This window comes from Ewingella allii (genome assembly GCF_044430645.1).
Lineage (GTDB): Bacteria > Pseudomonadota > Gammaproteobacteria > Enterobacterales > Enterobacteriaceae > Ewingella > Ewingella allii.
The window spans coordinates 1-230,686 of the sequence record NZ_JAWUDN010000001.1 but is presented as its reverse complement, the minus strand read 5'-3'; the positions used below and the strand labels follow the sequence as shown (position 1 = coordinate 230,686).

Annotated in this window: 213 protein-coding genes, 2 tRNA genes, 2 pseudogenes and 2 riboswitches (1 of these 219 cut by a window edge); of the genes and pseudogenes, 80 read left to right on the top strand and 137 right to left on the bottom strand. The window is 55.4% G+C overall.

The genetic code is table 11. The features are described 5' to 3' along the window. The 5 genes from rlpA to lipA form a co-directional block, all read left to right on the top strand. A protein-coding gene (gene rlpA, locus SBO83_RS01085) for an endolytic peptidoglycan transglycosylase RlpA (RefSeq protein ID WP_396130188.1) crosses the window boundary here: on the top strand, positions 1-5 show its 3' portion. The gene continues 1,132 nt to the left of window position 1, outside the view; the window shows 5 of its 1,137 coding nt (coding positions 1,133-1,137); the start codon falls outside the window, past its left edge; it ends in the stop codon at positions 3-5. A gap of 191 nt (positions 6-196) precedes the next feature. Continuing rightward, positions 197-1,405 (top strand): D-alanyl-D-alanine carboxypeptidase DacA, encoded by a 1,209-nt coding sequence (gene dacA / locus SBO83_RS01080; RefSeq protein ID WP_034788356.1) that lies wholly within the window; start codon positions 197-199, stop codon positions 1,403-1,405. 134 nt (positions 1,406-1,539) lie between these two features. Beyond that, positions 1,540-1,803 carry a DUF493 family protein YbeD gene (gene ybeD, locus SBO83_RS01075; RefSeq protein ID WP_034788355.1) on the top strand — a complete coding sequence of 88 codons (264 nt, stop codon included), beginning with the start codon at positions 1,540-1,542 and terminating at the stop codon, positions 1,801-1,803. Positions 1,804-1,876: 73 nt separating this feature from the next. Further along, positions 1,877-2,560 carry a lipoyl(octanoyl) transferase LipB gene (lipB, locus tag SBO83_RS01070; RefSeq protein ID WP_396130187.1) on the top strand — a complete coding sequence of 228 codons (684 nt, stop codon included), beginning with the start codon at positions 1,877-1,879 and terminating at the stop codon, positions 2,558-2,560. Positions 2,561-2,733: 173 nt separating this feature from the next. Beyond that, positions 2,734-3,699, top strand: a complete 966-nt coding sequence (lipA, locus tag SBO83_RS01065) for a lipoyl synthase (protein WP_100937779.1) — start codon at positions 2,734-2,736, stop codon at positions 3,697-3,699. 208 nt (positions 3,700-3,907) lie between these two features. Here the strand turns inward: lipA and tatA are convergent, their stop codons facing one another. The 6 genes from tatA to SBO83_RS01035 all read right to left on the bottom strand — a co-directional run bounded on the left by tatA (position 3,908) and on the right by SBO83_RS01035 (position 8,988). Continuing rightward, on the bottom strand, positions 3,908-4,105 hold the full coding sequence (gene tatA, locus SBO83_RS01060) for a Sec-independent protein translocase subunit TatA (protein WP_034788352.1): 198 nt from the start codon (positions 4,103-4,105) through the stop codon (positions 3,908-3,910). 187 nt (positions 4,106-4,292) lie between these two features. Then, positions 4,293-5,078: an ATP-binding cassette domain-containing protein gene (locus tag SBO83_RS01055; RefSeq protein WP_396130186.1), complete on the bottom strand. Its 786-nt coding sequence runs from the start codon at positions 5,076-5,078 to the stop codon at positions 4,293-4,295. Beyond that, positions 5,075-6,055 carry an ABC transporter permease subunit gene (locus SBO83_RS01050; RefSeq protein ID WP_396130185.1) on the bottom strand — a complete coding sequence of 327 codons (981 nt, stop codon included), beginning with the start codon at positions 6,053-6,055 and terminating at the stop codon, positions 5,075-5,077. The genes SBO83_RS01055 and SBO83_RS01050 overlap by 4 nt, the downstream gene beginning before the upstream one ends. Further along, complete coding sequence (locus tag SBO83_RS01045; RefSeq protein WP_396130184.1) at positions 6,055-6,960, bottom strand: ABC transporter substrate-binding protein; 906 nt, start codon at positions 6,958-6,960, stop codon at positions 6,055-6,057. Before SBO83_RS01045 ends, SBO83_RS01050 begins: the two co-directional genes overlap by 1 nt. Positions 6,961-7,211: 251 nt before the next feature. Further along, positions 7,212-8,012, bottom strand: a complete 801-nt coding sequence (locus SBO83_RS01040) for a deaminated glutathione amidase (RefSeq protein WP_396130912.1) — start codon at positions 8,010-8,012, stop codon at positions 7,212-7,214. Between the two features lie 19 nt (positions 8,013-8,031). Beyond that, a complete protein-coding gene (locus SBO83_RS01035) occupies positions 8,032-8,988 on the bottom strand; it encodes a nitrate ABC transporter substrate-binding protein (RefSeq protein ID WP_396130183.1) in 957 nt (318 codons plus the stop codon). 169 nt (positions 8,989-9,157) lie between these two features. Here SBO83_RS01035 and SBO83_RS01030 point away from each other — a divergent pair, with 169 nt between their 5' ends. Continuing rightward, positions 9,158-10,501 (top strand): aminotransferase class I/II-fold pyridoxal phosphate-dependent enzyme, encoded by a 1,344-nt coding sequence (locus SBO83_RS01030; RefSeq protein ID WP_396130182.1) that lies wholly within the window; start codon positions 9,158-9,160, stop codon positions 10,499-10,501. On the opposite strand, the gene SBO83_RS01025 is transcribed toward SBO83_RS01030, so the two are convergent. Further along, positions 10,498-10,932 (bottom strand): GNAT family N-acetyltransferase, encoded by a 435-nt coding sequence (locus tag SBO83_RS01025; protein WP_396130181.1) that lies wholly within the window; start codon positions 10,930-10,932, stop codon positions 10,498-10,500. The genes SBO83_RS01030 and SBO83_RS01025 overlap by 4 nt on opposite strands. Positions 10,933-11,007: 75 nt before the next feature. Further along, positions 11,008-11,070, top strand: a riboswitch (Fluoride riboswitch). Positions 11,071-11,135: 65 nt separating this feature from the next. Here SBO83_RS01025 and crcB point away from each other — a divergent pair. From crcB to SBO83_RS01010, 3 genes are all read left to right on the top strand, one after another. Next, positions 11,136-11,519, top strand: a complete 384-nt coding sequence (gene crcB / locus SBO83_RS01020; RefSeq protein WP_353501318.1) for a fluoride efflux transporter CrcB — start codon at positions 11,136-11,138, stop codon at positions 11,517-11,519. Between the two features lie 424 nt (positions 11,520-11,943). Next, positions 11,944-12,594: a TetR/AcrR family transcriptional regulator gene (locus SBO83_RS01015; protein ID WP_396130180.1), complete on the top strand. Its 651-nt coding sequence runs from the start codon at positions 11,944-11,946 to the stop codon at positions 12,592-12,594. A gap of 52 nt (positions 12,595-12,646) precedes the next feature. Next, complete coding sequence (locus SBO83_RS01010; RefSeq protein ID WP_396130179.1) at positions 12,647-13,840, top strand: Bcr/CflA family efflux MFS transporter; 1,194 nt, start codon at positions 12,647-12,649, stop codon at positions 13,838-13,840. Between the two features lie 68 nt (positions 13,841-13,908). Here SBO83_RS01010 and cspE (SBO83_RS01005) read toward each other — a convergent pair whose 3' ends face one another. From cspE (SBO83_RS01005) to SBO83_RS00980, 6 genes are all read right to left on the bottom strand, one after another. Further along, positions 13,909-14,118, bottom strand: coding sequence for a transcription antiterminator/RNA stability regulator CspE (cspE, locus tag SBO83_RS01005; RefSeq protein WP_353501315.1), 210 nt, complete (start codon positions 14,116-14,118; stop codon positions 13,909-13,911). Between the two features lie 168 nt (positions 14,119-14,286). Further along, positions 14,287-15,060, bottom strand: a complete 774-nt coding sequence (locus tag SBO83_RS01000) for a DUF2076 domain-containing protein (RefSeq protein ID WP_396130178.1) — start codon at positions 15,058-15,060, stop codon at positions 14,287-14,289. Between the two features lie 218 nt (positions 15,061-15,278). Continuing rightward, positions 15,279-16,409, bottom strand: a complete 1,131-nt coding sequence (locus tag SBO83_RS00995; protein WP_396130177.1) for an ABC transporter substrate-binding protein — start codon at positions 16,407-16,409, stop codon at positions 15,279-15,281. A 244-nt stretch (positions 16,410-16,653) separates the two neighbouring features. Then, positions 16,654-18,726 (bottom strand): prolyl oligopeptidase family serine peptidase, encoded by a 2,073-nt coding sequence (locus SBO83_RS00990; protein ID WP_396130176.1) that lies wholly within the window; start codon positions 18,724-18,726, stop codon positions 16,654-16,656. Between the two features lie 61 nt (positions 18,727-18,787). Next, on the bottom strand, positions 18,788-19,816 hold the full coding sequence (locus SBO83_RS00985; RefSeq protein ID WP_396130175.1) for a Ppx/GppA phosphatase family protein: 1,029 nt from the start codon (positions 19,814-19,816) through the stop codon (positions 18,788-18,790). 259 nt (positions 19,817-20,075) lie between these two features. Continuing rightward, positions 20,076-20,255 carry a hypothetical protein gene (locus SBO83_RS00980; protein ID WP_185688334.1) on the bottom strand — a complete coding sequence of 60 codons (180 nt, stop codon included), beginning with the start codon at positions 20,253-20,255 and terminating at the stop codon, positions 20,076-20,078. A 430-nt stretch (positions 20,256-20,685) separates the two neighbouring features. Here SBO83_RS00980 and SBO83_RS00975 point away from each other — a divergent pair, with 430 nt between their 5' ends. Continuing rightward, complete coding sequence (locus SBO83_RS00975; RefSeq protein ID WP_353501310.1) at positions 20,686-21,372, top strand: GntR family transcriptional regulator; 687 nt, start codon at positions 20,686-20,688, stop codon at positions 21,370-21,372. A gap of 8 nt (positions 21,373-21,380) precedes the next feature. Here the strand turns inward: SBO83_RS00975 and SBO83_RS00970 are convergent, their stop codons facing one another. Together SBO83_RS00970 and SBO83_RS00965 are read right to left on the bottom strand one after the other, a co-directional pair. Continuing rightward, positions 21,381-22,313 (bottom strand): NlpC/P60 family protein, encoded by a 933-nt coding sequence (locus tag SBO83_RS00970; protein WP_396130174.1) that lies wholly within the window; start codon positions 22,311-22,313, stop codon positions 21,381-21,383. A gap of 5 nt (positions 22,314-22,318) precedes the next feature. Further along, positions 22,319-23,242, bottom strand: a complete 924-nt coding sequence (locus SBO83_RS00965) for an OmpA family protein (protein WP_396130173.1) — start codon at positions 23,240-23,242, stop codon at positions 22,319-22,321. Here SBO83_RS00965 and SBO83_RS00960 point away from each other — a divergent pair. Both SBO83_RS00960 and SBO83_RS00955 read left to right on the top strand, forming a co-directional pair. Continuing rightward, positions 23,175-24,884: pseudogene (locus SBO83_RS00960) on the top strand (flagellar biosynthesis protein FlhA); the annotation flags it as partial. The gene SBO83_RS00965 and the pseudogene SBO83_RS00960 sit on opposite strands and share 68 nt — an antisense overlap. Before the next feature lie 133 nt (positions 24,885-25,017). Then, complete coding sequence (locus SBO83_RS00955; RefSeq protein ID WP_396130172.1) at positions 25,018-25,881, top strand: hypothetical protein; 864 nt, start codon at positions 25,018-25,020, stop codon at positions 25,879-25,881. 26 nt (positions 25,882-25,907) lie between these two features. Here the strand turns inward: SBO83_RS00955 and thiD are convergent, their stop codons facing one another. Both thiD and thiM read right to left on the bottom strand, forming a co-directional pair. After that, complete coding sequence (gene thiD, locus SBO83_RS00950) at positions 25,908-26,708, bottom strand: bifunctional hydroxymethylpyrimidine kinase/phosphomethylpyrimidine kinase (RefSeq protein WP_396130171.1); 801 nt, start codon at positions 26,706-26,708, stop codon at positions 25,908-25,910. Further along, positions 26,705-27,514, bottom strand: coding sequence for a hydroxyethylthiazole kinase (gene thiM / locus SBO83_RS00945; RefSeq protein ID WP_396130170.1), 810 nt, complete (start codon positions 27,512-27,514; stop codon positions 26,705-26,707). The genes thiD and thiM overlap by 4 nt, the downstream gene beginning before the upstream one ends. A 34-nt stretch (positions 27,515-27,548) precedes the next feature. Beyond that, a riboswitch (TPP riboswitch) is annotated at positions 27,549-27,651 on the bottom strand. Positions 27,652-27,723: 72 nt separating this feature from the next. Here thiM and SBO83_RS00940 point away from each other — a divergent pair. After that, positions 27,724-28,149, top strand: a complete 426-nt coding sequence (locus SBO83_RS00940; RefSeq protein WP_396130911.1) for a GNAT family N-acetyltransferase — start codon at positions 27,724-27,726, stop codon at positions 28,147-28,149. 751 nt (positions 28,150-28,900) lie between these two features. Here SBO83_RS00940 and SBO83_RS00935 read toward each other — a convergent pair. From SBO83_RS00935 to SBO83_RS00925, 3 genes are read right to left on the bottom strand one after another with little or no spacing between them, the layout of a single operon-like run. After that, positions 28,901-30,163 carry a c-type cytochrome gene (locus tag SBO83_RS00935; RefSeq protein ID WP_396130910.1) on the bottom strand — a complete coding sequence of 421 codons (1,263 nt, stop codon included), beginning with the start codon at positions 30,161-30,163 and terminating at the stop codon, positions 28,901-28,903. 2 nt (positions 30,164-30,165) lie between these two features. Next, on the bottom strand, positions 30,166-31,773 hold the full coding sequence (locus SBO83_RS00930) for a GMC family oxidoreductase (RefSeq protein WP_353501261.1): 1,608 nt from the start codon (positions 31,771-31,773) through the stop codon (positions 30,166-30,168). A 15-nt stretch (positions 31,774-31,788) separates the two neighbouring features. Further along, positions 31,789-32,298: a sugar dehydrogenase complex small subunit gene (locus SBO83_RS00925; protein WP_396130169.1), complete on the bottom strand. Its 510-nt coding sequence runs from the start codon at positions 32,296-32,298 to the stop codon at positions 31,789-31,791. 565 nt (positions 32,299-32,863) lie between these two features. On the opposite strand from SBO83_RS00925, the gene SBO83_RS00920 reads away from it, so the two are divergent. Continuing rightward, positions 32,864-33,535, top strand: coding sequence for a DUF3313 domain-containing protein (locus SBO83_RS00920; protein ID WP_396130168.1), 672 nt, complete (start codon positions 32,864-32,866; stop codon positions 33,533-33,535). A 49-nt stretch (positions 33,536-33,584) separates the two neighbouring features. Here SBO83_RS00920 and SBO83_RS00915 read toward each other — a convergent pair whose 3' ends face one another. Beyond that, complete coding sequence (locus SBO83_RS00915) at positions 33,585-33,872, bottom strand: addiction module antidote protein (RefSeq protein WP_195723751.1); 288 nt, start codon at positions 33,870-33,872, stop codon at positions 33,585-33,587. 341 nt (positions 33,873-34,213) lie between these two features. On the opposite strand from SBO83_RS00915, the gene SBO83_RS00910 reads away from it, so the two are divergent. Together SBO83_RS00910 and SBO83_RS00905 are read left to right on the top strand one after the other, a co-directional pair. Then, positions 34,214-34,417: a hypothetical protein gene (locus SBO83_RS00910; RefSeq protein WP_396130167.1), complete on the top strand. Its 204-nt coding sequence runs from the start codon at positions 34,214-34,216 to the stop codon at positions 34,415-34,417. A 72-nt stretch (positions 34,418-34,489) separates the two neighbouring features. Then, positions 34,490-34,921, top strand: coding sequence for an OsmC family protein (locus SBO83_RS00905; protein ID WP_034788271.1), 432 nt, complete (start codon positions 34,490-34,492; stop codon positions 34,919-34,921). 85 nt (positions 34,922-35,006) lie between these two features. Here the strand turns inward: SBO83_RS00905 and SBO83_RS00900 are convergent, their stop codons facing one another. From SBO83_RS00900 to SBO83_RS00890, 3 genes are all read right to left on the bottom strand, one after another. Then, positions 35,007-36,002 carry a substrate-binding domain-containing protein gene (locus SBO83_RS00900; RefSeq protein WP_396130166.1) on the bottom strand — a complete coding sequence of 332 codons (996 nt, stop codon included), beginning with the start codon at positions 36,000-36,002 and terminating at the stop codon, positions 35,007-35,009. Between the two features lie 88 nt (positions 36,003-36,090). Next, entirely contained in the window at positions 36,091-37,308 is a 1,218-nt protein-coding gene (locus tag SBO83_RS00895; RefSeq protein WP_396130165.1) for an MFS transporter, read from the bottom strand. 238 nt (positions 37,309-37,546) lie between these two features. After that, positions 37,547-38,467: a LysR substrate-binding domain-containing protein gene (locus SBO83_RS00890; protein ID WP_396130164.1), complete on the bottom strand. Its 921-nt coding sequence runs from the start codon at positions 38,465-38,467 to the stop codon at positions 37,547-37,549. Positions 38,468-38,671: 204 nt separating this feature from the next. On the opposite strand from SBO83_RS00890, the gene SBO83_RS00885 reads away from it, so the two are divergent. Next, on the top strand, positions 38,672-39,289 hold the full coding sequence (locus tag SBO83_RS00885; protein WP_185688346.1) for a LysE family translocator: 618 nt from the start codon (positions 38,672-38,674) through the stop codon (positions 39,287-39,289). A 62-nt stretch (positions 39,290-39,351) separates the two neighbouring features. Here the strand turns inward: SBO83_RS00885 and SBO83_RS00880 are convergent, their stop codons facing one another. The 4 genes from SBO83_RS00880 to SBO83_RS00865 all read right to left on the bottom strand — a co-directional run bounded on the left by SBO83_RS00880 (position 39,352) and on the right by SBO83_RS00865 (position 43,224). Next, a complete protein-coding gene (locus SBO83_RS00880; RefSeq protein ID WP_396130163.1) occupies positions 39,352-41,025 on the bottom strand; it encodes a carbohydrate porin in 1,674 nt (557 codons plus the stop codon). Positions 41,026-41,088: 63 nt separating this feature from the next. Further along, the gene (locus SBO83_RS00875; protein ID WP_396130162.1) at positions 41,089-41,400 is read right to left on the bottom strand and encodes a PTS lactose/cellobiose transporter subunit IIA; all 312 of its coding nucleotides are present in this window, start codon (positions 41,398-41,400) and stop codon (positions 41,089-41,091) included. Between the two features lie 19 nt (positions 41,401-41,419). Continuing rightward, the gene (locus SBO83_RS00870) at positions 41,420-42,742 is read right to left on the bottom strand and encodes a PTS sugar transporter subunit IIC (protein ID WP_353501251.1); all 1,323 of its coding nucleotides are present in this window, start codon (positions 42,740-42,742) and stop codon (positions 41,420-41,422) included. Between the two features lie 167 nt (positions 42,743-42,909). Then, positions 42,910-43,224: a PTS sugar transporter subunit IIB gene (locus SBO83_RS00865; RefSeq protein ID WP_396130161.1), complete on the bottom strand. Its 315-nt coding sequence runs from the start codon at positions 43,222-43,224 to the stop codon at positions 42,910-42,912. A 197-nt stretch (positions 43,225-43,421) separates the two neighbouring features. On the opposite strand from SBO83_RS00865, the gene SBO83_RS00860 reads away from it, so the two are divergent. The 3 genes from SBO83_RS00860 (at position 43,422) to SBO83_RS00850 (ending at position 46,814) form a co-directional block, all read left to right on the top strand. Then, a complete protein-coding gene (locus SBO83_RS00860; protein WP_396130160.1) occupies positions 43,422-44,141 on the top strand; it encodes a UTRA domain-containing protein in 720 nt (239 codons plus the stop codon). A gap of 337 nt (positions 44,142-44,478) precedes the next feature. Next, entirely contained in the window at positions 44,479-45,369 is an 891-nt protein-coding gene (bglK, locus tag SBO83_RS00855) for a beta-glucoside kinase BglK (RefSeq protein WP_396130159.1), read from the top strand. Positions 45,370-45,383: 14 nt separating this feature from the next. Beyond that, a complete protein-coding gene (locus tag SBO83_RS00850) occupies positions 45,384-46,814 on the top strand; it encodes a 6-phospho-beta-glucosidase (protein WP_396130158.1) in 1,431 nt (476 codons plus the stop codon). Positions 46,815-46,888: 74 nt separating this feature from the next. Here the strand turns inward: SBO83_RS00850 and guaA are convergent, their stop codons facing one another. Together guaA and guaB are read right to left on the bottom strand one after the other, a co-directional pair. Then, complete coding sequence (gene guaA / locus SBO83_RS00845) at positions 46,889-48,466, bottom strand: glutamine-hydrolyzing GMP synthase (RefSeq protein WP_353501247.1); 1,578 nt, start codon at positions 48,464-48,466, stop codon at positions 46,889-46,891. 119 nt (positions 48,467-48,585) lie between these two features. Beyond that, entirely contained in the window at positions 48,586-50,052 is a 1,467-nt protein-coding gene (gene guaB, locus SBO83_RS00840; protein ID WP_396130157.1) for an IMP dehydrogenase, read from the bottom strand. A 168-nt stretch (positions 50,053-50,220) separates the two neighbouring features. Here guaB and xseA point away from each other — a divergent pair, with 168 nt between their 5' ends. Next, positions 50,221-51,597 (top strand): exodeoxyribonuclease VII large subunit, encoded by a 1,377-nt coding sequence (xseA, locus tag SBO83_RS00835; protein WP_396130156.1) that lies wholly within the window; start codon positions 50,221-50,223, stop codon positions 51,595-51,597. Between the two features lie 56 nt (positions 51,598-51,653). On the opposite strand, the gene SBO83_RS00830 is transcribed toward xseA, so the two are convergent. Beyond that, positions 51,654-54,017, bottom strand: a complete 2,364-nt coding sequence (locus SBO83_RS00830; RefSeq protein WP_396130155.1) for a glycoside hydrolase family 31 protein — start codon at positions 54,015-54,017, stop codon at positions 51,654-51,656. Then, entirely contained in the window at positions 54,014-55,327 is a 1,314-nt protein-coding gene (locus SBO83_RS00825; protein ID WP_396130154.1) for an MFS transporter, read from the bottom strand. The genes SBO83_RS00830 and SBO83_RS00825 overlap by 4 nt, the downstream gene beginning before the upstream one ends. Positions 55,328-55,550: 223 nt before the next feature. Between SBO83_RS00825 and SBO83_RS00820 the strand changes: the two genes are divergently transcribed. From SBO83_RS00820 to SBO83_RS00810, 3 genes are all read left to right on the top strand, one after another. After that, positions 55,551-56,657 carry a substrate-binding domain-containing protein gene (locus SBO83_RS00820; RefSeq protein ID WP_396130153.1) on the top strand — a complete coding sequence of 369 codons (1,107 nt, stop codon included), beginning with the start codon at positions 55,551-55,553 and terminating at the stop codon, positions 56,655-56,657. Between the two features lie 98 nt (positions 56,658-56,755). Then, a complete protein-coding gene (locus SBO83_RS00815; protein ID WP_396130152.1) occupies positions 56,756-57,793 on the top strand; it encodes a M4 family metallopeptidase in 1,038 nt (345 codons plus the stop codon). Continuing rightward, on the top strand, positions 57,793-58,125 hold the full coding sequence (locus SBO83_RS00810) for a protealysin inhibitor emfourin (protein WP_396130151.1): 333 nt from the start codon (positions 57,793-57,795) through the stop codon (positions 58,123-58,125). The genes SBO83_RS00815 and SBO83_RS00810 overlap by 1 nt, the downstream gene beginning before the upstream one ends. Here the strand turns inward: SBO83_RS00810 and SBO83_RS00805 are convergent. The 16 genes from SBO83_RS00805 to trmJ form a co-directional block, all read right to left on the bottom strand. After that, positions 58,122-58,349 carry a zinc ribbon domain-containing protein gene (locus SBO83_RS00805; protein WP_353501239.1) on the bottom strand — a complete coding sequence of 76 codons (228 nt, stop codon included), beginning with the start codon at positions 58,347-58,349 and terminating at the stop codon, positions 58,122-58,124. The two genes, SBO83_RS00810 and SBO83_RS00805, sit on opposite strands and share 4 nt — an antisense overlap. 15 nt (positions 58,350-58,364) lie before the next feature. Further along, positions 58,365-59,321, bottom strand: a complete 957-nt coding sequence (locus SBO83_RS00800) for an AEC family transporter (protein ID WP_353501238.1) — start codon at positions 59,319-59,321, stop codon at positions 58,365-58,367. Between the two features lie 62 nt (positions 59,322-59,383). Next, positions 59,384-60,874: a ribosome biogenesis GTPase Der gene (gene der / locus SBO83_RS00795; protein WP_353501237.1), complete on the bottom strand. Its 1,491-nt coding sequence runs from the start codon at positions 60,872-60,874 to the stop codon at positions 59,384-59,386. Positions 60,875-61,083: 209 nt separating this feature from the next. Further along, positions 61,084-62,265 (bottom strand): outer membrane protein assembly factor BamB, encoded by a 1,182-nt coding sequence (gene bamB, locus SBO83_RS00790; RefSeq protein WP_396130149.1) that lies wholly within the window; start codon positions 62,263-62,265, stop codon positions 61,084-61,086. 11 nt (positions 62,266-62,276) lie between these two features. Then, positions 62,277-62,897 carry a tetratricopeptide repeat protein gene (locus tag SBO83_RS00785; protein ID WP_396130148.1) on the bottom strand — a complete coding sequence of 207 codons (621 nt, stop codon included), beginning with the start codon at positions 62,895-62,897 and terminating at the stop codon, positions 62,277-62,279. Positions 62,898-62,910: 13 nt separating this feature from the next. Continuing rightward, positions 62,911-64,185, bottom strand: a complete 1,275-nt coding sequence (gene hisS / locus SBO83_RS00780) for a histidine--tRNA ligase (protein WP_353501234.1) — start codon at positions 64,183-64,185, stop codon at positions 62,911-62,913. An 86-nt stretch (positions 64,186-64,271) separates the two neighbouring features. Then, the gene (gene ispG, locus SBO83_RS00775) at positions 64,272-65,393 is read right to left on the bottom strand and encodes a flavodoxin-dependent (E)-4-hydroxy-3-methylbut-2-enyl-diphosphate synthase (RefSeq protein WP_353501233.1); all 1,122 of its coding nucleotides are present in this window, start codon (positions 65,391-65,393) and stop codon (positions 64,272-64,274) included. Between the two features lie 42 nt (positions 65,394-65,435). Then, positions 65,436-66,428 (bottom strand): cytoskeleton protein RodZ, encoded by a 993-nt coding sequence (gene rodZ, locus SBO83_RS00770; RefSeq protein WP_396130147.1) that lies wholly within the window; start codon positions 66,426-66,428, stop codon positions 65,436-65,438. After that, on the bottom strand, positions 66,418-67,185 hold the full coding sequence (pilW, locus tag SBO83_RS00765; RefSeq protein ID WP_353501231.1) for a type IV pilus biogenesis/stability protein PilW: 768 nt from the start codon (positions 67,183-67,185) through the stop codon (positions 66,418-66,420). The genes rodZ and pilW overlap by 11 nt, the downstream gene beginning before the upstream one ends. 153 nt (positions 67,186-67,338) lie before the next feature. Continuing rightward, positions 67,339-68,547, bottom strand: coding sequence for a bifunctional tRNA (adenosine(37)-C2)-methyltransferase TrmG/ribosomal RNA large subunit methyltransferase RlmN (locus SBO83_RS00760; RefSeq protein WP_034788173.1), 1,209 nt, complete (start codon positions 68,545-68,547; stop codon positions 67,339-67,341). 246 nt (positions 68,548-68,793) lie between these two features. Beyond that, positions 68,794-69,219: a nucleoside-diphosphate kinase gene (ndk, locus tag SBO83_RS00755; protein ID WP_013574367.1), complete on the bottom strand. Its 426-nt coding sequence runs from the start codon at positions 69,217-69,219 to the stop codon at positions 68,794-68,796. A 176-nt stretch (positions 69,220-69,395) separates the two neighbouring features. Further along, a complete protein-coding gene (gene sseB / locus SBO83_RS00750; RefSeq protein WP_396130146.1) occupies positions 69,396-70,256 on the bottom strand; it encodes an enhanced serine sensitivity protein SseB in 861 nt (286 codons plus the stop codon). Positions 70,257-70,326: 70 nt separating this feature from the next. Further along, complete coding sequence (gene pepB, locus SBO83_RS00745; RefSeq protein ID WP_396130145.1) at positions 70,327-71,637, bottom strand: aminopeptidase PepB; 1,311 nt, start codon at positions 71,635-71,637, stop codon at positions 70,327-70,329. A 102-nt stretch (positions 71,638-71,739) separates the two neighbouring features. Next, complete coding sequence (locus SBO83_RS00740; RefSeq protein ID WP_396130144.1) at positions 71,740-72,909, bottom strand: IscS subfamily cysteine desulfurase; 1,170 nt, start codon at positions 72,907-72,909, stop codon at positions 71,740-71,742. 187 nt (positions 72,910-73,096) lie between these two features. Then, positions 73,097-73,591, bottom strand: coding sequence for a Fe-S cluster assembly transcriptional regulator IscR (iscR, locus tag SBO83_RS00735; RefSeq protein ID WP_353501227.1), 495 nt, complete (start codon positions 73,589-73,591; stop codon positions 73,097-73,099). A gap of 206 nt (positions 73,592-73,797) precedes the next feature. Continuing rightward, a complete protein-coding gene (gene trmJ, locus SBO83_RS00730; RefSeq protein ID WP_353501226.1) occupies positions 73,798-74,535 on the bottom strand; it encodes a tRNA (cytosine(32)/uridine(32)-2'-O)-methyltransferase TrmJ in 738 nt (245 codons plus the stop codon). 127 nt (positions 74,536-74,662) lie between these two features. Between trmJ and suhB the strand changes: the two genes are divergently transcribed. Next, the gene (gene suhB, locus SBO83_RS00725; protein ID WP_034788147.1) at positions 74,663-75,466 is read left to right on the top strand and encodes an inositol-1-monophosphatase; all 804 of its coding nucleotides are present in this window, start codon (positions 74,663-74,665) and stop codon (positions 75,464-75,466) included. Between the two features lie 67 nt (positions 75,467-75,533). Here the strand turns inward: suhB and SBO83_RS00720 are convergent, their stop codons facing one another. Further along, positions 75,534-76,553: a HoxN/HupN/NixA family nickel/cobalt transporter gene (locus SBO83_RS00720; RefSeq protein ID WP_396130143.1), complete on the bottom strand. Its 1,020-nt coding sequence runs from the start codon at positions 76,551-76,553 to the stop codon at positions 75,534-75,536. Beyond that, positions 76,544-77,164 (bottom strand): DUF1007 family protein, encoded by a 621-nt coding sequence (locus SBO83_RS00715; protein WP_396130909.1) that lies wholly within the window; start codon positions 77,162-77,164, stop codon positions 76,544-76,546. Before SBO83_RS00715 ends, SBO83_RS00720 begins: the two co-directional genes overlap by 10 nt. Before the next feature lie 253 nt (positions 77,165-77,417). Between SBO83_RS00715 and csiE the strand changes: the two genes are divergently transcribed. Beyond that, positions 77,418-78,713: a stationary phase inducible protein CsiE gene (gene csiE, locus SBO83_RS00710; RefSeq protein WP_396130142.1), complete on the top strand. Its 1,296-nt coding sequence runs from the start codon at positions 77,418-77,420 to the stop codon at positions 78,711-78,713. Here csiE and SBO83_RS00705 read toward each other — a convergent pair. Together SBO83_RS00705 and glyA are read right to left on the bottom strand one after the other, a co-directional pair. Next, on the bottom strand, positions 78,710-79,858 hold the full coding sequence (locus tag SBO83_RS00705; protein ID WP_353501223.1) for a 3-phenylpropionate MFS transporter: 1,149 nt from the start codon (positions 79,856-79,858) through the stop codon (positions 78,710-78,712). The genes csiE and SBO83_RS00705 overlap by 4 nt on opposite strands. Positions 79,859-80,056: 198 nt before the next feature. Continuing rightward, positions 80,057-81,310: a serine hydroxymethyltransferase gene (glyA, locus tag SBO83_RS00700; RefSeq protein ID WP_353501222.1), complete on the bottom strand. Its 1,254-nt coding sequence runs from the start codon at positions 81,308-81,310 to the stop codon at positions 80,057-80,059. Positions 81,311-81,661: 351 nt separating this feature from the next. Here glyA and hmpA point away from each other — a divergent pair, with 351 nt between their 5' ends. Further along, entirely contained in the window at positions 81,662-82,852 is a 1,191-nt protein-coding gene (hmpA, locus tag SBO83_RS00695) for an NO-inducible flavohemoprotein (RefSeq protein ID WP_396130141.1), read from the top strand. 83 nt (positions 82,853-82,935) lie between these two features. On the opposite strand, the gene glnB is transcribed toward hmpA, so the two are convergent. From glnB to SBO83_RS00655, 8 genes are all read right to left on the bottom strand, one after another. Then, entirely contained in the window at positions 82,936-83,274 is a 339-nt protein-coding gene (gene glnB, locus SBO83_RS00690; protein ID WP_013574351.1) for a nitrogen regulatory protein P-II, read from the bottom strand. A 124-nt stretch (positions 83,275-83,398) separates the two neighbouring features. Beyond that, entirely contained in the window at positions 83,399-84,736 is a 1,338-nt protein-coding gene (glrR, locus tag SBO83_RS00685) for a two-component system response regulator GlrR (RefSeq protein WP_396130140.1), read from the bottom strand. Continuing rightward, entirely contained in the window at positions 84,733-85,524 is a 792-nt protein-coding gene (gene qseG, locus SBO83_RS00680) for a two-component system QseEF-associated lipoprotein QseG (RefSeq protein ID WP_396130139.1), read from the bottom strand. Before qseG ends, glrR begins: the two co-directional genes overlap by 4 nt. Continuing rightward, on the bottom strand, positions 85,517-86,956 hold the full coding sequence (locus SBO83_RS00675) for an ATP-binding protein (protein ID WP_396130908.1): 1,440 nt from the start codon (positions 86,954-86,956) through the stop codon (positions 85,517-85,519). Before SBO83_RS00675 ends, qseG begins: the two co-directional genes overlap by 8 nt. 562 nt (positions 86,957-87,518) lie before the next feature. Then, positions 87,519-89,468 carry a peptidoglycan DD-transpeptidase MrdA gene (gene mrdA, locus SBO83_RS00670; RefSeq protein ID WP_353501218.1) on the bottom strand — a complete coding sequence of 650 codons (1,950 nt, stop codon included), beginning with the start codon at positions 89,466-89,468 and terminating at the stop codon, positions 87,519-87,521. Between the two features lie 237 nt (positions 89,469-89,705). Then, on the bottom strand, positions 89,706-89,990 hold the full coding sequence (locus SBO83_RS00665; protein WP_353501217.1) for a hypothetical protein: 285 nt from the start codon (positions 89,988-89,990) through the stop codon (positions 89,706-89,708). 260 nt (positions 89,991-90,250) lie between these two features. Continuing rightward, positions 90,251-92,215, bottom strand: a complete 1,965-nt coding sequence (locus SBO83_RS00660) for an FKBP-type peptidyl-prolyl cis-trans isomerase N-terminal domain-containing protein (protein WP_396130138.1) — start codon at positions 92,213-92,215, stop codon at positions 90,251-90,253. Continuing rightward, positions 92,212-92,559, bottom strand: coding sequence for a hypothetical protein (locus SBO83_RS00655; RefSeq protein ID WP_396130137.1), 348 nt, complete (start codon positions 92,557-92,559; stop codon positions 92,212-92,214). Before SBO83_RS00655 ends, SBO83_RS00660 begins: the two co-directional genes overlap by 4 nt. A gap of 521 nt (positions 92,560-93,080) precedes the next feature. Between SBO83_RS00655 and SBO83_RS00650 the strand changes: the two genes are divergently transcribed. Continuing rightward, positions 93,081-94,319 carry an L-lactate MFS transporter gene (locus SBO83_RS00650; protein ID WP_353501214.1) on the top strand — a complete coding sequence of 413 codons (1,239 nt, stop codon included), beginning with the start codon at positions 93,081-93,083 and terminating at the stop codon, positions 94,317-94,319. Between the two features lie 128 nt (positions 94,320-94,447). Beyond that, the gene (locus SBO83_RS00645) at positions 94,448-94,648 is read left to right on the top strand and encodes a hypothetical protein (protein WP_353501213.1); all 201 of its coding nucleotides are present in this window, start codon (positions 94,448-94,450) and stop codon (positions 94,646-94,648) included. Positions 94,649-95,684: 1,036 nt separating this feature from the next. Here the strand turns inward: SBO83_RS00645 and cspE (SBO83_RS00640) are convergent. From cspE (SBO83_RS00640) to SBO83_RS00630, 3 genes are all read right to left on the bottom strand, one after another. Next, entirely contained in the window at positions 95,685-95,897 is a 213-nt protein-coding gene (gene cspE / locus SBO83_RS00640; RefSeq protein WP_034788110.1) for a transcription antiterminator/RNA stability regulator CspE, read from the bottom strand. Positions 95,898-96,248: 351 nt separating this feature from the next. Beyond that, entirely contained in the window at positions 96,249-96,974 is a 726-nt protein-coding gene (locus SBO83_RS00635) for a YnfC family lipoprotein (RefSeq protein ID WP_396130136.1), read from the bottom strand. 110 nt (positions 96,975-97,084) lie between these two features. Continuing rightward, positions 97,085-98,182, bottom strand: coding sequence for a DUF1615 domain-containing protein (locus SBO83_RS00630; protein WP_396130135.1), 1,098 nt, complete (start codon positions 98,180-98,182; stop codon positions 97,085-97,087). Between the two features lie 146 nt (positions 98,183-98,328). On the opposite strand from SBO83_RS00630, the gene SBO83_RS00625 reads away from it, so the two are divergent. Together SBO83_RS00625 and SBO83_RS00620 are read left to right on the top strand one after the other, a co-directional pair. Then, positions 98,329-99,069 carry a DUF3053 domain-containing protein gene (locus SBO83_RS00625; protein ID WP_396130134.1) on the top strand — a complete coding sequence of 247 codons (741 nt, stop codon included), beginning with the start codon at positions 98,329-98,331 and terminating at the stop codon, positions 99,067-99,069. A 90-nt stretch (positions 99,070-99,159) separates the two neighbouring features. Then, positions 99,160-99,435, top strand: a complete 276-nt coding sequence (locus SBO83_RS00620; RefSeq protein WP_051899391.1) for a hypothetical protein — start codon at positions 99,160-99,162, stop codon at positions 99,433-99,435. 60 nt (positions 99,436-99,495) lie between these two features. On the opposite strand, the gene SBO83_RS00615 is transcribed toward SBO83_RS00620, so the two are convergent. From SBO83_RS00615 to SBO83_RS00590, 6 genes and pseudogenes are all read right to left on the bottom strand, one after another. After that, the gene (locus SBO83_RS00615) at positions 99,496-99,663 is read right to left on the bottom strand and encodes a hypothetical protein (RefSeq protein ID WP_396130133.1); all 168 of its coding nucleotides are present in this window, start codon (positions 99,661-99,663) and stop codon (positions 99,496-99,498) included. A 10-nt stretch (positions 99,664-99,673) separates the two neighbouring features. After that, positions 99,674-100,171, bottom strand: a complete 498-nt coding sequence (locus SBO83_RS00610; protein ID WP_396130132.1) for a GNAT family N-acetyltransferase — start codon at positions 100,169-100,171, stop codon at positions 99,674-99,676. An 85-nt stretch (positions 100,172-100,256) separates the two neighbouring features. Beyond that, positions 100,257-100,736 (bottom strand): 2TM domain-containing protein, encoded by a 480-nt coding sequence (locus SBO83_RS00605; RefSeq protein ID WP_396130131.1) that lies wholly within the window; start codon positions 100,734-100,736, stop codon positions 100,257-100,259. 125 nt (positions 100,737-100,861) lie between these two features. Further along, positions 100,862-101,836: an EamA family transporter gene (locus SBO83_RS00600; protein WP_396130130.1), complete on the bottom strand. Its 975-nt coding sequence runs from the start codon at positions 101,834-101,836 to the stop codon at positions 100,862-100,864. Between the two features lie 119 nt (positions 101,837-101,955). Further along, entirely contained in the window at positions 101,956-102,786 is an 831-nt protein-coding gene (locus SBO83_RS00595; protein ID WP_396130129.1) for an AraC family transcriptional regulator, read from the bottom strand. Between the two features lie 62 nt (positions 102,787-102,848). Beyond that, positions 102,849-102,995 (bottom strand): annotated as a pseudogene (locus SBO83_RS00590) (LuxR C-terminal-related transcriptional regulator); the annotation flags it as partial. A 152-nt stretch (positions 102,996-103,147) separates the two neighbouring features. Between SBO83_RS00590 and SBO83_RS00585 the strand changes: the two are divergent. The 7 genes from SBO83_RS00585 (at position 103,148) to msrA (ending at position 116,224) form a co-directional block, all read left to right on the top strand. After that, positions 103,148-103,372, top strand: a complete 225-nt coding sequence (locus SBO83_RS00585; protein ID WP_353501205.1) for a hypothetical protein — start codon at positions 103,148-103,150, stop codon at positions 103,370-103,372. 156 nt (positions 103,373-103,528) lie between these two features. After that, complete coding sequence (locus SBO83_RS00580) at positions 103,529-112,096, top strand: GH36-type glycosyl hydrolase domain-containing protein (protein WP_396130128.1); 8,568 nt, start codon at positions 103,529-103,531, stop codon at positions 112,094-112,096. A gap of 273 nt (positions 112,097-112,369) precedes the next feature. After that, positions 112,370-112,615 carry a regulatory protein YcgZ gene (gene ycgZ / locus SBO83_RS00575; RefSeq protein WP_353501204.1) on the top strand — a complete coding sequence of 82 codons (246 nt, stop codon included), beginning with the start codon at positions 112,370-112,372 and terminating at the stop codon, positions 112,613-112,615. Positions 112,616-112,772: 157 nt separating this feature from the next. Next, complete coding sequence (locus SBO83_RS00570; protein ID WP_353501203.1) at positions 112,773-113,066, top strand: hypothetical protein; 294 nt, start codon at positions 112,773-112,775, stop codon at positions 113,064-113,066. After that, positions 113,047-113,382: a biofilm/acid-resistance regulator YmgB/AriR gene (locus SBO83_RS00565; RefSeq protein ID WP_353501202.1), complete on the top strand. Its 336-nt coding sequence runs from the start codon at positions 113,047-113,049 to the stop codon at positions 113,380-113,382. The genes SBO83_RS00570 and SBO83_RS00565 overlap by 20 nt, the downstream gene beginning before the upstream one ends. A 362-nt stretch (positions 113,383-113,744) precedes the next feature. Beyond that, positions 113,745-115,484: a redoxin family protein gene (locus SBO83_RS00560; RefSeq protein WP_396130127.1), complete on the top strand. Its 1,740-nt coding sequence runs from the start codon at positions 113,745-113,747 to the stop codon at positions 115,482-115,484. Between the two features lie 20 nt (positions 115,485-115,504). Then, positions 115,505-116,224, top strand: a complete 720-nt coding sequence (gene msrA, locus SBO83_RS00555) for a peptide-methionine (S)-S-oxide reductase MsrA (RefSeq protein ID WP_396130126.1) — start codon at positions 115,505-115,507, stop codon at positions 116,222-116,224. 84 nt (positions 116,225-116,308) lie between these two features. On the opposite strand, the gene SBO83_RS00550 is transcribed toward msrA, so the two are convergent. Together SBO83_RS00550 and SBO83_RS00545 are read right to left on the bottom strand one after the other, a co-directional pair. Further along, entirely contained in the window at positions 116,309-116,758 is a 450-nt protein-coding gene (locus tag SBO83_RS00550) for a GFA family protein (RefSeq protein ID WP_396130125.1), read from the bottom strand. Between the two features lie 135 nt (positions 116,759-116,893). Continuing rightward, the gene (locus SBO83_RS00545) at positions 116,894-117,184 is read right to left on the bottom strand and encodes a hypothetical protein (RefSeq protein ID WP_396130124.1); all 291 of its coding nucleotides are present in this window, start codon (positions 117,182-117,184) and stop codon (positions 116,894-116,896) included. Between the two features lie 187 nt (positions 117,185-117,371). Between SBO83_RS00545 and SBO83_RS00540 the strand changes: the two genes are divergently transcribed. The 3 genes from SBO83_RS00540 to SBO83_RS00530 all read left to right on the top strand — a co-directional run bounded on the left by SBO83_RS00540 (position 117,372) and on the right by SBO83_RS00530 (position 119,296). Next, the gene (locus SBO83_RS00540; protein ID WP_396130122.1) at positions 117,372-117,641 is read left to right on the top strand and encodes a hypothetical protein; all 270 of its coding nucleotides are present in this window, start codon (positions 117,372-117,374) and stop codon (positions 117,639-117,641) included. 154 nt (positions 117,642-117,795) lie between these two features. Then, positions 117,796-118,422: a YbhB/YbcL family Raf kinase inhibitor-like protein gene (locus tag SBO83_RS00535; RefSeq protein WP_396130121.1), complete on the top strand. Its 627-nt coding sequence runs from the start codon at positions 117,796-117,798 to the stop codon at positions 118,420-118,422. A gap of 19 nt (positions 118,423-118,441) precedes the next feature. Beyond that, positions 118,442-119,296 (top strand): helix-turn-helix domain-containing protein, encoded by an 855-nt coding sequence (locus SBO83_RS00530; RefSeq protein WP_396130120.1) that lies wholly within the window; start codon positions 118,442-118,444, stop codon positions 119,294-119,296. A gap of 108 nt (positions 119,297-119,404) precedes the next feature. On the opposite strand, the gene trpC is transcribed toward SBO83_RS00530, so the two are convergent. Further along, the gene (trpC, locus tag SBO83_RS00525) at positions 119,405-120,190 is read right to left on the bottom strand and encodes an indole-3-glycerol phosphate synthase TrpC (protein ID WP_396130119.1); all 786 of its coding nucleotides are present in this window, start codon (positions 120,188-120,190) and stop codon (positions 119,405-119,407) included. 388 nt (positions 120,191-120,578) lie between these two features. Between trpC and SBO83_RS00520 the strand changes: the two genes are divergently transcribed. Continuing rightward, on the top strand, positions 120,579-121,310 hold the full coding sequence (locus tag SBO83_RS00520) for a Type III secretion system effector HopBA1 (RefSeq protein WP_396130118.1): 732 nt from the start codon (positions 120,579-120,581) through the stop codon (positions 121,308-121,310). 57 nt (positions 121,311-121,367) lie between these two features. Here SBO83_RS00520 and SBO83_RS00515 read toward each other — a convergent pair whose 3' ends face one another. Together SBO83_RS00515 and SBO83_RS00510 are read right to left on the bottom strand one after the other, a co-directional pair. Further along, a complete protein-coding gene (locus SBO83_RS00515) occupies positions 121,368-122,351 on the bottom strand; it encodes a hypothetical protein (RefSeq protein ID WP_396130117.1) in 984 nt (327 codons plus the stop codon). 36 nt (positions 122,352-122,387) lie between these two features. Further along, positions 122,388-122,840, bottom strand: a complete 453-nt coding sequence (locus SBO83_RS00510) for a CesT family type III secretion system chaperone (RefSeq protein WP_396130116.1) — start codon at positions 122,838-122,840, stop codon at positions 122,388-122,390. Between the two features lie 315 nt (positions 122,841-123,155). Between SBO83_RS00510 and SBO83_RS00505 the strand changes: the two genes are divergently transcribed. Beyond that, positions 123,156-123,572 (top strand): hypothetical protein, encoded by a 417-nt coding sequence (locus tag SBO83_RS00505; RefSeq protein WP_396130115.1) that lies wholly within the window; start codon positions 123,156-123,158, stop codon positions 123,570-123,572. On the opposite strand, the gene SBO83_RS00500 is transcribed toward SBO83_RS00505, so the two are convergent. From SBO83_RS00500 to ssuD, 12 genes are all read right to left on the bottom strand, one after another. Continuing rightward, positions 123,569-124,909: an NtaA/DmoA family FMN-dependent monooxygenase gene (locus SBO83_RS00500; protein ID WP_396130114.1), complete on the bottom strand. Its 1,341-nt coding sequence runs from the start codon at positions 124,907-124,909 to the stop codon at positions 123,569-123,571. The two genes, SBO83_RS00505 and SBO83_RS00500, sit on opposite strands and share 4 nt — an antisense overlap. Before the next feature lie 10 nt (positions 124,910-124,919). Then, a complete protein-coding gene (locus SBO83_RS00495; RefSeq protein WP_396130113.1) occupies positions 124,920-125,912 on the bottom strand; it encodes an ABC transporter permease subunit in 993 nt (330 codons plus the stop codon). Next, entirely contained in the window at positions 125,905-126,933 is a 1,029-nt protein-coding gene (locus SBO83_RS00490; RefSeq protein WP_396130112.1) for an ABC transporter permease subunit, read from the bottom strand. The genes SBO83_RS00495 and SBO83_RS00490 overlap by 8 nt, the downstream gene beginning before the upstream one ends. Beyond that, a complete protein-coding gene (locus tag SBO83_RS00485; protein ID WP_396130111.1) occupies positions 126,930-128,471 on the bottom strand; it encodes an ATP-binding cassette domain-containing protein in 1,542 nt (513 codons plus the stop codon). Before SBO83_RS00485 ends, SBO83_RS00490 begins: the two co-directional genes overlap by 4 nt. Continuing rightward, complete coding sequence (locus SBO83_RS00480) at positions 128,461-129,480, bottom strand: sugar ABC transporter substrate-binding protein (protein ID WP_353501187.1); 1,020 nt, start codon at positions 129,478-129,480, stop codon at positions 128,461-128,463. Before SBO83_RS00480 ends, SBO83_RS00485 begins: the two co-directional genes overlap by 11 nt. Before the next feature lie 79 nt (positions 129,481-129,559). Then, complete coding sequence (locus tag SBO83_RS00475; protein WP_396130110.1) at positions 129,560-130,768, bottom strand: acyl-CoA dehydrogenase family protein; 1,209 nt, start codon at positions 130,766-130,768, stop codon at positions 129,560-129,562. 357 nt (positions 130,769-131,125) lie between these two features. Continuing rightward, positions 131,126-132,001, bottom strand: a complete 876-nt coding sequence (locus SBO83_RS00470) for a MetQ/NlpA family ABC transporter substrate-binding protein (RefSeq protein ID WP_396130109.1) — start codon at positions 131,999-132,001, stop codon at positions 131,126-131,128. Next, a complete protein-coding gene (locus SBO83_RS00465) occupies positions 131,998-132,705 on the bottom strand; it encodes a methionine ABC transporter permease (protein ID WP_034787998.1) in 708 nt (235 codons plus the stop codon). Before SBO83_RS00465 ends, SBO83_RS00470 begins: the two co-directional genes overlap by 4 nt. Next, positions 132,702-133,718, bottom strand: coding sequence for an ATP-binding cassette domain-containing protein (locus SBO83_RS00460; RefSeq protein ID WP_396130108.1), 1,017 nt, complete (start codon positions 133,716-133,718; stop codon positions 132,702-132,704). The genes SBO83_RS00465 and SBO83_RS00460 overlap by 4 nt, the downstream gene beginning before the upstream one ends. Further along, positions 133,715-135,124, bottom strand: coding sequence for an NtaA/DmoA family FMN-dependent monooxygenase (locus SBO83_RS00455; RefSeq protein WP_396130107.1), 1,410 nt, complete (start codon positions 135,122-135,124; stop codon positions 133,715-133,717). Before SBO83_RS00455 ends, SBO83_RS00460 begins: the two co-directional genes overlap by 4 nt. A gap of 87 nt (positions 135,125-135,211) precedes the next feature. Next, positions 135,212-136,630 carry an FAD-dependent oxidoreductase gene (locus SBO83_RS00450; protein ID WP_396130106.1) on the bottom strand — a complete coding sequence of 473 codons (1,419 nt, stop codon included), beginning with the start codon at positions 136,628-136,630 and terminating at the stop codon, positions 135,212-135,214. A 13-nt stretch (positions 136,631-136,643) separates the two neighbouring features. Then, positions 136,644-137,816, bottom strand: coding sequence for an FMNH2-dependent alkanesulfonate monooxygenase (ssuD, locus tag SBO83_RS00445; protein WP_396130105.1), 1,173 nt, complete (start codon positions 137,814-137,816; stop codon positions 136,644-136,646). Between the two features lie 274 nt (positions 137,817-138,090). On the opposite strand from ssuD, the gene SBO83_RS00440 reads away from it, so the two are divergent. Both SBO83_RS00440 and SBO83_RS00435 read left to right on the top strand, forming a co-directional pair. Further along, a complete protein-coding gene (locus SBO83_RS00440) occupies positions 138,091-139,995 on the top strand; it encodes an aliphatic sulfonate ABC transporter substrate-binding protein (protein ID WP_396130104.1) in 1,905 nt (634 codons plus the stop codon). 107 nt (positions 139,996-140,102) lie between these two features. Next, a complete protein-coding gene (locus SBO83_RS00435) occupies positions 140,103-141,050 on the top strand; it encodes a sulfonate ABC transporter substrate-binding protein (RefSeq protein WP_100937870.1) in 948 nt (315 codons plus the stop codon). 13 nt (positions 141,051-141,063) lie between these two features. Here the strand turns inward: SBO83_RS00435 and SBO83_RS00430 are convergent, their stop codons facing one another. Then, a complete protein-coding gene (locus SBO83_RS00430; protein ID WP_396130103.1) occupies positions 141,064-141,951 on the bottom strand; it encodes a helix-turn-helix domain-containing protein in 888 nt (295 codons plus the stop codon). A gap of 271 nt (positions 141,952-142,222) precedes the next feature. Between SBO83_RS00430 and SBO83_RS00425 the strand changes: the two genes are divergently transcribed. From SBO83_RS00425 to SBO83_RS00410, 4 genes are read left to right on the top strand one after another with little or no spacing between them, the layout of a single operon-like run. After that, positions 142,223-144,340: a TonB-dependent siderophore receptor gene (locus SBO83_RS00425; RefSeq protein ID WP_396130102.1), complete on the top strand. Its 2,118-nt coding sequence runs from the start codon at positions 142,223-142,225 to the stop codon at positions 144,338-144,340. An 11-nt stretch (positions 144,341-144,351) separates the two neighbouring features. Beyond that, positions 144,352-145,443, top strand: a complete 1,092-nt coding sequence (locus SBO83_RS00420) for an ABC transporter substrate-binding protein (RefSeq protein ID WP_396130101.1) — start codon at positions 144,352-144,354, stop codon at positions 145,441-145,443. Further along, positions 145,440-147,155 carry an ATP-binding cassette domain-containing protein gene (locus SBO83_RS00415; RefSeq protein ID WP_396130100.1) on the top strand — a complete coding sequence of 572 codons (1,716 nt, stop codon included), beginning with the start codon at positions 145,440-145,442 and terminating at the stop codon, positions 147,153-147,155. Before SBO83_RS00420 ends, SBO83_RS00415 begins: the two co-directional genes overlap by 4 nt. Then, positions 147,152-148,807, top strand: a complete 1,656-nt coding sequence (locus tag SBO83_RS00410; RefSeq protein WP_396130098.1) for an ATP-binding cassette domain-containing protein — start codon at positions 147,152-147,154, stop codon at positions 148,805-148,807. Before SBO83_RS00415 ends, SBO83_RS00410 begins: the two co-directional genes overlap by 4 nt. Before the next feature lie 4 nt (positions 148,808-148,811). On the opposite strand, the gene SBO83_RS00405 is transcribed toward SBO83_RS00410, so the two are convergent. The 7 genes from SBO83_RS00405 to SBO83_RS00375 all read right to left on the bottom strand — a co-directional run bounded on the left by SBO83_RS00405 (position 148,812) and on the right by SBO83_RS00375 (position 157,115). Then, complete coding sequence (locus SBO83_RS00405) at positions 148,812-149,294, bottom strand: RidA family protein (RefSeq protein WP_396130097.1); 483 nt, start codon at positions 149,292-149,294, stop codon at positions 148,812-148,814. Positions 149,295-149,607: 313 nt separating this feature from the next. Beyond that, complete coding sequence (locus tag SBO83_RS00400) at positions 149,608-151,032, bottom strand: surface lipoprotein assembly modifier (RefSeq protein WP_396130096.1); 1,425 nt, start codon at positions 151,030-151,032, stop codon at positions 149,608-149,610. A gap of 72 nt (positions 151,033-151,104) precedes the next feature. After that, positions 151,105-151,872, bottom strand: a complete 768-nt coding sequence (locus SBO83_RS00395) for a Slam-dependent surface lipoprotein (protein ID WP_396130095.1) — start codon at positions 151,870-151,872, stop codon at positions 151,105-151,107. 248 nt (positions 151,873-152,120) lie between these two features. Further along, positions 152,121-153,497, bottom strand: a complete 1,377-nt coding sequence (gene hglS / locus SBO83_RS00390; protein ID WP_396130094.1) for a 2-oxoadipate dioxygenase/decarboxylase HglS — start codon at positions 153,495-153,497, stop codon at positions 152,121-152,123. A 141-nt stretch (positions 153,498-153,638) separates the two neighbouring features. Beyond that, positions 153,639-154,328: a biuret amidohydrolase gene (gene biuH, locus SBO83_RS00385; RefSeq protein WP_396130093.1), complete on the bottom strand. Its 690-nt coding sequence runs from the start codon at positions 154,326-154,328 to the stop codon at positions 153,639-153,641. Next, the gene (locus SBO83_RS00380; protein ID WP_396130092.1) at positions 154,329-155,648 is read right to left on the bottom strand and encodes a cytosine permease; all 1,320 of its coding nucleotides are present in this window, start codon (positions 155,646-155,648) and stop codon (positions 154,329-154,331) included. Between the two features lie 30 nt (positions 155,649-155,678). Beyond that, positions 155,679-157,115 carry an amidase family protein gene (locus SBO83_RS00375; protein ID WP_396130091.1) on the bottom strand — a complete coding sequence of 479 codons (1,437 nt, stop codon included), beginning with the start codon at positions 157,113-157,115 and terminating at the stop codon, positions 155,679-155,681. 387 nt (positions 157,116-157,502) lie between these two features. Between SBO83_RS00375 and mdlD the strand changes: the two genes are divergently transcribed. After that, entirely contained in the window at positions 157,503-158,819 is a 1,317-nt protein-coding gene (mdlD, locus tag SBO83_RS00370; RefSeq protein ID WP_396130907.1) for an NAD(P)-dependent benzaldehyde dehydrogenase MdlD, read from the top strand. 30 nt (positions 158,820-158,849) lie between these two features. On the opposite strand, the gene SBO83_RS00365 is transcribed toward mdlD, so the two are convergent. The 6 genes from SBO83_RS00365 to gpt form a co-directional block, all read right to left on the bottom strand. After that, positions 158,850-158,925: transfer RNA gene (locus tag SBO83_RS00365), tRNA-Thr, on the bottom strand. 178 nt (positions 158,926-159,103) lie between these two features. After that, on the bottom strand, positions 159,104-160,357 hold the full coding sequence (gene proA, locus SBO83_RS00360; RefSeq protein WP_396130090.1) for a glutamate-5-semialdehyde dehydrogenase: 1,254 nt from the start codon (positions 160,355-160,357) through the stop codon (positions 159,104-159,106). Between the two features lie 23 nt (positions 160,358-160,380). After that, positions 160,381-161,484, bottom strand: coding sequence for a glutamate 5-kinase (gene proB, locus SBO83_RS00355; RefSeq protein ID WP_396130089.1), 1,104 nt, complete (start codon positions 161,482-161,484; stop codon positions 160,381-160,383). Between the two features lie 142 nt (positions 161,485-161,626). Beyond that, positions 161,627-162,028 (bottom strand): sigma factor-binding protein Crl, encoded by a 402-nt coding sequence (gene crl / locus SBO83_RS00350; RefSeq protein WP_034787922.1) that lies wholly within the window; start codon positions 162,026-162,028, stop codon positions 161,627-161,629. 64 nt (positions 162,029-162,092) lie between these two features. Beyond that, positions 162,093-163,340 carry an esterase FrsA gene (frsA, locus tag SBO83_RS00345; RefSeq protein WP_353501165.1) on the bottom strand — a complete coding sequence of 416 codons (1,248 nt, stop codon included), beginning with the start codon at positions 163,338-163,340 and terminating at the stop codon, positions 162,093-162,095. A gap of 278 nt (positions 163,341-163,618) precedes the next feature. After that, a complete protein-coding gene (gene gpt, locus SBO83_RS00340; RefSeq protein WP_353501164.1) occupies positions 163,619-164,077 on the bottom strand; it encodes a xanthine phosphoribosyltransferase in 459 nt (152 codons plus the stop codon). 307 nt (positions 164,078-164,384) lie between these two features. Between gpt and pepD the strand changes: the two genes are divergently transcribed. Then, complete coding sequence (gene pepD / locus SBO83_RS00335) at positions 164,385-165,845, top strand: beta-Ala-His dipeptidase (RefSeq protein ID WP_396130088.1); 1,461 nt, start codon at positions 164,385-164,387, stop codon at positions 165,843-165,845. A 75-nt stretch (positions 165,846-165,920) separates the two neighbouring features. On the opposite strand, the gene dinB is transcribed toward pepD, so the two are convergent. Next, positions 165,921-166,979 (bottom strand): DNA polymerase IV, encoded by a 1,059-nt coding sequence (gene dinB / locus SBO83_RS00330; protein ID WP_396130087.1) that lies wholly within the window; start codon positions 166,977-166,979, stop codon positions 165,921-165,923. A gap of 231 nt (positions 166,980-167,210) precedes the next feature. On the opposite strand from dinB, the gene SBO83_RS00325 reads away from it, so the two are divergent. Then, on the top strand, positions 167,211-168,110 hold the full coding sequence (locus SBO83_RS00325) for a glycerophosphodiester phosphodiesterase family protein (RefSeq protein WP_396130086.1): 900 nt from the start codon (positions 167,211-167,213) through the stop codon (positions 168,108-168,110). Between the two features lie 297 nt (positions 168,111-168,407). Continuing rightward, positions 168,408-169,133, top strand: coding sequence for a peptidoglycan meso-diaminopimelic acid protein amidase (gene dpaA / locus SBO83_RS00320; protein WP_034787907.1), 726 nt, complete (start codon positions 168,408-168,410; stop codon positions 169,131-169,133). Here dpaA and SBO83_RS00315 read toward each other — a convergent pair. Together SBO83_RS00315 and lpcA are read right to left on the bottom strand one after the other, a co-directional pair. After that, positions 169,104-169,871 carry a class II glutamine amidotransferase gene (locus SBO83_RS00315; RefSeq protein ID WP_034787904.1) on the bottom strand — a complete coding sequence of 256 codons (768 nt, stop codon included), beginning with the start codon at positions 169,869-169,871 and terminating at the stop codon, positions 169,104-169,106. The two genes, dpaA and SBO83_RS00315, sit on opposite strands and share 30 nt — an antisense overlap. 26 nt (positions 169,872-169,897) lie before the next feature. Further along, positions 169,898-170,479, bottom strand: coding sequence for a D-sedoheptulose 7-phosphate isomerase (lpcA, locus tag SBO83_RS00310; protein ID WP_396130085.1), 582 nt, complete (start codon positions 170,477-170,479; stop codon positions 169,898-169,900). 248 nt (positions 170,480-170,727) lie between these two features. On the opposite strand from lpcA, the gene fadE reads away from it, so the two are divergent. Beyond that, positions 170,728-173,184, top strand: coding sequence for an acyl-CoA dehydrogenase FadE (gene fadE, locus SBO83_RS00305; RefSeq protein WP_396130084.1), 2,457 nt, complete (start codon positions 170,728-170,730; stop codon positions 173,182-173,184). A gap of 89 nt (positions 173,185-173,273) precedes the next feature. Here fadE and SBO83_RS00300 read toward each other — a convergent pair whose 3' ends face one another. Next, positions 173,274-173,744 carry a YehS family protein gene (locus SBO83_RS00300; RefSeq protein WP_353501158.1) on the bottom strand — a complete coding sequence of 157 codons (471 nt, stop codon included), beginning with the start codon at positions 173,742-173,744 and terminating at the stop codon, positions 173,274-173,276. A gap of 504 nt (positions 173,745-174,248) precedes the next feature. Here SBO83_RS00300 and SBO83_RS00295 point away from each other — a divergent pair. The 13 genes from SBO83_RS00295 to SBO83_RS00235 all read left to right on the top strand — a co-directional run bounded on the left by SBO83_RS00295 (position 174,249) and on the right by SBO83_RS00235 (position 187,206). Beyond that, positions 174,249-174,926 (top strand): type IV pilus major pilin, encoded by a 678-nt coding sequence (locus SBO83_RS00295; protein ID WP_396130906.1) that lies wholly within the window; start codon positions 174,249-174,251, stop codon positions 174,924-174,926. 62 nt (positions 174,927-174,988) lie between these two features. Continuing rightward, complete coding sequence (locus tag SBO83_RS00290) at positions 174,989-176,560, top strand: prepilin-type N-terminal cleavage/methylation domain-containing protein (protein ID WP_396130083.1); 1,572 nt, start codon at positions 174,989-174,991, stop codon at positions 176,558-176,560. Positions 176,561-176,635: 75 nt separating this feature from the next. Further along, a complete protein-coding gene (locus SBO83_RS00285; RefSeq protein ID WP_396130082.1) occupies positions 176,636-176,995 on the top strand; it encodes a TcpQ domain-containing protein in 360 nt (119 codons plus the stop codon). An 18-nt stretch (positions 176,996-177,013) separates the two neighbouring features. Next, entirely contained in the window at positions 177,014-178,483 is a 1,470-nt protein-coding gene (locus SBO83_RS00280; protein ID WP_396130081.1) for a type II and III secretion system protein, read from the top strand. Then, positions 178,480-179,040: a hypothetical protein gene (locus SBO83_RS00275; RefSeq protein ID WP_396130079.1), complete on the top strand. Its 561-nt coding sequence runs from the start codon at positions 178,480-178,482 to the stop codon at positions 179,038-179,040. The genes SBO83_RS00280 and SBO83_RS00275 overlap by 4 nt, the downstream gene beginning before the upstream one ends. A gap of 6 nt (positions 179,041-179,046) precedes the next feature. Next, entirely contained in the window at positions 179,047-179,874 is an 828-nt protein-coding gene (locus SBO83_RS00270; protein ID WP_396130078.1) for a hypothetical protein, read from the top strand. Next, the gene (locus SBO83_RS00265) at positions 179,856-180,350 is read left to right on the top strand and encodes a hypothetical protein (RefSeq protein ID WP_396130077.1); all 495 of its coding nucleotides are present in this window, start codon (positions 179,856-179,858) and stop codon (positions 180,348-180,350) included. Before SBO83_RS00270 ends, SBO83_RS00265 begins: the two co-directional genes overlap by 19 nt. Further along, positions 180,347-181,876: an ATPase, T2SS/T4P/T4SS family gene (locus SBO83_RS00260; protein WP_396130076.1), complete on the top strand. Its 1,530-nt coding sequence runs from the start codon at positions 180,347-180,349 to the stop codon at positions 181,874-181,876. The genes SBO83_RS00265 and SBO83_RS00260 overlap by 4 nt, the downstream gene beginning before the upstream one ends. After that, positions 181,860-182,888, top strand: a complete 1,029-nt coding sequence (locus SBO83_RS00255) for a type II secretion system F family protein (protein ID WP_396130075.1) — start codon at positions 181,860-181,862, stop codon at positions 182,886-182,888. Before SBO83_RS00260 ends, SBO83_RS00255 begins: the two co-directional genes overlap by 17 nt. A 21-nt stretch (positions 182,889-182,909) precedes the next feature. Next, complete coding sequence (locus SBO83_RS00250; protein WP_396130074.1) at positions 182,910-183,722, top strand: prepilin peptidase; 813 nt, start codon at positions 182,910-182,912, stop codon at positions 183,720-183,722. 124 nt (positions 183,723-183,846) lie between these two features. Next, positions 183,847-185,007, top strand: a complete 1,161-nt coding sequence (locus SBO83_RS00245; RefSeq protein ID WP_396130073.1) for a methionine aminotransferase — start codon at positions 183,847-183,849, stop codon at positions 185,005-185,007. Then, entirely contained in the window at positions 184,995-185,768 is a 774-nt protein-coding gene (locus SBO83_RS00240; protein ID WP_396130072.1) for an amidohydrolase, read from the top strand. The genes SBO83_RS00245 and SBO83_RS00240 overlap by 13 nt, the downstream gene beginning before the upstream one ends. Positions 185,769-185,934: 166 nt before the next feature. Next, positions 185,935-187,206 carry a glutamine amidotransferase-related protein gene (locus SBO83_RS00235; RefSeq protein ID WP_396130071.1) on the top strand — a complete coding sequence of 424 codons (1,272 nt, stop codon included), beginning with the start codon at positions 185,935-185,937 and terminating at the stop codon, positions 187,204-187,206. Positions 187,207-187,281: 75 nt separating this feature from the next. On the opposite strand, the gene hpxK is transcribed toward SBO83_RS00235, so the two are convergent. The 7 genes from hpxK to SBO83_RS00200 all read right to left on the bottom strand — a co-directional run bounded on the left by hpxK (position 187,282) and on the right by SBO83_RS00200 (position 193,807). Next, positions 187,282-188,523 (bottom strand): allantoate amidohydrolase, encoded by a 1,242-nt coding sequence (gene hpxK, locus SBO83_RS00230; RefSeq protein ID WP_396130070.1) that lies wholly within the window; start codon positions 188,521-188,523, stop codon positions 187,282-187,284. Next, positions 188,523-189,761, bottom strand: coding sequence for an aminotransferase class V-fold PLP-dependent enzyme (locus tag SBO83_RS00225; protein WP_396130069.1), 1,239 nt, complete (start codon positions 189,759-189,761; stop codon positions 188,523-188,525). The genes hpxK and SBO83_RS00225 overlap by 1 nt, the downstream gene beginning before the upstream one ends. 43 nt (positions 189,762-189,804) lie before the next feature. Beyond that, positions 189,805-190,554 carry an ATP-binding cassette domain-containing protein gene (locus tag SBO83_RS00220; protein ID WP_396130068.1) on the bottom strand — a complete coding sequence of 250 codons (750 nt, stop codon included), beginning with the start codon at positions 190,552-190,554 and terminating at the stop codon, positions 189,805-189,807. Further along, positions 190,554-191,204 (bottom strand): amino acid ABC transporter permease, encoded by a 651-nt coding sequence (locus SBO83_RS00215; RefSeq protein ID WP_154146353.1) that lies wholly within the window; start codon positions 191,202-191,204, stop codon positions 190,554-190,556. Before SBO83_RS00215 ends, SBO83_RS00220 begins: the two co-directional genes overlap by 1 nt. A 2-nt stretch (positions 191,205-191,206) precedes the next feature. After that, positions 191,207-191,872: an ABC transporter permease subunit gene (locus tag SBO83_RS00210; protein WP_396130067.1), complete on the bottom strand. Its 666-nt coding sequence runs from the start codon at positions 191,870-191,872 to the stop codon at positions 191,207-191,209. Between the two features lie 21 nt (positions 191,873-191,893). After that, complete coding sequence (locus SBO83_RS00205) at positions 191,894-192,685, bottom strand: transporter substrate-binding domain-containing protein (protein ID WP_353501143.1); 792 nt, start codon at positions 192,683-192,685, stop codon at positions 191,894-191,896. A gap of 282 nt (positions 192,686-192,967) precedes the next feature. Beyond that, entirely contained in the window at positions 192,968-193,807 is an 840-nt protein-coding gene (locus SBO83_RS00200; RefSeq protein WP_353501142.1) for a MurR/RpiR family transcriptional regulator, read from the bottom strand. 152 nt (positions 193,808-193,959) lie between these two features. On the opposite strand from SBO83_RS00200, the gene SBO83_RS00195 reads away from it, so the two are divergent. Genes SBO83_RS00195 through hpxZ form a run of 4 tightly spaced genes read left to right on the top strand, consistent with a single transcriptional unit; the run spans position 193,960 to position 197,564 of the window. Further along, a complete protein-coding gene (locus tag SBO83_RS00195) occupies positions 193,960-195,546 on the top strand; it encodes a gamma-glutamyltransferase (RefSeq protein ID WP_396130066.1) in 1,587 nt (528 codons plus the stop codon). A gap of 20 nt (positions 195,547-195,566) precedes the next feature. Next, positions 195,567-195,764: an oxalurate catabolism protein HpxX gene (hpxX, locus tag SBO83_RS00190; protein ID WP_396130065.1), complete on the top strand. Its 198-nt coding sequence runs from the start codon at positions 195,567-195,569 to the stop codon at positions 195,762-195,764. Further along, positions 195,761-197,161, top strand: coding sequence for an AtzE family amidohydrolase (locus tag SBO83_RS00185; RefSeq protein WP_396130063.1), 1,401 nt, complete (start codon positions 195,761-195,763; stop codon positions 197,159-197,161). The genes hpxX and SBO83_RS00185 overlap by 4 nt, the downstream gene beginning before the upstream one ends. 19 nt (positions 197,162-197,180) lie before the next feature. Then, complete coding sequence (hpxZ, locus tag SBO83_RS00180; RefSeq protein ID WP_034787856.1) at positions 197,181-197,564, top strand: oxalurate catabolism protein HpxZ; 384 nt, start codon at positions 197,181-197,183, stop codon at positions 197,562-197,564. A gap of 661 nt (positions 197,565-198,225) precedes the next feature. On the opposite strand, the gene puuE is transcribed toward hpxZ, so the two are convergent. The 3 genes from puuE to SBO83_RS00165 are packed head-to-tail and all read right to left on the bottom strand — an operon-like array spanning position 198,226 to position 200,679. Continuing rightward, a complete protein-coding gene (gene puuE, locus SBO83_RS00175; protein ID WP_396130062.1) occupies positions 198,226-199,185 on the bottom strand; it encodes an allantoinase PuuE in 960 nt (319 codons plus the stop codon). Continuing rightward, complete coding sequence (gene hpxA / locus SBO83_RS00170) at positions 199,178-199,945, bottom strand: allantoin racemase (RefSeq protein WP_396130061.1); 768 nt, start codon at positions 199,943-199,945, stop codon at positions 199,178-199,180. The genes puuE and hpxA overlap by 8 nt, the downstream gene beginning before the upstream one ends. After that, the gene (locus tag SBO83_RS00165; protein WP_396130060.1) at positions 199,945-200,679 is read right to left on the bottom strand and encodes an FCD domain-containing protein; all 735 of its coding nucleotides are present in this window, start codon (positions 200,677-200,679) and stop codon (positions 199,945-199,947) included. Before SBO83_RS00165 ends, hpxA begins: the two co-directional genes overlap by 1 nt. A 188-nt stretch (positions 200,680-200,867) precedes the next feature. On the opposite strand from SBO83_RS00165, the gene SBO83_RS00160 reads away from it, so the two are divergent. The 4 genes from SBO83_RS00160 (at position 200,868) to SBO83_RS00145 (ending at position 206,646) form a co-directional block, all read left to right on the top strand. Beyond that, on the top strand, positions 200,868-202,376 hold the full coding sequence (locus SBO83_RS00160) for an NCS1 family nucleobase:cation symporter-1 (protein WP_396130059.1): 1,509 nt from the start codon (positions 200,868-200,870) through the stop codon (positions 202,374-202,376). A 225-nt stretch (positions 202,377-202,601) separates the two neighbouring features. Continuing rightward, on the top strand, positions 202,602-203,075 hold the full coding sequence (locus SBO83_RS00155; RefSeq protein ID WP_396130058.1) for a 2Fe-2S iron-sulfur cluster-binding protein: 474 nt from the start codon (positions 202,602-202,604) through the stop codon (positions 203,073-203,075). Next, positions 203,072-205,351, top strand: coding sequence for a xanthine dehydrogenase family protein molybdopterin-binding subunit (locus tag SBO83_RS00150; RefSeq protein WP_396130057.1), 2,280 nt, complete (start codon positions 203,072-203,074; stop codon positions 205,349-205,351). Before SBO83_RS00155 ends, SBO83_RS00150 begins: the two co-directional genes overlap by 4 nt. Next, complete coding sequence (locus tag SBO83_RS00145; protein ID WP_396130055.1) at positions 205,348-206,646, top strand: c-type cytochrome; 1,299 nt, start codon at positions 205,348-205,350, stop codon at positions 206,644-206,646. Before SBO83_RS00150 ends, SBO83_RS00145 begins: the two co-directional genes overlap by 4 nt. 134 nt (positions 206,647-206,780) lie before the next feature. On the opposite strand, the gene SBO83_RS00140 is transcribed toward SBO83_RS00145, so the two are convergent. Together SBO83_RS00140 and dnaQ are read right to left on the bottom strand one after the other, a co-directional pair. Then, a tRNA-Asp gene (locus SBO83_RS00140) sits at positions 206,781-206,857 on the bottom strand. Between the two features lie 123 nt (positions 206,858-206,980). Next, positions 206,981-207,730: a DNA polymerase III subunit epsilon gene (dnaQ, locus tag SBO83_RS00135; RefSeq protein ID WP_396130053.1), complete on the bottom strand. Its 750-nt coding sequence runs from the start codon at positions 207,728-207,730 to the stop codon at positions 206,981-206,983. Between the two features lie 69 nt (positions 207,731-207,799). Here dnaQ and rnhA point away from each other — a divergent pair, with 69 nt between their 5' ends. After that, on the top strand, positions 207,800-208,267 hold the full coding sequence (gene rnhA / locus SBO83_RS00130; protein ID WP_396130052.1) for a ribonuclease HI: 468 nt from the start codon (positions 207,800-207,802) through the stop codon (positions 208,265-208,267). Here rnhA and SBO83_RS00125 read toward each other — a convergent pair. Next, positions 208,264-208,998, bottom strand: coding sequence for a methyltransferase domain-containing protein (locus tag SBO83_RS00125; protein ID WP_396130051.1), 735 nt, complete (start codon positions 208,996-208,998; stop codon positions 208,264-208,266). The genes rnhA and SBO83_RS00125 overlap by 4 nt on opposite strands. 43 nt (positions 208,999-209,041) lie before the next feature. Between SBO83_RS00125 and gloB the strand changes: the two genes are divergently transcribed. Next, positions 209,042-209,797, top strand: coding sequence for a hydroxyacylglutathione hydrolase (gene gloB / locus SBO83_RS00120; RefSeq protein WP_396130050.1), 756 nt, complete (start codon positions 209,042-209,044; stop codon positions 209,795-209,797). 70 nt (positions 209,798-209,867) lie between these two features. Further along, on the top strand, positions 209,868-211,253 hold the full coding sequence (mltD, locus tag SBO83_RS00115) for a murein transglycosylase D (RefSeq protein WP_353501128.1): 1,386 nt from the start codon (positions 209,868-209,870) through the stop codon (positions 211,251-211,253). Positions 211,254-211,331: 78 nt separating this feature from the next. On the opposite strand, the gene SBO83_RS00110 is transcribed toward mltD, so the two are convergent. Together SBO83_RS00110 and SBO83_RS00105 are read right to left on the bottom strand one after the other, a co-directional pair. After that, positions 211,332-212,141: an endonuclease/exonuclease/phosphatase family protein gene (locus SBO83_RS00110; protein ID WP_353501127.1), complete on the bottom strand. Its 810-nt coding sequence runs from the start codon at positions 212,139-212,141 to the stop codon at positions 211,332-211,334. A gap of 241 nt (positions 212,142-212,382) precedes the next feature. Further along, the gene (locus tag SBO83_RS00105) at positions 212,383-213,558 is read right to left on the bottom strand and encodes an MFS transporter (RefSeq protein WP_396130049.1); all 1,176 of its coding nucleotides are present in this window, start codon (positions 213,556-213,558) and stop codon (positions 212,383-212,385) included. 106 nt (positions 213,559-213,664) lie between these two features. Between SBO83_RS00105 and yafC the strand changes: the two genes are divergently transcribed. Then, positions 213,665-214,555: a DNA-binding transcriptional regulator YafC gene (gene yafC, locus SBO83_RS00100; RefSeq protein WP_396130048.1), complete on the top strand. Its 891-nt coding sequence runs from the start codon at positions 213,665-213,667 to the stop codon at positions 214,553-214,555. Positions 214,556-214,613: 58 nt separating this feature from the next. On the opposite strand, the gene dkgB is transcribed toward yafC, so the two are convergent. The 18 genes from dkgB to SBO83_RS00010 all read right to left on the bottom strand — a co-directional run bounded on the left by dkgB (position 214,614) and on the right by SBO83_RS00010 (position 229,773). Then, the gene (dkgB, locus tag SBO83_RS00095; protein ID WP_396130047.1) at positions 214,614-215,417 is read right to left on the bottom strand and encodes a 2,5-didehydrogluconate reductase DkgB; all 804 of its coding nucleotides are present in this window, start codon (positions 215,415-215,417) and stop codon (positions 214,614-214,616) included. A gap of 129 nt (positions 215,418-215,546) precedes the next feature. After that, positions 215,547-216,230, bottom strand: coding sequence for a 4'-phosphopantetheinyl transferase superfamily protein (locus SBO83_RS00090; protein ID WP_396130046.1), 684 nt, complete (start codon positions 216,228-216,230; stop codon positions 215,547-215,549). A 2-nt stretch (positions 216,231-216,232) separates the two neighbouring features. Next, complete coding sequence (locus tag SBO83_RS00085) at positions 216,233-217,462, bottom strand: beta-ketoacyl-ACP synthase (RefSeq protein WP_353501122.1); 1,230 nt, start codon at positions 217,460-217,462, stop codon at positions 216,233-216,235. Next, the gene (locus tag SBO83_RS00080; RefSeq protein ID WP_396130045.1) at positions 217,459-218,190 is read right to left on the bottom strand and encodes a 3-ketoacyl-ACP reductase FabG2; all 732 of its coding nucleotides are present in this window, start codon (positions 218,188-218,190) and stop codon (positions 217,459-217,461) included. Before SBO83_RS00080 ends, SBO83_RS00085 begins: the two co-directional genes overlap by 4 nt. Beyond that, positions 218,187-218,675 carry an ApeP family dehydratase gene (locus SBO83_RS00075; protein ID WP_396130044.1) on the bottom strand — a complete coding sequence of 163 codons (489 nt, stop codon included), beginning with the start codon at positions 218,673-218,675 and terminating at the stop codon, positions 218,187-218,189. Before SBO83_RS00075 ends, SBO83_RS00080 begins: the two co-directional genes overlap by 4 nt. Beyond that, on the bottom strand, positions 218,672-219,844 hold the full coding sequence (locus SBO83_RS00070) for a beta-ketoacyl-[acyl-carrier-protein] synthase family protein (RefSeq protein WP_396130043.1): 1,173 nt from the start codon (positions 219,842-219,844) through the stop codon (positions 218,672-218,674). The genes SBO83_RS00075 and SBO83_RS00070 overlap by 4 nt, the downstream gene beginning before the upstream one ends. Position 219,845: 1 nt before the next feature. Then, positions 219,846-220,412, bottom strand: a complete 567-nt coding sequence (locus tag SBO83_RS00065; RefSeq protein WP_396130042.1) for a DUF3261 domain-containing protein — start codon at positions 220,410-220,412, stop codon at positions 219,846-219,848. After that, a complete protein-coding gene (locus SBO83_RS00060; protein WP_396130041.1) occupies positions 220,409-222,715 on the bottom strand; it encodes an MMPL family transporter in 2,307 nt (768 codons plus the stop codon). The genes SBO83_RS00065 and SBO83_RS00060 overlap by 4 nt, the downstream gene beginning before the upstream one ends. Beyond that, a complete protein-coding gene (locus tag SBO83_RS00055) occupies positions 222,705-223,310 on the bottom strand; it encodes a LolA-related protein (protein ID WP_396130040.1) in 606 nt (201 codons plus the stop codon). Before SBO83_RS00055 ends, SBO83_RS00060 begins: the two co-directional genes overlap by 11 nt. Further along, positions 223,307-223,750 carry a thioesterase family protein gene (locus SBO83_RS00050; protein ID WP_396130039.1) on the bottom strand — a complete coding sequence of 148 codons (444 nt, stop codon included), beginning with the start codon at positions 223,748-223,750 and terminating at the stop codon, positions 223,307-223,309. Before SBO83_RS00050 ends, SBO83_RS00055 begins: the two co-directional genes overlap by 4 nt. Position 223,751: 1 nt before the next feature. Continuing rightward, positions 223,752-225,479: a glycosyltransferase family 2 protein gene (locus SBO83_RS00045; RefSeq protein ID WP_396130038.1), complete on the bottom strand. Its 1,728-nt coding sequence runs from the start codon at positions 225,477-225,479 to the stop codon at positions 223,752-223,754. Next, positions 225,470-225,811: an ApeI family dehydratase gene (locus SBO83_RS00040; RefSeq protein ID WP_396130037.1), complete on the bottom strand. Its 342-nt coding sequence runs from the start codon at positions 225,809-225,811 to the stop codon at positions 225,470-225,472. Before SBO83_RS00040 ends, SBO83_RS00045 begins: the two co-directional genes overlap by 10 nt. Beyond that, positions 225,808-227,196, bottom strand: coding sequence for an AMP-binding protein (locus tag SBO83_RS00035; protein WP_396130036.1), 1,389 nt, complete (start codon positions 227,194-227,196; stop codon positions 225,808-225,810). Before SBO83_RS00035 ends, SBO83_RS00040 begins: the two co-directional genes overlap by 4 nt. Next, on the bottom strand, positions 227,163-227,729 hold the full coding sequence (locus SBO83_RS00030) for a hypothetical protein (protein WP_396130035.1): 567 nt from the start codon (positions 227,727-227,729) through the stop codon (positions 227,163-227,165). The genes SBO83_RS00035 and SBO83_RS00030 overlap by 34 nt, the downstream gene beginning before the upstream one ends. 4 nt (positions 227,730-227,733) lie before the next feature. Continuing rightward, positions 227,734-227,988 (bottom strand): acyl carrier protein, encoded by a 255-nt coding sequence (locus SBO83_RS00025; protein ID WP_396130034.1) that lies wholly within the window; start codon positions 227,986-227,988, stop codon positions 227,734-227,736. A gap of 9 nt (positions 227,989-227,997) precedes the next feature. Continuing rightward, on the bottom strand, positions 227,998-228,255 hold the full coding sequence (locus SBO83_RS00020; RefSeq protein WP_353501110.1) for a phosphopantetheine-binding protein: 258 nt from the start codon (positions 228,253-228,255) through the stop codon (positions 227,998-228,000). Positions 228,256-228,280: 25 nt separating this feature from the next. Beyond that, positions 228,281-229,060 carry a 1-acyl-sn-glycerol-3-phosphate acyltransferase gene (locus SBO83_RS00015; protein WP_396130033.1) on the bottom strand — a complete coding sequence of 260 codons (780 nt, stop codon included), beginning with the start codon at positions 229,058-229,060 and terminating at the stop codon, positions 228,281-228,283. After that, positions 229,057-229,773 (bottom strand): beta-ketoacyl synthase chain length factor, encoded by a 717-nt coding sequence (locus SBO83_RS00010; RefSeq protein WP_396130032.1) that lies wholly within the window; start codon positions 229,771-229,773, stop codon positions 229,057-229,059. The genes SBO83_RS00015 and SBO83_RS00010 overlap by 4 nt, the downstream gene beginning before the upstream one ends. Before the next feature lie 275 nt (positions 229,774-230,048). Between SBO83_RS00010 and SBO83_RS00005 the strand changes: the two genes are divergently transcribed. Continuing rightward, positions 230,049-230,429 (top strand): hypothetical protein, encoded by a 381-nt coding sequence (locus SBO83_RS00005; RefSeq protein ID WP_396130031.1) that lies wholly within the window; start codon positions 230,049-230,051, stop codon positions 230,427-230,429. Positions 230,430-230,686: the final 257 nt, after the last annotated feature.

Here is a 230,686-nt window from a genome sequence, read left to right as displayed (position 1 = left end):
TGTGATGCGCTAAATCACGGCGAGACAAAATGCATTTCCTTAACGGGGCTACGGCCCCGTTTTTTCCACCGATGCGAAATTGGTAAAAAAGGGTAAACACTTTCAAGCCGCTGTAATCGCAGATGTCTGAATATGTCGCTTCTGCTATAGTGTGGCACGTTTTTAACTTACTTCTACGGATGTTGCTGTCCCTATCATGAAACTTGTAACTACCCCACTTCTCGTCAAAAGCTTGGCTTTTGGCACAGCTCTGAGCCTTTGCGCAGCGTCCGCCTATGCCGACGATGTTAATTTAAAGACGATGATCCCCGGCGTCCCGCAGATTGATGCTGAAGCCTATATCCTGATTGACTACAACTCAGGCAAAGTGCTGGCAGAAATGAACGCTGACGCACGCCGTGACCCAGCCAGCTTGACCAAAATGATGACCAGTTATGTTATCGGTCAATCCATTAAAGCGGGCAAAATCACGCCAAACGATATGGTTACCGTGGGTCAGGACGCGTGGGCGACCGGCAACCCGGTATTCAAAGGCTCCTCCCTGATGTTCCTCAAGCCGGGCGACCGCGTTGCGGTTTCTGAGCTGAACCGTGGCATCATTTTGCAATCCGGTAACGACGCCTGTGTGGCGATGGCCGACTACGTGGCAGGCAGCCAAGACGCCTTTGTTGGCCTGATGAACAACTACGTGAACGCGCTGGGTCTGAAAAACACCCACTTCGGCACGGTTCACGGTCTGGACGCCGCAGGGCAGTTCAGCTCGGCGCGCGACATGGCGCTGATCGGTCAGGCGCTTATCCGTGACGTGCCGGAAGAGTACGCGACCTATAAAGAGAAAGAGTTCACCTTCAACAACATTCGCCAGACCAACCGCAATGGCCTGTTGTGGGACACCAGCCTGAACGTTGACGGCATCAAAACCGGTCACACCGAATCTGCTGGCTACAACTTGGTGGCGTCGGCAACCGAAGGCCAGATGCGTCTGATCTCCGCCGTAATGGGCGGTCACACCTATAAAGGCCGTGAAGTTGAAAGTAAGAAACTGCTGACCTGGGGCTTCCGCTTCTTCGAAACCGTTTCTCCACTGAAAGCCGGTAAAGAATTTGCCTCCGAGCCAGTGTGGTTTGGCGATGCTGACCGCGTCGCGCTGGGCGTTGATAAAGACGCTTTCCTGACCATTCCCCGCGGCCGTATGAAAGATTTGAAAGCCAGCTATGTGTTGACCAATCCAGAGCTGCACGCACCATTGCAGAAAAATCAGGTAGTTGGCTCTATCAACTTCCAGCTTGATGGTAAAACCATTGACGAGCGCCCTCTGGTGGTGCTGAATGAAGTCAAAGAAGGGGGCTTCTTCGGCCGCATCGTGGATTACATCAAACTGATGTTCCACCACTGGTTCGGCTAAGCGCGGGCTTGAAAAGCCGCCTTTACCCCCCACATAGTTACTATTACTATTGTGAAATTGATCACACTCCCGCTTCGGCGGGAGTGTGATTTTAATAACAATAATCCGTCTGCTGTAAACACGCTGGAGTGCACATGAAAACCAAACTTAACGAACTGCTCGAATTCCCATGTCCATTTACTTATAAAGTAATGGGTTTGGCACAGCCCGAGTTGGTTGATCAGGTTGTGGAAGTCGTGCAACGCCATGCGCCTGGCGACTACAATCCTCAGGTAAAACCGAGCAGTAAAGGGAATTACCACTCCGTATCAATTACGATCACCGCGCAGCATATCGATCAGGTCGAAACCCTGTACGACGAGCTGGGTAATCTCGAAATTGTCCGCATGGTATTGTGATCCCTTCTTGTGAATTGCCTAATGCAGCACCCTAATCGGTGCTGCATTGCTTTTTCTGACCCCCTCTTTCTAAATGGCGATAGCTGCTGTGCAACAAGATAAACTGCAACAACGCATTGTGTTACGTCAGCTGGGTCTGCAGCCTTACGAACCAGTGTCCCGCGCGATGCATCTGTTCACTGACAACCGTACTCCTGAAACCCAAGATGAAATCTGGCTGGTCGAGCACCACAAGGTTTTCACTCAGGGTCAGGCCGGTAAGGCAGAGCACGTGCTGCTGCCGGGCGATATCCCCGTTATTCAAAGCGACCGTGGCGGTCAGGTCACCTATCATGGCCCCGGCCAGCAGGTGATGTACGTGATGGTGGATTTGAAGCGCAAAAAGCTAGGCGTACGCCAGCTCGTTACCGCCATTGAGCAAACCGTGGTGGACACCCTCGCCCACTTTTCCATTGAAGCCTACCCGCGTGCCGACGCCCCCGGCGTGTATGTCGATCGCAAAAAAATCTGTTCGCTGGGTCTGCGTATCCGCAAAGGCTGTTCGCTACACGGTTTGGCGCTGAATATTGCTATGGATCTCGAGCCATTCCTGCGCATCAATCCTTGTGGCTATGCCGGGTTGGAAATGACGCAGGTCAGCCGTGAAAAACCGGGGCTGACGGTTGATGACGTCATGCCGGTGCTGGTGAAATCCTTCAATAACTTACTGAATTACCAGCAAGTGGATTACCTGCCATGGCAGGCCGAAGACTACTAATGTTAAAAAAATGTAGACTTTGTGGCGTATAAGCACTTCTGGGGCTGAATAGTGAGCGGCATAAGTGATATAATTTCTGCAATTATTCACATTTTTTTTAATGAATCATCCAGTTCATTGAATGTCCTGAAAAAACTCAAGTAACGAGTGACAAACTTGGAACCTGCAAGCTTATGAGTAAACCGATTCAGATGGAACGCGGCGTTAAATACCGCGATGCAGATAAGATGGCGTTAATCCCGGTGAAAACCGTGGCCACTGACCGGCAGGAAATGTTACGTAAGCCGGCTTGGATGAAAATCAAACTTCCGGCTGACTCAAGCCGCATTCAGGGCATCAAAGCCGCCTTGCGTAAGAACGGATTACACTCCGTTTGTGAAGAAGCCGCTTGCCCTAATCTCTCCGAATGCTTCAACCACGGCACCGCCACCTTTATGATCCTCGGCGCGATCTGTACCCGCCGTTGCCCATTCTGTGACGTTGCCCACGGCCGCCCTACGGCACCAGATACCAATGAGCCGCAGAAGCTGGCACAGACTATCGCCGATATGGGCCTGCGCTACGTGGTGATCACCTCGGTTGACCGCGATGACCTGCGCGACGGCGGTGCTCAGCACTTCGCCGACTGTATCGCCGCGATTCGCGAGAAGAATCCAACCATTAAGATTGAAACACTGGTGCCGGACTTCCGTGGCCGTATGGATCGCGCGTTGGATATCCTCAACGCCACGCCACCAGACGTGTTCAACCACAACCTGGAAAACGTGCCGCGCGTTTACCGTCAGGTGCGCCCTGGTGCTAACTACGAGTGGTCACTGACCCTGCTGCAACGCTTCAAAGAAGCTCACCCTGAGATCCCAACCAAGTCTGGTTTGATGGTAGGTCTGGGCGAAACCAATGAAGAGATCATTGAAGTGATGCGCGACCTGCGTCGCCACGGCGTGACCATGCTGACTCTTGGCCAGTACTTGCAGCCAAGCCGTCACCACTTGCCGGTTCAGCGTTATGTCAGCCCGGAAGAGTTCGATTACATGAAAGAAGAAGCACTGAAAATGGGCTTCACCCACGCGGCTTGTGGTCCTTTCGTGCGTTCTTCTTACCATGCTGATCTTCAGGCCAAAGGCATCGAAGTAAAATAAGCCCTATTGCGGTGCTGCGACCTGAGTTAACGCGCCGCAAGCTTAAATCTGGAAAGAAGTGGATGTCACACTTTGTTACTTTTCAGCCAGCAGAAACGACAAAAAACGGTTGCTCACATGAGCAGCCGTTTTTTATTTGCGGCGACCAAAACCGCCGCGAAGTGCCTGGCTACAACAGCAGAACGGCGGGCGTTAACCCGCACACAAATCAGTCTTTGTGCTCTACGCGCTCAGCAGGCTGTGCGTCAGTTTTGGCAGCAGGAGCTGGATCATCATTCATGGCTTTCTTGAAGCCACGCAGCGCAGCGCCCAGATCTCCGCCCAAAGAGCGCAGTTTGCTGGTACCGAACAGCAGAACGATCAGAACACCCACAACTAACAATTTAGTAATGCTTAAACCTTCCATACACACCTTCTTTTCACGGTTTGCGAAACTGTTTATCTGAACTGTTTAGTTGCGCTTTTAACTGTCAGAACAGCCCAAACAATTTAAGGTTATTTACGAATAATCTGGGTGTAAATACAACCTAAAAATGTAACAGAAATGCTCAGACAGAAATGGACTCTCTGTGGTCGATGAGCCAACGGGCGGACTAAATAAATCGGCTGAGAAACGCCTGAGTGCGCGGATGCTGTGGATTGACCAGCACCTCCTGCGCAGACCCCTGCTCCACCACATAGCCGCGATCCATAAACACCACCCGATCCGCCGCCTCTTTAGCAAAGCCAATTTCGTGCGTCACCACAATCATGGTTAACCCCTGCCGGGCCAGATCGCGCATGGTGGAAAGCACTTCGCCCACCAGCTCCGGGTCCAGCGCCGAGGTCGGCTCGTCGAACAGCATCAGCTTGGGTTTCACCGCCAAAGCGCGAGCAATCGCCACCCGCTGCTGCTGGCCGCCGGAGAGATGGCGCGGGTAGGCATCGGCTTTGTCACTCAGCCCCACCTTTTGCAGCAGCTCGCGGGCGTACTTCTCGGCGTCCTGTCGGCTCTCTTTATGCACGCCGATGGGCGCTTCAACGATATTCTGCAACACCGTCATGTGCGGATAGAGGTTGAACTGCTGGAACACCATGCCGATATCACGACGCTGGCGCGCAATGGCCTTTTCCGACAGCTTGTGCAGCTTCTCGCCGCGCAACTCATAGCCAATCTGCTCGCCGCCGACCATAATCGCGCCGCGATCGATATCTTCCAAATGGTTGATACAACGCAGGAAAGTGGATTTCCCCGAGCCTGACGGGCCAAGGATCACCACCACTTCGCTTGGTTTCACCTCCAGATCAATGCCTTTCAGCACTTCATTATCGCCATAGCTTTTATGCACGTTGCGCGCCACAACCAGCGGCGATTGGCTCTCTAAAGTGGGCTGACTCATCGCTCCTCCTTGTGGGTCTGGCTTGGGGCATTGACGATAGGAATGGTTTTCTCTTCGCCAGAACCCTGACGTCGCTTGGTGGCCGAGCCGGAGCGGCTGGTACCGCGGGCGTAATAGCGCTCAATGGCCGACTGACCGACGTTGAGTATCGAGGTGATCAGCAAGTACCAAATCACCGCCACCATCAGCATCGGCACCACTTCAAAGGTGCGGTTATAAATGGTTTGAACCGAGTACAGCAGATCGCCCATGGCAATCACGCTGACCAGCGAGGTGGCTTTAATCATGCTAATCAGCTGGTTGCCGGTGGGAGGGATAATCGAACGCATCGCCTGCGGGATAATAATGCGGCGCAGCGCGCGGCCACGGCTCATGCCGAAAGCCTGCGCCGTTTCCCCCTGCCCGTTGTCCACCGACAGCAGCCCAGCACGAATAATTTCCGCCATATAGGCCGCTTCGTTCAGCGCCAAACCGGCAATCGCCGCCGTCAGCGGGGTGATCAGGTCATTGGTGTTCCAACTCATGTACTCCGGGCCAAAGGGGATGCCGAGCACCACCCGTGGGAACAGCGTCGACATGTTGTACCAGAACAGCAGTTGCACCAGCAGCGGTGTACCACGGAAAAACCAGATATACAGCCCGGAGAGGCGGCGCAGCAACTGGCTTTGCGACAGGCGAGCAATCGCCAACATCAGGCCCAGAAACACGCCAAGCAGCATTGAAACCACGGTAAGCCCAAGCGTCACGCCCAGCCCCTTTACCACCGTACCTTCAGTAAACCACTGACCCACCACGTGCCATTCGAAATTAGGATTACGCGCCACGTTCCATACCACGTCAATGGCGATCAGCGTGACAATAATCCATGAGATCCAGCGGCCATAGTTGCGCGGCGCATGAGCAAACTCCACGTTACGGCGCGGGTTGCCGGCCTCATGGCTATCCGGCGGTTTAACTCGAAAGGTATTTTCCGTCATTAAGGTTGCGCCTTAGCCAGATTGATCCCCGGCGCTGCAACCATGTTGTCTTGCAGACCCCATTTTTTCATGATGATGGCGTAAGTGCCGTTGTCGAACAGTTTCTGGTAGCCCGCCAAAATCACGTCACGAATGGCCGAATCTTTTGGCACTAAGGTGCCCTGATAGATGTCGCCAAAGCCGTTAGATTTGCCTTTGCCCGCCAATTCCAACTGGCCACTGGCTTTGTCGACGAAATAGGTCAACGGCGCCTGCGAGGAGAAGAAGGCGTCAGAACGGTTAGAGCGCACGGCCAGAATCGAGGTTGGCTGGTCGCTAAACGACTGGATAGTCACCGCCGGTTTACCGGCTTTCACGCAGACGTCGGACTGCTTGCGGATCACCTGCTCCGCCGAGCCGCCCGCCATCACTGCAATGCGTTTGCCGCAGGTGTCGTCCAGCGAGTTAATGTTCTGCGGGTTGCCTTTATGCACCGCAAACACCACGTACTCTTTGACGAAATCGATGAAATCGTTTTTAGCCTGACGGTCAGGGTAATCACCAATCGGCCCCATCGCCAGCTGGTAGCGCCCGGCCGCCATGCCGCTCAGAATGCCAGACATGCCGCTGACCGAGGCGTGTTCGATTTTCACCCCTAGCACGCCAGCCAGCGCGTCGGCCAAGTCTGAACTTGCGCCGTCGAGGGTATTATTACCAGTCACAATTTCATAAGGAGGGAAGGAGCCGTTGTTGACCGACGTCATCACCCCGGATTTTTGGATGTCCGCTGGCAATTTGGCGTGCAGCGCGGCATCAACCATTTGCGCAGGGATAGCGACGCTTTCAGCAGCAAACGCGGTGGTCGAAAGTATTGAAAGTAATGCAGCCGTCAGTGCGGTAGCCGGACGTAATTTTCTTGCCATCATTGCAATGCCCTCTGTCGAAAAGTTGTGGTGAATGTTGTGCAATTAATTTCAAAATCAGTGATTTATTGTTAACACCTTCCCTGGTGTTGATAACGCCGTAAGGATATTTTTTATTTCTCACTGGGTCAGGCGCTGGCCGAGCAAGGGTAATGCGGCGCTCCCTGGTGTGGTTCGCGCTTGTTGGCCCTGCGGCGCACGTTGAGGACCGTGGCTGCCGCGAGGGGTACTGCCTGACTCTTAAATAAAGGGTTTTAGAACTTGTCAGTACGTAGCTGTGGAACATCAAAACGGCGGTTATCCAGCACTGGCAGCACTTTACGGGCGTGCGCTAAACGGGCTTTATCCAGCTCGGCAAAGACCAGGGCCGGAGCTTCGGCGGCGCGGGCAATCGCCACGCCAAGGGGGTCAACCACCATGCTGTTGCCTATGTTACGCTCGCCGCACTCGCCCACCGCCACCACGTAAGTGGTGTTTTCCAGCGCGCGGGCGGTGACCAACACTTCCCAATGCATCTCTTTCAGTGGCCCTTTCACCCACGCGGCGGGCAGAACCAGCGCGTCCGCGCCGTCGAGCACCAAACGCCGGGCCAGCTCAGGGAAACGCACGTCGTAGCAGGTCATCAGGCCGACTTTGAATCCGGCGACCTCCACCAGTGGCGGGATATCTTTGCCCGGCGTGACGTTCTTCGACTCTTGGGTGGAAAAGGCGTCATACAGGTGCAGCTTGCGGTATTCAGAAATGATCTTGCCGTCGCGAAGAGAGATGAGTACGTTCCACGCCCTGCCATCTGGCGTCGGGGTGTGCACGCTCATCATGGTGGTCATTTGGCTACCGACGCAGGCGGCCAGCAGTTGGCTGACAAATGGCCCGTCCAGCGGTTGCGCGGCTTTCAGCACTAAATCGGGATCAGTGATGTCGCGGGCGAGAATGCCCTCTGGCAGCACCAGCAGATCTACCCCGGCCTGTAATGACTTCTTCATTAACGACAGACAGGTTTCAACGTTAGCCTGCCACTCTTTGGCGACGGCGAACTGGCCTAATGCAACTTTCATCATCACTCCTTAATCTTGATTAACCGGCAAAATGCGGGAAAAGATCGGCGGCGGTCAGGCGCTGCGCGGTCAAATTCTGCCGATGCAGCTCTGCGCCAAAATCATTAATCATCTGCTCATTGGCGGCGTAACCGTTGGCGTTCCAGTCAGCGGGCAAGTCCACCACAGTGCGGCGCAGGTCATCTAGCAGCCACGGCGTGGTATCGGCATATTTAGCGCGCTTCTCCATCCACACTTGGTAAGAACGCTCAATAATGTCGCTCAGCGCCTGCGGCAGCCAAGGGTGTTCGGCGGCCAGCGCCGGTTTAATCGCCAGCAGGTGAATGCCCGGCACGTAACCCACTCGATTAAAATAATCCAACTCGGCCTGACGAAAGTCAGGCTGAAACTGGCGGAAGCCGGAATCCGGTTTGAAGAAGCCTTCAGGCATAAATGGCGTAAATACGGCGTCGAGCCAGCCCTCTTGCAGCAGCTCCATCATTGGGCGCTCTTCGGGCACGGCTTCAATACGCCCCGGCTGGCCAAAGCCTGCCAGACGGTCAACAATCGGGTTCTGCTCGGTCAGGCGGCCCACGTACCAGCGCGCATCTTCAATCTGCACCCCTTCCAGCGCCAAAACCGTGCGCGTCCAGGTATTCCCTGAATCTTGCCAGCCGGTCAGGCCGATGCGCTTACCCTTTAACTGGGAGAGTTCGGTCAGCGGGCTGTCCTGACGCGTAATAATGCAGCGCTGGCGGAATCCGCGCATCAGGAAGTGTGGAATGCCCAGCAGATCCTGCTCGCCGCGCGCACGCCCTTGGGCGTAACGGCTGAAGGAGACTTCCCCGGCCTGGTAGTCGGCGCTGGTGGCTAAGTCATCCACCAGCGTGCCCACACGGTCAATTTCCAGGTTAAAACCTTCTGGTTTGATATCGCCCAAGGCCAGCGGCGTAAAATAATCCCAGTCACGAACAGCCAGTCTGATGGTTAACGCCACGACATTCCCCTTATGCGTTTGCAAAATTCGGTTTGCTCAATTCTTTGACCAATGGCGAACAGATTGCCAACAAAGTGCTGTTTTTATCGCCTCAACTGGCTAAGTTTGATACTAATAGCATAAATAAATATGTACAATAGAATCTTTGTTACTGAACAAAAGGTATGAAATGGCTGAAAACCCGTTGGTAAAAACGCTGGATGCAGAGTGGTTCGCAGGGCATTTGCAGGATAGGTCGATGCGCGGCATCGCGCTGGAGACGGCGGCGATGATCCGGTCCGGCGTGATTGAAATCGGCACCCATTTACCGGCGGTTCGCGAATTGGCGCAGTCATTAGGGGTCAGCCCGGCGACGGTTTCTGCCGCGTGGGGTCAGCTGCGTCGGCAGAAAGTGATTGCCGGGCGCGGGCGCAATGGCGTCTGGGTCTGCGGCGATACTCTCTCCCCCCGCCCGGCGCGTTTTGAAAAAATTGGTAATTTTGGCGAGCACATCAGCGCCGACCTGACGCTGTCAGCGCCAGACCCGCAATTACTGCCCGACCTGCGCGAAGCCCTGCTGTCAGGCATGGCGGCTGAAAACCTCAATAGTTATCACCGCGAAGCCATCTCCCCGGCCTTGCTGACGGCGGTTCAATCTGACTGGCCCTATGCCGCCGAAGCTTTTATGGCGACCGACGGCGGCTTTGACGCCATGAACCTGACGCTGCAAACCCTGCTGATGCAAGGCTCGGTGGTCGCCATTGAAGACCCGACCGCCAGCCGCCTGCTGGATATGCTCGATAACCTTAATGCGCAGGTTCTGCCGGTAAAATGCGATGAGTTCGGGCCAATCCCCGAGTCGCTTCAGGCGGCGCTCGCCAAAAATCCGTCAGCCTTTATCTATCAGCCAAGCACCCATTCGCACTGCGGGCACGTGATGAACGCCGAGCGTTTCGCCGAGCTGGCAGCACTATTGGCCGAGAGCAATGCGCTGATTGTTGAAGATGATGGCATCGGCCAGCTCTCCCACACCGCGCCTCTGAGCATGGGCAGCGTGCTACCCAAACGCACGGTGCACGTGCGCTCTTACTCCAAAGCCTACGGGCCGGATCTGCGCCTGGCGGTGCTCTCCGGCTCGCGGGAGCTGATCAAACAAGTGATTTCTTTCCGCAATTTCGGCGCAGGTTGGTCGAGCCGCATTTTGCAGCAGGCTCTGGCCTATCTGATTAAGGATGAGAAGACCCAGCAGGGGATTGCCCACGCCAAAGCGGTTTATGCCCAGCGGCGCAAAGCGATGTCCGACGCGCTGCAACTGCGCGGCGTGCATATTCCACACCGCGACGGGCTGGCGATGTGGATCCCCGTCCCTTCGGAGCAGTTTGCTTTAGTAACGCTGGCAGCGCGGGGAATTGCGGTGCTGCCCGGCGAGCGTAGCCGCATCGGGCCGGGGCAGTTTATCCGCATCAGCACCTCTCAGCTAAAAGCGGAGCAGGTGGATGTCATTGCCGACGCCATTGTGCTGGCGCTGGGTTAAACGCAGGTTGGGAACTTTTTGATCAGATACTTCGGCGATTCTTCATATTCGGCGCGGGCATAAAACTGATGTGCCCGCACGCGGCGGCTGTGGCTATGCACTTCCATCCGGTCGCAGCCGCGCTCGATGGACAGGCGTTCGGCCTCGTCCACCAGCTTCTGCCCGATACCGCCACCGCGGCTTTCACCACTGACGCACAGATAGCTGATGCGGCAAAACTCCCCGGCCAGCGCAATCTGCGGGATAAAGTGCAATGAGATAAAGCCGACCACTGCCCCCTGCTCTTCCGCCAGGAGCAGGCGGCTGTCCGGGTTGTTCGCCATGTTGACGATTCTCGCCGCCACGTCCTGTGGGTCATTGGGATAATCCAGATCGGCCAAAAGCTGGGTGATAATAGGAGCATCGGCGGCAAGCGCGTCGCGTATTAACATTGTGTTTCCTTTTTATTCTCAGCGGCTTTTCACAAAGCACTACAAAATTTTGGTCTGCGGTGTAAAATTGCGCGGCAAAATGATGGAGATGACATTCCTCCGAAACCGCCTTTACGGGCTAATGATGTCTACGCAATCTCGCGAGAGGTTCGTAGCGTCGTGCCCGGACCTTTCTGAATTCCACCTGTTTATAAAGGTTTTCCATGTTTACTACTTTTCTTGCAGTCCTCATTGCGGGCGGTGTCGGCAGCGCAGCGCGCTGGTATCTCGGTTTGAAGATGAACAGCATTTCGCCGACCATTCCTCTTGGCACGCTGGCCGTTAACCTGATTGGTGCCTTTGTTATTGGCTTCGCCATCGCGATTTTTGGCCGCATGAGCAATGTCGACCCGGTACTCAAAGCGGTGATCACCACCGGCTTTTGCGGCGGCTTCACCACTTTCTCCACCTTCTCTCTGGAAGTGGTTTACATGCTGCAAGCCGGGCGTTTCGGTGATGCCGTGCTGAACATCTCCCTGAACCTGTTTGGCTCCCTCGCCCTTACCCTGCTGGGCTTTATGGTGGTCAGCTGGTACAACGCGCACTGATTCTATCCCTCAACGATGCCTTTTTTATGACAAAGGCATCGTGAATCTTCAATGATTTCCTTCTCGCTGGCGCCGAACATTTTTTCACCTTTTAAGCGCGTCTTAATGTTTCCTTCATCTTAAATCTGCACAATCGTCTCCATTGATTCATTTTAATGATGCCATCTGGAGTGATTATGTTTACTACCCCTAAAACGTTATCTGAAATTATGGTGACTTCACTGTGCGTACTGATCGTCGCCGCCTTTTTGCAGGCCTATTTCGCCGCCTAAGTCCCCTCGTTTACCTCATTTCGCCAACGGCGCAGCGCTTAACACGCTGCGCCGTTTGTTTTGATATTTACCTGCTAGCCATGTCTGCTTATAATTGAGAATGAACGTTCATACTCATTTTTATTTTGCCAGCTCTTGCCATCAGGACTTCTATGTTGCCTCCACAGGACACCAAGGAAAAACGCATCTGCGCCCGACGCGATCAGATCATTGCCGCCGCGCGGATCTGCTTTCGTAAGCACGGTTTTCACGGCGCGGGAATGGCCGAGATCGCCAAATTATCGCAGCTTAGCGTGGGGCAGATTTATCGCTATTTCGCCAATAAAGAGGCCATTATCGAAGAGATAGTGCGCCGCATGGTGGCGAAGAAGATTGAGCTGATCACCGGCAATGCCCACAACCTGCTGCAAATGGCGGAGAATCTCGCCAATCGCCGCATCGGCGAGTTCCACCTCACCGAGCCGCGCGCGGGCGAGCAAGAAACCCCGGACGAGCAGACGGAAATCGACCACGCCCTGATGCTGGAAGTGGCCGCCGAAGCGACGCGCAATCCGCTGGTGGAGAAGATCTGGCGCGACTCAGAGTGCGATTTGTTCAATCAGGCAAAAGCCACCATGTCCAAAGCCTACCCGCACTGGAGCGACGAAGAGCTGAATAATCGCGTCGAAGTGGTGGCGGTTATCTGCGAAGGCACCGCCTTCCGCCATCTCACCACCCAACATGCCAACGCTCAGGCGCTAGAAAAGCTCTACAACCAATTGTTTGGTCAACTGTTTAACCCGCCATCGCCTGGCCAATCCTAATGTCACACACATCGTCTTAACCACCACAAAATAACCGGGAAACGGAAAATTAATGAGCGCTCACCTGACAGAAAAACGCTTGGGCTATATCTTGGTCTTAGGGTCACTTGCCGCACTTGGCCCGCTATGCACTGACTTATATCTGCCGGCCTTGCCGCAAATGGCCAATGAACTCAACACCAACACCGCCACCAGCCAGCTCAGCCTGACCACCGGCCTGCTTGGGCTAGGCCTGGGCCAGCTTATCTTCGGCCCGCTGAGCGATAAATATGGCCGCCTGCGCCCGCTACTCTGGTCGCTGGCCCTGCTGTTTGCCGCGTCCGTTTGGTGCGCCGTGGCTCCTAGCATTGAACAGCTGATCGCCGCCCGTCTGCTTCAGGGCATTGCCGGAGCCGGCGGCGCGGTACTTTCACGCGCGGTGGCCCGCGATATGTATAACGGCCACGAGCTGACCAAGTTCTTTGCACTGCTGATGCTAGTTAACGGGCTGGCGCCGATTATTGCGCCGGTACTCGGCGGCGGGCTGCTGAACTTTATGAACTGGCGCGGAATTTTTGGCGCGCTGGGGGTGATTTCCGTGCTGCTGTTCGCCTCGTCGCTGCTCAAGCTGCATGAAACCCTGCCAGCCGAAAGGCGCTCGCAGGGCGGCGTGATGGCGATGGTACGCGCCATCGGCGGACTGCTCAAAGATCGCCAGTTTATGGGGCTGTGTCTGGCGCAGGGCTTTACCATGGCGGGGATGTTTGCCTATATCGGCGCGTCGCCTTTCGTCTTACAGCAGATTTATGGCCTCAGCCCGCAGATGTTTAGCCTGTGCTTTGCGATTAATGGCGTGGGTCTGGTGCTGGCGGCGCAAATTTCTACCCGCCTGAGTGGCAAGTTTGGCGAACTGGCGCTGGTCAAGGCTGGGCTGACCATTGCGGCGCTCGGCTCGATTTCACTGGTTATCGCCGCCAGCCTGCACGCGCCGCTGGTGACGCTGCTGGTGCCGCTATTCTTCTCGGTGATCACCATCGGGATTGTCGGCCCGAACGCCTCATCGCTGGCGATGCAAACTCAGGGGAAAAATGCCGGTAGCGCGTCAGCGCTGATTGGGGTGTGTATGTTCGCGCTCGGCTCCATTAGCGTGCCGATCAGTGGCCTGGGCGGCACCTCGGCGCTGTCGATGGGCTTCACTATTATGGGCTGCTTCGCCATTGCCATCCTGCTGTTTACCACGCTGGTGCGTAAACCACGCGCGGCGTAACAAGACCATCAGCTAACAAAAGACCAAAAAAAACCCGCATCAGCGGGTTTTTCAAAATTTGGCTAGAGTTAGATAGGTTTAACGTCAGCAGCCGATGGGCCTTTGGCGCCCTGTGTGATTTCGAACTCTACACGTTGGCCTTCAGCGAGGGTTTTGAAACCGTTGCTGGAAATAGCAGAGAAGTGCACGAAAACATCTTTGCTGCCATCTTCAGGGGTAATGAAACCAAAACCTTTAGATTCATTGAACCACTTAACGCTACCTTTAATCTTTGACATCAAACTTACCTTTACGTGAATGTAAGACACAAAATGTGTGTCAAGTAGAGTACAGCAGCAGATTCAGGTTTTGTCCAGAATGTGCAAAGCAATAAGCGATAAACCTCTCACTCTTAGACTTTGTACGACAATTCCTACTGGCAAACCTCACTCTGAAATGCAAAACATTCAAAAGAAGGAGTCGTCGTCATCAGTACTGTAATCGGAAGAGTCAAAGCTGTCCGAGCCAAATCCTAAGTCTGAATTATCATCACGCAGGGAGGCGTCCTGCCATGAAGGCTGCCCGCTGTTGAAATCCTGCTGCTGGAAATCATTATTGCCAAGGAAACCGTTGTCAGTGTCATTCAGATTCTGCACCGGTGGCTCTTCGATAATATTCACAATCTCCTGTGGCTGGCTCTGATGGAACATGCCGGTCAGCATCTCAGCTAACACCACCCCACCCGCCACGCCCGCGGCGGTACGCAGCGCGCTGCCCAAAAAGCCCGGCTGTTGGGGCGCGGCCTGCTGTGGAGCCGCCTGCTGGTAGGGCTGTTGCTGCTGGTAGCCCTGCTGCTGCCCACGGTTGTCCCAGCCGCTGGTGCCTGGGATCGGCTGGCTACCTGAGTTGCTCTGCGGTGCAGCCTGAGACTGAGCCTGTGACGCCGCGCCGCCGCCAAACAACCCGGCCAAGAAACCGGTGCTCTGTGGGCGGGCGTTCTTCGCCTGCTCTTGCAGTTGCGCTATCTGCTGCTGTTGCGCCTGAATCTGTTGATTCAGCTTAGTCAACGCCGCTTCTTGAATAATCATCGCCTGCGCCATGTAGTAAGGCGCAGCGGGCTGCTTGCTGACGCAGGCCTGAATCACGCGCTCTGCCTCGGCATCACGCGGTGCCGTTGCGGACTCAGCCTGTTGCAGACGACTAAAAAGCCCTTCGATTAAACGCTGTTCTTCAGATTGCATAAATTCACCTTCTCTTTAGGTATTACTCCGCCCTTGAGCTTTGCGATGGCAAAGCGTTCACCAATAGCAGGAGTCTATCAGTCACACTAATACAATTAGTTTCAGGGATGAATTAACCGAGTGTCAACAAATGTGATCCACGTAAAGATAGGCCGTATGCCTGGTCTGGCGGCATACAAAAGCCGGCAAGATTGCCGGCTTGGAAGGGATAGTGGGGATTACTTGGCTTGCGACCAACCGAAGATAAAGCCGGTGTCCGGCAGGTCGGTGTAGTTGCGCACCAGATCGTGGTAAGTCTTCGCTGGGTCGAGATCTTTAAACTGCTGCGGATAGATGAATTTCGCCAGATATTCCATGCCGACGATGTTGTACGGATGGTTGTAGAACTGGTGATAGATGCCATAAGCGCGATTGTCAGTCACGGCAGAAATCTGCGAAATACCGTTGCGCGCCAGCAGCGCCTTGGCTTCTTTATCCACGCTGGCCTGCTCTGCGCCGTAGCCTAGCGGCAGGATGTGCGACACGCTGCCGTTACTTGGGCGTGATGAGCCAGTCATGATGTAGGCATCAGGCTTCATGCTGATCACCTTCTCCAGCGACACATCGCCAGACGCGCCCGGCAGCAGTTCGGTGCCGATATTGGTCGCCCCCACGGCTTTCACCAACTTGCCCCAGCCCGCGTCGCCGTGGGTAAAGCAGCAAGAGTCGGAGCGGCCCGCAATGGCTTCAACAAAGACTTTAGGTTTTGGATTCACCGCCGCCACCACCTGTTGGAGATGCTGGTAGTGCTTGGTGTAGAAATCAGAATAGGCTTTGGCGTTTTTCTCTTGGTTCAGCACTTTACCCAGCAGGTCGATGCTTGGCGCGGTGTCCTTGGCCGGGTCCAGCTCATAATCAACAAACAGCACCGGGATATTCAGGGACTTGAGTTTATCCAGCACGCCCGCCTGTTGCAGAGACGCTTTGGCACGCAGCTGAGCAATCATCAGGTCAGGCTTCTGAGCAATCACCGTTTCGAGATCTACCTGCCCTTTGTCGCTAAAGCCCATGTCGAGGATCTTGTCCGCGCTCGGCCATTTGCTTTTCAGCATGTCCCAAGTGCCGATATCGGTTTTCTTCAGCAGGTTATTCCACGCCACCACGTGCTGGAACGGATTGGATTTATCCAACACCGCCAGAGAAAGAATATCGCGACCATCCTGCAAAATAATACGCTGCGGCGCTTTTTCAAAAGTAAGCTTTTGACCATCAAGGTCAGTCACATTCAACGGATAAGTGGTAGCGAAACTGGCAAAGGAGGTAGCGAGCAGGCCGGCAACAGAAAGCGTGCGGACAGTATTCTTGAGCATGTTTGTTCCTTTGAAATGAGCTTGAAAAAAACCTGAGATGAGAATGGAATAAAATTGATTTTGATAACCATTATCAAATAATGCCCAAATCATAAACAAACACTAATTAGCAGGGAAACTTTTTTTGTTGCTAACAGGTTGATAAAACATGTCGAAATGTAAATTGCGGGGGAGAAAAGAGGGAATGCAGAGATACCCCGCCCGGCAAGGATAGCCGGGCGGGTTGCTCGTCATAACACGCGGGTTAGTGCGCGTCGCGGCCGATATAGTGCAGTAAGAACTCACTGACCATGGCGCCCTTGAAGGCGGACTGGGCTTTGTCTGCCGCCGCGCTGTGGCCGCCTTCGGTGTTTTCAAAGAACCAGACGTCAGGAATGCCTAACTGCTGCATTTTGGCGGCCATTTTACGCGCGTGGCCGGGGCCAACGCGGTCGTCGCTGGTGGCGGTGGTTATCAGGATTGGCGGGTACTTTTTGCCGGCATCCAGATTGTGGTAAGGCGAGAATTGGCGAATAAACGCCCACTCTTCTGGGATTGCAGGGTCGCCGTACTCGGCAATCCACGATGCCCCGGCGGAGATCTGCGTGTAGCGCTGCATGTCGAGCAGGGCCACTTCACAAACAATCGCGCCAAAGAGTTCAGGGTAAAGTGTCAGCATATTGCCCACCAGCAGACCGCCGTTGCTGCCGCCCTCCGCCGCCAAATGCTTGGCCGACGTGATGTTGCTGGCGATTAGCGCCTTGGCCACTGAGGAAAAATCTTCATAGGCGCGTAGGCGATTCTCTTTGAGCGCTGCCTGATGCCAGCGCGGGCCGTATTCGCCGCCGCCGCGAATATTCGCTAAGACATACACGCCGCCGCGATTAAGCCACGACAGGCCGCTGGTACCGAGATAATAAGGCGTGAGCGAGATTTCAAAACCGCCGTAGCCATACAGCAGCGTCGGATTTTTACCGTCGTACACCACCTCTTTGCTCGACACCACGAAGTATGGCACGCGGGTGCCATCGTCAGACTGGGCGAAGTGCTGGCTCACCTGATACCCCGAGGCGTCGAAGTGCGCCGGGTCCTGCTTGAGAACCTCCGGCGGCGACTGGCTATCGTCCAGACTGCCGATGTACAACGTGGTCGGCTGCAAGAAGCCGCTGACCGTCATGAAGTAGTCGTTCGTCTCTTCGTCGATGCCATAAATCTGGATTTCGCTCAGATCAGGCGCGTCGCCAATGCTTGCGCGCAGCCACTCCCCTTCGCGCGGGGTCAACACTTCCAGCTGGTTCACCACGTCTTGGGTCACGCTAATAATAAAGTGGTCGCGGGTCGAGGAGTAGCCGCTGAGCGCAGTGGTTTCCCCCGGCACAAACAGTCTGGTCATCTGGCGCTTTCCGGCCATAAAGGCTGCGAAATCAATCGCCAACAGCGAGCCAGACGGATAGGTTTCACCCCCAATCTGCCACTCACTCGACGGCTCGACAATCATCCACTCGCGCCACAGGCTGAATTTGGCGTCGGCGGGTAAATCGACGGCCACCAGCCCCTGCTCGGCATCAATCAAAAAGGCTTCACGACGATAGAAGTCGATCACCCGAATGATAAAGTCCTGCTCAAAGCCCGTGCTATCGGCGTGATAGCCCACCGCCATCATGTCACTTTTCTGTGCACTAAACTGGGTGACGGCGGCACTGAGCGGCGTGCCGCGCTGCCATATTTTCACCGTGCGCGGGTAGCCCGAGGTGGTCATCGAGTCTTCGCCAAAATCGGTGGCGACAAACAGGTGGTCGTGATCAATCCACGAAATAAGGCTTTTCGCCACTGGCAGGTTAAAGCCGTCCTCGACAAAACTGAGGGTTTGCAGATCAAACTCGCGCACTGCCGAAGCATCGCCGCCGTCTGGGGAAAGCACTAACAGCGCCCGGCGATAGTCGGGTTTGAGGTGCAACATGCCGTGGTACACCCAGTCCTGCCCTTCGGCTGCGCCCAGCGCGTCGATGTCCAGCACGGTTTCCCACGCAGGCTCGGCCTTGCGGTACTCCTCAAGGGTGGTGCGGCGCAGCAGACCGCGCGGGTTTTTCTCATCCTGCCAGAAGTTGTACCAGTGCTCGCCATGCTTAGTGATCCCAGGGATCTGCGCCGGGGAGTTCAGGCCGGTCAGAACCTGCTGGCGAATGCGCTCGAAATCTTCGCCAGAGGCGAACTGCGCGGTGGTTTTCGGGTTTTGCTGCTCTGCCCACTCCAGCGCAGGCTGGTCGCGAATGCCTTCCAGCCAGATAAAATCATCCTGATCATGAACTGCGACTAACTCTTTTTTTCCTACTGTCATAATCTTTGCTCCTGCAAAATTGAAAGTTAAGCGTTCAGCCTGCTGCCTTAGGTTTAATGGCTCACTGCAACAAAATACCCTGAATCAGACTGGCTTTCACCACGGTAACCTGAGGGATATTCAGCGCCTGCATGTAACCTTCTACCAGCAACAGGTTGCTGACGTCGGTCGCGCGGTAGTCACCTTTTAACTCAGAATTCCCTTTCCAGACGTTATTTTTCGACGCCTGCTCGAGGTCAGCAAGGCCATAGCTGTTGTTGTGCAAATGCACCTGACTCTTGATAGAGAAGCCGTGCACCCCGCCAATGCCAATCACCCGTTTGGTCTGGGCATCCTTTTTCATCTGCGCGCTGACATGGGTGCGAGCATAGAAATTGACATAACGCAGCACGGTATTGCGCAGGGATCCAATGGGGTTTGGCGTGCTATCAGCCGCTAAATCTTTGTTCTGCAGCACATTAGTGATGAAGTCTTTCAGCGTGACCGAGGCCAGCTTGCCCTGATAAACCTCCACTGAGGGTTTGCCCGCCTGCTCGTGGTAGGAGGTCATCTGCATCGATCCCCCGCCAATATCCCACACCAGCAGATCCTCATCTTTGACATTTGGCTCATTCAGCGCGGCCTTGGCAGACTGGAATCCCAGCTCGGCTTCCCGCTGCTGAGTGATAATCTTCAAATTCACATGTGCCTGCTGGTTGAAGCGATCAATCACCTGCTGGCCGTTAGACGCCGTGCGGAATACCGCCGTCGCTACGCCAGTCACGCGGGTTGGCCTAAAGCTTTCGGCCTTCTTCACCATCTCAGACAGCGCGGCGACGCCCTGCTGCTGGATCTCCTCGCTCAGCTGGTTATTGGTCGATTTCGCCAAATCGGCGTTAAAACCCACCGGACGCTGATCTTCATACAGCACCTTACCCAGCCGATGCTGGCACACATCCACCTGCGTCACCTGAATCTTGGTGCTGCCGGACCCCATATCTATCCCGGCACGATTCTCAATACAGCTCTTGACCGCCGCCGCCACCGGCAAGGTGGTGAAAACGCCACACGCCAGCGTCAGCCCTATTACTCCGTGCAAAATTTTATTCATTCTTCCCTACCCTGAAATCAATTAATCGATGAGGAACGACCCATCTTAAATAGAAGGAATCTCAAGCCGCATTGCAGCATTCTTACTATAAAGAGATTCGCCACGGAGGATAAATAGTTTTAATTTATAATGAGATAAAGGACGGAAGAGAATATATCGCCATGGCGGGAGGAGTAGAGATAAGGCAAAGGTGGCTGTTTTACACAGCCCGCCAGCATCACAGATGCAGCAGGCCGTGGTCGCGCTCAGCTAATTAAAATCAGCTTTTACTCACTGAGACAATTTCTTTGATCTGGCTGTAATTAGTATTGCCATGATCGGTTTTGATCGTAGGGTAAATCCTTTCCCCTTTTTTGACAAAGCCTGTTACCTCGTGGGTAGAGCCGTTCTTAACAGTAATAATATCGCCTACACTGATCGAACTTTCGACTTCGCTCATATTAATCCTTAATACTTACAATCGCTTAACTTCAAAGTACCCATTTCTTACCTTTAGAGAGTAGGCTTTAATGGCGCACATAACCAGCGGCTTTGGTTTTGGCCCTGCTCACGACAGGCATACGGGCTCCGCGCCGGACGCTAGGATAAATCCTGAATCACCAAACTTAAGTGAAATTTACCAGTTTCATCTTGAAGCGCTAATACCGAACGTTATTATGAGTCTGCAAGCACTTATTCCCCTATAAGACGTTGCATCTCATTGGACTATCCCCTCGTAAAGCATTACGACATCCCGCCCACCTTGAGCGGGATTTTTTTATCTGTTGTTTTTGCCCCTTGGTTCACGCCCTTCTAATGCATTCGCAAAATCCTGTGAAAAGTCATGGTACTATTCGGCCTATTCCAGCCGCTACAACATCAATGTGCCCATGACTGAAACTTACGAATTTCTCAATAATGTGCCGGTTAACCAGCAGATCTACCGCACCCTGCGTCAGGATATTGTCACCTGCGCGATCCCCCCCGGCGCCCTGTTATCGGAGAAAGAAATTTCGTCGCGGTTCAACGTGTCGCGCCAGCCGGTGCGCGAAGCCTTCATTAAGCTGGCGGAAGCAGGCTTGGTGCAGGTGTTGCCGCAGCGCGGCACCTTTGTGATGAAGATTTCAGCCAAGCGCGTCGCCGATGGCCGTTTTATTCGCGAAGCCGTGGAAACCGCCGTGGTGCGCCGCGCGGCGAGTGTCGCCACTGACAATGACCTGTTGATACTGGAGCACAATTTGCAACGCCAGCGGCTGGCGGCGAAGAGCCAACAAACGCAGGAGTTCTTGCTGTTAGATGATGAGTTTCATCGCTCAATCGCGCAGATCATTGATTGCCGCCTGGCATGGGAAACGGTGGAGCATATCAAGGCGACCATGGACCGCGTGCGCTTCCTGACGCTGAGCAAAGTCTCGCCGCCGGAGAGCCTGATTGAACAGCACGACAACATTCTTAGCGCGCTGAAAGCCCGCAATCCTGACGCCGCCGAGCGCGCGATGCGTATTCACCTGCAAGAGATGATTTCCACCATCACGCCGATTGCCGAGCAGAACCACGATTGGTTTGATGCGGAGTAAACGGCGGTTTAGATAATGGTTTCCGGTGTCAGCACCCGTTTGGCACCGAGATAGTGATCCTGCCAGAAAGGCTCATTCAGAGTGCTAATGCGAATATCCTCGCCGGTTCTTGGCGATTCAATAAATTTGCCGTCGCCGAGATAAACGCCCACATGGTCGGCGTTTTGCTGGGTGTGGATGTGGAAGAAGATCAGATCTCCGCGCCTTAACTGGCTCTGAGTAATGGTCTTGCCTCTGGCTCGGCGATACATGCCGTTGGCGGTGCGCGGCATCCCTTCCGTTAGCAGGCCGTGGTAGGCGAAGTAAACCAATCCGCTGCAATCAAAGCCAATTCTCGGCGAGGTTCCTCCCCAGACATAGGGTTTCCCCAACTGTTGCATCAGGGTCGACATGGCTTTTTGCGTGGTCTGTTGCAGATGGTCGCGATAAGCCAGCGCAATGCTATCGCTGCCCAGCGCCTCGGGAGCCGCCGTTTCACGATGCTGATGGCTAAACCAATCAGGATGCTGGGCGATAAGTTGGCGATTGGCCTGCCGCTGCGCCAACGAACTGTGCAAGTTTGAGGCGCTGGCGGTTTTCAGCGGCTTATCGCCATAGCTGGTGGCCACCACCTTGACCGGATGGTGCATCAGCAGCTCGCGGTTTCTGGCCCGCTGCTGGGCGGCGAAGCTCAGCTTCACCGTCGGCGCAGGGGTTTTCTTATTACTGGTTATCTTGGGTTTACTGGTGACCTTGGGTTTACTGCTGACTTTGTGCACCTTCTTCTTCACCACCTGGCTACGCTGGGTCGGCGCGGCGATGGCGCGCAACGGCGTCATCGCCAGCAGCAGACAGCCGCTCATCACAAAAGCGGCCAGCAAGCGACGCGCCGTTGAGGCGCCCGGCTCATGTAGCGTCGGCAACAGCGCCGAAGGTTCACATATCAGGTTGAAGATATTCATCACAATTACTCTGCGGATGCCGAAGTCGATGTCGACAGCCCCTCCCGTTTCTCTATTTTTTGCGTCAACGGCTCGACCACTTTATCGCCGCGATCGCCAAAGAATTCGTACAGCGAATCTGACGCGGTTTTGGTTAGCACCATGATTTCTATCCGGCGATTGCGAGCGCTTTCTGGATTTTTCGGGTCCAGCAGCATCTGATCGGACATAGCGTTAACCTGTAGCACTTTGCCTTTGGCAAGGCCGGCTTGCTCTAGCACGCGACGTGCCACCAGCGCGCGGTCGCCCGACAGATTCCAGTTGTTGTACATCGCCTGGTTTTTGTACATCACCGCGTCCGTGTGGCCGCTGATAATGATTTTGTTATCAATGTTGTTGAAGGTCGGCGCCAATTCGGTCAGCAAGGTGCGGAAGAACGGCGTCAGGCTGGCGCTGCCGCGCTGGAACATATCGCGATCATGGCCGTCCTGAATCAGTACTCGCAAGCCCTGCGGGATCACTTCAATCTCCAAATTGGCTTCCATATGGTTTTTCTTGGCGATGGTGTTGATATTGGCCGCCAGTTCACTCAGCTCGCGGGCCGATTTTTTGCTGCTTAGCGCGTCCATCTTGTCGGCGGCGTTCACCTCTTGCTGGCGCACATTCACCGGCGGCTTTTCTTCCGGTTTTGGCGGCGTCGTCTTAGGTTTCTCAATTACCGGCGGCGTTTTTTGCGGCTCTTTATAGGTCACCGGCAGCGGCTTGGCGATAACCGAATTGTTCTTGCCAATCGAGCTAAGGGGGGCAAACACATTGCCTTTGAAAATCGACTGGTCATGCAGCGCGGCGACAATCTCTTCGCGCTCTTTTTGGTTAACTGAGCTGACAATCAACTTCGTGGTGGTGACCAAGGGGGCCGAGCGTATTTCCGAGGTATCGGCGCGATTCACCCTCGACGCCATGCCGGGCAAACAGATGGCGATCGACGCCGACCTGAATGCCGGGCTTATCAACCAAGAGCAGGCGCGAACCCGCCGCAAAGAGATCGCCAGCGAGGCGGATTTCTACGGCGCAATGGACGGGGCATCGAAGTTTGTCCGAGGGGACGCCATCGCCGGGATGATGATCTTAATGATCAACCTGATCGGCGGTATCTGTATCGATATCTTTAAATATGACCTGAGCGCCAGCGCCGCCTTCCAGCAGTATGTCTTGCTGACCATCGGTGATGGTCTGGTTGCGCAAATCCCGTCCCTGCTGCTCTCCACCGCAGCGGCAATTATTGTTACCCGCGTCAATGACAGCGGCGATATGGCCACGGAGATGAAGCGCCAGCTGCTGGCTTCGCCGATGACGCTCTACACGGCGGCGGGCGTAATGTTCGTGCTGGCGGTGGTGCCGGGCATGCCGCACCTGCCGTTCCTCTCTTTCACCGCGATGCTGGCCTACACCGCATGGCGCATCAGCCGTCAGCCTAAGGCGGCAGTCAATGAAGCCGAGCAACTGGCAGAAATCTCGAAAAATATCAGCGAAGATATTGAACAAACCGTTAGCTGGGAAAGCATTCCGCTGATTGAGCCAGTGGCGATTAGCCTTGGCTACAAGCTGGTAACGCTGGTTGATAAATCTAAAGGCAGCCCCCTCACTCAGCGAATACGCGGGGTGCGGCAGGTGGTGTCGGAAACCTACGGCGTGCTGCTGCCCGAGGTGCGAATTCGCGAGAACTTCCGCCTTAAGCCGACCCAGTACATCATCACGGTCAACGGCATCAAGCAGGCCAGTGGCACCCTGCCCGCCGATAAACTGATGGCGCTGCCCTCCAGCGAAACCTATGGCGAGGTGGACGGCCAGCTGGATAATGACCCGGCCTACGGCATGCCGGTGACCTGGATAACGCCGGACCAGAAGCCGCACGCGCTTAATCTGGGCTATCAGGTTGTGGACTGCGCCAGCGTAGTGGCAACTCACGTCAACAAGGTGCTGCGCCAGCATATTCCTGACCTGTTTAACTATGACGACATCACCCTGCTGCACAACCGGCTGGCGTCGATGTCACCCAAGCTGGCGGAAGATCTCAACGGCGCGCTGAACTACAGCCAGCTACTGCGCATCTATCGCATGCTGTTGCAAGAAGGGGTGTCGCTGCGCGATATCGTGGTGATCGGCACCACGCTGCTGGAAAGCTCCGCCACCACTAAAGACGCCTTCCTGCTCACCGCCGACGTGCGTTACGCCCTGCGCCGCAGCATCACGGCGGGCATGGTTCAGGGCAGCGCGCTGTCGGTTTACACCCTGCATCACGAGCTGGAAACGCTGCTGATGACCGCCTTTAATCAGACTCAAACGGCGGGTAAAACGCCGCTAGACAGCATTCCGCTCGACCCTAACCTATTGACTCAATTCCAGAATACGCTGCCAAAAGTCAAAGAGCAGATGAAAGCCATCGGCAAAGAGCCGGTGCTGCTGGTGCCACCACAGCTGCGCCCGCTGCTATCGCGCTATGCCCGTTTATTCGCACCGGGGCTGCACGTGCTCTCTTTCAATGAAATCCCCGATGAACACGAACTGCGTATTGAAGGCAGCCTGACTTAACTTTCCTCCCCCTCTTCCCGCGCCCTTTTCTGGGCGTGGGGCATTAAAATTGTGGTTTTGCTAGCACTGACATAAATATGTACAGCAACTTAGGCTACGCTATAAATAATGTCACTTTGCTGGAAGCCCAGTTATGTCGTTAGCCACCCCCTCGACCTCTTCCGTTTTAAAGAAAAGCTATTACAGCGCGGATCAAAGCCTCTCCCTCGGCCAGTTGGACGTGGAGAAAATCGAGCAGATCGCCCGTGATTTGGACATCTCGGCCAGTGATAAAGAGCATTATGTCACTGGCTGGATGGGGCAAAACAGCGTGGTGCTGGTGCGCAACTATCAAGACAAACGCGGCGCCTCTAACGGCTTGGTGATGTCTCGCGGGCAGCGCTACAAGCTCAGCGTACAGGCCATCAAGTTCCGCATTCCGAAATTCCTGCTGTGGATGACGCTGCGCCGCAGGCCGCGCACCATGTCGGTGGTCGGCTATACCCGCCTTGGCGCACAGGCTACCGGCTTGCAGCAATTCCACACGCTGGCCGACAAAAGTTTGAAACAACAGTTGGAAAACGACTGGCGCGAGCTTAATGACTACCTCGGTATGGCGTGCTGGCAGATGGAAAACAATCAGCCGATGTGGCGCAGCGTGCAAAGGGAAATCTCGCCGCAGGCCCTGTGGTATCTGGCTGACAGCGATCTGTTCAGCGGTAAGAAACTGCAAAAGGATGGCGATTTTGAAGGGATGTGGACCAAGAATCGTTTCCTCGGCCGCCGCACCGGCGAGCACGCGGCGCTGCTGATTTCATGGCGCGACGAGGAGAATGATGACATCGCCAGCTACCTCTATGAGCGAGTGACCGCCAACCAGATTCGGCTGTCGCTGCGCCCGCGCAAAGAGGAGAAGTTCTACCCGTTGAACCCGTTCGACGCCGAGCATTTGCAGCAGGCGCTGTCGATGTTCAAGCAGGTAGAACCTGAGTTATGCCATAACAAGATCCGAGCCTGACACCAGAGTTCCGCTCATTACCACCATTACCACCATTGATGAAAATGGTGAACCGGGCCGATACCTTGCCCCACTTCAAGCGAATCTGCTTGCATCAAAGCCTGTTGCAGATAAGCCTTCGCGGCGCGAACGGTGTCCGGCCAGTTATCATGGCGCGGGCGCAGAGCCGCCAACGCCGCCGACAGCGTGCAGCCCGTGCCATGGGTGTGACGAGTGTCGACGCGCGGCGCGGTAAAGCGCTCGCGGGATCCGCGCATAAACAGCCAGTCCGGGCTTTCGCTATCCGTTAAATGCCCCCCCTTCATCAGCACCGCGTCACAGCCCATCGCTAGCAGCGCCTCGCCCTGTTCACGCATCTCTTGCTCATTCTGCGCCATGTCGCACTCCAGCAGCGCCGCCGCCTCCGGCAGGTTCGGCGTGATAATCGCTACCTGCGGCAGCAGCAGGCGTCGCAGCGCCTCAACCGAATCCGCCGACAGCAGCGGATCGCCGCTTTTAGCCAGCATCACGGTGTCCAGCACCACGAACGGCGGCTGGTAGTGTCGAAGGCGCTCGGCCACGGCTTCAACAATATCGCTGTTAGCCAGCATGCCGATTTTGGCGGTATCAATGCGCACGTCGCCGAGTACCGAGTCCAGTTGCGCCGCCACAAAAGCCGGGTCGATGTTGTAAACCGACTGCACGCCACGGGTGTTTTGCGCCACCAGCGCGGTGATAACGCTGGTGCCGTAAGCCGCCAGCGCCGAGAAGGTTTTCAGGTCAGCCTGAATCCCCGCGCCGCCGCTCGGGTCAGTCCCGGCAATGGTTAAAGCATTGATACGCTTCATACTGCTTCCCCCGACGTCAGCATCTCACCATTCAGCAGCCACAGGTTGTCGAGGAAAGCCGGGGTAAAGCTGCCCGGCCCGCGCGCCTCGTGGCAAGCTCTTTCGCCCGCGCACGACATCACCCGGCAAGCCGCCGCGACGTTATCCAGCCGGTCGTCTGGCAGGGAGACAAAAGCCGCCACTACCGCCGACAGTGCGCAGCCGGTGCCGACAATGCGGGTCATCAGGGCGTCGCCGCCTGTCACAGCAAGGCTGCGCGCGCCGTCGGTGACATAGTCAATCTCCCCCGTCACCGCCACGATAGCGCCGGTTTCGCGGGCCAAGGCTTCGGCGGCGGGCAGCGCGGAGAGGGAGTCATCGCCGCTATCCACGCCGCGCCCGGTGGAGGTTAAGCCATTTAACGCACGGATCTCAGAGGCATTGCCGCGAATCGCGGCAGGGCCCAGTTTGATCAGCTGGCGGCAAAACTCGGTGCGCTGCGCCAAACCGCCGACGGCCACCGGGTCCAGCACCCAAGGCTTCCCAGCTTGATTAGCCGAGTTAACCGCCGCCAGCATGGCGTCGGCATGAGGCTGAGTTAGCGTCCCGACGTTAATCAGCACCGCATCGGCAATGGCGCTGAACTGCGCGGCTTCGGTTGGGTCCACCACCATCGCGGGGGAGGCATTCAACGCCAGCAGCACATTGGCCGTAAAGGATTGCACAACATCATTAGTCAGACAGTGAACCAGCGGCTTAGCGTGACGCAGGTTTTCGAGGGCAGCGGCAGCAGAGTTGCCGGAAAAAACGGAAGGTCGAGTGTTCATATTTCTCCCAACCGGCGCTAAAGAAGGCGGTATCGGGAGAGATACCTGACTTCCCTACGCTGGCATAATCCAGATCAGGTAATACGGGTAAGGTCTCAGCCCTTTCTTTCACAAGAAGGACACCCCGAGTCAACGAAAGCCATTATTGGTTGGCACGTCTGGAAGATCAACCTAGAATCGTTGAAGCGGGTAACAATGGAGAAGATGTCTTGCAGATACGCCCTTATGAAGAAGCCGATCGCCCTTTTTTACGCACCCTGTACCTCGCGTCACGCAAGGATACGTGGACTTGGATGGACACTGATGATTTTCAACTCGAAGATTTCGACCGCGCCATCCTTGGAGAAACGGTGATCGTCGCCGAACATCAAGGAAAGTTGCTAGGTTTTGCGTCCATCTTCATCCAAGAGAATTTCCTGCATAACCTGTTCGTAGACCCCGCCCACAAAGGCACCGGCGTCGGCAGCGCCCTGCTCCACGCCAGCGAAGCCATGTTCACCGGCACCGGCTCACTCAAATGTTTGATCAAGAGTAAAAACTCCGTCGGATTTTATCTCGCCAAGGGATGGGAGATAGTCGCCGAGGGCGAGAGTCCGAAAGGGGATTATTATCTTTTTCATTTCTTGAAGAAATAATGCCCTTGGCGGGCGGCCTAAATCTTTAAATTCAAATTCAAAACCGTGGGCTGCCGCCACACCGGCCTCAAGGGGCGCCAATCGCCGCGCCCCTTGAGAATCCCCGGCTCTTTACTGCGCGCTCCGCTCGTTAGGCGGACGTATTTCAGGTAATTCAGTTCTCCACCGCAAAATGTTGCCGCTTAGGCGGTGCCTTCGCTTCAGGCTTCGAGCCTAAGGTCTCGAACCGTTCGCTCAGCGCCATTTTTGACTGCGGTTTTGAGGCATCTAAACCGAGCCGTTTCAGTTAATTTTGTCTTGCGCCCTCCCAGCCTCCCCCTTGTCAGGGGGAGGAGCAGAACGGTACTCCACTGAAACGGCACGGTTGAAATGCCAGTAGGTCGCGTTCAGAAGTGACGCCGAATGAATGGTTCGAGACCAAAGGCTCGAAGCCTGAAATTCGGGAACCGCCTAAGCGGCGGCACTTCGCGACGATCACAATGGCTGCTGAAACACGTTCATTCCAACCCTGCGCAGCCTCGATCTAACAACAGAAAAAACGCAGGGTTCCAAGGGAGGCGCGTTTACGCCTCCCTTGGTCGGTGTGGGCCGACGCCCACGACCTTGAATTTGAATTTGAATTTGGATTTGGATTTGGATTTGAATTTGAATTTGAATTTAAAGATGCAATAGAAAAAGGGGAAAGCGGGATTAAACGCCGCAACGTTTACCCCACTCCCCCCTTCACTGGGCAGTGATGATCAGCCGGGGATCACTCCCCGCGCAAATCCTTCACATCTTTATCTTTCACATTTAACGCTGGCTGAGCACCAAACTCTTTAAACATATAAGTGCTCAGCGTGGCGATCTGCTTGTCACTCAGGGTGTCAGCAAAGCCCGGCATAAACACGTCGCCGTCGTTAGTTTTGCGCGATACGCCGTGCAGGATAACGTTGACTAAGTTGTTTGGCATCTGGGCACCTACTACGCTGTTTTTCATCAGCGATGGGTAATAGCCGTCTTGGCTACCCTGACCGCCGAAGCTGTGGCAGCTTGCGCAGTTGCCGAGGAAGAGGCGCGCGCCGTCGGTTTCCTGACTGGCTTTGAATGGCACGCCGCGCAGGTTGTCTACGCTGGTGCTCTCATGGCCCCAATCGGAACGGCTCTTGGTGACAGAAGAATCCGCCTGCGGCTTGAGCGTCTGGATGTAGGTGGCCATCGCGTTCAGATCGGCATCGGTCAGATGACGCGTACTGTTTTCGATCACTTCCGCCATCGGGCCTGCGGCCTGCGCTTTGCCACTGACGTGACCAGAGCGCAGATACTGCACGATGTCGCCTTTGCTCCAGCTACCAATCCCGGCGTTTTTGTCGGAAGAGATGTTGAACGCGGTCCAGCCGTCAACCTCGGTTCCGGCGTAAGGCTTGCTGTCTTTCATCCCCATGGTGATGTTACGCGGGGTGTGGCACTCGCCGCAGTGACCTAAGCCTTCGACCAGATATTTACCCTGATTCCACTCGGCAGACTGCGCGGTGTCTGGCTCAAAACGCTTGCTGTCGAAGTTCACCAGATTCCAGAACCACATGCCCCAGCGCTGGTTGAACGGGAACGGCATCTCGTTTTCACGATTTTGCTGATGCACCGGCGGCAGGCTGAACAAGTAGGCCTTAATGGCTTTCACGTCGTCATCTTTCAACAGCGTGTAAGAGGTGTACGGGAAGGCCGGATACAGGTGATGGCCCTCTTTGTTCTTACCTTCGTGAACTGCGCGCAGGAAGTCTTCGTCGCTCCATGTGCCGATACCCGTCTCTTTATCCGCCGTGATATTTGGCGAATATAGGGTACCCATTGGGGTTTTAAAGGCTAATCCACCGGCAAAAGGTTTACCGTCTTTGGTGGTGTGACAGGCCACGCAGTCCGCGGCCTGCGTCAGGTATTCACCGCGTTTAATCAGGTCCACGCCAGTCTCTTCGGCCTGCGCCGCCAAGCTGAACAAACCGACAGCTGCCATCAGGCTAAGGGTTAACTTTTTCATCATTACACCTCCGCCTTTAATGTTTCTGCAATCCGCAGCGAGAGCGCCGCAATGGTCAAGGTACAGTTTACTGAGCCGACGGTCGGCATGACCGCGCTGCTGGCGATAAACAGGTTCTTATGGTCGTGGGTGCGACAGTCGGTATCCACCACCGAGTCTTTCGGGTCGTGGCCCATGATAGTGGTGCCGGTAATGTGGTTGTTATTAGCAAAGTCTTTGAAGTAAGTGATGTCGGTGCCGCCCATCAGGCGCGCAGCATCGGCATAGACTTTGTAGGTGTGCTCAGCACTTTTACGCACATAGTCGTCCATCGCGTAGTAGAACTCCGGCTTCGGAATGCCCAGTTTGTCCTTCTCAGTGGCACTCGGAATGATGCGGTTTTCCGCGTGCGGCAGGATCTCGTGGAAGCTGTCGAAACGCACGTAGCGCGAAGAACGATCGCGAATACGCTTGTCGAGGTCTGGCCCAAGGATCAGCTCGCCCTTTTGGCTCAGCAGACGCCCTGCTTCCTGATCGGTACGGGAGACGTTCGACAGGTGGATTTTCTTCGCGGCGTACTCTTTGCGGAAGTCACCGTCGCGGAAGCCCACCATGGAGGTCATCTCCTGCGGCCCGCGCCCCGGCCACAGCGGCTCGTTGGCGTAAAACTCAACGCCGACGCCCGGGTGGTCCATCAGGTTGCGGCCCACTTGGTCAGAACTGTTCCCCACGCCGTTAGGGTTCTTGTCATTGGTGGACATCAGCATCAGTTTAGGGATTTCGATGCCGTTGGCCGCCAACACGAAGTATTTCGCTTCAGCACGATGCTCATTGCCCTGCGGGTCTTTGAACAGCGCGGCGGTGATCTCCTGCTTGTCATTGACTTCCAGTTTGTACACCACGGATTCAGGACGCAGAACTGCACCGTTTTTCTCGGCTTTCTCAACGTGGGTGATGCCGTTGTACATCGCGCCAATCGGGCAGATCGGCATGCAGTTGTTATTACCACAGCAGGTCGGGCGGCCATCGTAAGGGCGGCTGTTACGCGCCACCGGCTCAGTCACTACATAGTAACCATTGTTGTTGAGCACGGTTTTCAGGCGCTGTTCGTTATAAGAGAGCGGCAGAGGTTCCATTGGGTATGGCGCGCTGCGCGGCGAACCCAGCTCTTCATTGTTCGGCCCCCACACGCCCAGCTCTTGCTCGGCGCGGAAGTACCATTTCTCCAGCTCGCCGTACTCCATCGGCCAGTCGCGGCCAACGCCGTAGAGGGATTTAATCTTGAAGTCGTTCGGCAGGAAGCGCCACGCGGAAGCCGCCCAGTGCCAGGTTGTGCCACCCACCACGCGGATAAACTGCGCGTCGTACGGGTGTTCACCCTTCTGAATCAGATAGTTATTGCTTGGATTCGCTTCAGGATGCGGCGCGTAGTCGGTAGACGGATACGGCTTCATGTTGTCCGACTTGTCGGCCTGATTGCGGAAATTTTCAACGATTTCCCAGCGAGACAGGCGCGGGCCTGCTTCCAAAATTAAGACGTTTTTCCCGGCTTTCGCCAGTTCGTTTGCCACCAGACCACCGGCAACGCCCGAGCCAATGACAACGACGTCAGCTTTTAATGTGTCAGCCATGTTTTTTTTCCTTAATTAAAGCGCGACATCGGGCTTGGCAGCCCAGTAGCCAGGACGATTGGTACAGTAAGAGCGGATCACCAGCACATCGGAGACCGCCTCAAACATCAGCGCTTTTTCATAAGTCACGACTGCAATGTCTTGCCCTTCACCCACCTGTCCCAAATACCAGCCTTGCAGGATAATGCGCGCGGCGTCTTTCTGTGGCTGAGCCCAGCTCGACGGCGCCCCGGCAGGCAGTGTTTGCAGTGAGTCCAACTGCGCGGCGATCTCAGGTTTGCGCTGTAAAATCGCCGCATACAGACGTTGGCCAATCACCGGGTTGAGGTGCTTTTTGCCGGTCAGCGCGCGGGAAATACGTAAGAACTTGTCGACATCAACTGGCGAAGGTTCGCCGTCGGCGGCAAAAGCTTTTAGCGGAACGGGCATCATCAGGCTGCTGGCCAGTCCGACGCCGATATAACCCAATAAGCGACGACGTGAAACGCCGCTGACGCGAAGCGTCTTCGAAGGGGTATCAGACATTGCATTTTCTCCTAAAAAACAGCGGGATGGCGGATGAACGGACATCCGTGGGCTGCGCCCTTCATCAACGCGCTGTCACCCTAACGGGTGAGTAAAGTGCACAATTCAATGGTTGTACGCGGTGTTATCTACCGGCTTGTATGATGCGGAGAGGATTATTTTTTATGCGCATCATTGTTATAAAAGTAGCCGATATGTAAAGAAACGTCGGCATGATACAACACGATATGCAGGGATAATATGTTGATGTGGTTCATTTCGTGCTAAATATTGATTTACACAAAAAATTAAATCAATAAATACAAGTAGTTAGTTGTTTTTTATTTATTTTATAGCGTGAAATAAATCAGCAAATTTTTCTTGTTTGATGCGCATTTTTTAGCTGTCTCAGGGCAGCCGTAATTTTTTACCCCTCTACGTCAAAAAATCTTGTTGTTGTTGATAGCACAGACTTTTATTTTGCTATTCTGCTTTCACGCCGTTTTTGATGATTATCGCACGGTGAAATTTGCTTTTAGTGCTATACATAATTTGACACGCCACTTACACACTTAAGGCTCCTCCAATGAAAAAAACGAAGATTTTGCAAGCTGCGCTCATTGCCGGTGCAGTATTGCTTGCAGGGTGTACAAGTCAGATCACTAAATCGGATAAATATTCTGGCTTCCTCGGCGATTATTCTGGTTTAAAAGAGACCAAAACACCGTCCGGAAAAACGGTATTACGCTGGGTTGATCCGTCCTTCAACGCCTCTAATTACTCCCATGTTCTCTATCAGCCGATCACTTTCTACCCTCAGCCTCAGCCGAATGCACAGATCGACAAACAAACTCTGGATGGCGTGCTGGATTACACCAATAACCGTCTGAAGTCGTCTATCGCGCAGCGTCTGCCACTGACCGACCACGCTGGTCCTCGCACCTTAATCTTTAAAGGCGCGATCACCGGGGTGAGCACTGCGGCAGAGGGTTTGCAGTTCTATGAAGTGATCCCAGTGGCGTTAGTTGTTGCCGGCGCAGAAACCGCCAGTGGCCACCGCACCCGCGATACCGAACTCTATTTCGAAGGTGAGCTGATCGATGCCAGCACCGGTAAAGTCGTGATGAAAGTGGTGCGTAAAGGCCTGGGTAAACAAGTCTCTAACGACAGCCAAAAAGTGACCCTGAACGACCTGAAAGGCGTGGTAGACAGCCTGGCGACCGACGCCGTGCAGTTCAACCCAGCCCCGCAAAAGTAAGTGTTCGAGTGGAAGTGAAAAAGCAGCCTGCGGGCTGCTTTTTTTGTTTTTAGGACGGGTGTTTGAGGGAAAGAGAGAGCCCCAAAGCTTTCAATACCGCCAGCGTGGTTTTCAACGTGGGATTGCCGTTTTGACTAAAAGAACGGTAAAGCTGCTCACGGGATAAACCCGTTTCCTGAGCAATATGCGTCATCCCCTTAGCGCGAGCGATAACGCCCAGCGCTTGAGCAATATAAGCTGAATCCCCGGTTTCTAGTGCGTCAGCCAGAAAAAACTCAATCTCTTCTTCATTGACCAATGCGCAGGCTGGATCATACGTCGTCAGCTTTTCAGTCATTGCCATTACTCCATGATTTGGCTAAATTTTTTGCAAGACAGATATCTCGCTTTTGAGAGGACTTATCTCCACCACATAGCAGCAAAATAATCTCCTTATGACGGAAAGATTGTAGTTTAAAAACCACACCCTCTCAATAGTTTATTTAATAACCATCCGTTGGTGCTTGAGAGTGTAACGACCATAGAGAAAAATAATCAGAAAATGGTTGGAAGGTGTCTCGCAATTTGGCATGTAATTTCATGAAAAATAGAGGATTAGTTAACTTCGACTTCATACTGATTACAAATTGCTATTTAATCAGCGAAGGGGATTACTCTTGATTATAAAAATGGAAGATTATGATGAGTATCATCAGTTATCAGGGACATACAGCAAAAATAGAATACAGCGATGATGATCGTTGCTTCGTAGGGCACATTCAAAATCTGAAAAATAACGTGGTTGGATTCCACGCAGCAGATCAGGTAGGGATACAGATAGCTTTCCAAGAAGCTGTAGATGATTATCGAGCGGCTACTGAGCACACAGATAAATCTGTTTAATCCCCTTCAGCCCTTCAACCTCCGAGTTCATGACTATACTTATCCTCAATGTTCACAAACCGGAGGATTAACATGACCATTCACAAGAAAGGACAGGCTCACTGGGAAGGTAACATTAAGGAAGGTAAAGGGACTATCTCCACGGAGAGTGGCGCTCTGGATAAACAACCCTATGGCTTCAATACCCGTTTTGAGGGTAAACCCGGCACTAACCCGGAAGAGCTGATTGGCGCGGCGCACGCGGCTTGCTTCTCTATGGCGCTCTCTTTGATGCTCACAGAGGCCGGACATGTCGCCAAAAGCATTGATACCGAGGCTAACGTCTCGTTAGATAAGGTGGACGGCGGATTCGCGATTAGCAAAGTCGCGCTGCAAAGCAAAGTGAAGCTGCCGGGGATTGATAAGGCGAAGTTCGACGAGATCATTCAGAAAGCCAAAGCCGGATGCCCGGTGTCCAAGCTGCTGAAAGCCGAAATCACCCTCGACTATCAGCTCGAAAACTAGAAATCGGTTCCCTGAAGAGGCATTGATCTGACATCAATGCCTGAATAAACAGTCACGAATGGCGGCACAAACACCACTGGCTTTATCAGGTGGAATCCCTCGGAACCAGATTCCAAGGGAGAAGAAGCTCGCTTTCGTGGCTGGTCAACGCCTTCCCTTCAATCTGATCGATTAACAACCCCGCACTTCTACACCCCATCTCCAACATCGGCTGCTGAATAGTGGTTAGCATTGGCAATGTGATTTCAGAACAGGGCACGCCGTCAAAACCGACAACCGACAACTGGTCGGGAATGGTTTTACCTGCTTTCACCGCGGCGTTAAGTGCGCCACAGGCCAGCATATCTGAAATACCAAAAATCGCGTCGCATGGCTCTTCGCCGGACATGAGTACCTCATAGGCGGTTGCACCCTCGGCGAAGCTCATCACATTGCGGGCATGCACGATTTTATGCCATGACAGCCCAGCCTCGGCGAGACTGTCGAGATAGCCCTGCTCACGCTCTTGCGCGTACTTATAGCCTTCGCGGGCGCTGATCATCGCGATACGCTTTTTGCCGGATTGAACTAAATGGTCGACGGCGGCACGGGCAGCGGAATAACTATCGATTGAAACAAAGGGCGCGACGCCCTGCTTGTACTCACCACACTGCACCCAAGGATGGCGACCAATGTGCTCTTTCAGCGCATCAATTTGGGTGGTGGCATCCATAGTAATGACGCCGTCCACGGTGCGTTCATGCAGCAGCTTGAGGTAGGCGGCTTCGCGCTGCGGGCTGGATTCTGAATTACACAGAATGATGTGATATCCGCGCCGCTCGGCCTCGGACTCTATTCCGCAGACCACCAGCGCACAGAACGGATTGCCAATACTTGAGACCATCACCAGCAGCATGCCGCTGTGCGAGTTCCTCAATTTTTGGCCGAGACGATTAGGATAAAAGCCTTCCTGCTCAACGACGCGCATGACTTTTTCACGAGTTTCGGGCTTTACCGGCCCGGTGCCATTAATCACCCGCGATACAGTCGCGGTCGAAACACCCGCAGCCTTCGCCACTTGCCGTATGTTTATCCTGCTCATGTTGCCTTCTCTTGAGATAAAGGTCTTGAAACAGTCGCAGGATAACATGTCTTCAGGCGCAAAAACGATCACGCCTCTCGCAGTTTACTCAATGAAAACTCTGGGCTTTGGCACCCTGTGCAGGCGCTTTAGCCGGCACGCTGTACATAATCAGCAGCATGGCGAGCAGTAAGATCACCGCCGAAGAGGAGAAGATACCGTTGGCCCCGTTGAGGTCAAACATCACTCCACCAAAGGCCGCACCGAGGCTGATGGCCAACTGAATCGCCGCCACAATCAGACCACCGGCGCTTTCTGCTTCGTCGGGCACCGCGCGCGTTACCCAGGTTGACCAGGCCACGGGAACGCCACCAAAAGCCATGCCCCACAGCGCCACCAGCGCGAAGTCCAGCACCGAAGATGAGCCGAAGAGCGCTAACAGAGCCGCAAGAACGGCCATCAGCGCGGGCATGGCAATCAGCATTAAACGCAGCCGATGCTCAAGCACTCGGCCAGCCAGCGCCGTACCGATAAAGTTCGCTACCCCAAAGCCCAACAGAATCGCCGACAGCGTATTCACGCCGACACCTGCCGCCTGCTCCAAAGCAGCCCGCATATAGGTGAAGAAAATAAAGTGGCCGGTGAAGACCAGAATGGTTGCCACCATAGCAATGCCGACCGAGGGACGGCGCAGCACGTCGATAATCGTTTTCAACCCGGCGCTGCCTTTAGCGGGCAGTGAAGGCAGGGTCAGCAACTGGGCGACAAAAGTCACCGCGCCGAGCGCGCTGGCAGCGAAAAACACGCTGCGCCAGCCGAACAGATTGCCGAAGTAGCTACCCATCGGCGCCGCCGCGATAGTGGCAACGGACACGCCGCTAAAGATGATCGACAGCGCCCTTGGCACTTTATCTTCAGGCACCAGTCGCATTGTCGTGGCCGCGGCCATGGTCCAAAAACCGCCCAGCGCGACACCCAACAGCACTCGGCCAATCAACACGGCAGTAAAGCCATTCGCCAGCGCCACGAACAGGTTAGCGACCACTAGCAGTAATGAGAAAGCCAGCAGCACATATTTGCGATCAATACCCTTGGTCGCGGCTGAAATCAGCAGGCTGGTGACCAACGCCACCGCCGCCGTGGTGGTCACGGCCTGCCCTGCCAACCCTTCTGACATATGCAGTCCGATTGCCATCGGGGTTAATAAACTGGCAGGCAAAAACTCCGCCGTGACCAGACTGAAAACGCCCATCGCCATAGCGAATACCGCGCCCCACGCAGGGTGAATCGCAGTCTGTGAATCAGTTGATGTTGAAGTTGAGTTCATAGGATTCATCAAATGTTGAGGATGCTCAGCAGGCGGCACGATGGCGTTTTAGTCGCAAAACTTGACGGCGCTCACCTTTCACTGTCGTGGCATCTTAGATTAGGTGTAACGCGTTACACAATGAGAGGGGCGGCTAAAAAGACACCAAAGGCATAAAATGACTAGTCGGGAGAACACAGTTTTAGCGGGTAATAAACTTCGACCTGAGGAGAAAGGCCCTCATTGCTCGAGGGCATTATCAATAATCCAAGCCCATCATCCCGGAGCGCCAGACGCTGGTCGTGCGGATCAGGGTTTTATCTCGCAGGAAATTAATCAGGGTTGAGATAAGCCGGTCATGGCGATTTTCGGCGCGAGTGATGATGTATGAGTGGCGGCGCAAGGGCTGAGGCAACTCCAGAATACGGATATTTTCAGGCACCGGCAGCACCGACAGCCACGGCATAACCGAAAAACCAATCCCCTGATTTACCAGCCCAACAATGCCGCTATCGCTGGCAAGTTTGTGCGTGGCCTCATTACGCAGGCCCATTTCCCGACATCGTTCAATCACCGTGGTCAATGTATTAACGCTGGGCTGGATGAAAGGCAAAGTCTCCAGCTGCTGCCAGCTGAACGGATGTTTTAGCCGAAACGAACGCGGGACCATCAGCACGTAAGGGTCGCTGACATAGGGCACGCTGTGCATATCGGGCAACTGACCGTTTATCGTCACACCAATATCGGCGCGCCCCGACGCCACGGCTTCGTCAATATGGTGGTACTCGGTGGCGCTATCATCAATGTCCAGATGGATGTCCGGCCACGACTTGGCCAACGCTTCCAGACAGGGTGGCAGGATATAAGCCGTCGCGCTGCGAAAGCAGGCGACACGCAGTCGGCCAGCTATTTGCGGCATCTCTGCGGCGACTTGCTCAATGCCCGCCAGCAGTTGCATCACTTTTTGCGCATCTTGCAGGATGCGAGTACAGGCCGGAGTCGGCACACATCCGGTGCGGGAACGGTGTAACAGTCTAGTCTTGAGGTGCTGCTCCAGCTCGGCAATGGCGTGACTGATGCGCGACTGCGTGCAGCCTAATACCGCAGCTGCGGCGCTAAAACCGTTGTTTTCCACTACAGCAATCAACATTTCCAGCTGATTGAGCTTTATCTTGGACATTGTGTCAGTCAGTTCTCAGGATCAGGTTGCAATGACAAATCGAATTTCTTCATAGAAGCATCAAACATATCACGATTTTCGGTTGCCGGTCATGGGAGGGATTTTCATGATGTAGGCAGAGCGGGAAGCCGTCACTCCCCTCTCCGAGAGACCAAACTAATAAGAAATCACCTTAAGCAATAAGTTTTTAAAGGACATCTGAGCATGCCGGGCATCATCAACTACGGGACCTTCGTCCTGTCATTCATTTTTATGTTAATTATCCCGGGGCCGGGCAATCTGATACTGATCACCAGCACCAGTAAAGGCGGGCCGCGCAGCGGGTTGCTCTGTCTGTTTGGCATCATCTTCGGCGATCAGGTACTGCTGTGGCTGGCGATCGCAGGCGTAGCTGCCCTGCTCGACTCTTCTCCCCATGTGTTTCAAGCCATTAAATGGCTGGGGGCGGCCTATTTGCTGTGGCTCGGCGCACAACTGCTGATGAAGTCGCGCACCAGCGCCCCTCCCCCGCCGGTGACGCGCAAGAGAACGCCTTTCCTGCAAGGCGTGGTCATCACCCTGACCAATCCCAAACCGATTCTTTTTTACGTAATGTTCTTGCCACTGTTTATCGACCCGGTTCACAGCCAGGGCCTGCTAACTTTCGGCACGCTGGCGGGCACCGCCGCCATACTGACGCTAATCTACGGCACCATTATGATTGCCCTGACTTCATCACTGGCCGAAAAGGTCAAAGCCCGCCCCAGCATGATCTTCATACTGGAGAAAACCGCCGGGCTGTTCCTCGCTATCTTCGCGATAAAGCTGGCGTTTTTTAATTGAAGTTGGCTTGAGGGAAGGCGTAAAAAAGCCCGCGTTTGCGGGCTAAAAAGCTTACCAAACCATCACCACCACACCTCGGCTTGCACCCCTGCCATGAACTCGTTTTTGCTGTTGTCATTGAATCTGAACTGCGACAGTTCGTTGTCCAGAATGCTGAGATAGGTGCCGTAGAAACGGATTTCTGGGCGGGAGCCGAGCAGGCTTGGGCCAACTTTCAACGCGTGGTAGAGCGTGGTTTTATAGCCAGACTCTTTCAGGTCTTCACCCTGTTCGGTTTTGTTTTTCTGAGTAAACCAACTTAACTCGACGCCAGTTTGGTTCCAGGTATCCCAAATCCATGCCGGGCGAACGGCAGCGCGGAAGCTATTGAAATCACTGTGCGCCCCGCTCTCATAGCTATAAACATCACTGCCGTGCGACCAGACCAGCGCGTTAGCCATGATGATTCTGTCGGCGAGATACATTTCCCCCTGCGAGATCAGGCGCCATGCAATGCCGTTAGTTTGGTCGCCATAGTAATAACGCCCCTGCGCCATGGAGTTACTGGCCCCAGAGAAGTTGGCGAAACTGCTGGCATAGGAGTTATTGGCCACCTGTAGCGTGAACTCATTGAAAGCGTCGCGAGGCAGTTCTTGGCGGACGATGGCGGTGGTCATCCAGGTGTCTTTCAGCTTAAAGAAGTCGCCACTTTCTTCGTTGTCCCTCTGTTCGTCAGTTTTGTTGGCGAAAGCATATTTCGCCATCAGTGACAACGAGCCATCCTGCCACAGCGGAATATTGCGATAGCGTAAGTCCACCGAGTTGGTGTTCATCTGCGTGGTGCGGTTGAAATCCCGTGAATAAACATCCACGTCATTACGGCTCAGTGACGCATCTAACTGGCCCGGACCCAAGTCCCAGTTCTGAATCCCCACGGCGGCGGCGACGTCGGTAGTTAACGATTTCCAGTCGAGCATTTGGATTTCGTATTCCGGCAATTTATGTTTGCCTACCCAAAAATCAGCCTCTTGGGCGAACGGCAGGAAGCCACGAGTGGTCAGGAATATATCGCTGAATTGCAGGATATTTTCATTATTGGTATCGCCAAACCAGGCATCGTTGTACTGCTCGCCGACGTTGCCGTCATAGGTGACGATGGCGTTAGCGGTTTTGCCGTCCTGATTATAGACGCGCTGATTGAGGGTTAAATCGAACCAGCCGCTCATTTCGTTGCCGAAACGGCCCAGCGAGCCTGCGGCATAAGTTTGTGCCGATCCGCGATTAGAGGCCGCCCAGCCGGAGCGGAAATAACCCTCGTAGCTGAAGCCAATATCATCTTTAATAAATTTACTGATATCCGTCAGGGTGACGTTTTCAACGCTGGTTTTTCCGCCATCGTTATTCACCACCGCGACTTTTTGCGAGCCTTTCACCGGCGTTCGAGCCTTCGCCGTTCCGAGATGATTATTTTCGTTTTCAATATTATCCGCCACCGGCGAAAGTGCAGTTTGGGTGGTTGGCGATTGTACTGTTGGCCTATAGCCATTAGTGCCGCCCTGTAATTGCGTCACTCTGTCTTTATAGACCGCCAGCTCGGCCTGTGTTTTTTTAAGTTCTGACTTATTCTCCGATAATTGATTCTCAAGCAGTTCAAGGCGCTGCTCGACGGTTAATTTCGCAGCCATAACATCGGTAGAGGATAAAGCAAGAAGTATTGATAAATACAACAATCTAACTTTCAGTGAATGTGAAGGCATTATAGTATCCCAGAAATATAATTATTATTTGCCTTTAACCATTGCGGCTAAAGGCGGGTGAAATTAAGCAAAGACTTCTTTTCGTAAACTAATAATTTCTTTCGCCAGATCCTGACACAGCATGGCGGTCATTAAATGATCTTGAGCGTGGACCAGAATCAGGTTGACGTTTATTTTGCCGCAACCTTCATCCTGACCGATTAATGCCGTTTGGATCTTATGTGCCTCGCGGCAGGCAGTTTCGGAGGACTCCATCAACTGTTCGGCTTCATCCCATGATTTTTGGCGCGAGGCTTTTATGGCCTCCATGGCATCTGAACGCGCCTGCCCGGCGTAAATAAGCAGTTCCATAACGGTACTTTCATCAGCAAACATCTTGCTTCTCCTTGATCTATTATTGTGCGGCCTGCGCGGCGTTAACCTTATTGGCAGCGATAACGAAAGGTAGATAAATTAATGTCGAAATGGCCAGGCAGAGCATGCCGACAAATAGCGCCATCCAATTCCCTCCCGTGCCGAAGAAGGCAATTAATGGGCCGGGCGTTGTCCAAGGGACGGCATAAGCAATTGGCGGGATAATTTCTAAACTCACAAAGAAATAGCCAACAATCGAGTTAACAAATGGCGCCATAATAAAAGGAATAATAAGAATAGGGTTGAGTACTATCGGCAGGCCAAAAATAATCGGCTCATTAATATTAAAGAGCCCCGGCACAAAGGCCATTTTTGCCATATCGCGATAATCAGCACGGCGCGAGGCAATAAAAATTGCCAGCACCAGACCCAGCGTCATGCCCGAACCACCATAGTTGGCGAAGGCATCGTTAATGCCGCCCCAGGTGATGGGATATGGTGCGCCCCAAGTGGTGCCGTTGTTGGCGGCGAAAGAGAGGTTTTCAAGATTAGCTTCGGAGAAAATCGTTTCACGGACCGCCGCTACGGTGTTCGGGCCATGAATACCCAGCACCCAAAGGAAGTTAGCCACCACGCCAAGTATAAGAACCGTAACAATATTGGTTCCCATGTTTTTCAGCGGGGCTTGAATGAAGTTGTAAATTAGCTCGTTCAGGCCATTGGGTGATATTTTGGTCAGGCAGTAGTTAACCACCGAGAAAAACACCATCACGAAGAAAATAGGGATAAGGACTTTAAAGGAGCGCGCCACGGCGGGCGGCACCGTGTCCGGCATGGTGATGGTAATTTTAGGGTTGCGCGCCAGACGGCAGAAAATCTCGCTGGTCAGCATCGCCACTATAATGGCAACAAATAGCCCCTGTGGACCCAGATATTGCGTGGTTAAATAGGCTTGCTCCCCTTCCATATGATAAGGGGTATAAACCACAAAGAAAGCGCCGATGGCCGTCAGACCACATAATAGGTCATCCTGCTGATAGCTAATCGCGATATTTCTCGCTACCAGAAAGGTGATCATAATAGACATGATATTCACCGAGCCATTCATGACCGGTGCAAAGATATTTTGTGCTTCGGCTAAATTCGGGAATATCGTCCCCAAATGCAGAATAGAAGCAATAAAACCTTCCGGCGAGAGAATCGCAAAGTTAATTAACACGATAAGGGAGCTTGCCATTACGATGGGGAATGACAAAATAAACGCATCGCGAATAGCAGAGACGTGTATCTGAGAATTTAATTTAATCGCGATTGGAACAAGGATCTTCTCCATACCGCGTTCAAAGGCATTCATTAAACTCATGATGAGTCCTTTTATAGTAGAATGAATTATTAAACGTGCACTTTGATCAGTAGATAAAATCAGGCATTATTTTTTTAAAAGCCGCCTGACTATATTGTGTCCATAAGCAATCACCGAAATACGCTTCGGTGAATTTTTTATTTGGTAATTATCTACAGCATAAGGATTTAGTTATCTGACATTAGCGATAAAGCACTCTCCAATACGGCTTTACCATCCATCTGCCCATAATGCTTCATATCGATAACTGCAACGGGGATTTTCCCCTGAGCAGCAGTTTCTATTTCACTTTTTTGGAAGCGAACCTGCGGTCCTAATAGGACAACGTCAGCCTCATTTCTTTTTATTTTTTCCTTGGCCTCAGGCACAGAAAAAGCGTCGATATTTACGGCAACGTTTCCCGCTGCGGCGTGTTCTCTCATTCGCTTGACCAGCATACTGGTGGACATGCCGGCAGCGCATACCAATAAAATATTCTTCATTTGTCACCCAATTAATATATGTTGATAGTCGACCCGTCGGGTAACTTAATGAATTTCAATGAAAGAAATTGCCATTGCGATCACAGTTAGTAAGAGCGGAGTTGTTTAAAAAAATAGATAAAAATGAACGTGTGATTAATTTTTTGTCTCGGAAACTTGTAGTTTACTGTTTTATAAAGAATTAAGGAGGTTCAAAAGTGGTATACAAAGATATTGTGAACTTACTAAAAAAAAGAATTAGTAGTCCGACATACAATATTGGCGATATCTTTCCGGCGGAAATAGAGCTGGCTAAACTTTATAATGTGTCGCGAAATACCATGAGAAAGGCGCTGAAAGTTCTTGAAGATGAGGAACTTATTGAGCGCAGGCACGGCTCGGGCACCTATCTGCGCAATAAACATTTTCAAGCCTCGGTCACCCATCTGGACAGTTTTACCGAAATTGCTAAAAGCGAAGGGAAAAAACCGACCAGTCAGGTCCTGAGATTTGAATTGCAGCAGGCCACAGAGGACATTGCCAGCCGACTGCATTTAGCTATCGGCGAACCGGTTTATTACGCCAAGCGGCTGCGTTACATCGACAATGTCCCGATGCAGCTGGAGGAGACGTGGCTTTCGGTTAATCGCTTCCCGGACCTGACGATTAACCATATGAAAAAATCCAAGTTTTTCTATATCGAGCATGAGTGCGGCGTCAAAATACACGGCTGCTATGAATCACTCCACCCGGTACTTCCTCCCCTCGAAGTGGCCAAAATGCTCAATATTAGCGTCCGTGATCCAATTATCAGGATGGAAACCCAATCGGTGGATGCCAACCATGCGCCCATCGATTTTTCCATCCTCTATACCAATGTGTTTGAATTCCAAGTGAAGTATTTCCTGCCGCGCAAGATGGCCCGCCAGCCAGCTTAATGGATCAATAAAAGTTATTTAATTTAATCGACCAAATCCGACGCCTGGGTTTGGTCCCCTAGCGTCATATTGATCACAGTTCCGCTCAAAAAAGTGGTGCATAAATCAGATAATAAATGCACCTCCCATCTTTAAGCCTCTGAAAGAAGACATAACTCTTTGTATAACCTACTGTTAAAGAAGTGCAAAAGAGGTGCAATTCATGATGAGGCACAACCTTGCCTACTCTCCTTTCAATTGATTAAGCTTTTATTCGCTTTCAGAACGAATAATTAAAAATAAATAAGATTGAATTCTTTCACTGTGCAGAAATAAAAACTCAGAAGGAATTAACCACATGAAGATTGCCGCATTTGATATTGGTGGCACGGCGTTAAAAATGGGCGTCCTTAACTCTGAAGGGAAAGTGCTGGAGAAGGCCAACCAGCCCATTAGCAACAGCGACGGTGAACAGATTTTACAGGCGATGGTGCAATGGGTCGCGGCGCATCCCGACTGTGAAGGGATCGCCATCAGCGCGCCGGGTTATGTCAATCCACACACCGGCTTTATCGAAATGGGCGGAGCCATTCGCCGCTTTGATCATTTCGCCATGAAAGAGTGGCTCGAGCAGCAAACGCAGCTTCCCGTCGCCATCGAAAATGACGCCAACTGCGCGTTATTGGCCGAGCGCTGGCAAGGCAAGGCCGCCGACATGGCCAACTTTTTGGTGCTGACCATCGGTACGGGCATCGGCGGGGCTATTTTTTGCAATAACCAACTGGTTCACGGCGCCCGTTTCCGCGCCGGAGAATTCGGTTACATGCTGACCGAGCGCCCCGGCCCGCGCGATGTTCGCCAGTACACCATGAATGACAATTGCACTCTACGTACCCTGCGCCAGAACTATGCAGAGCACGTTGGTAAGTCGCTCAATGAGGTGAGCGGAGAGGAGATCTTTGACTGCTACGAGGCCGGGGATGCCGTGTGCCAGCGTTTAGTCTCCGAGTTTTTGAATGATATCGGCAGCGGCCTGTACAACCTGGTGAATCTGTTTGATCCACAAATCATTCTGGTGGGCGGCGGCATTGTTGAGCGCCCCGGATTTCTTGCATTACTTCGTCAACATCTGGCCTGGTTCGGGATTGATGATTATGTCGATATCGTCAGCCACGGCAATGACGCCGGACTCATCGGCGCGGTCTACCATTTCAATCAACAGTATCGGTCGCCGATAAGCGATCTCTAATTGAGGGAAAGAATATGTCCGGATTCAAAGAAGGATTTCTGTGGGGAGGCGCGGTGGCCGCGCACCAGCTGGAAGGAGGTTGGAAAGAAGGTGGCAAAGGGGTCAGCGTTGCTGACGTCATGACCGCTGGCGCGCACGGCGTCCCGCGCGTGATCACCGATGGCGTGTTGCCGGGCAAAAACTACCCTAATCACGAAGCCATCGATTTTTATCATCGCTATAAAGAAGATATCGCGCTGTTCGCCGAGCTGGGGTTTAAATGCTTCCGCACCTCGATTGCCTGGACGCGAATCTTCCCACAGGGGGATGAGTTAGAGCCAAACGAAGCGGGCCTGCAATTTTACGATGACCTGTTCGACGAGTGCCTGAAACACGGCATTGAGCCAGTGATCACCCTGTCGCACTTCGAGATGCCTTATCACTTGGTGGTCGAGTACGGCGGCTGGCGCAATCGCAAGCTGATCGACTTTTTCGTGCGCTTTGCCAAGGTGGTGTTTACGCGCTACCAGCACAAAGTGAAGTATTGGATGACCTTCAACGAGATCAACAATCAGGCCAACTATCACGAAGATTTCGCCCCCTTCACCAACTCCGGATTGAAGTATGTCGCGGGGGAAGATCGCGAGCCGGTGATGTATCAGGCCGCCCATTACGAGCTGGTCGCCAGTGCGCTGGCCGTCAGCGCCGCCAAGGCCATTAACCCAGATTTGCAGGTTGGCTGCATGATTGCCATGTGCCCTATTTACCCGCTGACCTGTGCGCCGCGCGATATGATGATGGCGATGACCGCCATGCACCGCCGCTACTGGTTCACCGATGTTCACGTGCGCGGCGAATATCCGCAGCATCTGCTGAAATATTTTGAGCGTCGGGGCTTCGAGCTAGATATCACCGAAAACGATCTGGCGGCACTCGAGCAGGGCTGCGTCGACTATATCGGCTTTAGCTACTACATGTCGTTTGCAACCAAAGCCACCGACGACAACCCGCAGCTGGATTACGACGAAACCAAGAGTCTGGTCTCTAACCCTTATGTGCAGAAGTCCGACTGGGGCTGGCAGATTGATCCAGTGGGCCTGCGCTATTCGCTGAACTGGTTCTGGGATCACTATCAGCTGCCGCTGTTCATTGTGGAAAACGGCTTCGGCGCGATTGACGTGCAAGAGCGCGACGGCACGGTCAATGACCAGTACCGCATCGACTATATGTCCGCTCATATTGCCGAAATGAAGAAAGCCGTGGTCGAGGACGGCGTCGAGCTGATGGGCTATACGCCGTGGGGATGTATCGATCTGGTTTCCGCCGGTACCGGCGAAATGAAAAAACGCTACGGCCTGATCTACGTCGATAAAGACAATGACGGCAACGGCACTCTGAACCGCAGCCGTAAGAAGTCCTTTAACTGGTATAAAGAGGTGATTGCCACCAACGGCGAAAAACTCTGATTGCTGATGGTTGAATCCCGCACAAAAAAAAGCCCGCAATCGCGGGCTTTCGTTTTATTTTAATGCTGAGGGGATCATTCCCACTCAATCGTCGCAGGTGGTTTACCGGAGATGTCGTAAACCACGCGGGAGATGCCGTCGACTTCGTTGATGATGCGGTTGGAGCAGCGGCCGAGGAAATCGTACGGCAGGTGCGCCCAGTGAGCAGTCATGAAGTCGATGGTTTCTACTGCGCGCAGAGAAACCACCCAGTCATATTTACGGCCATCGCCCATCACGCCGACGGAGCGAACCGGCAGGAAGACGGTGAAGGCCTGGCTGACTTTGTTATACAGGTCGGCTTTATGCAGCTCTTCGATGAAGATAGCATCGGCGCGACGCAGCAGGTCGCAGTACTCTTTCTTCACTTCGCCCAATACGCGAACGCCTAAACCTGGCCCCGGGAACGGGTGGCGGAAAAGCATGTCGTACGGCAGGCCGAGTTCCAGACCAATTTTGCGCACTTCGTCTTTGAACAGCTCTTTCAGCGGCTCAACCAGACCCAGTTTCATCTCTTTCGGCAGGCCACCCACGTTGTGGTGTGACTTGATGACGTGGGCTTTGCCGGTGGCAGAGGCCGCAGACTCAATCACGTCAGGGTAGATGGTGCCCTGTGCCAGCCATTTTACTTCTTCTTGTTTGCAGGCTTCTTCGTCGAACACTTCAACGAACACGCGGCCGATGATTTTACGCTTAGCTTCTGGCTCATCAACGCCGGCCAGAGCAGACAGGAAGCGATCTTCCGCCGCCACGTGAACGATGTTCAGACCGAAACGGTCGCCGAACATTTCCAGCACCTGATCGGCTTCGTTCAGACGCAGCAGGCCGTTGTCGACAAACACACAGGTCAGACGGTCGCCGATGGCGCGATGCAGCAGCATGGCAGTAACGGAAGAGTCCACGCCGCCGGACAGGCCGAGGATCACATGGTCGTTGCCGACTTGTTCGCGCAGGCGTTCAACGGCGTCTTCGATGATTTTAGCCGGGGTCCACAGGGCTTCGCACTGGCAGATGTCCATCACAAAACGCTCCAGAATGCGCAGGCCCTGACGGGTGTGCGTTACTTCTGGGTGGAACTGTACGCCGTAGAAGCGTTTTTCCTCGTTAGCCATAATGGCAAACGGGCAGGTATCGGTGCTGGCAACGGTCACGAAGTCAGACGGGATAGCGGTGACTTTGTCGCCGTGGCTCATCCATACGTCGAGCAGCGGCTTGGCGCTGTCGCTGAGGGCGTCCTGAATGTCGCGGATCAGCGCGCTTTCGGTCTGAACTTCAACCTGCGCATAGCCGAACTCACGCTCGTTGGAACCTTCAACATGGCCGCCAAGTTGCATTGCCATGGTCTGCATGCCGTAGCATACGCCGAGAACCGGTACGCCAGCTTCGAACACGTAGTCCGGTGCACGTGGGCTGTCGGTGGCGGTGGTACTTTCCGGGCCACCGGACAGGATAATACCGTTCGGGTTGAATTCGCGGATTTGGGCTTCGGTTACGTCCCAAGCCCAGAGTTCGCAATACACGCCCAGTTCACGCACGCGGCGTGCAACAAGTTGGGTGTACTGGGAGCCGAAATCGAGGATCAGGATACGGTGCTTGTGAATATTTTCGCTCATGAGGGGGCGTTTTCCAGAAAGCAATAAAAAGCGTTAAAACAACGAGTTAAACTTTCAACAACAATAAAAGCTTACTTCAATAAAGCAGACAGCGAGCACGTGGCTCGCTGTCTTAAGGGTTAGGAACCCATGCGGTAGTTCGGCGATTCCTTGGTGATAGTCACATCGTGAACGTGACTCTCCTGAATCCCCGCACCGCTGATGCGAACAAATTCAGCCTTGGTACGCAGGTCGTGGATAGTAGCACAACCGGTCAGGCCCATACATGAGCGCAAACCACCCATTTGCTGGTGAACGATCTCTTTCAGACGGCCTTTATACGCCACGCGACCTTCGATACCTTCCGGCACCAGCTTGTCAGCGGCGTTATCCGTCTGGAAGTAACGGTCAGAAGAGCCTTTGGACATCGCGCCCAGAGAACCCATGCCGCGGTAAGATTTGAATGCGCGGCCTTGGTACAGTTCGATTTCGCCCGGAGACTCTTCAGTACCTGCCAGCATGCCGCCAACCATCACGCAGCTTGCGCCAGCTGCGATAGCTTTAGCGATGTCACCAGAGAAACGGATACCGCCGTCAGCGATAATCGGAATACCGGTGCCTTCCAACGCAGCCACCGCATCAGACACGGCGGTGATTTGTGGAACACCTACGCCGGTCACGATACGCGTCGTACAGATTGAGCCAGGGCCGATACCCACTTTCACCGCGCTCACGCCAGCTTCCACCAGCGCCAGTGCGCCAGCGCCGGTCGCCACGTTGCCGCCAATGATTTCTAAGTCTGGATATTTAGCGCGAGTGGCGCGAATGCGGGACAGAACGCCTTCGGAGTGGCCGTGTGAGGAGTCGATCAGCAGGACGTCAACGCCCGCCGCAACCAGTGCGTCGATACGCTCTTCGTTGCCTTCGCCAGCGCCAACTGCCGCGCCAACGCGCAGACTGCCTTGCTCATCTTTACAGGCGTTAGGTTTACGTTCCGCTTTTTGGAAGTCTTTAACGGTGATCATACCCAGCAGGTGGAATTGCGCGTCAACAACCAGCGCTTTCTCAACGCGTTTTTCGTGCATTTTCTGCAACACAACTTCGCGTGCTTCGCCCTCTTTGACCGTCACCAGACGCTCTTTCGGGGTCATCACTGCGGTGACAGGCTGTTCCAGGTCGGTCACAAAGCGCACGTCACGGCCGGTAATAATACCCACCAGTTCGTTGCCTTCGGTCACGACAGGATAACCGGCAAAGCCGTTGATTTCGGTGAGTTCTTTAACTTGACGCAGGGTGGTAGAAGGGGTGACCGTTTTCGGGTCGGCGACCACGCCGCTTTCATGCTTCTTAACGCGGCGAACTTCTTCGGCCTGACGTTCAATGGACATGTTCTTGTGAATGAATCCCAGACCGCCCTCTTGCGCCAGAGCAATCGCCAGATTCGCTTCAGTCACGGTATCCATTGCTGCAGACAGCATTGGAATATTGAGACGGATTTTAGCGGTCAGTTGAGTGCTTAGGTCGGCAGTATTAGGCAGAACTGTGGAGTGAGCTGGTACAAGGAGGACGTCGTCGAACGTTAGAGCTTCTTTTGCGATACGTAGCATGGGCAATATCTCACCAAGGTGGATGCGGAAAGGATAAAATATTGCAGCGGGATTATACAGGTGAGGGCCCATTGCGACTAGTACTATTTACGAAACTTCTTGATTACCTTGTTTGGGCATGTAGTATCGACCGATTAAGTCTCTGTTTTTGAATTTGATCTGGATCACATGCCACTACCTTCTTCCCCGCCAATTTTTACAGTAAGCCGCCTGAATCAGACGGTTCGACAGCTGCTGGAGAACGAAATGGGCCAGGTCTGGCTTTCAGGCGAGATCTCCAACTTCTCCCAACCCTCGTCCGGTCACTGGTATTTCACCCTGAAAGACGACCGGGCGCAGGTTCGCTGTGCCATGTTCCGCAACACCAATCGCCGCACCACCTTCCGCCCGCAAAACGGCCAGCAGGTGTTAGTTCGCGCCACTATCACGCTGTATGAGCCGCGCGGCGACTATCAGCTGATTGCCGAAAGCATGCAAGAAGCCGGTGATGGGCTGTTGCAGCAGAAATTTGACCTGCTCAAGCAGCAGCTGGCTACCGAAGGGCTGTTCGACGCCCAATTCAAGCAGCCCCTGCCCTCGCCTGCCAAGTGTGTCGGGGTGATCACCTCGTCGAGCGGCGCGGCGCTACATGACGTGTTGAACGTGCTGAAACGCCGTGACCCGTCGCTGCCGGTCATCATCTACCCAACCGCCGTGCAGGGTGTCGACGCGCCGATGCAAATCGTCCGTGCCATTGAGCTGGCAAACTCGCGTCAGGAAGTGGATGTGTTGATTGTCGGGCGCGGCGGTGGCTCTTTGGAAGATTTGTGGAGCTTTAACGATGAGCGCGTGGCGCGGGCCATTTTCAAAAGCGCCATTCCGATTGTCAGCGCCGTCGGCCATGAAACCGACGTCACCATCGCCGACTTTGTGGCCGACCTGCGCGCGCCGACGCCGTCTGCCGCCGCCGAGTTAATCAGCCGCAATCAGCTGGAACTGCTGCGCCAGATTCAATCTCAGCAGCAGCGTTTGGAAATGGCGATGGACTATTACCTCGCCCAGCTGGCTCAGCGTTTTACCCGCCTGAACCATCGTTTGCAGCAACAGCACCCGCACCTGCGCCTGGCTCGCCAGCAAACCGCGCTGTTCAAACTGCGCCGTCGGCTTGATGAGGCCATGCAAAACCAGCTGCGCCAGATGCTGCGTCGCATCGATCGCCTGCAGCAGCGCCTCAACCAGCAGCAGCCGCAGTCGCGCATTCATCGCGCCCAGCAGCGAGTCCAGAAATTGCAGTACCGTCTGCAACAGGCGCTGGCCCTGCAACTGTCCAACAGCCGCCAGCGTTTTGGCACGGCCTGCACCCAGCTGGAAGCCGTCAGTCCTTTGGCTACGCTGGCGCGCGGTTATAGCGTGACCACCACGCCGAAGGGTGAATTGCTGAAGAAAACCACGCAGACCGCGCCGGGCGACACGCTGAAAACCCGTCTGGCGGATGGTTGGATTGAGAGCGAAGTGAAAGCCGTGACGCTTGCGAAGAAAACGCGCAAGCCCGCTGTGAAGCAATAGCGGTCGCTGTATACCCCTTCCCAGCCTCCCCCTTTTTAGGGGGAGGCGCTAAAAGCTTACAACCTATAACTCTCTGACTTCACGCCATTAATCCACAGCGGGCGCGTATCTCCGGCTGGCAGCACGATGCCCAAACTGTCCCACGCCGGTCTGAAATCGCCGCGCTGAGTAAAGTCGATACTGATTTTCTCGCCGTCCGTTTTAATCTCCCAGCTTAGCCACAGCGCATTGCCCTCTTTCCAGCCGTGGCTCTCGCCGTCATCTTCAAACAGCATACCGCAAGAGGTGGCCGCCGCCGGGCTTGGGAAAATGTGCAGCTCGCGCACCTTGTCCTGCTGCTGATCGACATAAGCCGTGCGCTGAGACATAGGCAGTGCTGCACCGGCGCGCACCAGCAGTGGCAGGCGCTCCAGCGGCGCGTCCAGCCTGACGGTCTGCCCACCGGCAAACCATTTTCCGCTATAAAAATCACACCAGCCGCTCTCGTTAGCAGGCAGATACACCTCGCGCTCGCGCTGGCCCTGCTCCACTACGCTTGCCACCAGCAGGTCTTTCCCCAGCATAAAATCGTCGGTTTCGACGAAGGTGTTGGCGTCGTGCTCGTGGTCGAGGAAAGTCGGGCGCAGCATCGGTTCGTCATCCTCATGGGCCTGCCACAGCAAGGTGTAGAAGTAAGGCAGCAGGCGATAGCGCAGGTTGATGGCGTCGCGGATCAACGCCGTGCTCTGGCTAAACATCCATGGCTCATTCACCGTGCCGTCATCATTCCACGAGTGAATAGTAAAGCGCGGGTGCATCACGCCATTCTGCACCCAGCGCACAAACAGCTCTTCATCCGGGCGCTCCCCGGCAAAGCCGCCGACGTCATGACCCACGTTGTACAAGCCGGAGAGGCTCATGCCCAGCCCCATGCGCGTGTTGTAGCGCAGCGTTTGCCAGCAAGTGCGGTTATCGCCGCTCCATGTTTGCACGTAGCGCTGCATCCCGGCGCAGCCAGAACGGGAGATGAGATAAGGCCGCAGGTTGGGCGCAAATACCTGCTGAGCCTCGAAGGAGGCGCGCATCATTAACAGCGGCATCACCGGACGAATGTGCTTGATAGCAATGGATTTTCCGAAGCCAAAGCAGCGCGCGTTGCTGTCCCACACTTCATATTCATTATTATCATTCCACGTTGAGCCAATGCCGTTTTTCAGTAGTTGCGTGGTAACGCCGTGCTGCCACCAGCGAATGGTCGCTAGATTGGTGAAGTCCAGATGGGAACCTTCGTCATCCCAAAATACCGAGCGCTCAGGGACATCCTCTTGTGAATCGCGAATAAACAGCCCCTGCTGGGCGACAAGCGCGTATTGCGGGTGGTCCTGCAATAGACAGGGTTTGATGTTGGCGGCCAGGCGGATCCCCGCGTCGAGAAAGGCCTGCGACATGGCTTTCGGCTCAGGGATTTTGTCGTAATTCCAGTTGAACACGTAACGCTTATTGCCAATCGAGGTGTAGCCGGAAGAGAGCTGGAACGAGTCGCAGGCAATATCCTGTTCGCGGCACAGGTTGATGAACTTCATCAGCTGCTGCTGGGCGTCTGACGCGTCGGTGTAGTACATGGTCGAGCCGCTGTAGCCGAGGCTCCATTTCGGGCCGAAGGTGGTTTTGCCAGTCAGCCGCACCAAGGTTTTGGTGACGTCGAGGGCCGTCGGGCCGAGGAACATATAGTAATCGAGATCCCCCGCTTCGGCGTTAAAGCGGCGATAAGGCAAATGGTAATTATCCAGCTCTTGGCCGAGATCAAGCCAGACATTGCTGAGATTATCGTAGAACAGGCCAAAACTGACGTCACCCCGGCGCGTTAACGTAAAGGGAATATGCTTGTAGAGCGGATCGGTGCTGGCGGCGTTATAGCCCATGGCGTCCAGATTGCGCATTTCAAAACGGCGACCAGCGCGATTGAGATCCCCGGCTTTTTCCCCCAGACCGTAATAGCGCTCTTCGGGATAGCGGCGCTGATAGTGGGCCGAACCGTCGCCCTTCACCGACAGCATATAGGCCCCGGTTTTACGGTCACTGGCCAGCGGTTGCCAGCTGCCATCGGTGTGGCGATATTCCCATTCGAGCCACAAAGGCTGGTGAACCGTTACCCGCAGCTTTTCGCTGCTGATCACCAGCCGATCCTCAAACTGCTCCAGCGTGTAGCCCGGCAGACTAAATCCATGATTACTTAGACGATCGCGCCCCTCCCAAGGCACATCGTCCGTTGGCGCAATGCTCCAGGTTCGGTCCAGCGCCAGCTCGCCACGGCGTTTGATCAGCACGCGGAATAGGCCCTGCTCCAGTATCCGCAGGCAAAACAGATGTTGATCGTCCACCCGCAGCTCCACGCCCGCGGCGTCCTGTGCTGCCAGCACCCAATGCTTTAACGTCTTCATGCACTTTTCCTTTTATCTGCCGGTGTGCGGCGTTCTGCTATCAGGGCAATCAGGAAAACCGCCCCAATCAGGTCAAAAAATCCCATCGCGATAAACAGCGGGTTGAAGCCGATATTGTCGGCCACCGCACCTATCAATAATGAAAACAAGAAGCTGGCGATCCACGCGGAGGAGCCGCGCATGCCGTTGACCGTCGCCACCTGACTTTTATCGAATGACTCCACCACCACCGCACTCAGCATGCAGGAGATAACCTGATGCCCAAAGCCGCCGATGGAGATCAGCGCGATGGCGGCGTACGGGCTTTCGGTGAGTGCAATCATCGCCAGCGACAGCATCAAGAAAGCGCCGGTCACCGAGCTGGCAACAATCGAGTTAATGCGGGTGCAGCCGAAGAATTTGCGATACAGCGTGGTGAGATAGCCACTGGCGACGCTGCCTAAATCCGCCGCCAAGAACGGCAACCACGCGAACATCACAATGTGCTTGAGGTCCATGCCGCGCTCGTTTGCCAGATACAGCGGCACCCAGAAGCTGAACACCGCCCACGCGGGTTCCGCCAGAAACGCCGGGATGGCAATGCCGTAGAATTTCTTATTTTTGCAGACGGTTTTCAGGGATTTGATGAAAGGCAAACGGGTCTGCTGAGGCTCATTGTCTTGGCGAATCAGCGCCAGCTCTTCTTTGCTCAGGTTCGGGTGGTTTTCCGGCGCGTGGTAGAACTTCCACCACAGCAGCACCCACAGCATCGACAAAATCCCGCAAAACAGGAAAGCGCCGCGCCAGCCGAATGAGAGATGAGCCACCAGAATAATCGGCGGTGCCAGCATGGCGCCAATGGAGAAGCCCACCCCGGCCCAGCCTGCGGCCACCGGCCGCTCTTTGCGCGGGAACCAGTCGGAGATGGCTTTGGCGTTGGCAGGAGTAGCGGCCGCCTCGGCGCTGCCCATAAAGAAGCGCAGAATAGCCAGTTGGATCCAGCCCCCGGCTCCGGCGTGCAGCATACAGACCACGGCCCAGACGGACGCACAGATCAGAAAGCCGAGTTTCAGGCCAATGACGTCAATCAGCCAGCCGCACAAAGGTTGGAAAATAGTGTAGGCCGCCTGAAATGCCGCCACGATGTAAGAGTATTGTTCGGTGGTCATACTCAGGCTGGTTTTCAGTTCAGCCGCCAGCAGACCCAGTGAGTTGCGGGTGATGTAGTTGACTGTCACCCCAAGTAGAAATAGGGCCAGCATCCACCAGCGTAATGCTCTGATTTTGCGTCTTCCTGACGTCACGGCGTCGGTATTGATCTCAATCGTCATTGTTATTTCTCCTCCCTGATCAGCAGGCTAGCTGCCAGCGATGGTTATTGTTTGAGTACCCTAGACGACTGTATGCAGGCTGATTTGTGAGCGGAACGTGATTCTTTGCAAGAATTTTCATGGACTAGACAAATTTGCGAGTCTCGCCCTGAAAATGCCTGAGATTACGGACAAAATCCTTCATGAAAATTTTTTCATTTTCGAATTTGAAGGAGATCACAATTTGAGAGGAAAGCTAAAAATCCAGCAAATTGCTGACCATACGGGGCTGTCGATCAGCACGGTTTCGCGCGTTTTAGCTGGAAAAAGCAATACCAGCGCGCGCGCCAGAGAGCAGGTGTTGAGCTACGCAACGTCGCAGGGCGTGCTCAGCGGCCTGTCCACCGGGCGGCTGATGTTGAATAACATTGTGGTCTTCGCCCCGGCCCGCGCCTTCGATGCCCGCAGCGATATTTTCTACTACAAGGTGATTCAGGGGATTGTTGCCGCCGTCAGCCAGCACGACGTGCGGGTTCGCTACTGCGCGTTGGAAGAGAGCGACGCCGACGTCGCACTGTTTATCGCCAAAATGACCGATGCCCAAACCGATGCCGCGCTGCTGGTTGGCATTGATGATGCGCATATCCACCAGCTTGCCGCCGACTTGGCTAAACCCTGCGTGTTGATCAACTGCCGCGATCGGCTGATGCGCCACGACAGCGTGTCGCCGGATCATCAAACCATGGGCGACTTCGCCACCGATTATCTGTTTAGTCAGGGGCATCACCGAATTCTGACCCTGCAATGTCTGCGCCGCCACACCATGGAGCTGCGCCTGGCGGGCATCAAAGAGGCCTTCGCGCGGCATAATCTGGTCTTTGACGACGGCCAGCATCTGGTCACGACCTCGGGGTTTGGCGCGCAGGAAGCAGAACAGGCCATGCTGAATTATCTCGATACTTTACCCGGCGGCCAGCCCATGCCGACGGCGATTCTGGCGGGAGGCGATTTTATGGCAGCCGGTGCCGTGGCGGCCTTGGTAAAACGCGGGTTTGCGGTGCCGACGGACATCAGCGTGATGAGCACCGACGGCTTTAATCTGGCAGAAATTCACGATGTGGCGCTCACCGCCGTGCACGTGCCGCGCGACGAGCTGGGTGTGGAAGCAATCGCCCTGCTCCAGCGCCGCCTGTTCCGCCCCGAAGCCCCCTGCTCTAGCGTGCTGCTACAGGGCAAGCTGGTGACACGCAACTCCGTGCGCAAGGTCAGAGGCGGCGCGCTTCATCCTGCCGTCACCTCGCACAATCATCAGCTTTATGATGATAACCAAGAGGCGGTAGAGAACAGATAAATCCCATCTTTTGCTGGCGGGGAGCGCGACCGGACTATACTCAATATCAATGAATACTTGTCACTCTTAAGCTTCACTTATCGATAAGGAGAGTTGTTATGAGTCACGGTACAAAGCAAAAATTCCCCCTCGGCGTTATTCCTCCCTATATCCTCAATCGCATTATTGAGCACGGCTCAGAGCCGCAGAAAAAGTGCGCGCGCCAGACGCTGGTTCACGTCAACACCCTGATGGCCGAGGCTTACGCCAAACCCAAAGGCGTGAAAACCGCCAAGGCGGGTCATGTCGAGCGAGATATTTATGACGCCGAAAACCGCACTCGCCTGCCCGGCAAGTCGGTGAGAAAAGAGGGGCAGCCGAGCAATGACGACGTGGCGGTTGATGAAGCCTACGACTATCTTGGCGTGACTTATGATTTCTTCTGGCAGGCGTACCAACGCAACTCTTTGGACAATAAAGGGCTGGCGCTGCTTGGCTCGGTGCATTACGACAAGGAGTATCAAAACGCCTTTTGGAATGGCCAGCAGATGGTATTTGGCGACGGGGACGGTGAGATTTTTAACCGTTTCACCATCGCCATCGACGTCATTGGCCACGAACTGTCGCACGGCGTGACCGAGAGCGAGGCCGGGCTGGTTTATAGCGGCCAGTCTGGCGCGTTGAATGAATCGCTGTCCGACGTGTTCGGCTCTCTGGTCAAGCAGTTCAGCAAAAAACAGACGGCGGATAAAGCCGACTGGATCATCGGCGAAGGCCTGTTAGCTAAGGGAATTAAAGGCAAGGGGCTGCGCTCGATGGCGCATCCGGGGACAGCTTACAACGATCCGCTGCTTGGCAAAGACCCACAGCCCGCCGACATGAAAGGCTATGTGAACACCCGCGACGACAACGGCGGCGTCCACATCAACTCCGGCATCCCTAACCGCGCCTTCTATCTGGCTGCCACCGCGCTGGGCGGCTTTGCGTGGGAGCGCGCGGGCTACGTCTGGTACGACACCGTGTGCGATAAATCGCTGCCGCAGGATGCCGATTTTGCGACTTTCGCCAAGAAAACAATCGAACATGCTAAGAAGCGCTTCGACGCCGCCGTAGCACAGGCGGTGAAAGAGGCGTGGGGGCAAGTTGGGGTTATCTAATGAAACCACTGGAATCGCTGGAAAGCAGCGCCGTCATCGAAATGTATCGCGAAGGCGGCATGGCGTTTATCCCTAAACTCAACGGTCCCCGCCGAGTCGCTATGGCGGGGATGAGTGAGGACAAACGCCAGCAGATCTGCCAATTAATCAATCAGTCGCTGCCCTACGCCGAGCCGCCGGAGCAGGCCGGGCGCGGCGACCAGCGCTATTACCGGCTGGAGATCTCTTATGCTACTGCCCAACAATCGGGCAGTCTGGTGCTGATTATTCCGGAGACCCAGACACCCGCTGAGCTAATCGAATTGTGGAAATCGGCCCAGCCCGAGGGCTAGTCGCTGTAGGGCTGATAGCTGAACAGCACCCGCTTTTTGGAGATCATGCCGTGGCCGTTTTGGCAGAAATAATCCACCGCGCCGCAGGCTTTTAGGGTTTGCAGCGGCTGCTGGCAATCCGGGCAGAGCGCCGTCTGCTGATAGTCGGCGTTACAGCTGTCACAGTGAAAGTGATTGCTCACCCAACTCATAGGTTGAGTGCAAACCGGGCAAAGTGCTTCCATCTTCTCTCGCTCCCGTTAAATCACGCCCAAGGCTCGTAACAGATAAAGCCCCAGCGCGGTGGTGAAAAATGAACCTAGCGTGGTTACAGCAATAATGTTGGCAGCCAGCGTAGCATTTCCGCCCAACGCGCGCGTCATAACATAGCTGCCCGCCGCCGTTGGCGTACAGGAGAAGAGGAAAATCACCCCGAGCGCCGCGCCGCGAAAGCCGAGCAGCCAGCCGCCTAACGTCATCAACGCCGGGACAAAAATCACCCGCGACGCCGAGGACCAGGCCGCCACGTTTGAGCTGCGGAACATGGTTCGCCAATCCAGACTGGCTCCGGCACAGAGCATCGCCAACGGCAGCGCCATGCCTGAAATAAATTCGCCGGTTTTGCCAATGGTGTCAGGCATCGGCAGGTGGCTGTACTGGAAGGCCAGCCCGAGCAGCAATCCAATAATCAGTGGGTTAGTGACAATGCCGCGCAGAATCGGGCGTAGCCCGACGCGCTTGCCGGAGCCGCCCTGCAAACTGCGGGTTAAGGTTATAACTGAAAGCACGTTGAACAGAATCACCGTGACTGCCAGATACATCGACCCCAGCGCGATACCGTCATTGCCGAAAGCCAGCGAGGCATAGGCCAGTCCGGCAATCCCCGTGTTGGCGCGAAATCCGCCTTGCACAAAGATGCCCCGCTCGCGCGGATCTTTAACCAGCTTGATGGCGACCAGTTCTAGAAGCAGAAATGAAATGATAGTACCGACTGCGCCATAGACCGCCAGCGGCAGGTTAGAACCCGAGGTGTCGTGCCCTTGCGCCACGCTGAAAAACAGCAGGCAGGGCAGCGCGATATTGAATACCAGACGACTGGCTTTCTCATTGAAGTTGTCGTCCATCAGTCCGGTACGACGCAACCACATGCCGAGAATTAATATCAATAAATTAGGAACCGTAACGCCAAACGCAAAACTCCAGGTTTCCCAAAACATCCGTTCCTTCCCTGCCGTCGAGGCCAAAAAAAACGAGGTACATTTTCATGTACCTCATCAGATTAAGATTTATTTTTCAGGTGCTGCAACAGGCGCTTACGCTTACGCTGCTGGTGCGGAGAGAGCGTGTTCTTCTTGCCTTCGTACGGGTTTTCGCCTTCTTTGAATTGAATACGAATTGGCGTACCCATCACTTTCAGTGAACGACGGAAGTAGTTCATCAGATAACGTTTGTACGAATCGGCCAGATCTTTCACCTGATTACCGTGGATAACCACGATAGGCGGGTTATAACCCCCGGCATGCGCATATTTCAGCTTCACGCGGCGACCATTCACCAACGGTGGCTGATGGTCGTCGGCCGCCATCTGCATGATGCGCGTCAGTAAGGAAGTGCTTACACGGGTGGTAGCGCAGGTATAGGCTTCAATGACGGATTCGAACAGATTGCCTACGCCGCTGCCGTGCAGAGCAGAAATGAAGTGGATACGGGCGAAATCGACAAAACCGAGGCGCAGGTCTAACTGGTCTTTCACCTGAGCACGGGCATCTTCGCTCATGCCATCCCATTTGTTCACCACGATAACCAGTGAGCGCCCACTATTGAGGATAAAGCCTAACAGCGAGAGGTCTTGGTCAGAGATGCCTTCGCGGGCGTCGATAACCAGCATCACCACGTTGGCATCTTCAATCGCTTGCAGGGTCTTGATCACTGAGAACTTCTCAACGATTTCAGTGACTTTTCCGCGCTTACGCACACCTGCGGTGTCGATCAGAACATATTCACGCTCATCACGGGTCATCGGGATGTAGATACTGTCGCGAGTGGTGCCCGGCATGTCGTACACCACCACGCGCTCTTCGCCGAGAATACGGTTAGTCAGTGTGGACTTACCTACGTTCGGACGGCCGACAATAGCCAGTTTGATTGGCAGAGATTGCGGGTCGAAGTCATCTTCAACGTCGGCTGGGATCTCATCATCGTCCTGACCGCCTTCCAACTCAGCCCAGTACGCGGCGTTGGCTTCTTCTTCAGTCAACTCAACTTCTTCAGGCTTCTCGCCGACGAACGGCACTAATACGTGTTCGATAAGCTGAGTTACGCCACGGCCATGTGAGGCAGCAATGGCGTACACATCACCAAGGCCCAGCGAGTAGAAATCGCCGGTGGCGGTGTCTGGGTCCAGACCGTCAGTTTTGTTAGCGACCAGGAAGGTGGCTTTTTCACGGCTACGCAGATGCTGGGCGATGCCCTGATCGGCAGGCATCAGGCCCGCGCGCGCATCCACCATGAACAGCACGATGTCGGCTTCTTCAATGGCTAACAGAGACTGGCCTGCCATGCGAGTTTCGACACCATCTTCAGTGCCGTCGATACCGCCGGTATCAACAATGATGAATTCATTACCCTCAATTTCAGCACGACCGTACTTGCGGTCACGCGTTAGCCCCGGGAAATCCGCAACCAGCGCGTCACGCGTCTTGGTTAAACGGTTAAATAAGGTGGATTTACCCACATTCGGGCGCCCAACAAGCGCGACGACAGGTATCATTTTAAAGCCTCTGTTTTTATAAACTAAGTGCAAAACGCAAAGAGTTACAGCACGGCATAAAGCCATAAAACGCTATAAATCAAATCATTACATCGCAGGCTGTGAAATTCACCTGCGCATATTTCAGAATACGAAACGGCCCCTGATATTTTCAGGAGCCGTTTTTAAGCCCGACTGGGCCAGACGCTGCGAGCGACTATTGGCGACGATTAGCGAGTGAAGGAGTAAACCTCACCGCCCTTCGCCTGCACGACCAGCTTGTCGCTTGCCACGATTGGCGCAGCCAAGAAGCCGGAGCTATCAACTTTCTGCTGAGCCACGAAACGGCCATCAGTGGTGTTGATCCAGTGCAGGTAGCCTTCCGAGTCGCCGACCACAATATAACCATTATACAACACTGGCGCGGTCAGGTTACGGTGCAGCAAATCACTTTGACGCCACAGGCTAACGCCGCCTTGGGTGTCGAGCGCCATCACGCGGTCATCTTGGTCAACCATGTAGATGTGACCCGCATCGACGATGAAGTCATTGATCGAGCCAACGTCACGTTTCCACATGATTTGACCAGAACGCAAGTCCATCGCCACCAGATTGCCGTTGTAAGCCAGCGCGTAAACTACGCCGTCAACGATGATTGGCGTGGTGTCCACGTCGCTCAGGCGGTCAATTTCAGTCGCGCCGCTTGGCTGAGAAATACGTTGCTGCCAGATCAACTGACCTTCTTTCATCAGCACCGCGCTCACGCGTCCGTTGTCGCCACCTACGATAGCTGCACCGAAGGCAGTTGCAGGGGCTGACTCACCGCGCAGAGACAGGGTTGGCATATCGAGGTTGGCGGTCCATTGGATAGTCCCGTCAGTCTCGCTCAGGCCTTGCAGCATGCCATTACCGGTATGGATGATCACCAGACCGTCGCTGACCACTGGGCGAGAGAGTGCTTCACCCGCCACTTTGGTCTGCCATGCCACAGTACCGTCAGCGCTGTTCAGTGCATAAACGATCGCTTTTTCGCTGCCCACGTAGATGTGTGAGCCAGCAGCAGTCACGCCGCCAGACAGCAGAGCAGGACGATTTTTGGAGAAGAAGCCGGTTTTTTCCGACAGATTCACTTTCCAATTCTCTTTGCCGCTGTCAGCATCCAGAGATTTCACAATACCGAAACGATCGGCGGCGAAGATAGTGTTGTCCTGCCAGGCCGGACGCAGATGAGAGTAGAAGTCGCCTACGCCATCACCCACCGACGTGCTCCACACTTTGGTTGGTGTGAACTGATTTTCAACTTTCGGCAACGGGGACATCTTAACGACGTCTTCTTCGCTGTTAAACAAAGAACAGCCACTCAACAGGGCAACGGAAACCCATCCTACCAAGAGTGTTTTACGCAATTGCATCGGGGTTCCCCTTAGCTGGATAAGTTGTTCAATTTCATACGCAACACGTTCTGTAGCGTCTGAGAAGGTTTAGAATCAAGGCCTTTGCTGAAGGCTTCACGCGCGCCCTTGGCATCGCCTTTCGCCAGCAAAACGTCACCGCGAACATCTTGTTGCAGTGCGATCCAGCCTTCACCCTTCACGCCGTCGAGCGTTTTGAGTGCGTCATCAAATTTCTTTTGCTGCGATTGAACGCGAGCCAAACGCAGGCTGACCAAAGAGAGTAAATTCTCTTCTTTCGCCTGAGATTGTGCAGCAACCAGCTGCTTTTCCGCGTTAGCGAAATCTTTCGCTTCCACGAAATGATCAGCAAGCTGGAGCGAAGCGAACACGCCGTAGTTGTTTTTATTGCTCTGCGCGAATTTCTCTAAATTTTCAACGCCCTGCGCTTTCTTATCAGTTACGGCCTGATTGGCCTGCTGGAAAGCAACAGAAGAGTCAGCCATGGCCGAGCTCTCATGGGACTGCCAATAACGCCAACCACCTAGAGCGGCGATCCCGAGTACAACGCCAATCGCCAGCGCTTTACCGTTTTCTGCAAAGAAACGACGTACAGCGTCAACTTGTTCGTTTTCAGTGGTATAGACTTCCACGTGGTCCTTCTCCTTAACCTATCATCGAGGCCAAACGCGCAGCGAGTTCGCTTTGCGCCAGCGTTTCTTGCTCACCGCTTTGCAGGTCTTTAACCACTACCTGACGGGCCGCGACTTCGTTTTCACCTAATACCAGAGCGACACGCGCTCCCCATTTATCAGCGCGGGCAAATTGCTTTTTGAAATTACCGCCGCCGTAGTTAGTCATCACTCTTAATGCAGGAAGCTCGTCACGCAGTGACTCTGCTAATTGCATTGCTGCGCCCTGAGTTCCAGCGCCGACAGAAATCACATAAGCATCTACTGTCGCAGGTGCTTTAAAGTCTGGGTTAACAGCCTGAATCAATAAGATCAGACGCTCAAGCCCCATCGCAAAACCGACGGCTGGCGTTGCACGCCCGCCCAGTTGTTCGACCAAACCATCATAACGGCCACCGCCGCATACTGTACCCTGTGAGCCGAGGCTGGTCGTTACCCATTCGAACACGGTGCGGTTGTAGTAATCCAAACCGCGAACCAGACGCTGGTTAACCGTATATGGGATACCTGCTTGCTCTAAAAGTTCACACAAGCCAGCAAAGTGTTCTTTAGATTCAGCATCAAGATAGTCCGCCAGCGCCGGCGCGTCATTCAACAACAGTTGAACGTCTGGATTTTTTGAGTCCAAAACGCGCATTGGGTTGGTGTACATGCGACGTTTGCAGTCTTCGTCCAGCTTCTCTTTATGCTGCTCAAGAAAAGCCACCAGTGCTTCACGGTAGTTCGCACGCGCTTCCAAAGAGCCAATAGAGTTCAGTTCCAGCGCAACGTGATCGGCGATACCCAGCGCACGCCACCAGCGGGCGGTCATCATGATCAGTTCAGCGTCAACGTCCGGGCCTTGCAGGCCAAAAACTTCAACACCCATTTGGAAGAATTGACGATAGCGGCCTTTTTGCGGACGCTCGTAGCGGAACATCGGGCCGATGTACCACAGGCGCTGTTCTTGATTGTACAGCAGACCATGTTCAATACCGGCGCGCACGCAGCCAGCAGTCCCTTCCGGGCGCAGAGTCAGGCTTTCGCCATTGCGGTCCTCGAAGGTATACATCTCTTTTTCGACCACGTCGGTAACTTCACCGATGGCGCGTTTGAATAACGGGGTCTGCTCTACAATCGGCATACGGATTTCGCTGTAACCGTAACTACCCAGCACCTGCTTAAGGATGCCTTCGACACGTTGCCACAGCGCGGTATCTTCCGGCAGGTAGTCGTTCATGCCACGGATGGCCTGGATATTCTTTGCCACGTCAATTCTCTATCGTTTTTATAAAAAATGAACCCGATAGTCGGGTTCAATATAATGCAGGCGCGGATGGGCGCCTGCAACCGATGTTACTTTTCAAGATGATTGATAACGATACGTTTACTCTCATCCATAATGGCTGCTTTGGCGCGGATCTTGGCTTCGAGCTGGTCGATCATTTGCTCGTTGTCGAAACGATCCTTCTGGCGCACGCCATCTTCATAGAAACCGCTCTTGTTGTGGCCGCCGGTCACACCAATGGTCGACACCAGCGCTTCGCCAGGGCCGTTAACCACGCAGCCAATGATCGACACGTCCATCGGCGTGATCAGATCTTCAAGGCGCTGTTCCAAGGCGTTCACGGTACCAATGACGTCAAACTCCTGACGTGAGCAAGTCGGGCAGGCAATAAAGTTAATACCGCGCGAACGAATGCGCAGTGACTTCAAGATATCGAAGCCAACTTTAACTTCTTCCACCGGATCCGCCGCCAGAGAAATACGCAGCGTGTCGCCGATCCCTTCAGAAAGCAGCATACCTAAGCCGATCGCTGACTTAACCGATCCACTGCGCATGCCACCCGCCTCGGTGATCCCAAGGTGCAGAGGTTGATCAATGCGCGCGGCGAGTAAGCGATAAGACTGCACGGCGAGGAACACGTCGGAAGCTTTCACGCTGACTTTAAACTGGTCGAAGTTCAGGCGGTCAAGGATATCAACGTGGCGCATCGCCGACTCAAGCAGGGCTTCCGGCGTAGGTTCGCCGTACTTTTCCTGAATGTCTTTCTCGAGCGAGCCGCCGTTAACACCGATACGAATCGGGATATTTTTGTCGCGCGCGCAATCGACTACCGAGCGAATGCGAGATTCATTACCGATATTACCCGGGTTGATGCGTAAGCAGTCAACGCCGTACTCGGCAACTTGCAGCGCAATACGGTAGTCAAAATGGATATCAGCGACCAGCGGGACATTAACCTGCTGCTTGATGAGTTTGAAAGCTTCGGCGGCGTCCATGGTAGGAACAGAAACACGGACGATATCAACGCCAACACGTTCAAGGGCTTTGATCTGTGCCACGGTTGCGGCGACATCGGTGGTACGGGTGTTGGTCATTGATTGCACAGCAATCGGCGCACCATCACCGATAGGCACCTTGCCGACGTAAATCCGGGTTGATTTCCGACGGGTGATGGGTGCTTGGTTATGCATTACTTACTCTCCACAGTTGCAAAGAATCTGAACAGCTGCCGATTATTCGGCAGCCAAAGTCAGACGAGCAACACGGCTGGACTTGATAAAACGACTTAAATCAACCGGCTTACCTTGATACTGAATTTCAACAGCAGCAGGTGCCCCGATTTTTAATTTGTAAGGCGCAGTACCTTTAACGCTCAAGGTTTCACCGCCCTTCTTCATGCCGCTGAACAAAGTCTTGCCAGAGGCATCGTCAATCTGCAACCAGCAGTCTGACTTAAAGGTCATCGCAACAGCATCGGCGTCGGCCGCTGGGGTAGCAGAGTCTGCATTTCCCGTCGGCAGGCCGTTTTGAGCCACTGTCTGGCTTGGCGATACGGCAGCAGGCGCTTGCTCAGTATTGCTGGCCGGTGCATTGGCTGCAGTAGACGTATCTAAAGGAACTGAATTAGCTGGCTGTGAAGAAGCCGCGCCCGCCGTGGCGTCAGCAGGTGCTGTGCCCTGCGTTGGCGTGGTTTCAACCGGGGCTGAATTTGGGTTATCACCCGTATTCAGAGCAATAGACTGCCCCTGGCCGTTGTCCTGATTCAGCTGAGCCGTTGACTGGTCAGCCATCGTGGCGATTTCTTGCTGCTGGGCTTGATGATTTTGCCACCACCACGCACCAGTCAAACCAATCACCACGAACACCACGAGCCAGGTAAAGCCCATCAACCAGCCATCGCGCTTCTTGCGAGATTTACCGAGTGCGAACCCTTGCATCGAGGCAACTTTCGGCACTTTGATTGGCGCTTGTTTGCCAATCATGCTTGAAAGCTCTTCTTCAGGAACGTGAACTAATTTAGCGTACGAGCGAATATAGCCACGCAGGAAAGTCGGCGCGAGGTCGGCCGGCGTGGTTTCTTCTTCAATTTGGCGAATAGTCGAGACTTTCAGGCATAGGCGTTCTGCAACGGCCTGATGACTAAGTCCCAGCTGTTCACGAGCTTGACGCAGGCGTTCGCCCGTCGTCATTGTGGCTTTATTTTCTTGAGAGGCTTCAGTATTCATTAGCTAAGAACTGCTGGTACTGTTGGGATTGTGGAAAACTTCGCGCCAGCTGCTTGCCGTAGCGTTGAACGCTAACCGGGTTGCTTGCTAACGCAGCGAAACGAATTTGTAACATGAGGCTTTCAGCACTGGCTGGCAGAACATGTTGGTAGACATCGAGCAACACTTGCGCCTGAGCGCGGTTCCCTTCACCAAACTGTTTGGTTGCCTCAGTGAGCAAAGGCGCACCTTTATCAGGATCAATTTTCAAAGCCCGACTCAGTAACACACGTGCTTCCTCATTCTGATTGGCCTTCAGAAAACAGTAGCCTGCGTTTTCCAGACTGTCAGCCACCTGACCATAATCAGGGACATTGGCAGCGGCGCTAAACTGCTGTTGTGCCGGTACATACTGCCCTAAACCACACAAAAACGCACCGTAATTATTAAGCACAGTTCCATTTTGCGGAGCCAGCTTCAATGCCTGCTGATAACGGCTTTCTGCTGCGCCATTATCGCCGTTTTTTTGCTCGTAAAGCGCCATGCCTAACTGGGTGCGATAATCGTTTGGTGCACTATCCACTGCTTTCTGTAGATTCTGCTTCGCACTGGCCATATTGCCCTGAGACAAATAGGCCATGCCCAACTGTAAACGGGTCTGTGAAGCACTGCCCGGCGCGGCGAGCTCAGACTCCTTGGGAGAACTGGAACAGCTCGCCAACAGGCAGACTGTAAAGCTTAGCGCAATTGCCTTGGTCCATCTGGTTTTAATCGTCATGCTAAATCCCTTTATTCTGCCACCGACCACGTTTCATCCTGGTGAAGCCTATTGGCTCCAGCAGATGCTGTTCAGATTAAGCCCGGCGAAAGTGCCGACCGGGCTCCAGAAAACACAACTAGTTACTCGCCTATTATAGATAGGTTGCTGAATTTAGACGGCTTTAATAGCGATAGCGTCACCGGCCATTTTCTTCTTCAGCGTGCGTTTAGTACGGTCGATAACATCGCCCGCCAACTGACCACAAGCGGCATCGATATCATCACCACGGGTCTTACGCACAATGACGGTAAATCCATAATCCATCAATACTTTAGAGAAACGATCGATACGGCTGTTAGAGCTGCGGCCATACGGCGCGCCTGGGAACGGGTTCCATGGGATTAGGTTGATCTTGCACGGGGTGTTCTTTAGGCGTTCAGCCAATTCGTGCGCGTGCTCGGTGCCATCGTTGATATGGTCAAGCATCACGTACTCAATGGTCACGCGGCCTTGGTTAGCATTGGATTTACCAATGTAACGCTCAACGGCGGCGAGGAAAGTATCAATGTTGTATTTGCGGTTAATCGGTACGATTTCATCGCGAATAGTGTCATTCGGCGCGTGCAGAGAGATAGCCAGCGCGACGTCAATCATGTCGCCCAGCTTGTCCAGCGCAGGCACGACGCCTGATGTTGACAGCGTAACGCGACGTTTTGACAGACCGAAACCGAAATCGTCCAACATGATCTCCATTGCCGGAACCACGTTGTTCAGGTTAAGCAGCGGCTCCCCCATCCCCATCATCACCACGTTGGTGATTGGGCGAGTCCCGGCAACCTTGGCGGCACCAATGATTTTCGCCGCACGCCAGACTTGCCCGATGATTTCAGACACGCGCAGGTTACGGTTGAAGCCCTGCTGCGCCGTGGAGCAGAAAGTACACTCAAGGGCACAACCTACTTGGGAAGAAACGCAGAGCGTGGCGCGATCGCCATCAGGAATATAAACGGTTTCGACCAACTGCCCGCCGACTTGAATAGCCCATTTGATGGTGCCATCGGTGGAGCGTTGTTCAGAAGCCACTTCCGGCGCCCGAATTTCAGCAACGCGGGCCAGCTTCTCACGCAGCGCTTTGTTGATATCGGTCATTTGCTCGAAATCATCGCTGCAATAGTGGTACATCCACTTCATGACCTGATCAGCACGGAACGGTTTTTCGCCCATGTTGATGAAGAACTCGCGCATTTGCTTACGGTTAAGGTCAAGAAGGTTAATTTTGGCAGCGTCAGGCTTGACAGTATTCACTGCATCGGCTGGCTGTGGAGTCGGTTGTGCAGTCATATCAGACAAGTTTTGCTCAGGCGTGTTTGTTTCAAACATAATTCGAATTAGCCTCGTTGTTACACGTTATGGCGTCAGGGAAGTGCAGAGTCATTGAGTGGCGACCTGCAATGTAGTGTATTTCAATATTTGGTATTTAAAATACTTGCGCCCCGAAGAGACTGACTCATTCGGGGCGCAACATTGTACAAATTTTAAGGCGAGGTTGCTATGTTTGCTGCGTCTCACTCACATATTTATTGTACATATGAGTGAACAGTGGCAAAAAAGCCCGGCCAGAAAATCTTAACGCGGGCAGATTTCGCTTTCGGTGAAGAAGTAAGCGATTTCGCGCTGTGCAGATTCAACTGCATCAGAACCGTGAACGGCGTTAGCAGTGAAGCTGTCAGCAAAATCAGCACGCAGAGTGCCAGCCAGTGCGTTGTCTGGGTTAGTTGCGCCCATGATGTCACGGTTACGCTGAACGGCGTTTTCACCTTCCAGAACCTGAACCATGATTGGACCAGAAGTCATGAACTCAACCAGACCGTCGAAGAAAGGACGACCTTTGTGTTCTGCGTAGAAGCCTTCAGCCTGCTCTTTGGTCAGTTTCAGCATTTTAGAAGCAATGATGGTGAAACCAGCACGTTCGAAACGCGCGTAGATTGCGCCGATGTCGTTGTTAGCTACTGAGTTTGGCTTGATGATGGAAAAAGTACGTTCGATAGTCATGAAAAACCTCTGGCTGACTCTTATAGGTAGGGCCGGTTAATTTAATGTTATACCTGCCGTAAAATGGCGCCGATTATAGGGGGCGAAGTTACGCTTGCCTACCCGAATCACAACATTTCGTTAAAAAAAAGTGAGCTGAGACTACATCTGTAACCTAAAGCCCACTTTCATGATCATTACGCCTTGCCGGAAGACGGAATAATGTTACGCAGCCAACTGCCCCACTTACGCTGATAGAAAGGCTGAGTGTGGCTGATCAGATAGTGGCTAATGCCGCGTTCTTTCTCAGAAACAATACAGAAATCAACCGGTTGGTCGTCTGGCGAGGTTTCGCTCGCCACGTTGCCCGCTTCGCGGATTAACGCGTCGACTTCGGCGTCAGTACCATCAGCTTCTACGCCCACCAGCAGGTTTGGCAGCTCATCCACGGCTTTGTCATGAATCAGTGCCAGAAAGGCACGGCGCACCGGTTTTTTCTGGCTGAACAAAGTGGTCAGCGCGTCAATCATCGCCGAAGGATACTCTTCCGGCTGACCAATCATTATCTGGCTCTCTTTGTCCAACACCAGTTCGGCCGGTGCGGTCAAACCGCCAGTGTTCAGCAGCAGCGTCACTTCACTTGGGGTGAATTCTTTGCCGTATTCTGACTTCGGATTGAGGAACAGCTCTTCGCCCTGGGTCATTTCAAACAAAACCCGCGCAGGAAGGGCAACAAAAGCCTGCTCGTCGGGGCTTTCACCCGCACTGGCGCGCTCGAGCACTTCCAGCGAGGAAAACAGAGGAATGATGGAGGTGCCATCCTGCTTTTCCCAATGCAGCAGGTTCAACTCGCTACCCGCGTGGATCGCGACTTCTCCCGCGCCCTCTTCTTCCTGACCCGCGTCGCCCAGCACGTAGACAGTAGCTTCTAATAGAGTCTGGTAAAACGCCGGGCGATAAGCCGCTTCTGTCACGGAAAGGCGCAGCAGACGCTCAAGTTCATTTTCGCCATTATTGGCCGCGGCTGCCGCTGGCAGGTGATCGTGCGGGACACTCATGTTGTTTCACTCCGATAAAACGGGGCACTTCTCAGTGCCCCGCTAGGGTCTTTCTATCTTACCGATTGATTTATTTTGCTTTAGCCAACAGCAGGTTAGCTACGGTACGCACCCCGATGCCGGTAGCGCCAGCGGCCCATTGGTCTACGGCGCCTTTACGGTAAGTGGCTGAACAGTCGATGTGCAACCAGCCTTTTTTGTAGTTCTTGACGAAATGGGACAGGAAGCCCGCTGCGTTGCTGGCACCGGCTGTGTGTGACGGGCTGCCCATGTTGTTCAATTCAGCGAAGTTAGATGGCAGGTATGAACGGTGGAACTCAGCCAAAGGCAGACGCCAGAAGGGTTCAAACTCTTCTTTCGCGCTGTTTTGCAGCTCAGCGGCCAGCTCATCGTCGAAGCTAAACAGTGCGTGGTAATCGTTGCCCAGCGCCATTTTGGCGGCACCGGTCAGAGTTGCCGCATCAATCAACAACTCTGGATTCTGTTCAGAAGCGTCGATCAGGCCATCAGCCAGCACCAGACGGCCTTCGGCGTCGGTGTTCATCACTTCAACAGTTTTGCCATTGCGATAGCGAATGATATCGCCCAGCTTCATCGCGTTGCCGCTGACCATGTTGTCCGCGCAGCACAGGTACAGCTTAACGCGCTTGTTCAGGCCATTAGCCGCAGCCAGTGCCAGAGCACCCGTCAGCGTCGCTGCGCCGCCCATGTCGGACTTCATCGAGTCCATGCCTGCACTTGGTTTCAGGCTGTAGCCGCCGGTATCAAAGGTGATGCCTTTGCCGACCAGACACGCATACACCGGCTCATCGGCATTGCCGCTAGGGTTGTAATCCAGCGCCAGGAATGCCGGAGCGCGGTCTGAAGCACGGCCCACGGTGTGGATACCCGCGTAGTTTTGCTGGCGCAGGTCGTCGCCTTTCGTAATGCGATAGTTAACATGGCCATTGCCGAATTCGCACATCAAATCCACCGCGCGAGTTGCCAACTGCTCTGGCCCCAACTCTTCTGCTGGCAGGTTGATGGTGTCGCGAACCCAGTCGATAATTTTCAGACGTTGATTCAGGGTTTGAGTGTCTTCAGCTGACAGTTCAGCCCACTCAACGTTGCGGCTGCCTTTTGGCCCGCGGAAGCCCTGCCAGAACGCCCAGCTGTTTTCCAGATCCCAGCCTTCACCGGCCAGCGCTACGTTTTTCACACCCTGACCGTCGATACGGCGAGCTGCGCGGGCAATGGTCACCAGCGGGTTGTCGGAGGTCAGATGAATAGTCATGCCTTCGGCATTCGTGCTTAATGTCGCTTTTTCGCCCCAGCGTGCGTCGGCAGGCTGAGAAGACAAGAAAATCGGCATGGATTCATTGGTGGTGACTTCGGAACTCATAACTGCACTCCTGCTTTTTTATTTTTCAATGAAAGTATTATCTTCAATAACAGGCGTTTAGCCCTGACGTTCTCTAATACATTGTTGCTGTGATCGGGTCACTTAAGACGAGAATACCGGCGGTAGCTCGCGTAAACGACGGACTGATTTCACAATCAGGTCGATAGCGTAATCTATCTCTTCCGCCGTGGTATAACGTCCGAGGGAGAAACGCAGAGAACTGTGAGCCAGATCCTCGCCTAACCCCAGTGCACGTAAAACATAAGATGGCTCGAGGCTTGCCGAAGTACAGGCAGAGCCAGAAGAAACGGCCAAATCTTTCAACGCCATAATCAGCGACTCGCCCTCAACGCCGCTGAAACTGACGTTAAGAATGTTTGGCGCGCTATGCTCAGGCGAGCCATTAATCTGCACGCCCTCTAATTGCTGGATACCTTGCCACAGACGGTCACGCAATGCATGCAGGCGCTGCGCCTCATTGGCCAGCTCCTCTTTAGCAATGCGGAAAGCTTCACCCATGCCAACAATCTGATGCACAGGTAGAGTCCCGGAACGCATACCGCGCTCGTGCCCGCCGCCATGGATCTGCGCTTCAATCCGCACCTTGGGTTTGCGGCGAACATACAGGCCGCCGATGCCTTTCGGGCCATAGATTTTATGGGCGGAGAAGGACATAAGATCCACCGCCAGCTCATTGAGGTCTACCGGCAGCTTGCCGACGCTTTGGGTGGCATCGACGTGGAAGATAATGTCACGACTGCGGCAGAGTTCGCCAATAGCCGCGATATCCTGAATCACACCTATCTCATTGTTTACATGCATGATTGACACCAAAATTGTGTCTTCGCGCAGTACGGATTCAATAGCCGCTGGGGTGATCACACCTTGAGCATTCGGGGCCAGATAGGTGACGTCGAAACCCTCTTTTTCCAGCTGCAAGCAGGTATCGAGCACCGCTTTGTGTTCGGTTTGGCTGGTAATAATGTGGTTACCTTTGTCGCGATAGGCATGCGCCGCGCCTTTAATGGCGAGGTTATCGGACTCGGTTGCGCCGGAAGTGAACACCACTTCGCGCGGATCGGCATTAATCAGTTCGGCAATCTGGTTGCGAGCGACATCGACAATCTCTTCCGCCTGCCAGCCAAAACGGTGGGAACGGGATGCTGGATTACCAAAAGTACCGTCAAAGGTCAGACACTTCATCATGGCCTCGGCTACCCGCGGGTCAACAGGCGTGGTGGCTGAATAATCCAGATAAATAGGTAATTTCATGGCGGGCATGCTCCGTACTGCACGTTCGAGAGCGAACGAGAGAGTTAAAAACGAGGGCTAGTTTAAAACGGCTGCGCTGAATCTTAAAAGGAAAATAGTGCCCTACTGACATTCTCTACAGGAATAAAAAAGGCTGCCCATGGCAGCCCTTTCGCGATTTTCGACCTTAAGCCATTTGGTGCAGGGCTTAAGCTCTTAAATTCACATTGATCGTTTCCAGGATGCGGCCTGAAGGATGGCGACGCGTTTCACCATTTTGGCGATCCGCCACTTCCAGAATCTCTTGGTTGTTCACCAATTCACCCAGCGTGATGTTGTTGAGGAAGCCGCTAATGCGCTCGCTCAGGTCGCGCCACAGGGTGTGGGTCAGGCAACGTTCGCCGTTCTGACAGCCTTCTTTACCCTGACAACGGGTGGCGTCGACTGACTCATCAACTGCCGTAATAACCGCTCCCACCGCGATTTCACTGGCGTCTTTACCCAGCAGATAACCACCGCCCGGACCACGCACACTGGCAACCAAACCGTTTTTACGCAAACGCGAAAACAGCTGTTCCAGATAAGAAAGAGAGATGCCCTGGCGTTCGGAAATGTCGGCTAAAGGAACCGGACCTTCCTGTGAATGCAGTGCTACATCAAGCATAGCGGTTACGGCATAACGGCCTTTGGATGTCAGTCTCATAGCATGGTTACCTGTTGAAAAAATACGTTGGGGGTAGAACATGCAAACGAGTCTGCCATTCCCGAGTATTTCAGTCAACTATTTAACCTAGTAATTTACTCAAGTATTATTCCTTACGGGTAGCGCGTCTTTTTCGCTGCCCGCTAGGAAAAATCAATCCATTGATTTATAGAGATTAAAATGAGTAATCCTTGCTAATTTCAGGCTTATTCCGCGTCTTTATGCTGCTTGTCGATCGAGGTCAAAATGCCACGAAGGATGTTTAGCTCCTGAGATTCAGGACGCGCACGGGTAAATAATCGGCGCAATTTGCTCATAACCTGACCAGGATGTGACTGGCGAATAAACCCGGTTTGTAGCAAGGTTTGCTCCAAATGTTGGTAAAAACGCTCGAGGTCATCCACTAAAGGATAAGGGGGCTCTTCATATTCGACCTGTGGTTTGCCCGCCTCTTGCAGAGCAAGGTAAGCGACGCGCACTTCATAAGCGATAATTTGAACCGCCATCGCCAAATTCAGCGAGCTGTATTCCGGATTAGCGGGAATGCAGACGTGGTAGTTACATTTTTGCAGCTCTTCGTTGGTCAACCCGACGCGCTCGCGGCCAAATACCAAGGCTACCGGCGCGGTTTCTGCGGTTTTGGCACTTTTCTCGCCGCACTCGCGCGGTTCGAGCATCGGCCAAGGCAGGGTGCGCGATCGGGCGCTGGTGCCAACCACTAGGCTACAACCGGCCAATGCTTCGTCGAGGGTGTCGACAATAGTGGCGTTACCAATGACATCACTGGCACCGGCGGCCAGAGAAATGGCTTGGGAATCTGGCTTAACTAACGGATTTACCAGATATAAATTCGATAAGCCCATGGTTTTCATGGCACGAGCAGTGGAACCCATATTGCCCGTGTGGGACGTTTCTACTAAAACGATGCGGATATTGTGCAGCATACAGACTCTAAGCGTAGCGGAAAATCACAGCAGCTTAACACAACGGTAGTCAATTTTCAGAACCCCTGCTATACTGCGCGCCGTTTCCCGTATTCCCGTTCTTTAACATCCTAGTTGGAAGATATCCATGCATCCGATGCTAACCATCGCCGTGCGCGCTGCGCGCAAGGCCGGTAACTTAATTGCCAAACACTATGAAACGCCTGATTCTGTCGAAACCACTCAGAAAGGTACTAACGATTTCGTTACCAACGTTGATCGCGATGCTGAGCATCTGATTATTGACGTTATTCGCAAGTCCTACCCAAAACACACCATCATTGGTGAAGAATGTGGCGAACTGGCTGGCGAAGACAAAGACGTACAATGGATTATCGACCCACTGGATGGCACCACCAACTTCGTTAAACGTCTCCCTCACTTTGCTGTTTCTATCGCCGTGCGCATTAAAGGCCGCACTGAAGTCGCGGTAGTTTACGACCCAATGCGTAACGAACTGTTCACCGCTACTCGCGGCCAGGGCGCACAGCTCAACGGTTATCGCCTGCGCGGCACCAATGCAAAAGATCTCGATGGCACCATTCTGGCCACCGGTTTCCCGTTCAAATCCAAGCAACACGCTAACAGCTACATCAACGTGCTGGGCAAGCTGTTCAACGAGTGCGCTGACTTCCGCCGCACCGGTTCTGCTGCGCTGGACCTGGCTTACGTGGCAGCTGGCCGCGTGGACGGTTTCTTCGAAATCGGCCTAAAACCTTGGGATTTCGCCGGTGGCGAACTGCTGGTTCGTGAAGCTGGCGGCGTGGTGACTGACTTCGTTGGCGGCCACAACCACTACCTGTCAGGCAACGTAGTTGCTGGCAACCCGCGCGTTGTTAAAGGTATTTTGAATACCATGCGTGAAGAACTGAGCGAAGCCCTGAAGCGTTAATTCCTTCCGCCTCGCTATGAAAAACGGACGCCCTGCGCGTCCGTTTTTTTATGCCTATTTTCCGCCGTTAGCCACGGCCAAATGGCCCGATACCGCCATCTGGCGCAGCACCGCCCGCGGTGTAGAGCAGGACGCCAGCCAACAGCAAGATTAAGCCTCCCGCCAACGCCAGCGCCGACCACGCCACGGCCTGCCACGCGGCAGGTGTGCGTTTGGCACTCAGCTTCACCGCCATCGCCCTGCTGTAAAACACCAGCAAGCCAATCAGCGAAACGGTAATCGACGTGCCGAGCGCCATCACCAGCGCGGACAGCACGCCCCACAGATAGACACCAATCACCTTGGAAAAAAGCAGCACCATGATAGCCCCGGAGCAAGGCCGCAGCCCCATAGCCAGCACAATTGTCGCCTGAGTGCGCCAGTCGCTCCCGGCTTGAAGCTGCTGGTCAGTCGGCAGATGCTGATGCCCGCAGCCGCAGTGCTCATCGTGGACGTGGTTATCAGCCAGCGGGCGCAGGCTGTTAATGGCTAACCCTCGGCGCGGTTTCAGGCTTTTCAACGTGAAGTAGCAACGCTTAAGCGCCCGCCAGCAAAGCAAAACGCCCAGCAGCATCACCAGAATGAAACTCCCCCGCTCCAGCCAGAAGCTGCTTTGATGCAGCTGCCTCGAGGAGAGCTGCAACACGCCGAGCATCAGCGTTACCAGTAAAACCGCCACTAAGCCCTGCACCACGGCGGAGGCGAAGGTCAGCTTTAAACTGTTTTTCAGCCGCGAGGGGTGAGTCGCCAAATAGGTGGTAATGACGATTTTGCCGTGCCCCGGCCCGATAGCGTGGACAATGCCGTAGATCAGGCTGAAACCCATCAATGTCAGCCCGGCTTTTTGCGGATTGGCTTTCACCTGTTGCAACAAACCGGCCAGCTCCTGATGCAACTCTCGCTGCCAGATAATGCTGTTGAGCAGAACGCGCGGCCAGTATTGCCACAGGGCGGCCGCGCCGACGGCCAATAGCAGCAGGAATACTGCCAGCGGCCAGAGATCCCACGCCCAGTGGCGCTTGCGGTTTTCCATCAAATTCAATGACATTGCAGGGTCACCTTCTGCGCAAACTGCTGGCCCAAATCCATGTCTTCCGGCGGCGCGTCGGCCTTATCCAGCGACAGCGCGTAGCTTTGCAGCGACGCGTCAGGTTTCGGAGTGAAAAGCGCCAGACTGCAGCTCGGTGCCAGCTCCGGCGGGATGTGCAGCGCGTTTTTATCTTTATAGGTCATATCGACAAAGTAGCTTGGGTCGAAAGTGGAGAAGATCATCGGCGCGCCGGACAGCGGCTGCGGGGTCGCCAAAGGCATGACAAACTCCAGCACCGCCTGATCGCCTTTGCGCGACAGCTGATATTCACTCGGCAAATCGAGATATTTAATCGGCTTGCCGTCGCGGTAGAAGTCGGTGAAGTAGTGCTGGCTCAGCACTCGCGCCATGACTTCGGCGGCCAGTTTCTTCCACACGGTAGAATCCGATTTGGCTTTCTGCGCGTCATAAAGCAGGTCCGCCGAGGTGATTTCATCCATCGTCCAGACCATTTTCAGGCCGGTAAGCTGCTGGTCCTTGGTCACCAGCGTGGTTTGCATATCAATAAAACTGTGCGGATGCGCCTGAACGGCCAACGGCACTGACAGACTGCACGCCAATAAGCTCATTTTCAGGCAGGAAGAACGCCGGTTCCTGGCGCGAATAAAGGTCTTTTCCATGGTTAAGGCCCGTAAAGTCAGTGAATACCTGCTGCTAATTGTTACAAAGTAACAGTTTTTACTGGTGCAATTAAGCGGATGAGAAAAATAACTGTGATCAGAGTTGTAAGCCGGTGTAAAACCGTGAGCTTCGCCGCGTCGCTCAACCCATGGTTTGCTATGCTTTGCATATAATTTCACGCGTAAGTATATAGAAGGTCTTATGAGCCTGGACACCGCCCCCGTGCCTGAGCTCTCCGGTCAACAACGGCGCTGCCATGTTTTGTTGATGCTGTATGCGCCGTTACCGGCAATGCAACTGGAGACGATCAGCCAAATAAATGGCACTGACCTCCCCACCACTCGGCAGGATCTTGCCGATGTCCACCGTGATATCAACCGCCTACATCGTTTGAATATTCTGGAGTTTGGCGAGTCTGCATGCCAGTTACACGGCGAACAGCTTGACCTGCGATTGTGTCTGTTTCACGGCCTGCGCCGCGCCCTGCGCACCTCTCCGGCCTTTATTAATCAGCACTTCTCGCCGTGGCTACATCAGGCACTGGCCCCCTATCGCTTCGCCGACAGCCATTTTTATGAGCACGAGATGAATCGGCTGATAAGCCAGTGCGCCGCCCGGCTGAGCCGGGAGTTTAGCGAGCGCGACCAGACTTTTTTGCGCGTCTATTTGCAGTATTGCCTGTGGCAGAACCTGTCTCAAGGGGATAACAGCTTCGAGCCCGCCAAACTGACTGATTTACAGTGCCAATGGTTGCGCGAAAAACCAGAGTTTGCCGCCGCCAGCCGCCTGTTCACTCAGCTACAGCACATCAGCGGTGGGCAGCTAGCCGAAGGGGAGCGCGACTTTTTCACCCTGCTGCTGAGATTGTTGAAAAACCATCAGTACAGCAGCAGCGGCTCATTGGAAGATGAACAGCTCACCCAGCAAGTGGCGAAATTAATTGCCAATTTCCAAGAAGTTGCCGGGATGAAGTTCAGCAGCGATGAGGGGCTAGCTCGCCAGCTTTTTGCTCATCTTGGCCCGGCAATTGAACGCTGCCATTTTTCGATTGGTATCGACAATCTGCTGCAAGATGAAGTTACCCGCATGTACCCAAGGTTGGTGCGTACCACTCGCGAGGCGCTGGAGGATTTCCAACTGGAGTACCAGATTCGGCTTTCGGAGGAGGAAGTGGGCTTAGTCGCCGTGACCTTCGGCGCGTGGCTGATGCAAGGTAACGCCCTGCACGAAAAGCAGATTTTACTGCTGACCGACAACAATCCGCAGCTTGAAGAGGCGGTGGAGCAGCAGATCCGCGAGGCGACCCTGCTGCCACTTAATATTCAATATCAGACGCTGGCGGATTTCCAGCAGCTCGGCGCACCGGCCGGCGTCGCCATGATTGTCACGCCTTACGCAACACGAATCACCGACGCCGACCCGCTGGTCATTCACACCCAACTGCCATTGGCAAAAGAGCAGCGAAAACGCATTCGCTCGCTGCTCGAAGCCCATTAATCGATCGCGACTGGCGTCACTTTCGGCCGCAGGAAAATGGCCGGTGCCGCCACCAGCGCCATCACGAAGAACAGCCCGGCGTGCAGATGCTCAAACAAGAAGCCGGAAATCATGGTCATCACCGCCACGCCGCCGCCCATGGCTAAGGCCGAATAAACCGATTGCAGGCGGATAACCTGATCCCGAGGGCGCGAGGCAATAAAGCGCATCCCCGCCAGATGGCAAACGGTGAAAGTGCCGCAGTGCAGGATTTGAATCAGGATAAGCCAAGGCAGCTCGATGAATGCCCCCATCAATGCCCAGCGCACCACGCCACAGCAGGCGGAGAGCAGCAGCAAATCGCGCGCGCTCCAGCGGCGGAACAGCTTATTGCTGAAGGTGAACACCAGCACTTCCGCCACCACGCCCAGCGACCATAGATACCCCACCACCGAGGCGGAATAGCCTTGGTCCTGCCAGTAAATCGCGCTGAAACCGTAATAGGCCGCGTGGGCACCTTGCAGCAAGGAGACGCAGAGTAAGAAGCGCCAGACCGGCGTTTCACTCAGCAAGGCTTTCCAGGAAATAGCCGGCTCGTTGTTTTCGCGCTTGGCTCCCACCGGCTTAACGCTCGGGCGGAACAGCATCCCCAGCAGCATGGCGGCGATGCCGACCGTCAGCGTGTAAAGAATCGCATTATGGCCATATACCGACACCAGCTTGCCGGTCAGCGCCGAACCTATCACAAAGGCTATTGATCCCCAGACGCGGACTTTGCCGTAATCCATGGTGATTTGGCGCTGTAGCGTGCCAGAAAGGGCATCGGTCAGGGGCACTAACGGGCCGAAGAAGATGCTAAACCCGGCGATGTTGATCATCAACCACGCCCAGCCGTTGCCAAACCAGTAGCCCACCGCGAAGGCCAGTGTCAGCAGTGCCAAAATGCGCAGGCCGGTAATTAAATGGGCGGGATCTTTAATGGCAGGAGAAATGATTAAGGTACCGAGGAAACGTGAAACTAAGCCGGCCCCCAGCAATAACCCGATATTTTCAGAAGAGATACCCTCGCCTTTTAACCAAACCCCAAAGAAAGGCAGAAAAATACCGTAGCTGAAAAAGTAGGTGAAATAGCTAAGCCCTAGCCAATACGTTGAACGCAATACCATAGTTCCTCCGGTTTTTATGGGCGATACTTTGACAGAGGTCACACTAGCTAGCAATCAGCAGTGAAGGTGTTAAGAGAGGAATGTAAGGCGGCTCACAGTTATGGCTGGCTATTAACAAAAAACCCGCCGAGGCGGGTTTATTTATTCAGATCAAACGCTGCAAGTCCTGAGTGATCACACTCAGACTCGGTCACGACATTACGCGTAAACCGGGAAGCGTGCGCAGATATCCAACACGTTTTTCTTAACGCGTTCGATAGTGGCTTCGTCGTTGATGTTGTCCAGAACGTCACAAATCCAGCCAGCCAGTTCGCGAACTTCGGCTTCTTTGAAACCACGACGGGTAACAGCCGGAGTACCGATACGCACGCCAGAGGTCACGAAAGGAGACTTCGGATCGTTTGGCACGGAGTTTTTGTTGACGGTGATGTTAGCACGGCCCAGCGCGGCGTCGGCTTCTTTACCGGTCAGGTTCTTATCAACCAAGTCCATCAGGAACAGGTGGTTGTGCGTACCGCCAGAAACCACGTTGTAACCACGTTCCATCACCACGGCCACCATAGCTTGTGCGTTTTTAGCCACTTGCTGTTGGTAAGTTTTGAACTCAGGCTCCATCGCTTCTTTCAGGGCTACCGCTTTACCGGCAATCACGTGCATCAGCGGGCCGCCCTGACCACCAGGGAATACGGCTGAGTTGAGTTTTTTATAGAACTCTTCGCTGCCGCCTTTCGCCAGAATCAAACCACCGCGAGGACCCGCCAGCGTTTTGTGGGTAGTGGTGGTGACGATGTGTGCGTGTGGCACTGGGTTCGGGTAAACGCCAGCTGCAATCAGACCGGCAACGTGTGCCATGTCGACGAAGAAGTAGGCGCCAACGCTGTCAGCAATTTCACGCATCTTTGCCCAGTCAACCACGCCAGAGAATGCAGAGAAGCCGCCGATGATCATTTTTGGCTTGTGGATTTCGGCCTGACGCTTAACGTCTTCATAGTCGATATCGCCGCCTTCGTTGATGCCGTAAGGCACCACGTTATAAAGCTTACCAGACAGGTTTACCGGAGAGCCGTGAGTCAGGTGACCACCGTGGCCCAGGTTCATCCCCAGAATGGTATCGCCCGGCTGCAACAGCGCGGTGTAAACCGCGAAGTTAGCCTGTGAGCCAGAGTGTGGCTGCACGTTAGCGAAGTCTGCGCCAAACAGCTCTTTCGCGCGATCGATAGCCAGTTGCTCAACGATATCCACGTATTCGCAGCCGCCGTAATAACGTTTGCCCGGATAACCTTCGGCATATTTGTTAGTCAGTTGCGAACCCTGAGCCTGCATGACGCGCGGGCTGGTGTAGTTTTCTGACGCAATCAGCTCGATATGTTCTTCCTGACGAACAACTTCCTTCTCCATTGCTGCCCACAGCTCAGCATCATAATCGGCAATGTTCATTTCACGCTTTAACATCCGCATCTCCTGACTCAACAAACTAAAAAATAAATGCCCCTTCCGGGTTCTGCGCAACAGTGTAAATGTTTAAGACGCCTGCGGATAGAGTCGGTTTAATGTTTTTAGGCAATCGATTGGCTTCAGACACGGCAAGGCTTTTATCCGTTAGGGACTTAGCGTAATCAAGGGAGTTTTCTTCACCATAACATGCATATTTTTCAGCTTTGTGACCCCGCCCGCACGCTTTATGAAACCCATGATTCCGGCATGGCTATTTACAACAATAAATCCTCGCTATAAGATGCATTAAAAATACATGTTTAAGAATTTATTGCTGAGATACGGGCCTAAGCCCAGGGAGCTAACACCATGCTAGACAGCCAAACTATCGCCACCGTGAAGTCCACCATCCCCCTGCTCGCCGCCACTGGGCCGAAGTTAACGGCTCACTTTTATGATCGCATGTTCGCGCATAACCCTGAGCTGAAAGACGTTTTTAATATGAGCAACCAGCGCAACGGCGATCAGCGTCAGGCACTGTTTGACGCCATCTGTGCCTATGCCGCTAACATCGAAAATCTCGCCGCACTGCTGCCTGCCGTTGAGCGCATCGCGCAAAAGCACACCAGTTTCACCATCCAACCTGAGCAGTACAACATTGTCGGTACCCACCTGTTGGCGACGCTGGATGAGATGTTCAGTCCGGGTCAGGAAGTGCTGGATGCCTGGGGCAAAGCTTACGGCGTGTTGGCCGGGGTGTTTATTCAGCGTGAGTCCGATATTTATAAAGAGAGCGCCGAGAAGAAAGGCGGCTGGTCCGGCACTCGCAAATTCCGCATTAAGGAGAAGCGTCCGCAGAGTGATTTAATCACCAGTTTTGTGCTCGAGCCAGTAGACGGCCAGCCGGTGGCCGATTTTAACGCCGGGCAATATCTGGCGGTCTATATTCGCAGCCAGCAGTTGGAAAATCAGGAAATTCGCCAATATTCACTGACTCAGGCACCAAACGGCAAAACCTATCGCATTGCGGTGAAGCGCGAAGAGCAAGGTCAGGTATCGAACTTCCTGCATAACCAGGCTCAGGAAGGGGACGTGGTACATCTGGCCGCGCCGCACGGTGATTTCTTCCTCGACGTGACGCCTCAGACGCCCGTCGCGCTGATCTCCGCCGGTGTCGGCCAAACGCCCATGCTCGGGATGCTCAACGTGCTGGCCGCCAATCAACATCAGGCCCCTATTCACTGGCTGCACGCCGCTGAAAATGGCCGGGTTCACGCCTTCGCGGATGAAGTGAAATCATTGGAAAATCGCTTGCCGCAGCTGCAAAGCCACGTGTGGTATAACCAGCCGCAGGCGGAAGATTTGCCGGGTGAGCAGTATCAGTCTCAGGGGCTGATGGACCTTAGCCTGCTGAAAAGCCAGCTCGCTGACCCGACGACCGAATTCTATCTCTGTGGTCCGGTGGGCTTTATGCAGTTCGCGGCCCAGCAGCTAGTGGCGCTCGGGGTTGCCGTCGACCACATTCATTACGAATGCTTCGGCCCGCATAAAGTGCTGTAATTAAAACAGATGCATAAAAAAAGGCTGACATCGCGTCAGCCTTTTTTATTGGCGTTTTCTGGTCATAAGACTGAAAACGGCAATTAGATCGCTTCTTCATCCTGCTCGCCAGTACGGATACGTACTACGCGCGCCACGTCGAACACGAAGATTTTGCCATCGCCGATTTTGCCGGTCTGGGCAGTGGTCATAATGGTTTCGACACAGGTATCAACGATATCGTCAGCCACTACGATCTCAATCTTCACTTTAGGCAGGAAGTCCACCATATACTCAGCGCCGCGGTAGAGTTCGGTATGGCCTTTCTGACGCCCAAAACCCTTCACCTCTGTCACGGTCATGCCGGTAATACCCACTTCGGCCAAGGCTTCACGGACATCATCGAGTTTAAACGGCTTAATAATCGCATCAATTTTCTTCATGGCGGACCCTTATAATCATTCATTTGCTCTCCGCCTTCCTGAGCGGCAGCGTGGTTCACATTCTGATTGCCAGCGGCAATGCACAGGCAGACGGTAAAGGTAACATAGTCGAAGAGCGTCGTGGTCACTCTTTAAAGTCGGTCGCTTCCAACTCGTGACGAGAAAGCAGCTTGTAGAATTCGGTTCGGTTGCGCCCGGCGATACGCGCCGCGTTGGTCACGTTGCCTTTGGTTATCTGCAACAGCTTGCGCAGGTAATTGAGTTCAAACTGATTACGCGCCTCGACGAAGGTCGGCAGCGCGGTGTTCTCCCCTTCCAAAGCCTGCTGTACCAAGGCTTCGCCAATCACCGGCGCGGAGGTCAGCGCCACGCACTGCTCAATCACGTTAACCAGCTGGCGAACATTGCCCGGCCAGCTGGCAGCCATCAGGCGTCGCATGGCGTCGGTTGAGAAGCTGCGTACAAAAGGTTTATGTCGCTGCGCGGCGACCCGCAGCAGGTGGTTCGCCAGCAAGGGAATATCTTCTGCACGCTCATTTAATGCCGGCAATTTTAAGCTAACGACATTCAGGCGATAGAACAAGTCTTCGCGAAACTCGCCCTTCTCCATGGCTTTCGGCAAATTGCGGTGGGTCGCGGAGATAATTCGCACATCCACATCGATGTCGTGATTACTGCCCACCGGGCGCACCTTGCGCTCTTGCAGCACGCGCAGCAGTTTGACCTGAAGCGAAAGCGGCATGTCACCGATTTCATCTAAAAACAGCGTCCCCCCCGTCGCCGCCTGAAACAGTCCTTCCCGGCTACTGACCGCGCCGGTAAAGGCCCCTTTGGCGTGACCAAAGAGTTCAGACTCCAGAAGCTGCTCTGGCAGTGCGCCACAGTTAATCGCTGTGAAAGCCTTCTTGGCTCGCGGGCTGGCGGCGTGGATCGCCTGCGCCAACACCTCTTTCCCCGTGCCACTTTGGCCGTTAATCAGCACGCTGACGTCAGACTGCGCCACCATATTGGCCTGCTCCAGCAGCCGCAGCATCACCGGATTGCGCGTGACAATCGCCTCACGCCAGCTCTCATCACCACTCGGCGAGGAGAGAGACAGCGCGGCGTCAATCGCTTTATATAGCGCGTCGCGATCAACGGGCTTGGTAAGGAAGCTAAACACCCCCTGCTGGGTGGCGGCAACCGCGTCGGGGATGGAACCATGGGCGGTGAGGATAATCACCGGCATGCCCGGCTGATGCTGTTGGATCTGCGCGAACAGCGCCATGCCGTCCATTTCATCCATGCGCAAGTCGCTGATCACTAAGTCAAAACGTTCACGATTAAGCAGACGTAGCGCCTCGGCGCCGCTTTCGGCGGTAGTGACGCGGAAACCCTCGCTGGTCAGGCGCATGCCCAACAGCTTCAGCAGGCTCGGATCGTCATCGACCAGCAACAGGCTGGCGGCTTTGCGTAACGTCATGGTTTCTTCTGCCCTTTAATCGGTGGCTGGTAAGTCTCTTCCGGCTTAACAGTTACAGAGGCCGAATCGTTGTCCGGCAAATCACTCTGCATCTGCTTGCGCGAAGAGAGCTGACGCTCAATATCCGTCAGGTTTTTTAACTTACGCTGAGTATCCGTCAAGCTCTGTTGCAATGCCACTTGCTGCTCGGTGAGCTGCTCTATTTTGCTTTCGGACACGGCGGCCTGCCGCGCGTTACGCGCTTTCTCATCCCCTAGCGTCACTTGCAGGGTTTGCCGCTCGCGCCACAGTTGCACCAAGGTTCGAATGGAGCCGGGCATCTGGACGCGGTATTCATTAACGCGGGCTAACAGCGCGCGACGCTGCTGCTGGTCCGGATCGGCCCCGGCGCGCAGGATGCTCTGCTTGAACACGCTATCCCACGAGTTAGCTTTAATTTGCTCAGCCTGATAGCGCGCCTGAGCGTCATTCATTCGGTCCGCGCAATCCATCGCCCGCAGCCAGAAAAGCGAGTTATTTATGGCGTCGCTATCATCCAGCGCCCACAAGGTTTCACAAGGCGCGAGGCGGAAATCCACCACTTTGGTGGTCGGGATCACATCCTCGACCGGGCGATAATAGCTGTCACTGGAAGAGTGCAAAGTACAGCCTGCGAGGAGAGTTGGAGCAACGATGACCGCCAAAGTGGCGCGACATACTGCGGTTTTCAACCCGTGCTGAATGCGGAATAAAAAAGATGCGGCGCTTTTTAACAGGCCGTCCTGCTTAATTTGGCGTTTTTTAATCATTTTTCTCAGCAGTTAATGGCAATTCGATACGAAAACACACGTCGGCATGGTCAATAGTAACCAACCGTAATTCTCCGCGCATTCTGCGGATGCAATCCTGTGCAATGCTCAGCCCCAAACCACTGCCTTTTACGGCACCCTTGCGCTGCTGACTTCCCTGATAAAAAGGTTCGAAAATCATCGTTTTTTCGGCCTCAGGGATGGTATTTCCCGTGTTGGCAACGTCGATGATCACTTGGTTTTGTGACTGCCGACTGCGGACCCAAATGGTACCGGATTCAGCGCCATAGTGCACCGCATTGGAATAGAGATTATCCAGCACGCGCATCAATAAAGTCGGTTCCGCCCAGCAGAATTGGGCCGCCATATTGACCTCGGTGCTAATTTGCTTGGCTCTGGCGGGAAGGCTGTTGGACGCCACGATACTGTCGACCATGGCCGCTAAATCCACGCGCTCCTTCTCCATCGGCGCATCGGCGAGTTTGCGGTTGTAGTCCAACAGCTGTTCGATCAGCGTTTGTAAGTGGCGGCTGCTATCATCGAGGATCGCCACCACCTCTTTTTGATCGGCCGTTAAAGGGCCTGCGACTTCATCCTGCAACAGCTCGGTGCCTTCGCGCATACTGGCCAAGGGGGTTTTTAACTCATGAGAAATATGGCGCAAAAACTCGTGGCGCTGTGACTCGAGCCACGCCAGACGCTCACTGAGCCAGACGATACGCTGAGCCAGGGAGCGAATTTCTCGTGGCCCTTTAAACTTGTCGGCATTGCCCAGCGTGCCTCGCTCACCCAGCCGGTTAATCATCCGCTCTACGCGCTTAACCGGGCCGATAATCATCCGTGTAAACAGCAAGACCAGCGCGCCGCTGAGCAAGAACAGCACCAACGCCTGCCAGCCAAAGAACTGGCCGCGCTCGGCGATGGCGCGCTGCAACTGCTGGCCGCGGGTAAAAATCACTTCACGCGTCGCCTGAACCATTTCGGCATTCGAACGGGCGAAGTCTTCCAGTTGCGCTGAGGTGGCGGCGTTCGGGCTGTTATTTTGGCATTTTAATTGGGCGAGTTGGGTCAGTAAGCCGCGCAGCGATTGGTAATAGCGAACGTCGGGCAGCACGGAGGCGTGGGCGTCGAGCATCTGCGCGTAGCGCTTGCGCTGGCTGTCGTATAAACGAGACAAGGTCGGGTCATCCAACACGCAATATTGCCGATAGCTGCGCTCCATTTCCAAGGCAACGCTCGACATCGCTTCACTGCGACGCGCATCGGTTAGCGTGGTGCGATTGATTTCAGCGGCTTGAGAACTGAGGTGATCCAGACTTTGATATGCCTGATAAGCCAATACCAGCAGGGGCAGAAGCACAAACAGGAAGGCCATCAACACGAGTTGGCGCAGGGAGCCGGGAAATATTCTTCCTCTTTTCAACGCATTTATCTCATTGGTAAACCGATGTCTAAATGCTAACTGAGTAACTGATTTACAGCCAGAAAAGAGTCAAATTAAAAGGAGTGTTGGAGCACTTTTAGGAGGGGGACTGAACACCCTTCAAGGCGAAGGTGTTCAGTCATCCAGAATAGGTGGTGCCTCACTCAACGTGTCGTTCGATGTTTGATAACGTGCTTGCGCAACGATTATCGGTCTGGTGAACGATAGGCACCTTGCTTTGGCGTCATTCGGGCATTATGGGCACATTTTGCGGATTAGCGCAGGCTATCATAATCAATTGAATGAGCAACTGCGCTTATTATGCATGCTTCGTGCCACAAATTAAACTTCAAAAATAAATGATTGATTAGTAGAGGGAAAATAATATCTTCTATTTTTAATCGTTGTCTGCTGCCTTAAAAGAAAGTGCATTTATTCAACAAAGTGTCGCTAAAAAACAACACTTCACAATCATAAAAATAAAAACATTCAATATCAATCAGTTAAATGTCTCTTTTTAGAGACATCACTCTTAGGGATTTGTCTCTGTTTTCCGACACTCAGTGCATTATTAATGTTCGCTAAAGCCCAGCGCATTGGGCGCAGGCACATCTTGCTCACAGTTGGCCGGATTATCGACCTTGGCCGGATCACATTTCGCCACCACTTCCGGCGGCAAGAAGATATGGTCGAGAATAGCGCGCGCCGTCGGCCCGGCCACCACGCCGTCTCCCCCGCCGTTCTCGAGGATCAGCGCCATCACGACTTTGGGATTTTTATATGGCGCGAAGGCCGTGTAGAAGATGTGGTCACGCAGCCTGATTGGCGTCATTTTGGCATTGTAGATTTGGTTTTCACGCAGGCTGAACACCTGCGATGTCCCTGATTTCGCAGCGATTTGATAAGGCGCGGTATGGAACAGTTTGTAGCCCGTCCCGTTAGGGAAGTTCGCCATGCCGAACATGCCGTTGCGCACGATCCCCCAGATAGGTGATTTAGGATCAGCGATCTGCGTGGTCGGCGGCTGCACGTATGGCGTGATCACTTTGCCACTCTGGCTTGAGTAAAGCAGATGCGGCGTTTGCAATTTACCGTTATTCACCAAGGCACTTAGAGCTCGCACCATCTGGATTGGCGTCGCGACCCAGTAACCCTGGCCGATACCTACGGAAACAGTATCGCCCTGATACCAACCCTTCTTATGGACTTTCTGCTTCCACTCGCGACTTGGCAGCACGCCGTTGTACTGCTCGTCGAGGTCAATCCCGGTCGATTGCCCATAGCCGAATTTACTCAGCCACTCGTGAATACGGTCAATGCCCATCTCATAGGCCACCTGATAGAAGAACGTATCCGCTGACTCCTCGATAGCTTTAGTCACGTTCAGCATACCGTGGCCGGTTTTCAGCCAGTCGCGGTAGCGGCGTTCCGTGCCCGGCAGTGTCCAGGTCGGCGCGCCGAAGAAGGTTGTTTGCGGCGTGATAACCCCGGCAAACAGCGCCGATGTGGCCATAAATGGCTTCACAGTGGATGCCGGCGGGTAAAGGCCCTGAGTCACGCGGTTAATCAGCGGAAGGTCAGGGTTCTTCAGCAGCGCGCTGTACTGTTTGCTGGAGATGCCGTTGACGAAGGGGTTGGGATCATAGCTCGGGCTGGAAACCATCGCCTTAATGCCGCCGTCTCGCGGGTCCATCACGACGACCGCGGCGCGCTGGCCTTTCAGCACTTTCTCAATATATTGCTGTAGACCTAAATCCAGCGTCAGATAGATATTTTGCCCAGCCTGGGGAGGCACTTCCCTCAGCAGGCGCACCACGTGACCGTGGTTATCCACTTCGACTTCCTGATAGCCGGTATGCCCATGGAGAATATTTTCATAATACTTCTCCACCCCCTGCTTACCTATGTCATGGTCAGCGGCATAGTTTTCGGCAATCCCTTCTTTTTCAAGACGTTTTTCGTCTTTGTCATTGATTTTCGACACATAACCGACGACGTGCGCCAGCTCTGCCCCGTAAGGATACTGCCGCTGCTGGTAGGTGCTGATGGACACGCCGGGGAAATTGAATTGATTGACTGAGAAGCGCGCCACCTCGACGTCGGTCAACGCCAGCTTCAGCGGGATCTCAGCGAACTTACGGCCATGGATCATGGCATCGTGGAAGTTATCCAGATCGTCCTGCGTAAGATCCACAATGGGGGTCAAGGCTTTTAGCGTGGCCTGAAGATCATCCACCTTGCCGGGAATAATTTCTATCTGATACAAGGTGATATTCTGCGCCAGAACCACACCATTGCGATCCATGATAAGCCCGCGGCTCGGGGCGATCGGCAGCATTTTGATGTCATTTTGGTTGGAACGCGTTTGGTAAAAATCATGCATCCCAATCTGTAAACGATACAGGTTATAAACCAGTACGGAAGAGAGCAGCACCACGACCACAAAGGCGATGACGGCACGGCGGACAAAAAGGACGGACTCAGCGGTATGGTCGCGAATTTCGTCATTAAGTAGAGCCATAGGCGCGCAAAACCCTTTCTAATCGGCTTATAAAGCAGTGGCGGAAACGGAATGGTGAAAAGGCCGCAAGTCTATCGGCTCAGGCATACCCCGACTATAAGAAGTGTGCTAATGAACTGGCAGTAATGTTTCTATTTATGAAAATGTAAGAGGAAAAAGTAACAGTTAAAACAAATTGAGCTGCGAATCCCGCTATCAAAAGCCAGATTCGCAGAAGAAGGGATGAGTCAGCAGGGCTTATTTCGTTGCGATTTCTACACAGTCGCCATACACATAACCGTCGGTTTCTGTCGCGACCACAAAGTTGTTTTTAACGTGAATATACATCAGGTTATCTTGCGCCCCGGCCTTCATAGGCTGGTTATTCTGACCAATGATATCCGTCAGCTCCGGGCTGGTGATCATTTTAGTACCGTCTGGGGAGAAGGTAAAAGTATTGCCAGCGTCAAACACGTGCGCGTCTTTATTAATCACATCGGCGGTTTCTGTACCATCCGCGGCTTGTACGTTATGCGTTAACACACATTTATAGGCCGTTACGGCGGACGCTGAAAAGGAAGTCAACGCCAGCAAAATTGCAACGAAAGCACCCAACCTGAACATGAGAATAGTCCTACCCTGTAAAGTTGCGGCACATCCTATCACTTGCGCTTTTTATAGGAAGAGGTCTGAGAAAAAAAGCCTAAGTCTTAGCCTTATTTGGATTAAGGCGGTAATTAAACCACCCAAGCTTAAGCAGGCCGGTAATTTAGCCTGCTTAAGCATTTTGCTGCGGATGGTTATTAATCTTCTTTAATGCCAAGAACCTTAATTGTCATAATGGACAATGAGTTAGGTGGGATTTTCCCCGCAATGCCCTTTTCTCCATACGCTAAATTAGGTGGGATATAGAGCGTCGCTTCTCCATTAATCCCCATCTTCACAATCACCTCCTGCAAGGTAAGTGGAATATCTTTAACGGCAGCAGCAATGACATTGTTGTCTTTTTCGCTGGCAATGATCGTACCGTCACCTAATTTCTCGATAATTTTGATACGGACGCTGTCAGTCGGTTTCACTTTTAGCGCAGAACCCGGCTTGGTGATGACATAAATGAAGTTACTTTTCGTTTTCACGGCGTTCTTCATTTTCGCAGCCTTGGCCATAACCTGCTCATTTATAGCTCTGTTTTTGTTCCCTTTATCAGCCGCATTCTCATTAATTTCCTTATCGACTACCGCCAGAGAAGCTTCGATCTCTTTATCAGTCAGCAACGGGGTGTGATTAAAACGATCCAACAAGCCTTTGAGGACGATGTTTTGATCCACCGGGGCAGTGTAAGCAGTGATCTTTCTCAACTCCTGCTCAGACTCCAGCCCGATGAAATACCCCAAGGAGTAGGCGCGTTTCGCCAATCTTCCAGCTTTGCTATCGGCAGTAATTGCTGCTTTGACCTGTTCACTGCTTGGTATGCCAGAGGTCGCATTAACCGCTGATTTCTCTGCCAGTTGTTTCTTCACATTGGCCAACTCAGTCGCCAGCGCGGCTTGCTCATCGGCCCATTTTTTACTGCCAGCCTGTGCATCTGCCTGTTGTTTGGCAACTTGGGCAGCAAGCTGATTTTTCTCTGTGGTGAGCGAAGCAATCTGCGCATCAACCTTGGTTTTATCCTGCGCGGCTTGTTTCTCTACCGCCTGTAAGCGCAGATTTTCATTACTGGCTTTCTTCTCTGCGGCCTGAGATTCCACCAGCTGTTTGGTTATCTGAGACTGCTGGGCGGTAAGAGCGGCGATCTGATTATCCTGCTTAACCTTGTCCTGCGCAGACTGTTTCGCCTCTGCTTGTAGACGAAGATTTTCATCTGCGGATTTTTTCGCGATAGCCTGTGCCTCTGCCAAATGTTTAGCAGCATGCGCAGCTGTTTGGGTTTGCTGCGCAGTCAGTTCGGCAATCTGCTTATCCAGCTTGGCTTTGTCTTGCTCGGCCTGTTTCACTGCTGCCTGTAGACGAGCGTTTTCATCGCTGGCCTTCTTCCCTACCGCCTGTGCATCTGCCAATTGCTTAGCCGACTGCGACGACTCCTGCTGTTGCTGCGCAGTCAGTTCGGCAATCTGCTTATCCAGCCTGGCTTTGTCCTGCTCGGCCTGGTTGACGGCTGCCTGCAGACGACTGTTTTCATCGCTGGCCTTTTTCCCTGCTGCCTGTGCATCTGCCAATTGCTTAGCCGACTGGGAAGAATCCTGCTGTTGCTGCGCAGTGAGTTTGGCAATCTGCGCATCCAGCTTGGCTTTCTCCTGCTCGGCCTGTCCGGCCGATGCTGACAGTCGGGCGTTATCTTCATTGGCCTTTAGCAATGCCTGCTGTGCATCACTCAGCTGCCGCGCGGTCTCTTTGGCTTGCACCTCGAGAGTTTCAGGTACTGGCTCACCGCTGATCGCCGCAAGTTTTTTTCTAATGGTAATAATTTCAGACTGAAGCTTCTTATTTTTATTATTGAGTTCAGAAAGCTGCTGCTTATACCATTGAGCAGTTAGCGGAGTATTCTGCGAGTTATCTTTTTTTTTCGGAATATCCTTGGATAATTCCCCAGACGAATCCTGTTCGCTAACGCCAGATGAACTAAATACTGGCTGAAGAGCCGGTTTTACTAATTTTTCCTCTCGTAATTTATTTAGAAGATTGAGGTTATTAGTATTATCTTCCGCCACTGCTCCTCTCATACTAGCAAGAGCAAGAAAAACGCAGATACAAAGAGTACGCTTCATCATAGATTGTTAATTTCCTGTGATCTTTTTTCCATATTCTTAAATGACGCATCTTTGACCCGCGCGCAGATCAATTTAATCTTGTTACTCAACTCCATACCGAGGATATCTTTAGAATCCTTGTTAATATTCAGACTGTTAGTGCGGTAAACCTCATAAGCTTGATTTACCTTGGAGAATTGTTTCTGATAGATTTCGTAGGAAGCAGGATCAATATTTTTTAGCGCTTTAAATTCGTTAATGCAGGATTGTTCACTGGCATTTGCCACTTTCCCTTTTATTCCTGCTTTCGGCGTTGTACACCCAATTAGGGTAAGAAGCGGAAAAAGTATTAACAAACGTGCCATATTTCTTCTCATTGCATTATGTTCCCTATTCGAATCGATTAATGATTTAAAAATAATTATATATTCTCTGTATTCTTTTAAACGTCACAAAATTCCCGTCATCTTAATAAGAAGACGACTAATAAGAAAAACCCAACTACTTAATCTATGTTTAATCAAAACTTCATGAGGGGGTGTAAAAGGCGTGCGCCTCATTCAATTTCCCCCCCTTGTAAGGAGAGTTGATGGCGTAGCGGGAGTCGACGAACGCTGCCCTCTGTTATGGGCATCCTTAGGCTGGCGAAAAAATAAAAGCTAAAAGCATGACTCAGATCAAACAAAACCCGCGCCCAGACTGGGCTGGAAAGGCGTTTTAAGCGCAATTTATGAGCTATTTTTCAGCAAAAAATGTGTTTCATACCCTCTCCTGTGCATTTCATTCCTGTACCAAGGCATCTCATGCCCGAAACCGATCGCTGTGCGGCGAAAGATTTATCATACAAACAGTTTAATTGACTTTATTTCGCTCGGGAGAACCCACTATGAGTGACAAATCTGGAATGCAAAACGACAACCGCACACGCTGGCTAACGCTGTTTGGCACCATCATTACCCAATTTGCTCTTGGCTCTGTGTATACGTGGAGTTTGTTTAACGGACAGCTTTCCCAAAAGCTGGATGAACCGATCAGCCGCGTGGCCTTCTCCTTCGGCTTACTGAGCCTGGGCCTGGCGATTGCTTCTTCTGTCGCGGGCAAGCTGCAAGACCGATTTGGCGTGAAGAAAGTCACGATGGCGGCAGGCGTGGTGATGGCGATAGGTTTTGCGCTCACCTCCCAATCCAACAATTTAATCATGCTGTATCTCAGCGCGGGAGTATTGGTCGGGCTGGCAGACGGTGCGGGCTATCTGATGACTCTGTCAAACTGCGTGAAGTGGTTCCCGGAGCGTAAAGGGGTAATTTCAGCCTGTGCCATCGGCGCTTACGGCCTCGGCAGCTTAGGTTTTAAATTTATTTGCGGCCACTTACTCAGCATTTATTCTCTGGAAAGCACCTTTATTATCTGGGGTCTGCTGGCGATGACCATGATTATCATCGGCGGCCTAATGATGACAGACGCGCCTAAGCAAGCTCCTCAGACCATCAACTGTAATGAAGACAACCTGACCAGCAGCCGTGACTTCACGCTGTCAGAAGCCGTGCGCATGCCACAGTACTGGATGCTGGCAATGATGTTCCTCACCTCTTGCATGAGCGGCCTGTATGTTATCGGCGTGGCGAAGGACATCGGCGAAGGTCTGGTGCATCTCAACGCGGTCACCGCCGCCAACGCCGTCACCGTGATTGCCATTGCTAACCTCAGCGGCCGACTGATCCTCGGAGTGCTGTCAGATAAAATGGCGCGCATCCGGGTGATTTCCATGGCGCAGGTCATCTCACTGGTCGGCATGAGCATTCTGCTGTTTTCCAATATGAATGAGACGCTGTTCTTCATCTCCGTAGCCTGTGTGGCCTTCAGCTTCGGCGGTACCATCACCGTCTATCCATCGCTGGTGAGTGACTTCTTCGGGCTGAATAACCTGACCAAAAACTACGGTTTGCTGTATCTCGGCTTCGGCATCGGCAGCGTCATGGGTTCACTTATCGCCTCCCTGTTCGGCGGCTTCATCGTGACCTTCACCTTCATCGCTGTACTTTTAGTGCTCTCTTTGGTGCTTTCTGCCACAATTCGCCTTCCGAACAAAGCCGAACAAGGGCATAATGCGCTCCAGCACGTGTAGCGTAGTTCTTACATGCAGTTAAAATGATGAACGGGAGCATAAATCGCTCCCGTTTCTTATTACTACAACTGTTATGACTAGAAGCTGGCTGCACCTTTAAGGATCTCGCATTAACCGGACAGCTTTACATGAACCGCATCACCCTGATTATCTTCTCCCTGTTTCTTGGCACCCTGAGCTTCAATCTCGCGGCAGCACAGCCGACCAACGCTAAAGATGTTGCCTCCGAGCTTAGCCGCAAGGCTAAAGAAGGCGGCCGCCCGCACTGCACAACGGTTGAAGCAAGCGCTTACAACAAGTTGTCAGCACATACTGATTACCTGAACTGAGCCTCCTGTGAATAAGGCGAAAACGGCCCCCTAAAGCTAAAAGCACGGGACAGGTCAAAGAAACGCCGTCTATTCATCCGCTTTTAGTATGGGTTTGCTATCATGAATTTGCGAAATGAATATAAATTCGCGAGTTCAGTAGGACTTTGGCACGAGCCGTGCGCCAAAGCTCGATAGACACCGGGGCCACTTTCCCCGTCTCATGGAGGGAGTTATGAAAGCAACAGTATTCTGGCTGACGATGGCTGGCGGTTCGATGGCAATAGGTTATGTGATGGCCATGCTCATGGAATTGCTCTAGTTCATATCACGCATCGCGTTAATCGTTCGAGTAACGCTGGATTTTACAACTCCTGCCCTAACCTTACCGAGCGATGACAAAACCATACAGAGCGTTTGATACCTTAGAGCCATCAAGATGTTGTGTGATGTCCCTGTGTAGAAAACCCCTGTAGAACCCTGTTATTTTGCCCGCTTCGTGCGGGCTTTTTTTTATCTGTTTTTTGCCAATCTCAGAGCCGGTGGTGATTTTCGGGCACAAAAAAACCGCAACTGAGTGCGGTTTTGATTTCACCCAAAATCGAGTTGCACGGAAGGCGACAAGTTCGTCCAGCCAACGCATCTGCAATCTGAAGTATTCAGGTTAAAAATGAGTGCCGGTTACTTTCCCGGCCGTCATATTGTGGCGCAAGCGTCCATCGAACACTCCAACATTGCGCAGTCTGAGCAAAACTGTTTCACAATAGAAAAATCGACTCCGCCTATTTCAGGCAATTTCCCAAAACCCTATTTTCTAAAAACGGATAATTGTTAGGATAATTCGTAAATCGTCTTTTCTGTTGGTAAACGGTAATTTTATTGAACGAACAGTGAATAATATATTCGGAAATTTTTTCATGCTCCAGAGAGCAATAAACCTCGATTTTCATCGAGGTTTATTTTAATCGTTGTAACGCTGTCTTAATTATTTTCCTGTCTGCTCCGGGTCTGGCCCATCATCGCTATTGCAGGTTAAAACCATTATGACAGACGATTGTTACAGTACGACTACGTTGCCAGCTGAAGGGCCTTTCATACCATTTTCAATGGTAAATTCAACGTTTTGGCCTTCATCCAGGGTTTTGAAATCATTGCTCTGGATTGCAGAGAAGTGAACGAACACGTCTTTGCTACCGTCTGCAGGGCTGATAAAACCAAAACCTTTACCAGCATCAAACCATTTTACTAAACCAGTCATTTTATTAGACATAAGAAATACCTTCTTGAATTTTATTTTTTAGATGCCATAGGGCAATGAGGGTCTGTTTTTATTATGAGTTACTTATGGGGGCACTAGAGAAGAAAATTCGTCGGAGAAGAGATTTGCTATATCACTTGAACTAGGAACTGCTTTACTAAAATGTCTTTCATAAATAGGTCTTAACGACAAACCGTTGACGCTATTTACACATAGATAACTTTTAGACGCAAGCTTTATTTCAGATTAACTTTATTTAGGCGGTTTTTATTCTACAGCGATATATACTGCCAGACGGCTAATCACAGAGAATAAATTAAGCAGGTTGAAAGCCTTTTTATGCCCCTCTGCTCCCTCGTCTTTTTAGTAATACTCTATCGTAGTTGTCTCGGGATCATCGAGTCTCTTCGGCAAAGGTTTGTCTTTTTCTGCTGACTTACTGGTTATCTTACAGTGAGTTGCGTTGAAGTGATCATCATAGTCACAGCGGGTGATCACTTCCCCAAGCAGGACATCTTTAACTCGGGTTTCGATGGTGTTATTGCGTTTTTTCTCTTCGGATTCTGTCGCTTTAATGATGGCGACAAAAGGCCCGGTCGGCGTCGGTTGAGATATTTTCGAAGGGAATCCCGAGGCGTCATACTCAAAATAACTGTTTTTACTCGTATCTTTTTCGTTGATAGCAGCCGTGACATAGCCTTTATCATTGCTTTCATAGCGCGTGTCGTCGGTGAGATCCCGTTCGGGTAAGCAGTTATCTTTCAAAGCATAACGCTTCTGCTTATCTCCTCGATTCACCAGAAAGTTGCCCTCTTTGAGCAGATCGACATCCAGCCCCATCAGGGGTGCTACCACTTTTAACTCATTAAAACAGCCGGTTGCCGATAGCGCGCCTTGAAACAAGGAACTGACTTTGCCCTGCTCATCATGCTGCTGTTGCAGGAAGCTTTTTACTTTGCCGCGAATCGGCTCGAAGCCAAAGATATTGGAGTAGCTGGAAAAAATCGGGTTTACCGGCTCGAGGCTGGCTTGCGTATCACATCCATAAAGGAACAGCGTGGATAGCGTCAGGGCGGCGACATTCTTCATGTAAAATTCTCGGTTAAGGATTGAGGTTCAAACCAACACGATCATTATGCAGGCGCCCATGGACCTATCGCTCTGCGCTGTCACAAAACCAGTCGAATAAAATTTACGTTTTAGCCTGCGCTGGCGACGCATTTCTGCCGACGCTCGTCGACCCGTTTGGCAAACCACGCCGTGGTGAGTTTACGGGTAATTTTCGGGCTTTCTAGCTGAATACCCGGCAGTATTTCGCGAGGTAAGCGCTTACCAGCCATTTTATCCGCCAAGGCGAAAACCTGCTTATAGAGGGAGGTCTGCTCAAACTCCGGCAAGTCACCCTTTTCCAATGCGCGGCGAATAGCAGAATTACTCATTCCCAGCCGTTTGCCAAGTACCCGCACGGCAAGCTCGGTAGAGCCAGCCTTATCCGTGCCGTAATTGATGACATCACCATCGAGCGCCAGTGGAATGCCGGAAGTGCGGCTCACCGCGCTTTGGAATGCGGCGTTGCGGCTGGCGTACCAACCGGCATTGAAGTCCGCGAAGCGATAAAGCGTCTGGCTGTAATTGGCCGGATAGCCCAATAGGTGCAGCGTGCCGAAATAGATCCCCCCACGGCGGCTAAACACTTCGTGGCGAATGCTCCCGTCGATAGGATACGGATAGCCCTTGGCGTGGGCTTCGGCAAAGGCAATGCTCACCTGCATCGGCCCGCCGGTGTGTACCGGGTTGAGATTGCCAAACAGCTTCTGCCCCATAGGCACCATGCTGATGAAATCATCGAAAATCGCGCTCAGCTCTTTTTCGCTGCGCACTTTGTCCAATCGCTCGCTGTAGGATTTACCATTTGGCGACTTTATTAATAGCGCGGTGTGGACCAGAAAATTAGGCACATGCACCGCGTCGGCGCGCCTATCGATCTCTTTCCAGGCAATTTTCCCCAGCCCCGGCACCGGCGCATCGACGCTAAAGTTTGACTCTTGCTGCGCCACCGCCAGCACCGAGCAGATGTTCTCGGTAGTCGGCGCAATGTTCTGCGCGCTAAAAGCCGCCGTGATATCCGTCGCCCAGCCCTGACGGTCAGGCACGCTAGCCGGCATCAATCGAACTATCTGTGCTTTGGTGTCCGCCGGGCGAGTTACTGCCGTCTCCGACTGCTTCTTGGTGCTACACCCTGCCAGAACGAGCAAGGCAGTGAGTGAAAGCCAGTACTTACTTTTACGTCGGATCATAGTTTCCCTGTTGATCATTACGTTATCCCGCCGAGAGCAGGTGAAGAGCCTTGCCCACTGGCAGGAATGCGCAACGCAATACGCGTTGCAGAGGTTATAGTCTATGTTTGTAGGTTGAAATGTTTCAAATAAGGAAGAAAATTTCAATGCACACGTCATCTTTGCCCTTTTCATCAAGTCGGGGCATCGCCCTGCATTATCTGCTGCTGCCTTTCATTATGCTGGCCCTGCTGCTTGGCCTCAGCGGCTGTGGCGATAAAGAGCCCGCCCAGCGCAAAGCCTTTATCGACTTCTTACAGACTCGGATTCTGGCGGTGCAAACCGTCGCCGTGCCACAATTGACCGAAGAAGAACGTAAAGATTTCGGCAAATACAGTGATGACTATGGGCTGATCACTGATTTTCATCGCCAGATGAGTGAAGAGATGAATGCGTCGCTGGGGCCGGTGTTCGCCAGCCTGAATGAAACCGTGACGGTGAACAAGCTGCTGGAAAAACGCGATGAGCTGCAAAAAATGGCGGAGAGCAGCAGCAACTGGCGGGAAAAATTGGTGGTACTGCGCAAACAGGCGGACACCCGTCACGCCGCGTTGAAGCAGCCGGATGATTTGAAAAAGGTCTATGACCAGGCTTATGAAAAAGTGGTGGTCCAGCCTAGCGCCGTGGCTGAGCAGGCCTTCACCTTATTGCCAAAAGTACTGACTCTGGTGGTCGCCAAGGCAGATTTCATCAAGGCGCAGGGCAAAAACGTCACTATTTCTGGCAATCGGCTGCAATTCGATAAACAGGCCACGCTAGACAAATACAATGCCATTCAGCAGCAACTTGTCCCGCTGAATGCCGACCTGATTCAGCTCAGCGGCGAAATGCAGAAAATGGTGCATTAATCGCGCAACCGGCGTCTGGCAGCCCATGGCGGTTTTTTTTGACCGCGCAATTTTGTTAAGGTGTGCGCCACTACTTTGAAGGAGAGCACCATGAGCGACGATATTCAGTCAAAACGTATTGACCAACTTGAGCGCGTAAACCGCGAATTGCTGGTGCAGATTTCTGCCATGCGCATTCTGTTCGGCGTCGCAGGCAGCGTCATTAACCAAGAGAGTGAAAATGCCTTCACCATCGCCGTTAATGAGACTATCGACGCGGGCAAAGCCGAGCTGGCCAACACGCCAGATCTCGACGACGCCTCGAAGAAATTCCGCGACGACGTGTTCAAATGTGCGCAATCCCTGCTGCCAGGCACCAAAGCCTAAGCTATTGCGACGCATAAAAAACGTCAGGCCGCTTTACTGCTGGCCTGACGTTTTACGCGATTAATCGCGACAATTGCCGGTAATACTGTCTTTGCCGTGCGCGCAAACATCCGACGAGTTAGGGATCAATCCCCACAAACGGCTATCGGCCACGCACCCCGTCAACATCATGGCCCCGAGCAACAGCACAAAGGCCTTTTTAACCTGAATCCTTCGCCAACTTAACATCACTCAATTCTCAAATTGAAAAATGATAAAACTTCACGTCCACGGACATGCGGGGAAAAGTCGCCGGAAGTGCTGACGCATCCACTTCAACAAAACCTTTCTTCTCATAGAAACGGTGTGCGGCGAGGAATTTTTCGGTAGTCCCGAGATAAATATCCTGCAGCTTCTGCGCTCGCGCGTGGTCCAGCAGAGTCTCAAGTAAGCGACCTGCTACCCCATACTCGCTGCCGCGCCACGGCTTGGCTACAAACATTTTTCTCAGCGCGGCCTGATGCTCGCCAATATCCTTCAGACTGATACAGCCAACCACTTCATCTTCAACTTTCGCTACCCAGAAATCTCCGTGACCTTGTTGGTAAAAGCCGGGAATGTCGCTTAAATCGGGCTGTTGTTCGGCGGTGATCGTCACGCCGAACTCTTGATTCTGAATCGGTAAAATAAGCGCGGTGACCGCCGGAGAATCCTCCGGTTCGAACCGCGCTATCGTCACTTTGCTCTCTGCTGCCATCTCTCCCCCGTTATTTAACTCACTGCCCTGTCAGCAGTTTATGCAGAATGAGAAAAAAAGCAGGGAGGAAATGTGGAAAAAGTGGCTATTTTCGCAAAATTTTCTGTAATCGCGCCTGCTCCCAGCGGCTGAACCAGCCGCGCAGGACAAATACCCGCAAACCGCGAATCACCATCAACCCGCCCCAGATCCCCACCGGCCACCAGAACCAGTTGTACTCGGGCGAGGTCACGCGGCAAATCACAATCAGCAGCACGCTGGCCAGCAGATAGATAATAATACCTCGGTAAAAGCGACTTTCACTGCGGACTTGATGACGCGCGGCTTCGATATTCAGGTCTAGGGCGTTATCGGGCGAACTCCCTGCCGCCCCCTGCTCTCCCACTAGCTCGGCCACTTTAATATCAAAGGCGGCGGCCAGCGCGCCCAACGTCTCTAGGCTGGCCTGCTCGCCATTCTCGATACGCTGAATGGTGCGCACGCTGAGGCTGGTCAGCTCGGCCAACTGCTCCTGCGACCAGGCGCGGGAGAGCCTTAATTGCTTAATACGGTTCTGATTCATCATTTCACCTTTAGAAAATACAGGACACCGCAACAGCATGCAGCCAGACACTAAAAAGCAACACGACATAAGCCCGACAGCGACCTGACAGCAAGGTGACATCAGGGCGCAAGCGGGCTGACGCTTAATTATGGCGTATGCAGATTCTTTTGCGCCAGTGGCTGCACCGGCTCAGGTTTGATGCGCATTGCAACAATCACCCCAATCACCAGACAGGCGATACCGGCTAAGGTCATCAGCGGCGGCCACTGCTGGCGCAGCAGGAAGGCGTAGCCCAGACCGGCCAGAATTTCGAACACAATTAGCGGCCCCAGCAGCACGGTGGGCAAGCGCTGGCTGGCTTCGTTCCAGCAGAGTGCGCCTACCCATGAGCAGAACACGCCAATGGCGATCATCAGGCCGATAAACACCCACGGGCGCGGGCCGAACGGCAGCGCGATGCCGGAATGGCTGATCGACAGCTGGGCGCAAACCAGCAGGAAAGCGACCGTCGCCAGAGGCAGGGTCACGAGGCCCTGCGCCGCCGACCAGGTGATTGGCGACTTGTCCGGGTTTTCGCGCAGCCAGCGGGCATTGCGCAGCGGGAACCAGGTCCAGCAGGCCAGCGCGGCTAAGGCCATGGCGATACCCGTGCCGTAGCGCCATGGGTCAAACGGCTCGGTATTGCCCTTCAGCTCGGCCACGTTGACCAACCCCAGACCCAACGCAATCACCAGCAGAGCCGGCGTGAGCTTACGCCACGACAGCTTGCCCTCCTTCTGGCCATAAAACAGGTTGGCCGAAACCGAGATAACCACCGGCAGCGTGCCGATAATCATGGTGGAAATCGGCGAGCCGGTGCGCTGAATGGCGCTGGCGAGGAAGAAGTAATAGATCAGGTTGCCGATCACCGTCTGCTTTAGCGCTTCAATCCAGTCGGCGCGCGACAGCTCGCGCAACGCGTCGCGTTTGATCCACGCCACCACCAGCGCAATCGCGCCAAAAGCCACGTAACGGCCGGTGGACTGCATCGACGCCGGATAGTCCGGCACAATCATCGGCCCAACAAAAATCAGTCCCCACATTAAACCCGAAGCCAGGGCGAACAGGACGCCTTTTAACATTTTTAACCTCTAGAAAACATCTACATGCCGTCAGGGTAAAGAGAGGCGTCGGGGCTGTATTGTAGGAAATTGCGCACTTGGCGAAGAAGGGTAAAGCGAGGAGTTAACGCATTGGAGGGTTATTTACCGGCCGCGACCTGCTTTTGATAACGCACCGGGGTCGAGCCATAGCGGTTGGAGAAGGCGCGGGTCAGGTGCGCCTGATCGGTCAGGCCAACGCTGAAGGCCACCTGCGCGGCAGGGATGCCAAAACTCAGCATGCGCTTGGCTTCGTTGAGGCGAATTGCCATCAGCATCTGGTGCGGCGTGACGTGCATCTGCTGTTTGAATTTCCGCAGGAAGTGGTACGGGCTGAGGCTCACCAGCGACGCCAGCTCATCCAGGGTGATGCTGTTGGCGAAGTTTTCCCGCAGATACTCGGTCACTCGGTCAAAACGGTGGGCAGGCTCGGAGCGCAGCCGATGCCCGACGTGAGAGTGCGGGCGCAGCAGGTCAGTCACCGCCAGCATCAGGCCATCGCGGGTCAGGGCATCGTCGGTTTCCCACAACCCGGAAAGCAGTTGCGACAGCTGCCGCGCAGCGCGCGGGTCGTGACGCACGGCGTCGGTGAACCAGCGAGCGCGTTCGCCGGACAGCGCTTCAAACACCTGCGGCTCGATGTAAATCATGCGATAGAGCCAGCCGCCTTCGGTTTCCGACTGGCCGGTGTGAATCTCATCCGGGTTCATCATCACCAGCGAACCCGCCGACGCCAGATGGTCAGCGCCGCGATAGCGAAAACGCTCGGCGCCCTGTTCAATGGCGCCAATGCCAAAAGCCTCATGGGAGTGAGGCTCAAAAGCATAGCGATCAATGTGCGCGTGATACAGCTCCACGCCGGGCAGCTGTGGCAAGGCCTTAAACTGCGCGCAGTCTTTGTCGTAGGGGAAAAGCTCCGGTACGCCCTGCATCGTTTGCCCTCCTCTATCAGACTGGCGGTTAAGTGAGTCCGATAAGGATAGCATTTTTAACGTCAGAGCGGATTCACCCGCTGATTAATAGCGCTGACGGAAATCAGTTCGGCAATGCTGCCTACGTTGAGTTTTTGCAGCACGCTTTTCTTCTGCGCACTGGTTGTTTTCGGGCTGCGATTGAGGATTTGGCTGATCTCATTGTTCGACTTACCCTGAGCTCACAGGCACTGATGCGGTGGGCTAAGCCCGAGGGACGCGTCCGATCGTCTGACGCCGCGCGCGGGACAAGGCTTGAAACCTACGGCTCAGGGGTTCAAAATATAACCTGTGTCCTGTAGGAACTCCGCCCGGCCAATTTATGAAAACACCCAAACCACGTCGCCCTCACGGACGATGGACTTACTACATTATGTATGAAGATATTCTGTGGCCTTGCCCGGTCCGTTGGGAATGGGAAAGCGGCTACGGCGGCTGGCTGCCCTTTTACTATTCACCGACCTTTGAATTTGTGGCGGGCGACCCGGATAAAGCGCTGAAAATCGTCAAAGGCAAAGCCAAGCCCATTCGCAACTCTGTAATATAAACTCAGCACCACGCAGAACACTGCTAAGCTTAAACCAACCGGTTATTTTCTACACCGTTCATCCGTGAAGCTTCCTCGCTATTTCTTCACTCAATTTGCGTACCCACATCGTCGTGTCTAAGCCTGTCCTTTTGCGTACGCATAAGGAATGTTTGCGTGAAAATCCCGTTCAGTGATTGGTTTAAAAGTCATAAAGATCAGCCGGCTTCAGCCGGTAGTACGAAAGAAAATCAGGAAACTTCCGCCATTCAAGCGGAGTTATTCTCAGTAGATCAGATGGAGCGCTATGGCCGAAAGCTGGCGCAATCCCATAAGCTGTCGAGCAAAAAAGCGCCTTATTACCTGCTCAAACGGCTGGATGCCAATGAAACCATGCTGACGCGTAACTGTCAGATCCTCAGCACGGGCGACAAAAAAAGCATCGCCCCCGCTGGCGAGTGGCTGCTCGATAACTTTTATCTGATTGAAGAACAGATTCGCCTGGTGCGTCAGCTGTTGCCGAAAAACTTCGGTAAAGGCCTGCCCGCGCTGGCTGCGCCGCACAACTGCCCGCGCATCTATGACATCGCTACCGAGGTTATCGCCCACAGCGACGGCCACTGGGATGCCACCACCCTGACGCGTTTTATGACCGCCTACCAGAAAGTCACGCCGCTGAAACTGGGCGAGCTGTGGGCGCTGCCCGGCATGCTGCGTCTGGCGCTGATTGAGAATCTGCGGCGAGTGAGTATCGACGTGGCGAAGGCCCAGCAAGAGCGCAATCTGGCCGACCGCTGGGTGAACAAAATGCAGGACACCGCCGAAAACGACCCGGCGCGTTTGATCATCGTGATCGCCGACATGGCGCGCACCAACCCGCCGCGCACCAGTGCCTTTGTCGCCGAGTTAGTGCGCCGACTGCAAGGCCACGGCTCGATGCTGGCCCTGCCGTTGACCTGGATTGAGCAGCGTCTGACCGAGGTCGGCCTGACCACCTCTGAGCTGATTGCCCGTTTCAACCAGCAGTTAGCCGTCAGCCAGCTCTCCGTCAGTAACAGCATTATTGGCCTGCGCCAGTTGAATGAGATGGACTGGGCGGACTTCGCCGAAAGCATGAGTCTGGTGGAGAGCATCTTGCATCAAGACCCGGCGGGCATTTATCCGACCATGCACTTCGACACCCGCGATAATTATCGCCACGTGATTGAGATGCTGGCGCGCCACTGTATTTATGATGAAGCCGGCGTTGCCCGGCAGGTGATTGCCCTGACCCAAGCCGCGCCGCCGGACAGCCGCATGCGCCACGTCGGCTATTTTCTGGTGGATAAAGGCCGCGATGCGCTCGAGAAGCATCTGGTTATCCGCTATTCGGCCCTCAGCCGTTTTCGCCAGCAGCTTAACAAAACCCCCTTGCTGTCATGGCTGGGCAGCCTGAGCCTGCTGATCACCGCCCTCACCGCCGATCTGCTGCTGCACACCCACGATCGAGGCATGACCTGGCCGCTATGGCTGCTGGCTATTCCGATTGTGATTGTCTGTAGCCAGTTTGTGATGAGTTTACTGAGCGAAGCCACCACCCGCAGCCGCACGCCGCACCCTTTGCCACGGCTGGATTTCTCCAAAGAGATCCCCGAACGCTTCAGCACGCTGGTGGTCATTCCCTGCCTGCTCGGCAGCCGCGCGGGGATTGACGCCTTGGTCAACAGCCTTGAAGTCTGTTATCTCGGCAACACCCGTGCTCACCTCTATTTCGCCCTGATCGCCGATTTTCACGACAGTAACACCCGTTATCGCGACGCCGACGATCGCCTGCTGGAATACGCCACGGCGCAAATCGAGCTGCTCAATCGCCGCTATCCGCAGGCACCCGACGGACTGTTCAGCCTGCTGCATCGCGAAAGTGAGTTCAACCCGTCGCAAGGCGTATGGATGGGCTATGAGCGCAAACGCGGCAAGCTGAGCGCCCTTAACCACTGGCTGCGTGGCCAGAGCAACGCCTTCTCCACCGTGATTGGTGCCACTCAGCAACAGCTCTCCAAGGTGAAGTACGTTATTACCCTCGACAGCGATACCGTGCTGCCCCGCGCCACGGCCCATCAGCTGGTTGCCGCCATGGCCCACCCGCTCAACCATCCGATTTTTGACGCTGAACTTGGTCGAGTGGTCGAGGGCTACGCCATCCTGCAACCGCGACTGGCCGAGGAGATCCCGCGCTACGGTCAGGGGCGCTACGCCGCCCTGAGCAGCAGTAAGCCGGGCAATGATCCTTACTCCTCCATGTCGTCAGACATCTATCAGGACCTGTTTGGCGAAGGATCTTTTGTCGGCAAGGGCATCTACGATGTCGATATGTTCACTCAGGCTACCCATAACACCTGCCCGGAAAACCTGGTACTCAGCCATGACCTGCTGGAAGGCTGCTACGCCCGTTCCGGCATGCTGAGCGACGTGGTGCTGTATGAACAATATCCGGCCAACTATCTGGTGGACGCGGCGCGCCGTTCGCGCTGGATCCGCGGCGACTGGCAGTTGCTCAACTGGCTGCGCCTGCGGGTGCGGCGGGCCGATGGCACGCGCCACGCCAACCCGCTAAGTACCCTGTCGCGCTGGAAACTGCTCGACAACCTGCGCCGCAGTCTGGTGGCGCCAAGCCTGCTGGTGATGCTGTTTTGCACCATCACGATAGTGCCCAATCCGGCCTACTGGCTGGGCTTTATCGCCACGCTGCTGCTATTCCCGACGGCGGTGGCGCTGCTGTTAGACCTGCTGAATAAAGGTCCGCGACGCCCGCTGTTGCAGCATGTCAAAACCGTGTTGGCCTCGACCCTGACTCGCGTGTCGCACCTGTTACTGACCCTCAGTACCCTGCCGCACGAGAGCTATTACAATCTGAAGGCTATCCTCGTCACCCTGTGGCGGCTGGCCATCAGCCATAAGCATCTCAATGAGTGGGCCAGCTTCGACGCCAGTAAAACCCGCTATTCGCTGTCGCCGGAGAACTTCTACCGCGCCATGTGGGTTAACCCGCTGGCCGGGGTGCTGTTTGTGCTGCTGACCCTGCACTTCAACCCGCTGTATATGACGCTCGCCGTGCCGCTGGGCGTCCTGTGGTTCTTCGCGCCGCGCCTGCTGAGCTGGATGAGCAAAACGCCGGGCAAACCTCAGGCGGATATCAACCTGAAACAGCGCCGCTTCCTGCGCCAGACCGCCCGCGAAACCTGGGCCTTCTTCGCCACCTTCGTGAATAAAGACGAGAACTGGCTGCCGCCGGATAACTATCAGGAGGTGCCGGAGCCGGTGATTGCTCACCGCACCTCGCCGACCAATATCGGCCTGTCGCTGCTGGCCAACATGACGGCGATGGACTTCGGCTATATCACGCAGGGCGATCTGCTGCTGCGCACCACCAATACGCTGGATACGCTGGACAAGCTCGAGCACTATCGCGGCCACCTCTATAACTGGTATGACACCCGCACCCTCGCGCCGCTCAATCCGCGCTATATCTCCAGCGTCGATAGCGGCAATCTGGCCGGGCACTTGCTCACTCTGAGCACCGGGCTGGCGGCCTTGCGCCATCTGCCCGCGATTGACATCAAACAGGTACTGGCGGGGATCGAAGACACCCTCTATCTGGTGGAAAGCGGCGCGGGGACCGGCAAACGGGAAACCCTCAAGCCACTGCGCCAGCACTGGCTTAACGCCAGCGGACTGCCGCAGCATCAGGTGTTCGATGAGCTAAATGCCATGCTGACTCTGACCTCGACGCTGCTGCTAGAACCCAATGGCGACGTGCGCTGGCTGAGTGCGCTCAAGGTGCAACTGAGCGAATTTTGCCAAGAGTGGGCGCTGCTTTATGGCTGGATGCAGCAAGAGCCGAGGGGCAAAGTGCTGCCTTCGCTAGTCTGGCTGTCTCAGCTGGAAGGCAAGGTGCCGGGGCTGAACCGGGCCAAAATCGCGCTGACCGTCACCCTGGCGCGTAAGCGGCTGGTGCTGATTAGCGAACTGGAAAAACGCCTCGCCGACCATGCGCGGATGGACTTCAAATTCCTCTACAACACCACCACCAGCCTGCTGAGTGTCGGCTATAACTGCGACATTAATAAGCTGGATAGCGGTCATTACGACCTGCTTCCTTCGGAGATTCGCCTCACCAACTACTTCACCATTGCCACCAACCAACTGCCGCAGAAAAGCTGGTTTGCCCTCGGCAGGCTGTTTACCCAGATAGACAAAAAGCCGTCGCTGATGTCGTGGAGCGGCTCGATGTTTGAATATCTAATGCCGCAGCTGGTGATGCCGGGCTATCCCGACACCCTGCTGGTGCAGATGTGCCGCGCCGCCGTGAAACGCCAGATTGACTGGGGTAACGAGCACGGCGTGCCGTGGGGGATTTCTGAATCGGCCTACGCCTCCTTCGACCCCAACCATAACTACCAGTATCACGCGTTCGGCGTGCCGGGCCTGGGCCTGAAGCGCGGCTTGGGCGAAGACATGGTGATCGCCCCGTATGCCACGCTGATGGCGCTGGTGGTCGAGCCGCAAAAAGCCTGTAGCAACCTGCTCGAGCTGGAGGCGCTGGGCGCGCGCGGCCAGTATGGCTTCTACGAGGCGCTGGACCACACCCCGTCGCGCCTCAACCGTGGGCAAAGCTACGTGATTGTGCGCTCTTATATGGCGCACCATCAGGGTATGGGCTTCCTCGCGCTGTCGCATTTGCTGCTCGACGCGCCGATGGTCGATCGCTTCGCCGCCAATACCTCATTCCAGTCGGCGCGCCTGCTGCTGCAAGAGCGCGTGCCTGACGCCGTGGATCTCTACAGCCCGCGCCGCCAGTTTGAATCCGTAGAGGGTTCGCTACAGGCGGTGAATGTGGATATTCGCGAATTCAACAATGTGGACAGCCCTATTCCCGAAGTGCAGTTGCTGTCGAACACCCATTACCACCTGATGCTGACGCAGGCGGGCGGCGGCTACAGCACGTGGCACAATCTGGCGCTGACCCGCTGGCGCGAAGATGCCACTCGCGACCAGCGTGGCACCTTCTGCTATATCAGCGACCCGCAAACCGGCGAGGTGTGGAGCAACGCGTGGCAGCCGCTGGGGCTGAAGGCCAGCCAATATCAGGCAGTATTTACCGACGCCAGCGTGGAGTTTAAGCGCACCGAAGGCCAGCTGATCATGCACACCAAGATCGTGGTATCGCCGGAAGATGACGTCGAACTGCGCCGAATGACCTTGACTCATCGAGGCCGCCAGCCGAGGGTCATCGAGATAACCACTTATGCCGAAGTGGTGCTGGCCCCCGCCGCCAATGACCTGACCCACCCGGCGTTCAGCAATCTGTTTATCCAGACTGAATTAGTGCCCGACCGCGAAGGTATTCTGTGCCACCGCAGGCCGCGTGAGGAGAACGAGGCCTGCCCGTGGCTGTTCCACATGCTGGCTATTCATGGCCCGACCGACCGCGAAACCTCGTTTGAAACTGACCGCGCCGCCTTTATTGGTCGTGGGTATACTTCCGCTGACCCACAGGCGCTGGCCAACCCCGGCACGCTCGGCAACAGCGCGGGGCCGGTGCTGGATCCTATCGTCGCCATCCGCCAGCGGGTGGTGCTCAAGCCCGGCGTGCCGCTGGTGATCGACATGGTTTACGGCATCACCCCTGAGCGCCACCTTAGTCTGGCGATGATGGAGAAATACCGTGACCACAACATCGCCGACCGCGTGTTCGAGCTGGCCTGGTCGCACAGTCAGGTGACTTTGCGCCAGATAAACGCCAATGAGGATGACGCTAACTTCTACAATCGGCTGGCCAGCGCGGTGCTGTTCCCAAGCGCCGAACTGCGCGCCGATGCCCAAACCTTGGGTCGGAACCGTCGCGGGCAGTCCGGCCTGTGGGGCCACGCGCTCTCCGGCGACTTGCAGATCGTGCTGCTGTCGATCACCAGTGCGGAGAACATCCTGATGGTCACGCATTTGATTCGTGCCCATAACTACTGGCGTCTGAAAGGGCTGAGCGTGGATTTGGTGATCCTGAGTAACGATCAGGGCGGCTATCAGCAAGAGTTGCACAATGAGATCATGAGCCGCGTGGCGGCCGGTGCCGAGTCGAGCCTGATGGACAAGCCGGGCGGCATCTTCGTGCGCAAAGGCGAGCACATGACCTCGGAAGACCGCACCCTGCTGATGAGCGTCGCCAGCATTTGGTTCGACGACCGCCACGGCGGGTTGCTTGACCAGTTCAACCAAAAAATGCAGCAGCCGCAGAACATTCAGCCGCTGCTGGTGCCGATGTCGATTCTGCCGAAGAACCTGCATGCGCCGCGCGAGTTTGACACTCACTCGCTGAGCTTCTTCAACGGCCTAGGCGGTTTCTCGCCGGATGGCCGCGAGTACCAAATCCTGCTGCCAGAGGGCAAAAACACCCCTGCCCCTTGGTCCAACGTGATAGCCAACGCCAACTTCGGCACGGTGATCTCCGAAAGCGGGCAGGCTTACACCTGGTTTGAAAACGCCCACGAATATCGCCTGACGCCATGGGAAAACGACCCGGTGACCGACGGCTCCGGCGAGGCTTTCTACCTGCGTGACGAAGAGAGTGGCGAAGTTTGGTCGCCCATGCCGCTGCCAGTTCGTGGCGACGGCGACTATTTAACCCGCCACGGCTTTGGTTACAGCCGCTTTGAGCATCGCCAGAGTGGCATCGACAGCGAGTTAACCGTGCTGGTGGCGGAACACGCGCCGGTGAAGCTGTTTATTCTTACTCTGAGCAACAGCTCGGGCCGCCCGCGTAAGCTGTCGGCTACGGGCTATGTCGAATGGATCATGGCCGATCTGCGGGCGAAATCCGCCATGCACGTGATGACGCGCAGCGCCTCGGTGGACAAAGGCTGCGGCGTGTTGGCGACCAACTACTACGGCAGCAATGGATCGGAGCGCACCGCCTTCTTCGCCGTCACAGGCGTTCACTGCTCGGTGAGTGGCGACCGGCGCGAATTCTTGGGGCGCAACGGTTCTCCGCGCGCCCCGGCGGCGATGCAGCTTCAGCGTCTGTCCGGCAAAACCGGCGCGGGGCTTGACCCTTGTGGCGCAGTGCAGTCGGCCACCACGCTGATTGACGGCGACCAGCGCACCTTCGTCTTCACCCTCGGCCTTGGGCAAAACGCGCAGGACGCTGAACAGCTGATCCGCCAATTCCTTGATGAAAACGCGGCCCGCCGCGAGCTGGACAACATTCACCACCACTGGCATCAGGTGCTGGATAAAATTCAGATCCACACGCCGGAGCCGTCCGTCAACCTGCTGACCAACGGCTGGCTGATTTACCAGACGCTGGCCTGCCGCATTATGGCGCGCAGCGGCTACTACCAGTCCGGCGGCGCTTTTGGTTTCCGCGACCAGTTGCAGGACACCCTCTCTCTGACCCACGCCGCGCCGGAGCGGATGCGCGAACAGATCCTGCTCTGCGCGTCCCGCCAGTTCGCCGAGGGTGATGTCCAGCACTGGTGGCATCCGCCGTCAGGCAACGGCGTGCGCACGCGCTGCTCAGACGACTATCTGTGGCTGCCGCTGGCGATGTGCCACTACATTGACGTGACGGGGGACGTGGCGATTGCCGACCAGCCGGTGGGTTATATCGAAGCGCGGCTGCTGGCACCGGAAGAGGAGTCTTTCTACGAGCAGCCGACCCTCAGCAACCTCAACGAGACACTGTTCGAGCACGGGGTACGCGCCATTAAACATGGTCTGAACTTCGGCAAAAATGGCCTGCCGCTGATGGGCGCGGGGGACTGGAATGACGGCATGAACAACGTCGGCATTAAGGGTCAGGGAGAGAGCGTCTGGCTGGGCTTCTTCCTCTACAACGTGTTGCAGCGCTTTGCGGCGCTGGCCGAAAGATTGGGCAAATCCGACATCGTCACCCTGTGCCAGCAGCAGGCGGCGACGTTGAAACAGAACCTGCACGATAACGCGTGGGACGGCGAATGGTACCTGCGCGGCTACTTCGACAGCGGCGAAACCTTGGGTTCTCATCTCAACAATGAGTGCCAGATTGACGCCATCGCCCAGAGTTGGTCGGTACTTTCCGGCGCGGGCGACCCCGAACGCAGCCAGCAGGCGATGAAACAGTTGGATAACCGTTTGGTGGATGATCAGGCCGGGCTGATTCGCCTGCTCACCCCGCCGTTTAACGGCGACGGGCCAAACCCCGGCTACATTCGCGGCTACTTGCCGGGCGTGCGGGAGAACGGCGGGCAGTATACCCACGGCGCGATCTGGGCCGTAATGGCCTTCGCCGAAATGGGCGATATTGAACGGGCGTGGCAGCTGATGTCGCTCATCAACCCGATCAACCACAGCCTGAATGCCGAAGGGGTAGACCGTTACAAGGTCGAGCCTTACGTCATCACTGCCGACATCTGCACCGTCGACCCGCACAACGGGCGCGGCGGCTGGAGCTGGTACACCGGCTCAGCGGGCTGGACCTATCGCCTAATCACAGAGTCGCTGCTGGGCATTAAGCGCCACGGCGAGTTTATCTCCATCCATACCCGCCTGCCTACCCACTGGCCGCAGGTCAGCCTGACCTATCAACAGGGCAGCAGCCAGTACCACATCACGGTGAAACGCGGCGAAAATGGCTATCAGGTGGTGATGGACGGGCAACCTCTATTCGACGGTATGATCCCGGTGCGGGATGATGGCGTAAACCATCAGGTGGAGGTTTGGTTGGCAGAGTAATTCACTTTCCCTATTTCAGCGTATCTCAGCCTTCTCCCTAAAAAGGAGAAGGCCCCTCACGTCGGTTCCCCGCTTTAAGACTATTCTGTACCATTCAAAAATAAATGAATAATTTCATAAAGATACAATAGTTACTTTGCTTACAAATCTTCCCACCCTCGCGCGATTCTTGATCATTTAGTGCGACCAAGCCTGTACAGGTTTTAGATTCTTGTATAGCTTTGTCGTCACGCAGGTGACTATTAGCCATATATTTGAAGGGTGAGGGAACATATGCAGCAATCAAATTCGAAGCAAAATCTGTCTGTAATGGATGCGGCACACTTCTCCACCGAGGTGCTGTTTTCAGAAGAAGAAACCATGGGGCAGATCGTCGTTGAGATTTTAACGGCTGGCAGAAATCTTAACCGTAAAGCACTGTGCGATAAGCTGTTAAACCGAATTGAAACCGCCAAGTCTGGCGCGCAGGAAAAACACTATTTAGCCTGCCTGCAGCTGGTACTTGAGCGCGACGCCTAGAAACAAACCACTTTGAGATGTTGGCACGACCGTATTTCCTCTTGATGCACCGTCATTCCCCATTAACGCACCTGCGTTTAGGGAGAGGGGCTAGAGAGCAACTCTGAGCCTGACACCGATATGCGTTTGTCCAGGTAAGGCATTAGAGGTCATTACTATGTTTAGAAGTGAAGATGAAAAATTGACGGACCTGCTTCTGGGCGAAGCCGTCGTCGCCCTGCTCAAGTCTAAGAGCGCCATTTCCATTGAGCGTCTTCTCACCCAGCTGCAATTTATGGCTGGCCGCGAGAATGACCCTCAACGGAAACGGATGTGCGAACAGGTCATAAACGAGATCCGCCACGGTGCGAAAGACCAGCAGGGGCGGTTCACTTACGAAATCTACAGCACGGACAACGTGCGACACTTTTTTAATGCTGAAGGGCCATCCGATGAACGTAAAAAGCACTAACACCACCGATTTGGATATGCTTGAGCACCAAGACACCAACGCCACGCGGGGCATGGGGTCAATTTCCGATGAAGTCACCCAGCACCATGTTTACCAACATTTTGCCAAGTCAGGAGATATGTACTCCTCCGAAACTGAAGCGTTGGGCGGCGCCATCCGCGCCATCTTGGCCCAACGCGGCAAAGTGACGAATAAAGACATTATTCTGCATCTGATCATGCAGCTTGAAACCACCAACGATGTTGTTCAGCTCGACATCCTGCGCAACGCGCTGGAGCTGGTGGTGGGCATTACGCCTGACGACGCGGTGTTTTAATCGCGGGCGCAACCTAGCGTTATTGTAAACGCATCCCAACATTAGCCATTTTTGGACAATGTTGGGATGCGTTTTTTGTTTAATCCTCCCTCTCCTTAGTTGACTCCCTGACCAACTTTCCCCGCCACAAACAACTCCAAAAACAACCGTTTATACATCAGTGACAACCTTAAACTTTTCGTGACACCCCCCTTTAGCACCTCAATTGCAGGCAGAATAAAATCAGAGCGGTGTTTATGACATTTTTGTCATTCAGCCGTCATTCATTGGCCCTTGTTGGTTTGGCAGGATAACAGCGTGCGAAGTTGTCACCGTCCAAAACAATAAAAATTTGTGCCCTTATCCTGCTGTGAGGAAACACCATGCTGATCCTTATCCTTGCCTACCTCGGTGGCGTGCTGACCATCGCCAGCCCCTGTATTTTACCCGTGCTGCCCTTCGTGTTTGCGCGTTCAGACCAATCTTTCGCCCGCACCGGCCTGCCTTTATTGGCGGGGATGGCGCTGACATTCACGCTGGTGGCGACGCTGGCGGCAGTGGGCGGCGGCTGGGTGGTGCAGGCTAACCAATATGGTCGCTGGCTGGCGCTGATATTGATGGCGGTGTTTGGCGTCACGCTGCTGTTCCCAAGCATTGGCGAACGCATGATGCACCCGCTGGTGTCGGCAGGAAATCGCATGACCAATGCTCTGACCGTCGGCAAGAAGCCGCAGGTCGGTACATCATTTTTACTCGGCATCGCCACCGGCCTGCTGTGGGCACCCTGCGCGGGACCGATTTTAGGCTTGGTGTTGACCGGCGCGGCGCTGCAAGGGGCTAACGTTGGCTCAACCTTGCTGCTGCTGGCCTACGCGGCGGGGGCCGTGACGTCATTGACGCTGGCCCTGCTGATTGGCGGCAAAGTGTTTAGCGCCATGAAACGCTCATTGGGCGCGGGCGAGTGGATCCGTCGGGGCTTGGGTGCCGCAATGCTGCTCGGCGTGGTGGCAATCTCCCTCGGGCTGGATACCGGCGTGCTGGCGCGTATTTCCACAGCGTCTACCGGGGGCTTCGAGCAGAGCTTAATCAACAAATTCGGCGCCAATGGCCCTGTTAAAACCGCCTCGGTCAGCACTGAAAACGGCGCGCCGCTGCTGGATAACCAAGGCCCGATGCCTTCCCTTGACGGCGCGGTGCAGTGGTTGAACTCGCCACCGCTGACGGCAGAGTCTCTGCGCGGCAAGGTGGTGTTGGTCGATTTCTGGACCTACTCCTGCATCAACTGCCTGCGCGCCCTGCCCTACGTTAAAGCTTGGGCAGACAAATATCGCGATCAGGGTCTGGTGGTGATTGGCGTCCACGCGCCGGAGTTCGCCTTCGAGCGCGACATCAATAATGTCACCAAAGAGGCGCAGAAGCTGGGCATCGACTACCCGATTGCTATCGACAACAACTACAGCATCTGGCGCGCCTTCAACAACCAATATTGGCCTGCGCACTACTTTATCGACGCCAAGGGGCAGATTCGCCACAGCCACTTCGGTGAAGGGGATTACGCCCAGTCCGAGCAGGTGATCCAACAGCTGTTGCGCGAAGCGGGAGCCAAAAACGTCACCACCACCCTCAGTCAGGTGCAGGGTCAAGGCGTCGAGCAGGCGGCTGACCAGAACAGCGCCCCACTCTCTCCAGAGACCTATTTGGGTTATATGCGCGCCGAGAACTTTGTCTCAGAGAGCGCGGTGAGCGATGCCCCGGCGGATTACACCCTGCCAACGCATCTGGATTTGAACTCGTGGGGGCTGGCAGGTCGCTGGACCATCGGCGGCGAGAACATTCAGCTTAATGGCCCGGCCGGGCGCATCTCCTACCAGTTCCATGCGCGTGATTTGCACTTGGTGCTGGGTCCGGGGAAAAACGGCAAGCCGGTGCATTTCAAAGTGCTGCTCGACGGCAAAGCGCCGGGCGCGATGCACGGCACGGATATCTCTCCAGAAGGTGACGGCGTGGTGACTGACCAGCGTTTATATCAGCTGATCCGCCAGTCGGATAATCAGGGCGACCACACCTTCACCATTGAATTCTTAGACAGCGGCGTGACGGCTTACGCCTTCACCTTTGGTTAAAAACCTGCGAGGCAACCCGAATGCAAACGACTCATAAACGATTTTCCTCCCTGCGCCGCTCCGGTGTCTGGGGCGTCTTTATCGCCATCACCGCGTTGATGTGGTGCAGCATTGCCTGGTCCTTTGGCGGCGCGGAACAAGCCGTCGCCATTGCCCCGCCGGTGCAAAACGAAGCGCCTGCTACCACCTCGCACAGTGAAACCGCGCTGTTCGCCGGTGGCTGTTTCTGGGGTGTCGAAGGAGTATTCCAGCATGTGAAAGGCGTGACCAACGTGGTGGCGGGTTACACCGGCGGCACGGCGTTAACGGCAGATTATGAAACTGTCAGCAGTGGCAAAACCGAGCATGCCGAGTCGGTGCAGGTGACCTTCGACCCGACGCAGGTTTCCTACGGCGACCTGCTACAGGTATTTTTCTCCGTGGCGCACAACCCTACCGAGTTGAACCGCCAGGGGCCGGACAGCGGGCCGCAGTATCGCTCGGCGCTGTTCCCACTGAGCGCGTCGCAGGAGAAAGTTGCCAAGGCGTACATCGCGCAGTTAGACGCCAGCCATGCGTTTTCTAAGCCGCTGGTGACGAAAATCGAAAGCCAAAATCACTTTTATCCGGCAGAGGATTACCACCAGAACTACATGACGCTCAACCCGGACAACCCTTATATCGCCATCAACGATATGCCGAAGCTGGCCCAGTTGAAGAAACTGTTCGCCTCGCGCTATCAGGATGATCCAGTCCTGTAATGTAAGGGTTTAGCAACAATAACAAGGGCGCAGTCGGCAATTCCGGCTGCGCCCTTTTCTGTTTGGCACGTTCAGCGCAGCCTATTAACGGCTGGCAAACTGCTGGATAAGCTTCGGCAAGTCAGCCGGGGGCGGGAATTGCTCATAGCTGTGCGCAGCAGGCGTGCTGGCCCACGGCAGCTTCTCGCTGGTCCAGGTTTCCATAAAGGGTGGTAAATCGCGCAGGTCGTCGAACATCACCGTTTTGACAATCACAATGGTTTCAAAGCCGGTTGGTCGGCTGAACAGCCAACTTTTGCAATGGCCGCAGTGATAGTGATTGGACTCTCCGTGTAGGCCGCCAATCTCAGGCTCGCCGCGCGTGACCGCAAAGGCGTCGGCGGGGACTAAAGCTCCCATGGAAAACGCGCTAGAGGTCATACGCTGGCAGCCGGTGCAGTGGCAGGCGGCGGTCATGATTGGCGGGCGGGTGATGGTCAGCTCAACTTTGCCACAGCGGCAGTGCCCTTTGTGGCTAACGTTTTGTTCGGACATGGTTTTTCCTTTTCACTGCAATGCATATTCAACCTCAAGATGCTCTTAGTATTACAAACTTTTAAACATAAGCATGGACCTAAGATTAATCGTATGAGGACGATCACGCACTGCATAAAAAGAGGCTGCCGAGGCCTACTGATAACTGACCTTATTAGTACACAAGAACGCCAGATGCACGTCGTGGCCGTCATTGCTTTCGCCGGTGATGTCGTACTTACCGCCGCAGAAGTCGTGGATTTTCTTAAAGGTGTCCTGTCGGCGGCTACGCTCTAGCGGCGGCAGGATTGACGTGGTGTAACTGGCTTCGCCGGTGATGCCGCTGGCGTTCAGTGGCCGGTAAACCGACGCGCCCACTGGCTTATCAATGCTGGAACAGCCCGCCAGCAGGCAGGCGGCAATCACCAAAAGGCTGTGAGGTTTCATAATCATTCCAAATAAAGTGAGCACTCTCTAAAGAGTAGATAACGGCAGCAATCAGATTAACTTGAATTCGTCCCTTCTATCACGCTGATAGCAAAGAAAGATGTTGCGCCCCATTCCCGTCTTTTTCATTCAGTGGCAATATAGTTACAAACGGGATTATTCAAATTAACAATGAGTCCAACTATCGATGCGCACCTTGCTGTTTTTGCTCAGTGGCTACCTGCTGCTGGCACTGTTTTATCTGGTGGTTAAATTATTTTCGCGCCGCACTCCCGCCCTGAATGGCTGGGGGCTGTGGACATTTATTGTGGTGTGGCTGGGCGTGGCGCTGGCGAACATGCTGGGCGGCGTATTGCAGGCGGGCTACGGCGTGGGCGAAGAGTTACCCATTATGCTGCTGATCTTCCTGCCTCCGGCGGCGCTGGCGTTCTATCTTTGGCGTAAATCGCTGGAATAAGCCGGGCAAAATCACCTTTCCCGTCATATTGAGTGAAACGGTGAGTAATCTGACGGGTTAAGTGACTCACGTCGGCGCCATTCTCTTTATACTCATGGCTCACAGTCACGCTCTGTCGGGGAAGTCTCACCCCCGGCTTATAAAGGATTTACCCATGAAATTGACCAGCCAAAGTTTTGAGAATGGTGCCGCTATTCCCGGCCAATTTGCTTTTGCCGTACCGGATGCCGCTACTCATCTGACGCTTTCCAGCAATAAGAACCCGCATCTGGCCTGGAGCGACGTACCGGCCAACACCCAGTCATTCGCGCTGGTGTGCGTTGATCCGCACGTGCCGACCAGCCTCGACAATGTGAATCAGGAAGGCAAAGTGGTGCCCGCCTCCCTGCCGCGCGCCGACCTGTTCCACTGGGTGTTAGTCGATATTCCTGCCGACCTGCGAGACATTGCCGCAGGCAGCCACAGCGACGCCGTCACGCCAAAAGGTAAACCGGCGCTGCCCGCTGAGTCGGCAATGCGCCACGGCATTAATGGCTACACCGCGTGGTTCGGCGATGACGAAAACATGGGTGGTGACTACCACGGCTACGACGGCCCTTGCCCGCCGTGGAATGATGAAATCGTTCATGATTACGTTTTCACCCTGTACGCACTGGACATTCCACATTTGGAACTGCCAACCAAGTTCTACGGCCCGGACGCACTCGCCGCGCTGGAAGGCCACGTTCTGGCCTCCGCCAGCCTGACCGGCACTTACAGCCTGAACCCGAACGTGCGCTAAGCCTTAGGCAGGAGAGAGAATGCAGCCTTCACATCAAGAAAATAGCAGCGCTCCCCTGCCCGTTCAGTGGCCGGCTGACCACAGCCGGCTATTTTCCATGGCTCAGCCCTACTTGCAGCACCCACACCAAATCGCCGATTTTCGCTTTTTCGAGCCGTCGATCCTGCTGGTGCGTTCAGGGCAATTGACCCTGCGCCATCAGCAAAACGCTTTCCTCCAGCTGGATAACGCTGAGCATCTTGTAGTGGTTGCCCAGCACACGCTGACCCACGTCAGTAAGCGCCCCAGTGCCGAAAAAGGCTTTTTCTCTTCCCTCTATCTGGGATTTTCTCCCACCGTGATCGCCGCGTTTTACCGCGATCACTCGGCGCTGGTCGCAAGCCTTGCGCCACTAGCGGGCTTCAAAACTGTGCCACTGGATGATGAACTGCGCGACACCTTAGAGCACTGCCTGCGCGGCATCGGCAATGACGCGCAGCCGCTGCCCAGCCCCGCCGTGCAGCAGCATCGCCTGACCGGGATTCTGATTGCGCTGGCCGAGCGCGGCGTTCTGTTTATGCCGCGATCCTCAGAACCGCTGAGCAGTAAACTGACCGCGCTGATGTCCGCCGCTCCCGAATTTGCCTGGACGGCGGCCAGTGCCAGTCAGCAGTTGGCGATGAGCGAAGCCACGCTGCGACGGCGCTTGGTGGAAGAGCAAACCAGCTTCCGCACCCTGTTGCAGGACATCCGCATGCACCACGCCATGACCCTGCTGCAAACCACCCGCTGGAGCCTGTCGCAAATCGCCGATGCCTGCGGCTATCGCGCCAGTTCACGCTTTTCCCTGCGCTTTAAACAGCGTTTTGGCTGTTCACCGGCTGACATACGCTAAGACCCAAACCGATTATTTACTGCGGCCTAAAAACCGTATAAAAAAAATGGCCCCGCGCGATGCAGAGCCATAACCTTGTAAAATCAATTTCCCCAATGATTTATTTCATCAGAAGAACATTCTTGCCAGTTCTGCACCCGGATCTTCAGTGCGCATAAAGGCTTCGCCCACTAAGAAGCTGTTGACCTTGGCTTCGCGCAGGCGGATCACGTGTTCGCGGGTCGCAATGCCCGACTCGGTGACCACCATGCGGTCTGACGGCAGCTGAGTCAGCAGGCTAATGGTCGTTTCAATGGTGGTTTCGAAAGTGCGCAGATTGCGGTTATTCACACCAATCAGCGGCGTGGTCAGCTTCAGCGAACGCTCCAGCTCTTCGGCGTCGTGTACTTCCACCAGCACCGACATCCCCAGCTCGTGAGCCTGCGCTTCCAACTCCTGCATCTGAGCATCTTCCAGCGCGGAGACAATCAGCAGGATACAGTCAGCGCCCATCGCACGGGCTTCCAGCACCTGATAAGGGTCAATCATAAAGTCCTTGCGCAGCACCGGCAGGCCACAGGCGGCACGGGCTTCGGCCAGATAAGCCGCGCTGCCTTGGAAGAACTGCTCATCGGTCAGCACGGACAGGCAGGCTGCGCCGCCCTTCTCGTAAGAAGCCGCGATCTCTTTGGGAATGAAATTCGGGCGAATCAAGCCTTTCGACGGGCTGGCCTTTTTAACCTCGGCAATCACCCCCGCCACGCCCGCGTCGCGCTTATTACGCAAAGCCGCCACAAAGTCACGGTGATTTTGCTGGGCGGCCTGCTCGGTAAGCTGCGCCACGGAAACCGCTTTTTTGGCAGCGGCGACTTCTTCACGCTTCACGGCGATGATTTTGGCAAGGATGTCTGACACGGTACTCTCCAGATTCAGGTGATAGGTCTTAGAAATTCTGATTATGCGTAGGGTCGGCATCACGAATGCCTGCGCCGCAGTATATCAATCGACTGCTTGAGCGCCACTCCCCAGCTTACTGCCGATTTGTGACAAAAGTGTTCAAACTAAGCTGCTGATAAAACATTATTATTTGAATATTCTGCCCAAAAAACTCCCACACCCTTTGTTGCAGATAATTACACTGCGGTCATAAGCCGTGCGTCAGGAATGCGATAAATGAAAATCGGCAGGTTTACTCAGAAAATGAAACAATTTCGCCCCAGGTTACACTTTCTTCGCGCCGAAAAAAGGAACTAAATTTCTCACCCGCCACTAACAAAGACACTCCCCTACAGGTGCAAGAACTATGTTTTCCTCCATCGGTCAATCGAACCGAATTCAGTACACTCAGCAGATCCTTCGCGGCGGCATTCACCCCTTTATCAAAATCAGGCCGCCAGTGAATGACCCAGTTAAAATGCTGGCGATGCTGTGTAAAGACAACAAAGTCACCTACTTGGGCGATGTCCACGGCCAGTGTTTTATTCCCGAGTTAGTGGGTAGATCCGCCAAAGAGCTGAAACAGGCTGGGGTCGATTTACTGGCGATAGAGTTTGTTAAATTCAGCGACAATGCGGCGTTCCGCGAAGCACTGGCGGGCGGCAAAAACGCCATCAAAAACTTCATCTACAATGCTTGGGCACCGACGCACGGTGAGGCTTGGGTTGAGAGCATCGCCAGCGCGCTCGCTGAAGTGCATAACGCCGGGATTGCCATCGCCGGGATTGACCGCCATATGGCGGGCGGCGCGCCGAAAAACCCAATGGAAGCCATCAATTACATGAACAGGCGCTTAGCCTTGAATATTGCGTGGAACGCCGCGGCGGAGAGGGAGGAGCGTGCGATTGGCGCGTCGAAAACCTTGGTTTGGGCGGGCACTGGGCATTTCGTCAATAGCTTCGAAAACGGCCCCAAAGATATGCGCCCCGGCCCTGTGGTGGCCTTTGCCAACACGCAAGGAGGCACGGGTTGCTCACTCAATAACAAAGATGACAACAGCCACGTGCTGATCCACTATCAGCGCCAGCCACGCGCCTAAGCAGTTTGCACAATGCCGCCACGGGCGTGGCGGCACATTTGCTGCGATCAACTGCGTTTAGACGTCTTTAAAACGGCCATACAGCCCCGGATTGCTGCTGACCTTTTGATTGTACTCGCGCACTACCGACATTTTCCCCGCCAGCTGGCTGCTGCTCATGGCATCGAAAGAGGTCGGCTGATGATAACCATCGGTATACTTCAGGCTCGGATCAGCGGACAGGCTGCGCACGTCATACAGCTGTAAGCCTTGCTCCTGCAAACCTTCCGCCAGATCCTTCACCAGCGCGGGACCAATCGCCGGGAAGCCCTGCGCCATCATGCGTTGGTTGACCTCAGTGTTCGACATCGGCTGTATGTTACTCAGCGCCCACTGGGCATTCGGGTCGCCAACCTGACTGTTGAACTGCTTTTTGACCACCAGATCATTAGGGTTGATGTGCGAGTTGCGCAGCGTGGTGGCGACCGGAACGTGCGGCCAGGCATCGACCAGCGCGATGTCTTTGCTGCTTTCGCGCGGGTCACCCAGCATAACCAAAATATGGTCATTCTTATAAGAGACGTTAGACACCGGAGACTTGGCCCCGCGCGCCGCCAACAGAGTATAAGCCACGTCGGCAAACTCCTGACAGTTCCCCCCTTGCAGAGTCGCTGCCGTGCGCGCGCTGTTGTAGGTTCTGTCCAACTGCGGTGCCTGTTTGCGGAACTCCTTTTTATACTCACGGGCCAAGTGCCCACGGGCATAACTCTCCCCCTGCGAATGAACCACCGACAGCCATTGGTTGCCCGCGCCGTGTGGCAAATAACGCTGAGTCTCTTTCTGGATCTGATCAGCCAGTTGCAAGTTCTGCAAGGTTTGCGGTTTGACCTGCGTCACCGCATTACTGTACTGGCCGCGCAGCCTCAGCGACGTTTCCGGCATGGTGCCATGCACGGTAGAAGGCTGTGGCGCGACCGGTGCGCTGGACGAGGCACTCTGATTGCCATAGTTGCCATAATGGGAATAACTTCCGCCATAAGAGGGAATATTGCCGGGATTCATAATGTTAGCGCCTTAGAAATTGAATAAAAGAAGGGGTTACTGAGCGTCGGCGGTCTGGCGTGACGCATCCGTCTGCGGCTCAGGGATCTGCGCAGGGGTGGTCAGGCGCTTGTTCACCGTCTCGGCATAGTGGGCAAAACGCTCATACAGATTGATAAGCTGGTCCGCCGTCATCCCTTCCCACGGCTGGCGCGCCCACAGCACAATTTCATCACCCGCGCCGGTGGCGGCAATGATGATAGGTGGCGAAAGCAAGTTCATGATATTGACCTGCAACAGCTCCAGCAGCATGGCCTGAGCGCGTTCCTCCTCAACCGCAAAGGGCAGATTACAGCTCATGGTCAAATTTCCGGCGGGATAATCTTGCAGCGCAATGGTCAGTCCGGAGCGCATCATCAGCTCAAAAGCCTCTTCATGGCCGGTCACCGAGGGCTGACTTCCCAAATACTTAAACAGCGGAGTTAACACATCACTAAAGGTCGGTTGCATCACCCATCTCCTCTTCACAGGGTAAAAAGCCTTATCGCTGTGTGAGTAGCAATGCGTGGGGAGTTGGTTCCGTAATTTTCCAGTCAAAGGGCGGCAATGCGGTAAGCAAATATGTTGGAAGGCGGAGCCTGCGGCGCGCACTCGGAATAAGACGAATCTCTCAGATTATTTTCGACGGAAATTCCATAGTTCTAAACATCTTGGTGTTTCAATACCGAGATTTACATACTTTGATGATTCCATGACATCGCGAATTGTAAAGAAAGAGGTAGCATCTGAATCAGTGTGTTGAGGCTCATTGAGCAGAGGGAAGCTATGCGTTTCAAAGCAATATTTCTAACTACATTATTTACCATGGGCGTGGCCAACGCCGCCTTCGCCGACAGCTGCCAGAAGAACATTTTCGACGGCTACGACTGCACCTATGACAACGGCACTACCTCCACCAGCCAGAAAAATATCTTTGGCGGATTAGACACCCGTTACAGCGACGGGCGCAGTTCTAGCAGCCAAGCCAACATATTCGGTGGCCAAGATACGCGCTTTAGCGATGGCACCACGTCCAGCAGCCAGTCGAATATTTTTGGCGGGCAAGACACCCAAAACAGCGACGGCAGCAGCTCCACCAGCCAAGCCAATATCTTCGGCGGCCAAGATATCCACTACAGCGACGGCCGCTCCTCTAGCAGCCAGGAAAACATCTTTGGCGGACAGGATACGCGGAATGATTAAACCAATCCCCCAAACAACCTCCCCCGCAATGTCTCCGGCGTTGCAGGACGGGGTTTCACCCGACCTCGGGTGGTTAATTCTGGCATGACGAAGTGGACGAAATCTTCGAAACTGCCGGGGCTGATGGCGTAACCGAGGTTGAAACCGTCGACGCCGGACTGGCTTGCGAAGCTCTCTAGCTGGTCGGCAATGGAGCTTGGGCCGCCGACCAAAGTGGGATGTAATCCGCCAATACCGATGTAGCGCGCGGCTTGGCGTAGGGTCCATTGGCGACCGGCATCAATGCGCGTCAAGCTAGCGAGCGCCGAGCGGCAGGCGTCGGTTTCAATATATTCCAGCGGGCGGTCGAGGTCGTACAGTGACCAGTCGACGCCGGTCCAGGCGGAAAACAGCGCCAGCGCCGCCTCTTCGCTGATGTACTGCTGGAAATCCTCATACCGCGCCTCGGCCTGCTCATCCGTCGCGCCCGTCACCACGGTGACGGCGGCGATAAACCGCAGCGAGTTAGGGTCGCGGCCCATCTCTGTCGCCAGCGTGCGAATGGTGGCGATATCTTTGCGAATGGCCTCGGGCGTCAGCCCGGCCATAAATACCACTTCGGCATTGGCGGCGGCAAATTTGCTGCCGCGCGAAGAGGTCCCAGCCTGAAACAGTACCGGCGTGCGCTGCGGGCTAGGCTCGCTCAGATGGGCGTCCGGTACCTGATAATAGCGCCCGTGATGTTGAATCGGGTGCACCTTGGCGGGGTCGGTATAGACTCCGGCGGTTTTATCGCGCAGCACCGCGCCCTCCTCCCACGACGACTCCCACAGCTTGCGCGCCACGTCGAGAAACTCCTGAGCGCGGTCATACCTTTCATCATGAGGGAGTTGCTGATTCAGCCCCAGATTGCGCGCGGCGGAATCCAGCATGGACGTCACCACATTCCACGCCACCCGCCCCTTGGTCAGATGGTCGAGGGTGGTGAATTTCCGCGCCAGTAGGTAAGGCTGCTCATAGGTGGTGGAGACCGTGATGCCGAAACCCAAGTGGCGAGTAGCCGCACCCATCGCTGACACCAGTAGCATCGGATCATTGACCGGCATCTGCGCGGCATGGTGCAGAGCAGCGTTCGGCTGCTGCTGGTAAACGTCCAGCTGCCCGAGCGCGTCGGCGATAAACAGCGCGTCAAAGCCCGCGTCGTCCAGCAGTTTGGCGATTTCCACCCAGTAATGAATGTCAGTATAACGATGCGCCTGATCTTCAGGGTGCCGCCACAGCCCGGCGGAAATATGCCCCACCACATTCATCATAAAACCAAACAAAATAAAGGGCCGCTGACCGCTTTGATTGCTCATGGCTTGTTCCTCAATGCTTCTGGCGAGCACTGAGCGCGCCCGCCGCCAGCACCACGAAAATCAGCACGCCGGAAGCCACCTGCTGCCAGTAGAAATTCCAGCCGATCAGCAGCAGCCCGTTGGCGACAAAGCTCAGCAGGATCACCCCGAGCAGCGTGCCCGGCACGTTGGCGCGGCGCGAACTGGAGAAAGTGGTGCCGATAAACGCCGCGCCGATGGCATTCAGCAGGTAGGCATTCCCCGACAGCGGCACCCAAGCTTTAACGTTAGAAGCCAGCATCAGCCCGACCACCCCGGCAATCACCGCGCCAAGCACAAAGGCCATGGCGGTCAGGCGGCCGACGCCAATCCCCGAGTAGCGCGCGACGCTGGCCTGCGTGCCGATAAAGGTCAACGCCCGCCCGTGTCGGGTGCGATGCAGCAATAAATGCAGTACTAGCGCCAGCACCAGCACGTACCACAGCGGCAGTGGGACGCCGAGCAGCGCGCCGTGGCTGATAGCCGAGAAGCCGTCCGGCAACACCTGACTCAACAAATAGATAGGCTGGCCGCCGTTGGAAGATAACTGCTGTACGCTCTGGCCGATAAACAGCGTGCCGAGGGTGGCGATGAAAGGCTCGACGCCGAGAATAGCCACCAAAAAGGCGTTAAACAGCCCGACGCCGAGGGCCACCAGCAGCGCGGCGAACAGCGCAATTGGCAGCGCCACCTGATGCAGCACCAGCGTCACCAGCACCAGACAGGCGAAGTCGATAGAAGTGCCAATCGACAAATCCACCGCCCCCATCGAGGTGACCAGCGTCATCGCCAGCGCGGCAATCGCCAGCGGCGCGACATTATTGAGCAGCACGCTCTCAATATTGCTCAGAGTGAAAAAGCCCGGCGCGAAAAGGCTGAAAAAAAGTAGCAGCGCGGTAAACGTCAGAATCAATAAGGTGCGCAGCAGGTTGCCGCGCCCTTTGCCGGTGGCGGAATTGGCGACAGGTGCAGATAGCTCAGACACGGACTTTTCTCCTCTGCTGGCGCTGGCGCAGTACAGCGGTCAGCGACACTACCAGCAGGATCAGCAAACCCTCGACCCCGTTTATCCAGTAGCTTGAAATGTTGATTAACTGAAAACCGTTGGCAATCAGGCTAAGAAACAGCGCGCTCACCAGCGTCCCGCCGACGGTCGGCACCAAGCGCCGTGAGAACACCACGCCGAGCAGCGCCGAGGCGATCACCATCAATAAGCTGTCATTGGCCCCCGGCGAACTGCCGCTGAGTAAAGTCACCGACGCCAGAGAAGCAATCCCCGCCGCCAGCCCGCAAAGCACGTAACTCGCCGCCACATAACGCGATACCGACAGCCCCTGCGCCCGCGCGGCAATCGGGTGGCTGCCCACAGCCTGTAGCCGCAGGCCAAATGAGGTGAAGTGCGCCAGCACAATGAAGACCAGCGCTACCCCGGCGAAAATCCACGCCAGCCACGGCAGCGCCAGCGGCCCCGCGCCAATTAAGGTGTCAAACAGCGGGCCGCTGACCGGCACCGTGGCGTTCTCGGTCAGCACCATTTCCAGTCCGATGGCGATATTCATGGTGGTCAGCGTGGCCAGCAGCGGCAGGATGCGCAGCCAGACCACCGCCAGCGCGTTAAGTAGCCCCAGCGCACCGCCGCTGAGCAAGGCCAATAGGATGGCGGAAGCGATGGGCGCGCCGTGACTCAGCTGGGTGGCGAACACCGCGCCGCTCAGCCCCATGTTGGCCGCCACCGACAGGTCAATGCCGCCGGTCAGCGAGTGGCTACCGCCGCCGCTCAGTACCAGCGTCAGCCCGAAGGCCAGCGTGCCGGTGACCACTGTCTGTTGCAGCACGTTGCCCAGATTGCCCGCCGTGAGGAAGATCGGCGACAGAAACACAAACACCGCCAGCACGGCGATGATAATCAGCAGCGCGCCTCCCTGTAGCCAGTGGGCGCTGCGCTCGGATTTCGGCGCGGGCGGCGCGGCATCGGCCACTGTCTCGCGCGACGTTAATTCACTCATGTCACCTCTCCTTCAGAGGCCAAAACTGCGTCTTTCTGCACCGCGCCAGAGGCCCAGGCGAGAATTTCATGGTGGTCGGTGTCGGCCCCTTGCAAGGATTTCACCAGCCTGCCGCGCGCCATCACCAGCACCCGGTCGCACAGCGATTGCAGCTCCAGCAGGTCGGTGGAGAAAATCACCACCAGCGCCCCTTTGGCCGCCAGCCGTTGCAGCGCCTGATAGATTTCCGCTTTCGCGCCGATATCCACCCCCACCGTCGGCTCATCCAGCAAGTAGACCTGCGCGTCGGTATTCAGCCACTTGGCCAGCACCACCTTTTGCTGATTGCCGCCCGACAGAGAACGCAGCGGCGCTTCTGGCCCCGGCGTGCGAATGCCTAAATCGGCAATATTGGTCGCCACCAGTTTTTGCTCGCGGGCGCGGTCGACAAACAGCCCTTTGACCAGCGAGCCAAGGCTGGTCAGGGCGATGTTCTCCCGCACGCTGAGTTCCGGGGCGATGCCGTTGGCGCGGCGATCCTCCGGCACAAAGGCAATGCCGCGTTTAACCGCGTCGCGTGGCGAACGGGGTAAAAAGGCCTCTCCCGCCAGCTCAAGCCTGCCGCTAATTCCGCTCTCCAGCCCAAACAGCGAGCGCACCAGCGCCTTGCCGCCGGAGCCTAGCAGGCCGGTGACGCCGAGAATTTCTCCACGATGCGCCGCAAAGCTCACCGCCGAAAAACGCCCTGCCGCCGCCAGATTGCTCACCTTGAGCAGCACCTCGTCGCGGCGATGCGCCTGCCGCTCGACCAGCGATTTTTGCTCGTCGCCCAGCATGTCGGTGATCAGCCGCTGGGTGGTCACTTGGCTGACATCGTGACGCGCCACATCCTGCCCGTCGCGCAGCACGGTCACGCGCTGGCACAGCTCGCTGATTTCATCGAGATAGTGCGAGACGTAGAGAATGGCCAACCCGCGCTGGCGCAGGGCTTTGATAGCGCGAAACAGCGACGCCACCTCATGGCGGGCCAGCGCGGCGGTTGGCTCATCGAACACCAGAATGCGCGGCGAGTGGCGCAGCGCACGGGTGATCTGCACCACCTGCTGCTCCGCCACGCTGAGGTCGCTAATCAGGCTGTCGGGGTTAATGTGCAGGCCGAAGTGCTGCTCGATAGCGTCGCGGGCGATGCGCCGCAGGCGACGGCGGTTGACCAGCGGCAAGCCGCGAAACGCCGTTTCCTCCCCCAATAGCAGGGCTTCGGCGACGGTTAAGGTTGGCGCGAGCAGGCGCTCCTGATGAACAATTTCAATGCCGTGAGCCTGCGCCACGCGGGGGGAATCTATCCCCACCACCTGCCCGGAGAGTGAAATCTGCCCTTGGTCGGCGCGATGCAGGCCACCCAAGATCTTAATCAGCGTCGACTTGCCCGCACCGTTGTGACCAATCAGGCCGTGGATCTCCCCCGAGCGCAGCTCGAGGGAGACGTCACGCAGTGCCGGTACGCCGTCAAACGCCTTGCTGATGTGATTCAGCGCCAGCAGTGGCGACTCATTTTGCATCGGTCTGGCCCAAGGTTTTCTGCGCCTCGGCGGCGTTTTCTTTGGTCACCACCAACGCAGGCACGTAGGTGGCTGGCGGCAATGAGGTGTCACCCGCCAGATAGCGCGCGGCGTTCTGCACCGCCGTTTTACCAATCAGGTAAGGCTGCTGCGCGACCACGGCGGCGGCGCTGGATTTCGGATCTTTCACCAGCGAAACTACGTCCGGGCTGCCGTCCACGGCGTAAGTTTTGATTTCAGAGCGCCCTGCGGCGTCTACCGCCTGCGTCGCGCCAATCTGCGGCACGTCCCACGCCGCCCAAATCGCCTGCACCGAGCCTTTCGGGTATTTGTTCAGCAGCTGGCTGATTTGCGCGTAGGCGTCCTGCACGGTATTGGGGATCACGTCGCGCAGTTCCGGCTCGATGATTTTGATTTTCGGATACCATTTCAGCACGGCTTTCAGCTGGTCATAGCGCATCGCCACCACCGGCACGCCGTAGAAGCCGTTGAACACCAGAATGTTGCCTTCGCCGCGCAGGTCGTTCACCAGCTTCAGCGCCAGCTGTTCGCCGATGTAGAAGTTGTCCGAGGTGGTGACGTTGATGCTCGACGGACTGGCGGTGTCCACGGTAAACAGCGGGATCCCGGCGGCGCGGATCTTCTTCAGCCACGGCTCAAGCACGGAAGCCGTGCCCAACGTTTCGATAATGGCGTCCGGCTTTTGGGCGATCAGCGTTTGAATTTGTGAGATTTGCTGGGCTTCTTTGCGGCCGCCGTCCAGCGCAATAGGAATACCGCCGAGGCGTTTGACTTCATCCACCTGCCCTTGATAAGCCTTTAAATCCCAGTAGTGGTCGGTGCCCGCCACGGTAATGCCGATACGCTTGCCTTTCAGCGACGGCACGTCTTGATCATCGGCATGGGCCGGGAGCGTCAGCAGCAGCATGGCGCTGGCGACCAGCGCCGCAGAGGTTTTCAACCCGTGTTGCAGCCACGATTTTTTATTGGTTTTTTGTTTTGCCATCATCTTGATTAACCCTGATTGGTGTTGTTGTTTTAAAAGTCGGCAGGTATTGGCCCGCCGACATTGCTAGAAAAAGTGCTGATCACTCGCCGTTGCCGATCTGCCAGATAAACGTCGGTTCGGCGCGGTTAACTTCCCAATCGCCGACGTTGCGCGTTTTGTAGATCACCGGGTTGTGCGACGAAATGGTGCGCGCGTTGCGCCAGTGGCGGTCCAGCGACTTGCTGATACGGGTGTCGGAGGCTCCCAGCGCGTTAAACAGCTCGGTCGCCGCGCGCGGCACTAATTCGGTGGCGATCACCTGCGCCTTGGCGGACTCCACCTCGGCAATGATATTGGCCTGCTTGATCAAGGCTTGGTCGCCGCTGGTGTGCAGTTCAAAGGCTTTTTGCAGCGAATAGCTGGCCTGCTGCACCGCTGCGTCGACCGCCCACGCCCAGCTGGAAAGCTGCCCCACAACCTGCAACACCTGCGCGTCGTGGCGCACCTGCTTGGCGTTGCCATGGCTATAAATACGTTTACGGCTGGCGACGGCCTGCGCCGCGTCGCGGGTAATGGCTCGGGCAATACCCGCCAGCGTCACCAGCAAGATTTGCTGGTAGTAGGCCGTCTGGTAGGTGAAGCGCTCGCTGAAGTCGTAGACGTGCGGCGCTTCCACCCTGGCCTGCTTGAAGCGAGTGCTGCCGCTGCCGGTCAGGCGTTGGCCGAAACCGTCCCAGTCGTCGTCACGCTCCACGCCGTCCTGATGGGTGTTGACCAGCACAATCACGTCGCGGGCGTTGTCCGAGCGCTGGGCGTAGACGTCAATCCAGTCGGCGTACAGCGTGCCGGTGCTGTAGAACTTCTCGCCGTTGAGCGTCCAGCCGTTCACCTCGGGGGTGACTTTGGTCAGTACTTCACCCAGCTTCAGGTTGCCGATTTCCGTCCAGCCGCTGCCCACCAGCTCGCCATCGACAAAGCGACGGAACCAGCCGCGACGCTCCTCGCTGTCGGGCTGGTTCAGCCGGTCTTCGATAAACGCGAAGTGCGCCCGCAGGGCCTGCGGCAGGTTGGAATCCGCCTCGGCCAGCTCAGTAAGCAGCAGGAACAGCTGGGGCAAGGTGGCACCTAAACCGCCGTCTGTCACCGGAATGCGCACGGTGCCGAAACCGACCTCTTTCAGCCAGCGCAGCGGCTCCTGCGGCAGCGTGCGGCTGTTTTCACGTTCAACAACCCCTTCGGCGATGCGGGCGAAAACCGGGCGGAAACGCTCCGCCAGTGCGAGGTATTCAGGGGTGGTGGATTCAGACATGGTGTTCTCCAATTTCTGGTTGTGAATCAATATCCTGACGGGTTGGCTCAAAGCGAATAACCAACAGGAAGACTATTGGCGGGTGATACGAAGATTTATAGAGGGAATAAAGTCGGAAAACAAACAACAAAAACAGCTTTTAAAATGAATAAATTCAATAAGTTATACAGAATTGACAGCAAGCGCAAAAGCCGAATTAGCCTAGGCTAATTCGTTGAAATAAGAGGGGGAAATCCCATAAATAATTCGCGTTGCAGGAAGACGGCAACCGAAGCCATCCCGATGAGCTTACATAAGTAAGTGATTCGGGTGGCTGAGAGCAGCCAACGCACCTGCAACGTGAAGTATGACGGGGATTTATTCGGCTGAAACGGGCACTAACACATCCTTCACCAGTGGGTCAGTGGTCTCTTTCAACCACTGTTGCAACCTTGGGTCGGCAAAGGCTTTTTTCAGCTTCACGATATTTTCGTCATTCAAATAAGGCGTGCCGATAACCAGCTGTGAGGCGAAGGTTTTTGGCGCGGGCGGGAACAGAATGCCTTTGTCACGCGGCACCTTACCGGCGTCGAATTCAGAGACATAGCCAATGGCGGCGTCCACCGAGTTCAACACGCGCGGCATGGTTAACAGGTCCAGCTCTTTAAAGGTGAAGTTGTGCGGGTTCTGCTTGATGTCTTTTAGCTTGGCGGTGCGCGGCTCGACCGCCGGATCCAGCCCAATCAGGCCAATGCGCTGCAACAGCCATAGCGCCTGCCCCTGATTGGCGCCGTCGTCCGGCACCACGATCAGCGCGCCGTTTGGCAGGTCAGACACCGAGCGGTAGCGATCGGAGTAGATCCCAAAGGCCCACTGGAAAATCGGCAGAGCCGAGGTCAGCTGGAACTTGTTAGCATCCACCACCTGCTTGAGCCACCACTGGTGCTGATACACCGTCGCGGCGTACTGCCCTTCCGCCACCGCGCGGTCAGACTGCACTGGGTCCTGCAAACCGACGGCCTCCAGCTTGATGCCGTAATCCGGCGCAATGTGCTCACCCACGTACTGAATAATGTGCTCTTCCCCGGCCATCGCCGGTTCAAAATGCACTTTCAGCGTGGTACCGAAGGTTACGGCGTCGCTCTTCTGCGACGCGAAGTGCCAACCCAATCCGGCAATCACCACCACGGCGATGGCGGCCACTGGCCACGGCCAGCTTTTCTTCTTTTTAATTTCAAAATCGTGCTGTGTCATGATGCGTATGATCCCTTGGAGTGTTGCAACGCGGTGACCAAACGATCACCAATAAATTGAACCAGTTGAATGGTGGCGATCAGCACCACGATGGTGGCGATCATGATGTGGTTGTCGAAACGCTGATAGCCGTACACCACCGCCAGATAGCCAATACCGCCCGCGCCGATGGTGCCGGCGATGGCCGAGTACTCGATCATTGAAATCACGTTGAGCACGATGGCCGCGACGATAGCGGGCAAGGCTTCGCTTAGCTGGGCGTGAACGATGATCTGCCAGGTTGAGCCGCCGGACACCAGTCCGACCGCCGTGACTTCCGACGGCAGTTCGCGCAGGGCGTTTTCCAGCAGGCGGGCGAAGAACGGCGTCCCCGCCACGACCATGGGGATCACCGCCGCCGGGATGCCGATGGTGGTGCCGGTCAGCCAGAAGGTGAACGGAATGATCGCCGCCATCAGCACCAGAAACGGCAGCGATCGCCCCATATTGACTATCCAGCTCAGGGTGCGGTTGATCCCCGGACGCGGAAACAGCCCACGACGCGAAGTGTTAAACAGCACAATGCCCAGCAGCCCGCCGAGGGTGACCACAAACAGCATCACGATGCCGACCATCAGCCAGGTTTCCAAATAGGCCGGAAGCATCAGCGTATGCAGCTGGCTCCACGGCGTGTCCTGACTCATTACATCCACCGCGGGCTTCATACCGCCTCCTTGAATTCGCTTTGGCTTTCAATCAGTTCGGCATTAATTCCCAGCTGGTAAAGCTGCTGAATCAGCACCTGCAAGCCGACCGGGCGCTGATTGAAGCGCACGCCAACCCGCATTCTTCCCGCCAGTCTATCCCCCACTTGCTCAACGTGCGCCGCCAGCACGTCCACCTGAATCTGGTGCTGCTGGCTGACCTGACTGATCCAGTCGGTGGCAATCGCCCGGTCGCCGTAGGTCAGCTGCAATTGCAGGTCACCGTTGGCCGCCAGCGGCTGCAACGGGAACAGCTGCTGGCCGATGCGTGAACCCGGCGTCGCCAGCAGTTCGCGCAGTGAACCCTGCTGAAGCAGCTGGCCGTCGCGAATTTCTGCCACGGCGTCAGCGGCGCGGCGCACCACGTCCATCTCGTGAGTGATCAAAATGATCGACAAACCAAACTGATCGCGCAGTTGCTTGAGCAGGGTCAGAATCGAGGTAGTGGCGTCAGGATCCAGCCCCGAAGTGGCCTCATCCGCCAGCAGCACCGAGGGTTTCAGCGCCAAGGCGCGGGCAATACCCACGCGCTGGCGCTGGCCGCCGGAGAGCTGCGACGGGTAGTAGTGCGCCTTTTCGCTCAGGCCGACGCTGTCCAGCAGTTGGCCGACGTGGCGCTTGATGTCGCCCGGCACCACGCCCAGCCACTCCAGCGGCAGCGCGATGTTTTCCCACGCGGTTTTGCGTTGCAGCAGCGCCGAGGACTGAAACACCGTGCCGATGGCGCGACGCTCGCGGCGCAGGGTTTCCCCTGACAGCCGCGACAGATCTTCGCCATTGACGCGAATGCTGCCGGAGGTCGGCTTTTCCAGCAGGCTGATGCACTTCGCCAGCGTGGACTTTCCCGCGCCGCTCGGGCCAACCACGGCGGTGATTGAGGCGTCGGGCACGGTGAGCGAAATGCCTTTCAGCACCTCAACCACCTTGCCGCCCGGCGCGCCGTACTGTTTATGCAGATTGTCGATTTCAATCATGACGCCACCTCGCCCCCGACCGGGATTTCGCGATTAGAAGTGCGACGGTAGCTGGCGCCCGGATGCGGCGCCGCCAGGCGCGGGCCTGCGCCGAACAGTTTTTCGCGCAGGGTGCCCGGCTGGTAATCCTTCTTATAAACGCCGCGCTTTTGCAGCTCGGGGATCAGCAGTTCAACCACGTCAGTGAAGCTTTCGTGAGTCACGGCGTAGGCCAGATTGAAGCCATCGACGTCGGTCTCTTCCACCCAGCTTTGTAGCTCGTCGGCCACGGTTTGCGGGCTGCCGACCAGCAGCGGGCCAAAGCCGCCAATGCCAACCCAGTCGGCCAGTGCCTGCACCGTCCACTGGCGATCGGGATCGGCGGTGGAAAAGGTTTCTACCGCCGATTGAATGGCGTTGGTGTGGATGTGCTTGAGCACCTGATCTGGCTGGTACTGGCTGAAGTCGATGCCGGTCCAGCCGGAGATCAGCGTCAGCGCGCCCTCATAGCTCACCCAACTTTTATACTCATTCCATTTGGCCTGCGCGGCTTTGTCGGTTTCGCCGACGATCACCGTTTGCAGGTTAAAGATCTTGATGCTGTAAGGGTCGCGGCCCAGCGCGGCGGCGCGCTGACGGATGTCTGCCACCAGCTTTTTCAGCAGCACTTTGGACGGCGCGGCGACAAAGACGCACTCGGCGTGTCCGGCGGCAAAGTCTTTACCCCGGCTAGACGCCCCGGCCTGATACAGCACCGGCGTGCGCTGCGGCGAAGGTTCGCACAGGTGAATGCCCGGCACCTGGAAGAAGGTGCCCTCGTGGTTAATTGGGTGGATTTTGCTCGGGTCGCTGAAAATACGGCGCTCGCGGTCGCGCAGAATCGCGCCCTCTTCCCAGCTGCCTTCCAGCAGTTTGTACACCACTTGCAGGTATTCGTCGGCGTAGTCATAACGCGCGTCGTGATCGGTTTGCGCCTTATAGCCAATGTTGCGCGCGCCGCTCTCCAGATAAGAAGTGACGATATTCCAGCCCACGCGGCCTTTGGTCAGGTGATCCAGCGTCGAAAGGCGGCGAGCAAAAGGATACGGATGCTCAAACGATAGCGAGGCGGTCAGGCCAAAACCAAGATGCTCAGTCACCAGCGCCATCGGCGTCACCAAGGCCAGCGGGTCATTGACCGGCACCTGTGTCGCATGGCGAATCGCCGCGTCATTGCTGCCGTTGTAGACGTCATACACCCCGAGCACGTCGGCGATAAACAGGCCGTCGAACTTGCCGCGCTCCAGCAAACGCGCCAGATCTGTCCAATATTCCAGATCCTTGTATTGCCATGAACGGTCGCGCGGATGGGCCCAAAGCCCCGGCGACTGGTGGCCGACACAGTTCATATCAAATGCGTTAAGGCGAATTTCACGTTGCGATGACATAGCGTTACTCCATTGGAGACGTGGTTCGGCCGAGCCGCCCGCGTCCTCATTTATATGTTTAAAGGGATAGTTCGAAAATTCGATAAATCAGCAGGTTTTAAGCGAAGCCGGACATCGCCCGTCGGCGGAAAGTGATTGCGGTTCAAGCAGTTGGTGCGCCAGCGACTCGGCGTGTTCGGCCACCTGCGGCAGCCCCATCAGTTCGCCAAAGCGACCGCGCGCCGCCGGGCCGACCACGTGCAGATGCGGATTGGCCTCGCCATGCAGATTCACCGTTTGCGAGTGCCGGTTGACCAGAATGCCCAGCGCCAGCGGGTCAGGCTGAATCAGGCCGTCGGCCGCCAGCTGTTGCAGCAGCGCGTCGCTTTCCAGCAGCGCGCCGTGGGCCGGGCCGGTGGTGACGATGATTTTATCGACCAGCAGGCTTTGCGCAGCCGCGCCGCGTGGTTGCAGGGTCAGCTGCACCTGCTCCCCTTCGGCGCTGACCTGTTGCAGCCTTGCCGCCAAGACCTGTAAGCGCCCGTCGGCCTGCGACTGGGCCAGCACCGCGCTGACCTGCGGCGCGATGCGATAGCGATGCACGTCCCACCACGGGCGCAGGTGGCGCAGAAAACGTTTTTGCTCTTTCAGCGACAGCCGCTGCCAGATGTGCTGGCCGTTGCCGCGAATATCGTCCAACACCAGTTGCCACGGCAGGTTGGAGGCTGCCGCCTGCGCCACTTCCTGACGAACGCGGTGCAGCCAGCCACGGGCGGTGTCGGCCTGCGGGCGCTGATAGTCCAGCGTCCACAGTGGGAAATCGCCACTCAGATTAGGTCGCGGCAGCTGACCACGGCGGGAGAACGCCAGCACCCTGCCGCGATGCCCCTGCCGGTAAAGCGAGGCCACCACGTCTGACATAGTCAAACCGGTGCCGATGATCGCCACGCTGTCCTGCGGCTTCACCGCCGCCAGCGCGTCGGCGCGCCACGGGTTGGCAATCAATGCCGGATGCTGGCCCAGTGCGCGAGCAATCGGCTTGGGCACTGCCGGTGGCGGATGGCTGATAGCCAGCACCACCTCATCAGCCAGATAAACCGCGCCCGACGCTGTCACCATGCCGCCGTGGCGCAGGGCCACCGCGTGGTCGCGCACGTGGCTGAGCTTCACAGCCGAATGCTCGGCGGCTTTGTCGAACTGCTCGGCGATATAAGCCCCGAACTGCCCGCGCTGCGGATAGACTTTGCCATCCTGCCACTGGGCGTCTGGGTCAGCCGGAAAGGCCTGTGAGGCGCGATACCAGCGGTCAAAATCGCCCTCTTCGGCGGCAGAAAGCTGCATTCGCGAGGCGGGAACGTTGATGCGATGCGCCGGGTCTTGGGTGCCATAAGCCACGCCGCGAGCCAGCGCGGGGCGCGGCTCAATCACCGTCACCTGCAAACCGGCCGCGCCCTTGCGGGCCAGATGAATGGCTAACGCGGTGCCGGTAAACCCGCCGCCCACAATCACAATGTGTCGTTCAGCCATGAGCTTGCTCCTCTTAACTGGCGCTGGAGTGCTTAACCGGGCGACGGTCACCGCCGATGGTTTCGCCAAACGGGCCAGTGTTTACCGTGCGCTGGCGCTTCTCCGCGTTGGAGGCCAGCGGCAGCAAAGGCATGACTAAATCGGCGAACTGGTGAGCTTCTTCCAGATGCGGATAGCCGGAAAGGATGAAGTTTTCGATGCCCAGCGCCTGATATTCGCGGATGCGCTCGGCCACCTGTTGCGGGTTGCCGACCAGCGCGGTGCCTGCACCGCCGCGCACCAAGCCAACGCCGGCCCACAGGTTCGGGCCAATCACTAAGCCATCGCGCGAACCGCCGTGCAGCGCGCTCATGCGAGCCTGCCCGGTGGAGTCCATGCGGGCGAAAATCTTCTGCGCGGCGGCAATGGTGTCGTCATCAAGATGGGAGATCAGGCGGTCAGCCGCGGCCCACGCCTCTTCTTCGGTTTCACGCACAATCACGTGCAGGCGAATGCCGAAGGTCAGTTTGCGGCCCTGCGCTTCAGCGCGCTGGCGCACCACGGCCAGTTTTTCCGCCACCTGCTCTACCGGCTCGCCCCACGTCAGGTAGGTATCAATCTGGTTGGCCGCCACGTCGATGGCTTCTTCGGAAGAGCCACCAAAGTAGAGCGGCGGGCCATTTTCCTGCACCGGCGGGAACAGCACTTCGGCCCCTTCGACGCGAATATGCTCGCCGTTGAAATCAACCTTTTCGCCTTTCAGCAGGCGGGAATAGACGTCAAGAAATTCGCGAGTGACCTGATAACGCTCGGCGTGGCTGAGGAAAATGCCGTCGCCTTTGTTTTCTACCGGGTCGCCGCCGGTGACGACGTTAATCAGCAGACGGCCTTCGGAGAGGCGATCCAGCGTGGCGGCCATCCGCGCGGCAAGGCTTGGCGGCTGGAGGCCGGGGCGAACCGCCACCAGATAGCGTAAACGTTTGGTGATAGGGGCCAGCGCCGAGGCCACCAGCCATGAGTCTTCGCAGCTTTTTCCGGTTGGGATCAACACGCCGTAGTAGCCCAGATTGTCGGCAGCAATGGCAACCTGCTGTAAATACGGCAAGTCTACTGCGCGCCCACCTTCGGTGGTGCCAAGGTAGCGGCCATCACCGTGAGTGGGCAAAAACCAGAATACGTTGATGTTGTCCTGTGTTGCGTCGCTCATTATCTCTTTCCTATATAACGATATCTAAATTTATTTGATAGAAAGTTACTGTTTGGTTATAACCCCATGAGCAGGAAGTGTGCCAATAGTGACAATTTAATTTCCTATTTATTATCAGTAAGTTAAATATTTTCACTATTTGAAGTTTTGCTGCAAATGCAGCAGGCGTTGAACGTAAACTGGTGCATTTGCAACAACTGGCGGTTTTATCCCCTCGCCGACGCCCTTGGACAGCGGTATGGTTTTCTTCCCCTACCCCGCAGGAGTGATTCAGATGCAAAGCCACGGCCCAACCCTTGTCGATCCCGCATCGATAGCTTTTCAAAGCGTGCTTGACCGCCTTGCGCCCACTGACGCCACGGTGCTGATCGTCGGGGAAACCGGCACCGGGAAAGAGGTAGTGGCGCGCTATCTGCATCATCACAGCCTGCGGCGTAATGAGCCTTTTTTGGCGGTTAACTGCGGGGCATTAACCGAAAGCCTGGCGGAGTCAGAGTTGTTCGGGCATGAGAAAGGGGCGTTTACCGGCGCGACGGAGCGCCATCAGGGCTGGTTCGAGGCGGCCGAGGGCGGCACGCTGCTGCTGGATGAAATAGGCGAGCTGAGCCTGCCGCTGCAGGTCAAACTGCTGCGCGTGTTGCAGGAGCGCGAAGTGACGCGGGTCGGCTCACGCAGCCCGGTCAAAGTGAATGTGCGGGTGATTGCCGCCACCCACGTCGACTTAACCCACGCCATCCGCGAGCGGCGCTTTCGCGAAGATCTCTATTACCGCCTCAACGTCGCCGCCGTCACCCTGCCGCCGCTGCGCCAGCGCCGGGAAGATATTCCGCTGTTGGCCGAGCACTTTCTCACCCTCTACGCGCGGCGACTGGGGCGACCACAGCTGCGGCTGGCCGACGACACTCTTGACCAACTCATGGAGTACCCGTGGCCCGGCAATGTCCGCGAGCTGGAAAACACCCTGCACAACGCGGTCCTGCTGAGTAGAGATCCGCTGATCACCCCGCGCCAGTTAAGGCTCGGCCCGGTGGGTATCGACCACCTGCCGATGGGGCAAGACGGGCTGGATGAGTTTATGCGCCAGCAACTTACCCGCCAGCAGGAGCAGAACAGCGATAACCCGCTGTACCAACGGGTAATAGACGCGCTGGTGCGCAACGCCTTTGAGCTAAGTAACAGCAATCAGCTGCAAACCGCCGCCCTGCTTGGCGTCAGCCGCAATACCCTGCGCACCCACCTCGGGCATCTCGGGCTGATTAAGGCCCGGCGCAGCGTCACCGGCCTTGGCCCGCGTGGCGTGAGCGAGCGCCCGCAGCACGAGCGCGAAGTGCGCATTGGTTATCAGAAGTTTGGCAATCTCGGCATTCTAAAAGCCCGCCAGTCGCTGGAGGCGCAGTTCGCCGACCGCGATATCAGCGTGCTGTGGAGTGAGTTCCCCGCTGGCCCGCAGCTGCTGCACGCCCTGAACAACCGCGAGATAGATTTCGGCACCACTGGCGAAGTACCTCCAGTGTTCGCCCAAGCCAACGGCAGCATGCTGACCTACGTGGCGTGGGAGCCGGCCGCGCCGCAGAGCGTGGCGCTGCTCGTCGCGCAGGACAGCCCGATTGTTTCTATTGAAGATTTACGCGGTAAGCGCATCGCGGTGAATAAAGGCTCCAATGTGCATTATCTGTTAGTGCAGATTTTGGATGAGGCCGGGCTGACGCTTGACGACGTGCGAGTGGTCTACGCGCCGCCGAAATATCCGCTGACGCCGAGCGACCATCACGCCGTGGACGCCTGGATGATGTGGGACCCGCTGCTGAGCGACGCCGAGCACGGCGGCAAGCTGCGGGTGATCGCCAACGGCAGTGGGCGGGTCAACAATCACCAGTTTTATCTGGCGCACCGCGAGTTTGCGGCTCGCTCGGCGGACCTGCTGCACACCCTGATGCGCGCGCTGGAGCAGACCGGGCGCTATATCGACGCCAATCGCGAAGAGGCCGCCGCCCTGCTCTCCGATGAACTGGGGCTAGAACCCAGTTCGTTGCTGCACGCGCTGGCGCGACGCAGCCACCAGACTCAGCGCATGGATTTGGGGATCATTCGCGACCAGCAGGCCATCGCCGACCGTTTCTACGCGCTGGGCCTGCTGCCTCGTGCGATTAAAGTGCGTGACGCGGTGTGGAACGAGTAGCGCGGCGGTAAGCAAAAAATTGGCAAAGCTTAGGTTTTATTCTCATTAAGCACTTTTTTCAGCCTTTGCTATGTTCGCTGACATAATCCGGTTACCAGAGAAACCTCATGAAAAAATTACTGCTCAGCGGCCTGAGTGCCGCCATTCTGCTCGGCTCTTTCAACGCGGCATGGGCCGAAGACGCCCCGAAAACCGTCAATATTGGCTATCAGAAAGCCAATATTTTCGCCCTGCTCAAGTACCGTGGCACCCTCGACAGCGACTTCAGCAAACAGGGGATCACCGTGCGCTGGGTGGAATTCCCGGCTGGCCCGCAGATGCTCGAAGGGCTGAACGTCGGCAGCATCGACTTAGCCGCCACCGGCGACGCGCCGCCGACGTTCGCTCAGGCCGCCAAAGCGGATTTAGTCTATCTGGCGCACTCACCGGCCAACCCGCAAACCGAAGCCATCGTGGTGCCGGAGAACTCGCCAATCAAAACCGTGGCGGATTTGAAAGGCAAGCGCGTGGCGCTGAACAAGGGTTCTGACGTCAACTATCTGCTGGTCAGCGCGCTGGAAAATGCCGGTTTGAAATATAAAGACGTGACCCCGGTTTACCTACCGCCAAGCGATGCCCGGGCGGCATTTCAACGCGGCGCGGTGGATGCATGGGTGATTTGGGACCCGTATCTGGCCGAAGTGGAAACTCATGAAAAAGCGCGCTTGGTGAAGAATGCCGAAGGTTTGGTGCCGCACTACACCTTCTATCTCGCCAGCCGTAAGTTTGCCGACACCTATCCGCAAACCGCCGAAAAAGTGGTGGACGAGCTGAAACAGCTGAGCGACTGGGCGAACAAAAACCCGGACGGCGCGGCGGATATTTTGTCGACATCCACCGGTCTTGATAAAGCCATCTGGGCCAAAGCCGTCGCCCGCATGCCGTTTGGCGCCGAGCGCATGACCCCGGAAGTGTTCAAAGAGCAGCAGGCTCTGGCCGACAAATTCAGCGAAATCGGCCTGCTGCCGGTCAAGGTGAATGTCTCTAGCGCCACCTGGTCGCTGGATAAGAAGTAAGTTAAAGGCTAACTCAGCCCCTCAGCGATTTTGGCGTCACGCCAAACTTCTTGCGAAACGCGACGGAGAAATGCGCGGGGCTGTAACCCACTTGATAAGCGGCCGTGGAGACGCTCACGTCCCCCGCCGTTAACATTTGCCACGCCGTTTCAAGGCGCAGCGATTGCAGATATTCAAACACGCTTTCCCCAAACAGGCGGCGAAAACCGACCGTCAGCTTGCGGGTGTTCATGCCGACGCTAAGCGCCAACTCGGCGAGCGTCGGCGGGTTAAGCATCCGCTTACTCAACAGCTGTTTGGCGTGATTTAGCTTGTCGATATCCGCCGACGAGAGACGCAGCAGGTCGTTTTCCGTCAGCGCGGGAGGGGCAGCAAAGGCGTCCAGCGTATAGGCGATGATCTCCAGCGCTTTGCCAGACAGATAGAGCGCCCGTGAAATCCCCTGCAGCGGGCAGCTGGCGACCTGAGCGCGCAGCGCCTTAATGGCCGGCGAGGACTCCATCACCATTAGCCTGGGGCCAGTGAATGTCTCCAGCTGGAAAGCGTGCTGAAGTTGCTGCTGCACCTCAACCGCCAGCCGGCTGTCGATAGCCGACGGCGAGAGCGAAATCGCGGTATGCTCCAGCACCCGCCCCGGCTCAAAGCGCTGCATCCCTTCACTCTCACCTTGGTTCCACACCGCACAAAGACAGGGGCCGCTAATGCGCTGGCTGCCTGATGCGCCCGGCAACTTACAGAGCAATTCGCCGCGATCGACAATAATGATTTTCAGCCCCTGCTGGAGACGTTCGGTTTCCCATTCCGCGTTCTGCGGGCAAATTGAACCACTGCTAAAGGCAATCGCCCCCTCAAAAATGGCCTCATTGGCCGACTGACCCACTTCGCCGCTGCTGTTTTTCATCTGACGACCTGTTGAAAAGGGCGGGAGACGCCGCCGCAAGTTGTTGCTAATAATTCTTATTCTCACATTATCAGCCTTTGCCTTGCACTTCCAGATATCGCGCGCCAAGGCGCTACACGCAAGGTTCCCAAGGCTATTTATCGAAAGAAAGAGTTCCGCCAGCGAAAGCCTTCGCCATTGCCAGAAAAATCCTCAGGGTGAGAATAGCCAGCGCTGAAATAATTCTCATTCGCCTTGGAGATAACCGGTGTTAAAGCATAAAAAACATAAAATGACTCTTTTGGCCGCGTGCGTTGGCGCAAGCTCGCTGGCCGTTTCTATACCAGGATGGGCACAAAATAGCGGGGAAGAAGAGACGCTGACCGTCACCGCCGACGGCAGTTCGGCGCACGGCGAAGGCTATGTGGCGAAACAGAGTAAAACCGGCAGCCGAACCAACGCGTCGGTGCTGGCAACCCCGCAGTCGCTGAGCGTGATTGGCCGCGATGAGCTGACCGATCGCAACGTTCAAACCACCACCGAGGCGCTGCGCTATACGCCGGGCGTGTTCGCCTCGACCTCCGCCGTCAGCTCAAGGTTTGACTACTTCAGCCTGCGCGGATTCGACGCCACGCTGAACGGCGCGCTGCTCGACGGCCTGCGCTCCACCACCGCGCAATCCTATGTGCGCTATCAGCCCTATGGACTAGAAAGTATCGACGTGCTGCGCGGCCCGACCGGTTTTCTCTACGGCGTCGGCTCGCCGGGCGGCGTGGTGAATGGCATCAGCAAGCACCCTACCGCACAGCCGCTGCACGAAGTGGGCGTACAGGTGGGTAATCACGACAGATATCAGGGGCAGTTTGATTTCTCCGGACCGGTCAATGATGACAAAACCCTGCTCTACCGGCTGGTCGGCGTGGGTCGCGATAGCAACACCCAGTTTAAAAACGTGCCGGATGATACCGGATATATCGCCCCTTCCCTGACCTGGCAGCCCGACCGCGATACCACGCTGACCCTGCTGACTTCCTTTAGCCGCGACAAGTTTGGCCCGCCGCGCAACTTCACGCCGATTTACGGCACCCTGCTGAGCAACCCGAACGGCAAGCTGCCGCGCGATGTCTATCTCGATAACAGCGGGCTGGACAACCGCATGAACCAAACCAACATCGGCTATGAGTTTGATCACCGCTTCGACGACGTTTGGTCATTCCACTCCGCCAGCCGCTACACCTCTAACGACCTGCTGACCCAAACCTGGTCGGGTACCCGACTGGCGGCGGACATGCGCACGCTGAACCGCGCAGCCTATGAGTTTGGTATTAAAGGCAAAGTGTGGGCCACGGACAATAATGTGAAAGCGCACTGGGACGCGGGTTCGGTGACCGGAACCACGGTACTCGGCGTGGGTTATCGCCGCACCGGGGAGGATTACTATCTGAATTACGGCGCAGCGCCGTCGGTGGACATTTACCACCCGACCTACGGGGGCAATTTCTCCGCCGCGACGCCTTTCACCTCGACCTATCAAAAAGCCGATGAAACCGGCGTCTATTTGGGCAACACGCTGGCGCTGGCCGAGCGCCTGATGCTCGACCTGTCGGCACGCGAGGATTGGGCCTCGGTCAGCACCGATAATCGGCTGAAAAGTACCTCAACCAGTCAGGATGACCACCACTTCACGTGGCGAGCCGGGCTGACGTGGCTCACCGACAGTGGCGTCGCGCCTTATGTCAGTTACACCACCTCTTTTGCGCCGGTTCTTGGCACCAATTTCTATGGTGAAACCTTCAAACCTACCACCGGCAAGCAGATTGAAACCGGCGTGAAATACCAGCCAGACAGCTTTGACGGGCTGTTTACGCTGGCGTGGTTCAACCTCGAGCAAAATAACGTTTCCACCACTGACCCTAACAACAACCTGAATACGGTGCAGACCGGGCAAGTGACGTCGAAGGGGATTGAAGCCTCGGCCGCCGCCAATCTCACTCCGGCCATGAAGGTTATCGCCAGCTATACCTGGAATGATTTGGAAACCACCAAAAGCACGGTGGCGGGCGCACAGGGCAAGACGCCGACCGGCATGCCGGAGCAGATGGCTTCTCTTTGGGCTGATTACAGCATTCAGCAGGGGCCGCTCACCAGCCTCGGCTTCGGCGCGGGCGTGCGCTACGTCGGCAAAACCTGGGCCGATACCAATAACAGCATTCGCGTGCCGGACTACACCCTGTTTGATGCCGCCTTGCACTATGACCTTGGCGAACTAGACCGCTCACTGCACGGGGTAAAACTGGCGGTTAACGCTAACAATCTGTTTAAAAAAGATTATTACTCAGGTTGCGGCACCACCAGCTGTAGTCAAGGCTTTGACCGCACGCTCACCGCAACCGTCAGCTATCGCTGGTAAGGAACAGAAGAATGACCCGATTGAAATCACTCATGGCGCTGGCGGCCTCGCTGCTGTTTATCGCCAGCTTTACCGCCGCCGCCGCGCCCATCACCGTGACGGATATGCTGAATCGCAGCGTGACGCTGCCTGCTCCCGCCAAGCGCATTGTGCTGGCGGAGAGCCGCCATATCATCACCTTGGCCTTGCTGGAAAAGGACCCGCTGGAGAATATCGTCGCGTGGGGCACCGACCTGCAACGCTACTCGCCTTCCACCTTCGACGCCCTGAAGCAGCGTTTTCCACAGGCCGCGACGGTGCCGCAAATCGGTGACTTGAATAGCGGCACCTTTTCGATGGAGGCGGCCATCGCCGCCAAACCGGATCTGGTGATTTTCACCCTGTATGGCCGCATCCCCGAGGGGCTGAATAAGCTCGACGCGGCGCATATTCCCTATGTTTTCGTCGACTTCTTCCGCCGTCCGCTGGTCAACACCGTCCCGAGCATGTTGATGCTTGGCAAGCTTCTTGACCACCAGCCGGAGGCCGAAGCCTTTGCCCAGCTCTACCAGCAGCATATGGATAACCTCGCCCAACGGCTGGCCAACCTGCCGCGCCCGCTGGTGTTTTTCCACCTAAATCCTGGCGGCGATGACTGCTGCTTTACCTCCGGCACTGGCAACATGAGCGATTTTATCGCGGCGGCGGGCGGGCGTAATTTAGGTGCAGAAGCGCTGACCAGCGGCATTGGTAAGTTGAATCTGGAATACGTGCTGGCGAAAAAGCCGGACTTTTATCTGGCCGGCGGTGGCTCCACCGTCACCCGCAAAGGGCTGCTGGTCGGCCCTGACGTCACGCCGGAGCAGAGTGCGCGCTCGCTGCAAGCCATCATTGAGCAGCCGACCCTCGCCAGCCTGTCGGCAATTCGCAACCAACGCGCAGCGGGGATCTGGCTGTTCTTCTTCGACAACCCGCTGTTCTTTGTGGGCGTTGAAGAGATGGCAAAAATGTTCCACCCAAGCGCCTTTGCCGAGCTGAATCCTGCTCAGACGCTGGATGAAATAAATCAGCGCTTTCTGGCCTTCCCGCTGCGAGGCACTTTCTGGAGCGGCCCGGCCCAATGAGAGCACCGGTTAAGGGATTAACAGCTTCACTCCTGCCGCCACTGGCGCAGGCGATCACCATCAATGTGGCGGTGATCGCCTGTTATCTCGCTCAGGCCGGGCTGACGGCTCTGCTGCTACACAGGTTAATGATGGCAGGAAGTTCGGCCAGGATAGCCACTCCACTCATGCTGTTGGTGGGCGTGATAGCCCTTCGCGCCGGGCTGTTGTGGCTAAGTGAAATCGCGGCCCAGCGGGTGGCGGCAACCTGCAAAACGGTATTGCGCCGACGCTTACTGCAACAATTAACGCGCTTCGGGCCGGGGATTGGCTTAGTGCATAAGGTCGGTGACTTACAGGCCACGGTGATTGGCGGCGTTGAAGCCATAGAAAGCTACTACAGCCGCTACCTCCCTGCCGCCTGGACCGCCCTGCTCGGCTGCGCGCTGGCGCTTGGCGTGATGGTCTGGATTGATTGGCCCTCGGGCTTACTGCTGGCGCTGTTTGTGCTGGCTTTCCCGCTGCTCGACTGGGGATGGATGCGCTGGCAGAGGCCGCAGGCAACCAGCGTTTTTGCCGCAATGGGCGTCTTTAGCAACCGGCTCCTGGATGCACTGCAAGGGCTAGCCACGCTGAAAGCCTTTGGCGCATCGCCGCGCTGGCGGTCCAAGCTGGCGCAGGATGCCGCCGAGCTGCGACGCGCGTCGATGGCGACGCTAAACGTCACGCTAATGCGCGGCGGCATCACGCGCTTAATCACCCTCAGCGGTATTGCGCTGGTGCTGGCATTCAATGCCTGGCGCGTCGCCGGGCAGCAGCTCTCGCCGATGGTGTTACTGCTCACCCTGTTTCTCGCCCGCGAGGCGTTTCGCCCGCTGGGTAAGCTGGAAAACGCCTTTCATACCGCATGGGCTGCCAGCGGCGCGCAGGGGCCTATTGCCGAGCTATTGTCCCTCCGCCCGCCGGTTGCTGATCCTCTCCAGCCTAAGGCGCGCGCCGACAGTTATTCACTTAGCGTCGATAAGCTGTCATTTACTTATCCGCAGGGCCAGCCCGCGCTGACTGATGTCTCTTTTCGCATTGAGGAACAGCAGTTCGTGGCGATAGTCGGGCCGTCGGGTGCAGGTAAATCCACCCTGATGGCTCTGCTGCTGCGCAGCTTCGACCCGCAGCTAGGGGCTATTAGCCTCGGCGGCGTGGATATACGCCAACTCGAGCTTCAGGCCCTGCGGCAAAGCATCAGTTTAGTATCGCAAGAGGTGTTTCTGTTTCATGGCTCGATTGCCGACAACCTGCGCATTGCCAAACCCGATGCCAGCGACGAGGAGTTAGCCACCGCGGCGCGAGCGGCGCAAATTGCCGATTTCATCGAACAATTGCCGCAGGGTTATCAGACGCAGGTCGGCGAGCGCGGGGCGCAGCTCTCCGGCGGCCAGCGCCAGCGGTTAGCCATTGCCCGCGCATTGCTTAAAGATGCGCCGATTTTACTGCTCGATGAAGCCACCGCCAGCATTGACAGCGACAGCGAACGGGCGCTGCGCCAGGCCTTGTCGCAGTTTCGCGGGCGGCGCACGGTGATTGCTATTGCCCATCGGCTCGAAAGCATTCAACACGCGGATCTGATTCTGGTGTTCGAAGAGGGGCGGCTGGTCGAACAGGGTCAGCATCCACAACTCAGCGCCAACGGCGGCTGCTATGCCCGTCTGCTCGCCGCACAGGAGGAGATGTTATGAGCACGAAGCAGATCGGAATGTGGGGACTTGTCCGCCTGATGAAAGGCCAACAGGGCCTATTGGCGCTCACCCTGTTGGCGGGAATAGTGGCACAAAGCGGCACGCTGGCGAGCATCGCGCTGGCGGCGTGGCTCACTGGCTGCGCCATCGTTACCCCCTCCGTCAGCGGCTTAATTCCCATTATTGGCTGGATGTTAGGTCTGGTGCTGTTGACCGCCGCGGCGCGCTGGGTGCAGAGTTGGTCGTCCCATGATTTGGCTTTCGCCCTGATTGAGAAGCTACAGATAGGGATTTTTGACGGACTAGAACGCGCCGCGCCGGGCAGGCTGCTGGGGCAGCGCGTTGGCGATCTGGCCTCGATTGCGACTCACGATGCCGAGCTAATGGAGCGTTTTTATGCCCATACGCTGGCAGATTATGTCGGCGCGGTCATCGTCCCGCTCGCCGCGCTGGCTGTGCTGTATGGCATTCATCCGCAACTGGCGTTAGTCGTTTCCCCTTTCCTGCTGCTGATCGCGAGCGTGCCACTATGGCTATCTCGGCTCGCGGCGCATCAGGGAAAGCAAGTGATGTCCCAGCTCGGGCAGCTTAATGCCGACACGGTCGAATTTATTGCCGGGCAGCGCGAACTGGCGGTCTTCGGCCAAAGTGAAAATGTGGTTCAGCGGCTGGTGCGGGACACTCAGAATCTCAGCAAAGCCCAGCGCCGATACGGCTCGCGCAGTGGTCTGGAGCAGGCGGCAATTGACCTGCTGAGTGCCTCGACGTTGGTGGCGACGGTGTTATCAGCCAGCCATTTATTGGCGCAGGGCCAGCTTGAAACGCTGATGCTACCTGTGGTGCTGGTACTCAGCGTCGGCGCCTTGCTGCCTATCGTCGACGTCACCCAGACCGCCAGCCAGTGGGGGGAGTTGCGCGCTGGCGCAGCCCGGATTTTAACCATTATGCAGCAGTCGGCGCAGGTCCGTGATGAAGGCAAGGCATCGGCCCCCATTGAGAAATCCCTGCGCGTCGAGCAGGTGAGTTTTACCTATGACCGCCATCAAAAGGCCGTTCTGGATAAGCTAAGTTTTGAAGTGAAAAGCGGAGAAATCGTCGCGCTGAGCGGCGCGTCGGGCGCGGGTAAAAGCACCCTCACCCATCTGCTGTTGCGTTTTTGGGACCCGGACAGCGGCGCGATTTTCATTGGCGATCGCGACATTCGCACTCTGCCACTGGCGACGCTGCGCCAACTCGTCTGCTGGGTGCCGCAGGATGTCTATCTTTTCGCCGGAACGATTGAGGAAAACATCCGCCTTGGTTGCCCGCAGGCCAGTCAGGCGCAGGTAGTGGAAGCCGCGAGATTAGCGCAGGCAGATGCCTTTATTCGCACCCTGCCGCAGGGCTATAAAAGCCAGTGCGGCGAAGGCGGCAAGCAGCTTTCCGGCGGCCAGCGGCAGCGCATTGCCATTGCCCGCGCGCTGCTGACCGAAGCGCCGATTTTGATTCTCGACGAAGCCTCTTCCAGCCTGGATAACCCTAACGAGCTGGCTTTCCAGCGAGCGCTTGAGAGCCTGCGCCACCAGCGCACTATCCTCCTTATCGCCCATCGCCCAGCAACGCTTCGCCGGGCGGATCGGGTGGTGAAAGTGGGTAACTCACAGGCGAGCTGAAGGGTTAACGAATCTCCACTTCCGCCTCGATTTCTACCGGGATATCAAACGGCAACTCCGCCAGCCCCACGGCGCTGCGGCTGTGGGCGCCAATCTCTGGGCCGAAGACGCGCAGGATGACGTCGGAACAGCCGTTAATCACCGGCGGCAGGCGGTTGAAGCCCGGCGCGGCATTGACCATGCCGAACAGGCGATTCCACGCCACAATTCGGTCCAGTGAGCCAAGTTCGCGGTGCAGACTACCGAGAATCGATAGCGCGGTGAGCTGCGCCGCCCTGTAGGCCTGCTCCTCGCTCACTTCGCGCCCGACTTTGCCAAGCGTGGTGTACAGCGAGCCATCGGCGTTTTGCGGCCCGTGCCCCGACACGTAGGCGCGGTTATTCACCACCCGTACCACTTTGAAGGGGAAAACCACGCCCGGAGGCGGAACCAGTTCTGGCGGCAAAACCCAGCCAGCGTCTTCTAATGCCTGATAAATTTTAGACATAATGATCCTTATGGTGGCTACATCTGGGGTTGATATTGCAAAGGCGAAGCGTGCTAAGTCAGATCAAGATAGCGCGTATTTCTCCGGAAAGAAGCCAGCGAGTGTGAAGAAATATTTGCCGCCACTGTTCGTTAGTTTTTTTAATCCACTGTTATAGCTGGTTTTTCCCCAGACGCTTTAGAATGCAGCCCATCGGCCCAAGAGCCGTATCTCAAGCAAGGACACTTGGCCCGCTAGCAGTGCGGGCTTTTTTTTGGGTTGGGTTTGTTATTTGCCTTCACTCCCCACCGGCGGGGAGTGATTTCGTGCAGGCCTAGAAGTTTTTATCGAAGCTTAGAAACAGGTTGGTTTCATCGTAGCTGTAGAAGTCGATATTGCTGTTGACCACTTTGTAGATCACGTTGATTTTGGGCATCAGGTTGAAGAAATAGAAGTCGCGGTGCCAGAGCGATAAGGCGTAGATTTGCTCGTTATCCTTACGCTTGACCTGAAAAATGTCGTTTTCCCCTTGATACCTTTTCTGTGCCAGATTCGCCATCAGCCCCATGGAAACACCGTAAGGCAGTGCCGTTTCGGCCCCCAGACGTGCGCCCAGACGCCGATTGGTTTCGGCATCAATCTGGGTTTTCTGCTGACCCAAATCTACCCCGGTGAAAACTGAAAGCCGCGCACTGACCGCGTGCGCCAGCGTGGTAGAAAGCAGCCCGTTGTGGCCCTTCAGTCCCGAATAATCCTGATTATCATAATCAAGCTTCTGGTATTCCACCGCCTGACTGGCCTGCCAGTCGGGAGCCAGCAAATAGCTGTATTCCGCCCTGACGCCCGCCCCTTTCGAATAGGCGTCCGTGCCATACCAGCGCTTCTCATAAAATGGCAATAAAGCCAGCTGCTGGCGGGCATTGAGGAAGGCGTAGCCGAGATAAACCCGCGAGGTGATGTCGTCGTAATCGTGGTTATTCCAATAGGATTTGCCACTGAGCGTGGTTCTGAAACGCACATTCTGGTGGTCGCTGAACTGGAAATCTCGCTGCGCTAAGCCACCAAAGTAAAGCCCTTCGCCGCGCTTCGGGTAAGAGTCGGGGTTGCGCTGAAATACCCGCTCCCCGATGGTGATGTATTTGTCATTCGAGGCGTTATTGACGTTGCTGTCATTGAGATAGCTCAGGCTGAAGTTGCCGGTCCACCCCGCGCGCTTCTCCATAAATTCGAGATAACTGTCAATGTTACTCTGCACTTCCGGCGGCGGGTTCTGGCTACGAGCCTGCTCGAAGTTCCACCTCGCAGCCTGATATTGCCGGTCTTCAAACAGCGCTTTTGCCAGATCCAGCCTGACGCGAACATATTCGGGATGAGCAGCCAATAGCGTGCGATAAGCGGCGATAGCCTGTCGGTATTCTCCCCGGCTGTGCGCCAGCCCAGCTCGGGCATACAGCACCAGCGACCTGTCCGCCCGTGGGCTATTTTCATAGACCGGCAGGATGGCGCTGACCACCGGCCATTGGCTTTCTTCTACCGCCTGATTGAGCAACTCTCCCGCCAGTTGCGGGTTCTTTTTTAATATCGCGTTATCCACCACCGGGCCTCGAGATCCGGCTCCCGCCGTGGCGCGGTCGATGGGTTGCAGCACTTGCAGATTGGATGCGGCGGGCACGACCTGCGTTTCTGGCTGAACGGCCAGCGCGGAGACGGCGGGCCATACGCAAAGGGTCAACAGCCAGGGGAAACGGCGAAATTCCATTTTTTTAGAGATTCATGTCAGCGGAGCGAGGCAGAAATTCCCCGGCGCCGTAGCAGCGCGCCGGGTTCGAGTTTACTGAGCGGCAGTCGCACCAAAAGAGGCGTCCAGCTTGGCATCGGCGAACTGCGCTAAGCCTCCCAGCTCCTGCGCGGCGGGGCCATTGAAGTGACCGACGAATGTCCCGTCCTGCCCGGCAGTTTGTGCCGCACCTTTAATGCCACCATTGATAATTTGGCCCTGCATGGCGATTTCAGAACCAAATTTTTCGCCAGCGGCGATATTGCCGTTAATGGTTTTGGCGGCGAAATCAACCTGGAAAGTGGCAGGTGAAAGCTGACCATCACGCATGCCGCTGCCGGTGTAAGTCGCGCTACCCTGTGTTGGCACCGCGTTGGCCGGGGTCGCTTCGCCCGTGTAGAACACGCCGTGCTTATCTTCTCTGTATGACGTCCAGGTGCCGTAATTGGTGTAGCTCATTCGGCCGCAGCAATAAGTGGTGCTTTTGACAATCTCGCGGGTGTTAGCGTCTTGCAGGCTTTCTGTCACCGTGCCCGAGACAATCAGGCCGGGTTTACGCATCAGGTAGGAAGAGCCGTCCGGCGTGACGTAGGTATAACCGGACACCGAACCCAATGTCGCTTTAGAGGCAGGGATTTCGCCACTGTCCGTCGCGCCATTGCCCGAATTACCGGTATTGGTATCAGGAACCGGCGTAGGGGCGACCACCTGTGGTTGAGAGCCGCCGTCATCACCGCCCCCGCCTCCGCCTCCACCGCAAGCCGTTAATAAGGCTGTAGAAATCAATGTCGCCAGAAGTAATAAAGGTTTTTTCTTATGCATGAGATAACGTCCCTTGTTGTAAGTAACTCGCAACAAAAATAAAAGAATTGTAAGAAATGTAAACTAAGATTTTTAGTATATTTAAAAGCAGCGACATTAATTATGGATTTAATATCAGCATAATTAATCACTTAAGTAATAGATAAGAATTTTCTTTTATGCCGAAATGGCGAGAAGTATGAATGGATTAACATTTAGCAATGTGGCGAAAACTCCTCACCCGTAAGATGAGGAGTCCTTCGAGAGGATCACTTCGAAAGGTTCAACACCCGCGCGCACTCCTGTAATGAGCGCCCCTGAGTGTCGGCATAAAGCGCCAGCTCGTCGATGGTTTCGCGCCCTAACGCTTTGTGGAACTCATGCTTGTTCGAATGAGTTGCGTAATGCGAACGGGCGCTATCCCCCAGATTTGATTGGAAAATCCCTGCCGCGCTGACGGGAAGAAAATCTTCATACACCAGCGGTTCGAAAGAAACTGCCCCGGCCTGAATCGCCTGCTCCAGCGAGTCAAAACTTTGCTCGGACTTTTCTCCGACGAAGTAACGGAAATAAGCCAACTCCTGCTGGCGCAGCTCGGCGTAGTTGTCGGGGAAGGCGGCAAACACCTTCTCCAGAATCGCCACGTACTGCGCCGCATTGGCCTCATTGGGAAACGCGCCCAGCTCTTCTCGCGCCTGGTTGAGTAGCTCGTCATACAGCGCCCGCCCCTTGGTGGTGAGCGCCACGCCGCGCTGTTCTATCTCGCCAAAGCGCGCCGAATGGCTGCCAGACTCCCCTGCAGCCTGCCCCTTGAAAGTGATCTTTTCATCCAGCGCTTTGAAGCTGGTCTGGCGCAGCAAGATGGGGCATTGACGGCGCGGCGGCCCTTCAATCACCGCTTTCGGCGGAATGCCGCGTTTGGGCATATCGGCCTGAACGTGATCGATATCCAGCGTGCGCGGCGTCAGGTGGTTAATGTGCGGCCCGCGAAAAGCCACCACGTCGGCAATCAGGCGATGCTGCCCATTAAGCTGCTGATACTCCTCCAGCGTGACGGTCGCCGTAGGGTGCCAGCGGAAAGTTTCCAGCGCCTGCTGCACAAACTCGTCGGCATGCTGTGGCCCGAGGCCGCCGTCGCGCTCGTGCTGCTCAATCAGCTCAAGGGCGCGTGGGGTGAAAATATTGCGTTTCGCCAACACTTTGCTGGCAAAGTCGCGCAGCGCGGGGTCTTCGATAAGCTCAAGTCGGAGTAGAGAAGTAAAAACGCGGAACGGGCTGACTTGCAGCGAGGCTTCGTGGACCGCGCGAAAGGCGGTGGAATGAACCGGCACTCCGGCAGAACTCAAATCGTAATAGCCCACCGGCTCCATGCCCATCACGGCGAACAGCCGCCGCAGGGTCGCCAGCTCCTCGGCGGTGCCGACGCGGATCGCGCCATGCCGCTCCATATCCAGACGCTGCAACTCGCCGGTCTGCGCCAGACTGCTGGCTATCTCCGGCGACTGCGTCATTACCTGTTGATTGGTGTCGGCCACCAGCTCCATCAAGGTGCCATAGAGCGGAACTTCCGTCTTATACATGTCGGACATCGCGCGCGAAAAACTGGCGCGAATGGCATCGCTACTGACATAGCCTACTGCGTTCATTCGACTCTTCTCCATGACAACATTGGCCTTTCTCACTCACGTGAGCGCTTCAATCAACTCTGTTCGATATTGTGAAAATATTCAAACGAAGCGCTCACGCTTTGAGGTTTAAAATTCTTGGCCCAGGCTGTCAGGAAAAGATTACGCCGTGGCGAGCGCATCCAGCAGCGTGGCGGAATCCGCCACCGCGCCGAAGATCCCGCCCTGCATTTTGATCATGCTGAGTGCCGCTTCGTGATGCTTTTGCTCCGTCGCCGCGCAGCAGTCGGACAGCACCATGCATTCGAAACCGCGATCGTTGGCTTCGCGCAGCGTGGTGTGCACGCAAACATCGGTAGTGATGCCGGTGATGATCAGGTTTTTGATGCCGCGCGTGTGCAGCACCAGCTCCAGATCGGTGGCGTAAAACGAGCCTTTGCCCGGCTTGTCGATGATGGTTTCCTCAGCCAACGGAGCCAGCTCGGGGATGATTTCCCAGCCCGGCTCGCCGCGCACCAAGATGCGCCCGCAAGGCCCGGCAAAGCCAATCTCCGCGCCAATCTGCTTCGAGCGCCAGCGTTTATTAGCGGGCAGATCGCTGAGATCCGGGCGATGCCCTTCGCGGGTGTGAATAATGGTGAAGCCCAGCCCGCGCATCGCGGCCAGCACCGAGGCAATCGGCGCAATCGGCGCGCGCGTCAGGGCAATGTCATAGCCCATGGTGTCGACATAGCCGCCCTTGCCGCAAAAATCGGTTTGCATATCGATGACGATAAGCGCCGTGTTCGCGGCAGACAGCGAGCCGTCGAACGGCCAGCGGTACGGGTCAGCGTTAACAGTAAATTCGGCCATTTATTTCTTCTCCAGCGCGACGACTGGCGATTTAATTGCCAGCATGGTGATTGCGTAATAAGAGACAGCACCGGCCACCAGCCCAACAATGGCCTCGCCCACTGACGGGAACCAGATATGTGCGACGGTGGCGCAGCAGGTGCCGATTGCCCAGGCCACAAAGGCGCTGGTGCGGACGCGCTGCTCGGCGCGCAGGCGGCTGATTTCGCCCATCAGGATCAGGTCAACAATCATCACCGCGCCAAACGGCGGCACGGCCACGCCGAGCAGGCTCAGCCAGTTCAGGAAGTAGTGCCAAACGCCAATCAGCGCCAGCACGCCGCCAATTGCGCCCAGAATCACCGTCCATAAACGCATCTTGCTACCGAACAGGTGGCTGAAGCCCATCGCGCCGTTATACAGGCAGTGCGTACAGACCGAGCCGAGGTTGATGAACACGAAGACGAAGGCCAGCACTTCCAGCAACGCGCCGTGCCCCATCAACAGAGAGAGGAAGTTGCCGCCGTTTTGCAGCGGTTCGATAGCCGCGCCCGCCGCGACAATCACCACCCCAAACAGATAAGAAATCACGTTAGCCACCGGGAAAGCCGAGAATGCGGCGATCACTGCCGACTTGCCGTCCTTCGACCAACGGGTGAAGTCGGCGGTCATGGTGCCGGAGTCGGCAAAGCCTGCCACCACCATTGTCACCGCCGTGCCCATGGTCATGCCACCGGCCACTGCCGCCGAACCGTGCCAGTTAACAATCTGCGTTAAGTCATGGGTGCCGGAGATAAGCCACAGCGCCACCAGCCCGAGGATCACGTACATCGGCGCGGCAATCATGCCCAAAAGGGAGAGTGCGCGCACGCCAAGGAAGGTGATGGCGATGTAGAGCACGGCGGCGACGGCGCTGACGCCCAGCTCGTTCCAGCCAAAGGTTTCATGAATAACCGTGCCGGTTAAACCCGTCTGGAAGGCGTACCAGCCAATCACCACCGTCGAGAGAAAACCGGACACCCAGCCGTAACCCTTAGTACCAAAGGTCTTTTTGGCTTGCAGCGCAAAGTTCAGCCCGGTTGAACCGGCAAAGTGGCTCAGCGCGCCGACATAGCCAAACAGCACCAGGTTGCCCAGCAGAATGGCGGCTATCGCGGGCCAAAAACCGAGGTGCCAGGTGATGATGCCGCCGAACAGCGCGTTGGTGAGGATCATCGGGAAGCCAAACCACACGGCGGACACCGAGCGGGTTGAGTGGCGATGGGTGAGCGGAACCGGGCTGTGCTCAAACTCCTGCTCAAGCCCTTTTCCCGCTGCGTCGTTTTTGTTGTTAGTTTTCATAGTGGCGATTCCTGGTCAATAAGATGAAAATCAGCGCGACAGAACACCGGGTTGCAGGTGGTTCCACGGCTGCGCTTGCTCAAACGCCGCACTGGCGGCAAGAACAGTGGCATCATCCAAATGCCGCCCCACCAGCTGTAAGCCGACGGGCAATCCAGACGGGGTAAAACCAGCAGGAACAGAGGCCGCTGGCTGGCCGGTTAAATTCATTGGGAAGCAGAGGCTCAGCCATTCGTTATTGGCGACCATGCGGCCTTCAATCACTTCCGGCCCCTGCATGTGTAGAGGAAATGGCGCGACGGCCAGCGTTGGCGTCAGCAGCAGGTCGTAACGCTGCATAAAGCGCCACATCTGGTTGGTCACGGCTTTGCGCTCGGTGATGGCGTTGGTGAAGTCCTCCGCCGTCCAGTTACGGGTCAGCATGTCCACCAGGTGCGGAGACATCCTGTCGCCGAACTCCGGCAGCAGGCGGCGCATGCCGACTAAGTCAGTGTCCATCGCCACCAGCGCCATAAAGGCCCGGCGCGGGTCGCTAAAGCCGGGATGGGCGTACTCCACCACGCAGCCCAGTTCGCGTTCAAACACGCTGACCGCCTGCGCAAAGACGTCGCGCACTTCAGGGTCGACGGCGGCGTATCCCCAGTCGGCGCTGACGGCGACGCGCAGGCCTTTGATGTCGCGCTGGGTTGCGCCCAGCCAGTCAACATCGCCTGCTGGAATCGAGTGTCGGTCGCGGGCGTCAGGGCCAGCCATCACCGACATCATTAACGCGGCGTCGGCCACGCTGCGGGTCATCGGGCCAATGTGCTCGAGGGATTCCCAGCTAGAGACGCCCGGATAGCGTTCGTCGCGGCATCCCGGATAGAGCGGCACTCGCCCCATTGAGGCTTTCAAGCCATAGACGCCGCAGTGGGCCGCCGGAATGCGCACCGAGCCGCCGCCGTCGCTGCCCAGTGCCAGCGGGCACATGCGTGCCGCCAACGCCACGCCGGAACCCGCGCTGGAGCCACCGGGAGTTTTGCTGATATCCCACGGGTTGCGCGGCGATTCGAACAACGGGTTGTGGCCCACGCCGCTGTATCCAAATTCTGGCGCAGTGGTTTTGCCGAGGATAACCGCCCCGGCGTTACGCACGCGTTCGACCACGATGTCGTCTTCGTCGGGAATAAAGTGTTCATAGACGAATGAGCCGGAGGTGGTTTTCACCCCGGCGGTGTTGATCAGGTCTTTTACTGCAAGAGGAACCCCGGCCAGTGGCCCGACGGTTTCACCTTTCGCCAGTTTGAGATCGATAGCTTTCGCCTGCGCCATTGCCAGCTCGGGCGTTGGGGTGCAGAAGGCGTGCAGAGTGGGTTCGAGCTGCTGCATCTGTTCAAGCGACGCCGTGGTGACTTCCACCGCAGACAGCTCGCGCTGGCGAATCAGCCGCGCCAGCTTGTGTGCATCAAAATTCAGGATCTCGTTCATCGCCGCGCTGCCTTATTAAACCCACATGACTACCCAATGTGGTGAGAAATGCATAAAGCAGGCCACTATTTGATCAACTTCACAAAATGAGAGTAAGAAATAGCTAGCGGACTTATGGATACTGACTTGAATACAAGCTTTGCGCGGCGTGAAGCAGAGAGGTGAACAGAGGGAATGGAGCGCAGGGATCGCGGTGATTGCTAGCACTGCACGGAAAAAAGGCAGGGGGTGCACTGAGGATGGGCGGCCGTGCCGGATGGTAACAATTGGAACCTAGTCGAGCGCGATGACCACCCAGTACACTAAACCGAAAATCTACTTGGCTTTAGAGCCGCCAGAACCATCGCTGTCTAAGATTGATCATGAAGTGGTACCCAACACCGGAGGATTGAAATCCTCAAAACTGATAACTCGACCATTCAAGCCGTTTTTACTAAGCAGAAGAATTTCTTCAAAACTGAAGCGACCAAAAGCGTTGCCTTCAGAAAGCAAAGCCTGCAAAAGCTCAAGCAGTCTATTGTCGATCACACTGCAGACCTGTATGCCGCGTTGGATAGCGACCTCGGGAAATCCAAGGATCTGGTCGATCGCACCGAGATAGGCCGGGTCATCTCAGAACTGGATTTCACCCTAGCGCATCTCGACGAATGGGCAGTGCCAGAAACCGTGCCTTCTTATCCTGGCACCACCTTCTCTGAAGCCTTTATTGAGCACGAAGCCTTTGGTGTGAGCTACATCATTGGCCCGTTCAACTACCCGATCAATCTGGTGTTTTGCCCACTGCTGGGGGCGATTGCCGGGGGTAATACCGCGGTTATCAAACCTTCTGAATCTGTCCCGGAAACCGCGCGGGTGATCCAAAAGATCATTCAGTCTGTATTTGATGAAGAGTACATTGCGGTTATCCAAGGGGGCCGAGACGAGAATGAATTTCTACTGAGCCTGCCGTTTGACTTCATCTTCTTCACCGGCAGCCCTGCGGTCGGGAAAATTGTCATGACCGCCGCAGCCAAAAACCTGACGCCGGTGATCCTCGAACTGGGCGGCAAATCGCCATTTATCGTGTTGGAAGATGCCAATTTAGATCGCGCAGTGGATATGCTGACCTTCGGCCGGTTCTCCAACAGCGGACAAACCTGTGTTGCACCGGACTACGTGTTGGCCCACGAAAGCGTAAAAGACGCCCTGCTCGCCAAACTGGTTGAGCGTATCAAAACCGCCATCCCTAACATCGATTCAATCGGTAAGCTGGTTTCGAGCAAACAGGTAGAAAGATTGACCGGCATGCTGGAACAGACCCAAGGGGAAGTCATCTATGGCGGCGAGGCCAATGCCGCAACGCGCCACATGCAGGCTACGGTAGTGGATAATGTGGGTTGGGATGACGCATTGATGCGTGAAGAGCTATTTGGCCCCGTTCTGCCCGTTGTGACCTTTACGGATATTAGCCAGGCGATTGATGGCGTGAACCAGCACCACCCTAAACCTCTGGCGGCTTATGTCTTCACCAATGACATCGAGCAAGGCCGAAAAATCACGTCCAAAATCCCTTCGGGCGATGCCATCGTGAATGGCGTCATGCAGCAGGCAAGCTCACCGTATCTGCCATTCGGCGGCATAGGTAACTCAGGCGTGGGTGAATATCACGGGAAATACAGCTATCTGGCGTTTACTCATCGCAAATCTGTGGTGATTAATAAATAAGGGTAAATCTAGAGGGGGCTTGCTTTGAAATGGTGCCGACTACCGGAATCGAACTGGTGACCTACTGATTACAAGTCAGTTGCTCTACCTACTGAGCTAAGTCGGCATTTTTACTGCGGGTTACTTCGGGGTGACAAATTATTGAAATCCGAGGTGCAAGTCAAGAGGCAAAGAATCGACTGCTGCTTTTCTCGTCACAGCGGGTGATGGAAGGTTTGGAAATGATGATTTCTGTATAGTTTTTGTTAATAGCCCCGGTGATTCGGGGCTATTTTTTTGGGCTTTTACGGGCGCACTAAATCATCGCCGTAGCCAATCCACTTGTAGGTGGTCAGCGCTTCTAAGCCCATTGGGCCACGGGCGTGAAGTTTTTGCGTGCTGACCGCCACTTCTGCGCCTAAACCAAACTGCCCTCCGTCGGTGAAACGGGTGCTGGCGTTGACGTACACCGCCGAGGAGTCCACTTCATTGACGAAACGGTCGGCCTGGCTGATAGAGCGCGTCAGAATCGCGTCAGAGTGCTCGGTGCCGTATTTACGAATGTGGGCGATAGCCTCGTCGATATCCGCCACCAGCGTGACGTTCAAATCCAGCGATAGCCACTCATCCTGATAATCTTCTTCCGTCACTGCCACCACCTTCGCCGCGCCATTTTGCAGATAAGGTAGCGCCGACTCGCTGGCGTGCAGCGTGACACCTGCGGCATGCATTTTGGCACTCAGCTCAGGCAGGAAACGGGCCGCGATGGCCTGATGAACCAACAGGGTCTCGAGGCTGTTACAGGCACTTGGGCGCTGAATTTTGGCGCTTTCAATCAGGGTCAGCGCTTTGGCGAAATCCACACTCTCATCAACAAAGGTGTGACACACGCCGATACCGCCGGTGATCACCGGAATGGTCGACTGCTCGCGGCACAGCTTGTGCAGCGCCGCGCCGCCGCGCGGGATCAGCATGTCGATATATTTGTCCAGACGCAGCATCTCGGCGACCAGCTGGCGGTCCGGGCTTTCAATCGCCTGCACCGCCGCGCGTGGCAGACCACACTGCTCCAGCGCCTGCTGAATCACTTTCACCGTCGCCTGATTGGTGTGGTGAGTCTCTTTGCCGCCGCGCAGAATTGCCGCGTTGCCGGTTTTCAGGCACAGGCTGGCGACGTCAATGGTGACGTTGGGACGCGCTTCATAAATCACCCCGACCACGCCCAAAGGCACGCGGCGGCGCTCCAGCTTCAGGCCGCTGTCTTGGGTCGAGCCGTCAATAATCTGGCCGACCGGGTCGCTCAGGCGGCACACGTCGCGCACATCGCTGGCGATGGCGGCCAGGCGCGCAGGGGTCAGCAGCAGGCGGTCGAGCAAGGCTTCGCTCATGCCGCTGGCGCGAGCGGCGGACATGTCTAATTCGTTGGCCTGAATAATGCTCTGGCTGTTGGCCTCCAGCATATCGGCAATGACTTGCAGCGCGTGGTTCTTCTGCGCGGTGCTCAGTGTAGAAAGCGTATAAGAGGCCTTTTTGGCGGCCTGGCCCATTGCGTTTAACATGGGTATATCCTTAAAAACCAGTCTTAACTGACAATCATATCGTCACGGTGTACGGCGACCGGGCCATACTCGTAACCGAGGATTTCACTAATCTGCTGGGAGTGGTGACCGGCAATCATGCGCATCGCGTCGCTGTTGTAGCGGCTGACCCCGTGGGCCAAATCGCGACCAGTCAGATTGCGAATGCGGATCACCTCCCCGCGCGAGAAATCGCCTTTCACTTCACGGATGCCCTTCGGCAGCAGCGAGCTGCCGCGCTCCAGCATGGCGGCAACCGCGCCATCATCAATAGTAATTTCACCCGCAGGCGGCGCGCCGAAGATCCAGCGTTTGCGGTTCTCCAGCGGGGTTTGCATGGCGTGGAAGCGAGTCCCCACTGACACGCCATTGATGACGTCGGCAATCACGCCCGGCAGGTTACCGGCGGCAATAATGGTGTCGACGCCGGCGCGGCACGCCACGTCGGCGGCTTGCAGTTTGGTGGCCATGCCGCCGGTGCCGAGGCCTGATACGCTGTCGCCCGCGATGCCGCGCAGGGCGTCGTCAATGGCGGTCACTTCGCGAATCAACTCAGCCTGCGGGTTGTTGCGCGGGTCGGCGGTGAACAGGCCGCGCTGGTCAGTCAGCAACAGCAGTTTGTCCGCACCGGCTAAAATCGCCGCCAGCGCCGACAGGTTGTCATTGTCACCGACTTTAATCTCGGCGGTGGCAACGGCGTCGTTTTCATTAATGACCGGCACGATATGGTTATCGAGCAGCGCGTTCATGGTGTCACGCGCGTTGAGGAAGCGCTCGCGGTCTTCCATGTCGGCGCGTGTCAGCAGCATCTGGCCGACATTAATGCCATAAATGGAAAACAACTGTTCCCACAGTTGAATCAAACGGCTCTGCCCCACCGCCGCCAATAACTGCTTGGAGGCGATGGTGGCGGGGAGTTCGGGGTAGCCCAGATGTTCGCGCCCGGCGGCGATAGCGCCCGACGTCACGATAACAATTCTGTGCCCTGCCGCGTGTTGCTGCGCGCACTGGCGAACCAGCTCAACAATGTGAGCACGATTAAGGCGACGAGAGCCGCCGGTGAGCACGCTAGTGCCCAGTTTTACAACCAATGTTTGGCTGCCACTCATAATCTTTCTGCCGTTTGCGTTTGAAGAATTGAATAGAGTTTAAATGATGAAGTGTACTGTTGTCTTTGGAAAAGGAGAACAGCGTTATGCCGCAGGGCATAACGCTAAATTGCAGGGTTCAGACAGGGGAAAATCGCGGACTTTAGGCCGACAGTTTCAAAGGTTCGTCGCCAAAATCTTCTGCAGGTTCGAGCTTCAACGACATCTCGACAATCATGGCGTTGAGGTTTTTGTGGAAGCCACGCAGCGTAGTCTCCAGCTTGTCACGCACTTCAGCATCTTTAATGTTTTGCTCCTTCCAGTCGCCCTCTTTGTCGAACAACCCGAAGTGATAAACATAAGTAAAACGCTCTTCTTCCGCCTGAAGCTCAATCCACCAGCCCCAGAATTCACGCTTCTCCGGCGCGGGTTTTACGTTAACGCATACCGCCAAACAGTCGAAGAAAAAGCGATCGTTCTCGCACTTGGCTTCCCTGATATAGGGCCCCAGCGTGCCGAAACGTTTCATTAGCCTACTTTTAGGGTGACCACTTGGTAACGTCATTACACATTCTCCTTTTTGGGGGCTTTATTTGTAGCAAACCCTTAAGAATTAGCAACCTTTTCGTTTAACGCATGTGAGCCGATAACCAATCACAAATATCGTGGAGCGCCTTGTCGAAATTCTGATAAAGCGGCTCTCTTTTAATGCTCAACAGCTTGCCATCCCCCGAAGAATCAACGATTAAACGCGATTCATCTTTCGGGCTGAAAGGGTCTTGATCCCAATAACCGGCAATAATTGGCGTCGGCGTTCTGCGCCCCAGCAGGCCCTGCGTTTTCAGAGAATACCTATTAAGTTCAGTCTTCAGCGCGCTGTCGCTGGCATTGGACATCCCCAGCCGGCTGGCCAGCACGTCCATATACATGTCGGGCACTTTGTCCTGACATTTGGCGTCAAATAATAGCGTATGAACTAACGCGCCGAGGGTGGCCACAGCGCGAACTCGTCGCGGCTCTAAATAAGCCAGACGCACGGCGACGTTGGCGCCAAAGCGGAAGCCGAGCAGGCTGACTTTGGTCGAGTCTATCCACACCACGTCGGTCAGTTTCTTCAATACTTGTTGATGCAGGAAGCTGGTGTCCTGCGTCAGTTTCCACTTGGCGGAGAAGCCAATCGACGGCATGTCGATGGTCAACATGGCAATGCCACGCGGCGCAAGGTAGTCGCGAAACAGCCGCTGATGGTCACTCTGTAAGGTGTCTAAACCGCCACACACCAACACCGTTGGGAATGGCGCTTTGCCTTCATTGGGCAGATGCAGGAAACCGGTTATCGCACTGCCGCCTTCAATGGCGAAGTCGATCTCTTTCAATTGATACGGAGAGTTTAAAGCAGACTGCTCGAAAGCCTTGTTGGCTAGCACTTCGGCCTGTTCGGCCAGCGTATCGCCTTTCAGATGAGGATAGCCCGCAATGCTATAAAGGTTGGCGGCTTTGAGCCAATACTCGCTGGCAAGGGCCAGATCTTGCGCCTCTAGCGCTTTTTGTTGCCACGCCATACCCTGCTGCGACCACTCATAAATCCAGTTACCGCCACGATAACCAATCACGGTATCCAGTAAACGTTCGTCGCTGCGCTTGGCGGTAGAAACGGCAATGCGCGACAGCACCTCTTCCACTTCCAGCGGATCCACACCGCGCCACAACCACATCAAACGGTTAATCGTGCGATACCAGCAAGGTGCCGAGTCCCCTTCCAGCGCCGAGTGCAGGGTATTCACTCCGGCGTGGTGCACGCGACGAACCAGCGTCGAGGTTTCAGGATATTTGAAGGTGGGTTTGAACAGTTTTTCCGTAAGGTTGGCTGGTGCCATGATGCAAAATCCTCCGTTAACCAGCTGCGTGGACGAGAATTATAACAGGGACACGTTGCGATAACTCAGCACTCAGGTCAAGCCTGATGAAAATGAAACACAAATGAAAACGCCCAACCAATCGGCTGGGCGTTTTGTTTTCAACTTCTGTAATCCTCTAAATCATTCGAGTTGTATCCAGGCGGCAACTGACTACATCCCTAGGAGCTGACATCAGTCAGTGACTAGGGTGTAGGAAGGCAGCCAACGCAGAGACAGCTCGAAGGATGACGAGGATTTTATTTGCCGACTAAAGGAGGGACAAAAGCAATCCCCATATCCCACGGCTGCTCAATCCACGTGTCCTGCGGAATATCAATCACGTAGTCATCAACCAGCGGCGCACCGGCCGGCTTGGCGAACATGGTGATGAAGTGCGCTTTCGGATACATATCGCGAATAGCTTTGGCGGTGCCGCCGGTATCTACTAAGTCGTCAACTACGATGAAGCCTTCACCGTCACCTTCGGCGCGTTTCAGCACTTTCATTTCGCGCTGATTGTCGTGGTCGTAGCTTGAGATGCAAACGGTATCAACGTGACGAATGCACAGTTCACGGGCCAACAGGGCGGCAGGAACTAAACCGCCACGGCTCACCGCGATGATGCCTTTCCATTGTTCTGCCGGCAGCAGGCGTTTTGCCATGGTGCGGGCGTGGATTTGCAGCATGTCCCAAGTTACAACGTATTTTTCGCTCATATAGGTGTCCCAGCCAGTGAAATGACGGCTTCTAAAAATGTATTCGGGGGGAAGAAAAAAGGTTGCGCGAGATTATAGTGAGTCCAGCTCACAAAAACCAGCGGTTATGAGGCCGGAACCCCGCGAACCCCAAGGATTTTCCACTGCCTTACGCGCACAGCTTAGGATTAAGTGATATTCTGTTTGACCAGCCGCCACACAGGATGGCAACTGGATCGGATGAATAATTAACCTTAAACCTACAGCACCTCAATCAGTTCACCGGCCAATGCCTTCTGACTGAGCTGACTGTTACAGGAGACTCATAGTGTCTGAATTGTCTCAACTTTCGCCACAACCGCTGTGGGATATTTTTGCCAAAGTTTGCTCGATTCCACACCCTTCTTATCATGAAGAAGCGCTGGCAAAACACATCGTTGAATGGGCACAGGAAAAAGGTATTCACGCTGAGCGTGATGAAGTCGGCAACATATTATTGCGTAAGCCAGCCACTAAAGGCATGGAAAATCGTAAAGCCGTAGCTCTGCAGGCTCACCTCGACATGGTGCCGCAGAAGAACAACGACACTGTTCACGATTTCACCAAAGATCCCATCCAGCCGTACATTGATAACGGTTGGGTAAAAGCACGCGGCACCACGCTGGGTGCTGATAACGGCATTGGTTTAGCCTCTGCGCTGGCAGTATTGGCTGACGAATCCGTGGAGCACGGCCCGCTGGAAGTGCTGCTGACCATGACCGAAGAAACCGGCATGGCAGGCGCATTCGGCCTTCAGCCAAACTGGTTACAGTCTGAAATTCTGATCAACACTGACTCAGAAACCGAAGGCGAAATCTACATGGGTTGCGCCGGTGGTATCGACTTCACCTCTACCCTTTCCCTGACTCGCGAAGCCGTTCCTGCGGGCTACAGCCTGCTGAAACTGACCTTCAAAGGCTTGAAAGGCGGCCACTCCGGCGCTGACATTCACTTAGGTCTGGGCAACGCCAGCAAACTGCTTGCTCGCTTCCTGGCTGACAACGCTGAAGCTCACGGCCTGCGCCTGATTGACTTCACTGGCGGTACGCTGCGTAACGCTATCCCACGCGAAGCCATTGCGATCGTTGCCGTTGCTGCTGACAAAGCTGACGCGCTGAAAGCCGCTGCCCAAGAGTTTCTGGCGACGGTTCAATTCGAACTGGCTGCGGTTGAGAAGAAAATTGCTTTCGTAGTAGAAGCGGCGCAAAGCGACGCAAAAGTGCTGAACAAAGAGAGCCAGCACCACTTCCTGTCATTGCTCAACGCCACGCCAAACGGCGTGATCCGCATGAGCGACGACGTGAAAGGCGTGGTTGAAACCTCTCTGAACGTCGGCGTTGTCACCATGACCGACGGCGAAGTGGCGATCAACTGCCTGATCCGCTCCCTGATCGACAGTGGCAAAGAGTACGTAGTCAGCATGCTGACTTCTCTCGGCCAGCTGGCTGGCGCTAAAACTTTGGCGAAAGGCAGCTATCCGGGCTGGAAACCAGAGCCAAGCTCTCCGGTCATGACGCTGGTACGCGAAACCTACCAGCAGCTGTTCGACAAGACGCCAAACATCATGGTTATCCATGCCGGTCTGGAATGTGGTCTGTTCAAAAAGCCATACCCAGACATGGACATGGTGTCTATCGGCCCAACCATCACTGGCCCACACTCGCCGGATGAGCAAGTTGAGATCGAAAGCGTTGACCTGTACTGGAAGCTGCTGACCGCCCTGCTGAAAGCGATCCCAGAGCGTAAGTAATAGTTTCTTTTGCTCCTCCCCCTGAGAAGGGGGAGGAATCAAAACAAAACCAAAGAAGATAAATCGTTTTCAGCCTTACTCCCAAGGCAGCAGCAACTGCCTCTCGATCTGCGGATCTTGCAAAGTCACATGTAACCCCACTAGCCGTACACCTCGACCGCCCCGCCGCTGTTCCCAAGCTTCATGCGCCACCTTCAACAAATCATTTTTATTCAACACCGGCCAGACGTGCTCTTGGGTGGTTTGCTGGAAATCGTGAAACTTCAGCTTTATACCCTGCCGGGCAATGCGCAAATCGGGGCTGACGCGGCTCAGTCGGGTTTCCAGCTCGGGGTAAAGCCGGTCAATTAGCGCCACACACTCTTCCCAACTGTGAATATCTTCGGCCAGCGTGCGTTCGACCCCCACAGATTTACGCAGGCGTTCTGACGAGACTTCGCGCTCGTCGATGCCCTGACAGCGTTCCCACAGCACGCGACCAAACTTGCCGAAGCCTTTTAGCAGCTTCGCCAAATCGTAACGCTGCACGTCGCCACAGGTGATCAGGCCGTGCTCCTGCAAACGTTTTGCCGTCACTTTGCCCACGCCGGGGATTTTGCTCAGCGGCAGGTCTTGCAAGAAGTCGGCAACTTTATCTGGCGTTATCACGAACTGGCCGTTGGGCTTATTTAAGTCGGAGGCGATCTTAGCGAGGAACTTGATGGGCGCGATCCCGGCCGACGCCGTGAGGTTGATTTCATCAGAAATAGCCTGACGGATCTCAGCGGCGATAAGCGTTGCAGAGCCATTGCACTGGGTGGATTCCGAGACATCGAGGTAAGCCTCGTCGAGCGAGAGAGGTTCAATCAGCGAAGTGTAGCGGGAGAAGATTTCACGAATATGGTTGGAGGCTTCTTTATAGGCTTCCATCCGGCCGGGGATCACTTTGAGGTGCGGGCAGAGCTTGAGGGCCATGCCGGTGGGCATCGCGCTATGGACGCCAAACTTGCGCGCCGGATAGTTTGCCGTGCTGATCACACCGCGGCGATCGCGGCTGCCGCCGATGGCAATGGGGATATCACGCAATGAAGGATCGTCGCGCATTTCAACTGCCGCGAAGAAGCAATCCATATCGACGTGAATAATTTTACGCATAGCCCCTCCCAATGACTGTACAAGCATACAGTATCAAGATGGAAATTCAAGTCCGCCCGATTAAACCATAGGGTAGGCAAATATTAAAAATACCGCTTATTTATCCCAATAATAGTTATCTCAATTTCAGATTGGATAAAGAGAAATAATCGTTTTTAGGCATGGATTTAATATTATTTTCACAATCACGCTGTATATTAATTGCTCCATTGTCTCTAAAAGGAATTAGTTATGATCAGCTTTAATCGAAAATTGTTATGCACCACTCTGTTGTGCAGCGCTCTGTTCCCGCTGACTGGCTTTACAGCAACGATTAGCGGCGCGCCGCAGATTATTGCCCATCGCGGCGGCACGGCTGATGCTCCAGAAAACACGGTTCCCGCCATCGAACTGGCGCTAAAAAATGGCGCGGATGCCATTTGGATCACCGTGCAGCTCTCTAAAGATAACGTCGCGGTGCTGTATCGCCCGTCCGATTTAAAATCCCTGACCAATCAGAACGGGCCGGTGTCGCAGTACACGGCACTGGAATTGTCAAAAATGGACGCTGGCTGGGCCTTTGGCAGCGGCGATAACCATCCTTATCGTGGTAAAAACATCGGCATTCCTCGTCTGGAAACTGTGCTCAACGCCTTCCCAAAAACCACTTTCTATATTGATATTAAAACGCCGGACGCCAGCCCTGCTGAGATGGCGAAAGCCTTAAATAAGGTGCTCGACAACACGCATAGCCAGCGCAGAGTGCGGATTTACTCCACCGACAACCAATATCTCGAAGCCCTTCCGGCCTCTATTCCACGCTTTGAAAGCCGCGATACCACCCGCACCGCGCTGGCGAACATCACTATGGCGCACCAGTGCCAAATCAAAGCTGATGACAAAAGCCGCTGGTATGCTTTGGAAATGAAGCGGGAAGTGGAAGTGGTGGAAAAATATACCTTGGGCGAGGCGCGCTCCAAAGCAACCCTGGCGTGGGATAAAGAGGCGATGGACTGCTTCCGTTCGCAGGGCGAGGCGCACATTATTCTTATCGGAATTAATAATCAGGCCGATTACCAACAGGCCAAAGCGCTAGGGGCTGACGGCGTGTTAGTGAATTCACCGGCTGACTTCAAAAACATTCCTCGTTAAAGATATTCCCCGGCAGAAATGTCGGGGTATTCACAAAAAAGCTGCTCAAAAAGTAAACTAAATCATTTTTTCACACTTTAACTGTAAATTTATTCCTAGTGGGATTGCTAAAAAACCCACCAGCATTAATATGGCATCGAATCATGCATGTTTAATGCCGATTGTATATCAGTGGCGGTCTTAAAGATCTTCGTATCTGTAGACAAAATAATCAGACCTAAACCCCACATAATTGAGATTGCCGCGATGTTAGCAGCAACAGCAACTATCAAGGGGAATCGTTAAGCAGGAATAAGAATGATCAGAATCGCGCTGTTACTTGCGATGCTCCTCAGTTTGCCCCTTTTTACCCTCGGCACCGCGGCCGCCAGTGAGCCTGTCCCGGTTGATCAAGCGTTAAAACAGAAACTTTTGGGTTCCCCGGTTTATATCCAGATCTTTAAACAGGAACGCAAACTTGAGCTTTATGCCGAACTTCAGGGCGAATATCGCCTGATCGGCACTTATGGTATTTGTGATTTCTCGGGCGGTTTAGGAAATAAACGTCGCGAAGGGGATTTCAAAAGTCCGGAAGGTTTTTACAGCGTCGATATTCACCATTTAAAGCCTGACAGCAAATTCTATCGCGCGATTAACATCGGTTTCCCGAATGCCTACGACACGGCTCAGGGCTATTCCGGCAAATATTTAATGATCCACGGTAACTGTAAGTCTATCGGCTGTTATGCGATGACCGATCAGTACATGGATGAAATTTTCACTTATGTGCAGGCGGCTTTCCAATACGGCCAGCGTAACGTGCAAATCAGCATTTACCCGTTCCGCATGACGGATGCCAATATGGCGTCGCACAGAAACTCTTCTTACATCAGCTTCTGGAACGAGTTGAAGCCGGGCTATGACTACTTCCAGAAGTATCATACGCCGCCAAACGTGGTAGTCAGTTCAGGTAAGTATGTACTGACTCAGCCGGTGCAAACCACGCCTCTGGGATCACAGTTGGCGTTCACCACAGTGAAATAAGGCGAATTCACCTGGCGCAATCTTGTTCCAGGTTTCGTTACCCGTTAATGGCTGGGTAGCGATCACCGTGACGACATCATTGGGTGTCGTCTGCTGCTGAAAATCGATTTCCACATCTTGATCCAACAACGTTGCCTTGCCAAACGGCGCTCTGCGCGTGATCCAATACAGATTGGTCGAGCAGTAAGCCATCACGAAGCGCCCGTCCGACAACAGCATATTGAACACGCCCTTCTGCCGCATTTGGTCAGCCAGCGACGCAATATAGCGAAACACCGCAGGCCAGTTGCCCGGCGTGCGCGGATAGCGCTCAGTCAATTTATGCAGTAACCAGCAGAAAGCGAATTCACTGTCCGTCTGGCCGATGGGCCTTAAAGTGCCGGTGTCCAGCTGGCGATAGCCGCGCAGCTGCCCGTTGTGTGCGTAGGTCCAGTTGCGGCCCCACAGCTCGCGGGTGAAGGGATGGGTATTTTCCAGCGACACTTCGCCGCGATTCGCCTGACGAATGTGCGAAATCACCGCGCAGGATTTGATCGGATACTCCTGAACAAGACGGGCAATGGGCGAATTAAAACTCGGATGCGGATCTTTAAAGGTGCGGCAACCGTTACCTTCATAGAAAGTAATGCCCCAGCCATCTTTATGCGGGCCTGTGCCGCCACCTCGTTGCACCAACCCACTGAAACTAAAACAGATATCAGTAGGAACGTTGGCGCTCATCCCGAGCAATTCGCACATTGCCAGTCTCCTTTACATCAAAAGCCTTAGGCTTTTGCCATCTCTTTTTCGATTAATAAAATCAAAATGTGAATCACTTTAATGTGGATCTCCTGTACGCGATCCGCGAAACCAAAGTGCGGTACGCGAATTTCAACGTCAGCTGAGCCATCCATCTTGCCGCCGTTTTTACCGGTCAGGGTGATGACTTTCATGCCTTTCGCGCGCGCCGCTTCAATCGCTTTGATCACGTTGGCGGAGTTGCCAGAGGTGGAGATCCCCAGCAGCACGTCGCCCTTCTGCCCTACAGCTTCAACATAACGAGAGAAAATATGGTCGAAACCAAAGTCGTTACCTACGCAGGAAATGTGGCTGACGTCAGAAATGGCAATTGCCGGATAGCCCGGGCGGTTTTCACGGTAACGGCCAGTCAGTTCTTCAGCGAAGTGCATGGCGTCGCAGTGCGAACCGCCATTGCCGCAGGAAATCACCTTCCCACCCGCTTTAAAAGAATCCGCTAGCAGCACGGCAGCACGTTGAATTGACTCAATGTTTGCTGAATCACTGAGGAATTTGTTCAGTGTGTCAGCAGCTTCGTTCAGTTCACTACGGATAATATCCAGGTACATGGCAGCCTCTTTTTATGTCCATTTTCAGCAATAAAGCGTTCCGCCACGCAGTGTAACGGATTGCCGAAACAGCGAGAAGCCAAGAAGCGGTAATCAATCCGAATGTTTGTGATTTTGACCCTTAGTGCGATCGGTTTGTGAGCCAAGTTGTAATTAAGATGTAAATACATTGATAAAGAAATGGACCTGAACTAAAACCAATATATCACTCTAACAGGTCAGACCTCCTACAACTGGGGAGATTTATCATGATGGTTCTTAGTATTGTTGCCTTGCTCGTTATCATCGGTGTGTTGTTCTATCACCGCGTGAACTTACAACTTAGTAGCTTGATTATTCTGGCTTTTACCGCCGCCATGGGCGCAATTCACCTGTGGACTCTCTGGCTGCTGGTGCCGCTGGCGATTATCTTGCTACCGTTCAACATTCCGGCACTGCGCCGTTCACTGTTCTCCGCGCCGGCTCTGCGCACCTTCCGTAAAGTCATGCCAAGCATGTCGCGCACGGAAAAAGAGGCGATTGAAGCCGGTACCACTTGGTGGGAAGGCGACCTGTTCAGCGGCACGCCTGACTGGAAAAAGTTGCAGGACTACCCGCAGCAGCGCCTGACGGAAGAAGAGCAGGCCTTTATTGACGGCCCGGTGGAAGAAGCCTGCCGCATGGCAGATGACTTCCAGATAACGCACGAGCTGGCAGACCTGCCACCAGAGCTGTGGGCCTATTTGAAAGAGCACCGCTTCTTCGCGATGATCATCAAGAAAGAGTACGGCGGCCTCGAATTCTCGGCTTACGCTCAGGCTCGCGTGCTGCAAAAGCTGGCGGGTGTATCCGGCATTTTGGCCATCACCGTCGGCGTGCCTAACTCCCTCGGCCCTGGCGAACTGCTGCAACATTACGGTACCGATGAGCAGAAAGATCACTATCTGCCACGTCTGGCCCAAGGTTTGGAAATCCCTTGCTTCGCCTTAACTAGCCCAGAAGCAGGCTCTGATGCCGGTGCCATTCCCGACGTTGGCGTGGTGTGTAAAGGCCAGTGGGAAGGCAAAGAAGTGTTGGGCATGCGCCTGACCTGGAACAAACGCTATATCACGCTGGCGCCTATCGCTACCGTGCTGGGACTGGCCTTTAAGTTGAAAGACCCGGACCACCTGCTGGGGGATACCACTGAGCTAGGCATCACCTGTGCGCTGATCCCAACGGACACTCAAGGCGTGGAAATCGGCCACCGTCACTTCCCGCTGAACGTGCCTTTCCAAAATGGCCCGACGCGCGGCAAAGACATTTTCGTGCCTATCGATTACATCATCGGTGGTCCGAAAATGGCCGGTCAGGGCTGGCGCATGCTGGTTGAATGCCTGTCGGTTGGGCGCGGTATCACCCTGCCATCCAACGCCACCGGCAGCCTGAAATCACTGGCGATGGCGACCGGCGCTTATGCGTATATTCGCCGCCAGTTCAAACTGCCTATCGGCAAAATGGAAGGTATCGAAGAGCCGCTGGCGCGCATTGCCGGTAACGCGTATGTCATGGACGCCGCGGCAACGCTGATCACCAACGGCATTATGCTCGGTGAAAAACCGGCGGTGCTGTCAGCCATCGTTAAATATCACTGTACCCACCGTGGCCAGCGCGCCGTGATGGACGCCATGGATATCACCGGCGGTAAAGGCATTATGCTCGGCAAAAGTAACTTCGTGGCCCGTGCTTATCAGGGTGCGCCAATTGCCATCACGGTAGAAGGCGCCAACATCCTGACTCGCAGCATGATTATCTTCGGCCAAGGCGCTATCCGTTGCCATCCATACGTGCTGCGTGAAATGGCGGCGGCGGAAAGCAACGATCTGCAAGATTTCGACCGCGCGCTGTTCGGCCATATCGGCCACGTCGGCAGCAACAAAGTGCGCAGCTTCTGGCTGGGCCTGACCAACGGCCGCACCAGCAAGACGCCGGCCAAAGACGCGACGGCTCGCTACTATCAGCAGATTAACCGCCTGAGCGCCAACCTGGCCCTGCTGTCCGATATCTCTATGGGCGTGCTGGGTGGCAGCCTGAAACGCCGCGAGCGCATTTCGGCCCGTTTGGGTGACATCCTCAGCCAAATCTATTTGGCGACGGCGACCCTGAAACGCTACGAAGAGGAAGGTCGCAATAAGGAAGATCTGCCGCTGGTGCATTGGGGCGTGCAGGATTGCCTGAATCAGGCGGAAATCGCCATTGAAGAGCTGCTGCGTAACTTCCCTAACGGACTGGTAGCGGGCGTGATGCGCTTTGTTATCTTCCCGCTGGGCCGTGCTCAGGCCGCCCCTTCTGACCAACTGGACCACGAGCTGGCGCGCATTCTGCAAGTACCCTCAGCCACCCGCAGCCGCATTGGTCGCGGCCAGTATCTGACGCCAAGCGAGCACAACCCGATTGGTCAGTTGGAACAAGCCCTGATGGACATTTTGGCCGCCGAGCCGGTGCATAAACGTCTGTCCGACGCGATGGGTAAAAAGCTGTCATTCACCCGTCTGGATATTCTGGCGCAAAAAGGACTGGATGCTGGTCATCTGACCCCGGACGAAGCCCGAATTCTAAGCCGCGCCGAAGAGAGCCGCCTGCGTTCTATCAACGTAGACGAGTTTGAAGCCGACGAGCTGGCGGCAAAAAAGCCAGCGCAGGAAGAGAAGAAAGTGGTGAAACCACGGCAGACTGAAGCCGCATAATACGCGAGCCGCAGCACAAAAAAGCCTGAGTGTGTCATGCACTCAGGCTTTTTATTTGCGGCAAAACTGGGCGGAACGGCCAGCTGGCTTTAGGCTTTAGACGGACGGACTCGTGCGGTCAAACCTTTCAGGAAGTAGCGCAGAACCTGATCGCCGCAAGGACGGTAGTTCTTGTGGCCTTCTTTGCGGAAGAACGCGCTCAATTCGCCTTCGGACATTTTGAAATCGGCGGCGGCCAACACGCTCAGCATGTCTTCGGTTTTCAGTTCAAAAGCCACGCGCAGCTTCTTCAACATGATGTTGTTGGTAACGCGTTTTTCTACTTCTGGCACCGGGAAACGGTCGTCTTTACCACGTTTGAAGGTGATCAAACCGTTGAGGAAGTTAGCCATGACTTCGTCAGGCACTTCCATATAGCCCTCTTCGTCCTCTTTTTTCAGATAGCGGGACATCACTTCCGGGCTGACGGGCACGCCGGTCGTTTTGAGGATCTCAATCAGTCTGCCTTCGCTTAAATCAAGCATGTGGCGCACGCTGCGCAAGACGTCGTTATGCATCATAATTCTGTATTCCTGTATGGAGTAAACCGAGGAAATGCCACTGGGTTCACCCCTTCGCACCTCGAAGCGGCAGATTATACAAGAAACTGGCGCGCTTCGCTGAACTGACGTTCACGTCCGGCATCTATACAAAAAAAAAAGCCTCTGAGATGCCTAATCTAAACAGCTAATCGATATATCCCATGATAATAAACTCGCCCCCTGTTAATTTCATTTTATAAATCAAAAACAAAAAATAGAATTAATTAATCGAATAAATAAAAACAACAGATAATAAGCCTCAGAATAAAAATTATTAAAATATTACAAGAGCATTAACTCTCGACAAAAAAACTATTGCATTTTATCTCGTGCATACATAACAATCTCTCTGCCATTAGATATCTGCGATTAAATAATCACTGCGCCAGGGGTTATTTATTATCTATTTAATGCCAAAAATTACAGTCTTTCCAAATCGCCATTAGCATACATAAGGAATGTGTCGTGAAAGAACAAATTAATATGCTTAAGAATAAAGCTAACGCGTATAAAAAATTTAGAAAACAGCGAGGAATGTCATTACTCGAAGTCATTATCGTTCTGGGTATTGTCGGGACGATTGCCGCAGGTGTGGTGGTGCTTGCACAGCGCGCCTTTAGCAGCCAGTCCATCACTAAATTGGTGAGTAACACCAACAGCATCCGTTTGGCTGCACAGGAAGCCTATCGAAATACCAGCTACCCAGCTCCTTCAGCAACCGCCGGGGTTAACATGACGCCAACCACTATCCTCAACACTACTAACTCGAAAGTGATGATCGCGGCATTAGTGCAGTTAGGCAAGCTGTCTGAATCCGAAGCGAAAAACGGCATTTCTGGCGACTACTTCCATATGGGCGGTACCCGAATCAGCACCGTCGCCACCGCAGGATTGAAAGGCTTCTTCCTGACTGTAAACGGTTTAGATCAAACCCAGTGTCGTAACATCATTACCCAAATCGGTAATCAGTGGGACTACGTTGGCGTGGTGTCCGCCGCGCCGGGTGTTGATGCCGCCGCGCCAGCCTCTCTTGATGTCGCACCGGGCCCTGCCGTGTTGAGAAGCCTGCATTCTAACGGCAACATCACTATCACCCCTGCGGCAACCTTGGGCGTTTGTTCTGCCAACGCCAATAACGCCATTGTTTTAGGCAGTCGCTAAGCCTCGCCCCCTTCTCCTGCGGGAGAAGGGATCTCTTTGCTGACCATAACATTGGCCTCATCGTGTATAAATTCTCTCGCGGTTTCACATTGCTTGAAATGTTAGTTGTGCTGGCAATCATCGGCCTTGGCATGGCTTTTACAATGGATTTAAAGCAAAAGAAAGTTGAAGAAATTAAACAACGACAGACGGCAAAACTGATAACCGGTGAGATACGCGGCCTGATTGACTTTATTCAGCAAGGTAAGATTTCTGTTATTGAAAACGGTAAAGGGAATCATTTAAAAACCAATCCGCTTTATGACTTAACATTAACCGGAGCCAGAAAAGATATTTACAGCAAAAGAGTCACTAATTATAAATTTGCGGATCCCCTGCAAACCGCCAAATTCTTTGAATGGCACAGTTCTGTAAGCCAAAGGAGCTATTTCACCAGCAATAGCTGCGGGCCTGAATCATTAAATACGCCCTACCATTTCGAGAAAGAGTACCTTCCTTGCGCCTACCCCAGCCAGCTTAAGAATGATGTATTAAATATTGTCCGCGTTGATGTTGTCGGCGATCCCTCACGTTTGGATATCGATCGGGTAGATTTTATTATCAGCTACACTCCTTTGACCCAAAAAGCAGAGGATAAGCTGAAGTTCGATAGCTACCTTCAGGCTTTTAATCAGGCGTTTGAGAGCATGGGACTGAGCTATTCACACGCCCATATTCTGGTTCGCCCTCTGGGTAGCTCGACGAATTCAGCCTGGACGCTGCTGATGACGGGTAGCGGCAGTAAGAGAGAGCCGGTGAATTTTGGCGACATGAGTCGCTATATCACCAGCGCCGAAAGCCATCTACAACAGCAATTTGGTATTCGTTTCTCCGTTAGCACGAAAAACGAGCACACAGGTAAAAACGGGGCTGACAAGCTCTGCTGGGATGGCACCAAATCAAAATCAACGCTCTGCCTCTCAAGTGCAGACGGGCAAGGCTATAACCATTCCGATAACCAACTGCTGGTTTTGCAAGCAGAAAATCCCGACGGTACCAAGACGGTGGGCACCCTGCTTTCAAACGTGATCCTCGAAAGCCCGGGCAGATATACCCATTCAAAGCCGGAATTAACCACTATTCCGCTGATCAGCTATGCCGCCTTCGGTAATAGCATGAATACCGATGTTCCCCCTTTAGCGGGAGCCAGATATGACCAAGATTACATGGGACCGCTGCTAGAAGAAGGGGGCAGAATCACCCTGCCCGTCCAGCGCTGCCCCCTTGGCCCAAATAATCGCCAGCTTTATCCGCGAATTGCGGCAGCCATATCTTCCGTATCGTCCGATGTCTCCTATGACTTGAAGCAGAATGTGGCGACACACCTTAGAGATTATTCCAATCCGGCATTAACCCGTTCAGTTGCTCCAAGCTCCATATCTTCGGATTTTAGTAAAGTTGAAATTCAGGTTAACCGTTACGGAAAGATATGGGTCGTGACCTCTACCGTGGCGGCTTATAACCGGGCCTATGAAAAAACCTTTAGCTACCGTAACCCAAGTTCCGTGTCTGTGGTGATCACCAGATGGTGTAGCACTATTGAAGTGGATTATTCACGTAGTTATTTCAGAAACCCATTTGGACAACCTAATTAATCAGTGCAACTTCAGGATGTGATTATGACAGGGATATTTAAAACGTTATCTGCACTTATTTTTTTGATTAGCACAATGCCTTATGCGTCACTGCATAGCGACAGTCACTCGGCAAAAAGCGACAGCGCGACACTATCAGGCTCGCTATTAAATAAACCGCTGCTGCACGCCGAGGTGACGATTCAGAACCAAATTCTGGTGCTGCATGAGAACCGGCTATTAAGTCAGGAAATTAAAACCTGGGCGAATAAAGTCGGCTACAAACTGCTGTGGAATAGCGACAGTGATTACATGATATTTACCGATACGGTGATATCAGGCAAAAACAATGATGAAATACTTACTGACCTGGGGAATATGTTTACCTCAGAAAACTATGGCCTGGTGATTAAGTTTTACAGCAAAAATAAAGTATTAATCGTTGATGGGCAGTGATCTCACAGGGAAACAGTGATGAAGAATAAATTATGGATACTTTGCTTGTCCGCCATGTTGCCGGGTTGCACTCACTACTTTGACCAAAAATATGATTTGGATAGCGAAGCCAATAAGCTGCCGCAGGTGGTCGAGGCAGATGATACTAAAACGCGCCCCTATCAAAAATACAACACGGCCTTCCTCGGTAAGCGTGTTGAATATAGCGCCAAAAAACAGCAGCTATTGAGTCAAAATATCAACATTGAATCCTATGAGCCTATCGATCTCCAGACCTTGCTTGATACCGTCGCCGCCCAGGCGGGGATAAGTTATCGCATCAATGATTCGCTGCCCAACAGCGACAAGATGAGCAACCAAGAGCCTGAATATCAGGCACACAGCATCAGTTTCAAAGGCTCATTCGAAGAATTTATGCGTTATATCTCATCAGTTTATGATGTAGCAGCCAGTCTCGATCACAATAATGTTTTGACCACCAAGCTGTATGAAACCTATGCCATCAAACTCGATTTCTATGGGCAAAATAATAAATCCGAAACGTCACTCGACCTGTCGAGTAATGAGGTCAGCTCGGAAGGCGGCCTGGTGGCCAAGTCAGAAACCAAGTTTGAATCCTCCTTCTGGGAAGACGTTAAAGATATGGCGGAGAAGTATGTTTCCAGCGGCGTGTATAGCATTTTCAAAGATGCCTCTATTTTAACCTTTACCGCCAGACCTTCTGAATATAAGACGCTGAGCGCTATATTGAAAAAATACCAGACGGACAATAACCGACAATTTATTGTGAGTTATAAAGTCTTTGTGCTGGATAAGCGGAAAATTAAAAAAGCCGGTGCCGCGTTGAACCTCGCCTTTGTTAACGGTGGCACGGGAATTAACCTCTCCACGGCGATGATGAAATCGGCAGAGGGAAGCCTTAAAGCATCGCGCCAGTTCTACACGCCCGACTCCGGGCGCATGCTGAATATTAATGCCCAGCTTGACGCGTTATATGAACTTTCTGGCTCACGGGTTTTGCAGAGCGGCACCTTCGTCACTCGCAATAATGTGCCGATCCCGTTAAATATGACCAAGAGACAAAATTATGTTTCCGGCCGCACCAGAACCATTAATGAAACGACTAATCGCGAAACCATTGAAATTACCACCGACAAAATCATTACGGGCACCAGCTTTATTATTACCCCACGAGTTCTGTCCGACGGGAGAATAGAAGTCTCCAGTGGTTTTACCAAACGTTTTTTAAATGGTCTGGATACCTTTGATTTGATTCAGCTTCCGGTAGTCACTACCACTGAAACTTTTAATGTATCCACCGTTACGGCAGGCACATTATTAATGGTTAGCAAATATGAAGCCACGGAGACGTCAGACGGCCAGCGCGCCATGCTGTTAGGTGCGGGCGGCGAGAGCAACCAGTCAGATGCCACCGTCGTGATGGTGGTGGGTATTGATTATCATCAGGCGCCCTATACCTACAAATGAAAAATAACTTTATTGAACAACTCACCAAGAACAATATCGTGACGGGGTTAATCTGGGAGAATTCCAACTCAGAGAGCAACGCCAAGGGGTATCGCCAATGGATAGAAGCCACCAAAAAAAGCCATCATCAGGTGGTCTATGCTGATAAGCAAAATAAAAATCACTATGGCTATACGGACAAACCGGTTTTACAACATGATCCTTTCGCTACCTATATCAACACGCAGTTTGGCGACGGTATTTATTACGCCGCCACCGCGGAGGATCACTATTATTTATTAATCATTAATAACGGCCAGATTATGAGCGGGACGGACCGGTTAATGAGCAAAGCTTTTTTTAATGAGGTGATACGGCTGGTGCCGACCTCTGCTTATTGCCATTTAGAGATTATTCCCTTGCAAGATAAGCATATTGAAACCGTTGTTTTATTGTGTGAAAAACGCAAGAAAAGGCTGCGCAAACAGCGCGTCTTTTTCTATGGCGCCCTGCTGCTGGCTGGCATTGGCATACTGGGTTTAACCCTGGTGCTGTTGGACTTCTTTTTCTCCGGATAAATAACCATGCTGAATAAAGACTATATCTGGAAAGACATCACCCTCTCCGCTCGCAGGCTGCCGATTATTATCGTCACGGTTTTGGTGATTTTTATTCTACTGTCGATCAGCGGAGCCTATTTCCTGCTTTATGTCCCTAAAAAAGAGCGGCTGGCGCAGGAGCAGATTGCCCAACAACAGATTGAGCAGAAGGTACAACAGGTCAAACAATATTATCTCGACAGCTTTACCGGCGGGCATATCAGTAGCCTCAACAGGCTGCTGACCGAGATCGCCCGCAGCCGGGTTCCACTGGAAATGGCGGGCTACCGGGAAGAAAACATTACCTGCGACACCACCAGCTGTAATTTCCAATATCTATTGAAAGATCATGCGATATTTAGCTTACAGCTAAAGAAATTTTGGCATCACTATTTTATGGCCAATTTCTCTGCGAGCGAAATCAACTATCAAGGGGTGCCATCAAAGCTGGAAAATCATCCTTTGCTGCAAAAATATCAATCTGGCGACGCTATTACCTTGCCGCAATGCGTCAATTTATTGAGTTATATTCACTCCCACAACACCACCGTGGCGAATAAAGAGAAATTAAACCTCCTTACCGCGCCGGAGTCTTCAGTTGCGCCCCTAGAGCAAGAGATCGGCGCGCGCCTTGCTCGGAGGTACAATATATTAAATGCCACATGGGAGATAGGACTGCCGAGGGAGTCTATTTATGCGATGCAATATTTCACCACGCTCGCCTATCCGGATGCCTTCTTTATTAAAGAGATCGCTGTGAGTGAAAAAGGGACAAAAATATCAGGAGGAATGTTATGCAAAAATGGACATTGATAGCATCGCTGTTGCTATTCCCCGCGGCCCTGAGTGCGCAGGCCGAAAATATCTTCCCGCCTCTGGCAAAGCCTAATGTTGAAATTCCGGCAGCGGCGCCCGAGCAGGATCATATTGCCAGCATGATGGAAGATAACTTCTTCTTTGAAACGGAGCATAGAAAGCTGGCTAACGAGCTGGCGCTGGAAGAGCTAAGAAGCAAGCTGCATAAGCTTAAAAATGCGCCCTTTCAAGACGATGAGTCATCGTCATCGCCCTCCTACAGTCAGGCCAGCAGCGCCCAAATGCCCTTCTCCAGCGAGCCTAAAGTCCTGCTGGTTTCTAATATCGCCGGGGTTCAGCGCGTAGCCGTGTCGACAGGCAAACAGGTCAAAATGATGCGCCTCAACGACGTTTTTCACGCCAATGGCAAGGCGTACAGGCTGTTCCCCGGCGCTCCGGATGGGTTAGTGACCATTAAGGAAGTCACGCCGTGAGCTTTGAATACCTGAAACTTGAGTCTCCCGATATCACCGGCAGCGGCTGGCTGTTTAAAGAATATGATGAGCACCTGCTCACGGCTTCTTTGGCGGATAAGCACTACCTGATTTGCCCGCGCCCGCTGCTGGAGTATTTGCCGCTGATCCAATTTGATCTCTGGCGGCTGGGCAAAGCCCAGTCGCCAAACATCAGCGGCATCGTGCAGGTTAGCGACGGCGCGTATTACGAAATCCTTGAAGAGCTATCCTCGCAGAATCGCCAGTTAGCCGCGCTGGGCACCAGCTCAACCCAAAAAACGCTGGAGCAGATCCTGCTCTACGCCGTGGACTCCGGCGCCAGCGATTTGCATATCACCCGCAATGAAGTGGTGGCGATCATTGAGCTACGCATCAACGGCGTGCTGACCCTCTACATGCAGATGAAATCGCAGAAATGCGATGAGCTGGTCTTCGTGCTCTACAACGTAGAGGCCAGCACCAAAGACACTACGTGGAATCGCAACATTCCGCAGAGCGCCAACATTCTCTACATGCTGAACAAGAAGAGTTATCGCTTTCGCTATGCCCACTTCCCGATTTTTGGCGAAGAGGATGGCTGCTACCACGCCGTGCTGCGCATCATCCCGTCCGGCGTGTCAAAAACCGTGGTCGCCAGCCTGGATAAGCTGGGGATCAGCCATGCCGAATTGGACGACCTGAAAAAAATCCTGCGCAATCCGTACGGCGCCTACATCATCTCGGGCACCACGGGATCGGGGAAATCGACCACCTTAAAGAATCTGATGGAGTGGTTGCAGATCAATCGCTATGGCGACAAAGGCTGCTTCCTCACCGTCGAAGATCCGGTGGAGTATCAAATCTACGGTGCGAAGCAAAGCTCGGTGCTGAATGCCGAAGACGGCGGTTTTCACGTCGCCATCAAATCCGCGCTGCGCCGCGACCCGGACGTGCTGATGGTGGGGGAAATTCGCGACGGCATCTCCGCCAACGCGCTGGCCGGAGCCGTCGAAAGTGGTCACTACTGCTTCACCACGGTCCACGCCGGCAATATTGTTTCGCTATTGCAGCGCCTGTGCGCCATGGGCATCACCAGCGATAAGCTCTCAACACCCGGCTTTATTGCCGGACTCCAGTGCCAAAAGCTGGTTCCTATCTTGTGTAACGCCTGCAAAAAATCCACCTGCGCCACCGACTACGGCAAGGCCTATGCCCTATTTGCCCGGAATAGCGATGGCTGCGACGCCTGCAAGCATACCGGCGTGGCGGGGCGACAATTGGTGGTGGAATACATGTTGCCGACCCACGCCGAGCTGGAATGTATCGCCAAAGAGCAGTGGCTCAAAGTCTATGGCCTGTGGCGCAACAAACGCGCCCTTTCGACCTCACTCACCGAGGGTTTTGAAATCAAAGAGAAAGTGTTGGCCGCCGTGCTGGAAGGACGCGTCTGCGCCAAGTGGTTTGCCATGGAGTTTGGCACCCTGCTTGAAGAGGACATGGAGGTTCTGCTTGAGAAAATTAGCTAAATCGCAGCGTCTTTATCTTTACCAATTTTGCGCCGACATGATCCATGCCGAGCTGCCGCTGTATGACACGCTGCTCAAACTCCAGCAAGAAGGGGCAAAATTACTGGGCAAAGGCTTCAGCCATAAGCTCAAAAACATTACCGACAGAATGCGCGAGAGCACCTCGATATCCGCGGTTTTTGAAGAACTTATCCCGCGTGATGAGCTAAGCGTTATTCACGCCGCCGAGCGCAGTGGCAGCCTTGCCGACGGCTTTCTGACACTGGTTAACGTCATTCGCTACAACGCCGAACTGAGTAAAAAACTTATTTCGGCGGTGATCTTCCCGATCATCATGCTGGTGCTGGCGTTTATCGTGATCGCGGGTTACGCCGTCAAGGTGTTTCCCGCCTTTGAAGCGGTGGTGCCCATCGACAGTTGGCCGGGCGTGACGCAGGCGTTGTACCACTTCGGCAAGGCGCTGGTTGAAGGCTTATGGCTCAAAATCGTCGTGGCCGTCATCGCTGGCGTTTTCCTGATTCGCTTTACCATGGGCAACCTGACGGGCTTCTTCCGCGATCGCTGTCTGGATAAAATCCTGCCCTTCTCCACCTATAAACAGATTGGCGCATCGGTATTTCTTAACAATATGGCGCTGATGCTGAAAAACGGCATTCCCATTAACGATGCTTTGGAAATCATCAAGTTAAACTCCAATCGCTGGCTCAGACACCATATCGATAGCATGCTGTATAAGATGTCCCACGGCCAAAACTACGGAGAGGCCCTCGATAGCGGCCTGTTTGGCCATGAGGAGCTGTTAAACATCAGCCTGTACGCCGGACTTCCCTCTTTTAATCAGGTGCTTAACTCAGTTTCCAGCCGCTCGCGGGACAAGATTCAGGAATATATTCATAAATTGTCCGGATTGCTGAAATCCCTCGCCACGCTGGTGCTCGGCGGCTGCGTGATTTGGGTCTTTATCTCACTGTTTGCCCTATCAGACGCCATCTCCCAAATGACCTCCTTCTAACCACCTGTCTGGACTACGCCCGTGACCGAATTTTTGCGCCTGTTTTATCCCCCGCTGATGTGCCTGATTGGCCTGATCATTGGCAGTTTTTTAAATGTGGTGATCTACCGACTGCCGCTGATGCTGTACCGCGAGGACGCCGCCGCGCCTGCCATAAACCTAAGCTGGCCCGCCTCGCACTGCCCGAACTGTCAGAAAAAGGTGGCGAAGCGCGACAATATTCCCGTGCTGAGTTGGCTACTGCTGCGCGGCCGCTGCCGTCACTGCCACATGCCGATATCCGTGCAATATCCGCTGATTGAAGCCCTCACCGGACTGGCTTTCCTGCTGTTAGCACTCCGCTACGTGCCAGCCTACAGTGAAGTGCAACTGGGCCTGTTTGCCCTGATGTTCGCCATTTTGCTCTGCCTGTCGGTGATTGATATCCACCATCTGCTGCTGCCCGACCCGCTGGTGTTTCTGCTGCTGTGGAGTGGCCTTGCCGCGTCGGCAATGGGCTATCTGCCCCTGCCGCTGGCCGATGCCGTGCTGGGCGTGATAGTGAGCTGGGGCGTACTTAGCGCGCTGGGTTGGGGATATCAGAAAGCCCGTCGGATGGAAGGCTTGGGGTGCGGCGACATCAAACTCTTCACTGCGGGCTCCGCGTGGTGTGGCCTGCAGGCCCTGCCGCAGCTGATTCTGGCCTCGGCGCTGTTTGGCATCGTGGCACATATTCTGTCAGTAATGCGCCGACGTCGCCTTAATCAGCCCACCGGATCAGAGCCGCCCTACTTCCCTTTTGGGCCGTCCATTGCCTTGGCGACCCTGCTGCTGTTCCATCTAAATCTGTCGTGAAGGGCATAGAGAGTTTAGCGCTGGGCTAGATGAAATTGGCATTTGGCCATCTAAGCGTCTTGATTGCCATATGAAAACAGCGTGTTATCATCGGGGAAACTTAAGACCCTAATGCAGGCACGCCATGAGTAAAGCAGCGCTGATCCCACAAAGTAAACTTCCGGCCTTGGGCACGACCATTTTTACCCAGATGAGTACCCTCGCCCAGCAGCACAACGCCATTAATCTGTCACAAGGTTTTCCCGATTTTGACGGCCCGGACTACCTCAAACAGCGCCTTGCGCATCACGTCAGTCAGGGTGCCAACCAGTACGCGCCGATGACCGGTACCGCCGCGCTGCGCGAAGCTATTGCCGAGAAAACGGCGCAGATTTATGGCTACGCGCCGGATGCCGCCAGCGACATCACCATCACCGCCGGGGCCACGGAAGCCTTATATATCGCCATCACCACACTGATCCGCGAAGGTGACGAGGTGATTGCCTTCGACCCAAGCTATGACAGCTATGCGCCAGCCGTTGAACTGGCGGGCGGGGTGATGAAGCGCATTCAGCTCCAGCCGCCGGAATTTAGCATCGACTGGGCGGCCTTTGCCGACCAAATTAGCACTCGCACTAAGCTGGTTATTATCAATACGCCGCATAACCCTTCGGCAACGACGCTAAGTCATCAGGATATCGAGCAGCTTTGGCAGCACATTGCCGAGCACGACATCTTTGTGCTCAGCGACGAAGTGTACGAGCACATCTGCTTCGCGCCCGAAGGCCACGCCAGCGTGCTGCGCCACCCTGAGCTGCGCCAGCGCGCGATTGCCGTCTCCTCCTTCGGCAAGACTTTCCACATGACCGGCTGGCGCGTCGGCTACTGCATTGCCCCCGCCATCATCACTGCCGAATTGCGTAAAGTGCATCAATACCTGACCTTCTCCATCACCACCCCGGTGCAGCTGGCGCTGGCCGACATGCTGCGCCAAGAGCCGCAACACTGGCAGGAGTTGCCCGCGTTTTATAAGGCCAAGCGCGATCGTTTAGCCAAGGGCCTGGCGAACAGCCGCCTGAAAGTGCTGCCGAGCCAAGGCACCTATTTCCTGCTGGTCGATTACAGCGATGTCTCTGATTTAGATGACGTTGCATTCTGCCACTGGCTGACCGAACATGTTGGTGTCGCGGCGATCCCGATGTCGGTGTTCTGCGCCGCACCTTTCCCACACAAACTGATCCGGCTGTGTTTCGCCAAACAAGAAACCACGCTGGACGCTGCTGCGGAGCGACTGTGTCAACTTTAAAACTCTCATTACTGCAACAACCCTTGGTCTGGCTGGACGGCGAAGCCAACCTCGCCCACTTCGACGCCCTGCTGGCGCCTTTAACCGACCGCGACCTGATTGTGCTGCCGGAGATGTTCACCACCGGTTTCGCGATGCAGGCTCCCGACCGTGCACTGCCGGAAGTTCGCGTGGTGGAGTGGCTGCAAAAGTGGGCGAAAACCCTGAATGCCATGATTGGCGGCAGCGTCGCGCTGAACACCGATAAAGGCGCGGTAAACCGTTTCCTGCTGGTTGAGCCGCAGGGCAGAGTTCACTTCTACGACAAGCGCCACCTGTTCCGCATGGCCGGTGAGCACAACTACTATGTGGCGGGGAAAAAGCGTGAAATCGTCGAGTGGCGCGGCTGGCGAATTCTGCCGCAGGTGTGCTACGACCTGAGATTCCCGGTCTGGTCGCGCAATCAGCAAGATTATGATTTGGCGCTGTATGTGGCTAACTGGCCAGCGCCGCGCAGCCGCCATTGGTCGGCATTGTTGACCGCCCGCGCTATTGAAAATCAGGCTTACGTTGCCGGTTGCAACCGTGTGGGGGATGACGATTACGGCCATCACTACAGCGGCGACAGCGTGATCATCAACCCGCAGGGGGAAGATTTGACCCGCGCCGAGCCGGGTGCCGCCCTTATTCTCAGCGCCGAGTTGTCGCTGGAGGCGCTGCAAGACTACCGCGAAGCCTTCCCGGCGTGGCGCGACGCCGATACCTTCTTACGTCACGAGTAAACATCTATTCCGGCCAGAGATGGCCGGGATCTCTCACTGCCGAACTGGTTCGCATTTTCACCACGATTGGTCGCGCGTCATCCCCTTCCTGCTGCTTAGGGTTCTCTAACGTGGATCGCTTCTTGCATCCCTTTAATCCGCGAAAACATCTGACAGAGGCTTACTGATGACTATCACCTTTATTGCACACTCCACGCCCGAACCTGCGTTGTACGGCGCGATGGCCGCGATACTTGCTGAACTGCGCGCGTTACCGCTGTGTCACTTGCCCGTCACTCACGATGCCAAACGCTTCACTAATGCGCGCCAACACGTCACCGCACAGGGGCAGCAAGTGACCAGCGGGCTGGTGTGGCTGGAGCGCCTGACCGGGCGCAGTCCCGGCGCAGAGATGGACTTAGATAACCTGATAACCCGCGCCCTGCGTGAAGATATCGTTATTCCGTCCATTCAACCGCTGGACCGCGAGCTGGCGCTAAGAGCCGCCGAAAACGGCATCGAGGTTGAATCATTACAAGTGGTTAAACAGCAGGAAAAGTTCCATTTAGAGGATGTCGATACAGGAAAAATGCGCAGCAACGGCTGGGCAAGGGACATCTTCGGTCGTTGGGCTTTTGGCTCGGTATTACAGCCGGTGATGCGTGCGGGGCAGAAATTACGCGTCGCAATAGTGGGCGAAATGAGCGAGCACCGGGAGAGTTATCCGGCGCTGCTCGCTGCACTAGGAGATGCCGCCGATGCACTGGCATTGAACATTGAGGTGGTCGGCGTAGCGCCAACGCTGTCGGGCAGCCAGCTCGATAGCACGCTGTTTGATATTGATGGCGTTTTGTTACCGGGCCTGCTGCCCGCGCAGGGGGAAAACCCGCAAAATGGCCTGCTGGCTATCGCCACTTGGGCTTTGGATAATCGTCTACCCGCGCTGGGAATTAATCAGGGAATGCACCACATGGTGGCGGCGCTCGGCCAAAAAACGCTGGGCCGCGAACGGGTGGTGATGCACGGCCCCGCCACGCTGAATGCCTTACAGACCTGCCTGCCAGTGCCTCAGAACTCGCCACGCAGCATGGGCAACCAGCAAATTTACAGCCAGTCAGGCAGTCGCATGGCACAGATCTTTGGCCGCGAATCAACCCAGCGTTACAACCAGCGTTGGAGCCTCAACCCAGAACTGGTGGATGAACTGCACGGCGCGGGTCTTGACGTCAGCGCCACTGGCGAAAAAGGCCGGGGTATCGCCGCCGTTGAGCTGCGCGATCATCCTTTCTTCGTCGGCATTCAGGGCCATCCTGAGCTGCAATCTCGCCGCGAGCGCGCCAGTTCACTGCTAATGGCCTTCCTGCAAGAGATCCGCAACAACAATCGACAACGCGACATCAGCCACGCCACGCTGAGCAAGAGCGTGCGCCTTAAGCAGAGCTATTTTTCCATGGGTTAGTTGGAAGGAATCTTTGATTTGAGTCGCTGAAAGGAATAAACCCTCTGCTGTCAGGCAGAGGGTTGGAGGAAGAAATTACTCGGCGAAGCTCAGCAAGGTATCAATGTAGGCCTGCGTGGCTACCGCGACATCCTCGACAGTGACAGATTCATCGGGATGATGACTGACGCCGTCTTTGCAGCGCACGAACAGCATGGCCACCGGCCAGCACTCGGCGATAGCAATGGCGTCGTGGCCCGCGCCGCTCGGCAGGAACAGCGACTGGCCTTGCAGATTTGCCACGCTGTGGCCGAAACGCTGCTGTAATTCGGCGTCACAGGCGGTGGCGTCGATGCTGTAAAACTGCTCGGCGTCGAAGCTCAGCCCGCGCCGTGCGGCGATCTCTTGGGCTTTCGCCAGCAATTCTGCCAGCAAAGCGTTGAGAGGAGCATCCTGCGGGCCGCGCACGTCCAGCGACAGATTCACCTGCCCCGGAATGACGTTGACCGCGCCCGGCAAGGCTTCGATATGCCCGACGGTCGCCACCAGATCTCCGCCTTTCGCCGAAGTGATAGCTTCAATGGCTAGGGTCCATTCTGCGGCGGCGGTCAGGGCGTCCTGACGCTGGCCCATCGGCACGGTTCCCGCGTGTCCGGCATAGCCGATAAAACGGCAGTTCAGGCGACGCGCGCCGTTGATCGCCGTCACCACGCCGAGCGGTAAATCCGCCGATTGCAGGCAAGGGCCTTGCTCAATATGCAGTTCGAGGTAGGCGCAAAAATCCTGCGGCGCGCGGCGCGCGGCCAAGATGTTCTGCGGGTCTAGCCCAATCTCGCGCATGGCGCTGGCAACTGACACGCCCTGCGCGTCGGTGCGCTCCAGCCAGCCTTCGGGCCAGGTGCCGGTCAGCCCACGGCTGCCGAGCAACGTAATGCCAAATCTGGTGCCCTCTTCATCAGCAAAGCCCACCACTTCTACCGCCATCGGCAGACGAATGGCGTTTTGATGCAGATAAGCCACGGTTTCAATGGCGGTGAGCACCCCCAGCGGGCCGTCGTAGCGACCGGCATTACGCACGCTGTCGAGGTGTGAACCCAGCAGCAGCGCGGGCGCGTCTGGGTTTAGCCCTTCATAGCGACCACAAATATTGCCGACGCTGTCGGTCCAGGTGCTCATGCCTACCGCCTGCATCCATTCGGCCACTAATTGGTTAGCCCGCAGATGCTCCGACGACAGGTAAACGCGGGTCAGCTGACCCGGCGTTTCAGTGATTTCTGCCAGAGCATCGCAGCGCGACATCACGCGCTGCGCGGCCAGCAGCGTTGAGGCTGCCACCATTACTGGCCTCCCGCGTAGCTGTCCCACGCGGCCTGTGAACCCGCGCCGTATTTCGACGCAAAACCGAGACGATTGAGCACGGCTTCCAGCGCCACCAGCGTCTGCATCACGCAGTCTTTACGGGCGTTATAGCCCATGGTGCCGATGCGCCAGATCTTGCCGGCCAGCGGGCCAAACGAGGTGCCGATTTCAATCGAGAAATCGTTGAGCATCATCTGGCGCACTTGCTCGCCCGGAATGCCCTGCGGGATAACCACACCCAGCACGTTATTCATGCGGTTGTTCAGGTCGCCGAACACCTCCAGTCCCATCCCCTGAATCCCAGCCAGCAGCGCATCGCCGTGCAACTTGTGGCGCGCAATGCTGTTATCCAAACCTTCTTCAAGAATGATGCGGGCGCATTCGCGGGCAGCGAACAGCATGCTGGTCGCTTCGGTGTGGTGGTTGAGGCGCTCCGGGCCCCAGTAATCCATGATCATGCCGAGATCAAAATAGTTGGAGTAGATCATCTCTTCATCGCCGTCGGCGTGCTCGGCGGTACGAATTCCCTCCTCGACACACTTGCGGCGGCGGATCTGCTCTTCAAAGCGCGGGCTGATCGTTACCGGCGCGCTACCTGACGGGCCGCCGAGGCATTTTTGCAATCCGGCAGACACGGCGTCTAAGCCCCAGGCATCGGTTTCCAGCGGGTTGCCGCCGAAGGAGGCGGTGGCGTCAGAGTAGAACAGCACGCCGTGGCGGCGGCAGATCTCGCCGAGCTGCTCCAGCGGCTGCAACATAGTGGTTGAAGTGTCGCCCTGTACAGTCAGCAACCAGCGCGGTTTCACTGACTTGATGGCATCTTCAATCTGCTGCGGGTCGAACACTTCGCCCCACGGTGCCTCAATAGTGTGGACTTCGGCGCGGCAGCGACGGGCAATTTCACACAGCAGATGGCCGAAACGGCCAAACACCGGCACTAACACTTTATCGCCGGGGCGAATGCCCGACAGCAGAATGGCTTCAATGCCCGCGCGCGAGGTGCCGTCGATCAGGAAAGTCCACTGGTTCTCGGTTTTATACAGCGCACGGTACAGCGCCATCACTTCATTCATGTAGCCGGTCATCACCGGATCGTACTGGCCGATTAACTGGCTGCTCATCGCCCGCAGCACGCGCGGATCGGCGTTGATCGGCCCCGGCCCCATCAGCAGGCGAGTTGGCGGATTGATTTGGCCAAATTTCTGAATATCCAACATGGTTAGTCCTTTAAAGTCGTTGAGTAGGGTTGTGTTTTTCTCATCAGACCGCGACCTCGTTTAAGCCGCGCACTGACGCGATAAATTGTTTAAGTTCGGCGGTTTGCGGATTGGCAAACAGCGCCCGGCTTTCGCCTTGTTCCCACACGGTGCCTTGATGCATAAACACCACGCGGTCGCCCACTTCGCGGGCAAAATTCATTTCGTGCGTCACCAGCACCAGCGTCATGCCCTCTTTCGCCAACTGCTCCAGCACTTTCAGCACTTCGCCCACCAGCTCGGGATCCAGCGCCGAGGTGATTTCGTCACACAGCAGCACTTTTGGGTTCATCGCCAGCGCGCGGGCAATGGCCACGCGCTGCTGTTGGCCGCCAGACAGGTTGGAAGGGTAATAGTCCATCCGGTCCGCCAGCCCCACTTTCGCCAGCATCTGTGCCGCCAGCTCGCGGCACTCGGCGGCTGATTTCCCCAGCACGCGGCGGGGAGCCAGCATGACGTTTTCCAGCGCGGTCATGTGCGGGAACAGGTTGAAGTTTTGGAATACCATGCCCACCGAGCGGCTGATTTCACGCGCTTGGGAATCGCGGTTGGTGATGGTCATGCCGCCCAGCTTGATGCTGCCGTCCTGATAGCCTTCCAGCCCGTTAATGCAGCGCAGCAAGGTGCTTTTCCCTGACCCGCTGCGACCGATAATCGAGATAACTTCACCACCGTCGATGTCCAGATCCACGCCTTTCAATACGTGGTTCTGACCGTAATATTTTTGCACTTGGTTAATCGTGATCAGCGGCATTATTTGTTCTCTCCACGCAGCGATTTTTCAAGATAGTGGCTGTACATCGACAGCGGATAACACATCAGGAAGTAGCCCAGCGCCACTAATCCAAACACTTTGAACGGCTGATAAGTCACGTTGGTCAACATGGTGCCGGCCTTGGTCAGCTCGACAAAACCGATGATTGACGCCAGCGCCGTACCTTTAATCACCTGCACCGAGAACCCCACCGTCGGCGCAATCGCAATCCGCAGCGCCTGCGGGGCAATGACTCGCCACAGGGTCTGGCTGAAACTCAGCCCCAGACAGCGGCAGGCTTCCCATTGTCCCTTCGGCAAGGCTTCAATACTGCCACTCCAGATGTCCACCAAATAGGCGCTGGTATAGAGCGTCAGCGCCAGCGCGGCGGCGGTCCACGGGCTGACATCAATGCCAAACAGCCCCAGTCCGAAGAAGGCCAAAAACAGCTGCATCAGCAGCGGCGTTCCCTGAAACAACTCTGAGTACAAACGCACCGCGCGGGTCGGCCAGCTGCGCTTGGTCAGGCGAATCAACAACAGCGGCAGAGTCACTAAGGTGCCGCCAATAAACGCTGTCAGCGACAGCAAAATCGTCCAGCGCGCCGCCAGCAGCAGGTTGCGCACGATGTCCCAATCGGTAAAGGTCATCATCAGCTGTAACTCCCAAAGAGGCGGCGACCTGCAAACAACAGCAGCTGGCGCATCGCCACCGACAACAGCAGGTAGAACAGCGTTGTCACTAAATACACCTCAAAACTCAGAAAGGTGCGCGACTGAATCAAGTTGGCCGCGAAGGTCAGCTCCTCATACGACACTTGCGACACCACCGACGAACCGAGCATCACGATAATGCACTGGCTGACCAGCGCCGGATAAATCCGCTTCAACGACGGCGGCAGCACCACTCGCAAAAAGGTCTGGCTGCGGGTTAAACCGAGCACGCGCCCGGCTTCCCACTGGCCCTTGGGCGTCACCTGAATCCCGGCGCGGATGATCTCGGTGCTGTAAGCACCCAGGTTAATCAGCATCGCCAGCAGCGCCGCCTCACCGGCGGTCATTTTCAGGCCAATGCCCGGCAGACCAAACACGATGAAAAACAGCTGCACCACGAACGGCGTGTTACGGATGATTTCGACATAAATGCCCCACACCGCGCGCAGCGTTTTGTTACTGCCGCAACGGATGGCGGCCCCGCAGATACCGATTGCGATACCGCCAACCGTCGCCATGACTGTCAGCTGGATAGTGGTCCACAGGCCGGACAACAGCTCCGGCATATACGGCCACAGCGCAAGAAAATTCAGCTGATAGGTCATGCTCTTTCTCCCCTATCCTGCTTAGGAACCCAGATTCGCAGGCAGCGGCGCTTTCATCCATTTTTCGGAAAGCGCGTTGAGGGTCTTGTCAGCCACGGCTTGAGCAATCAGCGCGTTCACTTTGTCTTTCAGCGCCGGCTCGTCTTTACGCAGGCCAACGAAGCATGGCGAATCCTTTAACAACACTTTGGAAACCGGCGCTTTTTCCGGGTTCTGGCGAGCAATCGCCGCCACCACTAAGTTACCCGTGGCGATAAGTTCCACCTGACCAGACAGGTAAGCCGACAGCGTGGTGTTGTTATCTTCGTAACGCTGAATTTTGGTGTCTTTCGGTGCCACGGCGGTCAAGGCCAGGTCTTCAACCGCGCCGCGCGTCACGCCAACGGTTTTGTTCGCCAGACCATTAAGGTCAGTGACGTTATCACCCTTCGCGCCAAATACGCCGAGGAAGAACGGCGCGTAGGCATTGCTGAAGTCGATCACTTTCTCACGTTCGGCGTTCTTACCCAGACTTGAGATAACCAAGTCCACTTTGTCCGTTTGCAGGTAAGGCACGCGGTTGGCGCTGCTCACCGGAACCAGTTGCAACTTAAGTTTCATCTTGTCGGCGAGGTAATGCGCCATGTCGATGTCATAACCTTCAGGCTGCAAATCTTTGCCCACTGAACCAAACGGCGGGAAGTCCTGTGGCACCGCAACCCGCAGCACGCCGCGCTTTTGAATATCTTGCAGCTGATCGGCCATCACGCTCGACGCCTGGAAAACCAACATTGCTGCACCAACCCAAGCCAACAACCGTTTGTTCATTTTCATTAGATTATCTCCGGTGATTAAATTTGTGAAACGTTAGATTCTTATAAAATGTGTTTTGCAACTAATGTGCCAAAAGAGATGAGTCTGATGAAATAGCGCCACGGCCGCCCCTCAGGCGGTAAAAAGCCTGCTAGAAAAGGAGAGTTGGCGAAGTCGGTTGCCTCGTCACGGGGCAATGAGGTAAACGAAGTGGGTGAGTTGTTGCACTGCCGTTGTGCGCAGGCACCAAAAAAGCGCCTGAAATGATGCACAACGGTGAAGCAGAGAAAAAAGAGGCGGGGTTTAGCGCTGTTCCAGCTCGTCGAGATCGCTATAAAGGTCGCTGATTTGATGGATTCTTTGTCGGCCTGAAGCCAGCATTTCATGCAGCAAGGCGTTACTCAGCAGATTAGCCAAACTCATCGCCGCCGAATAAGAGTCGAAGGCCGACACGCTGTCGAGGGAAGCCGCCAAATGCCAGCGCGCCATGGGTAACAGAGACTGCGCCTGAGGTTCGCAAATCAGCAATACCGGCACATTCAAGGCTTGAAGCTGGCTGAGGATAGCCCTTGCCGCGCGCGGCCTGCGGCGAAACGCCACGAAAATCACCACGTCCTGCTCGGTTAAATCCACCAGCTCTTCCGCCAGCGTTTGCCCCGGCTGCGGCATCATCATCACGCCCTGACGCACCTGCACCAGCTGCTGGCGCAGGTGCAGCGCCACCGGATAACTGTTGCGGAATCCCAGTAAACGCACCTGCCGCGCCTTGCTCAGCGCAGCAATTACCGCGGTGAATTGCTGGTCATCAATCTGATTCATCCACTGGGTCAGATTGGCCATTTCCTGCTTATAGTGGCGCGATAACAGGGTATTGCCCTGCACGGCGTCGCGGCTGTCGGTCAGCGGCATGCCGCTCTGGCGCAGGGTGCGCACTTCGTCGCGCATATCGCGGTAGCTCGGATAACCCAGGCGCTTGAACAGGCGGCTGACCGTGGCTTTCGATACGTCGCTCAGCCGCGCCAGCTCGGCGCTATTGTAGCTCATCAGGTCATCAATGTTGGCGAAGATAAAGTCCGCCACCCGCTGCTCCTGCGGCGTTAGCTCGGGATAGTGCTCGCGCAGCCGCTCATCGATTTGTTTCATTGTTGCTCCTACGCAACCATCGTTTCAGCGCGAACATAACATAATGTCAAACTATGAATACAAGATAAATTATTCAGAAAAGTAGTGAATCCCTGCCGATGTGGAACATCTCTTGCTTGTTATTTAGCAGAAAAACAAGCCAAGGACCCCGCATGATCAACAGTAATAGTTCGCCGCTCGGTATGGCGGTCACCCCTCATCATCTCGCCAGCCAAAGTGCGCTCGCGGTGCTGCGCGAAGGGGGGAACGCCATTGAAGCCATGGTCGCCGCCGCCGCGACTATCGCGGTGGTTTACCCGCATATGAACGGGCTGGGTGGTGACGGTTTTTGGCTGATTGTGCCGGCGCAGGGCAACCCGATTGCTATCGACGCCAGCGGCGCAGCCGGAACGCACGCCACGCTGGATTTCTACGCCGGTGAGACGCACATTCCCCATCGCGGCCCGAAAGCCGCTCTGACCGTGGCGGGCACCGTCGGCGGTTGGCACGAAGCCCTGAAGATTTCTGCCGAGCTGGGGGGCGAGCAAAAGCCGCTGTCACGCCTGCTGGGTGATGCCATTCGCTACGCCGCCGACGGCATTCCGGTGACCGCCTCGCAGGAGGCAGCCACGCGCGCCAAGCATCACGAGCTGCGCGACATCCGCTCCTTCGCCGACGTCTTCCTGCCCTATGGCGAGATCCCGCGCGCCGGTACGCGCTTTACCCAGCCGCAGCTGGCCTCGACGCTTTCCATGCTGTGCGAAGACGGGCTGGACAGCTTCTATCGCGGCGAACTGGCAGACAGCCTTGTCGCCGACATGCAGAAATTGGGCATGCCGCTGACCCGCGACGACTTAGCCGCCTATCGCCCGCAGCGTCGTAATCCGCTGCGCCTCAAACACAGCAAAGGGGAAATCTTCAACCTGACGCCGCCGACGCAGGGTTTGGTGTCGCTGGCGATCCTCGGCCTGACTGACCGCCTGCCGCTGGAAACCATGGATGAAGGCGCGACCATTCATAGCGTGGTGGAAGCCACCAAGCTGGCCTTCGGCCTGCGCGATCGCTACATCACCGACCCAAAAATGATGACTCAGGACGCCCAAAGCCTGCTGGCACCCGACTACCTCGACGCCCTCGCCACGCGCATCAACTCACACTGCGCCGCCGACTGGGGCAAAGGCAAAGGGCCGGGCGACACGGTATGGATGGGCGTGATGGACAGCAGCGGGCTGTCGGTTTCCTTCATTCAGAGCATTTATCACGAATTTGGCAGCGGCGTGGTGCTGCCGGAGAGCGGCGTGCTGTGGCAGAACCGCGGCGCCTCGTTCAGCCTCGACTCCGACCACCTGCTGGCGCTGGCGCCGGGCAAGCAGCCCTTCCATACCCTCAACCCCGCCGCCGCGCGCCTGTATGACGGACGCACCATGGTTTACGGCGCAATGGGCGGCGACGGCCAGCCGCAGACCCAGGCGGCGGTGTTTATTCGCCACGTGGTGCAAGGCCAGTCATTGCAGCAGGCGATCAGCGGCCCGCGTTGGCTGCTGGGCCGCACCTGGGGCGAAAGCTCGGACTCATTAAAGCTGGAGGGGCGTTTCGAACACGCCACGCTAGCCGGTCTGCGCCAGCGCGGCCACGAAGTAGAACTGCTGGCGGATTACAGCGAGGCGGTCGGGCACGCGGGGGCGATTGTGCGCCACACCAACGGCATGTTTGAAGGCGCCTTTGACCCGCGCAGCAACGGCAGCGCCGCCGGATTCTAATTTTTGACAGGGGAAACACTATGAGCAAAACAACATCGCGCCCAGCCGACTGGGCCGCCTACATCAGCCAGATGGAGTGCGTGCTGGCGCTGGAACTCGACGACAAGCGTCGTCAGGAATTATTGGCACAGTTCAGTCGTATTGCGCAGATGGCGCAGCCGCTGATGGACCTGCCGCTCGACCCGCGTCTGGAGATTGCCGGGGTTTATCGCGCATGAAAACCTATGAAGAGTTGACCATCAGCCAGCTGCACCACGCGCTGCAAAGCGGCGACCTGTCGGCCACTGAGATCGCCAGCGCCACCTTGGATAATATTGAGAAGAGTGACCCGACGCTCAACGCTTTTACCCACGTCACCGGCGATCGCATGCTGAGCGAAGCGGCGAAAGTCGACAAACTGCGCGCCAGCGGCGGCACTTTACCACCGCTGGCCGCCGTGCCTTACGCGGTGAAAAACCTGCTCGACGTCACCGGGCAGGTAACGCTGGCGGGAGCCAGCCTCAACAGCAATAATCCGGTCGCCAAACAGGATGCGTGGACGGTTTCACGCCTTACCAGCCAAGGCGCGCTGCTCTCCGGCATGCTGAATATGGATGCCTACGCCTACGGCTTCACCACCGAGAACAGCCACTACGGCGTGACCCGCAACCCTCGAGACACTTCACGCATTGCGGGCGGCTCTTCCGGCGGGTCCGCCGCGGCAGTGGCTGCGGGCTTGGTGCATTTCAGCCTCGGCAGTGACACCAACGGCTCCATCCGCGTGCCCTCTTCTCTCTCCGGTATTCTGGGGTTGAAACCCACTTTCGGGCGCATCTCGCGCAGCGGCAGCCAACCGTTTGTCGCCAGCCTCGACCACATCGGCCCGCTAGCTCGCTGCGCCTCCGACCTGTCTCAAGTGTATGACGCCATGCAGGGCACCGACCCGCAGGATGCTTTTCAGGCCGACAAACCGACCACTGAAACCTTCAGCCGCCTGACTCGCGGGCAGCAGGGCCTTCGCACGGCGGCGCTCGGCGGTTATTTCTCAACTTGGTGTGACGACGACGCCAAAGCCGCCGTGAAGAGAGTCGCCAAGGCGCTGGAAGCGCAAGAAGAGGTGGAGATGCCGCAGGCCGAACTGGCGCGCTCGGCGGCATTCCTGCTCACCGCTTCCGAAGGCGGCAACCAGTATTTGCCGCTGCTGCGCACCATTCCAGAACAGTTCGAACCCTTATCCCGCGAACGTTTATTAGCCGGGGCGATGATCCCCGCCGCGTGGTATGTTCAGGCCCAGCGTTTCCGCCATCAGTTCCAGCAGCAAATTCTGCCGCTGTTCGAGCACTGGGACATCTTGATCGCCCCTTCGACGCCGTGCAGCGCCACGCTGATTGGTCAGGAAACGATTCATATTAACGGCACCGACCTGCCAACCCGCGCCAGCATGGGCATGTTGACTCAGCCCATCTCCTTCCTCGGTTTGCCAGTGGTTTCGGTACCAGTGCAAACCGCCAGCGGCCTGCCGATTGGCTTACAGCTGATTGCTCCACCGTGGCGTGAAGACCTCTGTCTGCGCGCCGCGTGGGCGCTTGAGCAACAGGGCGTGGTGAAGGTGTTGACCTCACCGGTAACTGAATAATTTGACCAGAGAAGAAAAAATGAAAACTGACAATATTGACCGCCCGGCGATTTTGGCCGAAATGAACGCCGCGTTTTACCGTTATGAGCAGGCGTTGATCAGCAATGATATTGACGTGCTCGACGAGCTGTTCTGGCACGACCCGCGCACCGTACGCTTCGGCGCAGGCGAGAATCTGTACGGCATCGAAGCCATTCGCGAGTTCCGCGCCTCCCGCCCTTCACAGGGTTTGGATCGTGATTTGGTGAACACCACCATCACCACCTTCGGCGACGATATGGCGGTCGCCAGCACCGAATTCCGTCGCGCAGGCAGCGACAAAATCGGCCGCCAGCAGCAGACATGGGTGAAGATGCCGAGCGGCTGGAAGATCGTAGCGGCACATGTCAGTTTGATGGTTTGACCGAACCATGGGCGGTTCAGCTTTTGGAAAGCTGAGGAAATTGTCTTAACTTCAAATTCAAATTCAAATTCAAAACCGTGGGCGTCTGCCCACACCGACCAAGGGAGGCGTAAACGCGCCTCCCTTGGAACCCTGCGTTTTTTCTCGCTGGAAGATCGAGGCTGCGCAGGATTGGAATGGACATGTTTCAGCGACCAAGATGATCGTCGCGAAGTGCCGCCGCTTAGGCGGTTCCCTCGCTGCGGGATTCCAACCCGCGAAAAAAGACTCGCGGTTTTCCACCTCTTGCTCGGCGTCACTTCTGAACACGACCTACTGGCATTTACACCGAACCGTTTCATTCAATTCGTAAAAAAACTAAACCCAAAGCAAAGCCCACTGAAACGGCTCGGTTGAAATGCCTCAAAACCGCAGTCAAAAATGGCGCTGAGCGAATGGTTCGAGACCTATGGCTCGAATCCCGTGGCGAAGGCACCGCCTAAGCGGCGACATTCTTTATTGATAGGGAGGGCGGTGGATAACGGAAGTACCTGAAACATGTCCGCCCCACGAGCAAAGCGCGCAGTAAAGAGCCGGGGATTCTCAAGGGGCGCGGCGATAGGCGCCCCTTGAGGCCGGTGTGGCGGCAGCGCACGACCTTGACCTTGATTTTAAATCGAGATTAAACGTCGAAACGTTTACCCCCAGCAGGATGCTCTTTAACCCAGTGCTCAGCGATCTCCCCCCTCTTACATACCCACACATGGTCATGTCCCTGAACATAATCAAGAAACCGCTGCAAAGCCCTGAACCGCCCCGGGCGGCCTAGTATCCGGCAGTGCATGCCAATCGACATCATTTTCGGGCTGGTTTCCCCCTCTTCATACAGCACGTCGAAGGTGTCTTTCAGATAGGTGAAAAACTGCTCGCCGGTGTTGAAACCTTGAGGAGAGGCGAAACGCATATCGTTGGTTTCTAAGGTGTAAGGGATGACCAGGTGCTGCTTCACCTCGCCGCTGTCCAGCTTGACCGGTGTCCAGAACGGCAGGTCGTCGCCGTAGTAGTCGCTGTCATATTGGAAACCGCCGTATTCGGCCACCAGCTGGCGGGTGTTGGGGCTGTCTCGGCCGGTGTACCAGCCCAGCGGTGCGCTGCCGAAAAGGTCTTTCAGCACGCTGACTGCCTTGTGCATATGCTCGGCTTCTTGCGCCTTGCTCATGTCCTGATAGTGGATCCAGCGCCAACCGTGGCTTACCATGTCGTAGTCAGCCTGCTTGATGGCGGCGACAATTTCAGGGTTACGCGCCAATGCCATCGCCACGCCGAAAACCGTTAACGGCAGGCCGCGCTTTTGAAACTCATTATGAATGCGCCAAAAACCGGCGCGAGAGCCATATTCGTACAGGGAATCCATCGACATATGGCGGTCGGGGAAGCTGGCTGCGCCGATGATATCGGACAGAAACTGCTCGGAACCCGCGTCGCCGTGTAGCACGTTATTCTCAGCACCCTCTTCATAATTCAACACGAACTGCACCGCGATCCGCGCGTTGCCCGGCCAGTTGGCGTGGGGCGGACGACCGGCATAGCCAATCAGGTCGCGCGGGTAATTCTCGGTGAAGCGGTAATCAATATCAGACATTGCCGCCCCCCAGATTCAATCCGGCGAAACGGCCTGAAAGGGGCTTCTCAATCGGGTAATCCAAATCACCGTGCTTGCTGGTGCTCAGGCGCAGCGCCGCCAGTGATTCAATCATTTTGACCGCCGCGCTCACGCCGTCGATCACCGGGATCCCCAACTCTAGAGTCAGCTCCTGCGCCAGATCCGCCATGCCGCCACAGCCAAGCACGATCGCTCCGCTGCCGTCTGACTTCTTGGCGGCGATACACTGCTCGCGCACCTTCTGCTGCGCCAGGCCGCTGCCGTCATCCAGAGATAACACCGGCAAATCGATGGCGTGAAGCGCGGCGCAGTGGCGCTCAAAGCCGTACTGATGCAGCAAATGGCGGGCGATGGTTAAGGTGCGCGGCAAAGTAGTGACAATCGAAAACCGGGTCGCCAGCAGGGTCGCCATGTGCATGGCGGCCTCGGCGATGCCAATCACCGGAGCCTGTGCCAGCTCGCGGGCGGCCAGCAGACCGGGGTCGCCGAAGCAGGCGATGATATGCCCGTCAACGCCCGCCGCGCGGCCCGCTTTCACCTGTTGCAAAACGCCAATCGCGGCGATCGCTTCGTCAAAATGTCCTTCAATCGACGGCGCGCCCTCTTCCGGGCAAACCGCCCAAATCTCCGTACCGGGCGCTGCAACCTGACGCGCCGTGGCGGCCATCACCTCGGTCATGCCCAGACTGGTGTTCGGATTGATCAGTTGTATACAAAGTTTACCTGTGGCGGTGGACATCACTGCGTCTCCTTGTCGGCTTTTACCGCGTCGGCGGCAAACAGTTGCATAAAGTCAGGGGCAGTCTCCTGATGAGATTCAAACCGCAGGCTGGCAACAATGTGGTCGAAGTGGTGCGCCATGCTGTCAGCCAGACCTTTGGCGTCGCGGTTTTTCAGCAGATCCAGCAGATCGTCGTGATCGGTACAGCGGCAGCCCTGCTGCCACGGCGCGCCCCACACGGCGATTGCCAGCGAGGAGCGGAGGGTCAGTTGCGATACGGCTTCGGTCAGCACTTTATTGCCAGAAATCGCCTGTAGCTGGACGTGGAACGCGGCAGAGAGGCGGATCGCTGCCGGGCCGTTACGCGCCTCGTGGGCCAGTTTCTCCTCTTCCAACAGTTTCTTCAGCGCGGCGATGTGGGTGGACTGACAGTGCGCCACCACTTGGGGCAAGTTGGCGCACTCAAGAATTTTGCGCGTGGTGAAAACATCGCGCGACTCATCGGCGTCCGGCGAGGTGACGTGTGCACCACGCTTGGGCAACAGCGTCACTAATTGCACTGCGGCAAGGCGCTGTAGCACCCGGCGAATGCCCGTACGACTGACGGAAAAAGCCTGAGCCAAGGCTTCTTCGGGTAATTTATTGCCCGGCAGCAGCTGGTGTTCGACGATCGATTTCACCAACGCGTTATAAATGTGGTCGTCCTTATCCTCGGTAAAATAGGCCGTATTCAGCCCGCTCCAACTGGTCATTGCACCCACTCCGCTGTTCGATGATGCGCCATTTTATGTGCTAATCGTATACAGAAAAAATAAATATTGTATACAAAAAATCAAATATGGCCTGTTTCCTGCAAATGCCTTCGTGACGACTTTAATTTTGGGTCCGCCAACCTTGCGGTGCCCACTTCGACACGGTGTTTATGACAGGAGCACGATTTATGCCAAATCACGAAATCTCTTCCGCCAGCGCCTCGCCGGAATTGAGCGCGGGGATCATCAAACCGCACTACAGCCCACGGCTGTGCAATGACGACTTAGCACCGACTCGCGATCAGAACTGGAGCTGGTACAACATCTTCTCTTTCTGGATGTCGGACGTACACAGCATGGGCGGCTATGTGGTGGCGGCCAGCTTCTTCACGCTGGGGCTTTCCAGCTGGCAGGTGCTGCTGTGTCTGCTGTGCGGGATTTGCATCGTGCAGATTTTTGCCAATCTGGTGGCCAAGCCTAGCCAGCAGGCAGGCGTGCCTTATGCGGTGATTTGCCGTCAGGCGTTTGGGGTGTTTGGTGCAAACATTCCAGCGGTTATCCGTGGGCTGATCGCCTTCGCGTGGTACGGCATTCAAACTTATCTGGCAGCCAGCGCCCTGATGCTGGTGCTGCTGAAGTTCTTCCCGTCGCTCAATCCGCTGACCGTGCCGCACTGGCTGGGGCTGTCGGCAATGGGCTGGATCTGCTTCGGCGTGATGTGGCTGTTGCAGGCGATGGTCTTCTGGCACGGGATGAGCGCCATCAAGCGCTTTATTGATATCGCCGGGCCTGCCGTCTACGTGGTGATGCTGATGCTGGCGGGGTGGATTGTGTATAAAACCGGTTTCAGCAATATTTCTTTCACCTTGGCGAGTAAAACCCTGACCGTCGGCCAGCAGAGCTGGGAGATGCTGACCGCCACCGCGCTAGTTGTCTCCTACTTCTCAGGCCCGCTGCTCAACTTTGGTGACTTCTCGCGTTACGCCAAAAACATGGGTGAGATCCGTCGCGGCAACCGCTGGGGCTTGCCGTTTAACTTCCTGCTGTTCTCGATTGTGACCGTGGTGATTGTCTCCGGCACCCAGTCGCTGTTCGGCCAGATGATCACTGACCCCATCGAAACCGTCAGCCGCGTAGGTAACAGCGTGGCGGTGGCGCTCGGCCTGCTGACCATGATCATCGCCACCATCGGCATTAATATCGTGGCGAACTTCGTCTCTCCGGCCTTCGACTTCTCCAACTGCGCGCCGCAAAAAATCAGCTTCCGCACCGGTGGGATGATTGCCGCCGTCGGCTCAGTGCTGTTAACGCCGTGGAACCTGTTCCAGTCGCCGGAGCTTATCCACTATACGCTGGACGTGCTGGGTGCCTTTATTGGGCCACTGTTCGGCATCCTGCTGGCGGACTACTACCTGATTAAACGCGGGCATCTGGACGTGGACGCCCTGTTCAACGCCACGCCGTCCGGCCGCTACTGGTATCGCAACGGTTTCAACCCGAAAGCTATCATGGCGCTGCTTCCTGCCGTGGCGATTGGCCTGTTCATCAGCTTTACCCCGAGCCTGCACCAGGTGGCCAACTTTAGCTGGTTTATCGGCGCGTTCCTGTCCGGCGTCGCCTACCGCGTTATTGCTCGCCACGAGCGCGCTGCCAGCCCGTCAATTAACTTCTCGAAAGTAGAAATGGGCAAAGAGTAACGCCTTCATCTCACCACCGCCGGAGGCCTTTCCGGCGGTGTTTTTCCTCCCCTTCCCCGCGCCTCTACCCCTTTTTTGCCTTCTTTTGTTAATGAATCCCATCGCCAATTCACATACCATTCACATGGTAATACAGGCTAATTATTAGCGTGATAAACATAATTATATAACGCATCAGCGGCAGGCGTGCTTTTGGATTGCCTGCCCCGACATGGAGTTTTTTCAATGGAAATTAATGTTAACGGCAAAAAGCTGCCGTTGAGCAATGTCAGTGCCGACACCCCTCTGCTTTATATCCTACGCAACGATCTGGGCCTGAATGGGCCGAAATATGGCTGCGGCCTTGGCGAGTGCGGAGCCTGCACCGTGCTTATCGACGGCGTCGCCGCGCGCTCGTGCTCCATCCCGCTTTCGGGTGTGCAGGGCAAAGCCATCACCACGCTGGAAGGGCTGGGTGACGAAGGCCAATTGCACCCGGTGCAGCAAGGCTTTATCGACGAGCAGGCCGCGCAGTGCGGCTATTGCGCCAACGGCATGATCATGACGCTGGTCGCCCTGTTTGATAGAAACCCGCAGGCCAGCGAAGACGAAATCAAAAACGAACTGGCCTATAACCTGTGCCGCTGCGGCACCCATCTCGAAATCCTGCGCGCCGCCGAAAAGGCCCGTCAGCTGATTGCTGAGCGAGGTCAGGCATGAATACTCTGGAAATAACCCGTCGTCGCCTGCTGCAATCGGGCGGCGTGGTGATGGTCAGCAGCCTTTTCGTCTCGCCGCTTTCGGCCTTCGCCAACACTCCGGCAGCCAGCAAAGTGGGCGATATCCCGCTGGACCGCGTGAACAGCTTTATCGCGATGTCTGCCGACGGCAAGGTCACTGCCTTTAACGGCCACGTCGATTTGGGCACCGGCGTGCGCACCTCGCTGGCGCAGATCGTCGCGGATGAAATCGGCGTGCGCTTTGAAGATGTCACCATGATCCTCGGCGACACCAATCGCACCCCGAATCAAGGGCCGACCATCGCCAGCAGCACGCTACAAGTCTCCGCCGTGCCGCTGCGTCAGGCGGCGGCGCAGGTGCGCGAAATGCTCACCGCCCTCGCCGCTAAAGCCATCAAGCTGCCCGCCGAACAGCTTCGCGCCGAGCAGGGCTTTGTGTTTGTCGACGCCCACCCGGCCAAGCGTCTTAGCTACGCCCAATTGGCCGAAGGCCAAGATCTCAACCTGCCGCTCGACACTTCCGTGCAACTTAAAAGCGTCAAAGAGAGCCAGTACGTTGGCAAGCCGGTGGCGCGGGTGGACATTCCCGCCAAAGTCACCGGCCAGCTGACCTATGTTCACGACATGCGCCTGCCGGGCATGCTGCACGGCCGCGTGGTCAGGCCGCCCTATGCCGGTGCTGACAGCAGCGCGCCGCTGGGCGACAGCCTGATTTCGGTGGATAAAGCCTCTATCGCCCACCTGCCGGGCATCGTCGAAGTGGTAGTCATTAAAGATTTCATCGGCATTGTCGCCGAGCGCGAGGAACAGGCGATTACCGCCATGCGCGAGCTTAAAGTCGAATGGAAAAAATGGGCCGGGCTGCCGGACCTGTCGCTGGATAAGCTGCACGACACGCTGGCGGCGACGCCAAAAACTGACCGTATGCTGCGCAACGACGCCGGTACGGATGAAGCGCTATCCAGTCTGCATATTCACGCCGACGCCGATTATGTCTGGCCTTATCACCTGCACGCCTCTATCGGGCCATCCTGCGCAGTGGCGGACGTCACGGCGGAGAAAGCCGAAGTCTGGTCCGGCACGCAGAACCCCCATGACCTGCGCAAAGACCTCGCCAAGCTGCTGGATCGCGCGCCGGAGCAGGTGCATATCAACCGTATGGAAGCCTCCGGCTGCTATGGCCGCAACTGCGCCGACGACGTCTCTGCCGATGCCCTCCTGCTGTCGCAAGCCGTGGGTAAACCCGTGCGCGTGCAGCTGATGCGCGAGCAAGAGTCAGGCTGGGAGCCGAAAGGCACCGGCCAGCTGATCCGCGTGCGCGGTGGTCTGGATAAGCAATTGCAGGTGGCGGCTTACGAGCTAAAAACCAGTTATCCGTCAAACAACGCCGTAACGCTGCCTCTGGTGCTGACCGGCAAAGTGCCGAACACCGCCGATGTGCAGCAGATGGGCGACCGTACCGCCATTCCGCAATATGAATATCCGCACATGCGGGTGCTGTCGCAGGATGCCGCGCCGATTGTGCGCGCCTCGTGGATGCGCGGCGTCTCGGCCCTGCCGAACGTCTTCGCCCATGAGTCGTGGATTGATGAAATGGCTTATCTGGCGGGTCAGGATCCTATCGCCTACCGCCTGCAATACCTGAAAGATGACCGCGCCATTAAGCTGATCGCCGCGCTGAAAAAGCAGTGCAATTGGCAAGACGGCCCGGCCCATCGCCAGCCCGCTTCGGCCAATCAAGACGTGGTGACCGGGCGCGGTTTCGCCTACGCCCGCTACTTCCACAGTAAATTCCCCGGCTTCGGCGCGGCCTGGGCAGCGTGGGTCTGCGACCTAAGCGTGAATCGCAAAACCGGGCAGATCAAAATCGACAAGATTTTCGTCGCCCACGACTGCGGCCGAATGATTAACCCGGCGGGGGTAAAGCATCAGGTTCACGGCAACATTATTCAGTCCACCAGCCGCGTGCTGAAGGAGTTCGTCACCTTTGACGGCGCGGGCACCACCTCGCTCGAATGGGGCGGCTATCCGATCCTGCGCTTTGACGAGTTGCCGCAGGTGGATATTCAACTGCTGGACTACCCCGACGCGCCGCCAATGGGCGCGGGGGAGTCGGCGTCGGTACCAAGCGCAGCGGCGGTCGGCAATGCGCTGTTTGACGCACTGGGCGTGCGAATGCGCGAAGTACCCTTTACGCCGGAACGCGTGCTAAAAGCACTGGAATCCGCAGCACAGGTTAAGGAAGACAAAGCATGAGTAAGATAAAGAAAGTCGCCGGATGGGGCGCAGTAGCGGTGCTGGCGATAGTGATTGGCGGCGCCACCATCAGCTGGCAACCGGAAATCGCGCCGTTGAAACAGCCGGGCACTCAGACCTTCAGCCCGGAGAAAATCGAGCAAGGCCGTAAGCTGGCTGACCTCGGCGACTGCGCCGTGTGCCACACCCGCTCCGGCGGCGAGCGCAATACCGGCGGGCTGGCGATGGAGATCCCCTTCGGCACGATTTACTCCACCAACATCACGCCAGACGCCGAAACCGGCATCGGTAAGTGGTCCTTCGCCGCCTTTAAGCGGGCGATGCGCCACGGGGTGGACCGTGAGGGCAATTACCTCTATCCGGCCTTCCCTTATACCGCCTTTACCCGCACCAGCGATGCTGACCTCGAGGCGCTGTATGCCTATCTGATGTCGCAGCCGCCGGTGAAGTATTCGCCGCCGGAAACCGCGCTGAGCTTCCCGTTCAACATTCGTCAGGGCATCGTGACCTGGAACTGGCTGTTCCTCAAACCGGGCGAGTTGAAGACTGACAGCAGCAAGAGCGCCGAGTGGCAGCGCGGGGAATATCTCACCGAAGGGCTGGGACACTGTAGCGCCTGCCACTCGCCGCGCAACCTGATGTTTGGTGAGAAAGGCGGCAAGGATCATCTGACCGGAGGCGTGGCCGAAGGCTGGACCGCGCCGTCACTGGTGGCGAACTCCGACGCGCCGCTGAAGTGGACTCACGAGGATTTCGTCACCTTTATGCGCAGCGGCTATTCGGCCAACCACGGCGTCGCCGCCGGGCCGATGGGGCCAGTGGTCGCAGAAGGTTTGTCGCAACTGCCGCCAGAAGATCTGCAGGCCATCGCCACCTATCTGATGTCCTTCCAGAGTGACAGCGCGCCGCAGGGCAGCGCGGATGAACTGAATCAACGCGCGGAAAGCAAGGTAGAGCCTCTGACCTCGGAAGGCGCGAGGCTGTTCTCCGGCTCCTGCATGGCCTGCCACGCGCAGGAGAAAGGCCCGCAGATGACCGGCGTGCGCCCTTCTCTGGCACTCAACACCAACCTGTTTACCGACTCGCCGGACAATGCGATTCGCATCGTGCTCGACGGTATTCAGCATCCGGCCAAGGCCGAGCTGGGCTTTATGCCTGCGTTTCGCCATAACCTGAGCGATGCGCAGATTGCCACCCTACTGAATTACTTGCGTGGAGAGTATGCCGGGAAAGCCGCCTGGCCTGACTTACAGCAAAAAGTCAGCGAAGTAAGGGCAGAAACCGCAATGAAATAAGCAGGAAATTGGCAGGACGCAAACCGGCGTGGGTGATAACTTGCGCCGGTTTTTTTATGCTTTACAGGACGTTTTTTGCAGAAAACAGAAACAACGAAGCCCTGAGTTATTGCTAACTCAGGGCTTCTGAATGTTGGCGGAACGGACGGGGCTCGAACCCGCGACCCCCTGCGTGACAGGCAGGTATTCTAACCAACTGAACTACCGCTCCGCGCCGTTCGGTTAAGAACGGAGCGGATATTAAGGAATGCCCGCGATGGCGTCAATGCTTTTCCTGACAATTTCACTCGACTGAGCAGTTTTTCTGCAAGACGAGCATTTTAAAGGCAATTTCTTACTCTTCTGCTGCCGGTTGTGGCCGCCATAAACAGCTTCCCCCCTTCTTGAACACCAGATCCAAACGCTCTTCGTGCCAGGCCATCTCCTGCTCGCTGGCGCGGATCACTTTCAAACCCGAGGCCGGTCTGGCGATGCGCTGGATCCCTTGCCCGTCCGCGCCGGTTTTCTGGTCACCTTCGTGGGTGAATTTCATGATGGTCTGACCGCCGGTCATCATCAGATAAACTTCGGCGAGGATCTCGGAGTCAAGCAACGCGCCGTGCAGCGTGCGTTTGCTGTTGTCTATCAGATAGCGATCGCTGAGGGCGTCGAGGCTGTTGCGCTTGCCGGGGAACAGCTTGCGCGCCATTTGCAGGGTATCGGTGATTTTGCAGAAGGTTTCAGTTTTCTCAATGCCACGACCCAGCATGCCAAACTCGTAATCCATAAAGCCGATGTCGAACGTCGCGTTATGGATGACCAGTTCGCCGCCGCGAATGTACTCGAGGAAGTCGTCGGCGATGTCGGCAAACGTCGGCTTGTCGGCGAGGAATTCGTCACTGATCCCGTGAACGCCAAAGGCTTCGGGATCGACCAAACGATCGGGCTTCAAATAGACGTGGAAATTGCGCCCGGTCAGGCGACGGTTAATCACCTCAACCGCACCGATTTCAATGATTCGATGCCCCTCGTAGTGAACACCGAGTTTGTTCATACCGGTGGTTTCGGTATCGAGAACGATCTGTCTGGTAGGAGAAGAAATCATATTGCAGTGCTCGCAGCGCTCGTTTATGTCAGACTTGGCTTTTACTTTCTGCGGAAGAGTCTACCAGAGATGACCAAACAGGTAGAAATTTTCACCGACGGCTCTTGCCTTGGCAATCCCGGCCCCGGTGGTTTCGGCGCAATCTTGCGCTACAAGCAACACGAAAAAGAGTTCAGCGCCGGCTTCCGGCTAACCACCAATAACCGCATGGAGCTGATGGCGGCGATTGTGGCCCTTGAGGCACTGACCTCCCCTTGCGAAGTGACCTTAAGCACCGACAGCCAGTATGTTCGTCAGGGCATCACCAGTTGGATCCACAACTGGAAGAAGCGCGGCTGGAAAACGGCAGACAAAAAGCCGGTCAAGAATGTCGATTTATGGCAACGGCTGGACGCGGCGATTCAGGAGCATAAGCTGAACTGGATGTGGGTTAAAGGCCACGCGGGCCACCCGGAGAATGAACGTTGTGACGTGCTGGCGCGCGACGCGGCGGGCAATCCGACGCTGGATGACGTGGGCTATAAACCAGAGAGTTAATCTTCACTCTGGTGATCTTTACGATAACTTTTGCTGCTGGCCCCCACCGCCTGCGGTATCGCCTGACGCCTTGCCGGCACCTTCTTGGCGCTCGGCGTCAGCGGCAGCGTCCTTTTACGCGCCACCATCACCGTCATACAGCCTAGCGCGGGCAGATGCGTACTCAGCGTCTTCCCGCCCTTGGCGCACCACGGCAGCACCTGAAAACGGCTCTTCATCATCACTTCATAATTAAGTAAGCCCAGCCAGTCGAGTAAGCGCGTTTGGGTAAACATCTGGCTGACATAAGGCTGGCGTTTGCGCACCAAGGGCACCAGCTTGGCCATTCCAACTAAACTCAACGGGTTAAAGCTGCTTAACACCAGCCAGCCGTCGTCAATCAGCACGCGATCAACTTCACGCAAAGTCCGGTGAGGGTCTTCGGCATAGGCTAAAGTATGGGCTAGCAGGCAGGCATCCACCGATTTGTGCGCGAAGGGCAATTGGTACTGCGAGCCTTGGACATGCAGATTTTCTCCCAGCTCTGCGACGTTAACCTGATGGGAGATAGGGCAGCCTGAGGTGTCGAGTTCAACGCTCAAACTGCCAATCTTTAATAGGTGGAAACCGTATAACTTGCCCCACCATGCTTGAAGTTGTCGCTCAAGCGCGGCACGGTAATACTCGCCGCAGGGGAATGAATCCCATGAAGCTGGCGCAGTGATTTTTTTACGTGTGCGGGCTGGTAGCATATTTTATTTTCGTCTTTCAAGCGTTTGCCAACGAGAGGTATCTATGAATCTTATCAGTATTCCCGCCTTGCAGGACAATTACATTTGGTTATTGGATGACCAGAACGGTCACTGTCTGATTGTCGATCCCGGCGAAGCCGCCCCGGTGCTGGAAGCGCTAAAAACGCGCAATTTAACCCCGACTGACATCCTGCTGACCCATCATCATCATGACCATGTTGGCGGTGTAAATGAGATTTTGTCGCATTACCCTGCGGTAAAAGTGTACGGTCCTGAAGAAACGGCGAGCAAAGGTGCTAAGAAAATTCTTAAAAACGGCGATGAGGTCGAAATTGGCGGGGCGAAATGGCACATCTTTGCTACGCCCGGGCACACTTTAGGTCATATTTCATACTACAGCGCCCCTTACCTATTCTGCGGAGATACCATGTTCTCCGCCGGATGCGGCCGATTGTTCGAAGGGACACCTGAGCAAATGTATCAATCCTTTCAACAGTTAGCTCAGCTTCCAGATGACACTTTAGTCTGCGCGGCACACGAATATACTCTCTCAAATCTTAAGTTTGCCCGGTCAATTCTGCCAGACGATTCTGATATTGATTCTCATGAACAGAATGTGCAGGAAATGCGTAAAAAGGGGCAACCTTCCCTGCCTACAACCCTAGGTTTAGAACGAAAAATTAACCTGTTTTTACGATGCGATGATATTGATTTACAAAACAAATTAAACCTTAACGATCCCTTAAAACCTTCTTGGCAAGTTTTCGCCCATCTAAGGGGCCTCAAGGATAGCTTCTGAAGCAAAAGGTTGTGTTTTTGGGCTAAGCAAAGTATTATCGCTCGTCTTTTAAGCAACTATTGACATACACATGAAGGCAAAAGCGATAATCTTCGCCTCGGTGTTGCTAGTGGGTTGCCAAGCGTCCAGACAGGACGTGAAGGTGCCAGAACAGCATGCACAGAGTTTGTCTTCAGCAAGTCAAAGTGAAGCAGGAGAGTACACAGATGGGGGGCGGTTAACCTCTTCGCGATGGTTGGACAATGATGACTCTATCGCGCAAAAGAATCTGTGGAACTTCATTGGCGACGAGCTGAAGATGAAGGTTCCGGAAAATGCCCGGATCCGTGAGCAAAAAGTAAAATACTTAAAAAATAAGAGCTATCTCCACGATGTAACATTACGGGCAGAGCCGTACATGTACTGGATCACCGAGCAGATTAAGAAACGCAATATGCCGATGGAACTGGTACTGCTACCCATAGTGGAGAGCGCTTTTGACCCTAAAGCAACCTCATCAGCTAACGCTGCGGGGCTGTGGCAGATCGTGCCACAAACGGGGCGCAATTATGGTTTGAAACAAAACCAGTGGTATGACGGTCGTCGAGATGTTGTGGCGTCTACAACTGCTGCGCTTGATATGATGCAAAACCTAAACAAGATGTTTGGCGGTGACTGGTTATTGACTGTCGCAGCGTATAACAGCGGTGAAGGCCGAGTCATGCAAGCGGTGAAAGCGAATAAAGCTAAAGGTCGTCCGACAGATTTCTGGTCACTGGCGCTTCCTCGTGAAACGTCGATTTATGTCCCGAAAATGTTAGCCTTAAGCGATATTTTAAAGCATAGCAAAAAGTACGGAATTAGCTTACCGACGCCGAGCCAAGACCGCGCATTAGCGCGTGTTGAAGTGGGGCAACAGATGCAGTTAACTCAGGCGGCTGAGATGGCGGGCATGTCACTGACTAAGCTTAAGTCGTACAATACTGGCTACAAACAAAATGTTACCGCGCCTAACGGCCCGCACTACATTGTGTTACCGACGGCTCATGCAGCGCAGTTGAAGGATTCTCTGGCCGATGGCGACATCGAAGCCGTGCAGAATACCAGACTAGCGAGCAACGCTCCGTCTGGCGCAAAAGCTTACAAGGTTCGCTCCGGCGATAGCTTGTCGGGGATTGCAGCAAGACTGAACGTTAAGACCCGTGATTTACAGCGTTGGAACAATTTGCGCTCGGCGAGCGCGATAAAAGTTGGGCAAACCCTGCAAGTGGCGGATAACAGCGTCAGTTCGGCAAGTAGCAGTAACGGCGGCAGTATTACGTATCAGGTTCGCAAAGGCGATTCGTTGTCGAGCATTGCTAAGCGTCACGGCGTAAACATCAAAGATGTGATGCGCTGGAATGCTGGCACAGACAACCTTCAGCCCGGCACTAAGCTGACTCTGTTCGTCAGCAATAAGTTAACGCCAGACACCTGATGCTATGCGCAGCGTCATCCCTACAAAAAAGCACCCTTTCGGGTGCTTTTTTTTATGCTCAAATTTGCGGGAATCGGCTTACAGAGCTTTGTTCGCCGCACTCTGATCGGCCAGAAACTCCACCAGCAGCGGGTTATGGTCCGACGCCTGAGTTTCCATCACCGTCGCATGGGTGACGCTCAAATCGCGATAGAAGATGAAATCTAGCGGGCGGCCAAAGGCGCGACGGCGGAAGTCCGACGGGAACCTCACCTCTTGCAGACGAATGTTATTGGCGAAACCGAACAAGGCGTTGATGCGCTGGCGGCTCCAGGCGTTGAAGTCCCCCGCCATCACCACCGGCCCTTTATGATGCGCAATCTGCTCGCCAATGGTCTCCAACTGCTTGCTGTAGACATCCACCCCGATGCTGAAATTCACCGCGTGGATGTTCACCACCATCAGCAGTCTGCCGTCCAGTAGCGGGTAGACTGTCACCAAGGCGGATTTAGCCAGGCGTAGCAGGGGCTCACGCTCGCGCAGAGGGCAACAGTAGACCGGATGGGCAGCGGAGAGCGTCATCACGCCAGAGGGGTGCTGAGGCAGCATATAGGCCGGAACCTGATCGGCGGCCAAATAGTGAGAGGTAGCAAATCGAATCAGCTCAGGGGTGGTTTGCGCTTCTTGCAGCAACACCAGCTGGGCATCTTTGCCAAAACCTTGCAACACCGAAAGCCAGTCGGCCCGTTGTTGCTTAAAAATGTTCCACACCATCACGCGTAGAGTATTGGAATTGGGCAGCGCGGCTCCGGGAGGCAATCCAGTACTGAGATGTGCCATGGCACCTGGAAAGATCTGCTCGACCGGTTGACCTGCAACATACCTCATTGCATATGTTCTTTTCGGCACGCTTATCGCCTATTCACTCAATCAAAAATCATGCTGCTCGAAGGCAGCGGACGTTTCAGTATACGCCCGTCAGTGCTCAGGCCAAATCTGTTTACAATCGTATACACCCTGCCCGCCTGACCGTCGGCGTTCTGTTATCAAGGTAGCATAGGATTATTGGTATGCCTCGTTAATGCGTTAATCAGCGAAAAGCAAAACGGCCCACCCGAAGGTGAGCCGCGCGTTGCACTGCCGGATAGCCTTAGGCCATTGCCAGCTGGGTTTTCTTATCCAAATGGCCACTCAGGCGAATCAGCGCCAGTGCGCCGAGCACGATAACCGCGCCAATCCACGGCGTTTGCGCCAGTCCGATGCTCGACACTACCTGCCCGCCGACCACCGAGCCAATTGCAATCCCGACGTTGAAGGCGGCGATGTTCAGGCCGGAAGCCACGTCTACCGCGTTCGGCGTCACTTCTTCTGCTTTCTGCACTACGTACACCTGCAAACCAGGCACGTTGCCGAAGGCGAAGATGCCCATCACCATCAGGGTGATCAGTGCCGGGATTGCAAAATTGGCGGTGAACTGGAACACAAACAGGATGATAGCCAGCGCCGCGAAGATGATGCTCAGGGCTTTCACCGCGCCGTGTTTATCCGCCAGCTTGCCGCCCCAGATGTTGCCGATAGCCACTGACACGCCATAGGCCAGCAAGATCCAGCTCACCATGCTGGCGGAGAAACCGGCCTGCTGCTGCATCATCGGCGCGAGGAAGGTGAAGGTGGTGAACACCCCACCGTAGCCCAGCGCGGTGACTGCGTAAATCAGCAGCAGGCGTGGGTTCATCAATACTTTTAGCTGATCGGCGATCTTCGCCGAAGGGCCATTTTTGATGTTATTCGGCACCAGAATCGCGCTGGCAATAATAGCAATCACCCCAATCAGCGTGACGGCCAGGAAGGTTTCGCGCCAGCCAAAATGCTGCCCGATAAAGGTCCCCAGCGGCACGCCGGTCACCAGTGCCACGGTCAGCCCGCCAAACATCAGCGCGATAGCCGAAGCCGCTTTCTCTTTCGACACCAGACTGGTGGCGATAGTCGAACCAATCGAGAAGAACACGCCGTGCGCCAGCCCGGTCAGGAGCCGCGCCACTACCAGCGTGCTGTAGTTGGGTGACTGCCACGCCAGCAGGTTGCCGATAGTAAAGAACACCATCAGGCCAATCAACAGGGCTTTACGCGGCACGCGGCCGGTCATTGCCGTCAGAACAGGTGCGCCAACGGCCACACCCACGGCATAAATAGACACCAGCAAACCGGCTGATGGCACTGAAACACCCAGTTGATCCGCGATGGTTGGGATCAGCCCAACAATCACGAACTCGGTGGTTCCTATAGCGAATGCGCTGATGGTCAGCGCTAACAATGCAAGAGGCATAACCTTACTCCACAATGAATATCGATTTGATGGCGGCTATTATCTGCTTGTGCTTAAATGACAGAAATAACCAAAGTATCAAATGATTTCTGCTGGAGTGACATCAATGAAAGCCAGTTCGGAAGAGTTAATGACCTTTGTCACCGTGGTTGAAATGGGCAGTTTCAGCCGCGCCGCTGAACAGCTCGAACAAGACAATTCGGTGGTCAGCCGCACCTTGAAACGCCTCGAGCAGAAGCTGGGCATTACCCTGCTTAATCGCACCACCCGCCAGATAAGCCTGACCCACGAAGGCGAGCGCTATTTTGTCCGCGTGCAGAAGATTTTGCAGGAGATGGCCGCCGCCGAGGACGACCTGCTCGAGCATCGCGATGACCCGCAGGGGCTGCTACGCGTTGACGCCGCCACGCCGGTTATCCTGCACGTGGTGTCCCCTCTGGTGGCCGAATTCACCGAACGCTTTCCCAAGATGTCGCTGGCGCTGTTCTCCTCCGAAAGCAATATCAATCTGATTGACCAAAAGGTGGATGTCGCGATTCGCGTGGGAGAGTTGGAAGACTCCAGCCTGCGCGCCCGCAAGCTTATGTTGAGCTATCGCCGGGTGCTGGCCTCGCCCGCCTATCTGGAGAAGTGGGGCACGCCGCAAACCACCGATGATTTGAAGAAGCATCGCTGTCTGGGCTTTAACGAAGTGTTGGCGCTGAATAAGTGGCCACTGCTGTGCGCCGATGGCCAGCAGTTAACCATCACGCCGTTTATTAGCTCGGGAAGTGGCGAGACGCTGCGCCAGCTCTGCCTGATGGGCAACGGCATTGCCTGCCTGTCGGACTTTATGACCCAGCCGGATGTGGACCGTGGAGATTTGGTAGAACTGCTGATCCCCGACACCATGCGGATCTCCATGCCGCTGCACGCGGTCTATTATAGCGATCAGACGGTCAGCACCCGCATTCGCTGCTTTATCGATTTTCTCAGTGAAAAGCTCAACCCCGCCTAAAACGAAAAAACCCATGCCGAAGCATGGGTTTTCCAGACACTAAAACCATTTTGAGGAATTAATCCCACTCAGGCGCCAGACCTTCCGGGCTAACCAGACGGCCATTGCGTTCCAGCTTGGCAATCTCAGCCATATCGGCATCAGTCAGTTTCAACTGTTGCGCCAGCAGGTTACTTGCCAAGTTTTCACGCTTGGTAGAAGAAGGAATGACCGCGTAACCCAGTTGCAGCGCCCATGCCAGCACCACTTGCGCAGGGGTCGCGTCGTGACGCGCCGCAATCGCGATAATGGTTTCGTCTTTCAGCGCGTCGCCGTAGGCCAGCGTCATGTAAGAGGTGATAGCGATGCCGTTTTTACGGGCAAATTCCACCACGGTCTGGTTCTGCAAGAACGGAGACAGTTCAATTTGGTTAGTGGCGATGGCTTCTGCGCCCACGGCGTCAATGGCTTCTTGCATCAGCGCTACGGTGAAGTTGGAGATACCAATCTCACGGGTCAGGCCCAGTTTCTTCGCTTCAATCAGCGCGTGCATGGTTTCTGCCACGCTTACCGCGTTGCCCGGAGACGGCCAGTGGATCAGCGTCAGGTCAACGTAGTCGGTTTTCAGCTTGGTCAGGCTCTCTTTCAGGCTGGCGATCACCTGCTCCGCGCCCAGATTTTCCACCCAAATCTTGGTGGTGATGTACAGGTCCTGACGCGCCACGCCGCTGTCGGCAATCGCTTCGCCCACGGCGGCTTCGTTGCCGTAGATTTGTGCGGTATCAACAGCACGGTAGCCCAGTTCCAAGGCAGTAGAAACGGACGCTTTAACCACTTCATCTTTCAAACGGAATGTGCCAAGACCAAATGCAGGGATGCTCATATTTTTCTCTCTATCTTTCTGAATTTAAAGTAAGTCCGGCGAGCCGGGAAATCGTATGAGGGAGAGTATGAACTTCCGTTTCATGGATAAAAACGACAGCTTGGTCAGAAGACTTTTGATTTTAACGCATCAATCGGCGCGGGAGAAAGGTAGCCATGAAGGAGAACAAGGGGCAAGCTGGCCCGAAAGGCCTGCCGAGAAGGCGTCAATCTGCTCAATGGCTGGCGGCAGGGCCAGCGCGATGGCCGAATCAGCCTTCATCCAACTCATCAACCGGCCAGCCGCCCATGGCGCGGAAAACTGATGCCGTAGAGGGTCGATTGTCACCGATGCCATTTGCCACACGCTGCCGCCCTGCTGCTTGAGACAGGCTTCGCGTAAGGTCCAAAGCTGCCAGAAGGCCGCCGCCAGCTGTTCGCCCTGCTCTTGCAACCACTGGGTTTCTAAGTTGCTGAAAACCTCGCGGGCCAGTTCTGCCATTGATGCGCGCGGGCGCAGCGCCTCGATATCACACCCCACTTCGTCAGACGGGCACACCGCCACCAGCAGGTGCTGATGGCTATGGCTCAAAGAGAAGTGCGGCAGCGCGGGGGCGCAGAAAGCCGGTTTGCCATTGGCGCCGGGCTGAATGTCCGGCAATCTGCCACAGCCAAAATGGTCGCGCATCACCGTCGCCAGCAAGGCGCGCGCCCCCAGAAACGCCAGACGCCGCGCCTCTCCCATCCCATCGGCCTGCTGTAGCACAGACTCTGGCAGCAAATCCGGCGCAAACCGGCTGCTAACAGAACCCGTGGCAATCAGGCAGCGGCTCATGCTTAAGGCCAGCGTTTGAAAATCAGCGAAGTGTTAATGCCGCCAAAGGCAAAGTTATTCGACTGAATAAACTCAGTTTGGATATATCGCGATTCGCCCATGATGTGATCCAAATCGCCGCACTCGGGGTCGGGATCAGTCAGGTTGATGGTCGGCACAAAGCGATCTTCGCGCATCATCTCCAGCGACATCCACGCTTCCAGCGATCCGCAGGCCCCCAGCGTGTGCCCAAAGTAGCTTTTCAGCGAAGAGATCGGCGTCTTATTACCGAAGATCGCCGCCGTAGCCTGACTCTCAGCAATATCGCCGCGCTCGGTGGCCGTGCCGTGGGCGCTGATATAGCCGATGTCCGACGCCGCCAGTCCGGCCTGCTGCAATGCCTGTTGCATACAGATCTGCATGGTCTCTTTTTGCGGCTGGGTGATGTGAGACGCATCGCAGTTAGTGGCAAAGCCGATGATTTCTGCATAGATAGTCGCGCCACGGGCCAGCGCGTGATCCAGCGATTCCAGAATCAGCGTGCCCGCCCCTTCGCCAATCACCAGCCCGTCGCGCGCTTTGTCGAACGGACGCGGGGAGAGCCGTGGCGCGTCGTTTTGCTGGCTGGTAGCAAACAGCGTGTCGAACACCGCCGCCTCAGACGGGCAAAGCTCCTCCGCGCCGCCTGCCACCATCACCTTCTGGTAGCCGTGCTTAATGGCCTCATAGGCATAGCCAATGGCCTGACTGCCCGAGGTGCAGGCGCTTGAAGTTGGAATAACCCGCCCGCGCAGGCCGAAGAACAGCCCGGTATTCACCGCCGTGGTGTGCGGCATCATCTGCACATAGGTAGTACCGGTGATGTTATTGGTGTGCTTTTCGGTCAGCATGGTGGCGAACTCGCTCACCGGCTTGGTGCTGCCCGTTGAAGAGCCATAGGCAATGCCGGTGTCGCCATTGGTCAGCACCGGGTTGTCCAGCAGCCCGGCCTGCTCCAGCGCCAGCTCAGTGGCGCGGGTGGAAAGCAGCGACACGCGCCCCATCGAGCGAATGCGTTTGCGGGTATAGTGCGCGGGCAGAATAAAGTCATCGATTGGCGCGCCAAGATGGGTATTCAGCCCCTGATACTCCAGCCATTCGTCCATATGGCGCACGGCGTTTTGCCCCTGCTGCAAACGAGCAGAAACCTCGCTCCAGCTATTACCAAAGGCGGTCACGCCCTGCATGCCGGTTACCACCACGCGATGACTCATGCCATGCCTCCGTTAATGGAAATCACCTGGCGGGTCACGTAGGCCGCGATATCCGACATTAAATAGCTGGCCAGTCCGGCGACTTCCTCGGCGCTGCCCATACGTTTCAGCGGGATCATGCTCATCGCCACGTCCATTGCCGCCGGTTCCATGTCGACGATGCCAGTGTCAATCAGGCCCGGCGCGATGCAGTTGACGGTAATTTTGCGCTTTGCCAGTTCGAGGGAGAGCGCCTTGCACGCGCCGATAATTCCCGCCTTGGCGGCGCTGTAGTTCACCTGCCCACGGTTGCCAATCACGCCGGAAACCGAGGAGAGCGCAATAATGCGCCCGCCCTGCCGCAGGCCAATCATCGGCATCACGCACGGATGCAGCACGTTGTAGAAGCTGTCGAGATTGGTATGAATTACGCCGTCCCAATCTTCGTCAGTCAGCGCGGGGAAAGCGCCATCGCGGGTAATACCGGCATTGTTGACTACGCCGTAATAGGCGCCGTGTGCGGCGATATCGGCTTCAATCACTGCCCGACACTGCTGGCGGTTGCTGACGTCAAAGCTAACAATTCGCCCTGCGCCGCCCGCCGCCAGCGCCTGTTGCAGCGTATCTTCCGCCCCGGCCCGGTCGCGATGGTAGTGGATCACCACCTGAAAACCGTCCCGCGCTAACTGGCCAGCAATCGCTTTGCCAATCCCCTTGCTCGCCCCAGTAATCAATACTGAACGACTCATTGCTGCATCCCCTGGATTAATTTTATTATTTCATCCGCGTCGGGCTGATAAGTGTTCAGCCTCGCGTGCGCGATCTCTTGCTGTCCGTTTTCGCCGCCTGCCAGCGTAATGGCGCATTCAAAATTGGCGAGCTTTTCATCTCGCAACATCATTTCTACTCGAATATCTAACAGACTCTCAGCGGCGAACTCCGCCACGGCGCACTTCAAACCGCGCCCGCCGAGCAACAGGCCAAGCTTCGGCTCAGTGCCTTGCTGCTTGCCGTGCCAGCCGCTCCACACCCCCACCGTCTGCGCCATCAGCTCTATGGCAAACCACGCGGGTAATGTTCCCGTTGGGGTGAGAAAGGGCGCCAGAATGCCGGTTTTCGACACCCTAACGCGGCAATGCGCGCTGACCTCGCCCACGTCGATCACCTCTTCAATCAGCACCATCGGCGCGGCGTGGGGCAGATAATCCTTGGCGGGCAAGTAGTGACGGCTCATGGCGCTCTCCCAATCAGAATGCAGGCATTGTTGCCACCAAAGGCAAATGAGTTGGATAAGATAACCGGGCGGGCAGGCCGCCGTTCTGCCAGCACTAAGTCGATTTCCGGCAGTGACGCATCGCGGGCCGCCACGGAGAAATCCTGCGCCGGCAAGGGCAAATCTTGATTGAGGATCAGCCAGCTCAGCGCCGCCTCGGTCGCCCCAGCGGCACCCAGCGTATGCCCGGTCAGATGCTTGCTGGAGCTGCAAGGCACGCGGTCGCCGAACAGGCGATGGGTCACGGCGGCTTCGGCCCGATCGTTGAGCGGCGTCGCCGTGCCGTGCAAATTGATGTAACCCACGTCGTCCGGCGTCATTCCGGCCTGCTGCAAGGCCATGCGCATTGCCCGCTCTGCGCCCTCCCCCTCCGGGTGCGGCGCGGACATGTGCCAGGCGTCGGAAGACTCGCCAAAGCCCAGCAGGGCGATATCCGCCGGTTCACGGGTCAGCAGAATAAGCGCCGCCGCCTCGCCAATGTTAATACCGTCGCGCCCCTCGGCAAAGGGCGTACAGCGACCGTGGGACAAGGACTCAAGGCTATTAAAGCCGTTAATCGGCATGCGGCACAGGCTGTCCGCGCCGCCCACCAGCGCGACATCCGCCAGACCGGCGGCAATCAGCCGCTGGCCGCTAATGATCGCCCGCGCGCTGGAGGAGCAGGCGGTCGACAGCGTATAAGCCGGGCCTTCTGTGCCTAAATACTTCGCCAAAAACTGCGCCGGGTCTCCCAACGCCTGCTGCTGGTAGTGATAATCCGCAGGCAGTTCGCCGGTCTGTTGATGGTGGCTGACCGCCACTTCCCCTTCGGCAATGCCCGAGGTGCTGGTGCCCATGATCACTGCAATGCGCTGATGGCCGTACTTGGCAATCGCCTGATGAACCGGCTGCTCAATCTGCGCCAGCGCGGCCAGCAGCAGCTGATTATTGCGGCTGCGGTGTTCGACCAGCTCATCGGGCACCGGCGGCAAGTCGGCGGTCACCTTGCCCAGCCAGATCTGCTGTTTACTGGTCAAATACTGGCTGTCCGGCAGCATGCCCGGCGCGCGGCCGTGGGCGAGGTTATCGGCAATCTCATGCAGATTATTCCCCAGCGCATTGACCATTCCGACGGCAGAAAAGTAAATCATGTTAGTTATCCACGTTCTGAATGGTTATCTGGTAATGGAAAGCGCGCTGGGTGATGGACACCGGCTGGCGCTCTGCGCCGCGCTGCAAATAGTCGATGCGGGTAATTTCGTTACCCTTATTGTCCGCCAAAATCCGCCGCGCGCCTTGATCTTTCAGCGTCCAGCCCGCCGGTAGCAGCGGCTGCCAGCGACTCACCGGCCAGTAGCAGAACATGATATCGGCCAGAACCTGATTGGCTGGAGGGAGTTGGGCGATTTTCATTGCCTGCTCGGTGTGGATCCCCTGCGCGTCGTAGGTGGCTTTAAATAGGCGGATGCCCAAAGGAGAAAGCCCGGCAATCTGCAGCGACTTGCCGTCGGCGCTCACCAGCACCAGCAAAGATTGCTGCTTGCCGTCAACCGTGGCGGTCAATAACTGCTGTTGATTAAAGGGCTTAGCGAACTCCGGCGTCGGCAAAGCCACCCGCACGCCGGGTTTTAGCCACGCCTGCGCGGTTTCATCCGGTTTGGGCTGCGAGGCGCAGGCACTGAGCAATAGCACCATCAAAGCCATTAGCATTCGGCTCATTTTTTTCTTCCTCTTTTTTTGACCGGCAGGGTGAGCGGCGACAGCAGAAAGGCGGTCAAAATGCCGCAGCTCAACACAATGCCAAAACTGCTGATCGCCTGAGTCGAGCTGAACACCAGCATGCCGAAAGTCAGCAGCGTAGTAACCACCGCCATAAAGATGGCGAACATGGAGGTGGTCGGCGTGCCGCGCGGGTTGGTAAAGAACAGCGTGTAGTTGATGCCAATGCCGAGCACCAACACCAAGGCCAGCAGTGAAAACAGGTTCAGGCTATGGCCGCTGTAGCCCAGCGCCGCGACGCCCATCGCCAGAGACAGCAAAGTCGGCACCAGGCAGATCAGGCCGTGCGGCAGGCGATAGCGCCACAGATAGATGGCGGCGATGAACAGCACCGCCAGCCCCAGCAGATAAGAGAGGTAGACGCGATACTCGGAGAACAGCTGGCTGAACTCAGTTTTGCGATCCACCCAGCCGGTTCCGGCAAACTCTTTCGCCAACTGAGCCATGGCCGCGCCGTTATGCACGCCGCTGACCGGCACCAGCGTGGCGCTGCGCCCGTCGGGCAGTGACAGCCACAACAGCCGCCAGCCCTGGCTGACCACGCTGTCCAGCCACGCCTGCGGCGTGACAAACCGATCGCTGAGATCCGCCGCCGGTACGGCGATCCCTGCCTGTTGTAACTGAGTTACTACCTGCGGAGCCTGACGGCGCAGCAGATCCAAATCCTGCTGTTGCTGATGCAGCGAAGGCAGACCAATGGCGCGATAGCCGTTGATCCAGCCCTGCGCTTTGGCTTTTGCCAATGCCGGGCGCAGCTTCTCCAGCCGCTGTAGGGCCTGCTCGGCGTTTTCACCGTAAACCACCAGCCATTTCTGATCGTTAGTTTGCCCCGTCAGCGCCGCCATCTGCTGCTCCTGCTGTTGCAGGTCGGCGGGCAAGGCTTGCAGGTCGGCAATGTCATCATTGATATGCAGACGCGCCAACCCGCCCAGCGCCAGCACGGCGCACAGCAGCGGTAGCCCAACGCGAATAGCTTTACGGCTGCGCCAGGCGTGCAGCCAGCGCAGGATCACCCCCAGCCCCGGCGTGGTGCCGACCGGCAGATTGCGCGATAAATAGGGGTACCAGTACATGACGGTAATGCAGGCGGCGCTCAGACCAGCGGCGGCAAACACCGCCAACTGCTGCAAGCCGGGGAATGGCGCGATTAGCAGCATTAGATAGGCCGCCACCGTGGTGAGCAAGGCGGCAGAGAGTGCCGGGAAGAGCTTTTTCAGGCTCTCCAGCGGCGAATTCTCCGCGCCGTGCACTCGCCGCTCGGTAAGGAAATAGAGCGTGTAGTCGGCTGAGATGCCGACAATGCTGGCACTCAGCACCAGCGTCATGATATGGATTTCGCCGAACACCCACAGGGTCACCACCGTGCCGCTTAGCGCGCCAATGGCGATCGACAGCAGGCTGAGCAGCATCGGCAGGATCGAGCGGAACATCAGCAGGATCAGCGCGAAGACGCCAATCACCGAGGCCAGCCCAATGGTGGAAATATCACGCTCGGCCTGATGGCTGGCGTAATCGCTATAGAAAACCGTGCCGCGCTCCAGCACTTTGGCACCCGGCCACTGCTGCTCAAACGCCTGCTTTTGTGCCTCCAGCGCGGCGACCACCCGCCTGCCGCTGGTGATGTCATAGGAAGAAGCTTTCAGCTCGCCGTGCAACAGATACCAGCGGCGCCCCTGCTTGTCGGTCGCCACCAGCCAGCCGTCGTCGAGGCTCATGCCCGCGCTGTTCTGCTGCTGCACCATTTGCGAAGCGCGCACCAACAGCAGCGGGTCGTGATTCAGCTCTTTACCACTGACCCCGGCGAAAGCGGAATAGACCTGCCCCAAAATCCACTGGCTTTGGGCCTGCGCCCCCGACGTCAGCCGCTGGCGCGTGGCGTCGTCCAGCATGGCATTGCGATGGGTGTAGAAAAACGCCCCCCAGGCTTGCTGCTGCTCGGCACTCATCGGCCCCTGCACCTCGCCCAGCGCGGGAAGCTGGCGAAGGCGCGCCAGCCAGTCATCCAGCGGCGCGGTTCCGGCCGTCTGCGGCGGGCTGACCAGCCACACCAGCTGCCGGTCCAGCCGCTGGCTAAAGCCGCGAGATAACGCATCCGGCACGCCCGCCAGCTGCTGCTTGGGCAGCAGTGCCAGCACGCTGCTGTTAATCTGGCTGCGCGGCAGAATAACCACCAGCGCGGCCACCAGCAGCAGGCAAATCAGCAGCCAGCCCTGCGCCAGCCTGCGGTGAAGGTTAGGCGCCAAAGTGGGCCTGCTCCGCCCGGGTCAGCGTCGCCGGTTGGGTTTGCTGATTGAAGAAGCGAATGCGGGTGACATCGCCCTGCATGTCATTGATTTCTATATTATCCAGAAAGGCGCTGCCCTCCAGATGCAGGTTGCGGAACAGCCGATTGAGCGGCGTGGTGGTCGGCGTCAGGGTCAACTGCCAAGCCCCCTGCCCTTTATCGATAAAATCGAGTTTAAAGTTCTGCTGCAAAGCCTGCCGATCGGCGTGGAACAGCGCGGTCAGCAGCGAGTTAAACTGGAACATCTGCGGGTTGTTGTCCGCCGTCACCACCTGCGGCGGCTGGCCCTGCATGGTCTGCACCATGCGGTTTTCGGTTAGCAGTAGCGTCAGGCTGAAAGGCTTCTCTTGTTGCCACCACAGACCATTTTTCTGCGCAATCAGTAAGTTGCCGCTGGATTTCAACGGCTGGCTCATGCCGCTGATGCTGCGGTGCTGCTCGAACTGGGCGCGCAGCACCGGCTGCTGGCTAAAACGCTGCTGCAACTCTTCCAAGGTCACGGCGTGGCAGGCCAGACTGAACAAACTCAGGCAAAAAAGCAGTAAGGTTTTCACAGCGCGATCCCCGTTTTGTCGAACAGAACCTGTGGCGAGACGAAGCACATCTCTTTGCTTTCGGCATCTACCGCCACCTGAATGGTGTAGCCGGTGGTAGTGCGTTTGCCGGTGGCGCAGTCAAAAATCTGATAGCCAATGCGCAGGCGGTTTTCAATCTCTTCCAACTGAGCATGCACCTCAACGCGCTGTTCAAACAGCAGCGGCGCAATGTACTTCACCCGAGTGTCAACAATCGGCCACACATAGCCCGAAGCCTGCATCTGCCGGTAGCCATAATCAAACTGCTTCAGCAGCTGCTCGCGAGCGATTTCGAGATAGCGAAAGTAGTTGCCGTGCCACACTACGCCCATGGCATCAGCATCATGGAAAGGGATGGTTATCTCTACGCGGGTGCTAAAACGCGGGTCGTCAAAGCGCGGATCGAGTTTCGAAGGCATATCAGTCTGGGTCCCGTTGTGCTGCATCCACCAATGGCGGCTGCCAAAAATCAAAAAAGTTAAACCAGTCGTGCGGCGCCAGCAGGCAATAGTGCTCCAGCCGCTGCGCGTAGTGATCCACTGCCGCCTGAAGACTCTGCTGGCGCTCATTGCGCGGCAGTAAGAGAGGGTCGGCAAAGGCTTCAAAATAGATATGTAGCTGCTGGTTCTGCTTCAGGCCGAACATCAGGAACACCGGCACTTTTAGGGCAGAAGCCAGAATAAACGGCCCCTGTGGGAAAGTGGCGAGTTCGCCAAGAAAACGGCTGCGTACCACGCGCTGCGCTTCGCCGCGAGCATGCTGCCCGGCGGAAGTTCGGTCGCCGACGATAGCCACCCATTCTCCCGCTTCCAGCTTGCTTTTCAGCATCACGGCGGTATCCGGGCCTAGGGTCGAGACTTGAATCAGGTTGATATTGGCCTGCGGATTGACCTCTTTCATGATCTGATTAAAACGCTCGGCGTGCTGAGTAAACACCAGCGCGTTGACCTTCACATTGTGATTTAGCTCGCCCAGCGCGCGGCAGGATTCAATGTCGCCAAGATGGGAAGCGAGGATCAGCGTCCCGCGACCGGAGGCTATCTGCGCTTCGCAAAGTTCACGATTAACCATCACGGCGTTGTGGCCGAGCACGGTATCGCCGCGCCAGCTGGCGAGTTTATTCAGCATGGCGTCGCCGAAACGCAGAAAATGGCGGAAGCTGCTCAGTTGATAAGGCAGGCTGTGCTGATGCAGCTCGGCATAGCGCGCCACGCAGCGCAAGTAGTGTTGTGAGGCCTGACGCTGGGTTCGCCCGGTCAGCCAGAAATAGCCAATCACCGGATAGAGCAGCAGCTCAAAGGCTCTGCGCCCCAGCAGCTGATAGACCTTGAGCATCAGCCGGATGCCCCACAGCCCTTGCCGCTCGGGGGTTTGCGACCAGTGTGAGTTAGCAGTCACTTTACGCTGCATTCGAAGTAGCCTGGGGATGCGCGGCAACATGCCGAAGAACAGGCGGGTGTGCATCCACGAAATGCGCAGGTTGTCTTTCAGGGCGTCAAAGTGCGAAAGGCCGTCCTGCGGATAAGTCACGCGGGTGGGGAGGAAACGGCTGCGCGTCCCCTGCCAGTAGAGCCGAACCATGATTTCGGTGTCGAAATCCATTCGCTCGCCCAGCCGATGGCGCTGCATTAGCTCAAGACAAGGGGCCAGCGGGTAAACGCGAAAGCCGCACATGCTGTCTTTCAGCGACAGCGACAGCGTTTCAATCCATACCCAAACATGGGTGACATAGCGGCCGTATAGACGGGATTTCGGCACCGACTCATCATAGATTGGCTGGCCGGAGATCAGGTCATCCGGGTATTTTTGCGCCTCGGCGAGCATCGTTGGGAGATCCTCCAACTGGTGCTGCCCGTCGGCATCCACCTGCACCGCGTGGGTGTAATTCAAAGCTGAAGCCTGTTTTAACGCCGCGATGACCGCCGCCCCCTTGCCCTGATTCTCAGTCAGGCGCATCAGTGAAACCTGAGGCAGCTCGGCGGATAAACGCCGTAACTCCAGCGCCGTGGCGGGTTCACTACCGTCATCAATGATAAGACAGGGCAGGTTGAATTTCTCCAGACGCGCCAACACGCCCGCCATCATCGGGCCATGATTGAAACAGGGAATAATGATGCAGGGGCGGAAATCGGCGGCGGTTAAGGACATAAAATCACTTTCCCGCTGCTCGCCGCCTGCTGTGCAGCCTGATAGCTAAACGCCAGACGCTGCTTCTCTTTCAACCATTCGATGCGCAGCTCAACCTGTTCGTTAGGAAATAGCGGCTTCTGGAATTTGAGTACTTCCATGCCGCCAAAGGTTCCCATCTGCGGGAAATCTTGGCGGGCAAAGGCCATCACCCAGTTCACCTGCGCGACGCCGGGCAGAATCGACAACTCGGGAAAATGACCTTCGAACCACAGCAGCTCGGGCTGTAGGCGCAGAGTGAGGGTCAGGACATCTGCCTCGTGTTGAGAGTGAAGCACCTCTGGCATCATCATAAAAACATTTCCTGTATTTCCGCATAGGCCCGTTTCCCCTGGGCATTGAGCGGGATTGAAGGCGCGATTCGCCAAAGCCGTGGAATGGCGACCGGGGAAAGCCAAGCGCGCAGTTGCTGATGCAGCGCAGCCTGAAATGCGGCCAGCCCCAAGCTGCCTAATTGCTGCTGCCCGGCTGAACTCAGCACAATCAGCGCCGCGACGTGATCCCGCCCGCGCTTCTGGAACACCAGCACGCTGGCATCTGACAGCCACTCCAGCCCCTGCAAACGCAGCTCTACTTCAGTCAGCGAAATACGCTGCTCGGCAATCTTAATCACCCGATCCTGACGATCGCCAAGGTGAAAATGGCGCGGATCGGCCAGCAGCTTAATATTATCGTTCAGCCGCACCCCTTCGGGCTGCGGGATCAATGCCGATAGTACCGAATGGCCGCCATCATCATGGCCAACCAGAGTGACGCCGGCAAATAGCTCCCACGGCGAATTGGGCACCTGTTGCTGGCGCTGGGCGAGAATGCCGGTTTCCGTGGTGCCGTAAATCTCTGTCGGCAGCACGCCGCATTGGCTCAGAGCGCGCTGGGCGGCGTCATAACTCAGTGGGCCACCCGCAGAGAATACCTGCCGGCAGTGGGCAGCAGGCAGCGCGGGGTCAAGCCTTTGCAAGAAGGCCGGGCTGGCAATCAGCACCAGATCGCCGCCATGGGCCAACTCAATCAGCTGCTCGTGGTATTCGATTCGGCTAACGTAAATCGGCAACCCCAGCGACAGAGGCAGAATCAGACTGAATGTCAGCCCGTACATATGGTGATGCGCCACCGTGGTAGCGAGTCGAGCGTTAGCCGGGAATTCTTGCCAGCACTGAGCCAGCCACTCAGCTTCTTGCTCAAGGCTGGCAAGGGTTTTCACCACTTTTTGCGGCGTTCCCGTCGAGCCTGAGGTGAAAAGCACCACCGACAGCCCCTCCTGCCACGGCGGCAGAGCGAGTGATTCAGGCAATGGTGGCGGTTGAGAGTCGAAAGGAAAGTGCAGCGTCGGGCAATTCAGTTCGAGGGGCTGGTCAGTAAGCAGTGCGTCGAACTCAGGCTGCATTTCGCGCAGCACCGCCTGACGGCAATGTCCGGGCAAAATCGGCGTTCGCCCGCAGTAGAGCACAGCCAGCAGAGCGGCGGTAAAGGCGTAAGGGCTATCAAAACAGAGCGCCCATCTTGCCGCCGTCGTGACGCTGATTTGATTGACGAGATGAAGCACATCAAGCCGCAAATCTTTTACCTGCCATTCGCGGCTTTTGGACCAGGCCACCCGTTGGTCATCTGGCCGCTCTGCTGACAGCCAGCCTGATATTGGCAAAGTTAGTCGCGCCGCACCCTTTTTCTGACTATCCATTCAACACTCATTAATAAGCCAATCAGCAGATAACTTAACCCGCCGTTGTAAAACGTCCATAGCGCAAGGTCCCCGCGCAAACAGGTATAAAGCGCGAATGCACCGTTAAAAATAAAAAATACACACCAAGTCTGGGTGACTTTTCGCGTATAAGCGATGCCCCTTGGCGGTAAATCCGGCTCACTCAAACGAGCAAGTCGTTCGATAATCGTTGGCGTATAAAACAGAGAGGAGAAAAACAATATAAACAGTAATGCATTCACCGCGACCGGGTAGTAGAGCAGCATCTGACTCTTATTCAGCACCCAGCTCGAAAGCGCCAGCAGGATGCCCACCGCCGCAATTGCTTTACCCAAAAACGCCAGCTGGCTCAGTTTCCCGCGAAAAGTGATCAGCCGCAGAATAAAAACCACGATTAAAATAGGTGCCAGAACTGCTATGCCTGCGTGCTTAATACCCAACCAAACGGCAAAGGGATAAGCCAAAATGACTAGCGGCAACAGCCACTGGCTGGCTCGAATCAATCGCGACACTCTCTTACTGCGGTTCTGATTCGAGCAGTTGGCCGATGGCGTCAACCACGTCCTGGACGGTGCGCACCGACTTAAACATCTCAGGTTTGATTTTTCGACCCGTGGTTTTCTGCAAATGCACGATGAGATCGACCGCATCGATGCTGTCCAAATCCAGATCTTCATACAGTCTTGATTCTGGCTCGATATCATCTTCATCAAGCTCGAACAGTTTCACCAGCAGTACTCTAATTTCTTGATAAATCTCTTGCTTCTGCATACGTCTCTCTCAACCACGCTGTTCAGAAATAAATTTAGCGAGGGTCTCTACCGAATAAAAATGCGCGCGCATTTCCTGACTCTCTGCAGAGAGAACCAATCCATACTTATTCTTTAAAGCTAACCCAAGTTCTAAAGCATCAATGGAGTCCAGTCCCAGACCGTCGCCAAACAGCGGCGAAGCGGTGTCGATCTCCTCAGGGGTCATCCCCTCGAGATTCAATGTCTCAATAATGAGGAGTTTGATTTCGTTACTTAAAGGAACCATGACTTATTTCTCGTTATTTTAATGACTACCGCGTCAACTCTGACCGTAAATGGTGCGTCAAACGTCTCGCTGCCAAAGCAGGAGAAAGGTCGTGTTCATCAATGAACTTATCGGCACTGAACTTGTTTTCTACAGAAATAATGAACTGCGGTTTAGTCGGCGGAATGTTATACCATTTGCCCTGTTTGGTCAGCATGGGCGGGGTACAGGAGATACGCACCACCCTGATATCACAATGTGCTCTGAGCGCGATATTGGCGGCGCCTCGCTGCAACGCCATCGGCTTCCCGACAACGGTTCGCGTCCCTTCCGGGAACACTAACAGCGTGCCCCCCATCTTTAAACGCGCCTCGCAGGCTAACATCAACTCCTCCGAACCGGCATTAACCAGATAGCCAGCGGCACGGATCACGCCGCGAACAAACGGATTACTCAACAAAGCCTGTTTCACAATGCAATCACAGCGCGGCATGCAGGACGCAAGAAACACGTAATCCAACAGGCTGGGGTGATTAGCAACCACTAGGCATCCGGCGTCCTGCTCAAACTTCTCAATGCCGATAAAGCGATAGTCCAACACGCCAACGCCACGCAGCGCGCTCAAGAAGAAGCGAAAGCTGTAGCGGATGCTCTGCAGCGTCAGGCGATGCAATTTCTCAGGCTGGCGGATAAATAGCCGCAACAGACTAAACCAGATCAGGGAGAGTGCTAATCCGCCAATTCCGAAAATGCCAAAAAAGAACCCGGTGGCTGTCCAGCGCCAAACGCGATTTAGCCAATGTGCTTTCTGATAAGATTCATTCACGAGCGGCGCTTCCAAGCCCAGCGATGAGCGCCCGCGTTAACCCAAAATTCGTTCTGATCGCGCAGCCAATAGCGTAAAAACTGCAAACTTTGCGGCAGTGTCTCATCTCCATTGTCACTCCCCTGCCATTGGCAACTGAAAGCATCCCCTTTTGCCAGCAATAGCACCACGGCGTAAGGATAGAAAGGCTCTCCACTTGGCGGTGAGTAGAGGTCAGGAACCAGACCGTCAAAATCAATAAGCAGCACGCGCTCCATACCGGTAAGTAGCATGGCCTGTGCTTCTAACATCCCCTGTTGGAAGCTATCTAGCCCCGCAGCCAGAGAAGTGATAGGTAAGGCGTTTTTACTAATAATGGTCAACCAACCTGCCGCCGTATTATGAACCGAGGTGGAGAAATCGGTTGGCGATACCTCCCCTTCTCGCGACAGGGTTTGCAGAATTTTAAATGTTTTCTCCAATTCACCGTGCTGGCTGGTAAAAATTGCAGCATCTACCTGATGAGTTTCGAGTAGTGTTAGACCCGCCTCAACGGCTGCACGGCTCGGTGGACTCATCCGTCGCTCAGACATCATGGGGATCAGCGGGCTTTTCTCTAAAGTTTGAGTAAAACCTGGTGCAGACTCATGCGATGCCCATTGATTCCACTGCTGTTTAGAGCGTAGACCAGGCGCAACTGCCTGCCAGTCCAGGATATCTAATGAGTATTTCATACACTTCTGCATCTCAACATTTCGGAGGTCGGAACTTTATTATATAACCTGACAAGTTTCATCTGTAAATTAGCACAATAGGTCAAAACAGTTGAAATACCGGAATAAGCCGAAAAGGTTGAATGATTGTTTAAGGTTGTTAACTTTAGCTAAACGAAAATGGTAATGAGCTGTTTTAATTATTCTCATTAACTATTTAGTATTAGTGGGTATCGCTCAACACAGCAAAAAATTAACTCTCAACAGAGTTTCTAATAATTTAACGAGAATAAATTGTGAAATATTCTAATACAATTTTAGCGTCGGTTGTCGTCGCGTGCTTGCTCAGCGGCTGCTCAACCCTTACGCCAATTCATAACGTAAGAGAAACTATTGCTCTGCAACACTCACTGGATCAGGTGCGCAAGGCGATTCTCATCGCAGGCGCACAGCGCGGCTGGTCAATGACCCCAGTGCAGGATGGCGTTATTGATGCAAAATTAGCTAAACGTGATTTCAGCACTCATATAAAAATCAATTACTCATCAACGCAATATAGTATTCAATATGTGGATAGCACTAACTTAAATGCTAAAAATGGCATGATCCACAATAATTATAATCGCTGGATTGCCAATCTCGATAAAGATATTAAGATCCAGTTAGCGGTTGAATAAAACCAATAAACCTAAAGTATTCATAAGTAGATATTCTATATAGGGTATCTACTTTTTATTGTTTGAAGGTAACCTGAAGCGATATTTAATGCGGAATTTGGAGAATTAGATTAATTAAACATGGATAGTTGTAAGAATCTAAATGCAAAAAAACCTGAATCTTTCGATTCAGGGTTATGCAATAAGTGGCGGAACGGACGGGGCTCGAACCCGCGACCCCCTGCGTGACAGGCAGGTATTCTAACCAACTGAACTAC

Bases quoted from the DNA above. Each gene is read 5' to 3' on its own strand.
- der (WP_353501237.1), bottom strand. From the start codon at position 60,874: ATGATACCTGTCGTCGCGCTTGTTGGGCGCCCGAATGTGGGTAAATCC.
- SBO83_RS00540 (WP_396130122.1), top strand. From the start codon at position 117,372: ATGCGCACCTTGCTGTTTTTGCTCAGTGGCTACCTGCTGCTGGCACTG.
- SBO83_RS00550 (WP_396130125.1), bottom strand. From the start codon at position 116,758: ATGTCCGAACAAAACGTTAGCCACAAAGGGCACTGCCGCTGTGGCAAA.
- SBO83_RS00990 (WP_396130176.1), bottom strand. From the start codon at position 18,726: ATGACAGTAGGAAAAAAAGAGTTAGTCGCAGTTCATGATCAGGATGAT.
- SBO83_RS00090 (WP_396130046.1), bottom strand. From the start codon at position 216,230: ATGAGCCGCTGCCTGATTGCCACGGGTTCTGTTAGCAGCCGGTTTGCG.
- SBO83_RS00980 (WP_185688334.1), bottom strand. From the start codon at position 20,255: ATGAGCGAAGTCGAAAGTTCGATCAGTGTAGGCGATATTATTACTGTT.
- lipA (WP_100937779.1), top strand. From the start codon at position 2,734: ATGAGTAAACCGATTCAGATGGAACGCGGCGTTAAATACCGCGATGCA.
- SBO83_RS00825 (WP_396130154.1), bottom strand. From the start codon at position 55,327: ATGACGATTGAGATCAATACCGACGCCGTGACGTCAGGAAGACGCAAA.
- SBO83_RS01015 (WP_396130180.1), top strand. From the start codon at position 11,944: ATGTTGCCTCCACAGGACACCAAGGAAAAACGCATCTGCGCCCGACGC.
- SBO83_RS00850 (WP_396130158.1), top strand. From the start codon at position 45,384: ATGTCCGGATTCAAAGAAGGATTTCTGTGGGGAGGCGCGGTGGCCGCG.
- qseG (WP_396130139.1), bottom strand. From the start codon at position 85,524: ATGATTAAAAAACGCCAAATTAAGCAGGACGGCCTGTTAAAAAGCGCC.
- SBO83_RS00515 (WP_396130117.1), bottom strand. From the start codon at position 122,351: ATGAATCCCGGCAATATTCCCTCTTATGGCGGAAGTTATTCCCATTAT.
- biuH (WP_396130093.1), bottom strand. From the start codon at position 154,328: ATGGCCGAATTTACTGTTAACGCTGACCCGTACCGCTGGCCGTTCGAC.
- SBO83_RS00655 (WP_396130137.1), bottom strand. From the start codon at position 92,559: ATGGCACGTTTGTTAATACTTTTTCCGCTTCTTACCCTAATTGGGTGT.
- lipB (WP_396130187.1), top strand. From the start codon at position 1,877: ATGGCGATAGCTGCTGTGCAACAAGATAAACTGCAACAACGCATTGTG.
- SBO83_RS00425 (WP_396130102.1), top strand. From the start codon at position 142,223: ATGACTCTTTTGGCCGCGTGCGTTGGCGCAAGCTCGCTGGCCGTTTCT.
- SBO83_RS00985 (WP_396130175.1), bottom strand. From the start codon at position 19,816: ATGAATAAAATTTTGCACGGAGTAATAGGGCTGACGCTGGCGTGTGGC.
- SBO83_RS00475 (WP_396130110.1), bottom strand. From the start codon at position 130,768: ATGTCTGAATCCACCACCCCTGAATACCTCGCACTGGCGGAGCGTTTC.
- SBO83_RS01030 (WP_396130182.1), top strand. From the start codon at position 9,158: ATGGCTGAAAACCCGTTGGTAAAAACGCTGGATGCAGAGTGGTTCGCA.
- SBO83_RS00905 (WP_034788271.1), top strand. From the start codon at position 34,490: ATGACCATTCACAAGAAAGGACAGGCTCACTGGGAAGGTAACATTAAG.
- msrA (WP_396130126.1), top strand. From the start codon at position 115,505: ATGCAAACGACTCATAAACGATTTTCCTCCCTGCGCCGCTCCGGTGTC.
- SBO83_RS00565 (WP_353501202.1), top strand. From the start codon at position 113,047: ATGAACGTAAAAAGCACTAACACCACCGATTTGGATATGCTTGAGCAC.
- SBO83_RS00145 (WP_396130055.1), top strand. From the start codon at position 205,348: ATGAGTAAGATAAAGAAAGTCGCCGGATGGGGCGCAGTAGCGGTGCTG.
- crcB (WP_353501318.1), top strand. From the start codon at position 11,136: ATGTTTACTACTTTTCTTGCAGTCCTCATTGCGGGCGGTGTCGGCAGC.
- glnB (WP_013574351.1), bottom strand. From the start codon at position 83,274: ATGAAGAAAATTGATGCGATTATTAAGCCGTTTAAACTCGATGATGTC.
- csiE (WP_396130142.1), top strand. From the start codon at position 77,418: ATGAGCCTGGACACCGCCCCCGTGCCTGAGCTCTCCGGTCAACAACGG.
- SBO83_RS00315 (WP_034787904.1), bottom strand. From the start codon at position 169,871: ATGTGCGAATTGCTCGGGATGAGCGCCAACGTTCCTACTGATATCTGT.
- SBO83_RS00200 (WP_353501142.1), bottom strand. From the start codon at position 193,807: ATGAAACAAATCGATGAGCGGCTGCGCGAGCACTATCCCGAGCTAACG.
- puuE (WP_396130062.1), bottom strand. From the start codon at position 199,185: ATGTCTGATATTGATTACCGCTTCACCGAGAATTACCCGCGCGACCTG.
- SBO83_RS00620 (WP_051899391.1), top strand. From the start codon at position 99,160: ATGAGCGACGATATTCAGTCAAAACGTATTGACCAACTTGAGCGCGTA.
- SBO83_RS00265 (WP_396130077.1), top strand. From the start codon at position 179,856: ATGCAAAAATGGACATTGATAGCATCGCTGTTGCTATTCCCCGCGGCC.
- SBO83_RS00085 (WP_353501122.1), bottom strand. From the start codon at position 217,462: ATGAGTCATCGCGTGGTGGTAACCGGCATGCAGGGCGTGACCGCCTTT.
- SBO83_RS00165 (WP_396130060.1), bottom strand. From the start codon at position 200,679: ATGACCAGTTGGAGCGGGCTGAATACGGCCTATTTTACCGAGGATAAG.
- thiD (WP_396130171.1), bottom strand. From the start codon at position 26,708: ATGAAGCGTATCAATGCTTTAACCATTGCCGGGACTGACCCGAGCGGC.
- dpaA (WP_034787907.1), top strand. From the start codon at position 168,408: ATGATCAGAATCGCGCTGTTACTTGCGATGCTCCTCAGTTTGCCCCTT.
- tatA (WP_034788352.1), bottom strand. From the start codon at position 4,105: ATGGAAGGTTTAAGCATTACTAAATTGTTAGTTGTGGGTGTTCTGATC.
- hpxX (WP_396130065.1), top strand. From the start codon at position 195,567: ATGAGCAAAACAACATCGCGCCCAGCCGACTGGGCCGCCTACATCAGC.
- iscR (WP_353501227.1), bottom strand. From the start codon at position 73,591: ATGAGACTGACATCCAAAGGCCGTTATGCCGTAACCGCTATGCTTGAT.
- SBO83_RS00195 (WP_396130066.1), top strand. From the start codon at position 193,960: ATGATCAACAGTAATAGTTCGCCGCTCGGTATGGCGGTCACCCCTCAT.
- SBO83_RS01055 (WP_396130186.1), bottom strand. From the start codon at position 5,078: ATGAGTCAGCCCACTTTAGAGAGCCAATCGCCGCTGGTTGTGGCGCGC.
- SBO83_RS00865 (WP_396130161.1), bottom strand. From the start codon at position 43,224: ATGAAGAATATTTTATTGGTATGCGCTGCCGGCATGTCCACCAGTATG.
- SBO83_RS00045 (WP_396130038.1), bottom strand. From the start codon at position 225,479: ATGTCCTTAACCGCCGCCGATTTCCGCCCCTGCATCATTATTCCCTGT.
- SBO83_RS00955 (WP_396130172.1), top strand. From the start codon at position 25,018: ATGTCGTTAGCCACCCCCTCGACCTCTTCCGTTTTAAAGAAAAGCTAT.
- SBO83_RS00375 (WP_396130091.1), bottom strand. From the start codon at position 157,115: ATGAACGAGATCCTGAATTTTGATGCACACAAGCTGGCGCGGCTGATT.
- SBO83_RS00815 (WP_396130152.1), top strand. From the start codon at position 56,756: ATGAGTCACGGTACAAAGCAAAAATTCCCCCTCGGCGTTATTCCTCCC.
- SBO83_RS00740 (WP_396130144.1), bottom strand. From the start codon at position 72,909: ATGAAATTACCTATTTATCTGGATTATTCAGCCACCACGCCTGTTGAC.
- ndk (WP_013574367.1), bottom strand. From the start codon at position 69,219: ATGACTATCGAACGTACTTTTTCCATCATCAAGCCAAACTCAGTAGCT.
- SBO83_RS00150 (WP_396130057.1), top strand. From the start codon at position 203,072: ATGAATACTCTGGAAATAACCCGTCGTCGCCTGCTGCAATCGGGCGGC.
- SBO83_RS00560 (WP_396130127.1), top strand. From the start codon at position 113,745: ATGCTGATCCTTATCCTTGCCTACCTCGGTGGCGTGCTGACCATCGCC.
- lpcA (WP_396130085.1), bottom strand. From the start codon at position 170,479: ATGTACCTGGATATTATCCGTAGTGAACTGAACGAAGCTGCTGACACA.
- SBO83_RS00400 (WP_396130096.1), bottom strand. From the start codon at position 151,032: ATGGAATTTCGCCGTTTCCCCTGGCTGTTGACCCTTTGCGTATGGCCC.
- SBO83_RS00605 (WP_396130131.1), bottom strand. From the start codon at position 100,736: ATGATGAATCAGAACCGTATTAAGCAATTAAGGCTCTCCCGCGCCTGG.
- fadE (WP_396130084.1), top strand. From the start codon at position 170,728: ATGATGGTTCTTAGTATTGTTGCCTTGCTCGTTATCATCGGTGTGTTG.
- SBO83_RS00220 (WP_396130068.1), bottom strand. From the start codon at position 190,554: ATGCCGCTGATCACGATTAACCAAGTGCAAAAATATTACGGTCAGAAC.
- cspE (WP_353501315.1), bottom strand. From the start codon at position 14,118: ATGTCAAAGATTAAAGGTAGCGTTAAGTGGTTCAATGAATCTAAAGGT.
- SBO83_RS00890 (WP_396130164.1), bottom strand. From the start codon at position 38,467: ATGTCCAAGATAAAGCTCAATCAGCTGGAAATGTTGATTGCTGTAGTG.
- SBO83_RS00925 (WP_396130169.1), bottom strand. From the start codon at position 32,298: ATGTCTGATACCCCTTCGAAGACGCTTCGCGTCAGCGGCGTTTCACGT.
- SBO83_RS00380 (WP_396130092.1), bottom strand. From the start codon at position 155,648: ATGAAAACTAACAACAAAAACGACGCAGCGGGAAAAGGGCTTGAGCAG.
- dinB (WP_396130087.1), bottom strand. From the start codon at position 166,979: ATGCGTAAAATTATTCACGTCGATATGGATTGCTTCTTCGCGGCAGTT.
- SBO83_RS00280 (WP_396130081.1), top strand. From the start codon at position 177,014: ATGAAGAATAAATTATGGATACTTTGCTTGTCCGCCATGTTGCCGGGT.
- glrR (WP_396130140.1), bottom strand. From the start codon at position 84,736: ATGACGTTACGCAAAGCCGCCAGCCTGTTGCTGGTCGATGACGATCCG.
- hpxK (WP_396130070.1), bottom strand. From the start codon at position 188,523: ATGGTGGCAGCCTCAACGCTGCTGGCCGCGCAGCGCGTGATGTCGCGC.
- SBO83_RS00715 (WP_396130909.1), bottom strand. From the start codon at position 77,164: ATGAGCTTATTGGCGTGCAGTCTGTCAGTGCCGTTGGCCGTTCAGGCG.
- guaA (WP_353501247.1), bottom strand. From the start codon at position 48,466: ATGAGCGAAAATATTCACAAGCACCGTATCCTGATCCTCGATTTCGGC.
- SBO83_RS00535 (WP_396130121.1), top strand. From the start codon at position 117,796: ATGAAATTGACCAGCCAAAGTTTTGAGAATGGTGCCGCTATTCCCGGC.
- SBO83_RS00125 (WP_396130051.1), bottom strand. From the start codon at position 208,998: ATGCTACCAGCCCGCACACGTAAAAAAATCACTGCGCCAGCTTCATGG.
- SBO83_RS00275 (WP_396130079.1), top strand. From the start codon at position 178,480: ATGAAAAATAACTTTATTGAACAACTCACCAAGAACAATATCGTGACG.
- thiM (WP_396130170.1), bottom strand. From the start codon at position 27,514: ATGAACACTCGACCTTCCGTTTTTTCCGGCAACTCTGCTGCCGCTGCC.
- bamB (WP_396130149.1), bottom strand. From the start codon at position 62,265: ATGCAATTGCGTAAAACACTCTTGGTAGGATGGGTTTCCGTTGCCCTG.
- dnaQ (WP_396130053.1), bottom strand. From the start codon at position 207,730: ATGATTTCTTCTCCTACCAGACAGATCGTTCTCGATACCGAAACCACC.
- SBO83_RS00900 (WP_396130166.1), bottom strand. From the start codon at position 36,002: ATGAGCAGGATAAACATACGGCAAGTGGCGAAGGCTGCGGGTGTTTCG.
- SBO83_RS00325 (WP_396130086.1), top strand. From the start codon at position 167,211: ATGATCAGCTTTAATCGAAAATTGTTATGCACCACTCTGTTGTGCAGC.
- SBO83_RS00705 (WP_353501223.1), bottom strand. From the start codon at position 79,858: ATGGTATTGCGTTCAACGTATTGGCTAGGGCTTAGCTATTTCACCTAC.
- trmJ (WP_353501226.1), bottom strand. From the start codon at position 74,535: ATGCTGCACAATATCCGCATCGTTTTAGTAGAAACGTCCCACACGGGC.
- SBO83_RS00635 (WP_396130136.1), bottom strand. From the start codon at position 96,974: ATGAAGAATGTCGCCGCCCTGACGCTATCCACGCTGTTCCTTTATGGA.
- SBO83_RS00645 (WP_353501213.1), top strand. From the start codon at position 94,448: ATGAACCGCATCACCCTGATTATCTTCTCCCTGTTTCTTGGCACCCTG.
- SBO83_RS00530 (WP_396130120.1), top strand. From the start codon at position 118,442: ATGCAGCCTTCACATCAAGAAAATAGCAGCGCTCCCCTGCCCGTTCAG.
- hmpA (WP_396130141.1), top strand. From the start codon at position 81,662: ATGCTAGACAGCCAAACTATCGCCACCGTGAAGTCCACCATCCCCCTG.
- SBO83_RS00285 (WP_396130082.1), top strand. From the start codon at position 176,636: ATGCCTTATGCGTCACTGCATAGCGACAGTCACTCGGCAAAAAGCGAC.
- SBO83_RS00600 (WP_396130130.1), bottom strand. From the start codon at position 101,836: ATGTTAAAAGGCGTCCTGTTCGCCCTGGCTTCGGGTTTAATGTGGGGA.
- SBO83_RS00510 (WP_396130116.1), bottom strand. From the start codon at position 122,840: ATGCAACCGACCTTTAGTGATGTGTTAACTCCGCTGTTTAAGTATTTG.
- SBO83_RS00910 (WP_396130167.1), top strand. From the start codon at position 34,214: ATGATGAGTATCATCAGTTATCAGGGACATACAGCAAAAATAGAATAC.
- SBO83_RS00830 (WP_396130155.1), bottom strand. From the start codon at position 54,017: ATGAAGACGTTAAAGCATTGGGTGCTGGCAGCACAGGACGCCGCGGGC.
- dkgB (WP_396130047.1), bottom strand. From the start codon at position 215,417: ATGAGCATCCCTGCATTTGGTCTTGGCACATTCCGTTTGAAAGATGAA.
- mltD (WP_353501128.1), top strand. From the start codon at position 209,868: ATGAAGGCAAAAGCGATAATCTTCGCCTCGGTGTTGCTAGTGGGTTGC.
- rnhA (WP_396130052.1), top strand. From the start codon at position 207,800: ATGACCAAACAGGTAGAAATTTTCACCGACGGCTCTTGCCTTGGCAAT.
- hpxZ (WP_034787856.1), top strand. From the start codon at position 197,181: ATGAAAACTGACAATATTGACCGCCCGGCGATTTTGGCCGAAATGAAC.
- SBO83_RS01050 (WP_396130185.1), bottom strand. From the start codon at position 6,055: ATGACGGAAAATACCTTTCGAGTTAAACCGCCGGATAGCCATGAGGCC.
- SBO83_RS00455 (WP_396130107.1), bottom strand. From the start codon at position 135,124: ATGTCATCGCAACGTGAAATTCGCCTTAACGCATTTGATATGAACTGT.
- SBO83_RS00215 (WP_154146353.1), bottom strand. From the start codon at position 191,204: ATGACCTTTACCGATTGGGACATCGTGCGCAACCTGCTGCTGGCGGCG.
- SBO83_RS00065 (WP_396130042.1), bottom strand. From the start codon at position 220,412: ATGAGCCGAATGCTAATGGCTTTGATGGTGCTATTGCTCAGTGCCTGC.
- sseB (WP_396130146.1), bottom strand. From the start codon at position 70,256: ATGAGTGTCCCGCACGATCACCTGCCAGCGGCAGCCGCGGCCAATAAT.
- SBO83_RS00105 (WP_396130049.1), bottom strand. From the start codon at position 213,558: ATGCCTCTTGCATTGTTAGCGCTGACCATCAGCGCATTCGCTATAGGA.
- SBO83_RS00660 (WP_396130138.1), bottom strand. From the start codon at position 92,215: ATGATGAAGCGTACTCTTTGTATCTGCGTTTTTCTTGCTCTTGCTAGT.
- SBO83_RS00070 (WP_396130043.1), bottom strand. From the start codon at position 219,844: ATGATTTACTTTTCTGCCGTCGGAATGGTCAATGCGCTGGGGAATAAT.
- gloB (WP_396130050.1), top strand. From the start codon at position 209,042: ATGAATCTTATCAGTATTCCCGCCTTGCAGGACAATTACATTTGGTTA.
- guaB (WP_396130157.1), bottom strand. From the start codon at position 50,052: ATGCTACGTATCGCAAAAGAAGCTCTAACGTTCGACGACGTCCTCCTT.
- SBO83_RS00520 (WP_396130118.1), top strand. From the start codon at position 120,579: ATGTTTTCCTCCATCGGTCAATCGAACCGAATTCAGTACACTCAGCAG.
- SBO83_RS00185 (WP_396130063.1), top strand. From the start codon at position 195,761: ATGAAAACCTATGAAGAGTTGACCATCAGCCAGCTGCACCACGCGCTG.
- SBO83_RS01040 (WP_396130912.1), bottom strand. From the start codon at position 8,012: ATGAAAGTTGCATTAGGCCAGTTCGCCGTCGCCAAAGAGTGGCAGGCT.
- rodZ (WP_396130147.1), bottom strand. From the start codon at position 66,428: ATGAATACTGAAGCCTCTCAAGAAAATAAAGCCACAATGACGACGGGC.
- crl (WP_034787922.1), bottom strand. From the start codon at position 162,028: ATGACGTTACCAAGTGGTCACCCTAAAAGTAGGCTAATGAAACGTTTC.
- SBO83_RS00040 (WP_396130037.1), bottom strand. From the start codon at position 225,811: ATGATGATGCCAGAGGTGCTTCACTCTCAACACGAGGCAGATGTCCTG.
- xseA (WP_396130156.1), top strand. From the start codon at position 50,221: ATGCCACTACCTTCTTCCCCGCCAATTTTTACAGTAAGCCGCCTGAAT.
- SBO83_RS00485 (WP_396130111.1), bottom strand. From the start codon at position 128,471: ATGCAAAATGAGTCGCCACTGCTGGCGCTGAATCACATCAGCAAGGCG.
- SBO83_RS00810 (WP_396130151.1), top strand. From the start codon at position 57,793: ATGAAACCACTGGAATCGCTGGAAAGCAGCGCCGTCATCGAAATGTAT.
- SBO83_RS00500 (WP_396130114.1), bottom strand. From the start codon at position 124,909: ATGAGCAATCAAAGCGGTCAGCGGCCCTTTATTTTGTTTGGTTTTATG.
- SBO83_RS00430 (WP_396130103.1), bottom strand. From the start codon at position 141,951: ATGAAAAACAGCAGCGGCGAAGTGGGTCAGTCGGCCAATGAGGCCATT.
- SBO83_RS00465 (WP_034787998.1), bottom strand. From the start codon at position 132,705: ATGAAGCCCGCGGTGGATGTAATGAGTCAGGACACGCCGTGGAGCCAG.
- SBO83_RS01025 (WP_396130181.1), bottom strand. From the start codon at position 10,932: ATGTTAATACGCGACGCGCTTGCCGCCGATGCTCCTATTATCACCCAG.
- ybeD (WP_034788355.1), top strand. From the start codon at position 1,540: ATGAAAACCAAACTTAACGAACTGCTCGAATTCCCATGTCCATTTACT.
- SBO83_RS00975 (WP_353501310.1), top strand. From the start codon at position 20,686: ATGACTGAAACTTACGAATTTCTCAATAATGTGCCGGTTAACCAGCAG.
- SBO83_RS00205 (WP_353501143.1), bottom strand. From the start codon at position 192,685: ATGAAAATGAACAAACGGTTGTTGGCTTGGGTTGGTGCAGCAATGTTG.
- SBO83_RS00585 (WP_353501205.1), top strand. From the start codon at position 103,148: ATGAAAACACCCAAACCACGTCGCCCTCACGGACGATGGACTTACTAC.
- ycgZ (WP_353501204.1), top strand. From the start codon at position 112,370: ATGCAGCAATCAAATTCGAAGCAAAATCTGTCTGTAATGGATGCGGCA.
- dacA (WP_034788356.1), top strand. From the start codon at position 197: ATGAAACTTGTAACTACCCCACTTCTCGTCAAAAGCTTGGCTTTTGGC.
- SBO83_RS00595 (WP_396130129.1), bottom strand. From the start codon at position 102,786: ATGCAGGGCGTACCGGAGCTTTTCCCCTACGACAAAGACTGCGCGCAG.
- SBO83_RS00050 (WP_396130039.1), bottom strand. From the start codon at position 223,750: ATGCCTTCGAAACTCGATCCGCGCTTTGACGACCCGCGTTTTAGCACC.
- SBO83_RS00395 (WP_396130095.1), bottom strand. From the start codon at position 151,872: ATGCATAAGAAAAAACCTTTATTACTTCTGGCGACATTGATTTCTACA.
- SBO83_RS00805 (WP_353501239.1), bottom strand. From the start codon at position 58,349: ATGGAAGCACTTTGCCCGGTTTGCACTCAACCTATGAGTTGGGTGAGC.
- SBO83_RS00435 (WP_100937870.1), top strand. From the start codon at position 140,103: ATGAAAAAATTACTGCTCAGCGGCCTGAGTGCCGCCATTCTGCTCGGC.
- SBO83_RS00920 (WP_396130168.1), top strand. From the start codon at position 32,864: ATGAAAAAAACGAAGATTTTGCAAGCTGCGCTCATTGCCGGTGCAGTA.
- SBO83_RS00080 (WP_396130045.1), bottom strand. From the start codon at position 218,190: ATGAGTCGTTCAGTATTGATTACTGGGGCGAGCAAGGGGATTGGCAAA.
- SBO83_RS00410 (WP_396130098.1), top strand. From the start codon at position 147,152: ATGAGCACGAAGCAGATCGGAATGTGGGGACTTGTCCGCCTGATGAAA.
- cspE (WP_034788110.1), bottom strand. From the start codon at position 95,897: ATGTCTAATAAAATGACTGGTTTAGTAAAATGGTTTGATGCTGGTAAA.
- SBO83_RS00930 (WP_353501261.1), bottom strand. From the start codon at position 31,773: ATGGCTGACACATTAAAAGCTGACGTCGTTGTCATTGGCTCGGGCGTT.
- SBO83_RS00420 (WP_396130101.1), top strand. From the start codon at position 144,352: ATGACCCGATTGAAATCACTCATGGCGCTGGCGGCCTCGCTGCTGTTT.
- SBO83_RS00935 (WP_396130910.1), bottom strand. From the start codon at position 30,163: ATGAAAAAGTTAACCCTTAGCCTGATGGCAGCTGTCGGTTTGTTCAGC.
- SBO83_RS00630 (WP_396130135.1), bottom strand. From the start codon at position 98,182: ATGATCCGACGTAAAAGTAAGTACTGGCTTTCACTCACTGCCTTGCTC.
- suhB (WP_034788147.1), top strand. From the start codon at position 74,663: ATGCATCCGATGCTAACCATCGCCGTGCGCGCTGCGCGCAAGGCCGGT.
- SBO83_RS00760 (WP_034788173.1), bottom strand. From the start codon at position 68,547: ATGTTTGAAACAAACACGCCTGAGCAAAACTTGTCTGATATGACTGCA.
- SBO83_RS00245 (WP_396130073.1), top strand. From the start codon at position 183,847: ATGAGTAAAGCAGCGCTGATCCCACAAAGTAAACTTCCGGCCTTGGGC.
- SBO83_RS00615 (WP_396130133.1), bottom strand. From the start codon at position 99,663: ATGTTAAGTTGGCGAAGGATTCAGGTTAAAAAGGCCTTTGTGCTGTTG.
- SBO83_RS00545 (WP_396130124.1), bottom strand. From the start codon at position 117,184: ATGAAACCTCACAGCCTTTTGGTGATTGCCGCCTGCCTGCTGGCGGGC.
- SBO83_RS00460 (WP_396130108.1), bottom strand. From the start codon at position 133,718: ATGATTGAAATCGACAATCTGCATAAACAGTACGGCGCGCCGGGCGGC.
- SBO83_RS00160 (WP_396130059.1), top strand. From the start codon at position 200,868: ATGCCAAATCACGAAATCTCTTCCGCCAGCGCCTCGCCGGAATTGAGC.
- SBO83_RS00480 (WP_353501187.1), bottom strand. From the start codon at position 129,480: ATGATGGCAAAACAAAAAACCAATAAAAAATCGTGGCTGCAACACGGG.
- SBO83_RS00020 (WP_353501110.1), bottom strand. From the start codon at position 228,255: ATGGTTCCTTTAAGTAACGAAATCAAACTCCTCATTATTGAGACATTG.
- SBO83_RS00155 (WP_396130058.1), top strand. From the start codon at position 202,602: ATGGAAATTAATGTTAACGGCAAAAAGCTGCCGTTGAGCAATGTCAGT.
- gpt (WP_353501164.1), bottom strand. From the start codon at position 164,077: ATGAGCGAAAAATACGTTGTAACTTGGGACATGCTGCAAATCCACGCC.
- SBO83_RS00235 (WP_396130071.1), top strand. From the start codon at position 185,935: ATGACTATCACCTTTATTGCACACTCCACGCCCGAACCTGCGTTGTAC.
- SBO83_RS00915 (WP_195723751.1), bottom strand. From the start codon at position 33,872: ATGACTGAAAAGCTGACGACGTATGATCCAGCCTGCGCATTGGTCAAT.
- SBO83_RS00300 (WP_353501158.1), bottom strand. From the start codon at position 173,744: ATGATGCATAACGACGTCTTGCGCAGCGTGCGCCACATGCTTGATTTA.
- SBO83_RS00880 (WP_396130163.1), bottom strand. From the start codon at position 41,025: ATGCCTTCACATTCACTGAAAGTTAGATTGTTGTATTTATCAATACTT.
- SBO83_RS00970 (WP_396130174.1), bottom strand. From the start codon at position 22,313: ATGAATATCTTCAACCTGATATGTGAACCTTCGGCGCTGTTGCCGACG.
- SBO83_RS00415 (WP_396130100.1), top strand. From the start codon at position 145,440: ATGAGAGCACCGGTTAAGGGATTAACAGCTTCACTCCTGCCGCCACTG.
- SBO83_RS00610 (WP_396130132.1), bottom strand. From the start codon at position 100,171: ATGGCAGCAGAGAGCAAAGTGACGATAGCGCGGTTCGAACCGGAGGAT.
- SBO83_RS00035 (WP_396130036.1), bottom strand. From the start codon at position 227,196: ATGGATAGTCAGAAAAAGGGTGCGGCGCGACTAACTTTGCCAATATCA.
- SBO83_RS00505 (WP_396130115.1), top strand. From the start codon at position 123,156: ATGCGTTTCAAAGCAATATTTCTAACTACATTATTTACCATGGGCGTG.
- SBO83_RS00885 (WP_185688346.1), top strand. From the start codon at position 38,672: ATGCCGGGCATCATCAACTACGGGACCTTCGTCCTGTCATTCATTTTT.
- frsA (WP_353501165.1), bottom strand. From the start codon at position 163,340: ATGGCACCAGCCAACCTTACGGAAAAACTGTTCAAACCCACCTTCAAA.
- SBO83_RS00870 (WP_353501251.1), bottom strand. From the start codon at position 42,742: ATGAGTTTAATGAATGCCTTTGAACGCGGTATGGAGAAGATCCTTGTT.
- SBO83_RS01000 (WP_396130178.1), bottom strand. From the start codon at position 15,060: ATGCAATCTGAAGAACAGCGTTTAATCGAAGGGCTTTTTAGTCGTCTG.
- SBO83_RS00720 (WP_396130143.1), bottom strand. From the start codon at position 76,553: ATGTCATTGAATTTGATGGAAAACCGCAAGCGCCACTGGGCGTGGGAT.
- hpxA (WP_396130061.1), bottom strand. From the start codon at position 199,945: ATGTCCACCGCCACAGGTAAACTTTGTATACAACTGATCAATCCGAAC.
- SBO83_RS00490 (WP_396130112.1), bottom strand. From the start codon at position 126,933: ATGAGTGAATTAACGTCGCGCGAGACAGTGGCCGATGCCGCGCCGCCC.
- hglS (WP_396130094.1), bottom strand. From the start codon at position 153,497: ATGAACGCAGTAGGCTATGTCAGTAGCGATGCCATTCGCGCCAGTTTT.
- SBO83_RS00405 (WP_396130097.1), bottom strand. From the start codon at position 149,294: ATGTCTAAAATTTATCAGGCATTAGAAGACGCTGGCTGGGTTTTGCCG.
- SBO83_RS00470 (WP_396130109.1), bottom strand. From the start codon at position 132,001: ATGACACAGCACGATTTTGAAATTAAAAAGAAGAAAAGCTGGCCGTGG.
- SBO83_RS00895 (WP_396130165.1), bottom strand. From the start codon at position 37,308: ATGAACTCAACTTCAACATCAACTGATTCACAGACTGCGATTCACCCT.
- bglK (WP_396130159.1), top strand. From the start codon at position 44,479: ATGAAGATTGCCGCATTTGATATTGGTGGCACGGCGTTAAAAATGGGC.
- SBO83_RS00450 (WP_396130106.1), bottom strand. From the start codon at position 136,630: ATGGCTGAACGACACATTGTGATTGTGGGCGGCGGGTTTACCGGCACC.
- yafC (WP_396130048.1), top strand. From the start codon at position 213,665: ATGAAAGCCAGTTCGGAAGAGTTAATGACCTTTGTCACCGTGGTTGAA.
- SBO83_RS00270 (WP_396130078.1), top strand. From the start codon at position 179,047: ATGCTGAATAAAGACTATATCTGGAAAGACATCACCCTCTCCGCTCGC.
- ispG (WP_353501233.1), bottom strand. From the start codon at position 65,393: ATGCATAACCAAGCACCCATCACCCGTCGGAAATCAACCCGGATTTAC.
- SBO83_RS00800 (WP_353501238.1), bottom strand. From the start codon at position 59,321: ATGTTTTGGGAAACCTGGAGTTTTGCGTTTGGCGTTACGGTTCCTAAT.
- SBO83_RS00210 (WP_396130067.1), bottom strand. From the start codon at position 191,872: ATGACCTATCAGCTGAATTTTCTTGCGCTGTGGCCGTATATGCCGGAG.
- proA (WP_396130090.1), bottom strand. From the start codon at position 160,357: ATGTTAAACGCAATGGGCCAGGCCGCCAAAAAGGCCTCTTATACGCTT.
- SBO83_RS01045 (WP_396130184.1), bottom strand. From the start codon at position 6,960: ATGATGGCAAGAAAATTACGTCCGGCTACCGCACTGACGGCTGCATTA.
- SBO83_RS00075 (WP_396130044.1), bottom strand. From the start codon at position 218,675: ATGAGCCGTCACTACTTGCCCGCCAAGGATTATCTGCCCCACGCCGCG.
- SBO83_RS00440 (WP_396130104.1), top strand. From the start codon at position 138,091: ATGCAAAGCCACGGCCCAACCCTTGTCGATCCCGCATCGATAGCTTTT.
- SBO83_RS00995 (WP_396130177.1), bottom strand. From the start codon at position 16,409: ATGCTCAAGAATACTGTCCGCACGCTTTCTGTTGCCGGCCTGCTCGCT.
- SBO83_RS01010 (WP_396130179.1), top strand. From the start codon at position 12,647: ATGAGCGCTCACCTGACAGAAAAACGCTTGGGCTATATCTTGGTCTTA.
- SBO83_RS00295 (WP_396130906.1), top strand. From the start codon at position 174,249: ATGCTTAAGAATAAAGCTAACGCGTATAAAAAATTTAGAAAACAGCGA.
- SBO83_RS00570 (WP_353501203.1), top strand. From the start codon at position 112,773: ATGTTTAGAAGTGAAGATGAAAAATTGACGGACCTGCTTCTGGGCGAA.
- SBO83_RS00010 (WP_396130032.1), bottom strand. From the start codon at position 229,773: ATGAAATACTCATTAGATATCCTGGACTGGCAGGCAGTTGCGCCTGGT.
- pepB (WP_396130145.1), bottom strand. From the start codon at position 71,637: ATGAGTTCCGAAGTCACCACCAATGAATCCATGCCGATTTTCTTGTCT.
- SBO83_RS00625 (WP_396130134.1), top strand. From the start codon at position 98,329: ATGCACACGTCATCTTTGCCCTTTTCATCAAGTCGGGGCATCGCCCTG.
- SBO83_RS00650 (WP_353501214.1), top strand. From the start codon at position 93,081: ATGAGTGACAAATCTGGAATGCAAAACGACAACCGCACACGCTGGCTA.
- pilW (WP_353501231.1), bottom strand. From the start codon at position 67,185: ATGACGATTAAAACCAGATGGACCAAGGCAATTGCGCTAAGCTTTACA.
- glyA (WP_353501222.1), bottom strand. From the start codon at position 81,310: ATGTTAAAGCGTGAAATGAACATTGCCGATTATGATGCTGAGCTGTGG.
- SBO83_RS00025 (WP_396130034.1), bottom strand. From the start codon at position 227,988: ATGCAGAAGCAAGAGATTTATCAAGAAATTAGAGTACTGCTGGTGAAA.
- SBO83_RS00875 (WP_396130162.1), bottom strand. From the start codon at position 41,400: ATGTTTGCTGATGAAAGTACCGTTATGGAACTGCTTATTTACGCCGGG.
- ssuD (WP_396130105.1), bottom strand. From the start codon at position 137,816: ATGAGCGACGCAACACAGGACAACATCAACGTATTCTGGTTTTTGCCC.
- SBO83_RS00225 (WP_396130069.1), bottom strand. From the start codon at position 189,761: ATGTTGGATATTCAGAAATTTGGCCAAATCAATCCGCCAACTCGCCTG.
- proB (WP_396130089.1), bottom strand. From the start codon at position 161,484: ATGAGTGGCAGCCAAACATTGGTTGTAAAACTGGGCACTAGCGTGCTC.
- mrdA (WP_353501218.1), bottom strand. From the start codon at position 89,468: ATGGCTCTACTTAATGACGAAATTCGCGACCATACCGCTGAGTCCGTC.